Genomic DNA, 230,686 nt, shown 5'->3' on the forward strand with positions numbered 1-230,686 from the left:
TTTTCACCGACACCAAGCAGCGCGCGATGGCGCTCGCGCTATGGTCGGCGATCGCTGGTCTCGGTGCGGCCATCGGCCCCCTCGTCGGCGGTGTTCTGCTCGAGAACCTCTCGTGGCATTCGGCGTTCCTCGTCAACGTTCCGCTGATGGTCCTGGCCATCATCGCCGGCGTGCTTCTACTCCCGGAGTCGGTGTCCGACAAGCCGGGCGCCTGGGACTGGCCGACCATCGGTCTGTCGTTCAGCGGCATGATCGCGCTGATGTGGTCGATCAAGAAATTCGGCAAGGAATCGAGTCTCGCCGTTCCGTCTGCGTGGATCGTCTTCGTCTTCGCCGTGGTCGCATTGACGGTCTTCGTCCGACGCAGCCTGCGGCAGGACGATCCGATGCTCGACGTCGGACTGTTCCGCAGCCGTCCGTTCACCGGCGGCATCGCTGGTGCGCTCGGGTCGATGTTCGCGATGGCCGCGGCTCTGCTGCTGCTGGCTCAGTGGCTGCAGAGTGTGGAGGGCAGCTCGCCCATCTCCACCGGCGTCAAGCTGATCCCGCTCGCGCTCGCCGCAGCAGGCGCATCGCTCATCGCTCCGAAGCTGGCGAGCATGATCGGTCCGCGAGCTGTCCTCGCCGGAGCCATCGGCCTGTCCGGGCTCGGCATGATCATGATCTACCTCATCCCAGGCGAATTGACGTACGCGTCGATCGTGGTCGCGTTGTGCCTGGTGGGCGCGGGTATCGGTTCATTGGCCGTCGGTTCCGTCCTCATCATGTCGGGTAGTCCTGAGCACCGAGCGGGGAACGCCGCGGCGATGGAGGAGACCTCGTACGAGGTTGGAAGCGTCCTCGGCGTCGCGATCCTCGGCAGCGTCGCGTCCGTCATGTACCGCGCCGACCTCGACTCGTCGGGAGAACTCGCCAAGCTGCCCGGTGAGTTGGCGGGTCCGGCACGTGAATCGATCGGCGCAGCCGTCGACATCGCGAACACCGTGGGACTGCCTGACGTCGCGGAGGCGGCGGGGGAGGCGTTCACCGAATCGATGCAAGTCACCAGCCTGGTAGGCGGCCTGATCATGCTCGGCGTTGCGCTGACGGTCTGGTTCGTCGTTCCGCGCGGAACCACCTTGGATGCCGACGCCGGTCACTGACCGCTGTCTAACCGCGACCGCTCAGCGGATCGACCCCGCTCTGGGGGTCTGTTCCCGCTGAGCGGTCATGGTTAGGCGAGCTTCGCGCCCCAGACCGCGCGGGCATGGGCCGCGAGAGTGTGGAACACGGACACGTCGCGAGTGGCGCGGGCAGTGAGGATCGCGCCCTCCAACCCGGACACCAGGACGGCGCCCGCGGTGGCGGCCTCGTTGGCGTCGAGACCGTCCCGGACGAAGGCGTCGGCGATCAGCACCTCGAATCGGCGGAACGCGGTCGCCGCCTCCGAGGCGGCGGCCGGGTACTCCTGGGCGCTCAGGGAGGCGGCGGCCAGCGGGCACCCGAGTCGGTAGTCGCTCTCGACCAGGAGGTCAGCCCACTGCCGAGCCCAGAAGTCGAGGGCGTCGAGTGTGGACATCTCGGCGAGGACGGCTTTCAACATGTTTCCGACCCCCTTGCCCGCGTCGGCGGTCGCGACGCGGAGCAGGTCGGCCTTGCCTTCGGGAAAGTACTGGTACATCGACCGACGGGCGACCTTGCTGTGCTCGAGGAGCTCGGACATCCCGAATCCGTCGGCGCCGCGACTGCGCAGGAGCAGCGTCGCCGACGTCAGCAGGCGTTCGCGTACGGGCGTCGTGGTCATGACCACAGCATAGCGATGTAGAACGATCATTCTGTTAGATTCGAGACATGACCCACGTCTTCGATGAAGCGACCGCCGTCACTGCGCTCGACACGGACACCCACACCGTCCGAGCCACCACACATCCGGCCTACAACAACATGGTCGGTCCGTTCGGCGGCATCACAGCTGCGACGATCGTCAGCGCACTGCAGAAGCACCCCGACGCTCTCGGCGACCCTCTCGCGCTGACCGTCAACTACGTCGCGCCCATCGCCGAAGGTCACTGGGACCTCACGCTCGTTCCGGTGCGCACCAACCGCACCAACCAGCACTGGACGTTCACCATCGACCAGCAGGAGCACACGGTCGCCACCGGTACCGCGGTGTTCGGCATCCGGCGGGACACGTGGACCGATACCGAGCCGGCCGCACCGCAGGCACCCGATTCCGACTCCGTCGAGGCCGTCGACTTCCCCGACTTCATCGCATGGGCGCGGAACTACGAGAAGCGTTTCATCGTCGGCGGGATGAACGATGGGGCGTTGGACGATTCGACGACCACCATGTGGATCCGCGACCTGCCCGAGCGGCCGCTCGACTTCGCGTCGCTGACAAGCATCACCGACACCTTCTTCCCCCGCGTGTTCCTGCGTAAGGGCGCCTACGCGCCGGCCGGCACGATCTCGCTGACCACGTACTTCCACGCCAGTGCGGACGAACTGGCAGCCCAGGGTTCGCGGCCCGTTCTGGCCACCGCGAAGGCCGCACGTTTCGCCGGCGGCCACTTCGACCAGTACGGCCAGATCTGGGGCGACGACGACGTGTTGCTCGCGACCACCCACCAACTCGTCTACTTCAAGGACGCTCCGGCCTGAGCATGGCTCGCCCAGTAGATTGAAACGCATGTCGCAGAAGTCGTTCCGGGCCGTCGGCTCACTCTTGGCCGGTGTTGCAGTCGTCGCGGTGCTGTCGGCGTGCAGCGAATCGGAGACCGTGGATCCCGCAGTGCAGCGTGCCCTCGACTCCGTTCTCACCGCTGGCGACTTCCCCGCCGGTTACAGCGTCGTCACTCTCGGCAAGGACGAGAAGAAGACGACCGTCGACCAGCTCGACGACAGTCGCCGCGACGCCGAGGTGACCCCCGCGTCGTGCAAATCGAGTCACGAGGCGCCATCCGATTCGGAGACGGGCAGTGTGGTCGCGGTCAACGGCCAGTCGACCCTCAGCCAATCGGTCTCGCGGTCGACGGAATCGGCGACCGGCCTGGTCGCAGCCGTGTCGGGCGAGTGCTCGAAGGTCACTGTGAAGGTCACCGCCGGTCCGGCCAAGGGCACAACCGCGATCATCACCAGCGCCGACGTGCAGCCCGCGACGATCGACGGGTTCGACGGAGTCACCTTCCGCCAGGTGTCGACAGTCGACGACGAGGAACGACAGGGACTCATCGGGCGATTCCAGGTGGACGGTTACCTTGTGACAGTCCAGGCAGTGAAGGCCGACGGATCGATGCCCGATCGGGCGAGTTTCGACACGACAGTGACGGCTGCGGTCAAGAAGGCCGCCCGCGCCTGAACTCTCCGCGTGACGAGATTGGCACGAATCGTGGACGACTGAACAGGCGACACACCCTGGCCCGTAATGTCTTCTCGGGCACATAACGCCCCTCACGTGAGCAGGAGTCATGGTGCGGAACATCTTCGGTAAGACGGCGGGCGCTGTGCTCGCCTGCACGGCGTCGATCGGCCTGGTTGCCGGTTGCAGCACGGACGGCGACGCAGTCAAGGGCGATGTGGGGTCGGCGGCGTCGACCACGCAGTCGGACGCGGACCCGGCGAAGGTCCGAGCGCTGGTCCTGACTCCCAAAGACTTTCCCGCAGGCTATGTCGCGCAGGAGATCCCGCTCAGCCAGATGGACGACACGCTCGACAAGCTGCGCGCAGCGACGAAAGGCGCGACCTTCACTCCGGCGTCGTGCGGCGATGTGAACGCCATCCCGGACATCGATTTCGGCAAGATCGGTCTCGCCGTCGCCACGAAGGGCATGACCGCCAGTCTCACGGAGATGGTGACAGTCGGTGGCACGACGGTCTCGAACTACCGCAGGCAGGTCACCGGTGAGTGCTCGACGATGACGATGACGATGGAGATGGAAGGCCAGAAGGTGACCTCGCTCGTCAAGCAGAATGTGCTCGACACGCCGAAGGTCGACGCGGACGACTCCATCGTCGTCGAAGCTGTGACCACCACAAAGGTTGGTGGTCAGACTGTCCAGACTCGCACTCTCACGGGTGCGGCGGAAGTCGACGGCTACCTGATCAATGTGACGGCTACGAACATGGTGCCGAGCGGGGATCCGGACCGCGCCGGATTCGAGGACCTGTTCACCAAGGCGGTCGCGAAGGTTGCGGACCAGGCATGACGAAGCGAAGTCTCCGCCTGTCCGGCGGACTTGTCGGCATCACTGCAGTTCTGGCGCTCGCCGCGTGCGGCTCGGACGACGCGTCGGGGCCGGCGATGCCGCAAGACCTCGTCTTGTCGGCCGACGAGCTACCCGCGGGCTTCGACGTGCAGGACGTGCCGAAAGACCAGATCATCGAGCTGGCGAAGCAGACTGCGGCGTCCGGCGGGAGCTCCGTGACGCCCGCGTCGTGCAAACAGTCGGGAGTGCTGCCCGACGACCTGACAGCCGACCAGTTGGGCATCACCATCGCCCAGCAGGGCACAGCGGCCACGCTCACCGACGTGGTCTCGGTGTCGGAACGGGACATCGCCTCCTTCCGCGCCGCGGTCACCGGCAAATGCGCGACCGTGAAACGCAAGGTCACCCGGGGTCCGATGGCCGGCCTGCAGGCGACCGTCACCACCAAGGTGCTCGATGCTCCTGCGGCACTCGTGGGCAAGGACGTGCTCGTCTACCAGCAGACGTCCACTGCCCGCTCGTCCGGTCAGAAGGTCGTCACCCGGACCTTGAGCGGCGTGGCCAAGGTGGGGGACTACGTCGTCCGCATCGAGTACGCGCCGATGGCCGGGTCGAACGCCATCGACCGCACGGCGTTCGATGAATCGTTCGCGCGTGCGGTCGACAAGGTGGCCGAGAAGGCCTGACGTCTGAGGCGTCAGATGACGCCGAGCGAGTTCATCGCGTCGGCGACCTTCACGAAGCCGGCGATGTTGGCGCCGGTGACGTAGTTGCCGGGGTCGCCGTACTCGTCGGCGGTCTCCAGACAGTTGCGGTGGATGTCGCGCATGATCGCGTTGAGGCGACCCTCGGCGTACTCGAAGCTCCACGCATCGCGCGACGCGTTCTGCTGCATCTCCAGCGCGGAGGTGGCGACACCGCCGGCATTGGCGGCCTTGCCGGGCGCGTAGCCGACGCCGGCGGCCTGGAGGACCTTGATGGCCTCCGGGGTGGTGGGCATGTTGGCGCCTTCGCCGACGATGATGCAGCCGTTGGCGACGAGCGCCTTGGCGTCGTTCTCGTCGAGCTCGTTCTGGGTGGCACAGGGGAGCGCGATGTCGGCGGGGACCTGCCAGAGCGAGCCCTCGGTTCCGACCTTGGTGCCGTTGCCGCGCAGTGCCACGTACTCGCTCAGGCGTGCACGGCGGACCTCCTTGACCTCCTTGAGGATCTCGAGGTCGATGCCCTTGTCGTCGATGACGTAGCCGGACGAGTCGGAGCAGCCGATCACGGTGCCGCCGAGCTGGTGGATCTTCTCGATGGCGTAGGTCGCGACGTTGCCCGAACCCGACACGAGGACCTTCTTGCCCTCGAACGTGTCGCCCTTGGACTTCAGCATCTCGTCGACGAAGAACACTGCGCCGTAGCCGGTGGCCTCCGGGCGGACCAGCGAGCCGCCCCACGAGACGCCCTTGCCGGTGAGGACGCCGGACTCGTAGCGGTTGGTGATGCGCTTGTACTGGCCGAACAGGTAGCCGATCTCGCGCCCGCCGACACCGATGTCGCCTGCCGGAACGTCGGTGTACTCGCCGATGTGGCGGTACAGCTCAGTCATGAACGACTGGCAGAAGCGCATGATCTCGAGGTCGGTGAGACCCTTGGGATCGAAGTCGGAGCCGCCCTTGCCGCCGCCGATGGGCAGGCCGGTCAGGGAGTTCTTGAAGATCTGCTCGAAGCCGAGGAACTTGACGATCGACAGGTTCACCGACGGGTGGAAACGCAGTCCGCCCTTGTACGGGCCGAGGGCCGAGTTGAACTCGACGCGGAAACCGCGGTTGATCTGAACGTCGCCGTTCGCATCGGTCCACGGGACGCGGAAGATGATCTGGCGTTCCGGCTCGCACATGCGGGTCAGGACGTCGACGTACTCGGGGTGCTTGGCGACGACGGGGCTCAACGAATCGAAGACTTCGCGAACGGCCTGCTGGAACTCGGGTTCACCGGGGTTGCGGCGGTTGACGACGTCGTAGATGTCGTGGAGCTGGGGGGCCCAGTCACTCATGGGGGTGGTATCACTCTCTGCTCGAATGAGAGCGACCCGCGGCATGCTTCGAAGGTCGCTCGGCCACGGCGATCCTCTTCGTGCGTGTGCGCCATTGAACACGTACTCGACCTACCGGACTATTCCGGGCGTCACTGTATCCATGTGTAACGATCTCGTGAAACCTTGGGCCCGCTTTTGTGCGATGTGACACGTCGGCGACATAAGGCCGTCATACCGCAGAAATGTGGTGTGTGGTGCGAGGGAATCCGCCGCCTGCCGCCGAAGTCGCGTTACCGTGGGACACGAGCCAGCTCCCCGTGTGCTTCCGGAGGTGTGTTGTGACCGATCCGATCACCGAGAACATCAGCGGATTCGACGAGTCCGCGTTCGATGCCGAGCTCGACGGGCGGTGGCGCGACTTCCGCATCCGACTGGCCGACTACCTCTCCGACCTCACCCGCGGATACCCGTTCAGCGTGTACGACGCCGTCGCCAATTGGACCGGCATGACGGCACAACTCGAAGCCGCCTACATCGGTGAGGACGGTCTGGCGTTGATGATCGAGGTGGGTCAGCTGTCGGCCGACGAGCGGGAACAGTCGGGACGTGTGCAGATGCTCCGTGACCGCGGTTGGTCTCGGGCAGACGACACCCTGATCCTCGAGTTCGAGCGCAGGCAGGTGGACGAGGCCGCGATCGCGATCGAATACGCACTCCGCGAAGTGTGGGGTGTCCCCGATCCCGCGTACCTCCTCGGCGACGAGAACGACATGTGGCGCGAGTTCAGCTGAGAGGTTGATGTCGCGGACAACAGCCCCAATGGTGAGGTGGTTCGTCCCGGTTCTCGGTGCGCGCGCCGGGGCATCGGCATCGGCCGTGACGTAGGTGTTGCACCCTCACCATTGGAGTTGTTGTCGCGCATCTAATTGAGGGTCCGTTCGGGCGAACGGGTCAATCCGGAAGCCGCGTTCACGCTGCTGCAGCTGCGGCCCGCGCAAGTGCATCGTCTTGTTCCGGTGATCCACCGGAGGCCCCAAGGCCGCCGATGAGTACACCGTCACTGTCAAACAGTGGAACGCCGCCGCCGACGAGCAGCAGGCCCGGCGAGTGAATGTGGTCGAAATGCAGGGCGGGCTTGCCGATCTCCAGGGGTGCTGCGAGCGCGGTTGTCGGCGCTTGGAACATGACCGACGTCCGTGCTTTTGCGATCGCAAGTTCGTTTGATGCCAGCCACGCGCCGTCCATCCGGGCGAACGCTACTAGGTTTGCTCCCTTGTCCAGCACCGCGAAGACTGCCTTCATTCCTTCAGCTTCGGCCGCTGCAACTCCGGCTGCGATCAGTCGACTTGCGTGGGTGAGGGTGATCTCAGACATTCTGGGTCCACTCCGTCTCTTGCCACTGCTTCGCAGCGTCGATGGTGGCTACGGGGCGCATGGTGCGGTACAGGTGGTCGTCTGCGGGGATGATCTCGACCATCGCATCAATCATTTCTTGCGGGTCGGCCTGGCCGACAAGACTGTCGCCGAAATCGGGCATAGGCACCACTGCTGTGGCGGCGTCGTACCACTGAACGTAACTCTCGGCTCCGGTGTCGTTGAACCCAGTTCCGAAGACTCCGGGGTTCACTGTCGCGACTTGGACGCCGTGGGGTGCGAGTTCGGCCTTCATTGATCCCGCGATCGCTTCGATCGCGTGTTTGGTGGCGCAGTAGACACCCAGGAACGGGACTACCAGGATTCCGCCCATCGACGAGGTCCACACGACCTTGCCGGACTTGCGAGCCACCATCTTGGGCACGATCTCTTGGACGAGGGCCATATGCCCGAACACGTTGATCTCGAATGATTCTCGTGCCCGCTGGAGGGGGATGTCGACGATCGACCCACCCTCCATGACGCCTGCGTTGAGCACGAGGACGTCAGGTGCGTACGTGCCGGCGTGGGCGATGTCGATCTCGTCGAGGAGGTTGAGCTTTATCACCTCAAGCTCTACACCTGCAGCTTCAGCGTCAGCGCGCAGGCTGCGCACCTGAGGCCAGGTCTCGGCCGCCGCTACGACTTTGTGCCCGGCACGGGCGAGTTCGATCGCGGCTCCGCGACCGAAACCCGAGCTGGCGCCGGTGATCAGGATGTTCTTCGACATGAGCTTCCTTTCGAGGATGGGCTTGCTCTGCCAACAGTGCCGTCCACTCGACCGAATGTCAATAACTAGTTAGTTACATACCCTGCGGGGTATTCTTGCGCGGTGCCACCAGACGCGACCCTGACCAAGCAGAGAATCCTCGAGGGCGCGCGAACAGAGTTCGCCGCGTATGGCTTGGCGGGCGCGCGTATCGACAGAATCGCGGAGAAGGCCGAGGTCAACAAGCGCTCGATCTATGCCCACTTCGGCCCGAAGGAGGAGCTCTTCGATCTTGTCGTGAGCACATCACTAGCGACGATGGCAGATGCAGTGCAGTTCACCGAGGATGACCTGGCGGGGTACGCCGTCAGGCTCTTCGACTACCTCCGCGCTGAGCCAAGCACTCTGCGTCTGACCACGTGGGCGAACCTTGAGCGTCCCACCACCACGCCCAGCGAGCATCTGACGTACCAAACCAAGGTCGCTGCGCTTGCATCCCGGTTCGGGCGGCACGCCACCGATGTTCTCGCGATGACACTTGGGCTGGTCACGTCCTGGGCCTCTTCGTCACCTGCTTTGATCGCAACCGCCGGGCCCGGAGGCGTGTGGACCGATGCGCGGCGAGACATGTTGTCTTCCGGAGTGGCGGCATTGGAGCGGAAGTTCGAGGTTCGCAGGTGACGCGGTGCCACCACTTGCGACGTTTGAGAGAGCTGCGAGCCGGATACTTGAGGCAGCCTGCAGTTTGACTCCGCCCGACGAACAGGTCATGACTATTCGGTGGGCTCCACCGACGTCTCGGTGCTCTCCGACGTGGTCGGACTGAGCGTCTGCCATGAAGCATTGGTCACTGCGACGCTCTCGGTGGAACCGACAGGCTTGACCCCCAGACCTGATCGCTTGACGACGAGACCGCCGAATTCACCGTCGACTGCGACAGGTCGGACGCGTCGAACTCGCGGCTGATCGAGTCACTGCACGTGGCGATGACCGTCGACGAGTCGAAGCTCGACGGCAGGGTGCACGTGACGCTGGTGCCGCCGGAGGTGAACGTCAGTGTTCCGATCGTGTCGCCGGTCGACGAGCTGAAGTCGGTCGGCGTCGTTGCGCCCGTTGTCTCCGTGGTCAGGACGGACGTGTCGGTGGGAGTGTCCACACCCGGCGTGGCACCCGGAGTCTCGACACCTGAGTTGACACCGGGGGTTTCGACACCTGGGGTCACGACCGGCGTCTCGACCGTGGTCGTGCCGTCGGACGCGACCTCGGTGGTGCTCGGAGAGGCTTCGATGATGGGCGCTCCGTTATTGTCCTGCGCGCGTTCGACAACGGCCCTCGGCGGGTACGTCGCTGCCGTCGACGGTGCCGTTCTGATCAGCGTCGCCTGCGGTGAACGTCGGAGCCTTGTTGAGCGCGGCCGGATCGGGGAGCTTCACGTCTGCCGGAGGAGCGGGCAGATCCAGATTGCCGCCGATGTTCAGGATCTCCGAGACCTCAGAGAAGACTGTCCGCTTGGAGTCCGCGTGCCGCGTGCGGATCGCCGATAGGCTGCAGGACGTGTCTTCTCAGTCCCGCATCGTGGCCGCTTCTGCGGTGATTGCCGACGGTGTGGTCCACCGCCCAGGTTGGTTCGAGGTGCGGGCAGGCGTGATCGAAGCCGTCGGGCAGGGGCGTCCCCCTGGTGAACCCGATCTGGAGTTCGCTTCCGGGACGGTTGTTCCGGGATTCGTCGACATGCATGTGCACGGTGGCGGCGGAGCGTCGTACACCGACGGTGACGCCGACCAGGTGCGAGCGGCCTCGGATTTTCACCGAGCGCACGGGACCACTACGACTGTCGCCAGCACAGTCAGCGCGAGCCCCGACGAACTCGCCGAGATCGTCGGACGCCTCGCTCCGCTCGTCCGTTCGGGAGCGATCGCAGGCATCCATCTGGAAGGCCCGTGGATCGCGCATTCGCGGTGCGGCGCCCACGCCCCGGACCGGCTCCGCAGTCCCGACCTCGCTGAGATCGACAACTTGCTCGAGATCGCCGACGGCACGATCACCATGGTCACGATGGCGCCGGAACTGCCCGGAGCTCTGGACGCGATCACTCGACTCGTCACGGCAGGTGTGCGGGTCGCCGTCGGGCACACCGACGCGACTTTCGCCCAGACGCAGGCAGCGCTCGACGCAGGTGCGAGCGTCGCGACCCACCTGTTCAATGCGATGGCGCCGCTCGGGCACCGCGAGCCGGGGCCGATCCTCGCGCTGCTCTCCGACCCGCGTGCGGTCGTGGAACTGATCGGTGACGGCGTCCACCTGCATCCATCGCTCGTCGCGCAGGTGCAGCAGAGTGTCGGAGCCGACCGGGTGGCGCTGGTGACGGACGCCATGGTCGCCGCGGGCATGTCCGACGGGGACTATGTTCTCGGCTCCCTCGAGGTGTACGTGCGCGACGGCGTCGCACGGCTACGCAGCACCGATGCGATCGCCGGGAGCACCGCAACGATGGACGGACTGTTCGCCCGGACCGTGCGTGGCCTCCGCGCAGCTCCCGACCCGATGACCGAGGACGACGCGCTTCTCGCAGCGTCCACGATGTGCTCGGCGACGCCCGCGCGGGTCCTCCGCCGTGATGACATCGGCGTCCTCGCGGTGGGCAGGCGCGCCGACTTCGTGGTCCTCGACGCCGACCTGCGCGTGATCGGAGTTGAGAAGAGTTGACCCGAACCCCGCGTCACACCTCCCACCAGGGGCATGTGCGCCGTAGGGTGTGAAAGCAAGCCTGTTCGGAACGGCCGGCGGGCTCGACAACGTCTCCTCGGAGGGAACCCCGATGACCGGCAAGAAGACTCTGCTCGCCCGCCTGGAGGAAGAGGTCAAGCGCCTCTCCAATGAAGTCGTCGCCCTGCGCGACACGGTTCTGGCGTACTCGCCGTTGAACAAGAAGGACGCGGCTCCTGCGCCCGCGAAGCCTGCACCGGCCAAGCCTGCCAAGAAGGCCGAGCCCGTCGCTGCCGCCAAGCCGGCCGCCGCCCCGGCCAAGAAGGCAGCTCCGGCGAAGTCGGCCGCGAAGCCCGCGGCGACGAAGGCAGCTCCGGCGAAGAAGTCAACTCCGGCGAAGAAGGCTGCGACCAAGTCTGCGCCTAAGAAGGCTGCTCCCGCCAAGAAGGCTGCTCCGGCCAAGTCCGCCGCCGCTAAACCGGCCGCACCGAAGCCCGCCGCAGCGAAGCCCGCACCTGCCGCGAAGCCCGCCGAAACAAAGCCTGCCGAAACGAAGCCGGCGCCCGCGAAGCCGGCCACCGCGGCCGCGGCCAAGTCCGTCGCCTCAGCGAAGCCTGCAGCGTCGCCGAAGCCCGCTGCGGCCAAGGCCGCGCCCGCGAAGTCGGGTGCCAAGACCGTCGCCGATCTGAAGGCCGAAGCCAAGGCCAAGGGTGTGAAGGGCTACTCGACCATGACCAAGGCTCAGCTCACCGAAGCCCTCAAATAACTCCCGCACGACTGCTTGTAACCACCGAATTCGCCAGAGAACAAGGAGGACCGGGGTTGTCCCAGGTCGTCAAGGGAGTCATCTCCCGAACCAAGAACGCACCGACCGAACTCGTGGACATCGTGATCCCGGACCCGGGCGCAAACGACGTCGTCGTGAAGATTCAGACGTGCGGCGTCTGCCACACCGACCTCGCGTACGCCACCGGCGGCATCAACGACGAGTACCCGTTCCTGCTCGGCCATGAGGCCGCCGGTGTCGTCGAGTCGGTCGGCTCGGGCGTCACTCACGTCGAGGTCGGCGACTTCGTCGTCCTCAACTGGCGTGCCGTCTGCGGCGAGTGCCGGGCCTGCAAGCGCGGCCGCCCCTGGTACTGCTTCGACACGCACAACGCGAGCGTCCCGATGACCCTCACCGACGGCACCGAACTGTCGCCTGCGCTCGGCATCGGTGCGTTCGCGGAGAAGACCCTGGTGCACGAAGGTCAGTGCACGAAGGTCGATCCGGACGTCGACCCGGCTGTCGCCTGTCTGCTGGGCTGCGGCGTGATGGCCGGCCTCGGTGCGGCGATGAACACCGGCGGCGTGTCGCGTGGCGACTCGGTCGCCGTGATCGGCTGCGGCGGTGTCGGCGATGCCGCGATCGCGGGTGCCCGCTTGGCCGGCGCGACGACAATCGTCGCCGTCGACCGTGACCCCGGCAAGTTCGCATGGGCCACCGAACTCGGCGCGACCCATACCGTCGACGCGTCGTCGGTGGACGACGTCGCCGAGGCGATTCGGGAACTCACGGACGGCAACGGCGCTGACGTGGTGATCGACGCCGTCGGGCGTCCCGAGACATACGAGACCGCTTTCTACGCTCGCGACCTCGCGGGCACCGTGGTGCTCGTCGGGGTTCCGACACCGGAGATGCGCCTGGAGATGCCGCTCGTCGACTTCTTCAGTCGCGGTGGTGCGCTCAAGTCGTCGTGGTACGGAGACTGCCTGCCCGAACGGGACTTCCCGATGCTCGTCGACCTGCACCTGCAGGGCCGGCTCCCGTTGGACAAGTTCGTCACCGAGCGGATCTCGATCGACGGAGTGGACCAGGCGTTCAAGTCGATGGAAGCCGGCAAGGTGCTGCGCTCGGTGGTGGAGCTGTGAGGATCGACCGGGTCGTCACTTCGGGCACGTTCTCGCTCGACGGCGGGACGTGGGACGTCGACAACAACGTGTGGGTGGTCGGCGACGACACCGAGTCGGTGATCGTCGACGCCGCGCACAATGCGGCTCCGATACTGGCGGCAGTGGGGGAGCGTCGGGTGGTGGCGATCGTGCTGACACACGCGCACAACGACCACATCGGCGTCGCGCCCGAGCTTGCCGAGGCCACCGGTGCACCGATCCTGCTGCACCCGGCCGATGAGATGCTCTGGGAGCAGACACATCCGGGCGTCGCGCACGGCGAGCTCGCAGACGGTCAGGTGATCGAGGTGGGTGGCGAGCGGCTGGAGGTGATCAACACTCCCGGGCACTCTCCGGGTTCGTGCGTGATCTGGTCGCCGTCGTCGAAGGTCCTGTTCAGCGGCGACACCCTGTTCCAGGGAGGCCCGGGCGCAACGGGCCGCTCGTTCTCGAACTTCGACGACATCATCGCGTCGATCCGCGACCGGATCCTGGTCCTCGACGACGACACCCGAGTGTGCACCGGTCACGGCGACGACACGACCGTCGGCGCTGAGGCGGGCGACCTCGCCGAGTGGATCAGGCGTGGTCACTGACCTGGCAGTGACGATGCGGTGAACAGGACTCTCGCAGCGGCGATCACGCCGCTGTCGATGCGCGGCTACAAGCTCGGATGGCTGCGCGCCGACGTGATCGCGGGCGTTTCGCTCGCGGCCGTCGCGATACCGGAGGCGATGGGCTACAGCTCCATCGCGCAGGTCCCGCTCGGTGCGGGCCTCTACTCGCTCATCGTCCCGGCGATCGTGTTCGCGCTCGTCGGCGCGTCTCGGCTGATGGTCGTCGGAGCAGATTCGGCGACGGCAGCGCTCCTCGCATCCGGCATCGCCGGTCTGGGGGTAGCGGGCTTGAACCCGTCGACTCCGGAGTGGCTCGCGTGGGCGGGCCTGATCGCGCTGGTCACAGGCGCGATGCTGCTGCTCGCGTGGGTCCTGCGGCTTGGTTTCCTCGGCGACTTCCTGTCGACCGCGGTCCTCACCGGCTTCCTCGCGGGAGTCGGCGTCCTGGTGGTCACCGAGCAGGTTCCGGGACTGCTCGGCATCGAGCGTGCTCACGGCAGTCACGTGTGGGGCAAGTGGGCGTTTCTCGTGACCCATCTCAACGACGTGCGGTGGCAGGCCGTCGTGTTCGGCGTCGTCACCGTCGTCGCATTGTTTCTCGTGAAACGTTTCCGTCCACAGCTTCCGATGCCGATACTCGTTGTCGTCGGCGCGATCGTGCTCGTCATGGCCTTCAATCTCACCGCCGTCCCGACCATCGGCGACGTCCAGACAGGCCTGCCGACCATCAGCTTCCCGGCGTGGAGCGCGGTGTGGGCGAAGGCTCCCGAAGTGCTGACCGTCTCGTTCGGCTGCGTCTTGGTGGTCCTTGCGCAGAGCGCCGCCACTGCGCGCAGTTTCGCGCAGAGCCACGGCGACCACGTCGATGTGAACCGCGACATTCTGGGACTGTCCGCGGCGAACGTCTCCGCGGCTCTCACCGGGTCTTTTGTGGTCAACGGGAGCCCGACGAAGACCGCAGTGCTCGACCAGCAGAAGGGTCGGACGCAGCTCGCCAATGTGACGATGGCGCTGACGACGCTCGCGGTGGTCGCGTTCGCGTCGCCGCTTCTCGCGCATCTGCCGGAGGCGGTGCTCGCCGCAGTCGTCTTCGTCGTGGGCGTCGAACTGATCCACCTCGGGTCGTTCCGCAGCATCTGGCGGATCCGCCGGGTCGAGTTCGGCGTCGCGGTCGTCACGACGGGCATGGTCGTCGGGTTCGGGGTGCTCACCGGCATCGTCACGGCGATGGTTCTCTCCCTGCTGCAGATGATTCACCGCCAGTACCGTCCGGACAGGTTTGTGATCGGGGTGGGCGACGACGGTCGGCGACAGTACGAGCCCGCGAAGCCCGGTCACCAGAGCCTCCCGGGGTTGATCGTCTTCCGGTACGACGCCGATCTCTTCTACGCGAACGTCGGCCGCTTCTCCGATGACGTCACGGCGCTCGTGAAAGGCGCGCCCGACCCGGTGAAGTGGCTGGTCCTGGACTGTTCCGCCGTGTCCGACGTCGACTATTCCGCCGCCAAGGCGATCAGCAGTCTCATCGGGTTCGTGCACTCGGTCGGTGCGCGTTTTGTCCTCGCCGGTGTGACGCCCGAGCTGCGCGAGTCGCTCGACTCCGCTCGGATCATGAGCGAGATATCCGCCGACCTCGTTTATCCAGGTGTCGGGTCCGCCGTCCGCGCCTTTCGCGCTGAACATGGCAGTCCCGCGTCGACGCCCGACACCTCCGGCACGGCTCAATGAACGAAAGAGGTCCTCCACCGCGGCGCGGTGGAGGACCTCCCGGGAGCAAGTGTCAGACCGACGCCTCGACTCCTTCGGCCTCGTCGACATCGGCGTCAGTGCGACGGTCCGATTCGCCGACTTGAGCGGCGACGTTCGGGCGGTTGCGCTTGAGCCACGCCCAGCTGCCGACGATGCCGACGACCGCGACGAAGAAGATGATCGCGACCCAGAAGCGGTTGCCCTCGGGGAACGGGTTGAAGCTCTTCCAGTAGATGAGGCCGGATCCGAAGGCTGCGAGGAGCACTGAGATGCCGATCCCGAAGCCGACCGACCTCGTGCGCATCGCGTACCAGCCTGCGGCCATGACCGTCGCGCCGTACGAGGCGACGAGCATATAGCCGGCGAAGGTGCCGAGCAGGGAATAGGTGGTCGTCGCCCGCGCCAGCAGTGCGCCGAGCACACTGACTATCAGGTAGATCGCGCCGAGAGTGAGGACAGCGGTTCGCGGGGTGCGGTGCACCGGGTCGACCCCGGACAGCGCCTTCGGCAGCATTCCGTCGCGAGCCATGGTGTACACGGTGCGGCTGGTGCCGGCCATGATGCCGAGGGTGGAGCCGAAGAAGCTGATCGCGACACCGGGGTTGATGAGGTGAGCGAGCCAGCCGACGTCGTAGTGCGTGGCGAGGATGTCGAGCGGAGCGTCGATGCTGTCCATGGGGACGTCGCGGAAGCCGAGGACGATCACGTAGGTGCCCGCAAGGTAGAGCAGGCCGCACGCGGAGACAGATCCGACGACGGCGAGGCTGATCGCGCGCTTCGGGTTGCGGGCCTCGCGACCGAGAGTCACCGCGTGGTCGAACCCGGCCATGGAGAACACCGAGAAGCCTGCGGTGGCCAGAATCGCGGCCATGGAGAATCCGCTGAAGTCGAACTGGCGGCTGTCGACGGGACCGCCGGGAACACGGACCAGAATGACGACGAACAAGATCACGATCACGATGAGCGTCAGGAACTCGATGAGGAGCAGAAGCTTTGCCGACAGCTTCACTTCGCGCAGGGAGAGTGCGGTCACCGCGACGGCGACGACGGCCGAGCAGCCCGCGAGGATCCACGGGTTGTAGGGCACGCCGAGCTTGCGGAGCCACGCGTCGAGGTAGATCGCCGCACCGAGCACACAGGCGGGACCTGAGACGAGCGACGACGCGAGGTGCGCGAACATCACGAAGTAGCCGGGGCCGCGTCCGGCCGCGCGGGTGGTCAGGCCGTAGATGCCGCCGGTGGTGGTGAACCTGCGAGCGAGCCAGGCGATACCGCCCGCGAACCCGAGGACCAGGAGGGATGTCACGGCCCAGGTGACCCAGCTGAGGGCTCCGACCTGCTGCATGATGACGCCGATGGCGAGGGCGAGTGTCGACGCGGGAGCCAGGATGCCGAGCGAGACGCCGAAGACGGCCCACAGTGGCAGCACTCCCTGGGGCAGATCTTCGGCCGTCGAGGTGTCGGTCGTCGTGGGTGGGCTGGTGGTCACGAATCCTCCATTAACTGAGCCGTCAGTCAGATGTCTAGAGAATGGTGAGCCCGCTCACCTGGAATGTCAAGAGATGGCGTGAATCACTTCGCGCCATCGCAGGTCAATACGCTGCGCGCGCCCGAGCGTCGTCGATCGAACGGTCAGGTCAGGTCACGATGCCGACGGACGATCACCGTCGCCGCGCGGACCGACCGGTCGCCCACCTGCAGTCCAGGCCGAAGCAGCCGAGCAACCGTGCGATCTTCGGCCACGTCGCCGGTATCGAGGACGTCGACGGCCTCCATGGTGCGGGCGTCAAACGTCGCGCCGGGCGAGGGGACTACAAGTACTCCGTGTCGCCCGCTGATCACCCGATCGAGCCCGGCGGCGATCGCTGCGAACGCGCCACGATCGGCGTCGTCGGCGCTCTCGGCGCACAGGGTTGCATCGATGTAGAGGCCGAACAGGTCGACCAGCAGGGGAAGGTCGGCGCCCGCGGCGGCGAGCTTGCCACGACTGCGGTCAGACTCGACGAGTCGATCGAGGGTCTGTGCCTGCCGGGCGATCACCCGAGCCAGGTCCTCGACACTCTCCGCAACCTGTGCGATGGTCGCAGACTCGCGGCCTGCATCGGACTCGGCATCGGGGCTCACGCGGTCCATAGTCGCATTGTGTCGGCGGTGCGGATTGTTCGAGGTGGATCATTTGAGCGGCCGCACAGCGTCGCCGCCGCTGTTACGATCCCCGATCGTGGGTGTATACGGAATCGACCTGGGAACCACCAACTCCGCGATTGCGACGATCGATGCCGATGGACGCCCCGAGGTGGTGATCGGACTGGGCGGCGCCCCGACCACGCCGTCGGTGGTCCTCCTCCCGAGCGCCAACGATCACATGGTCGGTGAAGGCGCCCGACGTCAGGCGCGCCTGGACCCCGACAATGTCTGCGCGCTCGTCAAACGGCGGATGGGCGACGCCGACTGGAGGTTCGTCGCCCACGGGCAGACATGGTCGGCACCGGCGATCTCCGCCCTGATCCTCAAGTCGCTGGCCTCCGACGCCGCTTTCGGCGGCGAGAAGGTGGAGCGCGCGGTGATCACGGTCCCCGCCTACTTCGGGGACGAGGAGCGACGTGCAACCGTGCAGGCGGGCACATACGCGGGCCTCGACGTGGTCGGTGTGCTGTCCGAGCCGATCGCGGCCGCGCTGTCGTACGGCTTTCGGCGCCTGACCGACACAACCGCCGCGTCAGGAAGCACCGACGAGACCGTCCTCGTCTACGACCTCGGCGGCGGAACGTTCGACGCGACGGTGATCGAACTGGCCGACCGCCGGATCTCGGTGCTCGCGGTGGAGGGAGATCATCAACTCGGCGGTGCCGACTGGGACGAACGCCTCGCACTCCACCTGTCCCGTCGGTTCTGCGAAGAGCATCCCGACGCAGAGGACCCGCTCGACGACTCGGCTGGTTCGCAGGCGCTGATTCTCGCCGCCGAGCGTGCAAAGCACGAGCTGACCGACAACGAGTCGACGACAGTCATCATCGCGCATGACGGGGCGCGGTCAGTGATCGCCGTGTCCCGAGCCGATCTCGAAGAACTAACTGCCGGACTGCTGAACAGGACGCTCGACCTCACGCAGGCGTGCGTCGCCGCTGCCCGCGACCGGGGCGTCACCAGGCTGAGTCGGGTACTGCTGGTGGGTGGGTCGTCCCGGATGCCCGCGGTCGCCCGTGAGGTCGGCGCCTCGCTCGGCATCACGCCGGAGCTCACCGACCCTGATCTCGCGGTGGCCCGCGGTGCTGCCGTGTACGGCGAGAAACTCGAGATCGAACGTCTGGTCGCCGCCGATTTGCGTACACGTGGCCGTCTGTCCGACGGTGCACCGCTGTTCACCGCCGAACCGGGCGACGTCGACGGTGCGTGCGCGCGGGTGGCGGCTGCGTTCGGGCTACCCGTTGCCGGTGTCCGACGGATGCTGGAGATCACCGTCGACACCGTCGTCTCCCGCGGTTTCGGGGTGCTCGCGGTGGGACGCAGCGGTGAAACGGAGGCGACCTGGCTGGTGCATCGCAATCAGACGCTGCCGATCCGGGTCCGTCGATCGTTCGGCACCATGCGAATGAACCAGGATCGAATCGAGCTGGTCGTCGTCGAACAGCAGGGGCAGGCCCTGTCGCCGCATCCGGAGGACGCGAAGGTGCTCATCGAGGGCAGCATCACCGACATTCCGTTCGGCTACGACGAGGGCAGCGAAGTCCAGGTGACATTCGAGATGGGCTTCGACGGAGTGCTGCACGTGACCGCGTTCCACGTCGAAGCGCAGATCCCGCTGACCATGTCGGCCCGGACGGGTGCGACGCTGTCGCAGGCCGAGGTGGCCCGCGAACTCGATCAGGTTCATCGCACTCGTCGACGCGACGTCTGAGCGCCGACGATGAGCAGTCCCGCGCTACAGCCCTTCGTCCCCAACGACTACCGCAAGCGAGTGCTGGCGGCGGTCGAACGTCGCGGCGGTCCCGACGCGTCCGACGTGTTCGAGCTGTACGACATTCCCGTCGAAACTGCCGGCGCACTGCCGGACGACGTGGTCGCGGCCCGCATCGACGAGGTGTGGGCGTTCTGGCAGAAGCACCGCGACCACCCCAAGTATCGGGTGCTCGTCGGTCGGCTCGTCGCCGAACACGAGACCCGGTCGGCGGCGCTGCGGTTCGCGGCGGCCAGAGCGGCTCAGGCGGGTGTGGTGGCCGCGCGCCGGGAGGTTCGCGATGCCGAACGGTATCGCCTGCTCGACAGCGCGATCGAACGCCTGCAGGACCGATACGGCGGAATCCCGACGTCCAAGCGGGCCGGTCTCGACGACGTGGGGGCGATGGGGGGACTCACCCCGGACGAGGTCGCGACGAGGCTGCGCCGATACCGAACAGTCGACGACGGCGCATCGACCCCACAGCCGTCGTCGGATTCGTCGAACCTGACTGACCGTCGACTCGAACAGATCGACGAACTCCTCGGCGAGTTCAACCGCCTGCGCGACGAGGCGCCGACACCGACACTGTTCGGTCTGCTGTTGCTGACGCTGGACGACGCCGACAACCGCGCCGAGGTGCAGGCGCGGACGGAATCGTTGTCGCAACGCGCTCGGGAACTCGGTGCCGGACGGATTCGTGCCGTGATCGACGAACTGCTCCTGCACGTGCGAGACGTGCTTCTCGGCGACCCGGCGACAGCGGCCGCCTACACCGACGCCATGACCGGCCGGATCGCGGACTTTCTGCGTCCTCGGATCCGGGCGGCCGTCCTGATCGAGGACGAACTCCTCGCCGAGGATCGAGACTTCCTGCGCCAGGAGGCGATCGAACGCGGCGCGGGCCCGGTCGGGGCGGGAAGGCTGATCGGGTCGATAGCAGCCGAGTTCGGCGCGACGGTGACATCCGGCGTCGCTGCAGCCCAGACGGCCGTCGCGCCGCGTCGAGACTGGGCCGAGCCGTTGCGTGAGGCGCGCGGGATGCTGCGTGAGGGTCGACCGGTGCAGGCGCGTTCCCTGCTCAAGCGCGCCCGACGCCTGGCGGGCGACGACGTCGACGCCGGTCGGCAGATCGAGGCGTTCGCCGACGAAGTCGACCGTGCCATCCGCGCCGCGCAGCAGCGATGGCAGCAGGCGGAGACGGACGTGGCGGCCGGTCACCACGCCTCCGCGCTGGAGACGTTGGAATGGCTGGCGCGCCATGCCGCCGACATCGACATCCTCCGTACGTCGGGTCCGGGACTCGCCGAGGCCCTCGAGAACTCCCGACGGTCGTTCGACGCCGCCCCGTCGGATGTGAACGCGGTGAGTCCCGCGGGCCTAGTGTCTGCCGAGAGGACTGCCGACGGCTCGATCAGGGTGAGTTGGCTGCCCTCGCCCGAATCCGACGCGAGTTACCGGGTCGTCCGGCTCACGCCAGACGGTCGACAGCAGACCGTCGGGCGTACTGCCGCAACCGAATTGGAGGATGGCGGCTCGCTCGACGTTGATGTCCCGGTATATGAGGTCACGACGATTGTCGACGGTCGACATTCGGTACCGGCCCGGTCCGGGGAGACTGTCGAACCGGCCGCTCCCGTCGACCGCCGGCCGCGAGTGCCCGACCCGGATCTGCCGCCTGTGGGCGGGGTGGCGGTGATCTCAGATCGGGCGACGTTCGTGTGGCCGCCGGGCGTCACCGAGGTGATGGTCGTCATGCGCGGAGACGAACCCCCGAACGCTCCCGACGACCCCCGCTCGACACCACGCAAAGTGACGATCACTCGCTACGAGCTCGACGGCGGATTCGTGATTCCGGCCGAACTGCCACGTCCATGCCACGTGGCGGTGGCGAGTTGTCGACGTGACCGCGACGGAGGTCTTGTCGTCGCGTCGTCGTTCGGTCCGAACGCTCGTGCCGTGGCGGCTGATGAGGGGTGATGATCATCGGCGCAACGTAGGCTGGTGGCATTCTTCGACACGGGTGGCCTCTGTCACAAATAGGACATCACCACCCGGTCGGTCACGTCCGAGCGGAAGGAGCCGTCTGAAGATGGCCATCGACTACAACAAGCGTCCCAATCCCCAGCCGGCCGGACCTGCCCAGCAGCAGCCTGCCCAGCCGCCGGTGTCTCTGCAGAAGCTGACGTTGACCAAGTCGGCGCCGAGCGTGTCGCTGACCAAACAGGGTTCGACCACCGGACACCTCCGGGTGAACCTGAACTGGACGCAGGGCAGAGGCGGCGGCCTCTTCCGCAGATCCAGCGGGGTCGATCTGGATCTGGCCTGCCTGTGGGAGTTCACCGATGGGACCAAGGGCATCGTTCAGGCACTCGGTAATTCTTTCCAGGCGCCCCGGACGGGGAATCCGGTCATCTATCTCGATGGTGACGATCGTTCCGGTTCTGTCACCGGCGGCGAGAACATGTACATCGACCTCGCGCAGTCGCAGCGGATCCGCCGGATCCTGATCTTCGCGTACATCTATGAGGGCACGCCCAACTGGGCGAGTGCGAACGGTGTCGTCACCGTGTTCCCGCAGAGTGGGCCCCAGATCGAAGTCCTCCTCGACGACGCGACCAACGGTGCCGTCTCGTGCGCCATCGCGCTGTTGGAGAACCGCAACGGCGAACTGGTGATCAACCGCGAAGTGCGCTACATCCGAGGCGCACAGGATGCCGTCGACCAAGCCTACGGCTGGGGAATGAATTGGAAGGGTGGCCGTAAGTAGCCTCAGTACGCCGCGCCTGCCCGCACGGCGTCGACGGGCACGATGTCGACGCCGAGCGGCATGAGCGAGATCGGGATCATCTTGAAGCTCGCGATTCCCAGCGGGATGCCGATGATGGTGATGCACAGAGCGATGCCGGTGGTGATGTGTCCGATCGCCAGCCAGATTCCCGCGACGATCATCCAGATCACGTTTCCGATCAACGATGCGGTGCCCGCATCGGGCTTGGGCACGGTGGTGCGCCCGAACGGCCATAGCGCGTATCCAGCGATCCGAAACGAGGCGATCCCGAAGGGAATCGTGATGATCAGGATGCAGCAGATGACGCCCGCGACGGCGTAGGCGACGGCCATCCAGAATCCGCACAGGACCAGCCAGATGATGTTCAGGAGTGTTCGCATGGCTCCATCATCCACTGCCGCATAAGGTTGCGACATGGGAAATCACCCTGATCGGAATCTGGGTCGTCGTGCCGTCTGGTCGGTGCTCACAACAGTGGTGCTCGTGGTCCGGGTGGTGGCGACGATCCTCGCGACATTCTGCGTGTTCGCGTGGATCGTCGCCGCGTTCCGAGACAGCCTGATGAACCCCTGGCTGTGGTGGGCGGTCGGTTCGGTGATCGCGATCGTCGTGAGCACCTACCTGTACAGCTACCTGCGGGTTCGGTATCCCAGTGCGTCGGAGCGCTGGGAGGAGTGACTACTTCCGGCCGGCCGCGATGATCGTGACCAGGCCGCCCGCCATGGCGACGTTCTTGAGGAACTGAACCTTCTGCTGGGCGCGCGCGGCCGGGTCGTCGTAGGTCCAGAACCCGTGGCCTGCGATTGTGGTCGGGACCAGTGACGCGAGGACCAGGCCCGCGGCGGCCCGCGGAGCGATCCCCGCGGCGATCAACGCGCCGCCGAACGCCTGCGCGGCGCCGTTGGCGCGGACGACGGTCTCGTTGTCGACGGGCAGTGGAAGTCTGTCGAGCAGTGGAGCCGCGGCGTCCACACGCATGCCGGGCGTCGTGGCGGCGTCGAAGCCGAGTTTGATGTAGGGGACGCCGGTCAGACCGCGGCCGACCGCGTGGAGCAGATTCATCTGTGGATTCCTCTCGTTGATGCCTCCGCGCCACGCGGACGGACCGGTCCAGTGTGCCTCAGCCCGCGCGCACCCGTTCTTCGATCGTCGCGCCGAGATCCGGGTCGATGTTGCGCCAGTACTCGAACGCCCGAAGCAGGACGGGTTCGCTCACTCCGTCGAGGAGATGTCCGGCGACGTTGTCGGCGAGCCGGTCACGTGCGGCGTCGTCGAGCACGTCGCGGACGAGGGTGCCGGGTTGGCCGAAGTCGTCGTCCTCGGCGTGATCGACGTACGCCGACCGCACGATGTCGCCGTCTGCGGCCCACTGCGGTTCGACCTGGCCGGGGTAGGTCGCGGCAGGTCCACCCTTGGAGTTCGGGGCGTAGACCGGGTCGCTCACCGGATCGATCCGCATTGCGCCGTCCTTGGAGTAACTGCGGACTTCGTTGTGCGGACGATTGACCGGGATCTGTTTATAGTTGGCGCCGAGCCGAGCGCGGTGGGCGTCCGCGTACGCGAAGACGCGTCCGAGGAGCATCCGATCCGGGCTGAATCCGATGCCCGGGACGGTGTTGCTCGGTTCGAACGCGGCCTGCTCGATCTGGGCGTGATTGTCGGTCGGATTGGTGTGCAGCGTCATCTTCCCGACCTCGTGCAGCGGGTAGTCGCCGTGCGGCCACACCTTGGTGAGATCGAACGGATTGAACCGGTAGTCGGCCGCGTCGTCGAACGGCATCAACTGGACCTTCAGCGTCCAGCTCGGATGATCGCCGGACGAGATGGAGTCGAACAGGTCACGGACGTGATGGTCGCCGTCGGCGCCGGCGAGGCGGTCGGCCTCGTCCTGCGTCAGGAACTCGACGCCCTGATCGGAGATGAAGTGGTACTTCACCCAATGCTTCACACCCGCGGCGTTCACCCACAGGTAGGTGTGCGAGCTGTACCCGTTCATGTGCCGCCACGTCTTCGGGATGCCGCGATCGCCCATCAACCAGGTGACCTGGTGAGCCGACTCGGGTGAGAGCGTCCAGAAGTCCCACTGCATGTCGTGATCGCGGAGGTTGTTGTCGGCGCGACGCTTCTGCGACCGGATGAAGTGCTGGAACTTGAGCGGGTCCTTGATGAAGAACACCGGCGTGTTGTTCCCGACCATGTCGTACACGCCTTCGTCGGTGTAGAACTTCAGCGCGAAACCGCGCGGATCGCGCCACGTGTCAGGGCTTCCTCGTTCACCCGCGACGGTGGAGAAGCGTGCGACCATTTCGGTGGTCGCACCCGGTTGGAACAGGGAGGCGCAGGTGTACTGCGACACGTCGGACGTGGTCTCGAACGTGCCGAACGCCCCGCTGCCTTTCGCGTGAGGTTGGCGCTCCGGGATGCGTTCCCGGTTGAACTGCGCCATCTGTTCGATCAGATAGTGGTCGTGCAGGACGATCGGTCCCGACGGGCCGACGGTCAGCGAGTGCTCGTCGCTGCCGGCCGGAGCGCCGGAGTCGGTCGTCGTGTAGTTGGTGGTCTCCTCGGACATGTCACCCTCCCGAGCGGTTGAGTGTGGGCTGTGGGGCCGAGTGATCCCGACCCCACATCCGACACTATCGATCGTTCGGACGACGTGCAGCAGTCTGTGGAGGCGAAGCTACTTCCCGCCGAGGATGCTGCCGAGGATTCCGCCGAGCGGGTTGTCCCCTCCGCCCTTGTTACCGGCCCCCTTGTTTCCTCCGCCGAGCACGCTGCCCAGGACGCTGCCGAGGTCGATCCCGCCGCCCTTGTCTCCTCCGCCGGTGTTGCCGCCGCCGAGGATGCTGCCGAGAACATCGCCGAGGCCGCCGCCGGAGGCTTTGCCGCCGCCCATCCTGCCGAGCACGTAGCTCAGGACGATCGGTGCGAGGAGCGGCAGGAGCTTCTTGACCAGCGACTGATCGACGCCCGCCACCGGGACGGCTCCGCTCACGGCCTGCGCGACGTCGCCGCCATCGTTCCCGAACAGCGACTGCACGAGCTGCTCGCCCTGTGCGACGTCGACGTCACCGGCATTGATCGTGCCGTCTGCCAGTGTCGAGTCCTGAGTTTCGAGTGCGGTGTCGACGTCCTCTCCGCGGTCGCTCTTGGCGGCCACCCCGGCGACGAGAGTCGGCACCACCTGCTCGGCAGCTGCTCGGACATCGGCCGGGTCGGCGCCGAGCTGTGCGGCGAGGTCGTCGATCGGGAGGCGGCTGATGAGGTCGTTCAAGTCGGACATGATCCTGCTTTCGTGCTGGCGGGCGACCCGCTCGGCGGCCCTATGCGTCGATGTTCGCACGGTGCTCAACCGTGCCGTCGTCAAACAGGAGGACCACGCGGTCGGCGCCTCCGGCGACCCGGTACACCCAAGCTGTTCCGGTACGACCGCGCTCGTCGATCCGATGGCGGCCAAGCACTCCCCGAAAGAGGAGACGATTCTCGTCGCAGTACGTCATCGCGGCCTGTTCGTACGCCGGCGCGGAGTTGAACCTCTGGCTGCGGCGTTCGGCAAGGGGCGGGTGCATGCGCTGCGCTCGGCTCGAGATCACCGACTCCATCTCGGACGCCTCGACGATCACAAGATCTGGATGCGCCAACAGCGAATCGGTGTTGGCACGTTCGAGTTCGGAATAGACAGCGAAGAATGCGCTGTCGAGTTCATGCAGGTCACCCGAGGTGCGCGACGCTGGTCGACTGCGGTGGATCGTCATGAAGCGCTCCCAGATCTCCATCGCGCGGGCGTGGCCGATGCTCTCCAGGCCCGAGCCGACACGTTGGAAGATCGCGAGGTCGGCTTCGCTCGCGTGCTGCTCGAACTGAGCGTGGCCACCGTTGGCGACGTTCGTGACGTAGAAGTCGACAGCATGGTGCTGCAGGGCCGCCGGGTTGATCTCGGTCTCCCGAACCAGAGCGAGCCGCAAGCCGTCGAGGTAGTCCGTGAGCGACACCATGACGGCCAACGGCTCGCCTGAATCGACGGCCTGCCGGGAGATCACGATGGCATCATCGTCAGTCGCGCCGAACCTCATGTGCTGAACGATAGCTGAAAGTCGACTTATCCGGTTGTTCGGCCTGAATTCACCCCTTGTCAGACATTCGCCCGGAGTTCTCGCTTCAGCAGTTTGCCGCTCTGATTGCGCGGCAGTTCGTCAACGAACGCCACCGACTTCGGAACCTTGAACGGAGCGATCCGCTCTTTCACGAATGCGATGAGGTCAACGTCCGACACGGACTCACCGTCCTTGAGCACCACCACCGCGGTGACAGCTTCGATCCACTTCTCGTCGGGTGTGCCGATCACGGCCACTTCGGCGACCGCCGGATGCAGGTAGACGGCGTCTTCCACTTCGCGGGACGCCACGAGCACACCCCCGGTGTTGATCACGTCCTTGATCCTGTCGACGACCGTGATGTACCCCTGATCGTCACTGGTCACGAGGTCGCCGGAGTGGAACCAGCCGTCGACGAACGCCTCCGCCGTCGCCTCGGGCTTGTTCCAGTAGCCGCTGCACAACTGCGGTGAGCGGTAGCAGATCTCGCCCGACTCGCCGATCGGAACGTCGTCGCCGTTGCCGTCGACGATGCGGGTCTCGACGAAGAACGCCGGTCGGCCGCACGACGCGGGCCGGTCCGCGTGCTCCTCCGGCCGCAGGATGGTGGCCAGCGGTCCGATCTCGGATTGTCCGAAGCAGTTGTAGAACCCGATGTCCGGGTACCGCTCGCGGAGTCGGTTCAAGACCGTGACGGGCATGATCGACGCGCCGTACTGCGCCTTCTTCAACGAGCTGAGGTCCCGCGTGTCGAGGTCAGGGTGATTCGCGAGCGGCACCCAGACCGTCGGTGCGAGAAACAGGGAGCCGATCCGCCGCTCCTCGATGAGCCGGAGAGCCTCGGCGACGTCGGGCTTCTCGATCAGGGAGACGGTCGCGCCGATCGACAGGTACGGAAGCATGAACACATGCATGCCTGCCGAGTGGTAAAGCGGCATCGCGATGAGCGGGGCGTCGTCGGCGGTGAAGTCGAGGCCGATCACCGACGACACGTACTCGTGGACGAGTGCCTGATGGGTCATCATCGCGCCCTTGGGGGCCGACGTGGTTCCCGACGTGTAGAGCAGCTGAGCCAAGTCCGTCGGGGCGACGGTCACGTCCAGGGTGGGGACCTCGCCGCTGGAAGCCGATGTGAGCAGGCTGTCGTCGGCATCGCGCAGCGAGATCACCGGCACGTCGCCCGCCACCTCGTCGAGGGTCGGGCGCAGAGCGGGGTCGACAAGCACCAGGGACGCACCGGAGTCGTCGAGCAGGTACGTCAGCTCACCCGCTTTGAGTGCGAAGTTGATCGGCACGTGCACCAGGCCGGCGCGGACGGTGCCGAGGAAACCGATCAAGTACGCGTCGGAGTTGACGCCGAACGCGGCCACACGCGCCCCTGGTTCGAGGTCGAGGGCGGTCAGCCGGGCCGCGGCGCGCGTGACGGCGGCGTCGAGCTGTGCATATGTCCAGTCGCGGTCGGCGAAGCGCACCGCAACGGTGTTCGGTGTGCGCGCGGCGGACCGGCGCAGAAGGGAATCGATCGTATTTACTCGGACGTCCACGTAATTCATGAAACCAGCGAACACGAGCGGCGCGAGGCGGTTTGGCGCGATCTGTGTGACGCGGAGGAGATCGAACGCTCGAGGGGGTCAGGCGTCGGCGATGAAGGACGCGGCTTCGTGGACGGCGTGGCGGGATTCCGGGGTGAAGTACGGGAACATCTGAAAGACGTGGCCTTGGCCGGGCCACTCCTGGAGGGTCGATGTCCCGCCTGCCTCGGTGATCACGCGGTGGATGGCGCGGGCGTCGTCGGCCATCACTTCGCGGGCGCCGACTTGGATGAGAGTGCGCGGCAGATCCATGTCGGGGGAGAGCTGCACCCGCATGCGCGGGTCGTCGGGATCGGCGTCTCCGGTGTACATCCGCAGAAAGTGACGTGCGGCGTGGGCATTGATGATCGGGTCCTTGACGCCGGAGTCCTCCAGCGCGCACGCCATCTGGAACGACGGGTCGTAGAGCGGGGAGAACAACACCATCGCGGACGGCTGCGGCAGCCCGTCGCGATGGTTGGCCGCGAGGAGATCGAGGGCGAGGTGGCCGCCTGCCGAGTCGCCCGCGACGACGATCTGCGAGCCGTCGAACCCCTGGTTCAGCAGCCAGCGGTAGCCGCGGATCGCGTCGTCGCCGCCGAGCGGCCACTGGTACTCGGGTCCGAGGCGATAGTCGACGGAGAAGGATCCGACGCCTGCCCGACGTCCAAGACGTGCAACGAGGCCTCGGTGGGTCCGCGAGGAACAGATCACGTACCCGCTGCCGTGGAGGTAGTAGATCACCTTGCGCCCGGTAGCGGGGTCGGGGATCCGGCCGCCGAAGGCAGGGTGCTCATGGACCCATTCGCCGTACACGCGCCCGGTGCCCGACCATTCGCGAACTGGAGAGATCCTTGTTCCACGTGGAACAGGGGACACCGCGGACAGTCCGCGGTTGACGCCGGGCCGCGCGGCGGTCAGCAGGGACGGCGCAGCAACTGCGCCGCGACCGAGGACAGCCATCATCGGCCGCGACGCCAGCGTGACGTAGTCGTTGAACGCGCGGGCGCGGAGCGAACCCCGCGACGTCGGGGGATTCTCGAGCAGGCTCACAGATCGGACTGTAACCGGGTTTTGCGCTGTCCGACGCCACCGTGCAACAATTGGTCTACTTAACTTGCTCGAAACATGGCTGCGGCCTGTTCGGCAAGGGGCCAGCAACGACGCTGAATCCCCGGAGACGCGCACATATCGCGTCGAGCACCGGGTTTCTCACGAAGTACGAACCGTACGCAGCGTCGCGTGCAGGAATGGCAGTTCCCATGATGCACTTGCCGGGGCCCACTGGCCTCTACGACCCGAACAACGAACACGACGCCTGTGGTGTCGCGTTTGTCGTCGACATGCACGGCCGCCGCAGCCGCGACATCGTCGAGAAGGCCATCACCGCACTGGTGAACCTCGAACACCGCGGTGCCGCGGGCGCCGAGCCCAACACCGGTGACGGTGCGGGCATCATGATTCAGGTCCCGGACCGCTTCCTGCGCGAGGTCACCGACTTCGAGCTTCCGTCGGAGGGCTCGTACGCCACGGGCATCGCATTCCTGCCGCAGGCCGCCTCCGACGTGGCAGAGGCCGTTGCGGGTGTCGAGGCGATCGTCCGCGAGGAGGGCCTGAACCTGCTCGGATGGCGCGAGGTCCCCGTCGACGAGAGGTCGCTCGGCGCCCTCGCCCGCGACGCGATGCCCACGTTCCGCCAGATCTTCCTGGCGCTCGCCGGGAGCGAAGCGAGCGGGAGCAATCAGGCCAGTGCCGATTCCATGGAACTGGAGCGCCGGGCGTACGTCGTGCGCAAGCGTGTCCAGTACGAGCTCGGCCAGAAGGGCGCAGGCCAGGACGGTCCGGGCCGCGAGACCGTGTACTTCCCGAGCCTGTCCGGCCAGACCTTCGTCTACAAGGGCATGCTGACCACCCCGCAGCTGCGGGACTTCTACGTCGACCTGCAGGACGACCGAGTCGAGAGCGCATTGGGCATGGTCCACTCGCGCTTCTCCACCAACACGTTCCCGTCGTGGCCGCTTGCACACCCGTTCCGGCGTGTGGCCCACAACGGTGAGATCAACACCGTCACCGGCAACGAGAACTGGATGCGCGCTCGTGAAGCGCTCATCAAGAGCGATGCCTTCGGCGAAGGCGCCCTCGAGAAGATCTTCCCGGTCTGCACGCCGGGTGCGTCGGACACCGCCCGTTTCGACGAGGTCCTGGAACTGCTGCACCTCGGCGGTCGCAGCCTGCCGCACTCGGTCCTGATGATGGTTCCCGAGGCGTGGGAGCGCAGCGAGACCATGAAGCCCGAACACCGCGCGTTCTACGAGTACCACTCAGCGCTCACCGAGGCGTGGGACGGACCGGCGTCCGTGTGCTTCACCGACGGCACCGTGATCGGCGCTGTCCTGGACCGCAACGGACTCCGCCCGTCACGCATCTGGGTCACCAAGGACGGCCTGGTGGTGCTGGGTTCCGAAGTGGGCGTCCTCGACATCGACCCCGCCGACATCGTCACCCGCACGCGTCTGCGTCCGGGCAAGATGTTCCTGGTCGACACCGCGCAGGGCCGCATCGTCGCCGACGAGGAGGTCAAGGACTCTCTCGCCGCAGAGCACCCCTACCAGCAGTGGCTCGACGAGAACCAGGTCCGCCTCGAGGATCTGCCCGCACCGCCGCACAAGCACATGGCGCACGACCGCGTCGCGCTGCGGCAGCAGGTGTTCGGCTACTCGAACGAAGACCTCAATCTGCTCGTCGCGCCGATGGCGTCGACGGGCGCCGAGGGCATGGGTTCGATGGGAACCGACACGCCGATCGCCGTGCTGTCGGCCCGTCCGCGCATGCTGTTCGACTACTTCCAGCAGCTGTTCGCACAGGTCACGAACCCGCCGCTGGACGCGATCCGCGAAGAGGTCGTCACCAGCATCGGCCACCGCATCGGCGGTGAGCGCGATCTGCTGAATCCGACTGCCGATTCCGCGAAGCAGATCGTGCTGAGTCAGCCGATCCTCGACAACGACGACCTCGCTCGCCTCGTCGACATCGACGGCGAGAAGACGGGATTCCCGTCGGTCCACATCCACGGCCTGTACCCGGTCGCCGAAGGCGGCGCCGGTCTGCGCCGGGCACTCGACGACGTCCGGAGCCAGGTGTCGGCCGCCATCGCCGACGGCGCACGCGTCATCGTGCTGTCCGACCGGGAGAGCGACGAGACTCTCGCTCCGATCCCCTCGCTGCTGCTGACCTCTGCCGTGCACCACCACCTGGTGCGCGAGCGGACCCGTACGCGTGCCAGCCTCGTCATCGAGTCCGGCGACGCTCGCGAGGTGCACCACATGGCGCTCCTCATCGGCTTCGGCGCCGCGGGCATCAACCCGTACATGGCGTTTGAGTCGATCGAGGACATGCTGGAGTCCGGCGCGCTCGTGCTGCCCGGCACCGAGGATCTCGATCACGCCGCTCGGTTCGCCAAGGCCCGTGCGAACTACATCAAGGCCGCGGGCAAGGGCGTCCTCAAGGTGATGAGCAAGATGGGCATCTCGACGGTCCCGTCGTACAACGGCGCCCAGCTGTTCCAGGTGATCGGCATCGCGCAGGACGTGGTGGACGAGTTCTTCACCGGCCTGAACAGCCAGCTCGACGGCATCGGTCTCGACGAGATCGCCGACGACGTCGCTCGTCGTCACGCCGTCGCGTTCACCGATCGTCCCACCGAGCGTGCGTACCGTGAGCTCGAAGTCGGCGGCGAATACCAGTGGCGCCGTGAAGGCGAGTACCACCTGTTCAACCCGGACACCGTGTTCAAGCTGCAGCATGCGACCCGCACCGGGCAGTACAGCGTGTTCAAGGAGTACACGAAGCTCGTCGACGATCAGGCGACCAAGCTCGGCACCCTCCGCGGACTGTTCGACTTCAACTTCGGCGACCGTGACCCGATCCCGCTCGACAAGGTTGAGCCCGCCAGCGAGATCGTCAAGCGTTTCTCGACCGGCGCGATGAGCTACGGCTCCATCTCGGCGGAGGCTCACGAGACGCTCGCCATCGCGATGAACCGTCTCGGCGGTCGCTCCAACTCCGGTGAGGGCGGCGAGGATCCGCGTCGTTTCAGCCACGACGAGAACGGCGATTGGCGACGCAGTGCGATCAAGCAGGTCGCCTCGGGGCGCTTCGGTGTCACCAGCCACTACCTGAGCAACTGCACCGACATCCAGATCAAGATGGCGCAGGGCGCGAAGCCGGGCGAGGGCGGTCAGCTGCCTCCGCACAAGGTGTACCCGTGGGTCGCCGAGGTCCGCGGCTCCACGCCGGGCGTCGGTCTGATCTCGCCTCCGCCGCACCACGACATCTACTCGATCGAGGATCTCGCACAGCTGATCCACGACTTGAAGAACGCCAACCCGTCGGCTCGCATCCACGTCAAGCTCGTCTCCGAGCTGGGTGTGGGAACGGTCGCCGCGGGCGTGTCGAAGGCCCACGCCGACGTCGTCCTGATCTCCGGTCATGACGGCGGCACCGGCGCGAGCCCGCTGACCTCCCTCAAGCACGCCGGCGCACCGTGGGAGATCGGTCTCGCCGAAACCCAGCAGACGCTGCTGCTCAACGGCCTGCGCGACCGCATCGTCGTGCAGGTGGACGGCCAGCTGAAGACCGGTCGTGACGTGATGATCGCCGCCCTCCTCGGCGGCGAGGAGTTCGGTTTCGCGACCGCGCCGCTGGTCGTGTCGGGTTGCGTCATGATGCGCGTCTGCCACCTCGACACCTGCCCGGTGGGCGTCGCGACGCAGAATCCGCTGCTCCGTGAGCGTTTCAACGGCAAGCCGGAGTTCGTCGAGAACTTCATGCTGTACATCGCAGAAGAGGTTCGCGAGCTGCTCGCGCGCCTCGGCTTCCGCACACTGCAGGAGGCGATCGGCCGGTTCGAGGCCCTCGACACCCGCAAGGCGCTGGCGCGGTGGAACGGGGACAAGGCGGGCAAGCTCGACCTGACGCCGATCCTGACCATGCCGGAGTCTCCGTTCATGAACCAGGACCTGTACTGCACCGGCACGCAGGACCACGGCTTGGACAAGGCACTGGACAACGAGCTGATCGAGTCGGCTCGCGCCGCGATCGACTCGGGCACCCGCGTGCACATCACCTCGCCCATCACCAACGTGAACCGCACGGTCGGCACCATGCTCGGCCACGAGGTCACCAAGGCGTACGGCGCGCAGGGCCTGCCCGAGGGCACCGTGTCCATCGACCTGACCGGGTCGGCGGGCAACAGCTTCGGCGCATTCGTGCCGCGCGGCATCACGATGCGACTCGAGGGCGACGCGAACGACTTCGTCGGCAAGGGTCTGTCCGGCGGCAAGCTGGTGGTCCGGCCGCCGCGCAACGCGCCGTCCGAGTTCGTCGCGGAAGAGAACATCATCGCGGGCAACGTCATCGGCTTCGGTGGCACCGCGGGCAAGATCTTCCTCCGCGGTGTCGCCGGTGAACGCTTCTGTGTCCGCAACTCAGGCATCCAGGCGGTCGTCGAAGGGGTGGGCGACCACGGCTGCGAGTACATGACCGGCGGCACAGTTGTTGTGCTCGGTGAGACGGGCCGGAACTTCGCCGCAGGCATGTCGGGCGGCGTCGCGTACGTCTACAACCCGAACGGCACCTTCGAGGCGAACCTCAATGCCGAACTCGTCGACCTCGAGTCTCTCGACGACGACGACCTCAAGGTGTTGAAGGACGCGTTGACCGAACACCGGGACGAGACGGGCTCGACGGTCGCGTCGAGGATCGTCGCCGACTGGTCGACCCAGCAGGGCCACTTCGTGAAGGTGATGCCCCGCGACTACAAGAGAGTGCTCATCGCCATCGATGTCGCTGAGCGCACCGGACGAGATGTGAACGACGCGATCATGGAGGCGGCTCGTGGCTGACACCCGAGGTTTTCTGAAGCACACCGAGCGCGAGACGCCGACCCGTCGGCCCGTCGACCTGCGCCTGATGGACTGGAAAGAGGTCTACAACGACTTCGACAAGTCCACCCTCAAGACACAGGCCAGCCGCTGCATGGACTGCGGTGTCCCGTTCTGCCACAACGGATGCCCGCTGGGCAACCTGATTCCCGAGTGGAACGACCTGGTCTACAAGGACCGCTGGGACGCCGGAATCGATCGTCTCCACGCCACGAACAACTTCCCGGAGTTCACCGGCCGACTGTGCCCGGCGCCGTGTGAGGCGTCGTGCGTCCTCGGCATCAACCAGCCCGCGGTCACGATCAAGCAGGTCGAGGTCGAGCTGGTCGAGAAGGCGTTCGACGAGGGAACGGTCACGCCGATCCTGCCGTCGGAGAAGACGGGCAAGAAGGTCGCCGTCGTCGGCTCGGGACCTGCCGGTCTCGCTGCTGCGCAGCAGTTGACGCGTGCGGGCCACGATGTCACGGTGTTCGAGCGGGCCGACCGCATCGGTGGTCTGATGCGGTACGGCATCCCCGAGTTCAAGATGGAGAAGCGGTTCATCGACCGCCGTCTTGAGCAGATGGAGGCGGAGGGCACGGTGTTCCGCGCCGGTGTGAACGTTGGCGTCGACGTGACCGTCGACGAGCTCCGCTCCGATTTCGACGCGGTGATCCTTGCGAACGGTTCAACGATCGGCCGTGACCTGCCGATTCCCGGCCGCGAGCTCGACGGCATCCATCAGGCCATGGAGTTCCTGCCGCAGGCCAACAAGATCCAGCACGGCGACACGCTCGACGATCAGATCACGGCCACCGGCAAGAACGTCGTCATCATCGGTGGCGGTGACACCGGAGCCGACTGCCTCGGCACGTCGCTGCGCCAGGGCGCCAAGCAGGTTCACCAGTTCGAGATCATGCCGAAGCCGCCTGTCGCGCGCGCGGAGTCGACCCCATGGCCGACGTACCCGCTGATGTACCGCGTGTCGTCTGCCCACGAAGAGGGCGGCGAGCGCGTGTACAGCGTGAACACCGAGGAGTTCACCGGTGAGAACGGCAAGGTCACGAGCCTGAAGGCGCACGAGGTGACGATGGTGAATGGCCGTTTCCAGAAGGTGGAGGGAAGCGACTTCGAGCTCGAAGCGGACCTCGTCCTCCTGGCCATGGGCTTCGTCGGACCCGAGCGGAACGATCTGCTCGACAAGATGGGCGCGACGTACGACGCTCGTGGCAACGTCGCTCGCGGTGACGACTTCGGCGCCGTCGGCCTGCCCGGTGTGTTCGTCGCAGGCGACGCCGGTCGCGGACAGTCGCTGATCGTGTGGGCGATCGCAGAGGGCCGCTCGGCCGCTTCTGCTGCCGACCGCTACCTCACCGGCTCGACGCTGCTTCCTGCGCCGATCGTCCCGACCCTGGTCGCTCAGCGGTAGCGACGATCTCTCGCTCCTCGAGCGACGATCTCTTGTTCCTCGAGCGCAGTCGAGAGGTTCGCGTGTAGATCGTGACCCGTATGTGGTCACGATCTACACGCGAAATTCGTTTCGGGGGTCAGCGAACGAGTCGGGCGACCGTGTCGAGACGGGTCACTCCGTCGTCGGCGAGGAAGTGACCCGCGCCGGGAACGACGAGCGACGTCGTCCCGAGGAGATCGGCGAACTCGTCCGACGCGGCGGCGTCGACCACCGGATCGTTGTCTGATCGGAGCACGTGTCGGCCGATGATCTGGCGGCCGACCGATGCCACGTCGATTCCCGAGAGGAAGGCGGGCAGGCCGGACTCGATGAAGGCGTCGAGGTCGGGCTCGCCGACTGGCTGCAGCATCCGCGCGAACGGGGCCACCGCCACGAACCCTCCGAGACGATGACTCGGGGACAGCGTCGCGCCCAATGCCCGTACAGATGCGACGCAGCCAAGGCTGTGCGCGACGATCACGGTCGTCTCGTCGACGGTTCCGAAGGCGCTCACCAGAGCGGAGGTCCACTGGTCTTCGCGGGGGTTCTGGGATTCGGGGAGGGCGATCCTCTCGGCGCCGACGGCATCGGCGAGCCAGGGAAACCAATGGTCGTCGACTCCCGCTCCGAAGCCGTGGACGATGATCACGCGGTTGACGGTCATACCCTGACGGTAGAGATTGACGTCGGCGTGAAGGTCAAGCCGACAGCGGCGCGAATGCGGGGGAGTCCATGAGGATAGGGGAGTTCGCGGAGCATGTCGGGGTCACAGCCCGAGTGCTCCGGCACTACGAGGACGCGGGGCTGCTCGAACCGTCGCGGACGTCGAGCGGGTACCGGGACTACGGTCCCGAGGATATCGGCACCGTGGCACGCATCCGCCTGATGATCGAGGCCGGCCTCAACACCGCGACGATCCGGCAATACCTGGACTGTGTCGAGTCGGGGAGCGACGGGACGTCGGTCGAGATGTGCCCAGCACTCCGCGGCCAGTTGGACGCGGTGGCGGCGCGACTCGACGACGACGCCGCGCGCATCGACCGGACGCGAGCAGGCATCGACCGTCTGACCGGGACCGACCACTCAGTCGCCTGACAGTTCGCGTGTAGATCGTGACCACATACGGGTCACGATCTACACGCGAAAGTCTCGTCGGCGGGACGGCTGGTGCTACCTCCCCAACGCTCTCTTCCAGGAGACGCGGGAGCCGGTCATGAGGACCGAGCGGCGATAGATCTGACCGGAGATCCAGACCGCGAAACCGGTGACCAGCGCCATCAGAAGTGCTGATCCGGCCACTTCGACCCAGTCGCCGTAGCCGGTCGCGACGCGCATCGGGACGACGGTCGACGAGAACGGCGGAATCCAGGCGAGCACCCGCATCACCCCGGAGTCGGGAGCGCTGATGCCGAAGATTCCCGCGTACATGGCGCCCATGGCGACGATCATCAGCGGCCACGCGGCACTGTTGATCTCCTCCTGCCGTGACACCATCGCGCCGGTTGCGGCGTACAGCGCTGCGAAGAACAGGAAGCCGAGGAGCAGCCATATCATCGACACGCCGACCATCGAGTAGGCGACGTCGGGGATCGTGAGGAGTCCGGTGGCGCGTGCGGTCACCAGCCCGACGGCGGCGAGGACCAGGGTCGATGCGATCTGGACGATCCCGATTCCGAGGATCTTGCCCCACAGGAGCTGGGCGGGCTTCACCGTCGCGAGCAGGATCTCGACGATGCGGGACACCTTCTCCTCGACGACCCCGACTGCGACTGCCATGCCGCCGCCGAAGATCACGAGGAACATCAGGATCGTTCCGACGTAGGAGAGCGCGACTCGTTCACCCTGCGCAGGCGGGACGTCTTTCGTCCGTTCCACCGACACGGTGGTCTGCCGCTGAATATCCGCGGGGTCGACCCCGGCCTTGGCCAGCGCCGCTGCGACGGCCGAGGACGAGACGCCGCTCTTGATCGCGGCCTCGACTGTCGTGTCGAGCGTGTCCTCCGAGAACACACGCAGTGTGCCGTCGGGCTGGGCGACTATCGCTGCCGTCACGTCGCCGTCGGCGGCCTTGGCGCGAGCGTCGGCTTCGTCGACGATCCGGACGGTGATGCCGAGTTGTTCGCCCGTCGCGGTGATGGCGGCTTTCGTCTCAGGGTTCACTCCCTGCGTGGCGACGGTCTCGACCTTCGCGTCGTCGTCGCCGACGAACTGCGATGCCACCAGGCAGCCGACGACGGCCACTACCAGCATGATCACGTTGGTGATGATGAACGAACGGGTCTTGACTCGCGTGGTGATCTCGCGTGCCGCGATCAGGCGGATCGTCGTCCAGGACGACGCTGGTTCTGGAGCGCTCATACTGCGGTGACCACCTCTCGGAACAGTTCGGTCAGGTCGGGTGTCTCGGAGACGAAGCCGTGGACTGGTCCGGTCGCCAACGCCGCGGACAGGATCGCCTGATCGTCGTGGTTGCCGTCCACTCGGAGGACCGTGGTCTCGGCGTAGTCGGCGCTGATCACCCCGGGGACGCCGTCGGCCCACCCGACGGGCGCCGACGGCGCGTCGACGCGGAGTCGGAGTCCACCTGCCGAGCGCAGATCGTCAACGGCTCCGAGCGCGCGCATCCGCCCCTTGGCGATGATGCCGACCCGGTCGCACAGCCGCTGGACCAGCTCGAGCTGGTGGCTGGAGAACAGCACAGGTACGCCGTCGGCCGCCTTTTCGACGATCACTTCGCTCATCACGTCGACGGCCACCGGGTCGAGACCGGAGAACGGCTCGTCGAGGACGAGGAGGTCGGGGTCGAAGACGAGGGCCGCGGCGAGTTGCACGCGCTGCTGATTTCCCAGGGAGAGGGCGGCGACGTCGTCGTCGACTCGGGTCGCGATGCCCAACCGGTCGGTCCAGTAGGCGGTCCGCTCGGCGGCCTCGGATGCAGACAGCCCGTGCAGGCGAGCGAGGTACGTGAGCTGGGGGCCGACCTTCATCTTCGGGTACAGCCCGCGTTCCTCCGGCATGTACCCGATGCGTCGTCGGGTGTCGGAGTTGATCAACGTGCCGCCGAAGCGCACCTCGCCGCGGTCGGCGGCGAGGACGCCCAAGATGATTCGCATGGTGGTCGACTTGCCCGCGCCGTTCGATCCGACGAAGCCGAACACTTCGCCGGGTGCGACCTGGAACGTCATGTCGGTGAGCGCGGTCAGGTCGCCGAACGTCTTGTCGAGGCCGGCCACCTCCAGACCGGCAGAGGCGATGGGTGTCATGGGTTCCCTTCGTTGAGGTCGCGTACGTGAGTGTCGTCGAACAGGGCGTCGACGGAGTCTTCGAGGTCGGGATCCTCCTGCCACCAGGCGTACAGGACGGACGGCGCCGCGCGAGCGACGCACAGTACCCACCAGATGAGGATCGCCGCCGAGTACACGACCTGGTACGGGACCAGACCGTCCTCCGCGTTGATGACCGATCCGATGAGGATCCCGTACGGGAGGACCAGCAGGGGGATGCTGACGGTGAGGCCGAGCGACCGGGCGGCGTTGCGTCGGGCCAGCTGGCGTTCGTCGAGGACGAGCTGGGGGCCGTCCGCGCCGCCGCCGGTCATGTAGCGCAGGCAGAGTGTGCCGGCGATGGCCGCCAGTACGAGGATCAGCCATAGGATGAGGAACCCGAACCACCAGATGACGCCGACGGAAGCGCAGCCGGCGGCGACGATGAGCACCGTCACGGCCGCCGCGACCTGCCGGCACCGCCGTCGAGTCCGCCACGCTTCGAAGCGGGGACCGTGCCGCGCGAGGTCGGCGCTGTAGTAGTCCGCGCGCCACTGTTCCCATCGCCGCCAGAACGGCTCGCGAGTCACCCTCGGTACACCTGGGCCGACAGCGGGGCGAACTCTGTCCGGGAGAAGACCGCTTCGACGGGGAGGTCGAACACCTCGCAGATTCGCATGGCCAAGTCGAGGCTGGGGTAGTAGTCGCCGCGTTCGATGGACCCGACCGATTGGACGTTCACGTCGATTCGTCGGGCGAGTTCGGCTCGGGACATTCTCCGCTCGGTGCGCAGGACGGCGATTCGGTTGTGAATCGCTCTGCGTTGGCGGGCTGACATGACACGATCATTGTGAATTCACAACAACATGTCAAGAATCGTGCAGCGTCGAGAGAGGTGTCGTCGACGTGAGGTCGTGGATTCTTCCAGCTGCAACCATCGCTCTGACCTCGGTCGTTCCGACAAGCGGGAGATCTATTCCGAATCGCGGAATCCATGGGGAATGTCGGTTGTGTCAAATACGAATGAATTGTTGGCGTTCGGAGTCTGTACGGAAGGTCGACTCACTGTGAGTCGAAGCCGTGACCGAGTGCAAAAACGTGCCAGAGAAAACGACCTGGCCTGGCACTTCATTGCCGTCGGGCAGGTCGGGTGCGGGCCTCGGAGCACACCTCGGCAAGTGCCGAAAGGGCATTCTGCGAGCCATGGCCAGTCGTTTGTTCGGTGGATAGGCTCACGCCCTGGATCGGACGGATCCCCGCGACACTCGCATCACCGGTCGCGGAATCGCACACCAGGAAAGGCAATTCGTGAACGAGAAGCTCATCGCCGGCTACCGGCAGTTCGCCTCCGCCGACGAGTTCGGCGCGGCCTCGGCTGCAACCCCGGCCATCACCCCGACCATCACCATCACCGTCTCCGTCGCGTCCGCAGTGTCGGGATGGCAGACCAACGAGCACGGGTGCTGATCATGAACGAGAAGCTCATCGCCGGCTACCAGACCTTCGCCTCGACCGACGAGTTCGCCGGTGCGGCAGCATCGATCGACACTCCCGCCATCTCTCCGACCCCCGCGACCCCCATCTCGACCCTGTCGGTCGCATCGTTCACCAGCGGCGCCACCACCTACACGATCGGCTGCTGATCATGAACGAGAAGCTCATCGCCGGTTACCGGACCTTCGCCTCGGCGGACGAGTTCGCGGGGGCGGCAGCAGCGGTGCCCGCCATCACCCCGACGATCACCGTCAGCCTGCTCTCGGTGGGTTCGGCGTCGGCGGGAGTCTCCGTCGCGGCCACCATCGACCACGGTTGCTGACCTGATCGACACCTGATCGGAGTGTGCGGGGGCGGAGCCACGCCGCCCCCGCACACGACCGTGATCGTACTCAACCATCGAAAGGACGAGATCGACATGACGACAGAGACGGCCGTTCGGCCCGACGCAGTGAGCAAGCTGCTCGCGATGTCGGACATCATCACGCCCATCGCCATCCGGGCCGCGGCCACCCACCGTGTCGTCAGTGGTCTCGCCGCCGGTCAGACGGTCGCGGAGATCGCCGCCGACCGTGGACTCGACGGCGACGTCCTCGGCATCCTCGTCCGGTTTCTCGGCGAGATAGGCATCCTCGACGGCGACCCCAGCGCTCCCGCACCCACCGAGATCGGCGCGATCCTCGCCACCGCGGAGGACGGACTATCGCTGACGGGCATGCTCGGATTCGCCACCAAGTCTCTCGTCGCCCTCGACCACACCCTCGAGACCGGACGGGTCTCCGCCCTCGGTCTGTTCGGGGAGGACTTCTGGACTGCGCTCAGCCGCGACCGTGCGAACCTGCCGACAATCGAAGCGGAACTCGCCCGCGGCACCGCAGAGTACGACGAGGACGTCCTCATCGACGCCGTCGACTGGTCCAGCGCCGCGGCTGTCGTCGAGATCGGTGGCGGCGGAGGGCAACTGTTGAACCGGATTCTCGACGCGGCGCCCGAGGCGGTCGGCGTGCTTCTCGATCGGGGGCTCGTCGCCGAGGCCAGCGCCCAGCTCAATGCGCGCGGTCACAACGCCGACCGTGTCAGTGTCGTCGATCAGTCGTACTTCGACGAGATCGTGCCACGAGGCGACGTCTTCGTCATGTCCGCGGTGCTCGCCGATTGGGCCGATGAGCAGGCAGTTGCCCTGTTGCGGCGCTGCCGGGAAGCGGCGCAACGCGACGGTGCCCGGTTCATCCTCAGCGAGGTCACACTGCGTGCTGGGACGGCCCGCGAAGAGCTGTACTACCGCGCGATGGTCACCGTGCCCGTCCGCGAAACGGCAGAACTACTCGAACTCGGGCGCCGAGCGGGATTCGTCGACGGCACGGTCCTCGCCGAGACGCCCGCCAGGTCGGTCATCGAGTTCGTCGCGCCGTGAAGCTGCTGCTGGTCGTCACCGGTTCTGCGACCGCCGCCCACGTGCCCTACTGGATCAACTGGATCGCGATGCACCGCCCCGGCCACCGGGTCAGAGTGCTGGTGACCGAGGGCGCACGACGATTTGTCACCCCGGCGAGTCTCGCGTCGGCAGTCGTCGACGAGGTTCTTGTCGACGCGTGGGACGCGGTCGACGACAGGCCGGTGCACGTGGAGTACGCCGCCTGGGCCGACGGCGTGATCGTGTACCCGGCGTCGCAGAACTACCTCGCGGACCTGGCGTCCGACCGTGTCGACCGACCGTCACTGCTGACTATCGCTCTCAGCACCGCGCCGGTTGTCGTAGCACCGGGCCTACCGCCGGGCGGACTGGCCTCGCCGGGTCTGGTCCGGTCGTGGACGACGCTAGAGGAGCGCGGCTCCGCGACGGTCCTCTCGCCCGTGCCCGGCGTGAGCAAACACGATCCGACACTCACCTCGTGGGCGCCGGGGGACTTCACCGCGGCCGTCGCACTTGTCGAACCAGACCCGGAGCGGGTGGGCCGGACCGTGTTGCAGACGGACCTGCTGCGCACCGAGATCGACGACGCCGACAGCGGCGGCTGGACCTGGACGCGGACTCCGGGCACCGCGGCGCCAGCGCCGTTCACCGCACACTCGTCGCCGGAGTTCGCGGCGGTGCGCCGGTGGATGCCCGACGGTCTGCTCCTCGGGTCGGCCGTCGAAGACAGCCGCGTCTATACGGCACCCGCGCCCCGAAGCGTGGCGGGCGCACTGATCGACGACGGTCCGAGCGCCGTCGCCCCCGCCGTCCTCGAAGCCGTCGGCGCCTCGCTGCGCGAGCTGCACAGCACCCCTACCCCGGAGAACATCATTCGCGGGTCCACGAGGGGAGTCGACAGGCTCGTCAACTGGCTCGACGGGCGCGGGCTCGCGCCGACAGCCAGGGTGGCACGCGAACGCCTGAACGTGCTGCCCGGAGACGTCGCGGCGGGGCTGAGGACCGTCGTCTCGGCCCTGCTCGACGCGCCATCCGTACTCTGCCACGGCGCTCCGACACTCGGCTCGGTCGTGCTCGCCGGCGAACGCCCGTTGCTGCTGACCGGCGAAGACGTCGCGGTGGCGCCTGCCGACACCGATCTGCTGTGGGTGGTCGGCGAACTCGTCGAGTACGGACTCACCTTCGACGGCGCGGACAGCGGATGGACGGCTCACGTCGACGCGTTCCTCGCAGGATACGGCGGGTCCGGCCGAACGTCGGTGGCCGACCTCGCCGCAGTCCGCATCGCCCTGCACCTGCACGACTACATCGTGTACGTCGGTTGGTCGACGACGGAGTTCGACCGCTACCACCGGATGATCCGGTACCTACTGGAGAACGGAGACTCCCGATGAGGGACCTCGCCGCCGTCGACGAACGACTGTCCGCGTTGGGGCTCGGCGCCTTCGACGGTGCCGTCGAGACCAGCCTCGGGCGCAACAAGAACTTCCACGGACTCGCCACCACCGGGCAGCGACTGTTCGTGAAGTGGTTTCAACGTGACCCCGGCGGTGAACGATTCGATCGAAACCATGCGTTCGAGGCGACCGGGAGTGCAGTGCCGCGACGCCCGAACCTGATCCTCGACGACGCCGAACTCGGGATCGCGGTGTACGAGTACATCGAGGGCGTGGAGACGGCCACCCTGGCGGCGCGTGAGGATCGACTCGGGCCTCACCATGCGGCGGCGATGGGCGCACTGGTGGCGCAACTGCACGCCGTCGAACCTGTCGGCATCCGCCGCCACCGCTATGCGATGCCGCCGGACCTGCTCTTCGACGCGATGCCGCTGGAGATGTTCCTCGGTGCGACCGGGGCCGAACTCGAGATGTGGCGACTGATGCAAGGCGATCCGGAGATCGTCGAGGCGATCGCGACTCTGCGTCGCGTCGAGCACCGGGAGGACTACCGCACCGTCGTCGTGCACGGCGACCTGCGCCTCGATCAGTTCCTGGTCAAAGGCGACGATGTGCTGCTCACCGACTTCGAGGACGTCCGCATCGGCGATCCCGCCCGTGACCTCGGTGCGGTTGTCGGTGAACTGCTGTACACGGCGGTGATCGGGATTCCGGGCCGCCTCGCGGAACATCTGCCGTACGGGGCAGTGGTCGGACACGCCGACATCCTCGCCGAGGGGTCGTCGGCGGTGGAGGAGCGACGGCCGCTGATCGCGGCATTCATGGCGGCGTACCGAGAGCACGGCGGCGAGGTCGACGCGCGGACCGGTGAACGGATCATGCGGTTCGCAGGCTGGCACATGCTCGACCGGATGCTGGTGATGTCCGAGCGTGCCAACCTGATCGATGCGGTGACCCGTGGCGCCGCAGGCATCGGCCGCACGATCCTCGTCCAACCGTCGGGGTTCCTCGACCTGCTGTCGGAGTCGGCGCATGCACATTGATCCCGGATGCGAAGCAGTGCTCGACGCAGTGACCGTCGACCCGGATGGTCGTCGTGCAGACGTCGGCGGAACGGTGCTCGAAGCCGCCAGCGCACGCGAGTTGGAGGGACGGATGGCGGGGGCTCTCTACGAACGCTTCCACGCCCGGAAGATCACCGACGACGTGGACGACGACTTCTCCCATCTCCGTGACTTCGGCTTCGAGCGGCGTCTCGCCGAACCGGCGGCCGACGTCACGACATGCCATCGTGTCGACGTCGTGGAGCGGACGGACACCGGGGGAGTCGCCCTTATCGCGGGCGTGCGGGTGGCGCTGACCGTCGATCAACTGGCGTCGGTCGTCACCGACCGCGGTATCCAGACACTGCGGACCCCCGCGTCTCGACCCGCCTTGTCCCCGGGATTCTTCCTGGTCAGAGCGGCACCGGGGGAACGCCCGCTGTCCGGCCCGTTGCTCCGGCTGTACATCGGGCTGGCCGATGAGGAGGCGGGAGTCCGCGCGTGGTCACTGCTGCTCGATCACCTCGGTCCGGCGTCGTACGGCTGGCAGGCGAAGGTGCTGTCGAACCCGGCGCACTACCCGCGCACCGACGGACTCGTCGTGTACCTGGACTCCACCGGGTGGGGCGGCCTTCCACGCTTGATCCGCGAGCTCGACGCATCGGGTGTGGCGTCCGGCGAGACGTCGCACTACGTGCATCGACCGGCGTCGGGGATCGGCGTGGCGTTCGAGCCGCGGGACCCGAGGCCAGACCACGCCGGACTCAGTTTCGGGCAGCATCGGAGCCGAGTGATCGGCCACGCGCTCGTGGCAGCGGCCCTCGCGGGTGACTCTCGCGACGAACGCAGGTCGCGAGTTGTCGGAGAGCTGCTCGGCGCCAACATCGACCCGTCGTCCCTGGCGCGGAATCTCGGTTCACCCGCTGTTGCAGGCGTTGGGATACCGGTGTGACGGGCGATCGAGTGGTCCGATCGGGGCACGGTGGACTGCGGGTGGTCGCCGAGTCGAGGAACGTCGGCACCGTCGCGATCTCGGTGTGTGTCGGGGTCGGGTACCGATCCGATCCGGTCGGAGCGGACGGGCTCGCACATCTGACCGAGCACACGATGTATCACGGCGGACGGGGAAAGACGGAGCACGCACGGGCACTCGCCGCGGTCGGCGGGGTGTACGGCGCCAACACGCTGCCCGACACCACTGAGTTCTTCTGTGCCGCACCCGCGTCGTCGGTCGACGACGTGCTGCGGTTGGAAGCCGAGCGGATGCTCAACCCGCTGTTCGACGACGGGAGGATCGACCGTGAACGGGACATCGTCCTTCATGAAGTCGCCACTGTCGCCGCAGGTCACAGTTCTCCAGACCCGGCGTGGACCGATCAACTGCGGGCCCACGGACTGCCTCCAGAACTCACTCGCGACGGATTCGGCAGCGGCGACGGGTTCGGCGCCCTGGATGCGGCGTCCGTCGGTGCGTTTCATGCGCGGAACTACGGCTCGGATGGCACCGTGATCGGCGTGGTGGGCCCGGAGGACGCCCACATCCTCGCCGATCGTGTGCTCACGGCGTTCGCCGAACTCCCCATCGGGGGAGCGGCCCGGCCGACGGTGGCCGAAGCCCCGCGACCAGCGGCGCTGACCTCGCGCACGATCGCCGACGGTGAGGTCGTGGCCGCATCTGTCCTGGCACCGGGAGGTGCGGTGGAGACCGCGGCGCACATGATTCTTGGACTCATGCTCGCCGAGCATCGGCTGGCGGCGACGGTCGGTCGGCACGGTCCGTTCACCGCGGACGCCCCCGACATCGTCGCCGTCCGTGCTGCTTCGGCCGACCGCACCGGGGCGCTCGAGCGGTTGGTCTCCGCGTTGACTGCCGTCGTGGACAGGGTCGGCGGGCCGTCGCCACTCGACCGGGCGCGTACGCGCGCGCGACTCCTGCACGGCGGAGCACACCAGGTACCTGTTGCGCGGGCCCGTTCGTCTGCCCGAGGTCTGCTTCTGACCGGCCGGCCGGATCTGGAGGACCGCCTGTCGAGCGCGCTGGCTCGCGTGGACGAGAACAACGTCGCCGCAGCGGCGAACGACCTGCTCGGGGCGCTCCGATGACCCCACACGTCGACGTCGACCGACATGTCGTCGTCGCAATCGGGCCGGGCGACGACCTCGGTGTGGTGCACATCGTGGTCCATCTCCCGGAGGACGTGGACGTCGACGCGGCGCTGACCGCCGTCGCGTCCGGCTCCCGCTTCGCGGCGCTGTCGATGCGCGGGTTCCTGGTCGGTCTCGCTCGGCGCGATGGAACGGTCATCGCGACCTGCACCGCCCCCGCCGCCGACATCGTGTGGGCGGCCGAACAGCTCGACGCCGCTGTCGACGACCTCCCGACGATGAACGTTCCGGACACGACTGGCCCGGCTTCCGCGAACGAGTCCGTCGCGGATCTGATCCGGCGTCGGTTCGTTCACGACACGGCGCTGACAGGGGACGACCGCCCCGCATGGCGTGTCGTCGTGGAATCGCGACGCGAGGTGATCGTGGTCGCACCGCGGTTGACCTACTCGGGCCGGGCCCGGATCGCAGCTCTGGGGCGGGACGTCCCCGCCCCTGCGCGCCGGCTCGTCGTCGGTCTGACGCCGACACCGACACCGCTGACGTGTGCCGCCGAGAACGTGCCGTCACTCACCGTCACACACCTGCTGCCGACAGCGCCGACCACGTCGATGACGAATTCGGTGCTGGTCGCGGCGGTAGCCGGGTTCGCCGGCGCCGCGCTCGCAGACCGGCTCGGACGTCAACTCGGCGCCAGCTACAGCGTCGACGCCGCGCTGCGCTTCCACGGCGGCCGTCAACTCATCCAAGTCAGCGTCGGGATGCGCGAGGGAGAGGTTGATCTGATCCTCGACGAGGTCGCATCCTTCTTCGACGACGCACCGCGCCGTCTCCACGTGCCGGGACTTCTGGAGGCCGCCCGCGGGCATGTCGCCGGGGCGTTCGCGGTCGCGGCGTCGACAACCCCCGGCCTGGCGGACGCGCTGCTGTCGTTTGTCGTGAACGGGCTGCCCGCAGATCTGGTTGTCAGTGCACCGGCCGCGGCGGCGCGGGTGCATGTCGACGACGTCTGCCGACATTCGCGTTCGCTCTCGTCACGCACCTGGGCAGCCGTGCTGTCCGGACGAGGCGTCGCCTCCCCTTCCACGTTCGACGATTCGAGGACTCGATGACCGCACACTCCGTGTTCCTGCCGCTCCAGCCCGCCGACACCGGGGCCGCGATCCTGTTTGCGCGAGTGGCGCGTGACCACTCCGCCGCACGACTTTGGTGCGGTCAATCGCTCGCGATCGAGACCCAGGACATCTTCGCGTACCTGTCGGGCCTCGGCTACGGGTTGCCGTTCGGATCGGGCGTCGAGTTGATGCCGCTGCGCCATCCGTATCTGGCGGCCGCCGCCGCGCGATCGACGGCGCTCCTCTCAGGGCACGACTTCATCGCAGGGGTTGGCCCCGCGGCGACAGTGTTTCGCGACAGCATCGGTGTGGACTACCGATCACCGCTGCGAGCCACTCGTGAGTACCTCGCTGCGATGCGGGGACTGCTGGACGGCCACGGTTACGACTTCGGCGGACCCGGTGGGCCCGCAGTGCTCGCGCCGGTGGATGCACCGCCGGTGCGCATCGGGGTCGGGGTTCTGGGGAGCCGAATGGCGGCAGTCGCTGGAGAGTTCGCGGACGTCGCGGTCACGTGGCTCACGCCGCTGGAGTACTTGAAGGGCACGATCATGCCGATCATGGCGGACACCGCGCCGGCTGACCGCACGCCGTCTGTCTCGGCGGTTGTTCACTGCGCGGTGGCGCGTCCGGGACGAGACCTGGCGAAGACCGTTCAAGCGGTGGTGGGGGCGCACCTGTCGCTTCCGCATTATGTCGGGATGCTCAACGCCGCGGGTGTTCCCGTCGACGCTGCAGATCCGGCGCGTGGCTCGCAGGAACTGCTCGACCACGATGTGGTGCTCACCGGGACCGCGTCAGAGATCGCCGCCGGCCTTCAGGCGTATCGCGACGCCGGGGTCGACGAAGTCGCGGTGAATGTCGGCGGCGTCTACCTGACCGAGGGACCTGCCGCCGCCCTCGCCGACCTTGAAGCGATTCTCGACGAGGGCTAGGCGGAGGCTACTTCTGCTCGGAGCGGGTGGCGACGGGGATTGTGCCGAGTGCGGCGAGCACGAGGACGCCGAACACCGCGGCAAGAGCGAGCTGTGACTGCACGGCCAGGATGACCGCGACGATCGCGAAGATGACGGCCGCGAGCAGTCCTGCGACGACGGGAACCTTCATGGGGTGCCTCCAGAGAATCGATCGGTCATTACCTACTCAATTGTTGTGTTTTCCCAACATCGAACGCAACCGCAGAATCAGGTTCAGTCGGTGAACTTTCGGTGACTAGCGGACGGCGATCACGCTCATGCTCCGCCGGAAACTGTGAATTCGACCTCTTTCAGGGACCGCTCGCTAACACAAACGTGGCTCCGCGACGATGATCGAGATGTAGGTAAGTTCCATGTCTCGGGGAGGAGACACACATGCAGTCGAGCCGTCAGCGGCGTCGCCCGTCCTTCATCGACTTCGTTCGCAACCTGTCCGGACGTCGACGCGCCGCCAGTGCGCTCACCGAAGGCAGCGAACGTCTCGCTACCACCGCCGAGCTCATGGTGTTGCGAGTCGGACGCTGATCCCGCCGATCTCCACGACGTCGCCCGCCGTCAACTGACGGCCGCGGCGCGTCTCCACCTCGCCGTTCACCGACACGAGTCCGTCGCCGATCACGATCTTCGCGTCGGCGCCCGTCTCGATAAGGCTGGCAAGTTTGAGGAACTGACCCAATCGGATCGAGTCGTCCCGGATCTCGATTTCATCCACGTGACCATTCTGCCCCGTGGCGTGAGCAGTGGCCCGTCGGCACGACTACCGTCAGCGCTATGACCGACAGCCGCACCGTCAGAAACCCGGCCGACCTGTCTTCTCGTGAGGCCGCACGGCAGGCGTCTGCGGCACGGCGGGCGGTCGCCTCCGTCGGCCGCATCTCGCATCCCAGCGGTTTTGGACACACAGTTCCGCAGCGTGCAGGCGCGATCCTCGGTTTCTTCGCGATCGTGTCGCTGCTGTCGGCGATCATTCCGCCTCTCCACCGCTTGCTCCAGGTTCCGCGAACGTATCTCGACGGATACGTCTTTCCAATGCCGGGCGCAAGCCTGGCCTGGATCGTCGCGCTCGGTCTGATGGCGGTGTCTCTCGGACAGCGCAAGCGGATCGCCTGGTGGATCACCGTCGCGTTCCTGACGCTGTACGCGACGGCGAACTTCCTGGTGGTGCTGATCGGCCGCTCGGACCGTCGCTGGCACGACGAATGGGTGCCGTCCCTGATCGGGCTCTGCATCGATCTGCTGGCGCTCGGGGTCTTGATCGCGTCGTACCGCCAGTTCACGACACGTGTGCGACGAGGCGCGATCATGGCCTCGCTGGGTGTGCTCGTGACGGGATTCGCACTGGGGACGGTCGCGGGCTGGGGACTGGTGACGATCGCACCCGGAACCCTGCAGAGCCATGAGCGACTGCCCTACGTGTTCAATCATGTCGTCGCGTTCTCGACGCTTGAGATGCGCCGCCTCGGAGATCACCACAGCAACTGGACAGTCAACTGGTTGCTCGGTCTGTTCGGAGCGCTCGCCTTGATCGCCGCCGCGGTTGTGCTGTTCCGCTCGCAACGCTTGGCCTCACTGATGACGGCCACCGATGAACGCCTCATCCGGACCCTGCTCGAAACGTACGGCGAAGACGACTCGCTCGGTTACTTCTCCACGCGCCGCGACAAGGCCGTCGTCTTCTCGCCGGACGGTCGAGCCGCCATCACCTACCGCGTGGAACTGTCGACCGCGGTTGCAGGCGGCGATCCCATAGGCGATCCCGCCTCGTGGCCGGAAGCGATCGCCGAGTACATGGCTCTCGCCGAGAAGTACGGTTGGCATCCCGCCGTTCTCGGCGCGAGCACCGTCGGAGCCAGAGCGTACGAAGAAGCCGGCTTGACCGCCCTCAACATCGGCGACGAGGCGATCCTGTACGTCGCCGACTACTCACTGTCCGGCCCCGAGATGAAGAACGTCCGGAACTCGGTGTCGCGTGCCAAGCGTGCCGGTGTGACCGTCCGCATGCGTCGCATGAAAGACGTCGCCTGGCCGGAGGTCGGGGACGTAGTGCGGCGCGCCGACGAGTGGCGCGACACAGATGAGGAACGCGGCTTCGCGATGGCGTTGAGTCGCATGGGCGACCCCGACGACGGGGAGTGCCTGCTCGTGGAGGCCGTCGAGAAGGAGGGGACGCCGGAGGAGCGGGTGATCGGCATGCTGTCGTTCGTCCCGTGGGGCCGCACCGGTGTGTCCCTTGACCTGATGCGCCGCGACCGGAACGGCCCGAACGGTGTCGTCGAGACGATGGTGTCGGAGTTGGCGCGCAACGCCGAGAGCGTCGGCGTCACGCGGATCTCGTTGAACTTCGCGGCGTTCCGCGACTTCTTCGAGAAGGGCGACGAGATCGGCGCAGGGCCGGTGATGAAGGCGTCGCACGGTGTTCTCACGTTCTTCTCGCGGTTCTTCCAGATGGAGTCTCTGTACAAGTCGAATGCGAAGTACCGCCCCGCATGGGTGCCGCGGTACCTCTGCTACGAGGACGGTCTGTCGATTCCGCGGGCCGGGCTCGCCTCCGTGACGGCCGAGGGTTTCGTCCAACTGCCCGGCCGAAAATGGCGAGACCTTCAGTACACGAAGGGCGAGCCGTCGGTCCCCGCAGGCGTCGATGTGGACGAACTGATCGCGGACCTGCACCGCTGCGCTGCGGCCGCTGCGACGCCGACGGTCGTGCGACCCGAGCAGGTGCGCGTGCGCCTGGCCAAACTCGATCAACTCGCAGACCAGGGAGTGGACCCTTATCCGGTGGCGCAGCCGCCGTCGCACCCTGTCGCCGCCGCGGTCGCCGAGCCGATCGGCACCCGCGTCTCGGTCGCGGGACGCCTGACCAGACTGCGCGACTTCGGCAGCGTCGCATTCGCCCGTGTCCACGACTCGTCGGGGGAGATCCAACTCCTCGTCGAACCATCGAGCGTCGACGGCCCCGACTTCGCGTCGACGTTGGACCTCGGGGACCTGATCGGTGCATCAGGAGTGATCGGGACCAGTCGCACAGGCGAACTGTCCTTGATCGTCGACTCGTGGCGACTCAACGGCAAATGCCTGCATCCGCTTCCGGACAAGTGGAGCGGTCTGACCGATCCCGAGGCGAAGGTACGGCAGCGTTACCTCGATCTCGCCGTCGACCCGCGGGCCCGCGGCCTGCTCGTCACCCGTTCGGTGGTGGTGAAGGCTCTGCGCGATCATCTGTCCGACGCAGGGTTCCTCGAAGTGGAGACGCCGATACTCCAGCAGGTGCACGGCGGTGCCAACGCCACTCCGTTCCGCACTCACATCAATGCCTACGATCTGGACCTCTACCTGCGGATCGCGCCCGAGCTGTACCTCAAACGGCTGTGTGTCGGCGGGATCGAGAAAGTCTTCGAGCTGGGACGCAACTTCCGCAACGAGGGCGTCGACTTCTCCCACAACCCGGAGTTCACCAGCCTCGAGGCGTACGCCGCGCATCACGACTACCTGTCGATGATGACGTTGACTCGGGACATGATCGTGGCCGCCGCGACAGCCGCGCACGGCAGCCCGGTGATCTACCGGACCGGCGAGGACGGCGTCGTCGACGCGGTCGACGTCTCGGTGCAGTGGCCGGTCAAGACGGTTCATGGTGCCGTGTCGGAGGCGGTCGGGGTCGAGATCACCGCGCAGACCAGCGTCGCGGAGCTCACCGACCTGTGCCGCGGTCTCGACATCGCGTTGCGGCCGGACTGGGACGCCGGGCACATCGTCCTGGAGATGTACGAGCATCTCGTTGAGGATCGGACCGAGTTCCCGACGTTCTACATCGACTTCCCGACGTCCACGTCGCCGCTCACGAGGGCGCATCGCAGTGTCGACGGAGTGGCCGAACGTTGGGACCTCGTCGCGTGGGGCGTCGAACTCGGCACCGCCTACACCGAGCTCACCGATCCCGTGGAACAGCGACGGCGCCTCACCGCGCAGTCGGTGAAGGCGGCACGCGGCGACGCCGAGGCGATGGAGATCGACGACGACTTCCTCACCGCACTCGAATACGCCATGCCGCCGACGGGTGGCCTGGGCGTGGGAGTCGACCGAGTCGTCATGATGATCACCGGCACCTCGATCCGCGAATCCCTGGCCTTCCCTCTCGCCAAACCGCAGTGACCGATTCACCCGAGAGCTCACCTCGCTCAAAGGCGCAGGGGCAAAGCCAGCTCAAGGGACGGGGGAACTGGCGACGAGGTCGAACTCGGCGCGGCCGAGGCGCTCGCCGTTGACCTGAAGCTCGATCGCGTGCCGCCCAGGGTGATACTTCCGGGTCGTGATCACTTTGAACGAGTGGCGGCGGTTGATGTCCAGGACTTCGCCGGGCGCGAGGGTGCACGTTGTGAGTTTGAAGACCTTCTCGGTCTGCTTGCCGTTGGCCTTGCGGTGATGGACGACGTAGTCGATTGCGACACGCGCATCGTTCGCGCCGACGTTGCGGACCGCAGCGGTGAACCCGAGATCCTCGCCGATCCGCACGGTGCCGCCCGCCGTCCGGGGGCCGTCGACCTCCACGCTCACCGGCCCGAAGCCGAGAATGGCGAGGGCTGCGGGGTCGCCGCGCTTCACGAGGGTGCGCAGTGCGTGGCGGACGGTGGCTGCGGTGGTGTCGTCGGGGTCGGCCATCCATCGCTGCGCCGTCTCGACGACCAACTCGGGCGCGTGGCGGCTGACGTCGTTGAGATGGTTGGCGACTGAGCGTCGGACATAGTCACTCGGATCTCGGTAGAGAGCGTCCAGGATCGGGATTGCCGCTGCCGGGTCGGTGATCACGCCGGGTATCCGGGTACCCCATGGCAGATATGGGCGAGTGCCCTCCGATGCGAGACGTCGGACGTGTTCGTCGGTCGACGTCGTCCACCCCTGTGCGATCACCAGGCCGCGCGACAAATCGTGTCGTAGCAGAGCACGGATCGCGAACTCGGACGTCAGACGGCCGGTGAGTGTCGCGAGCATCGCCATCGCGTCGTCGAAGGCCTCCGCGCTGCCGTCGCCGACCGCCCGATCGGCGACGGCAGTGCTGACCGGCCACACCATCCACCCGGTGAGCCGAGGGCTCTCCACGGCCGCCGACACGACGGTGGCGAGGATGGGATAGTCGCCGGGGACGGCATCAAGCAGGGCGTCGCGCAGGAGGTCGGACCGCTCACGCAGAGGCAGTCCGTCGAACCGGCCGGCAGCGGCTCCGACTCCGGAGAACTCGGCATCCGGTGCCGCCCCTTCCAGCACCGCCTGCAATTCACGGGCGACATCAGGACCGAGGAGTTCGTCGGCGGTGGGCATGACCAATATTGTGCCGGGACGGTCTGACAAGTCGCGAGGCCGTCACCGTCGGTGAATGTTGAACGAGCGCAGGCGCGATTCACCCGACCGGCCGCGGTGGCCCTTCGCGAAATGTGCACCGCACACAAGGTGCGGGCGTCCATACGGCCTCGTAGGTCCGCTCAGGTGCACATTTCGCGGTGATCGGACGATGCGCGGCGAAGCATCACATATGACTCGCCGGTAACAACGCTTAGACTCGAGGTCATGACCTCGCTGAACTTCACCCCGACCGCAGACCTCGTCGATGAGATCGGCGCCGACGTGCGCAGCTGCGACACGCAGTTCACCCAGTACGGCGGCAACCGCGAGTTCGTCGGCACCGTGACGACCGTGCGCTGCTTCCAGGACAACGCGCTGCTCAAGTCGATCCTGTCGGAGCCCAACGAGGGCGGCGTGCTCGTCATCGACGGCGACGCATCGGTGCACACCGCGCTGGTGGGCGACATCATCGCCGAGCTCGGCCGGTCGAACGGCTGGGTCGGGATCATCGCGAACGGCGCGATCCGCGACGCGAAGACGATCGGCGGAATGGCGATCGGCGTCAAGGCGCTCGGCACCAATCCCCGCAAGTCGACCAAGACCGGTGCGGGCGAGCGTGACGTGCCCGTGGAACTCGGCGGCGTCACCTTCACGCCCGGCGACATCGCCTACTCCGACGACGACGGCATCGTCCTTGTCGCGCAGGCCGACTGACCGGCCCGGACAAGCCTCACCGAACACTGACACCCTCGAACAAGGAGCAGTAATGCCGAAGCCGTCACCCGACTACTTCGCTCGCCTCGCCGCGCTGATCGCGATCGACGGAGAGCGTCCCACCAAGCCGGTTCTCGAAGCGTTCAGCGGCGCCGAGATGGCGACCATCCCCGTCGGCACCGCCGACGACATCGAACTGGCCGTCGCGCGGGCACGTGCGGCTCAGGTCCAGTGGGGCGCGCAGTCGCCGCAGAGCCGTGCGAAGGTCCTCAACCGATTCTCCGAACTGGTGCACGACGCCGCGCAGGAACTGATGGACATCGCGCAGGCCGAGACCGGCAAGGCGCGCATCTACGCGCAGGAAGAGGTCATCGACGTCGCGCTGACCGCTCGCTATTACGCGCAGCAGGGCCCGGCGATGCTCGCCGATCAGCACGTTCAAGGCATGCTGCCGGGTGCCACGGACGTCCGCGTCCGGTACCAGCCCAAGGGAGTCGTCGGTGTCATCAGCCCGTGGAACTACCCGTTGACTCTCGCCGTGTCGGACGCGGTTGCTGCGCTGATCGCGGGCAACGCCGTCGTCATCAAGCCCGACAGCAACACCCCGTACTGTGCGCTCGCCCTCGCTGAACTCCTGTACAAGGCGGGACTGCCGCGAGAGCTGTTCGCCGTCGTCCCCGGACCCGGATCTGTCGTCGGTCAGGCGATCGTCGCCACCACCGACTACCTCATGTTCACGGGCTCGTCGGCCACCGGTGCGACCCTCGCGGCGCAGGCGGGCAAGCGTCTCATCGGCTTCTCGGCCGAACTCGGCGGCAAGAACCCGATGATCATCACCGAGGGCGTGAACATCGACGACGCCGTCGCAGGCGCCGCCCGCGCGTGCTACTCCAACTCGGGCCAGCTGTGCATCTCGATCGAGCGCATCTACGTCGAACGGTCGATCGCCGACGAATTCACCTCCAAGTTCGCCGAGCACGTCAAGAACATGACCCTCGCGGGCACGTACGACTTCAACGCCGACATGGGCTCACTCGCCTCCGCGCAGCAGATCGAGACCGTGCAGGCGCACGTCGACGACGCCGTCGCCAAGGGCGCCAGGGTACTGGCGGGTGGCCGCAAGCGTGCCGACCTCGGCCCGTTCTTCTACGAGCCGACAGTCCTGGAGAACGTGTCGGACGAGATGACCTGCTTCGCCGACGAGACCTTCGGTCCGCTCGTGTCGATCTACCCCGTCGACTCGGTCGACGAGGCTATCAAGCGTGCCAACGACACCGAGTACGGTCTCAACGCCAGCGTCTTCGCAGGCAGCACCGCGCAGGCGCAGAAGATCGCCGAGCAGCTCCGTGCGGGAACCGTGAACATCAACGAGGGCTACGCCGCCGCGTGGGGCTCCACTGCGGCGCCGATGGGCGGCATGGGTGTGTCGGGTGTCGGACGACGCCACGGCCAGGAGGGGCTCCTCAAGTACACCGAGCCGCAGACCATCGCGACCCAGCGCGTCATCGGACTGGACGGCATCAAGGGAATCCCGCAGGGTCTGTTCCTGAAGCTCACGCCGACACTTCTCCGTTCGTTGAAGTACCTGCCCGGCAGGTAGTCAGCGCGGCACGTCGACGGCGCTGACACCGGGGATCACACTGATCACGGTTGGCGGCGCCTGGTATTGCTCACGAAGCACAGACACGGTCGCGACGACCGGCCCGGCGCCGGTGGTCGCGACCGCTGTCGTCGGGAGGGGCGACGGGTAGCCGGTGCTGCCGGCGACGGTCTTCCAGTGTCGGAGGTTCAGGTGCCCCGTGGCCCCTGTGCGCAGGTTGTGCCACTGCACCCGCAGGTACCGGTAGCTGTACTGGTAGTGACGACTACTGTGACTATCGCCACGGTAGCGAAGTCCGTTAGTCCGTTCGGACTACAACGCTGACTTCGATCAGACGCGACGCGCGACGTACCTGGCGCCGGCGTCGGTCATGCCGTTGACCGGATACAGCAGATGCATGGCGTTCGGTCCACCCAGGCGGGCACCGTTGCAGATGGTGTCGCCGGCAGCGCAGTAACGCACCGTCTTGCCGCGGTACGCCCGGCCGACGTGCATGGTCGGGGCCTTCGCGTCGCGCAGGAAGCGATCCGACGGCGGACCGAACAGGACGACGGCCTTCACGTGCGGTGCGATGGAGGCGGGGAGTGGTTTCGGCGTGTAGCGCTGGTAAGCGGCGTAGCTCGGCGGCATCCGCACGTCGTCCGCGACCGCATAGGCGGCCAGGGCCGCACCCTGTGAGTACCCGCCGACAACGATGTCGGTCGAGGGGCATGCGGCGGCGATCTGCTTGATTCGACTCTGCGCCGACTTCACCCCGTTGATGAAGGTGTGCGCGAACGCCAGCTTGTCGCGGAAGTCGCTGCTGGCCCGGTAGGAGACTGCCTCGACGCGGACGCGCTTTCCCGGCAGTGCCGCGCGGACCGAGCGTTCGAACGCGATCCCGGTGACACCCAGGGGCGGGGCCGTCTCGGCGGTTCCGCGCGCGAACAGGACGTGGACGTCGGCGCACTTGGGGGCCGCGTCAGCGGGCGCCGGCAGGGCTGACGAGACACCCGTGAACGCGGAGGCGGCCAGGACACTGCAGACGATCAGTCGCTTCAGCACACGGCCATCGTAACCACGCGAACGTCAGGCCGGGTGGACGTTGAGGCGCGCGAGCAAGTCGTTGTCGATGGCTGTGAGCTCGTTGTCGATGGCACGCTGAGCCGATTTCCGCTGCGCAGGGGGCATCGTGTCGGCGGCGTCGGCTGCCACTAGAAGGTTGTCGAGCCTGCCCGTCATCGCGTCGACGAATGCGCGTCCTTCGGCGGTCGTCTCGGCCGCGGCGACCTTCTGAGCGGATTCGCGTGAGGTCGCGATTCGGGCGCGGAGGGCGGCGCTCGGGCCGCCGAACTGCGTCAACACCGACGCGGGGACACCTGCGCGCTGTGCTTGCAGCTCGGTGAGCTGAGCGCGTGCCGCGACCGCGGCGCGATAGGCGATCGGCACCACGATCGGCGCCGCCAGACGGCCGACGGCGAGATAGCGCTTCATCTTCGTCGTAGTGAAGAACGCCGCCTCAGCTGCGGCCTTGCTCTGTTCGGCGACCGTCTTGGCTTCAGCCGCAGCGACCTTCTGCTGTGCTTTGGCGTCGGCCTTGATCGTTTTGCGTTCCTGCTTCTGGGCGCGCTTATGGAACTTCTGCTCCGTGCGGAGGTCCTTCTTGCGCAGTTTGCGTTCGGCCGCGGTGGACGCTTTCGCCTCGGCCTTGGCGCGGTACTTGATCGCCTTCTCTTCGCCCTTGCGGATCTTCTTCTCCGCCTTGCGTTCCGTACGCTCTTCGCGCACCGATGAGAGCAGTCCCATGCCCGGCCTTCCGTGACGAAACTCGACACCTGCAAATGATTGTCTCCAGCTTTGCATAGTCTCGTGGGGTAGTGAATCACTCGGTCCGCCGTGGGCCGGGGTGTCGATGTGATGTGGGGGTGCAGCCGTGAGTTCTGCCGTTCTGGGGGCGCGGAACCTCACCGGCTGCGAGCATCGCCTGGCGCTCGACTTCACCGAGCACGGTGACGCCGCGGCGTCGGACACCTCGCCGGAGGCCCGCAGGCGGATCGAAGCGGCTCAAAGCCATCGCGATCACGTGATCAACACCCTGCACGGATTTCAGAGCGACCGATCGTCGTCCGACGTCGTGACGGTGGAGGCGGGGGCGCATCGCGAGCGGGTGGAGCAGACGCGCCGGGCGATGGAGGCCGGAGCCACGTGGATCTTCCGCGCCGCGCTGCCGACTGACGTCGAACGTGGGAGACGCGGGCACGCCGAGGCGCTCTTCCGGCTCGGCGACGGCTACCTGCCGATCATCGTCGTGAATCACCGGGTTACGACGCTGGTCAGCGGGGAGCGGCCCGCGGACGCGCCGCCGCCGACACTGCGCACCTCCCCGTTGTGGGGTTGGCATCCGGCCGTCGACGCCACGCGATCGGCCCGTTCGCAGCGGCGCGACGTGATGCGATTGGCTCACTTGACAGCGATGCTCGACGATCTCGATTGGGGTACGGCCGACGCTGGTGCCAGAGTCGGCGGTCTCATAGGTCTGGATGCGGACTGCATGGTCGCAGTGTCGTTGGATGCGGCGCTGGCCGAGTACGCAGCCGAGTTCGAGCGTCGCCACGCGATCGCGGAGGGCAGCGTGCCCACGGTAGCGCGACGAGTCGGCGAGTGCCGTAGCTGCCACTGGTGGGCACGGTGTGAAAGCGAACTGGCCGATCGTCGTGATGTGAGTCTGGTGGTCGGCGGGAGCCAGGCCACCGTTCTGCAAGAAGCCGGCATCGCGACGTTCGACGCGCTGGCGGACTACCGCGGAGATCCCCCAGACGACTGGCCGGCGGCAGTCCCGTTCGCCGACGCGATCGTCTCCGCCGCCAGCTGGGTGGACGACATCCCGCTCGTCCGGCGACTCGATCGGCCACGCCTGCGCCGAGCAGACATCGAGGTGGACGTCGACATGGAGAGCTACTCCGAACGCGGCGCCTACATGTGGGGAACGCTCCTGACCGACAACACCGATACCTCACGCGAAGTGCGCTACCTGCCGTTCGTCACCTGGGATCCGCTGCCGACTCTCGACGAGGGGCGTTCGTTCGCCGAGTTCTGGAACTGGATGGCGGCGGAACGACGCGCCGCGCGCAAGGCCGGAAAGACGTTCGCCGCGTACTGCTACTCGCAGCAGGCGGAGAATCGGTGGCTGCGCGGCAGCGCCGACCGATTCCACGGTGTGGTTCCCGGGGTCCCGTCGCGAGCCGAGGTCGACGCGTTCATCGGATCGAAGGAATGGGTCGACGTCTTCGAGGCTGTCGGCAAGAACTTCGTCTGCCCACGCGGAAAGGGTCTCAAGCGAATCGCACCCGTGGCGGGTTTCAACTGGCGCGACTCCGAGGCGAGCGGAGAGGCGTCGATGGAGTGGTATGCGGCAGCAGTGGCCTTGGACGGCGCGGCGTTCGACGAGTCTCAACGCGCGCGTCTGCTCACGTACAACGAAGACGACGTTCAGGCGACAAAGGTGCTGCGCGAATGGATCTCATCCCAGGAGGTCCTCGAACTCCCCACCGTGCGAGAGGTCCTCACACGCCGCGCCTCAGCGAGTGCGGGCCCTACTTCGCAATCTGTGTGACGCCTTCGGCGGTCTCGTCGATCTCGGCGCGTGCGGCGGCCTCCGCGGCACGACGGCGGTTGGTGGAGATGATCCACACGACGCCGAGGGCGGTGATGACCAGAGCGCCGACGATAGTGAGGGCCGCGACCAGCGCAGACGCGCCGGTGAGCCCTTCGACGATCAACCAGACCGCAAAACCGAAGAAGAGCACAGCGGCGCCGAGTGCGATGGTGCGCTCGGGCAGATGCCTACCGAGCGTGCGTCCCACGATGATCGCCAGGGCGTCGGCGGCCACCATGCCGACGGTGGAGCCGATCCACACGCCGAGCCAGTCGTGGTCGGCGGCGAGTGCGATCGTCGCGAGCATCGTCTTGTCGCCGAGTTCGGCCAGCAGGAACGACGACATGACGGCGAAGAACACCGACCGTCCCACACGTCCCGCGCGGGATGCCTCGTCGTCGTCCAACTCGTCGCCGCGGACCGTCCACAGTCCGAACACCAGCATGGACAGGCCGCCGACGATCGACATCAACTCGGTCGGGATCGACAGACCGAGGAAATGTCCGAGGAACACCGACGCGGCGTGCACCAGGGTCGTCGCCGTCAAGATCGCGGTCAACACCACCCACCAGCGGTAACGCAGGGCAAACGTCATCGCCATCAACTGGGACTTGTCGCCGAGCTCGGCGACGAAGATGACGGCGAAACTCAGCGCCAGGGCAGCGAACATACCGCCACGTTAGGGTGACCTGCGTCCCACAATCAACTCACCTGCGGACCCGCATAACCGCAGGTGGGCGGCCCTGATCGGCCTGTTCGGGCGGCCGAAACCTCGTGTGCGGATCGGGCGGATCGCCCACCAGGCACAATGGTGCGGTGACCTTCCCTGCAGTCGACGACCGCCGCGTCGTCACCGGGCCCCTACGACCGATCGAGATCGCGTCCATCGCGATCTTCAGCGGTCTCACCGTGGTGCCGGCCGTGATCGTCGCGGTCGTGCCGATGGCCGCCGCCCTCGGATTCCTCACTCCCGTCCCGATTGCGCTGCTCGCCGCGCGGACGCGCCTGCGGGCCGTGATCGCAGCCGTCGTCACGACGGTCGCCGTCACTTTCGCCGTCGCCGGACTCGGCACCGCTTTCGGAGTCGCGGTGACGGCTGTGATCGGCGGAATCGTCGGTGAGGTTCGCCGTCGAGGCGGTGGCCTGATCGTTCTCAGTGCACTGTCGGTGTTCATCGCCCCCGCCATCGCGGGCATCACGGTCTTGTTGATGTGGGTGCTCAAACCGCTGCGGACGCTCGGCCTCGAGGTGTTCGACAATGTCCTCGCAGGTATCGCGAAGACGCTTCGCGCGGTCAAACTGACCGGTGCAGGAGACGCCGTCGAGAGCTTCTCCGGCAATGTCGTCGACAACTGGTGGCTGTGGCTGTGGATCCCCGGCGCCATCGGTACGTTCCTGACGTTGATCCTGGCAGGCTGGTGCCTCGGCAAGGTGCTCGATCGCCTCGCCGATGTGAAGCTCGACGACACGCTCGAGGCCGCGCACATCGTCGATGACAGTGAGCCCGACCCGTTGCCGCTGCGGGCGGTCGGCGTCGGATACCGCTACCCGGGCACCTCGCGTGACGTTCTGACCGGCATCGACCTGGAACTGCATCCGGGTGAGTTCGTGGCGATTGTCGGAGCGAACGGGTCGGGGAAGTCGACGCTCGCGAAGCTCGTCGCCGGAGTCGAACCGACATCGGGTGCCGTCCGACGGCCGGGCGCGCCCGGCCTGGGTCGTCGCGGCGGCACCGCGCTCGTCCTACAGCGGCCGGAAGCTCAGATGCTCGGCTCGCGAGTGGCCGACGACCTCGTGTGGGGCCTCCCGGACGGCGACGTCGTCGACGTCGAAGGCCTCCTCGCCGAGGTGGGACTGGCGGGTCTCGGCGACCGGGACACGTCGGACCTGTCGGGCGGCCAGCAGCAGCGTCTCGCGGTCGCTGCGGCGTTGGCCCGCGGACCGCGACTGGTGATCGCCGACGAGGTGACGTCGATGGTCGATCCCCGGGGGCGCGAGGAGTTGATCGGCATCCTGGCCGAACTCCCGCGCCGCCACGGCATCACCGTTGTACTGATCACTCACCGTGATTCGGAGGCCAGGGCCGCTGACCGCATCGTGCACCTCGCCGACGGCCGAGTGGTTGCTCACCATCCCGAATGGATGCGACCGGAGCAGAGCGCGCCCGCACTGGCGTCCTCGCACGCCGGAGGGGAGCCGTTGCTCGTCGTCTCCGATGTCGCACACACGTATCTGCAGGGATCTCCCTGGGAGGTGACGGCCCTGCACGATGTGAACCTCCGCGTGGACCGCGGCGACGGGGTGTTGATCGTCGGCGGAAACGGGTCGGGCAAGTCGACGCTCGCCTGGATTCTCGCCGGACTGAGCAAGCCGACCTCCGGCGATGTGCTGATCGACGGCGAACCGATCGCGGACAACGTCGGCAGCGTCGGGCTCGGCTTCCAGCACGCGCGTCTGCAGCTGCAGAAGGTGACCGTCGGCGACGAGATCATGGCGGTCGGCGGAGAGAGTGTCGGCACCAGCGAAGTGGGACGGGTCCTCGACCTCGTCGCACTTCCGCGTGAGTTCGCTGCGAAACGGGTCGACTCCCTGTCCGGCGGCCAGATGCGCCGAGTGGTCCTGGCGTCGTTGATCGCGTCGGACCCCGACGTCCTGGTCCTCGACGAGCCTCTCGCCGGCCTCGATCCGCAGGCCCGCGAAGAGGTGCTGGGCGTCCTCGCTCGCTTGCGGGACGACGGCGCGACGATCGTGATCATCTCCCACGACCTCGAATCTCTCGATCGGGTGTGCAACCGCCGCGTCGAACTCGCCGCGGGTGTCCTGGAAGGCGGTGCATGACATGCAGATCCCGATGCTGCGTCAGATCCCCGGCGACTCCGTCGTCCATCGCCTCTGGGCGGGAACCAAACTGCTCATCGTCCTGACCCTCGGTCTGATGACGTGGATCCTCCCGTCGTGGCCTGCACTCGGTTATGTCGCCGTCTGCATGATCGTGTTCGCCCTGCTCGCCGGGATCCCGGTCGGTGCGCTGCCGCGACCGCCGTGGTGGTTCTGGGCGGTCATGGCTGTGGGAGTCGCATGGTCGTGGATCGCCCGAGGCAACGACGGCGGGCTCACGGCGCTGCGCGCTGTGCTCCTCGGACTGGTGGTTCTGGCGATGTCGGTGCTGGTCGTGTGGACCACACCGGTCGCCGAGCTCGCTCCGGCGATCGCCGTCCTCATGCGTCCGCTCAAACTCCTGCGCCTGCCCGTGGACGAGTGGGCCGTGACCATCGCCCTGTCGTTGCGGGGGCTGCCGCTGCTCATCGACGAGATGCGTCTGCTGTGGGCGGCTCATCGGCTCCGCCCGAAGTCGAGCGCGTCATCGGGGCATCCGTCCGCCGAACCGTCGATCCTGGACATGATCGTCGCGGCCATGTCGTCGGCGATGCGTCGAAGCGCCGAGATGTCGGAGGCGATCACCGCGCGCGGCGGCACCGGGCGGCTCACCGCGTACCCGTCCCGGCCTGGAAGGCTCGACGCGATCGTGCTCACCGTGTTCGTGCTGTTGTCCGTGGGAGCGGCCACCACGGCGATCATCCTCCTCTGACCGCCGCGCGGCGATTAGCTGGGTGTGTGCTGTAGCTTGTCGGGTGTTCAGATAGTGTCCCATTTGGACCGACTTCGCGGGGTTGCGACGTCAACGAGCTTTGGGGGACAGAATGAACGTGTGGAAATACCTGGGTCGATACGCACTCGCCTACGTCGGCATGATCGTCGTGCTGGGAGTGATCAGCGCCTTCGTGGATCTGACGGCGTCGATGGGCACGGTCGCCCCGGTCGTCGCGGTGATGTTTCCGGTGAGCAGATTCGTTGTCGAGTTCCGGCGCGTCCCGGACCCGACCGAGCGGCTCAGTTTGAGCGTCGCGTGCATCGGGTTCTTCGTCCTTCTGCAGATCGCCATCCTGATCGGTGCAGCCCTGGCGTACCCCGACGCGGCGTCGGAAGTTCTCGACCGACCGGGTATGGCGGTTCTGGTGCTTGGACTAGGTGTGGTGCTGCCGGCAGTGGCGATGTGGTTGATCATCCGCTACATGCCGCCTCGATTCCTGCGGAACCTCGAGAAGTCCGAGGCGAGGAAAGCGGCACGTCGAGCACGATGACATGAGTCTGCGACCGTACATACTCCGGTACACGCTGACTGCCACAGTGCTGTTCAGCGTGTTCCTGCTCGTGAGTTGGGCGGTCCTCTGGCCGTTGGCGGGCTTCGGTGGACTCCTGGCGTCCGCGCTGGCCGCGGGGTACACGATCAACACGTTCCTGACCACGGAGGGCAGAGCGCCGTCGGGCTCCGAACGCCGCAGCCTGATCGCCGCGTTCATTGTGGTGTCCGCCTTGCTCGACGTCGTGCCCCTCGTCGTCTACGCGACCGCGGTGAACGGCGGGGCGGACGACCTGCTGCACCGACCGGCGATCACCCTGGGCGTCGGCGGTTCGTTCCTGTGCCAGATGGTCTGGATCTGGCTTGTGGTCCGGTTCTACCCGGACTTCCGCCGTCAAACCGAGACGGAGTCGGCGCGCAGGTGAGCAAGAACGGTCAAGCGCGGCACCGGGGGTTCGGTCGATACTTGATCGCATGACCGACCACCTGCGGACACTCCTCGACGCTGTGCTCGACGAGAGCAACGACGGCCTCGACGACATGGCCGCGGACGTGTTCTCCTCACCGTTCCACTTCGCGCGGTCGGTCCGGGCGGGTGCAGGAGAGTCGCCGGTCGCCCTGCGGCGACGCGTGATCCTGGAACGTTCCGCCTGGGAGCTGCAACGTGGCGCCACCGTCACCGACGCCGCCTTCGCGGCGGGGTACTCGAGTGTTGAGGGCTTCAGTCGGGCGTTCTCCCGAGCCTACGGGCACCCGCCGACGGCCATGCCCCCGGCGGGCCAGGCCGGACATTGGCTCGCGGCCCCGAACGGCATCCACTTCCATTCCCCGACCGTCCTGTACGTCGACTCGAACGAGAGCGGACTCGCCGAGGAGTCGGCCGGCGACGTCGTCTCCCTGCAGTGCAGGCACGACGTCGCCGACATCCACGCCCTGCTGAACGCCGCCGACGCCTTGACGGCACCCGAGCGAAGTCGTTCGCGTCTTGTGGGCAGCACGTCGCGGACCTGGGACGGTCCCGACGAGTCGCTCGACCAGGTGCTGTGGCACCTCGTGGTCAGCAAGGAGCCGTGGCTCGCCACCATCGAGGGTGGGCCGATGCCCGACCTGACGCCCACCTCCGACCTCAAGACTCTTCGGGCCCGGCACGCCGCGAGCTCGGTCCGCTGGCTGGCGATGCTGCGGGACGTCACGCGACGAGGCGCGTGGGCCGACTGGATCGTCGACGCCCTGTGCACTCCGCCGGAGTCGTTCCGACTGTCGCAGATCGTCGCGCACGAGCTCACGTTCTCGGCGCACCGCAGGCTCCTCGCGCGCTGGATGCTGCACGACGCCGGAGTGGACACCGGCACACCAGACCTGGACCCCGACCCCATCATCTGGCAACGACGACTCACCGGAGGAACACCACGATGACCGACTACGTCTTCTACACCGCATCCACCCTCGACGGCTTCCTCGCCGACGAGAGCGACTCCCTCGATTGGCTGCTCTCTCAGTCGATCGACGAGGACGGTCCGCACAACATCAATGAACTGATGGCGGCGACCGGGGCCATCGTGATGGGACGCACGACATACCGCTGGGTGGTGGACCACATCGCAAAGAGCGGTGAGGAGTGGATGTACAAGGATCATCCGACGTTCGTCTTCACCCACCGCGACGTGGAGGCGGTCCATCCGTCGATCACCGTTGTGGCTGGTTCGCCCGCCGAGCACCGCGACGCCCTCGAGAAGGCCGCGGGCGACCGGGCTGTGTGGGTGGTCGGCGGCGGCGACCTCGCAGCCCAGTTCGCCGAGAACGGGATGCTCGACGAAATGCTCGTCTCGTTCGCGCCCGCCACCGTGGGCTCCGGGCGACCCCTGTTTCCCCGAGCCTTCGACTTCGAGTTGCTCGAGACCGCCCAGAACAAGGCATTCCTCATCGGCCGATACCGGGTGGTCGGCCCGCGAGGGTAGGCCCCTTTCGCCGGTCAGCTGACAGCACAACGGCGGCCGCCCCGAAGGGTGACCGCCGTTGTTTCAGACAGATCAGGCCGGAACGATGAGTCCCGAGCCCTGGGTCTTCGCGCGAGCGAGTCGCTCGGAGGCGTCGTCCCAGTTCACGACGTTCCACCAAGCCTTGACGTAGTCGGGCTTGACGTTCTGGTAGTCGAGGTAGAAGGCGTGCTCCCACATGTCGAGCATGACGACCGGGATGAGGCCCACCGAGGTGTTGCCGCTCTGGTCGGTGAGCTGCTCGATGACGAGGCGCTGACCGATGGTGTCGTAGCCGAGAATGGCCCAACCCGAGCCCTGCAGGGTGGTGGCCGCACCGGTGAAGTGGGCCTTGAACTGCTCGAAGCCGCCGAAGTCGACGCCGATCTGCTCGGCGAGGTCGCCGGTGGGCTCGCCGCCGCCGTTGGGCGAGAGGTTCTTCCAGAAGATCGAGTGGTTGGTGTGACCACCGAGGTGGAAGCTCAGGTTCGCCGACAGGCCGTAGACCTTGTCAGCGATGGTGCCGTCTTCGCGTGCCGCGGCGAGCTTCTCCAGGGCGGTGTTGGCGCCCTTCACGTAGGTGGCGTGGTGCTTGCTGTGGTGCAGCTCCATGATCTTGCCGGAGATGTGGGGCTCAAGGGCGCCGTAGTCGTAATCGAGTTCGGGCAGGGTGTAGTCAGCCACGATGTTCCTCTCAAAGATTCGCGAAAGATCCGTACTGGGTCCAGTCAACAACATTTCCGCAGACCGGTGGTTATTGCAACAGATCAGGTCACCGTGGGATTCCTTCCACCGCCTGTGCCGTCGATGGCCGTAGCCTGGTCGCATGAGCCTGTTCGATCGCCTGATGGCCGCTTCCAACGTCAAGACCGCGATGGTTCCCCGCGACCGTGCACTGCCCGGCCGCTCCACGCCATTGCCGCTCCGGGACGAGAACATCGTCCTGCACAATCCGATGCGAGGAACGGCGTCGTCCGACGGCGGATACGGCCCGGCCGGAGTCGGCGACTGGGGACCGGATCTGCGGGCGATCGTGCTTGCGGGCGGATGTTTCTGGGGTGTGGAGGAGATCTTCTGGCAGCAGCCGGGCGTCCACACCACGGCAGTCGGGTACGCGGGCGGGTACACCCCGAATCCGACGTACGAGGAGGTGTGCACCGCACAGACCGGGCACGCCGAAGCGGTCCTTGTCGTCTTCGATCCGGCTCGGACAAGCGCGAAGGCTCTCATCGAGTTGTTCTTCACCTCGCACGACCCGACGCAGGAGATGCGTCAGGGCAACGACATCGGCACTCAATACCGGTCGGCGGTCTTCACCTTCGACGACACCGATCTCGATCTGGCAGTCGGCGCCGTGGAGAAGTTCGGCCCCACGCTCACCGAGGCGGGATACGGTCCGATCACGACGGAGATCTCGTCCATGGCAGACGCGGGCGACGGCGTCTTCTACTATGCCGAAGACGTCCACCAGCAGTACCTGCACAAGAATCCGAACGGGTACCGCTGCCACGTGTCGACCGGGTTGACGTTCCCCGCCTGATGCCGGAGGCGATCACGCTCGAGCAGTGGAACCGGACCCTGCTCGATCGCCAGCATCTGCTCGAACGGGTCGACGACGACGTCGTCGAAGTGGTCGACCGGATCGTCGGCCTGCAGTCGCAGGATCCGCAGGCGGCGTTCTACGGCCTCGCATGTCGGGTTGAGGGTTTTGATCCCGCGAACGTCGACGACCTCCTCCTCGAGCGCGAACTCGTCCGCATGACGCTGCAGCGTGGGACGGTTTTTCTCGCCGACGGACTCGACGCGCGGTGGATCCGCGAGCTGATGCAGCCGATGCTGTCGTCGGCGGTCGAGACGAACCACGGCCGCAGGCTGGTCGACGCGACCTCGGACCAGGTGACCGAGCACGCTCGTGATCTGCTGGCGGACGGTCCGCTCAGTGCCGCCGCCCTTCGAGCCTCGCTTGCCGAGCGATGGCCTGACGAACCCGCGTCCGACATGGCCGCGGTCGCGCGCCTTCGGCTCCCCGTTGTGCAGACGCCGCCTCGTGGGCTGTGGAAGAGGTCCGGCAGCCCGACGTACGCGCTGCTCGACGACTGGATAGGGGAGGGCGAGCCGGCCGTCACCGGAGACGAGGCGCGACGCGACCTGATCCGTCTTTATCTGCGTGGGTTCGGTCCGGCGTCGGTCGCCGCCGTGCAGACGTGGTCTGGCCTCACCGGGCTCGGACCGGTCATGGCGGCGATGGAGGCGGACTGGGAACTCACGATCTACACCGGTCCGGGCGGTGAGACGCTGTATGACCTCGACGGACTGCCGATCATCGCGGGCGACGTCGCCGCGCCCATCCGGTGCATCGCTCCCTACGACAACCTGATCGTCGCCAACGCGGACCGTATTCGGGTGGCCGACCCGGACCTCTATCAGGCGCTGTGGACGCCGAACGGACAGTTCCCGGGGTTCGTGCTCGTCGACGGGCGCCTGGCCGCGACGTGGAAGCCCGCCAAGGACGGTGTGGCCCTGACAGAGCTCCGTGATCTCACCCGCGACGAACGCGCGGGCGTCGAACGTGAAGTCGACGCGGTCAGGGCGATGATCGAGTCCTGACCGGTTCCCACATCCGGGTCGCTACGCTCCGGTTCTCGGATTCCGCGCGGAGATGAAGTATCGGCGACCCGTGGGGTCGGCCATGACGACTTGATCGTGACGACGTTCCACGACTCTCGCACCCCAGTCCTCGTGCCTCTCCACTTCGACCGGAAGGTTGCTCGCAGCGACGTCGAGGTACGTGGCGCCGACGGCATCGTCGGACCGGACGAGCAGAACTTGCAGGGAGAGGTCCGGATCGCGGGTCAGGGTGTGTCGGTCCACGCCTCCCGGGGCGTCCTGGCCGGTCAGTGCGGTCCAGAAGGCGACCTCGGCGTCGAACTTCGCCGTGGGGACGTCGTAGCAGATCTGATCGATGATGCTGATGGTCCCGCCGGGCCATCTGATCGGGCGGGCACGCCGGTGCTCGCCCGCCCATTCGACGAGGCAGAAGCGTCCTCCTGCGGGTGACGCCATCACTCGATGTGTTCCGTAGTCGGCGATCTCTCGGGCTCCGAGGGCGCGGGCCTCCAGCGCGGCGGACGACGGATCGTCGACGTGCATGTCCAGGTGGGTGCCGCCGGGACCTGCGGTGATCCGCTGGACCCTGAGGTGAGCGTCGCCGTTGAATGGGTCGAGGGATGCGAACTCCTTCGACGGTCCGCGGGGCGGCGAGACGGTGCTTCCCGAGATCGCGCGCCAGAAGGTGACTTCCGATCCGAACTCGGCGGCGGGGAAGTCGAGAAACGCGGTCAGCCAGCGAACGTGCACGCCACGATTCTAGAGTGCGGCGACCTGAACGGGTGAGGGGCGTGGAGGCAGCTGTCAAGTCGTCCTGGAGAGTTTCGGTCGGCGTGTTATCCCCAGGTTGTCCCCAACTGTGGATGTGGACAAGTGGATGAAATCTACTTGGCGGTAATGCGTCGGCGTGGTGCCGTGGGTCCGAATCTGCCGTGAATTGGAGACGCCAGTCACAGAATTGACCCCGTTTTCCTAGGTCTATCCACAATTCCACAGGGTTGTCCACAGGGCGTCCGAGCCTGTTGGTGAATGCCGAACACCCTGTGAACGGAGCTTTTCATAGCGCCTGTGGAAATCACTATGCAGGTCTGCATAGTTGCGTACGAGCCGCCGGAGTGTTGTTGCGCGTGTGTAGCTGGCGCACCTGGAATCGACAGGTGTGGAAAACTGGAAAGCGTGAGCATGGGCGACATCGAGTCGGTGGGCGTCACCGAACTCCCGGACGACTTCACCGACGACCCGGAACGGATCCTGCTCGATGTCCGCGAGGACTACGAGTGGGACGAGGCGCACGTCCGCGGGGCGCTCCACATCCCGCTCGGTGAGGTCCCGGGACGCATCGACGAAATCGACCTCGATCGTGAACTGTTCGTCGTGTGCCGGACCAGTGGCAGGTCGTACCGGATCATGGAGTATCTCCTCAACCGCGGCATCGACGGCACAGTCGTGACCGGCGGTATGGTGGCCTGGATCGGTGCGGACAAGCCCGTCGACAGTGGGCCGGACGCTCCGTGACCATGCCGGCGAACCTCGACATCTGCCCGTCCTGCCGCATCCAGGCCCCGCACCGGGAAGGCCGGACGATCTGCCCCCGCTGCGGAGGGCCGCTCACCCAGTCCGCGCCCTCCCGCCGGCCGCCGCCTCCGCCCCGTCGGCCCGCACTGCGGTGGACCGCGCACCGCCCGCGTGAGGCGATGCCGGCACCGCGCGGCCCGAGGCGTCCCGAGAAGGGGCCGACGCCGTCGTACGCGTACAACCCGGGCTGGGGACTGCTCGACGTCCCCGAGAAGGTCGTCGAAGTCGACAGCCGGGTGCCGGCGGCGACCGCAGCTCTCACCCGTGCCATGGAACTGACGTGCCTGATTCTCGGGGCCGCCGCTGTCGTCCACGGCGCGCGCTACGTGATCGCCGTGGTGAATCGAACCCGCCCGATCCCGGCATGGATCGATTGGCTCAGCAGCATCGCAGTCCTCGTCTTCGGCGTGATGTCGCTGATCGCCGTCGTGGTGGCGATCGTGAGTTTCGGCCGATGGGTCCGCGAGATCCGAGTCCGCAGCTTCGCCGCGGCCACATTCCTGGATCCGCGTCCCGCGTGGGTGGTGTTCGGATTGACGGTCACGCCGTTGGTCAACGTCATCGGTGCGCCCTGGATGCTGCATGAGGCCGCCCGAGTGACCGATGCCGACGACGGCAGGCTCATGCGGATTCGGCTGAGGCTGGCGGTTGCCTGGGCGCTCGTCAACGGGGTGGCCGTACTCGCGCTTATTTACCGGGTGGGGGCGTGGAGCACGAACTCCCTGCAGGTGGACGCCGATGCTCTCGCCCTGGTGACGGCGTCGTTCGCAGTCTCGGCGGTCTTCGCACGGTGGGCCGTCACGCGGATCGAACGACTGGCGGGGTCACACTCCGACGTCGAGGAGCGTCCGCTTCGGCGGTTGGTGGCGGCATGAACGCACGCGACGTCTCCCGCTCGGGCAAACCCGCCGTCGTCGCGCACCGCGGCGCGTCGGGCGAGATGGCCGAGCACACGCTCGCCGCATACGAACTGGCACTGCAGCAGGGGTCTGACGGCCTCGAATGCGACGTCCGGCTCACCGCCGACCACGAACTCGTCTGCATCCACGACCGGACCATCGAACGGACATCGGACGGTGTGGGTGTCGTCAGTGAGATGACCCTCGCGCAGCTCCGCGAGCACGACTTCGGATCATGGCACAGCGGAACGGCGGCCCAGGTCTTGACGCTCCGGGAGCTGTTGACGCTCACCCTCGACTGGCATCGGCCCGTGCGACTGTTCATCGAGACGAAGCATCCGGTCCGCTACGGCAGCCTTGTCGAGACCGCGCTGTTGGAGATGCTCCACGAGTTCGGCGTGGCGTCCCCGCCGTCGGCCGATCACAGCAGGGCCGTCGTCATCTCGTTCTCGTCGGCGGGCGTCTGGCGGATCCGGCGCAGCGCGCCGATCCTCCCGACCATCCTCCTCGGCGACACCGCACGCATCATCGGGGGAACCGCCGCGACCGCGGTAGGCGCGACCGGTGTCGGCCCCTCGATCGAGACTCTGAGGCTGCACCCCGAGCTGGTCGACCGTGCCGCCGCATCCGGCCGCGTCACCTACTGCTGGACGGTCGACGAGAAACCCGACGTTCAGCTCTGCGCCGACCTGGGTGTCCGATGGGTGGCGACGAACCATCCGGCACGAGTTCGGGACTGGCTCGTCACCGTCGACTGACCGCGGTCGAGGCTCTGCGACACTGGTACCCATGGCAAAGAAGAGCAAGCGCGGCAGTGGTCCGCGCCCGGGTAGCAATCGCGCGGAGCGGGTAGCCGCACGCAAGGCCAGGCAGGCCGCGTCGTTAGAGGCCCCGGCCCGCCCGTTCGAGGGTCTCGCCGCCGAGTGCGACCTCGTCGCGATGCGGTCGTTCATCGCGTCGGCCACCGCACAGGTGACATTCGCCGACGGCTTCGGAGCAGCCCACGAGGCGGACTTCGCCACCGTGCTGCCCGGCGCGGTGTTCGCCGACGTGCGCGAACGGCCGACGGGCGCTCAGGGTCTGGTCGCTCTGCAGACCGACCCGGAACCCGCCGATCTGCGCGCGTCGCTGTCGGCCGCCCTTGCGTGGGCGGGCAACGCGGAGCCCGGCGCCGAGTACACCGGCGACGTGGTCGAGGCCGCGCTCACCGACATCATCGACCCGGCGGCGTCGCTTGAGGTGATCGTGTACGAGAACTTCGACTGGTGGTTCGCCGAGGGGGCCGAGCCCGACCCTCAGGTCAAGGCGATGCTGCAGCGCGCCAACGACACGATCCTCCCGACTGCGCGGCTACACCCGGCCAGCGGCGTCGGAGCACCGTGGTGGGTCGACGCAGGCGAACGCGCCCATCTGCGGTGGGTGCGCCCCGAAGACGAGGAGTCGCTGATGAACGCACTCGCCCGTGTCCACGCCGCCGGAGCGTTGACGATGGGTGAGAATTCGCGTTTCGCCGGCTCATTCCGTACCCATGGTCTGGTGGTTCCGGTGTTCGACCTCGACGTCGAAGCGCACCACGAGGAGTGGCACGACGGTCTTGAGGCACTGGACGCCGCACTGACTGAGGCGCTCGCCGACACGTCGGATCTCACGGCCGCCCAGCGGTCGTCGCGCGCCGGCATCATCGGCCGCCAGGTGACCCTGCGCTGATCTGATTCGTCCGACCATCACCGCTCAGCGGGAGTAGCGCTTCCACGAGGCCTACCGCCGCTGAGCGGTAACGGTTAGACACGTCGTGACGGTCGTCGATGGACTTCAGCGCGGATAGCATCAAGAATCTTCGCGGTCGTCTCCGCGGTCTGGAACATGACCTGCTTGTAGGTGAAACGCAGCGGCGTGTAGCCGAGGGCATGCGCGTCGACATCGCGAACCCGGTCGGATTCGAAGTGCTCCCGGTCGCCGTGGAATCGCCACCCGTCGAGTTCGATGATGAGCCAGTCTCCGACCAGGATGTCGACAATTCCAACGCCGGTTATCGTCACTTGAATGTCGAAGTCGACGTTGAGGCTTCGCAGGAATAGCCGGATGACAGTCTCCGGGCCCGACTCTGCGCGACCGTCACATCTGTCGAGTAGTTCGCCGATTCGCTTCGGCGCGTCCCGGAACTGGTACTCGAGCTGGTCGCGGGTCATCAGCTTCTTGTTCAGGATCGAGTCGCACGCCACGATGAAGCCGGTGTCGTCGAGACAGCGTGCGGCGTATTGCAACGCGGTCTCGACGTCGTCGACCGCGCCGTACTCGGGCTCTGGCCGACCGAAACGTCGGCAGAACGGTCCACGAAGATTCTGCACACCCCAATTGTTCGCGCGAACGTGAAGGTCGTGGTGTTCTGGGACCCACACGTCCCATCGTCTGAGCGCCGAAATGCAGCTGAGGACTCCTCCGCGTTTCACGGCGCGGACGGTCTCTCCGGGCGGGTCGCCGATCAAGTACCACCCGCGCCGGAGCCTGCGTGCACTGCCGTCTCTGATGAGCTTCGCGAATCCGGCTCGGCCGAAATGCCTGCGGAGTTCTTGTGCGGGGTACACCCCGGTCGGGATCGAGTCCATGCTCGACACTGTCGCCGACGAATACGCCCGAATCCGACGGCCGCGAGAAAGTGGACGCTCTGTGGAGGACTGGAGACTTGTCCACAGAGTCACCTGCGCGTTCAACCATCACCGCTCAGCGGGAGTAGCGCCCCCACGAGGCCTACCGCCGCTGAGCGGTCATGACTAGACCGGACTCAGAGGTTGCCGCCTGCGGCGATGGGCGCCGACACGTCGTTCTGGCCGGTTTTGCTGTTGAGTTCGCGCTCGACGAAGTTCTCCAGGTCGAACAGGTTTCCGTTCGCCCGCTCCGCAATGGTCTGCAGGGTGGTCATCGAGGCGACCTCTTCGACCTGCTCCTTGAGGAACCATTGCATGAACTGTTCGCCCAGGTAGTCGCCGCTCTCGCGCGCCGAGCTCGCGAGGTCGACGATCTGCTGGGTCACCTGCTTCTCTTGAGCGAGCGCCAGAGCGATGGGTTCCCGGTACTCGCTGAACTCAGTGGCGGGAGCCGAGGCGGCCGGCACCTTGACGTCGATGTCGCGGTCCAGGAAGTACTGCACGATCATCATCGCGTGATTGCGCTCTTCCACCGACTGCTCGTAGAAGTGCTGCGCCATCTGCGGCATGTCGTGCGCGGCGTACCAGACGGCGAGCGCGATGTACTGCTGTGAGGCGGAGAACTCATTGCTGATCTGTTCGTGGAGCAGCTCTTGGAACGGGGTACGCGCGGTGTCGGTCATGCGGACCAGATTAGCCGAGTGGTGACCCGTCTGAACTGCTCAGCAGCTCCTTCGGTACCTCGACGCCCTTACTGACGTATTCGAAGAACGTCGTGGTGGTCGATCCGGGGATCAGGGAGTCGCCGTCGTCGGTCACCTGGTCCCCGTCGGTCGGGACGGTTGTGGTGAGCGGATCCCGCAACTTGTAGGCGAGCCATGCGAGATGCCACAGGTGGTCGCCGTCGGCGACGGTCACCGCGTCGACGGCGCCGTTCGCGAACGGGATCAGCCGGAACGGATTGAGCAGGACTCCCGGGCTGGTGGCCTTCGACATCAACGCGGCGAAGAACTTCCGCTGATTGACCACACGCTCGAGGTCGGCGTTCGGGAAGGCGCGAGTGCGAACCAGGCCGAGCGCCTGAGCGCCGTTCAACTCCTGGCAGCCGGCCTTCAGTCGGAGGCCTGCCTTCGGGTCGCGAAGCGGCTTGTTCAAACACATCTCGACACCGCCGACGGCGTCGACCAGGCTGTCGAAGCCGCCGAATCCGATCTCGATGTAGTGATCGATGTGGACCTTGCTGAACTCCTCGATCGTCTGGACCAGCAGTTTGGGGCCGCCGGTGTTGAAGGCCGAGTTGACCTTGTGACTGCCCTGGCCGGGGATAGGGACATACAGGTCGCGGGGGACGCTGATGAGCATCGGCCGTCCCGACGTCGGGAAGTGCGCGAGCATGATCGTGTCTGTGCGCGCGCCGTCGCTGTCGCCGGTGGCGAGCTTGTCCTTGTCGGCCTGGCTGAGGCCGGACCGGGAGTCGGTGCCGACGATGAGCCAGTTGGTGCCCGGCGTGTCGCCGATGCGACCCGAGTAGTCGGCGAGCGCGTCCACTCGATTCAGCTTGGTGTCGTAGTAGAACAGCAGGGCCACCGGCGTGAGCAGCAGGACGAGCAGCACGACAAGCGCGATACGCAGCCACCGACGCGGCCTCCGCCTGCGGGGCTTCTTCGTCGGGGCCGCCGCGGGTTTCCCTCCGCGAGGCGGCTGCGCGGCCGGCCGCGGCTCGGGCCGACGGGGCGGTGGGCCCGGCGGGCGTCGCCGATCGTCACGCGGGACGGGTTGGGGTTCCTGCCGCGGCGCGTACCCGGGGCGGCCCTGAAGCCTGTCGTCTCCGCCCGCGGGGTTGTGTCTGCGGGGCTGGGACGGCTCCTGTGACCAGGCGAGCGGCGGTCGATACGGCTCCTGGCGAGGCGGACGCGGCCGCTCGCCTCGAGGCGGCGGCCTGCGCATCATCGGCGGCTCAGGCTGGTCGTTCATCCTGGCAACCGTACCGGTGACACCTGGCCGAAACCTGAGTCTGTCGGCTATTCGACTGCCGCCACCCCGTCGGAGAGCGCCACGACGACGGCGCCCCCGATCGCGGCGACGAACGCGATAACCATGACCGATCCCCACCCCGCGCGGGCCGAATCGCCCAGTAGAACGGCGCCGACGACGCCCGGGATCACGGTCTCGCCAACGGCGACGGCGGCCGCCGCGCCCGCGACCGCCCCGGTCTGCAGTGCTGCGGTGAACAGATAGAAACCGCCGGCCCCGCACAGCACCACCGCGTACGCGGCCGGGTCGGTCAGAATCTCGCCGGGCCGGAACGGATCGACTCCCTCGACCACGCGAACGGCGACGGTCATCAAGCCGAACAACACCCCTGAGGTCATCGCTGCAGGCAACGCCGTGCGTCGGCCTCCCGCGCGGACCGCGATCAGCCCGCCCGACAGCAGGACGACGCCGACGATGAGCAGGCCCCAGTGCAGCGCAGCGCCGGGATCGTCATGCCCCTCGGCACCTGCGGTGAGGCCGAGGATCACCAGTGCGAGCACGGCGACGGTGATGCCGAGCCGGTCCCGCCGCGACAGTGTCACACCGAGCACCACGGCAGCGAGCACGGCGGTGACCAGCAGGTTCGAGCTGATGATCGGCTGTGAGAGGAACAGTGGCAGCGTCCGTGAAGCGACCGCGGTGCACACGAAGCCGACGGCGTCGAGGGCCATACCGGCTAGGAACACCGGATGGATCATCGCTGCCAGGGGTGATGCATCGGCGCTCGCCCTGGCGGCAGCGTGCGCCTGCATCACCGACGCTGTTCCGAACGCGAGAGCGGCGGCGATCGCAGCGATCACACCGACAGTCACGCCGGTACCGCGTTACTTGGGGGTGATGACGTCGACTCCGACGAAGCGCGCGAGCTCCTCCGGCAGCTTCACCGATCCGTCGGCCTGCTGATGGTTCTCCAGGATCGCAACAAGCCAGCGCGTCGTGGCGAGTGTCCCGTTGAGTGTCGCGGCGGTCTGCGCTTTGCCGTTCTCGTCGCGGTACCGGACCTGTAGACGGCGCGCCTGGAAGGTGGTGCAGTTCGACGTCGAGGTCAGCTCACGGTAGGTGTTCTGGGTCGGGACCCACGCCTCGCAGTCGAACTTGCGGGCTGCAGAGCTGCCGAGATCTCCACCCGCGACGTCGATGACGCGGTACGGGACGTCGATCGCGGCGAGCATGTCCTTCTCCCACGCGAGGAGACGCTGGTGCTCGGCTTCGGCGTCTTCCGGCCTGCAATAGACGAAGCCCTCGACCTTGTCGAACTGGTGGACGCGGATGATGCCGCGGGTGTCCTTGCCGTACGAGCCGGCTTCACGGCGGAAGCACGTCGACCAGCCTGCGTAGCGCTTCGGGCCGTCGGACAGGTCGAGGATCTCGTCGGAGTGGTAGCCGGCGAGCGGCACCTCCGACGTGCCTACGAGGTACATGTCGTCGGCTTCGAGGTGGTACACCTCGTCGGCGTGCGAGCCGAGGAATCCGGTTCCCTGCATCACCTCGGGCCGAACCAGTACGGGCGGGATCATCAGCGTGAAGCCGTTGGCGGTGGCCTTGGCGGCCGCCATGTTGAGCAGGCCGAGCTGGAGTTGTGCGCCGAGGCCGGTGAGGAAGTAGAAACGCGATCCCGACACCTTGGCGCCGCGCGCCATGTCGATGAGGCCGAGGCGTTCGCCGATCTCGAGATGATCCTTCGGGTCGACGATCTCGCGGGGCTCACCCACGTGCTCGATGACGACGTAGTCGTCCTCGCCGCCGGGCGGGGTGGCCTCGGAGACGATGTTCGAGATGGCGCGCTGGCAACGAGTCGCGGTCTCGTCGGCCTCACTCTGACGGGCGACTGCGGCCTTGACCTGCTCGGCCAGTTCTTTGCCGCGCGCGAGCAGGGCAGCCTTCTCGTCTCCGGACGCCTTGCCCACCTGTTTGCCGAGGGCCTTCTGCTCCGAGCGGAGGGCGTCGGCCTCGGAGATGGCGGCACGACGGTCCACGTCGGCCTGCAACAGCTGGTCGACGAGCGCCGGGTCTTCGCCGCGAGTGCGCTGCGACGCGCGGACGAGGTCGGGATTATCACGCAGGATCTTCAGATCGATCACACCTCGACCCTACTAGGAAGACACAGGCTCAACCGACCAGGCATGATGGATGTGATGACTTCCGACAGCGACAACGGCGGGGACGGCAGCGAACTGCTGCCGTCGTTGGACGACGCCGACGAGTTCAAGACACAGCCGGTCGAGGGCGACGCCTCCGATCAGGCCGACGACGCTGCGCCCGACACGGACCCGGCGACGCTGCGAGGCCCACGCCATCGACTGCGGTTCGTTCTGGGTGCAATCCTGGTCGGCGCGGTTGTCGCGGGAGGTGTGCTGTTCGCGACGGACGCGTTCGCCGAAGGCGGCGGAGTCGGCTCGACCGAGATCGGCGAGAGCAGCACGATCGACGACGATTTGAGTCGTTCGGAACCGGGCGACTGCTTGCAGTGGACCGTCAACCCGCCCAGTAAGGCGAGCACCGTCGACTGCGCGGACCCGCACCGTTTTGAGGTCGCCGGGACGCTCGACACCTCGGCCTTCCCGTCGTCGGAGTTCGCCGCTGACGCGCCGTGGCCGGGGGAGGAGCGATTCGCCTCGATCCGTGACGAGAACTGTCCCGCGGTCGTCGACCGTTACCTCGGCGGCGGCCTCGACCCGGCAGGTCGGTTCTCCGTCGGACTCATGCGTCCGGGCCGCTCACAGTGGGAACGCGGAGCTCGCGTGCTGCGCTGCGGGATCGAGCAGGCGGGCGCCAAGGGAGTCCAGGAGGAGTTCACCGGGCGCGTCGCCGATGTCGACCAGTCGTTCGCGTGGCCTGTCGGCACGTGCATCGGAATCAACAAGGAGACGCGGGAGCCGACCGGCAAGGTGGTGAACTGCGCGGAGCCGCACGCCTTCCAGACGACGGGCGTCATCGACCTTTCTCAGCGGTTCGGGGGCCGAAACTCGGGCAAGCCGTGGCCCAACACGCAGACGCAGAACGACTATCTGAAGCGCATCTGCCCGTCCCAGACGAACAAGTTCTTCGGTGGAGCCGACAAGTTCGCCGACACCACGTTGAACGTCCAGTGGTCGGTCACTGCCGAAGTCGGCTGGCTGACGGGCAGCCGCCGCGTGGCCTGCTACGTCGCCCTCCCCGACCGTGGTGGCTTCGCGACGCTCGTCGGCGACGCACGGCAGGGCGAACTGCTGATCAACGGTCGTGTTCCGGTGCCTCCGAAGAAGGGGCCGCCCGGCCGATCGCTGGGAACTCCGGTGCCGCTGCCGCCTGGCTACAACGTCGACGACCGGGAGATCCCGGCCCCGGCCGGCTGAGCCATGCCCGTCGTGATGTCGAACCGTGAGTTCGAGAACCACGTCGGAGACGCGCTCGACCTGTTGCCGACCGAGTTCACCGACGCGATGTCGAACATCGCGATCCTGGTGCGGCCGTACAACTCGGAGGAGCCGACCCTCCTCGGGCTGTACCACGGTGTCGCACTCACCGAGCGAACCTTCGACTACCAGGGTTTTCTTCCCGACACCATCGAGATCTACCGTGAGCCGATCCTGGCCATGTGCCACTCCGCAGACGAAGTGCGACACGAAGTCGCGGTGACCGTTCTCCACGAAGTCGGCCATCACTTCGGCATCGACGACGAATGGCTCCACGCCAACGGTTGGGGATAGTGATGGCACCGTTGCGTGACGACGCCGCCGAGCTTCCGCGCCTTGCTTCATCGGTGCGCGGTGTTCTCAACAGCTCCACTGATGCAATGATCGTGCTGGTCGGTGCCTGGTGCTACCGCTCAAGCGTTCGCTTCGATTTCGAGATGACCAAGCGCGACGGCGTCGGCCTGGTCGAGTCGCACGGGTTTGGGCGGCCGCCACACGATGTCGAGGACGTCCTCCTTGCGTTCGAATGGTCAGACGGGAGCGTGTCGTCGAATCTTCCCGGACGGGGCCGCGACGGCGGTCTGAGCTCGGTAGGCGGAAGCAGCGGACCGCATCGGGGGCGAATGGGGTTGGTTCTCGATCATCTGCCGCCGCCCGGAGAGTTTCGGATTCACAGTCGTTGGCGCAGGCGGGGACTTGTCACACGAGCGAGTGACTTCTCGGCCGACGAACTCCGTCGAGCGGCTACCGGAATTGCCGTGGAAGATTCATCCGTCGATGGCGACGAACCCGATTGGTTCGAGGCTTATGCGTCACAGCTTCCGGAGTCGGCGGCGTCTCAGTCGCGCTGTCGACCGTGGATTCCGGACCCGGAATGACAGTCAGCCCATCGGATCGACGACTGCGCCTGGAGTCGGGAGATCAGCGGAGCCCCAACGCTCGACCACCCAGAGTCCGTCGCGGTATTCGAGATCAACCGACCCGGTGTTGGGCAGGTAGTTCTCCATCGCGAACTGCGGGTCGATCTGGGAGAGGTGCGCAGCGATCAATCGGATCGCCGCACCGTGCGAGACCAGGTAGACGTCGCGGTCCTCGCCGACGATGAACCGCTTGGTCAGGTCGTCGACGGTCGGCAGGTAACGCTCCCTGAGCATCTCCAACGATTCGCCGCCGGGCAGCCGCGCGTCGATGTCTCCGTGATGCCATCGGGTGACCACGTCGTGGAACACCTCGTGCGCCTCACGGTCCGAGCGGCCTTCGAAATCGCCGACCTGGATCTCGTGGACGCCGTCGACTGCCACCGTGTCGCCGTCCCACGCCGACGCGATCATGTCGGCGGTCTGCCGTGCTCGGTGAGCAACGGAATGGGCGAGCACCGCTCCTCTGCCGTCCTGATTGTCGAGTCCGAATCGGACTCCCTGGCGGGCGCCGAAATCGGTGAGGGACGCGCCGGGGAGGGCGGTGTCCAGAATCTTCATCACATTGGACGTGGTCTCACCGTGCCGGACGAGGTGTAGTCGTGCCATGTCAGTCGGTCCCTTCCAGCAGTCGTGCGAACCAGTCGTGCGATTCGCTGTGATCCGGCGGCACGTCGGGGATGCCGCGGTCGATGGGCCATGAACCGAGATAGATCACGCGCTCGGATCCGCGGTGCAGGGCGCGCAACGCCTCGCCGACGGCGGCGTCGTCGATGTGGCCGCAGGCGTCGAGGTAGAAGCGGTACTGACCGGGAGTGCCGGTACCCCGCGGGCGCGACTCGATGCGGGTGAGATCGATGCCGCGCGTGGCGAACTCGTTCATCGCGGTCACCAGGGAGCCGGGAACATTCGGCAAGTCGAGGATCACGCTCGTGCGGTCTGTGCCGGTCGCCGGTGTCGGCCGCCCGGGCGGCCCGATCAGCAGGAATCGGGTGACGGCGTCGTCGGAATCGGCCATGTGCTCGGCGATGGGCGTCAGACCGTGCAGCCTTGCGGCGGCGGCGGTGGTCACGGCGGCGTCCGCTCGACCGGCGGCTACGTCCGCGGCGGCGCCCGCATTCGAAGTCGCGATGACGAACTCGGCGTTGTCGAATCGCTCACCGACACTCCGCCGGACCTGAGCGGATGCCACCGGGTACGCGGCGATCGTCCGGACTGCGTCGTCGTCGATGGACTCACGCGCGGCGATGGTGAACGCGATGTCGAGCGACACTTCCGCGTACGCCTGCACGCGCCGTTGCCCGTCGCGCGGGACGAGGGCGTCCATCGTGGCGGGGACGGCGCCTTCAAGCGAGCTCTCGATCGGCACACAGCCGAAGTCGGCCGCGCCCGAGCGGACCGCGGCGATCACCGCGAGAGGACTCGCCAGCGGTGACTTCTCGACGGTCTCCTCGTGCGGCGCCCTTGCGAGGATCTCGTCGAGAGCCATCTCGGTGAAGGTGCCTGCGGGACCGAAGTAAGCGAAGACTGGCACGTGGTCCACAGTAACCGAGCGCGGCGGGGTTCGGCCCGGCGTGATCGTCACCGTTGACGCGCGCCCCGACGCGCACTAAGTTAGGGTCACATTACTTAGGGTTGCCTATCAACGATTCGAGGAGTGCAGATGCCGAACGGTCCCCTGCAGACCATCGCCGCGCCGTGTGACGCCGAGCAGATCCAGACGGCCTGCCGTCGCGCGACGGGTGGCACCCTCTCGGTCGACGGCTCCGACGCGGCCTGCGACTCCGCCACGATGATCCACCTGTTCGAAGGTGACGCGTTCCTTCTGCTGGCCGACGATGCGCCCGCGATCGGAGTGGCCCACGGCGACGGCGAGTCGTCGGCTGTGCTCGAGGTGATCGACACCGCTCCGCTGCAGCTCCGCGAACGAGTCCGGTCGCTGATCTGGCTCACGGGAAAGCTCTTCGAGGTGCCCGCCGACATGCAACGTGACCTCGCGGTTGAGATCGCCGGGGATCATCCGGACGAACGGCTCCTCGACATCGGGCACGGCTACACGATGATTCGAATGGCGATCGAATCGGCGGTCATCGCTTCCACCGCGGGCGCTGGTGCGGTCCCTGCAGAGGCTCTCGCCTGCGCTGAGCCGGATGTCTTCTGGGCTTTTGAGAGCGACTGGCTGGCGCACTTGGAGTCCGATCACGCCGATCTGGTCCATCAGCTCTCGAGGCGCTTTCCTCCTGCGCTCCGTACCGGTCGTGTGCGGCCGCTGCGGTTGGACCGTTTCGGCATCACCTTCCGCATCGAGACCGCCGACTCCGATGAGGACGTTCGCCTGCCGTTCAGTCGACCTGTCGCGCGCGTCGCCGACCTCTCGGCGGCGCTCCATGCTCTCGCACTTCACCCTTCTCTCGATCACCTGATGTGACGCGCAAACTTGGGCGGCTCTTCTTGGTCTGACAGCGGGAGAAGTCGCCAACGTTCGTGTTCCCCTGAGGGCACTAGAGTCGAACCGTGCGAGTGGAGGATCCGAGGCAGCGGCGGGCGATCGTCGTCGAACTCGTCATCGTCGGGATCCTGACCTTCGGCTTCTCGGCTCTTTCGGCGATCCTGTCGCTGATCGAGTCGCAATTGGGCGCGGGCATCTCGGAGACGACGGTCGCGCTGAATCCGGCCGAGTCGTCGTCGGTTGTGATCGACGTGATCCAGCAACTGATGCGTGCGGCCCGCCTGCTCGCGATCGGGGCGCTCGGCGCATATCTGCTGTGGCGCACAGGAATCCATCTCAAAGAGGTCGGTTTGGGGCGGCCGTCCAGGCGTGACCTTGCACCGGGTGCCGGGCTGGCGGCCGCCATCGGGATACCGGGCCTTGTGCTGGTCGCCGCGGCGTCGGCCCTCGGCCTGAACGGGCACCTGATCCCCGCGCCGGATGGGAGTCCGTGGTGGCGGATGCTGCTGCTCTGCCTGATCGCGGCGGGCAACGCGGTCGCCGAAGAGGTCGTCGTCGTCGGCTACTTCATGACCAGGCTGCGGCAGTTGGGAGTCGGAGAGGGAGTGACGCTCGTGTCGTCCGCCGTGCTGCGCGGCGGATATCACCTCTACCAGGGAGTCGGCGCAGGAGTCGGCAACGTCGTGATGGGCCTGGTGTTCGGGCGTTGGTATCAGAAGACGAACCGTCTGTGGCCGCTGATCATCGCTCACGCGTTCATCGATGTGATCGCGTTCGTCGGGTACGCGCTGCTGGCCGACCATCTCGGCTGGCTGGGATTGTGACCGGAGCGAAGAGGGGGGGAGCGCGGCGCGGATCAAGCTGGGGACAGGCCCCGCGATCCTCGCCGCGCTCCAACGATCCGAGCAGCTCCCTCCCAAGAGCCCCGATTCCACCCGGATCGAGCTTTGTCTGCCACCGCTCCTCTCGGAACCAGGCGGCTTGTTGTGAGACTTCACAGTCTCACAACCGACTGAACGAACCTATCATGCGAGAATCGGTCGCGCATAGGGCTGGTGTGACATCCGGCGTTGTAAACGTGCCTACCGGGCACACATACTGCTAAATCAGTCGGAATCGACCGCAATGCGAATTAGAAGATCGGCCAGCAAATCGACGACCATCTCTCGGTCGGGGCGCGGGTCGGCCGTCGCCCACCGATGAACGACGGCCGTCATCGACCCGATGAACGCCGTGGCGCTGTAGTCGATCGGCTTCGACGTAGTGCCCGGCAGAGAGGCGATCATCGTCCCCATGTACTGGGCCCACTGGTCTCGGCTGAGGATTCGGTGCGACTCCATCGCCTCGGAGATCCCGCCGATCTCGATGAACGCGCAGCGCACGATCCGCGAATCTTCGGCAACTGCGTCGAGATAGGCGCGCATCGCGTTCTGCGCGACCCCGTAGACATCGGTCTTGTCGCTGTCGGCGATGGCCCGCGACACCCGGTCCAACGCAGTCGTCTGAATGCCCTGATAGATCTCGGTCAGCAACTCCTCGCTGCCGGAGTACTCCTCGTAGAACTGGCGTCGCGAGAGGCCCGCCTCGGCGCACAGCGCGGAGATCGTCACCCTGGCGAAGCCGAGAGTTCCGAACAGTTCCAGGCCGGCGGCCTTGAACCGTGCCTGCCGGTCGGCACGACGATCCTCCAGCGACTGCCCGCGATACGAGCGGGCTGAGGGTGGGGTCGGATCGTCGGACGTCACGGGAGTAGTTCCTATCAGGACTGGACGCGCTCGGACCGCAATTCGTGGCCTTTTGACGTGAGGCAGCGCCCGCTGGTGAGGTCCCACTGCCATCCGTGCAGGTTGCAGGTCAGCTTCTCGCCCTCGACGACGCCGAACTTGCTCAGATCCGCCTTCAGGTGCGGGCACCGACGCTGGATGTTCCAGCCGTCGAGCTCGATGGACGCGGAGTCGTCGTGGGCCTCGTTGAACCAGCCGTCGGCGTACGCGATCCGTTCGTCGGTGAGGCACTTGAAGAACGTGTACAGGTACTCGTTGTAGCCGCCGATGCGCCACGTTGTGAAGCGGGTCGACAGGAAGATCGTGTTCACCCAATCCGGCTCGTTGTCACGCAGCACGGTGCGAACGAGCTCGGGGGCGATGCGGAAGCCGTACCGGTACTTGCCGTCGCCGTCCTCCTTCATGCGCACCACGCGCTTGGGGAAGTCGAGCACAAACGTTTCGTCGCCGACCACGATGCCGACCGGGTATCCGATGCCGTCCGAGATCAGGTCGGACGCCGCCATGATCGGCTCGAACAGTGCCTTGAGCTGCGGCAGCAGCGGCTCGCCGTCGGCGTCGGCCCATGTCGCCTTCTCCGCGGCGATGATCGGCGCGAACTTGGCCTTCATGGAGTCGAGGTACGCCTTCTTGCCCTCGCCGAACACCTGCTCCGGCGGGTACGGGTGCGAGATCTCGAGCAGTTCGTCGGCGCGGAAGTCGGCCTTCGAGCCCGACACCATCATCAGGCCGCGATGCTTGACGCCGTCGTCGGTCCCGTGGATCCGCATCTGCTCCAGGAAGTCGGCCTGGTCGGGGAAGATGCTGGCCTTGTCCGCATCGCTGCCGGTGTTGAAATCGTTCAGGACGTACAGGTCGTCGTCGAGGAACATCGGCGGACCGGCCGACGGGACCACCCACGTCGCCCCGACCTGTTCGATGTACGAGCGGGCGCGGTCCATGCCGCGCTGACGCTTCTGCATCGCGAAGTTCGCCTTCGACTTCCGCGGGATGTCGTAGACCATCGGGTACCAGATGGCGCCCGAGTACTGCAGCAGGTGGACGTCGACCCGGCCGAACTCTTCGCGGACCACGTCGAGATCGATCGGCCGAGCATCGTTCATGTTGAAACAGACGGTCTCGCCGTCGTCGACGATGAGTCCCGAGTCTCCGATCGGGCCGTCGGCCGGTGCGCGCAGCGCGATGATCATCACGTCGAGATCACCCTTGGGGCCGGAGACGCGATGCTTCTTCGAATCATCGGTCTCGACGAACTTGGTGAACCCGAGGCGTTCCAGCTCGCGCTTGAGGTCCGGCACGGGGTAGTCGGGGAGCAGGACGGTCGCGTCCTTGTTCACGTTCTCGAGCAGGTTCTTCTCGTCGAAGTGATCGCGGTGGAGATGCGAGACGTACAGGTAGTCGCAGTCGCCGATCGCCTTCCAGTCGAGCTCGGTGTTGTCCGGGAAGGGGATCCACGACGCGAAGTAGGCCGGGTTCACCCAGGGATCGCACACGATGGAGCCGGCCGCGGTCTGGATGTGGAATCCGGCGTGGCCGATGCTGGTGATCTGCACGGGGCTTGTGCCTTTCGGTCGAGACTTTCACCTGCTGGTTGGGCGGTGACGAGCGCAGCGAGGAGGCGAGCGCGCACTCTGGCAGACGCGCTCGGCCGGGTCGAGAACGACGTCTGCGACTCCTCCTGCACTAAGGATATCGCCGAGCGGGCCGGTTCCGTCCGCCGCCGGTGGGACCTAGGTCCCGTCAGGCGCTGATTCCGGCGGTCAGGATGGCGGCCAGCTCGCGGTACGCGTCGGCGTCGTCGAGGCCGGTAGCGTCGCGTACCGCGCCCTGTTGGATGCGGACCATCGTCGTCGCGGCCAGATCTGCGGCGAACGTCGCGTGCACGTCACGGAACTGTCCTGCGGCAACGCCCGCGTCGATCAGGTCTTTGACGCGACCCGCGGCGATGCGGGTGTTCTGTTGGTATGCCTCGCGCGCGGGCGGGAAGGCCGCCACATCGGCGAGCCACTGCGGGGAGGCGCCCGACAAAGCGCGGCCGACGGCGGAGAGATACACGGTGATCTGCTCGCGTGGGTCCTCGGAGCCTGCGACGGCGGCCTCCACGTCGTGCGTGGCACGGCGGAAGAAGCCGATCGTTGTTGCGCGGACGAGCTCGTCCTTGCTGGGTGCCAGGTTGTAGAGCGTGGATTTGGAGCACTTGAGGCGAGCCGCGATCGCGTCGAGGGTGAGGTGGGTGAAGCCCTCGGTGAGGAACAGGGCGAGGAGGTCGTCGAACAACTGGGCGTGGCGCGCGGTGGCGAACGTCGACGAGGTCATGGCATCACAGTAGTACTGGCGAAGCTCTTGTAGTACTGCCACGACGGCAGTACTCTGATCGCAACTTCAGTACTGTCCGATCTCGCGAGGAGCCCCACCGTGCCTGCTGACCGTCTGCTGCCGACCGAAGAGGCACGCGACCTCATCGACTTGACTCGTGACATCGCCGACAAGATCCTGGCACCGATCGTCGATGAGCACGAGAAAGCCGAGAAGTACCCCGACGGAGTGTTCGAGACCTTGGGCGAAGCCGGACTGCTGAGCCTGCCGTACCCGGAGGAGTGGGGAGGCGGAGGCCAACCGTACGAGGTGTACCTGCAGGTTCTCGAGGAGATCGCATCCCGCTGGGCGGCTGTCGGCGTCGCGGTGAGCGTGCACAGTCTCGCCTGCCATCCGCTGTTCGCCTTCGGAACCCAGGAGCAGAAGGAGCGCTGGCTGCCGGACATGCTCGGCGGTTCGACCATCGGCGCGTACAGCCTGTCGGAGCCGCAGGCCGGATCCGACGCGGCGGCTTTGACGTGCAAGGCGTCGAAGGTCGACGGCGGGTACTCGGTCACCGGTGAGAAGGCGTGGATCACCCACGGAGGCGTCGCAGACTTCTACAACCTCTTCGCGCGGACGGGCGAGGGGTCGAAGGGCATCTCCTGCTTCCTCGTCCCCGACGGCGTCGACGGACTCACCTTCGGTCGACCGGAGGAGAAGATGGGACTCACGGCTGTGCCGACCACGTCCGCACGCTACGACGGCGTCCACCTTCCGGACGAGCGTCGGATCGGCACGGAGGGGCAGGGCCTGCAGATCGCGTTCAGCGCCCTGGACTCGGGCCGGCTTGGCATCGCCGCGGTCGCGACCGGCATCGCACAAGCCGCGCTCGACGAGGCCGTCGCCTACGCCAAGGAACGGGAGACGTTCGGCCGCAAGATCATCGATCACCAGGGCCTGGGCTTCCTGCTCGCCGACATGGCTGCCGCGGTCGACTCGGCACGAGCCACCTACCTCGACGCCGCACGTCGCCGCGACGCCGGACTCCAGTACTCGCGAAACGCGTCGGTCGCCAAGCTCGTCGCGACGGATGCCGCGATGAAGGTCACCACTGACGCCGTCCAGGTGCTCGGCGGCAACGGGTACACGCGCGACTTCCGACCCGAACGGCTCATGCGCGAAGCCAAGATCACCCAGATCTTCGAGGGCACCAACCAGATCCAGCGACTCGTCATCAGCCGTTCGCTGGCGTGACCCGTTCGTCTGCGGGCGCCGTCGGAAGCAGCGTCTAGGCTTGTCCCATGGAACCCGTGTACGCGTCTGTGATCTCCACCGCCCGCATGTTGTGGCTCGCGCAGGGCCTCAAGTTCGACATCTCGGGTGTCGAGAACGTCCCCGCCGACGGACCCGGAGTGGTGGCCTTCAATCACACCGGATACCTCGACTTCACCTTCGCCGGCATTCCCGCCTACCTGCAGGGCCGCCGGTACGTGCGGTTCATGGCGAAGAAGGAAGTGTTCGACAACTCGGTCGGCGGCCCGATCATGAGGTCGCTCAAGCACATCCCGGTCGACCGGGCCAACGGAGCGCAGAGCTATCAGGACGCCGTCGACTACCTCAAGCGCGGCGAACTCGTCGGCGTGTACCCGGAGGCGACGATCAGCCGCAGCTTCGAGTTGAAGTCGTTCAAGAGCGGCGCGGCCCGGATGGCACTCGAGTCCGGTGCTCCGCTGGTGCCGACCATCGTGTGGGGCGCGCAGCGCATCTGGACCAAGGGCCACCCGCGAAGCATGGGTCGCAACGGTTACAAGATCATGGTCGGCGTCGCCGAGCCGATCGCGCCCGAAGGCACACCGGAGCAGCTGACGGCGCAGCTCCACGAGTCGATGCGCGCGAAACTCACCGAACTTCAGGACAACTACGGCCCGTATCCGCCCGGCGAGTTCTGGGTGCCCGCTGCTCGTGGTGGCGGCGCTCCGACGCTTGAGGAGGCGAACGCGATGGACGCCGCGGACGCGGAGGAGAAGGCCCGCAAGCGCGGAGAGTGAGATGGAGCCCGTCTACCGCACGCTCGAGCTGATCGCCACGTCGATTCACGGTGTGCAGGGCACGCGGCGCACCTACACCGGTCTGGAGAACATCCCCGCCGAGGGCGGGGCGGTGATCGCGGTCAATCACACGGGCTTCACTGACTTCATGCCGCTCGGCCTGGCGCTGCGGCAGCGTCGTCGGCGGGCACGGTTCATGGTGAAGTCCGAACTCATGGACATCGGCATCATGCGGTTCCTGGTGAAGCACTGCCGCGCGGTTCCAGTCGACAGGTCGGCCGGCGCGGACGCCTACCGCGTCGCCGTGGACGACTTGCGGTCGGGTGAACTCGTCGGCGTGTACCCGGAGGCGACGATCAGCCGCAGTTTTGAACTCAAAGAGTTCAAGACCGGTGCAGCCAGGATGGCACTGGAGGCCGGTGTCCCGGTGATCCCGGTGATCGTGTGGGGCGCGCACCGGCAATGGACCAAGGGCACCGCCCGCCGTATGGGACGACACCGCATCCCGATCCGCGTCGACGTGGGTGAGCCGATCCACTTCGACTCCGGCGGTGATGTGCACGACGCGACCGCCGCGATGCATGAGGCGATGGCCGAGCAACTGCACCGCGTGCAGTCCGACTACAACGATGCTCCCGCAGGTGCGGACTGGGTGCCCGCGCGTCTAGGCGGGTCGGCTCCCACCCCTGAGCAGGCACTGCTCCAGGAAGACGCCGAGGCTGCGGAGAAGGCGGCCCGCCGGGCCGCGAAGCGGGCGAAGAGCCTCGAGAAGAAGCAGGGGAAGAAGTGACCTTCGGTCCACCGACCATGATCGCGTCCGACGTCGACGGGACCCTCATCGTCGGCGATGACGCGATCTCTGCGCGCACCGTCGACTCCCTGGTGCGGGCCCGCGCTGCGGGCGTCGAACTGATCCCGTCGACGGGCAGGCCGCCTCGCTGGGTGCCGCCGATCACCGATCAACTCGCGGACACCCCCGCGGCCGTGCGGTTCGCGGTGTGCGCGAACGGCGCCATCGTCTACGACGTGCTCGCCGATCGGATCCTGCACGCCGCCGAGTTGGCCACCGACGTCCTCGAGACCCTTCGCGACATCTGCATGCAGGCCGTGCCCGGAGCGGGCCTGGCCGCCGAACGGGCTGGGACGTCGGCGCACGACGCCGCGACGTCGTCGTTCGTCGCGACCGCCGGCTACCAGCACGCGTGGCTCAACCCGGATCACGTCGAGGTCAGCGACTCCAGACTCGTCGAGGCGCCCGCGGTGAAGCTCCTCGCACGCAAGCCGGGCATGTCGTCGCGCGAGATGGCCGCGGCCGTCACGCCCCTTGTCGGCGACCTCGCCGAGGTGACGTTCTCGATCGACACCGGGCTCATCGAGCTGTCGGTTCCCGGGGTCCACAAGGCGGCGGGCCTGACGTGGCTGCTGGCCAACACCGATGTCGACGGGGATGCGTCGATCGCGTTCGGCGACATGGCGAACGACGTCGAGATGCTGCGCTGGGCGTCGCACGGTGTGGCGATGGGCAACGGCGATCCGCTCGCTCTGGCCGCCGCCGACGAGGTGACCGGCTCTGCCGCCGACGACGGGATCGCGCGCGTCCTCGACCGCTGGTTCTGACGCTGACGCCCTGGTGATCGGCAATCGCCGGGCAACATTCGAACACTCGTCCGACAACCGTGACGCGCTTGTGACCGCGTGAGCTTGTCGTGCGGCACAGATCTTCACTACTGTCACAGGAGTCCCACTAGTCACACGGGCCCCAGGAGCGCTCCCGGGGTTCCCGCCCGAAGGGGTTCCGCAGTGCCCAACGTCCGTCCCAGTCGTACCAAGAAGCGAACGCTCACTTTTGCAGCGCTGGGGTTGGCGCCTGCGCTCCTCGCCGGCGGTCTTGTCATCGGCGGATCCGACATGCTCGACAGCGATGTCGGCCTCGCCGCAGACAGCAGCTACGTGCTCGACGGCCACGGCCACGGGCACGGCCGCGGACTGGGTCAGTGGGGTGCGTACGGCTACGCCAAACAAGGCTGGTCGGCGGATCGAATCCTGCGCCACTACTACAGCAACACCACCGCGGGGAAGGTGGGCACTGCCAGTGAGGTGACGGTCTCGCTCAGCGAGAAGTCGTCTGTCAGTGTCCATGCGGCAGCGGGATCGCGAGTAGGCGGCCAGACGGTGGCTCCCGGACAGGCCGTCAGCCTGTCCGGGGGTACCGCCACCATCACCCAAGGGTGTGGAGGCGCCGTCGTGAAGACCGTCCCCGCCACGCAGGTCGACCCGGTCAACACGGCTCCGAACCGACCGGCCAACGAATTCCTCACCTTCTGCTCGAGCGGTGACAAGTACCGCGGTTCCATCGGCACCGCGGGCGGCAAGGTGATCAACAAACTCCATGTCGACGACTACGTGAAGGGTGTGATCCCGAAGGAGTCGGTCCCGTCGTGGGCCGACACCGGCGGGTTCGAAGCGCTCAAAGCGCAGGCCGTCGCGGCTCGTTCCTACGTCCTGTCCGGTCTGCAGTCGGGCCGCGCGATGGACAACACGCAGTCGTCGCAGATGTATCACGGTGCATCCGGCGAGGATCCGCGCACGTCCCGCGCCGCCGATGCCACCGCGGGACAGATCCGCCTGCTCGGCGGAAAGCCCGCCCTCACCGAGTTCTCGGCGTCCACCGGCGGATTCACCGCGGGCGGCCTGTTCCCGGCAGTCGAGGACAAGGGCGACTCGCTTTCGCCGACCCACAACTGGACGGCCGAGGTCAGCGCGGGCAGCATCGCGTCGGCCTTCGGTGTCGGCTCGCTCAAGAGCTTCGAAGTGATCGAGGCCAACGGGCTCGGCGCGGGAAGCGGACGTGTGGTCAAGGTCCGAGTCGTCGGCACCGCCCGCACCGTCGAAGCCAGTGGAAACGACGCTCGCGTGAAGTTGCAGCTCAAGTCCGACTGGTTCTCGATCAAGGGGCAGAAGTCGATGCCCAAGATCGTGAAGCCGGCGGTGGCTCCGCCTGCCGCGGGCGGCGGTCTCCTCGACCTCGGTCCGATCGGCGACGTGCTCAACCAGGTGATTCCCGGCCTGTCTGCGCTCGGTTCTCCCGACCTCGAAGCGATCACCGCGCAGTTGCGGCCGATCATCGAGCAGATCATCGCCCAGGGCACCGCGGCGCTCGGTCTGAAAGCCGATTCGCTCAAGGGCCTGGTGAGCGAGGAGAAGAGCGACAACTCGCAGGGTTCCACCGGCACGGTCAGTGCCCTGCAGCTCATCACCGACGGCCGTGGCATGCACGGCCTGGTGCAGGTGCTGCAGAACGGGGTCCTGTACTTCAGTCCGCTGACCGGTGCACACGCGCTCTTCGGTGACGCTCTGACCGAGTTCCTGAACGCGGGCGGCCTGGCGAAGCTCGGCTTCCCGACCGTCGACGGCTTGAAGTAGCCGGCATTCTTCGTCTGACCATCACCGCTCAGCGGGAGGACGCCCTCACACGGGCCTACTCCAGCTGAGCGGTAATGGTTGTGCGGACGAGGGGTGACGCCCCAGCGTGAGATGCGTTATTCCGCGGCCGTGCTCGGCGAATACTCAGCTTCGGTCGGATAGGCTGAACAGCCGTGACGGACAACAATTACGATCTGATCGTCGTCGGCTCCGGGTTCTACGGCCTGACCGTGGCAGAGCGAGCAGCGACCCAGCTCGGCAAGCGGGTGCTCGTCCTCGATCGACGTGACCACATCGGCGGCAACGCGTACTCCGAGGCCGAGCCGGAGACCGGCATCGAGATCCACAAGTACGGGGCGCACCTCTTCCACACCTCCAATCAGAAGGTGTGGGACTACGTCACGCAGTTCACCGAGTTCACGGGTTACCAGCACCGCGTGTTCGGCCTGTTCCAGGGCCAGGCGTACCCGCTGCCGATGGGTCTCGGGTTGGTCAACCAGTTCTTCGGCAAGTCGCACACACCCGACGAGGCGCGTGCCCTCATCGCTGAGCAGTCCGCCGAGTTCGACTCCAAGGACGCCGCGAACTTCGAGGAGAAGGCGATCAGTCTGATCGGGCGCCCGCTGTATGAGGCGTTCATCAAGGCGTACACCGCCAAACAGTGGCAGACCGACCCGAAGAACCTCCCGGCGGGCAACATCACTCGCCTCCCGGTTCGCTACAACTTCGACAACCGGTACTTCAGCGACACCTACGAGGGACTGCCCGTCGAGGGCTACACCGCGTGGCTGGAGAACATGGCCGCAGACGAGCGGATCGAGGTCCGGCTGTCCACCGACTGGTTCGACGTCCGCGACGAACTCCGCGCCGCCAGTCCCGACGCACCCGTCGTCTACACCGGCCCCCTGGACCGCTACTTCGACTACCGGGCGGGTGAACTCGGCTGGCGCACCCTCGACTTCGAGACAGAAGTGCTGCCGACGGGCGACTTCCAGGGAACGCCGGTGATGAACTACAACGACGCCGAGGTCCCGTTCACGCGCATCCACGAGTTCCGTCACTTCCACCCGGAGCGCACGAACTATCCGACCGACAAGACGGTCATCATGCGCGAGTTCAGCCGTTTCGCCGACCAGGGCGACGAGCCGTACTACCCGATCAACACCCCGGACGACCGCGAGCGTCTCGCCGCGTACCGCGATCTCGCGAAGGCTGAGACGGCGGAGGCCAAGGTGCTCTTCGGCGGACGCTTGGGCACCTACCAGTACCTCGACATGCACATGGCGATCGCCAGTGCACTGACAATGTTCGACAACACGCTGGCACCGCATCTGCGCGACGGTGCGCCGCTGGCGTCGGAAGCGGAGTAAATGAGCACCACCACCAAAGCCGTCAGCCTCCTGCAGCGCGTCATCTTCCCGCGCCAGGGAGAGCCTCTGGACGTGCGGTCCCTCTATTTGGAGGAGGCTGCCACCAACAGCGGACGAGCCCACGCGTCGAGCCGCACCAGTGTCAGCCTCGGCTCCGACTCGGAGGCCAGTTTCGCGACGTACTTCAACGCGTTCCCGGCGTCGTACTGGCGACGCTGGAGCACTCTGACGTCCGTCGTGCTGCGAGTGGAGCTGCGTGCCGCCGGGAGGGAGGCGAGCGGGGCAGATGTCACCGCGCCTGCTCGAATTGATCTGTACCGCTCGAAGATCGACGGTTCGCGCATCGGCATCGGCGGCGACCTCGTCGAGATCGACCCGAAGACCGGTACCGGCGTCATCGAGCTGGAGACCGACCTCGGTCCGTTCGAGGACGGCGGGTGGATCTGGTTCGACGTCACCACCGACTCGGCCACCGAGATCCTGTCCGCCGGTTGGTACGCCACCGTCGAACCCGAACACGGCTCCAACAATGTGACCGTCGGCATCCCCACATTCAACCGGCCCACCGACGCCGTCGCGGCGTTGGCCGCGCTGACGTCCGACCCGCTGGTCAACGATGTGATCGACGCCGTCCTGATGCCCGATCAGGGCACCCGCAAGGTGAAGGACGAGCCCGGCTACACCGACGCCGCTGACGCGCTCGGCGACCGCCTGCACATCTTCGACCAGGGGAATCTCGGCGGATCCGGCGGCTACTCGCGCATCCTGTATGAGGCGCTTCGTCTCACTGACAGTCCGTACATCCTGTACATGGACGACGACATCATGATCGAGCCGGACTCGATCCTGCGTGCCCTTGCGTTGTCGCGGTTCGCGAAGAGCCCGATGCTCGTCGGCGGTCAGATGCTCAACCTGCAGGAACGCAGCCACCTGCATTGCATGGGCGAGGTGATCGATCACCACAAGTTCATGTGGACGGCCGCACCGTTCGTCGAGTACGACCACAACTTCGCGAAGTACCCGCTCACCGATCGGGAGAACTCGAAGAACCTGCATCGACGCATCGACGTCGAGGGCAACGGCTGGTGGATGTGCATGTATCCCCGCGAGGTCGCCGAGACCATCGGGCTGCCGCTGCCGCTGTTCATCAAGTGGGACGATTGGGAGTTCGCGCTTCGCGCCGCCCGCGCCGGTTACCCGACCGCGACGGTCCCCGGCATCGCGATCTGGCACATGGCGTGGAGCGACAAGGACGACGCCATCGACTGGCAGGCGTACTTCCACCTCCGCAACCGACTCGTGGTCGCGTCGATGTACAAGGACGGCTCGATCGACGGCATCCTCACCTCGATGGCCAAGGCCACCGCCAAGCACCTGATGTGCCTGGAGTATTCGACGGTCGCGATCCAGAACGAGGCGATCCGCGACTTCCTCGCAGGTCCCGATCACATCCGATCCATCTTGCCGACGGCTCTCGGCAAGGTGGCCGGGATCCGCAAGCAGTATCCGGACGCCGTCGTCCTGCCGTCCGCTCAGGACCTGCCGCGTACCAGCGGCGAGGCCACCGCGCTCGGTGTCAACGCGCCCCAGGGCGCCGTCGCCAAGGTCAAGACGCTCGCCAAGGTGCTGCTGAACAACGCTCGCCCCGCCGATCCGCGCCATCACGAGACACCGCAGGCCAATTACCCGCCGATCGAGGCGCGCTGGTTCTCCCTCGGCCGGGTGGACGGTGTCACCGTGACCACCGCCGACGGGCGTGGAGTGGTCTACCGGAAGCGCGATCGCGACACGATGGTCGAACTCGGCCGCGAGTCGGCCGAGCTGGTTCGTGAACTGCGGGAACGCTTCGACGAGATGCGCGTGGAGTACCGCGCCGCACACGACGACCTGGTGAGCAAGGAGAGTTGGGCACGTGTCTTCGGAATCGATTGATGTGATCGGCCCGGCGTCGGGGGAGGCCGCGGCGCTCGTCGCGATTCAGGCCGCCATCGGGGACCGGCCGGGTGTGCTGCCCGCCGCTCGCGCCCTCTCCCATTTCGGGGAGCACTCCCTCGGCTGGTTTGCACTCGCCGGAGCGGGGGCGCTCGCCGCACACCGCCGTGGTGACCTGGTGGCCCGTCGCCGCTACGTCGAGGCGGGCGTCGGAGCGTTCACCGCACACGCCGCGTCGGTCGTCATCAAGCGTGTGGTGCGCCGCAAGCGCCCGAATCACCCCGACATCAACATCGGAGTCGGCACGCCGAGCAAGCTGAGTTTCCCGTCCAGCCATGCGACGTCCACCACGGCTGCGGCGATCCTGCTCGGACGAGCGGCAGGCCTGCCGCCCGCCGCGCTCCCCGCGCTCGTGGTCCCGCCGATGCTCGTTTCACGTTTGGTGCTCGGTGTCCACTACCCTTCCGATGTGACTGCCGGAGCACTCGTCGGAGCGCTGACCGCAGGCGCGGTCATTGCCGCAGACACGAGAATCGAGGAGCAGTAGATGAGCGAGGAGCCGATCGAGACCGGTGTGGCCGGTCCGCCGAAGAACTTGGCCTCCGGGCTGATCAAGGCGTTGCGTCCCCGCCAGTGGGTCAAGAACGTCCTGGTGCTGGCCGCGCCGATGGCCGCGGGCACCGACACCCTCACCGACGGTGGCAAGATGGCCTCCGTCGGCATCGCCTTCGTCGCGTTCTGCCTGGTCGCGTCGTCGATCTACCTGATCAACGACGCCCTGGACGTCGAAGCCGATCGCCAGCACCCGACGAAGCGATTCCGTCCGATCGCCGCAGGTGTGGTCCCGCGCAACCTGGCCTTCGTGCTGGCAGCGGTCCTCGCCGCCGGCTCGATCGGCATCTCATTCGTCGCCAACTGGCAGACGGCCGTCACCATCGCCGTCTACCTGGTGATTCAGCTCGGATACTGCTTCGGGCTCAAGCACCAGGCCGTCATCGACATCTGCATCGTGTCGTCCGGCTTCCTCCTGCGCGCGATCGCCGGTGGCGTCGCTGCCGAGATCGCCCTGTCCAAGTGGTTCCTGCTGGTCATGGCCTTCGGCTCGCTGTTCATGGCGGCGGGCAAGCGGTACGCCGAGCTTCAGCTCGCTGAACGCACAGGCGCCAAGATCCGCAAGTCGCTCGAGTATTACACCACTACGTACCTGCGTTTCGTCTGGACGCTGTCGGCCACCGCCGTTGTTCTCTGTTACGGACTGTGGGCGTTCGACGGCACGCAGGGCGACAACGTCTTCTACGCGATCTCGATGGTGCCGTTCACCATCGCGATCCTCCGATACGCCGTCGACGTCGACGGCGGTCAGGCGGGCGAGCCGGAGGAGGTCGCTCTCGGCGACCGCGTCCTGCAGGCGCTGGCCGTCGCGTGGGTCGTGCTCGTAGGTGTGGCCGTTTATGCCCCGTTCTGACACGGCCTCCGAGCAGGCCGCAGGTTCTTCACGTGCACGTCTGATCGCGCCGATCGCGAGTTTCTCGATCGGCGCGATCGTCGTGACCACACTCTTCGCGATCGGGGCGTGGCAGCGCCGGTGGATCGCCGATGACGGCCTGATCGTCCTGCGGACCATCCGGAATCTGCTGGCGGGCAACGGTCCCGTGTTCAACGCGGGGGAGCGGGTGGAGGCGAACACGTCCACCCTGTGGACGTACGTCATGTGGTTCTTCTCGTGGATCACCGGCGCCGAGCACACCGAATACGTGGCTCTGTGGGTGGCGCTGATCCTGTCGGTCACAGCGATTCCGCTGGCGATGTACGGCACCGCCCGCCTGTACGGCCGTCGAGTGACCGGCCCCGGCGTCGGACTCCTCTTGCCGCTCGGCGCAGTCGTGTACATCACGATCCCGCCTGCGCGAGACTTCGCGACCTCGGGTCTGGAGAACGGTCTGACGATCTTCTGGGTCGCAGCTCTGTGGTGCCAATTCCTGGCGTGGGCCCGTCGGCGCGACGCCGAACCGACGCGCCGCACTCGCGCGGCGTTCTTGGCGCTTGCTTTCACCGCGGGACTCGCCCCGCTGGTCCGCCCCGAGGGTGCGGTGGTCGGCGTGCTTGTTCTGCTCGTACTGTTCTGCTCGCCGATCGGCTGGAAGATGCGCGTCGCGATGACAGCGGTCGCGGGAGCTCTGCCTGTCGGCTATCAGATCTTCCGGATGGGCTACTACGCCGTCCTCGTGCCGAACCCGGCGATCGCGAAGGACGCCAGCGGCGCCAAGTGGTCGCAGGGCTTCACCTACCTCGGCAATCTCTTCTCGCCGTACACGCTGATCCTCCCGGTGATTCTCGCCGTGGTCGTCGGCGTCCTGCTGGCCGTTATGGCCCGTGCCGACCGACTCTCTCGCGATTCCCTCAGTTCATCGAGCGTGGACGAGACGCCTGCTCTCGACGCCGAGACGCCCGAGATCCTCGACACTCATGAGTCCGCCACCACGCGGGAGCGGGTCGCTTCGTTCTGGGCCTCGTTCTCGTCAGGCATGCAGTCGCAGCGCACGGTTGTCATCACGATGCTGCTCGCGGGAGCGATTCTCAGCGTGTACTGGCTGCGCCAGGGCGGCGACTTCATGCACGGCCGCGTCCTGCTGACGCCGATGTTCATCCTGCTTCTCCCGGTGATGGTGGTGCCCGCCGTGCTGCCTGCGACTGTCCGGACTCGCAGTGGGCAGCTGCGTCTGGCCGCGGCGATCGGCATCGTCGTGTCGTGGGGCGTCACCGTGTGGTGGGGCGTCTCGGCGCACGAGAAGGTCCTGTCGAACGCTCCGATGGACATCGGGCGGGACGGCATCGTCGACGAACGGCGCTTCTACGTCACCAACATGGGCAATGAGAACCCGGTGACGGCGGAGGACTACCTCGACTATCCGCGTATGCGGGCGATGGTCGAGCGGATCAACGAACTGCACGCCACCGGCGGCATCATCCTGCCCTCGGCCAACTACGACCAGTGGTATGTCGCGAAACTGCCGGACAAGATGCCGGAGGGCAAACCGCGTGAGGTGACGGTGTACTTCCTGAACCTCGGCATGACGAGCATGAACGCGCCTCTCGACGTCCGGGTGATCGACCAGATGGGGCTGGCCTATCCGTTGGCCGCCCACACGGCCCGCCTGCCCGACGGGCGGATCGGGCACGACAAGAACCTGCCGAGTTCATGGGTCGTCGCGGAGAGCGGCGGTGTCAGTTCGGGGACGGGTCTTCCCGCGTTCATCCCGAAGCGGGAAGTGATGCTGGCGAAGCTTGCACTCACATGTCCGGACACTGTCGACCGGTTCGCGTCGTACAAGGACACCTGGAGTTTCACTCGCTTCCGCCATAACCTCCGGCAGTCGGTGGGCTTCAACAGCTATCGGATCTCGCGGGTGCCGGAATACGAGATCGCACGCTGCGGGCTCACGATGCCCGACGTCGGGAATGAGAAGTAGCAAAGTGTTACATGAGCGCCAGATAAGTGACACATGGAACAGCGGCTTGCTGACGATGATCTCGGAACGGTAACGTCAGCTCTCGATCAGTCGATAGAACTCAGTAGGAACCACCGCTTCGGTGAGGGTTACGAACGAGTGGGCCTGCCCGCCCAGCTCCTGTGAGACGGCTCACATGGTGTTTGGGAAGGTGTGTCGCTCTCGATAGACTCCCGTCTATCCGTTGCGGATGTGGCGTGTGTGAATCGTGAGTCGGCATGGGTCGACAGCGGCGCGCAGATGGAGATTCCATCGAAGCGCCGGAACAACGTTAGGGAGATTTCAAGTCAATGCGTGAAGCGAAGAGCACGCGGCGCTACGGTCGCAAGGTGACCGCAGTCGTCCTCGCGGTCGTCACCGCAATGGGCCTGATGGGTACCTCGATCGGCTCGGGTAAGGCCGACGCGGCCCCGGGCTTCCAGGAGTTCTGGATCGATGCCTGTGGCATGCCCACCAACGGCGCCTTCGGCAACAAGTCGATGGCTCCCGGCAAGGTGAAGGTCCGCGCCTGGAAGAAGGCCGGCAATCAGCGCACCGTGATCCTGCTGGACGGCATGCGTGCGCAGTACGACCGCAGTGGCTGGGAGATCAACACCAACGTTCAGAACTTCGTGAACCGCGGCGTCAACGTCGTGGAGCCGGTCGGTGGCCCGAACAGCTTCTACACGAACTGGGACGCTCCCTCGAACTTCAACGGCCAGAAGAAGCGCTACATGTGGGGCTGTGTCATCGACAACCGCCTCGTCCCGGCGCTCCGCTCGCGTGGCTTCAAGGGCAAGGGTGGCAAGTACGCCATCATGGGCCTGTCGATGGGCGGCGGCGCCGCTCTGACTCACGCCGCACAGCGTCGTGACCTCTACTACGCAGCCGCATCGCTCTCGGGCTACAACTGGCTGACCGCTCCGGGCATGCGCACCGCTCTCCGCATGGCGATGCTCGACGTCGCACCGGCGCCGTGGAACGTCGACGCCATGTGGGGCGCTCCGTGGAGCCCGCGTTGGGCCCAGAACGACCCGACCATGCTCATCAACCGCATGCGTGGCCTGAAGATCTTCGTCGGCTCGGGCAACGGCCTCTTCGGTCGCTACAACTACCCGCAGAACGTCATCGACGACTTCATCAAGGGCACCCCGCTGGAGCTCCTCGCGTTCACCCAGGCCAAGGCCTTCGAGGTCAGCGCACTGGTCCAGGGCGTCCCGACCATGACCTACTACGCCAACGGCACCCACGCGTGGGGCTACTGGAAGGACATGGCGTGGAACGCGCTGAACCGCGGGTTCTTCCGCTAGTCGCCTAGACACGCTCGTCGAGAATGCCCCCGCACATCAAGTGCGGGGGCATTCTTCTATCCGCGCTCCCTTCGGCCGCAGCTGCTCCCTCCACGGCGGGAGCGGATGTCGTGGGAGGGAGCGGATGGCAGGGCTGTGGACAACGCAGGTGCGCTTCCCGCGAGTTCGGTGTCTACTTCGTCGCATGTGGCCGACGGATCAACACGGGATTGTTCAACGCGACGCCGCACTGGCGCGCGGAATCTCGACGCGACGCGTCGACAATGCAGTGCGGTCAGGTGCGTTGATCCTCTTGGCCCGCGGACGCTACCTCCCCCGTGAAGCGCTCGCCGACGTCGACGCCCCGCGCGACGAGCTGTACCGATACCGGAGCATCGCGTCGGCTCTCGGGTCCGGGCGCCCTGTTCTCAGTCACGACTCCGCTGCCGCGGTCCTCGGGCTGAAACTCCTCTACCCGGATCAGAACAACGTTCACGTGACGAACGGCAGGAAGAGCGGAGGCTCACGACGCCCGCAACGGAATGTCCATGCCGGGCTGCTCCCGGATGACGACCTCGTCGACGTCGACGGGGTACTCGTGACTGGGCCGGCGCGGACCGCCGTCGATGTCGCACTCGCGACCGCCACATTCCCTCAAGGGCTGACCGCCTTCGATGCCGCGCTCGCCGCCGGGGTCGATCGTGAGGATCTCCGCCGGATGCTCGCAACATCGCGTCGCGGCGTCGGCCTCGCCCGCCGGGCGCTCTCGTTCGCCGACGGCCGGGCCGAGTCGCCCGGGGAGTCCTGGAGTCGTGCGCAGATGATCGAAGCCGAGCTCCCCGTCCCCGATCTGCAGGTGGAGTACGTCCTCGCGTCCGGAAAGACCGCACGATGCGATTTCGGGCTCGACGACATCTTCGTCGGAGAGTTCGACGGCCTTGTCAAGTACCGCCGATCGATGCGCGCCGGCGAATCGCCGGAGGACGTCGTCATCCGCGAGAAGATCCGCGAGGACGAACTCCGAGACCTCGGCCTGGACGTGGGGCGCTGGGTGTGGCGAGATCTCCGCCAGACGACGATGGTCGCCAAGTTGAAGCGCCGCTACGACCGGCTCGGTATCCGGTACTGACATATCCGCTCCCTCCCACGACATCCGCTCCCTCCGCAGAGGGAGCGGATGCAGCCGGAGGGAGCGGATGGGCGGTCGAAGTCACACGGGCGGATGTCTAGCGCCGCCGACCAGCGAAATCGAGACACATTAGTCACACAATTCACACGCGTCACAGCGTGGCGCGCACAAAACCCTCGACCGGACGTGTAGAAATTTCTCAGGAACCTTCGTCATGAGTATTGGCGAGGGGAGAAGACCCGGTCCCTCGAGGAGCACGTAGTGAAGATCTGGAAGACGACGGCGCCGCGCAAGGCCGTGGCCGCAATCGCGGTCGCGGCGAGCGCATCGCTGGCGCTGACGGCCGCGCCCGTCCATGCGACGCCTAACCCTGCTCCCACCACGCAGGTGACGCCGAAGAAGAAGCCTGCGCCGAAGTCGAGCGCCAAACCTGCTGAGAAGGCGCCGCCCGCCAAGCCGGCACCGCCTGCGACGGTCAAGAAGGTCGCCTGGTACTCGTCGCATCGCGTGGCAGTGTGGGTGCACTCGCCCGCGATGAACACCGACATCCAGGTGCAGCTGCTCCTGGCGCGCGACTGGTTCTCCAAGCCCGACATGAAGTTCCCGCAGCTGACCATGCTCGACGGTCTGCGCGCGCAAGATGATCAGAACGGCTGGATCATCAACACCAATGTCGAGCAGTTCATGGCCGACAAGAACGTGAACGTGGTGCTCCCGGTCGGCGGCGAGTCGAGTTTCTACACCGACTGGAAAGAACCCGACCGCGGCAAGAACTACAAGTGGGAGACGTTCCTCATCCACGAACTGCCCACGATCCTGGAGAAGGACTGGCGGTCCACGCAGGTCCGCGCGATTCAGGGCCTGTCGATGGGCGGCACGGCCGCGATGATGCTCGCCGCTCGCAACCCGGGCTTCTACAAGTTCGCAGGCTCGTTCTCGGGCATCCTCCAGATGACGTCGTACGGCATGCCCGAGGCGATCCAGTTCGCCCTGCGCGACGGCGGTGGGTACGACGCGGCGAAGATGTTCGGTCCGCCCAGCGATCCCGCGTGGAAGGAGCACGACCCGTACCTGCTCGCCGACAAGCTCCGCGGCACCAGCCTGTATATCTCCTCCGGCAACGGAGTCGTCGGCCCGCACGACAAGCCGTCCGACATCCCGCTCCTCGCCACCAACTACTCGGGCGTCGGCCTCGAAGTGCTCTCGCGGATGACGAGCCAGCAGTTCGCGTCGAAGCTCAACAAGCTCGGCATCAACGGCCAGGCCGTCTACCGCCCGTCCGGAACGCACACGTGGCCGTACTGGCAGTTCGAGATGGTTCAGGCCTGGCCGCAGGTCGCGGGGGCCCTCGGGTTGTCCGGCGACAAGGTCGCGTGCGTCGTGGGCGACGCCTTCAAGAAGGCGCCTCAGGTCAGGGGCCTCGGCGGCTGCCTCACCCCGGAGTACGCGGTCCCGGGTGGACGCGCACAGGACTTCCGAAACGGCCGCATCTTCACCGGACCCAAGGGGCCGCGTGTGGTCGGCGGGGCGATAGGCGGGGCGTACGTGCCCGCGATGGAACGCCTCGGACTGCCGACCAGTGACGAACTGACCGGCCGCGACGGCGTCAAGTTCAACACCTTCGAACGTGGCAAGATCACGTGGACTCCGCAGGCCGGGGCCCGCGTCGAGTGACGCCGACCACCCCTCTGGCCGGATTGTCTGAACAACGCCTGAGAACTACCCGTGGCTTCGGCACGGGAACCCGACGAGAGGCCGGAACAGATGAACTCGGCCGGTAAAGTCTCGAGCATGAGTGTGAAGTTCTTACGCGTCCTCGCCACCGTCGGCGTCCTCTTGGTCGGGGCCACCGCGTTGGCGGCGTGCAACGACTCCACGACCGCCAGCGCCCCGATCGGCACCGAGGCCGTCACCACGACGTCGATGAACGCCTCCGATTCGGCGGAGGCGGCCTCCGAGGCGTCGAAGGAGGCCGAGTCGGGCGCGTCCAACGCGAGCGTCTCGGTCCCGGCGACAAGCCCGGACTCGTCGACCAAGGTGCCGAAGAACTTCCCCGGCGGCGTCCCGACACCCACCGGAGTGAAGCTCTCCGACAAGGAGAAGGCTTACCTCGCCGAACTCAAGCGCAAGAACGTCTCGTTCATGGGCGACTCGGACAACAACGTCGCGCTGACCATGGGTGCGTACGTCTGCTCGCAGCGCGCGCAGAAGACCGACCCGACGATGATCAAGGCGTACATGCGCGCCGCGATCGGCCCGATGTCCAAGAGTGAGGCCGACGCGGGCGTCAAGGCCGACAAAGTGATCGCCGCGGCCGACGAACACCTCTGCTGACCGCGTGAGCGCCAACCGCAAGCCGCGGCGCAGGATCGGTAAGCTCCTGCTCGTAGTCGCGCTCCTCGGGCTCGTCGCGATCATCCTCATCGCCGCACTGATCTTCCTGTGGCTCAAGCCGACGCCCGCACCGCCCGGTGGTCCCACAACACCGCCGACCAGCACCACGAAGCGGCCGACCACTCAGCCGGCCGACTGCTCGAAGGTCTTCGCGCTCGTGATTCCCGGCACCTGGGAGTCGAAGTCGGACGACGATCCGTACAACCCGACCGCCAACAAGCGCTCGTTGATGCTCAAAGTCAGCTCCAAGCTGCGTGACGATTTCGGCGAGTCGACGGCTGACGTGTACACGCTTCCGTACAAGGCCAAGTTCCGTAACCCGGCCAATCTCGGGGACCGACAGGCCACCTACGACGATTCCCGAGCACAGGGCAAACGTCGGGCCGTAGCCAAGATCAAGGCTGTCAACGAGCACTGCCCGCTGACGAAGTTCGTCCTCATGGGCTTCTCTCAGGGCGCCGTCATCGCGGGCGACCTCGCCTCCGACATCGGCAACGGTCGTGGACCGCTGTCCGCGCAGGATGAAGATCTTGTGCTCGGAGTGGGGCTGATCGCCGACGGTCGACGCCAGTCCGGAGAACAGAACGATGTCGGGCCGAGCCCGGACGGCGTGGGCGCAGAGGTGTCGATCGGTGGGCTCGGCAGGCTCGTTCCCGGGACGACGATGACCGGAGCGCGCGCAGGCGGTTTCGGGACGCTCCGCGATCGGACGTATTCGATCTGTGCCAAGGGCGATCTGATCTGCGATGCACCGACTGTGACCAATCCGGTCAAGGCGATCACGGACTTCGCGAACGCCGTGAACAATCCGGTCCACGCCATGTACGCGACCTCCAAGTACTGGAGTTATCAGGGTCAGACGGCCACCGAGTGGATGCTCGGCTGGTCGGGTGATCTGATCAGAGGAACACGGTAGCGGGGCGATCGCTCGGCGAGACGTGCCCGCAGGTTTGGGAATCGACGGTGTACCTGCGGTAATCTGCTCGGGTTGAGGCCACGGCGTACCTGCTGGGGCGAGGACCTGAGCGAGGAGAGGCGTACGTGACCACACCGGACTCGTCTACGCACAACGCCGACGGACTGCGTAAGTTCCGTTTCGGCGCGGGCGGCGAAGGAAACAAAGACGAGGGCGGCGCACGCAAGTTCGTGAAGCTCGCGCAGACCGCTGAAGAGTACGGGTACGACACGTTCGCCATCCCGGACCACCTGGGCAATCAGGTCGGGCCGCTCGCTGCACTCGGTGCACTGTCGCAGGCGACGGACACGATCCGCCTGGCGACCTCCGTGCTCGCCAACGGCTTCCGCCATCCCGCCATCCTGGCGAAGGAGGCGACCACCATCGACGTCCTGTCGAAGGGTCGCCTCGAGCTGGGCGTCGGCTCGGGTTGGATGAAAGAGGAGTTCGACAAAGCGGGCCTCGAGTTCGGCACACCCGCCGAGCGGATCCGCAAGCTCGACGAGTCGTTGACGATCCTCGACAGGCTCATGCGCGGTGAGACCGTCGACTTCGACGGCGAGTTCTACCAGATCAACGGCCTCCAGGGCACCCCGCGTCCGCGTCAGGGCCCGCGCCCGCCGATCGCCGTCGGCGGTGGCGGACCCAGGATGCTCGCGCTCGCCGCGAAGCACGCCGACATCATCTCGGTCGCCACCGGATCGACCAAGGACGGCCGGATGCGTCTGTCCGACATGACGATCGAGAAGACCGCGGAACGTGTCGACCGGATCCGCCAGGCCGCAGGCGACAGGTTCGACCAGATCGAACTGAACTGGACCATCGCGACGATCGTCATCACCGACGATCGTGAGGCGACTGCAGAGATGGCATTGCAGGCGATCGCGAGCGGTTACCCGCCGAATATCGCGGTCGACGCGGAACTGACCGTCGACGACATCTTGGCGTCCCCGTACCTCGCGTTCGGAACGTTCGAGGAGATCGCGGAACAGATCCGCGAGGTGCGTCGGCGCACCTCGATGAGTTATGTCGGGATCTTCCCGACTCAGATGGATGCTTTTGCACCCGTCATCCCTATTCTCCGAGGAGAGTAGAATCAACAAGGTTTTAGGTGCGCTGGGGGGCGGTTCACGCGGTTCGCGTGTGACCGAGCACGGAACGATGGCACACGGACCGCGGTTCGACACTGCGGACACAGGAGTTATTGGATGCTGAACACGGAACTCGAGGGTTTCTTCGACGAGAACGGCCAGATCCGTTTCCCGGACGATGCGACCCTCGTCGACTACGTCGAGCAGAACGTGCGGATGCACGCTGACACGCTGGCCTACCGCTTCATGGATTACAGCCGTGAACGCGACGGCGAGGCGATCGACCTCACCTGGGCCCAGTTCGGCAAGCGCCTGCGCGCCGTCGCGGCCCGCCTGCAGCAGGTCACGAAGCCGGGTGACCGTGTCGCGATCCTGGCACCGCAGTCGCTTGAGTACGTGATCGGCTTCTTCGCCGCGCTGTACGCCAGCAACGTCGCGGTCCCGCTGTTCAGCCCCGACGAGCCGGGACACACCGATCGCCTGCACGCCGTGCTCGGCGACTGCCAGCCGACGGCGATCCTGACGTCCACCAAGTCGGCCGAAGCTGTCCGCGACTTCTTCTCGGACCGTCCGGCGAAGGACCGTCCCCGTGTCATCGCAGTCGACGCCGTGCCCGACTCGGTTGGTTCGTCCTGGACTGCACCGGTCCTCGGCGTCAATCACGACGTCGACTCGGTCGCCTACCTGCAGTACACCTCCGGCTCCACCCGCGTCCCCGCCGGTGTTGAGATCACCTACCGCGCTGTCGCCGCGAACTGTGTGCAGATCGCCCAGTGCATCAACATCGACCGCAACTCACGCGGCGTCACCTGGCTGCCGATGTTCCACGACATGGGCCTGGTCACGGTCATCCTGCCTGCGCTCGGCGGCAAGTACGTGACGATCATGAGCCCGCAGGCGTTCGTCCGACGCCCCGGACGGTGGATCCGCGAGCTGGCGGCCGTCGACGACCATGCCGCGACGTACGCCGCGGCGCCGAACTTCGCCTACGAGCACGCTGCCGCACGCGGTCTGCCCGCGGAGGGTGAGGATCTCGACCTGTCGAACGTGATCGGCCTGATCAACGGCTCGGAGCCGGTCACTGTCAGCTCGATGCGCAAGTTCAACGAGGCGTTCGCGCCCTACGGACTGTCGCCGAAGGCGATCAAGCCCTGTTACGGCATGGCCGAGGCCACTCTGTTCGTGTCGGCGACTCAGCGCGACGATGCGGCGAAGGTCAGCTACGTCGACCGGAACGAACTCAACGCGGGCCGTTTCGTGGCCGTCGACCAGAACGATCCCGAGGCCGTCGCCCAGGTGTCCTGCGGTCAGGTCGCGGTGAGCCAGTGGGCCGCGATCGTCGACCCGGAGACCGGCACCGAGCAGGCCGACGGCAATGTCGGAGAGATCTGGCTGCACGGCGTCAACATCGGCCAGGGCTACTGGAACAAGGCCGACGAGACTGTCGAGACGTTCCACAACAAGGTCGACGTCCCTCTTGCGGAAGGCAGCCACACCGAGGGAACCCCGGCCGACGCGCAGTGGATGCGCACCGGCGACTACGGCGTCTGGTACGGCGGCGAGCTTTACATCACCGGTCGTGTGAAAGACCTGGTCATCGTGGACGGTCGCAACCATTACCCGCAGGACCTCGAGTTCAGCGCGCAGGAGGCCAGCCCCGCACTGCGTCCCGGTTTCGTCGCCGCCTTCGCAGTGCCCGCGAATCAACTGCCCGCAGAGGTGTTCGAGCAGGGCCACAGCGGCCTCACCTACGACGCCGACGACGCGTCGGAGCAGCTCGTTGTGGTCGCCGAGCGAGGCCCGGGCCGTCGCACCGACCCGCAGGAAGTGGCCGACACGGTCCGCGCGGCAATCGCCGGACGGCACGGTGTCATGGTCCGCGACCTGCTGTTGGTCCCCGCAGGTTCCATCCCGCGCACGTCGAGCGGAAAGATCGCGCGCCGCGCGACCAAGGCCGCCTATATCGACGGAACGCTGCGCGGCGGATATCAGCAGACCGCGTTCCCGGACGCAGGCGAATAGCGAGAGAACTCCCGAATGCGAGCCCGGTACGACCTCGTTCAGAGGCGTACCGGGCTTGCGTGCTACCAACGATCGAACCGATCAGTAGGCTGGTGAACGATGTCTGACAACACAACACCCGAGTCCCATGACGACACCGCAGGCGAGACCGCGGGCGACATGACCGTCGAAGAACTGCAGGACTGGCTGCGCGCATGGGTTGCGCAGGCGACCGCGCAGCCGATCGACAACATCGCCGTGGACCGGCCGATGGAGGAGTTCGGGTTGTCGTCCCGCGACGCGGTGGCACTGGCCGCCGACGTCGAGGACCGGACGGGTGTCATCCTCACCGCCACCGTCGTCTACACGCATCCGACGATCGCGTCGCTGTCCAAGCGCGTCATCGAAGGCGACCCCGACGAGGGACTCGACGTCGACACGGACCGCTTCTGGGAACGTGAGCGCGACCGCGACGACGACATCGCGATCGTCGGTCTCTCGACTCGATACCCGGGCGCGGGCGACACCCCGGAGTCGACGTGGCAGGCGCTGATCGACGGAAACGACGGGATCTCCGACCTCCCCGAGGATCGGTGGACCGAGTTCAAGGCCGAGCCGCGTCTCGCCGAGTTGATCGAGAAGGGCAACGTCCAGGGCGGCTATCTCGACGACGTCAAGGGCTTCGACGCCGACTTCTTCCAGATGAGCCCGCGCGAGGTCGAGATGGTCGACCCGCAGCAGCGCCTGGCACTGGAGCTGACGTGGGAGGCGCTCGAACACGCCCACATCCCGCCGAGCGACCTTCGCGGCGGCCAGGTCGGCGTGTTCATGGGCACCTCGACCAACGACTACCAGTTGCTCGCGACGATGGGACTCGGCGACGGTGCGAGCGAGACCGCAGCGTACGCGTTGACCGGCACCGCGACATCGATCATCGCGAACCGCGTCTCCTACTTCTTCGACTTTCACGGCCCGTCGATCGCGCTCGACACGGCGTGTTCGTCGTCGCTGGTCGCAGTGCACGAAGCTGTTCGCAGCCTCCGCAACGGCGACTCTGACGTCGCCATCGCCGGCGGCGTGAACATGCTGATCACGCCTGCCGCGACCCTCGGCTTCGACCAGATCGGCGCCATGGCGCCCAACGGCCGCATCAAGGCGTTCTCGTCCGACGCCGACGGCATGATCCGTTCAGAGGGCGGCGGCGTGTTCGTCCTCAAGCGGATGGCCGACGCCCGTCGTGACGGCGACACCGTGCTCGCGGTGATCGCGGGCAGCGCCGTGAACTCCGACGGACGGTCGAACGGCATCTTCGCGCCGAATCCGGAAGCTCAAGTGGAGGTGCTGCGTTCGGCGTACGCCGACGCCGCGATCGATCCGCGAACCGTCGACTACGTGGAGGCGCACGGCACCGGAACCGTGCTCGGCGATCCCATCGAAGCCGACGCCCTCGGGCGTGTGGTCGGTCGTGGACGCGAGCCCCAGTCCCCGATGCTGCTGGGTTCGGCGAAGACGAACTTCGGGCACATGGAGTCGGCCGCGGGCGCGGGAGCGCTCGCCAAGGTGGTCCTGTCGTTGCAGAACGACGTGCTCCCCGCGTCGAAGAACTACGTGGGCCCGAATCCGTACATCCAGTTCGAGGCCACCAATCTCCGCGTCATCACCGAGTCGACGGCATGGCCGCGGTACTCGGGGCACGCAGTCTCGGGTGTCTCGGGCTTCGGCTTCGGCGGAACCAACGCGCACGTCGTCGTGCGCGAGGTCTTGCCGTCCGATCTCGTCGAGGCTGCGGCCCAGGAATCCGTCGTGGCGGAGTCGACGCCCGTCGACGCCTACGACGATGACGACGACGAATACTTGACCGAGGCCGAGCGCGCCGTGCTCGCCGCACAGGCGCCGAAGAAGATCGATGCGGCGCCGGTCGCCGAAGTGGATCCGGCCGAGGGCTTCGCACCCGCCGCCGTTCCCGGGGCCGTCGTCCCGCTCGTGATCTCCGGTTTCCTCGCGTCCCGCCGCCGCAAAGCCGCCGCCGATCTCCTCGAATGGCTTGAGGCCGATGCAGGCGCCACGCCGCTCGCCGACATCGGGCGTGCGCTCGCGCACCGCAACCACGGTCGCACCCGTTCGGTCGTCATGGCCCGTACGCACGAGGACGCCGTCAAGGGGGTGCGCGCCGTCGCCGAGGGCAAGGCGCTGCCATTCGTCTACACGTGCGACTCCCCGGACGCCGCGTCGGCCGTGTGGCTGCTGTCGGGCTTCGGTTCGCAGCACCGCAAGATGGCCAAGCAGCTGTACACCGAGAACCCGGTGTTCGCGAAGTACGCCGACCGGGTGGACGCGATCATCCAGAACGAACTCGGCTACTCGATGGTCGAGATCTTCCTCGATGACGAGCAGACGTACGCGATCGAGACCGCGCAGATCGGCATCTACACGATTCAGGTGGCGCTCGCCGACACCATGCGGCACTACGGTGCCGAGCCGGGCGTGCTGGTGCCCCACTCGATGGGTGAGGCGTCCGCCGCATACATCAGCGGCGGCCTGACGCTCGAGGACGCGACCCGCGTGATCTGCCAGCGTTCGCGCCTCATGGGCGAGGGCGAGGCGATGCTGACCGGCGACGACGTCCGTTTCATGGCGCTCGTCGAATACAGCGCCGAGGACATCAACGACGTCCTCGTCGACTTCCCCGACCTGGAGATCTGCGTGTACGCGGCTCCGACGCACACCGTCATCGGCGGCCCCGGACCGCAGGTGGACGCGATCGTCGCCCGCGCCGAGGCGGAGGGCAAGCTCGGCCGCAAACTGCAGACCAAGGGCGCGAGCCACACGTCGCAGATGGATCCGATTCTGGGCGAACTGTCGTACGAGCTGACCGGCATCACGCCCGCTCGGCCGACGGTCGGCTTCTACAGCTCGGTGGACCGCGAGGTGTTCTACCGTCCCGGTCACGAGCCGGTCCACACCATCGAGTACTTCCTCAAAGGACTGCGCCACAGCGTGTGGTTCGCTCAGGCGATCGCGAAGTCGGTGGAGAACGGGCATCGCACGTTCGTCGAACTGTCGCCGAACCCGGCAGTCCTGATCTCCGTCGCTGCGACGACGTTCGGTGCCGGAGTGCACGACGCCGAGCTCATCGAGACCTTGCGTCGAAAGGAAGACGAGAGCTACGGCCTGGTCAACGCGTTGATGAAGCTGTATGTCCACGGTCATCCCGTCGACGTTGCTTCGCTGTTCGGCAGTGGGCAGGGTGCCAAGTTCGCGGACATCCCGCGCACCCGTTTCGAGCGGAAGCCGTACTGGCTGACCGCAGTCCTGGCGAGTGGCTCGGGCACCGGCACGATCCCCGGTTCACACGTCGGTCTGCCCGACGGCCGCCATGCGTGGGAGGTCAACGCGTCTGCGGTCACCGATCCGCGTGAACTCGTCCTCGCCGCCGCGAAACACGTCCTCGGCTCCGACGCGAGCGTGGCCGCGGCCGAGTCGGCCGCCCCGTTCCCCGCATCGGGCACTGTGACCACAACGTTCACCGCACATCCGGGCGGCGGCGCGATCACCGTTCACGCCGACGCGACCGGCGGCCACGCGCTGCTGTTCTCCGCGGCGGTGACCGGCTCGGCCCCTGTCGCAGCGCCTGCGGTCGAATCGGCTGAGCCCCGTGCCACCGTCGCCGCTGACGACAAGGTCGTCGAGGAGCCGGAGATCGTCGACGACATCGGGGCGGGTGCCAAGTGGAGTCCGGACTCGGGCGAGACCGTCGGCGACCGTCTCGCGGTGATCGTCGGTGAGTCGATGGGCTACGACCCGGAGGATCTGCCGCGCGAGATCCCCCTGATCGAGCTGGGACTGGACTCTCTGATGGCGGTCCGCATCAAGAACCGCGTCGAGTACGAGTTCGACATCCCGCAGCTTCAGCTGCAGGCCATGCGCCAGGCGAACCTCGGCGACGTCGAGAAGTTCGTAGCCTTCGCCGTGACGCACCGCGATCAGCTCGACGACCTGTCGTCCCGCACCACCGATGGCGGCGAACTCGACACCGCAGCCCTCAACGCGTACATCGATGAGCAACTCGCGAAGGATGCGGAGGCGCCCCAGGCACCGCAGCCTTCATCGCAGGTTGAGCCGGTTGCGAGCACTAGCGAGGAACCGAGCGCCGTCCTGAACGAGCGCAGCGAGTCGAAGGGTCGAGACCAGGCGACAGACGCACCCGAGCAGATCACGGCGACGGACACCCCGGCACCCGACCCCGTCGACATCCACAGCCAGTCCGCTGCGGCGGAAGCTGCGGGGACGGACGTTCCGCCGCGCGATGCCGCGGAGCGTCTCACGTTCGGTGCGTACGCCGTGGTGACCGGCAAGTCCGCGGGTGGCATCTTCAACAAGCTGCCGGTTCTCGACGAGGAGACCGCACAGAAGCTGACCGACCGTCTCAATGAGCGGACCGGTGGTGAGGTCGACATCGAGGACGTCCTCGATTCGGAGACCATCGAGGAGTTGTCCGACTACGTCCGGCAGCAGATGGACGACGCGGCCGACATCGATGGATTCGTGCGTTACCTGCAGGTTCCGTCGAAGGACGGGAAGCCGCAGCACGTCTTCGACACCACCGCGGGCGATCCGACTCCGATGCTGGTGTTCCACCCGGCTGGTGGAAACACGTCGGCGTACGAGGCGCTGGTGAAGCGTCTGCCCGACGACATGCCGGTCATCGGCTTCGACCGAGTCGAGGGAACCATCGAAGAGCGGGTGAAGCAGTATCTTCCGAAGCTCCGCGAGATCGCTCCGCACGGTCCCTACGTGCTCGTCGGGTGGTCGTTGGGCGGTGCGCTCGCCTACGGCGCCGCACAGTTGCTCATCGAGCAGGGCGAAGAAGTTGCGTTCGTCGGTCTCATCGACGTCGTCCGCCCGCGCGAGGATGTCGCCGACACCCCGGAGAACAAGCGAGCTCGGCTGGAGAGGTGGAAGGACTTCGCCGTCCGCACCTACGGTCTGGACGAGAACATCCCGATCCCGATGGATCGTCTGATGGCCGCTGACGACAACGAGCAGTTCGCGATCATCCTCGAGATGATGTCGATGTCCGACCAGAAGATTCCCGGCGGAATCATCGAGCATCAGCGGACGTCGTTCATCGACAACCGTGTCCTCACGAACATCAACCCGTCGCGCTACGACGGCAAGGTCGTCCTGTACCGCGCCGACAAGATGCACGACGGCGCGATCGAACTCGAACCGCAGTGGGCGGTCATCGATGAGGACGGCCGTTGGAGTGAGGTCGTGGACGATCTGGAGATCCTGCACATCGGCGGCGATCATCTCGGCATCGTCGACGAACCGCATGTGGCGAAGGTCGCGGCCGATCTGGCTCGTCGTGTCGCCGACTTGAGTGCTGATAAGTAGAACTGGAGACGCCGTGACCGATACGACTGCCGCAAAGCTCGCCGACCTGCGGGCGAAGCTGGAGCTTGCGAAGGAGCCGGGTGGCGACGCCGCGATCGCCAAGCGCGCCAAGAAGGACATCCTGTCGCCGCGAAAGCGTTTGGAGCTGCTGTTCGACGAGGGAACGTTCGTCGAGGTCGGTGCGCTCGCCAAGACACCCGGTTCATCGGAGACGGGCTACGGTGACGGTGTCGTCACCGGTCACGGCCTGGTGAACGGGCGTCCGGTCGCCGCATTCAGTCACGACCAGACGGTCATGGGCGGCACGGTCGGCGAGATCTTCGGCCGCAAGGTCGCCGGACTCATGGAATGGGCAGGCAAGCTCGGCTGCCCGATGGTCGGCATCAACGACTCGGCGGGCGCGCGCATCCAGGACGCGGTGACGTCGCTCGCGTGGTACGCGGAGATGGGACGTCGCAACGACTTGCTGTCGGGACTGTCGCCGCAGATCTCGGTGATCCTCGGCAAGTGCGCCGGAGGTGCGGTGTACACGCCGGCGAACACCGACATCCTGGTCGCTGTCGAAGACAAGAGCTACATGTTCGTCACCGGGCCGGACGTGATCAAGCAGACGACAGGTGAGGAGATCTCCGCCGAGGACCTCGGCAGCGCCCACAATCAGGCGCGGTGGGGGAACATCCACCACGTCGCCGAGGACGAGAAGGCCGCCTTCGAGTGGGTGCGCGAGTACCTGGAGTACATGCCGTCGAGCACGTTCGAGCAGCCTCCGGTGATCAACCCCGGTCTCGAGCCGGAGGTCACCGAGTCCGATCTCTCGTTGAACGAGTTCATGCCGGACAACGACAACGCCGGCTACGACATGCGGGACATCATCCTGCGCCTGTTCGACGACGGTGCATTCCACGAGGTCGGTGAGCTCTTCGCTCCGAACATTCTCACCGGCTTCGCGCGCGTCGACGGGCACAGTGTCGGCATCGTCGCCAATCAGCCGAGCGTCATGGCGGGCACGATCGACACGGACTCGTCGGAGAAGGCGACCCGCTTCGTCCGCATCTGCAACGCGTACAACATTCCGCTCGTGTTCCTGGTGGACACGCCCGGCATCCTCCCCGGCCTGGCCGAGGAGCAGAAGGGCACGATCCGTCGCTCGGGCAAATTCCTGTTCGCATACGTCGAAGCCGACGTTCCGAAGGTGACCGTGGTGCTTCGCAAGGCATACGGCGGCGCCTACGCGGTGATGGGTTCCAAGCAGCTCGGCGCGGACGTCAACTTCGCGTGGCCGACGGCCAAGATCGCGGTGATGGGTGCTGAGTCGGCGGCGGCGATCCTGACGCGTCGTCAGACGGAGGGATTGAGTGCACATGACGCCGACAAGGTCCGGCAGGACTTCATCACGTTCTACAACGCGATGATGGCCACGCCGTACCTGGCTGCTGAGCGCGGTTACGTCGACGCCGTCATCGAGCCTGCTCAGACGCGTCTGCAGCTCCGCAAGGCGCTCGCGCAGCTCCGCGACAAGCAGGTCATCCGGAATCCCCGCAAGCACTTCTTGATGCCGATCTGAGTTCCATGTCGGTGGGTCCGGGCACACTGGGCCAGTCAGCTGTTTTCTCGAGCGAGGGGTCGGGCCCGTGTATTTCATCGTTGTGAAGTTCAAAGTGAAGCCGGAGAGTGTGGAGGGATTCCCCTCGGCGGTGGCGGAGTTCACCTCAGCCACTCGCGCAGAACCGGGGAACCTGTGGTTCGAATGGTCGCGCAGTCTGGACGATCCCAACGAGTTCGTGCTGGTCGAGGCGTTCACCAACGACGGCGCCGGTCCGCATGTGACGAGTACTCACTTCGCGGCGGGTCTCGAGGCGATGCGGCCGCATCTCGTCGAGACGCCGCGCATCATCTCCCGTCAGGTCGACGGTGACGGCTGGGACGCGATGGGCGAGCTGCAGATCTAGGCGTGCCCTAGCCGACGACCTGTCCGAACGCGGCGCCGATGCCGTAGGTCACGGCCATGGCGACGGCGCCGCCGACCACCATCCGGACCGTGGGGCGGACCGGTGAGCTCTGTCCGAGATACGCGCCGAGGGCACCGGTGGCCGCAAGCGCTATGAGCACGGCGACGAACGTCACCGGAACACGCCAGCTCTCGGGCGGTAGCAGGATCGCTATCAGCGGGAGCAGCGCACCGACCGTGAACGACACCGCAGACGACACTGCGGCCTGCCACGGATTGGTCAGATCCTCGGGGTTGATGCCGAGCTCAACCTGGGCGTGGGCGGCGAACGCGTCGTGCTCGGTGAGTTCTTCGGCGGCTTCGCGCGCCGTCGTCTCGGACAGGCCTCGTGCGATGAGCATCTGAGTCAGCTCGTCGAGTTCGTCCTCTGGCTGGTTCGCGAGTTCCCATTTCTCCTTTGCGAGCAACGCGGCCTCGGTGTCCCGCTGTGTGCTGACTGAGACGTACTCGCCGAGTGCCATCGACACGGCGCCCGCCGCGAGTCCGGCGATGCCCGCGGTGAAGATTGGGCCTCGTTCGGCGGTCGCCGCGGCCACCCCGATGACGATGCCCGCAGTCGACACGATTCCGTCGTTCGCGCCCAGTACTCCGGCGCGCAGCCAGTTGAGCCGGTTCGCGAGGCCGCTGGCATGCGGTTCGTGCGGGTGCGTGGCGTCGTCGGTCGTCATGCGTTGATCTTGTCCTCCGCAGAGGGCGGCGACAAGCAATGCGAGGCTATGCGAACTGGTCGACGGAGAGTTTCACGGCCATCACCACGACGACTACCAACAGCGCGTATCGAACGATCGCGGTTCCCCGCCCGAGGACGAGTCGGGAACCGAGCACGGAACCCGCGACGTTGGCGATCGCAAGGATCGCCCCGAGCAACCACATCACATGGCCCTGGGATGCGAAGACGATGAGCGCGCCGACGTTTGTTGCGGTGTTGGCGACTTTGGCCATGGCCGCGCTCTGCAGGAAGGTCTGATGGAGCAGGGCGGTGAGGGTGATGATCAGGAACATCCCGGTGCCTGGACCGAACACGCCGTCGTAGAAGCCGATCACGCCGAGCATCCCGAGTGCGACCGCGAAACGGCTGCGCGACACGGGCTCCGACGATTCGTGCGTCGCGCCGAACTGGGGACGGAACGCGACGAAGGCGCCGACGGTCACCATCAAGACGATGACGAACGGCCGCATCACGTCGGAGCTGACGGCGGACGCGGCGAGTGCGCCGATCACCGCGAACCCACCCGCGATGGGGACGCTGACGGCGACCATCCGGCGGTCGACGTCCACTTTGCGCAGATACATGAACGCGGCGGTGGCCGTACCCCAGATGGCAGCGAGCTTGTTGGTGCCGAACGCCGTCGCTGGGGCGATGTTCGGGAAGACGATCAGCATCAGCGGAATCAGGACGAGGCCGCCGCCTCCGACGACCGCGTCGATCCAACCTGCGACGAGGGAACCGCCGATCAGGAGGGCCAGCAGCCCACCGTCGGGTAGTCCCACAGTGCTCCTCCGGTCAGGTTCGATGCTGGTGACGTCTCACGTTACCCGGCGAACTCGGCGTCACGTCTCTACGATTCTGAGGCTATGGACACCTTCAACGGTCTGCCGCTGCATCCGCTCGTTGTGCACTTCGTCGTCGTCGCGGTTCCGGTCGCGGCATTCGTCGCGATCGCGGCAGCCGTGTGGCCTGCGGCGCGCGGCAAGATGGGCCCGCTCCCGTCGATCATCGCGTTCCTCGGCCTCATTGCCACGTGGGTCGCGATGTCGGCGGGTGAGTCGTTGGAGGAGAAACTGTTCCCCGACGGTGTGTCCGGGCCGGTCGCGACGCACACCGAGGCGGGCGACGTGGTGATCATCGGCGTCGGCTGTCTCTTCGGTGCCGCGCTGCTGATGTACCTCGTGACGATTCCGGCGATCGTCGATCGTCTTCCGTTGTCGGAGCCGGTCGTGAAGGCGATCGACGTCGCCGCCCGTGTGCTCTCTGTTGCCGCCGCCGTCGCCGCCCTGTACCTCGTGTACAAAGCAGGCGACTCCGGCGCCCGCGCAGTCTGGGGCGGTTGAGTTTCGTGCCGTTGATCGTGACCACTATGTGGTCACGATCAACGGCGTAAGAGCCTGTGGACACCGCACTGTCGCGTTTGCCGCTTCGGTGGCATCCTGCGTGGCATGAGGGAGTCGGAAACACCTGCGGTCCGACGTTTGACGGCCTTGATCCGCAGACAGGACGGGGTCGTGAGCCGGAAGCAAGCTCTTGAGTGTGGCGTTCCGCCTTCCTACGTCAGGAGCAGACGGCGTGGGGGTCAGTGGGTCGCGGTGTTCCCCGGTACGTACGTGACGCACAACGGCTCGCCGACATGGATTCAGCGGGTGTGGTGCGCGGTACTCGATGCGGCACCCGCAGTGGTGAGCCACGAGTCGGCGCTGCAAATGCTCGATGGGTCGGGAATAGGTCCCGTGCACATCAGCGTCGATCGCCGACGTAATGTGCCGCGTCGTCCTGGAGTCGTGCTGCACTACCGGACGGGGTTGGCTGAGGTAGCGGTGCTCGACGCGCATCCACCGCGGATGCGCACCGATTACGCAGTCCTCGATGTTGCGCAGGATGCGCGGTCCGAAAATGCGGCGGTCGCCCGCATGGCAGACGCCGTCCAGAGCGGTCTGACCACGGCAGACCGCCTTCTGCACTTCCTCGGGACCCTTTCGAGGGCACGGCGCGGCGCGTTCCTGAGGTCCGCCCTCCTCGATATCAGAGACGGCACCTGCTCAGTACTGGAACATCGATACCTGGTCAGTGTCGAGAGGGCGCACGGGCTGCCGGTCGCTCGACGGCAGGCTCCGACCGGGGCCGGTCGTAGGGGATTGCGCGACGCCGTCTATGCGGATTGGGGGCTGATCGTCGAACTGGACGGTCGGCTGTTTCACGACACAGCGGACGCGCGTGATCGCGACCTCGAGCGTGACCTCGACGCGGCGGTCGAAGAGGACTTGCGAACCATCAGAGTCGGATACGGGCAGGTGTTCGACCGCGCGTGTGAGACCGCGATCAAGATCGCAAAGATACTGAGAAGACTGGGATGGACCGGGGAACTCACGCCCTGCCGAGCAGCAGAGTGTCCGATACGACAATGCCGTTGATCGTGACCATTATGTGGTCACGATCAACGGCATAGACGTCTCAGTAGCCCTTCGACCGCATGGGAGCGGGGTTGCTCAGACCGCTCACCTTCTGCGTGCCCGTGACGATCTCGGCGGGTTCCGCGTCGACGAGCGGGGTGAAGCGCTCGAGGCCGCCCCAGTCGCGAGCCCAGTTGTTGCGTTGGTAGGTCGGGACCAGGGTGTACGAGAGCAGACCCTCGGTGATGCCGAGTGGACCGCCGTTCACGCCGTCCTGCCACGTCTGGGTGTTCTTCCGCGTCGCCTCCGCGTCGGGCATGATTCGCCACTTGGGAAGCTCGAGGAGCCCGTTGCGGACGGCCATCGGCCGCTGGCAGGGGAACACCAGACCGGGCATCCAGTCGATGAACACAGGATCGGTGCGTCCGACGACGTCGTTCAAGGTCTGCAGCGTCGGTACGCGCGGCGGCGTGAGGGCCACCCACTCGTTGACGGCGGCGCCGTCGTCGAGCACGTGGATCCGGACGAGGGACGCGCGAGGCGGAGCGTCGGCCAACGCGAACCGCAGAGTGCGCCAGTTCAACGACTTCGCGAACGCATCCACCGGCACCTGAGGTGCGCCGACAGGCGTCACGCGGCCGTCGGCCTCGCGTCGCGCGTACTCGGCGACGACGCGTCGACCCTCGGTGAGCACGCCGTGATCGTCGAATGCGGCGATCGAGCCTGCCGCTGCGACACTCAGCAACGGCCGGTCCTGCGGAGTCTCGCCCGCGGCGGAACCGATCTCGTACCACCCGGTCGTGAGCTCACTGACCTGCTTGGAGCCGTAACTGCCCAACATCGGGGTGGTGAGGCCGTACGGGAGCTTCACCTTCGTCGTCGGCTTCTCGGCGACTTCCTGCGAAGCCGTCTCCGACTCATCGGAGGAGGTCTCGGACTCGTCGACGGAGTCTCCGCCCGCGGTCGGGGGCGCAGTCGCGTCCTCTTCCTCGGTGTCGTCCTTCTTCTGATCGAGAGGATCGATGATGGCCGTCGACGGAACACCGTCGGCGGTGAACCCCGAGTTCGCAGCGCCGAGAGCCGTAGCGGCCGACGGGGCGGGCCGGCCGTTGACAGCGGCGGGCTTCAACACGGCCGCGTTCGGGTCGGACTCCACGAGGATGTCGTTCGCGAGAGCGCACTCGTCTCCGGTCAACGCACGAGCATTCGACTTCGCCCACGACCAACTGTCGCGCTGCACCCAGGCGCCCTTCACGAACGACCCGAGCATGAACACGACGACGAGTGCGGCGATCACGGGAATGGGCGAGAACGTGAACCGCATCAGGCCCGACCGTTTCGTGCCGGTCCGGACATCGTCGTCGGCGTAGTCGTCGCGGAAGTGGAACCACAGACCGATACCTGCGACGACGAAGGTGGCGGCCAACGCGAGCCAGCTCAGCTTCACGCCGGCGATCGCGATCGGCTGATCCCACCACGGGATGCCGTACGAGCCGACGTACCACCACATGTTGCTGCCCGCGGTGGCGACCGCGGTCACCAGCAGGACCGCAGCGGCGAAGAACGTGCGGTTACGACGTGATCGGAGCAGCCCGGGCGCCATCATCGCGGTGGTACCGGCGACCAACAGGGCGCCGATCGTGGCGTAGATGCCGAAATGGTGCGTCCACTTGGTCGGCGTGAACGACATGAAGAACATCGTGCCGATCATGATGCCGATCAGACGCCAGAACGGAGCTCTCGCGACCCCGGCGGGGTGACGGCTCGACACCAGTCGGAAGATCGCCACCACCAGCGCGAGGATCATCAGAAGGATGCCGAAGCGGCGGGGGAACGTCCCGTCGCCGGTGTTCAACACCAGCCAGTAGTAGCGCTGCGGCTCCTGCCACCACTGCTCGGTCGGTCCGACGTCGGTCGCGACCTTGTTGCCCTCCAGCAGCGGGCCGAGAGCCTGCGAGTAGAAGATCATGAACAGCACGGCCGAACCGGCGGCGAGTATCGGAGCGATCAGAGGCAGCAGTCCGTCGCGCTTGCGTCGCGCCACCACACCCTTGACGACCGGCCGCAGGCCGGCGATCAGTGCGGCGGCGGCCATCAGGCCTCCCGGTGCGAGTGCAAGCGTCACCGCTGCCGCTATCGTCGCGAACGCGTACGGAAGCAGTCGGCGAGTGGCGATCGCCCGCTCGACGCAGGCCCAGGTCAGCAGTGCGCCGACGGCTTCGGCGGGCTCGGGGCGGATGCCGTTGTTGTACGGCATCCAGATCGCGAGGAACACCATCGCCCCGGCCCACACGGCCGCGGAGGAGTTGCGGACTGCGCGACCCAGCCGCGGGATGCCCTCGCGGCTGATGATCCACCAGCCGAGGAGCCCCAAGAGCAGCGACGGAAGTCTCAGCCACGGTGTCGCGACACTCACGTGCGTCATCCACGACAGGACCTGGAAGTGCCAGCCGAACGGATCCTGCGGGACACCGAAGTATCGGAAGTAGTTGTCGGCGTATCCGGCCTCGCTGGTGATGCGCGCGACGGTGATGTTGTAGCCGTCATCGGAGGTGTTCGAACCGATCAACCACCACAGCACCAATACGGCGAACACGGCGACATCCTGCCCGCGGATGGTGAACCATCCAGCGGGCAGGAACCGCTTGTGGCCGCGGCCGTCACGAGAATCGAGGACGCCGAGGGCGATCAACGACAGCAGGGTCATCAGGATGCCGAAGACGATGCACGCAAGCTTCAGCGGTGTCGGCGAGTTGATGAAACGGGTGTCGACGGTCGCGTGGAGGTTCAAACCCTCGCGCGACGCCGTCGACGGCAGGTCGGAGAAGACACCGGTGATCTGCGGTCGCATGTCGGGATCGTCGGTGGTGTACGACGTCGTGTCGCCCGCGGGGACGCCGGAGATGCCCGCGGTGACGCCGTCACCGCTGCCGGTGAGGGTGAACGCGCAGTCGGCGCTCGTCTCGGCCAGTCTCCGGTCGACGCTGACCAGCACCACGTCGCGGACCACCATGTCGACGGTGTCCGCGGTGGCGCGCACGAACAGCCCGCGGGCGGTCGCCTTGCGGCCCTTCGTCGGGAGTGTCGACAGGAGGACGCCGCCCTCGCGCGGCAACGACTTCGTCAGTGAGCACGGAACCGTCGCCGTCATGTCGATCGGCACGAACGACACCATCGGCGCCGTCACGTTCGTGATCGCATCGTTCTGCGGCCACTGCAGCTCGGCGGTCTTCTGGTTGATCGGGAGGATCGGTGTCAGCACCGCCATGAGGAAGCCGAGGAGTCCGGCTACGACGGCTGTGATCTTCGCCAGGCGGTACCGGGAAGCCTCGGGGCGCCGGGTATCAGAGTCGGTCATTGTTGCGGCTGCTCCAGACGGATGGTTCCAGTGCGACTCCAGCCCCACGCGGTGGCCGGTGCGGTGTGGACGCGGGCGATCGTGGCGTCAGGGGTGAGCGGGGTGAGCTTCTCGAGCGAACCCCAGTCCTGATGCCAGTCGTCCTTCAAATAGGTCGGGACGGTCGCCTGCTTGGTGGTCGATTCGACGATCGACAGCGGCCCGCCCGCCTTGGCCGTCATCCACGTCCGCGACTGCGAGTTCGCCGTCACGAAGTCGGGCCTGATCCGCCACTGAGGCACCTGGCTGACTCCGTGCGTGAACGTCATCGGCTGCTGACAGGGGAACTGCGCGGCCGCCGAGAAGTCGATCAATGTCGGAGCATCCGAGCCGACCATCTCCTGCAACGTCACGAGCTTCGGGGCGCGCGGCGGCGTGATGCCGATGAACTGCCAGACGCCGAGATTGGTGTCGGCGAGATGAAGGCGCATCGCCGTCGCGGCAGGCGGGACGGCCGTCATCGGAACGCGGAGGTTGCGCCACGGCCTGTTCGGCATCACGGGACCCGGATCGATCGGCGTCACGTCGGCGCCGACCTGAATGAATTGGCCGTCTGGTCCGGTCTTGCCGAACTGGGCCACCACCACCTGGCCGGGACCGCGGTTGCCGTCGACGTCGAACGTCGACACCGCGCCTGCCGTCGAGAAGACGATGATCGGCGACGCGTCGCGCTTGGGGAGCTGGTACCAGCCGGTGGTCAGGTACGCGTTGGCCTGGTAGCCGAAACTGCCGAGGACCGGCGTCGACTCCGGCTTGAGGCCGAACGGCAGGGCAGCGTTCGAGCCGTTGACCGTGGTGGGTCCGACGCCGCCGTCGGAACCGGCTCCGAGCCCTCCGACGATCGCGAACGGCTTCGACGTTGAGCCGCCGACGTGCATCTGCCCTGCGCGCGCGCTCGACGGGTCGGGCGTCAGGTCGCCGGGGATGCCGGTCGGAGTGAAGCCGACGGGCTTGTCACCGGTCAGCGCCTTCGTCGCCGAGACACCGCCGACGGGGACGAGCATTCCGGCGTTCGCGTCAGGTTCGGCGAGGACCTTGTCGGCCATCGCGCACGTACCGCCGGTCAGAGAAGCGACGTTGTTGCTGAACACAGTCATCGCCGGACTGCGGGTGACGACGGCTTTGCCGAACGCCGCGAGGGTCGCGACGACCATCAGCGATGCGATCAGGAGCAGCGGAGTCGATGCGAGCGCGAGTCGCCGCTTGTCGGCGGGGGAGTCGGGCTCTCCGGCGTCGTGGTGGGCGAGGCCGCGGTTGGCGACGTAGTCCGAACGCAGGTGCAGCCACAGTGCGGCGGCGACGGCGACGACTGCCAGGAACAGCAGCACCGACGACGCCTGGATGTCACGGAACGCGGGCGGCATGTCGAACCACACGATGCCGTAGCGGTAGGCGTACGGCCAGGCGTTCTTGCCCGCCGCGGCGGCGGCCAACGCGAACAGCAGGCCCACGGTGAGCACCGCCAGATTGCGCGACGAACGGGCGCCCGCCTGGGCGATCGCCAGACAGGCGATCGCCGACAGGGCCGCGGCGAGTCCAGCGAAGATTCCGAACTGGATCGTCCACTTGACCGGCGTGAGGAACAGCAGCAGGAGGGTGACGCCGAACGCGCCGACGAGGCGCCAGGCCGGGCTGTACTTCACACCGTCGATGGTGCGCCGGCGCAGCAGCACGATCGCGGTGATGATCGCTGCGACGAACATCAGCAGGACGGCGATGCGGCGAGCCAGAGCGCCGTCCGGTGTGGTGACGGTGAGGAAGAAGTACCGGAGGAACTCCTGGTGCCACGGCACGATCGGGCCGGTCTGGTACTTGACCTTCACCGCTTCGAGGATGGTCATGAGCGTCTGGTCACGGAACACGACGACGGCCACCACGGTCCCGGCGGCGGCGATCGGCGCGAGCAGGGGTGCAAGCCCCACCTCACGGCGTCGGTCCACGAGCAGGTGCAGCAGCGGCCGGGCCGCGACCAGCAGGATCGCGATGCCGATCACGCCCTGAGGCGCGAGTGCAAGGGTGAACGCCGCGGTGGTCGCGGCGAGTGCGGCGGGTAGCAGGCGCCGTCGAGTGATCGCCGCCTCCGTCGCCCACCAGGTGAGCAGGGAGCCGAGGACGATCACGCCTTCGGTGCGCAGCCCGGAACACAGCGGCAGCCAGAACGCGAGGAGGACGGCCGCGGCGGTGCCGGTGGCCCATGCGTTGGACGAGCGCGCCACACCGAGGTGAGGCAGCACCACGCGGGACAGGACGAACCAGGTCAGCAGGCCCGCGACCAGCTGCGGGAGATGCATCCACACGATGCCCGTCGACACCTGCGACCACAGGGACAGGAAGCTGTAGTACCAGTCGAACGGTGCTTCGGCGGCGCCGTAGAAGCGGTAGTAGTTCGACATGTAACCCGACGCGTCGGCCGCGCGGCCCATCGTCAGGATGTACCCGTCGTCCGGGGCGGCCGCGCCGAGGAACGTCCACAGCACCATGACGCCGGTCACGACGGCGTCCGAGACACGAGGACGCAGCAGCGACAGCCAGGAGCCGGTGCGGCGGACGAGACCGCCGATGTAGCCGTGGACCCGGTCCAAGCACCACAGTGCGAACAGAGCGACAACGGTGGCGAGGACGGCGATGACCATCGCGATCACTTTGAGTGCCGAGGGGCTGCTCTCATACCGATTGTCGATGTTGATGCGCGCGTGCAGGCCCTTCGCGGCAAGCTGCTCGACCTGTGCGGTGGTCAGAGTCGTGTAGAAGCCTTCGACCTGGGGCCGCTTGCTCGCGTCGAGGATCTTCGCCGGGCCGAGGCCGACGAACTGTGCTCCAGTCTCGGCGGGGGAGGCGAAAATCCGCAGTGCCGTGCACTTGCCCGCGGCGATGTCGGCGCGAGAGGCGGTGGCAGCGATGTTCGCGCGCATGAGCACGGTGACAGCGGTGTCGGACGTGGTGACCGTCAGCATCTTCTGCGATGCGCCTGGCGCCTTGGCCGGCATCGTCGCGAGAACGGTTGAACCGCCCTGCGGCAGTCCGGCGAGCGCGGCACACGGAATCGTGACGTCGAGCGACTGCGCGGTCTGCGCGATCAGCGGGGCCACCACCGAGGGGTCGGTGCCACTCAGCGCCTGGCCCTGCGGCCAACTCACCGACGCGGTTGTCGTGGACACCGGCAACAGCGGGGTCAAGACTGCTGCGATGACGGCCACGAGTCCGGCGATGACGGCGACGAGTCTCGCGGTCCCCGCGGAGAGCGGGCTCGACGCGGGCTGTTCGGACGGTTCGTCCGGACGTTCGGCTGGGGCGGGTGTCGACACTGGCACGCCTGTTGACGTTAGTCGACGGTGCCGTCACCTGCCCAAACGACACTTGCGTCGTTCGAGCAGAATGTGCCAGCGAGAGCTGTCTCGTCCGCCTCGCCGCGGGACGCGTTCAGGCAGGCACCACGGAGGTGAAGCGGCGGCCCGACTTCGGGCGAGCCGAGCCCATCTGGCGGGAGTCGGCGAGGAAGGCGTCGAGGTCGGAGAGGGTGTCGGCGGAGGAGCGCGGCTGGTAGCCGAGCACAGTCCGAGCCTTGGTGATGTCGACTGTCGGCTGGGCGACGAGCGCCGCGATCGACGCCTTCGACACGAGATCGGAGCCGAGCCGGTTGCCGATGGGCTCGATCAGCGGCACGAACACCTTGAGGACGCCGAGCGGGAGGGCCGCGAGCGGGCGGGGACGGCCGCAGTCCTTGGCGACGGCGCGCATCGCGTCGAACAGTCGGACCTTTTCGCCGCCGAGGAGGTAGTTCTCGCCGGTCACCCCGTGCTCGGCGGCCAAGGTGAGGCCGATCGCGACGTCGCGGACGTCGACCAGGTCGAACGTGCCCTCCGGGAACAGCGGGACCTTGCCCTGGGCAGCGTCTCGCAGCATGCCGTTGATGCGTGACAACCCGTGGTCGACGGGGCCGTACACGCCGGTGGGGTTGCAGATGACGGCGTCGAGGCCGTCGGCGATCACCTTGCGGAGTTCCTGCTCGCCAGCCCACTTCGAACGGTCGTATACGGGGAGTTCCGGGTCCTCGGAGCGGCGCGACGTCTCGACGACGACGCCGTTGTCGGTGTACTGGTCGAACGAGTGGATCGAGCTGCAGTGGACGAAGCGGCGGACGCCTGCGGCGAGTGCGGCGCGCGCTGTGGACGCGACCCCCTCGGTGTTCACGCGCCACGCCAGCTCGTCCTTCTGCTTGAGCGTGATCATCGCGACGAGGTGATAGACGGTGTCGACGCCGTCGAACGCCGACTCGAGAGCGGCCTGGTTGAAGATGTCGGCCGAGAGCCACGTGACCTGTGAGTGGTCGATCGCGTGTGCCGGCGACACCCGGTCGATGGCGACGACATCGTGGCCGTCGGCGACGAGCTGGTTGACCAGGTTGGTTCCGACAAAACCTGCGGCTCCGGTGACGGCGACCTTCATGTGAATCCTCTACGTGTCCGACGTGGCGCGACCCGTCTCGGGAGTCGCGATAAACTAGAACATGTTCTAATTCATGGGTTCGGGTCAGCATAGGTCACAGTGGAGGCCGTGCCAACCCCGTCCACGCGGTCGGCATGGATTCGGCGAATGGCAGAAGGGCTCAGCTATGGCAGTTCGACGTCTCAATCACGCGGTGTTGTTCGTGAGTGACGTGCAGCGAAGCGTCGATTTCTACACCTCGGTGCTCGGCTTCACCGAGCTCCCGGTCGAGTTCCCCGGAGGCGCGTTCCTCCGCTGCGGCAACTCGGCCAACGACCACGACCTCGGCCTCTTCCAGGCGCGCGCCGATCGGAAACCGACCGGCGCAGTCGGTCTGTACCACCTGGCGTGGGAAGTCGAGACCCTCGCCGATCTCGCCGCGGTCCGCGACAAGATGGTCGCCGCCGACGCGATGACAGGCGCGTCGAACCACGCGGCGACGAAGGCCGTCTACGGTGTCGACCCCGATGGGATCGACTTCGAAGTCACCTGGTTGGTGCCCGACGCGCACGTCCGGGAGGAGCTGTACCCCGGCGTCCCGCCGACCCGGCCGCTCGACCTCGACGCCGAGATCGAGCGCTACGGAGCGGACACTCCGGGTGGTCCGCGAACGGATCTGTCGATCTACGGCTGAATCAGGGTGGTTGCGGCACCTTTCGACTCGCAAGCTCGCTCAAGGGGCAGGATTGGCAAGCTCGCTCAAGGGGCAGGGACTTGCGAGCTCGGCGGAAAGCCTCCGGTCAGTGGCGGATGGGAGCGGGACTCCAGAGTCCGCTGCGGGTGGAGGTGGAGTAGGTGATCTCCGCAGGGACGGCGCCGTCATAGGGCGTGTACTTCTCCAGGGCTCCCCAGTCGCGGCCGATGTCGCCTCGGAGGTACGTCGCGATGGTGTCGGCCTCCTGAGACACCTCGATCCAGCCGAGGGGGCCGCCGCCGAGAGCTCCCTGCCAGGTGCTGACCGCTGCCGACAGATCGGCGCCCGGCTTCACTCGCCACTTGGGGATCTCGACCACGCCTGCGTGGAAGTTGTAAGGCCGCTGGCAGGGGAACACCAGGCCGGACGTCCAGTCGACGTGAACCGGATCGGTGTCGCCGACAGTCTCCTGGAGAGTTGTCATCTCGGGTAGTCGCGGTGGAGTCACGATCAGGAACCGGTCGTCGGTCAAGTTGGAGTCGTTGGCGACGATCCGCACGGCGGTCACGCCCGACGGCAACGACGGAGTGTCGATCCGCACGTTGCGCCACGACGGCCGAGGACCGGGATCGATCATCGTCATATCGCTGGACGGTGCCAGATCGGCGTCACGGGTGGACGCGGTGATCGGATCCGTCGTGAACTCGATCCTCAGATCATCGGAGTCGAACAGGCCGGCGACGGAGAACGTCAGCAGCGGACGGTCCTTGTAGTCGGCGGGCATCCGGTACCAACCGGACGTCAAGTTGGCAGGTGTCTGCTCGTCCTTCATGTAGCTGCCTGCCACGGGCGTCCTGGACGGGTCGAGTTGGAAGGGCAGCTTGGCGAACGAACCGTTCGCGCCGGGAGTTGTTGTGGTGCCGCCGCCCGTTCCTCCGCTGTTCGAGATGAGCACGTCGGGGTCGGCGCCTGCGTTCCACGCCAAGACTCCGAGGGTGCCCGCGGGCGCCTTCGTCGTCAGATCGTCGGGTACGCCTGCGGGAGAGAAACCGGATGTCGAGCCGCGGTCACTCGCCGCCGGTTGAGATGTCGGGCCGAGGAGTGGATCACGCAGGGTGGCGTCGACCGGGTTCAGTTGGAACCGGCTCGGATCGGACTCGACCCATATCTTGTCGGCCATGCCGCACGGCTGCCCGGCGAGGGCTTCCAGGTTCGACCGGGGAACTGAGAACGACTGACTCTGCTTGACGCCGGTCATCGCGGCGGTGGCCAGCAAGAATGCGGCGACGGCACCTGCGGCGATCCCCAGCGGCGACGCGGCGAGGAAGCCGCCGACTCGATGTCGGAGGGTTCGCGGGTGCTTCACGACGGGGTCGACCCCCGTGAACGGCTCCCGGAAGTGGAACCAGAGCGCGAGCAGCAGCAGGGCCAATGAGGAGTAGAGAAGCACCTGGGGGAGGAGGACGCCACCGACCGAGACCTGCGCGGTCGACCAGGGCATCCCCCATGCGGACGCGTAGTAGAAGGAGTTCGGCGCCGTGAACGCCAAGCCGGTCACGAACACCACAAGTGCCGCGAACACCGTTCGGTTGCGCCGCGAATGTGTGGACGACGCGCTCATCGCGATCGCCGCGAGTCCCGCGAGAGCGGCCGCGAGTCCCGCGAAGACTCCGAAATGGTGGGTCCACTTGGTCGGCGTGAACATGAGGAACAACAGCGATCCGAAAGTGATGCCGACGATGCGGCGCGACGGACCGATCGCGGTTCCGGGGATCCGCGACTTGCGGATGAGGACCGCGCCCGCCACAGCCATCGCCAAGAACATGGCGACCACCGCGAACCGGCGCGCCACTGAGCCGTCGGCGGAGAACGCGAACAGTGACGAGTAGCGGTCGATCTCGTTGTACCAGTGAGACGACGGGCCGAGTTCGGTCTTCATCGTCGAGCCCTCGGTGAACGCGGTCAACGTCAGACCGGAGAACACCACGAAGATCACGAACGTTCCCGCGGCGACGATGGGTGCGAGGAGGCTGGCGTACGCGAGTGCAAGACCGCGGCCTGCCTGTTGTTGAACTTCTCGCGCACGTTTGACCAATGCGAGGAACATCGGCCGAGCCCCCGCGACGAGAGCGGCGACAGCGAGGACACCCGTCGGGCCTGCGGCGATGCTGAATGCGCCTGCTGCGCACGCGACGGCTGCGGGGAGCAGGCGACCCGTGGCGATTGCGCGTTCCACCGAGCACCAGGTCAGGAGTGCGCCGAGGCAGATGATGGGTTCGGGACGAAGTCCGTTGTTGAACGGGAACCATGCGACGAGGAACACGGCGGCCGCGGTCCACCCGACCGCGGGGCGAGTGATCGCCGCCCGACCGAGCCTTGGCAGGATCTCGTGCGAGATGATCAGCCAGGAGATGACGCCGCACGCCAAGGCGGGCAGCCGCACCCACGGGCTGGCCACGCTCACGTGGCTGAGCAGGCCGAACACCTGGTAGTACCAGCCGAACGGCGCCTCAGGTGCACCGAACCAGCGGAAGTAGTTCGCCGTGTAGTCGCTGTCCTGCGCCACCCGGGACATCGTCAGCAGATAGCCGTCGTCCGAGGTGTTCGGGCCGATGAAATGCCACACCAGCAGCAGTCCGACGACTACGTAGTCGCGCGGGTTCAGACGCCACCAGCGGGCCGGGAAGAACCGGCGGTGCCGACGTCCGTCGGTGCCGTCCAACCGAGCGAGCGCGGCCAGCGAGATCAGCATCGCGAGCACGCCGACGATGATCGCCGTCCACTTCAGCACGGTCGGTGTGGTCGTGTAGCGAGAGTCGATGACGACATGAGCGGACAGCCCCGGCAGTGCGGCCGCCGAGCCGTTGAGCTGGGTGTACAGGCCGGTCATCTGTGGACGCTGATCGCCGCCGGGTGTCTCGACGGTACTGCCTTCCCGCGGATCGCCCGAACCGGTCGTCAGCCCGACGAACTCGGCGGTCACCGCATCCGATGTCGCGTGGACGTCGATGCTCATGCACGACGACGACAGGACATCGTTCAGCGGTGCCGACACCAGAGGGATGTTGCGGTTGATCACTTCGACGCTGCGCTTGGCGGTCGGGGTGGCCTGCTCGCCGGTCACCCGGATCACCAGGCCGCGCTGCGTGGACTTCGCCGCAGACGGAGCTGTGGTCTCCAACAACACCGACTTGCCCGCGGGCAGGGCTCTTGCGGCCGAACAGGGGACGTTCACCGACAGGTCGATCGGCGTGTACGACATGAGCGGCGCGGACACGGAGTTCACCGTTCCGTTCTGCGGCCAGCTGATCTCCGACACTGTCTGCTTCACCGGCAGCAGGGGTGTCGCCAGGGCCAACACCAGACCCAGCAGGCCGGTGACGACGGCGACTATCTGGGCTTTACGGACGGTGAAGGCTGGCACAGCACGTCATCCTATCTGCCCCGATGTCCGGGTCCGGTCGTCCCCGCAGACCGGACCCGGAACTGTCGTGTCGAGCGAACCTCAGGAAAACACTGTGCGCGGCAACGGCGTCAGCGGCGTCGTGTCGAGGTCGGCGATGTACGACGGCCGGTGACGCGTCGCTGCGAACGGCGCGGTAGGAGCGTTGTGCACGCTGTTGAACACCAGGAACACGTTCGCCCGCGAGTACGGGGTGATGTTGTTGCTCGATCCGTGCATGGAGTTGGAATCGAAGAACAGCGCCGAACCGGCGGCACCGGTGAACTGTTCGATTCCGTGTTCGTAGCCGAGCTCGAACACCGTGTCGTCGTCGGGAACCCCGACCCGCTGCCGCTGCAGGGACTCGCGGAAGTTGTCGTCGGGCGTCTGTCCGACACACGGCACAAACGTGCGGTGTGCGCCGGGCATCAACATGAGTCCGCCGTTGAACGCGAAGTTGTCGGTGAGCGCGATCGAGACGCTCACGGCCCTCGGCGTCGGCAGACCGTCCTCGGCGTGCCATGTCTCGAAGTCGGAGTGCCACCCGAAACCGGTGCCGACCATGCCGGGCATCGCGTTGATGCGGGACTGGTGGATGTAGACCTCCGAACCGAGGATCTGTCTCGCTCGGTCGAGAATCCGCGGGGTGCGGGCCAACGCGTCGATCACCGGGCTGTGCCGGTGGACGGCGAAGATCGAGCGGACCGCGTCGCCGTTCGGCTCGCGGATGACGGCGCCCGAAGCCGCGACATCGGGGTCGCCGGTGAGCCGGTCGAACTCGGTCCAACACTCCTGGACCTGAGCGGGTGTCAGGAGCCCGTCCTCGATGTGGAAGCCTTTGGTGCTGTAGTCGTGGATCTCGTCGGCGGTGAACGGGCCGTCGACCGTGCCCCAGACGACGGGGTCGGGTCGCCGCACCATCGGGGCGGCTTCGTGAAGCCGCGTCGGATAGCGATCATGCACGTTCGTCGAACGCATGGCGCGCGTCGATGGGTCCGTGGTTGTGTCATTCGCAGTGGTCAAGGAATCCTCCCTTCCTACAGATGTGGTGATCTCGACGGTTGTCGAGTCCACCCTCCACCGCTACCAGAGCCGGCCGATCGGGGCATCCCGCCGATGAAAGGAAGTCATGCACGTCTACCGCCATCAGATCCGATATCACGAGACAGATGCGCAGGGATTCCTGTTCAACGCCCGCTATCTCGAGATCGCCGATGTGGCCATGACGGAGTTCCTGCGTGCTCTCGGCCACCGCTTTCAAGACCTCGGCGCCATCGGGTTCGATCCGTCGCTGGTGAAAGCGGAGATCAACTTCCGCAAGCCGACTCATTTCGACGACGTCGTGGACGTGGACGTGACCTGCAGCCACGTCGGACGGTCGAGCTTCGCCCTGCGGTACACGATGTCGTGCGCCGCGGCGCCCGTCTGCGACGTGGACATCACATATGTGAACATCGCCCGCGACACGGAGACCTCCGAACCGCTCCCCGGCGTGATCGCGGACGCGTTGCGCGCTCACGCGGGCCAGGTGTGACGCTCTGGTGTCGCGTGTCGAGAGTTCCTTGATAGTTGGCGGCGCCCACCACCGACCGTCTAGGAATTCTCAACACGCGACACTAGGGTTGGCGGCATGACCGATCTGCCGATCCTGCTGCTCAACGGGCCGAACCTGAACACGCTCGGAACACGCCAGCCGGACGTGTACGGTTCGGACACACTGGCCGACGTCGTCGCCCTCGCCGAGCGCACGGCCGCCGACGAAGGGTTCGGTCTCCGGGCGTTTCAGACCAACCACGAGGGCGAGATGATCGACGCGATCCACGCCGCTCGCGGTGAGGTGTCGGCGATCGTGATCAACCCCGGCGGGTGGACGCACACCTCGGTGGCGCTGGCCGACGCCCTGGTGATCCCCGAGGTGCCGATCATCGAGGTGCACATCAGCAACGTGCACGCTCGTGAGGCGTTTCGGCATCACTCATACATCTCGCCGATCGCGTCCGGGGTGATCGCCGGGTTCGGCGTCGCCGGTTACGAATTCGCCGTCCGCCGCGCGGCGACCCTGATCCGCTGACTCTTCGCTCATCGAGCCCTGTCAGGTTCGTTCATCGAGCGCAGTCGAGATGTGTCCCCCGTCGCATTCATCCCATGAATGACGGTCCCCGTCCGGTTGTGGCGTAGACTGATTCCATTCGGCGCGCCGCGCCGTGCGTCGTAGAACGCTTCCACGCAGACCCCGATCACCTCGCTGTGGTCGCTGGGTGCGTGAAAATTCATACGGCGAACCGACACGCCAACTCGCGCGTTTCGCCAACCGATCACACATCGGCAGTTTCTGCCGTGCTGTGATCCTTGCCCGCAAAGGCTGTTTCATGACTTCATTCGCTGATCTCGGCGTGCCCGCACCCATCGTCGACGCCCTCGCCGCCGACGGCAAGGCCTCGGCATTCCCCATCCAGGAGCACACGCTCCCCGATACCCTTGCGGGCCGTGATGTGCTCGGCCGCGGCAAGACCGGCTCCGGTAAGACCGTCGCCTTCGCGGTTCCGCTCGTTGTTCGCCTCGCCGAAGCAGGCGTGAAGCGTCGCCCCGGCCGCCCGACCGGACTGGTCCTGGCGCCCACCCGTGAACTCGCGACGCAGATCGCCACCCAGATCGAACCGCTCGCCGACGTCGTCGGGCTCCGCGTGACCACCGTGTTCGGCGGTGTCAAGCAGGCTCGGCAGGAACGTGCGCTTGGTGCCGGCGCCGACATCGTCGTGGCCTGCCCGGGTCGCCTCGAAGACCTGATGAAGCAGCGCATCGTCTCTCTCGACGATGTGAAGATCACGGTGCTCGACGAGGCTGACCACATGGCCGACCTCGGCTTCCTTCCCGTCGTCACCCGCATCCTCGCGGCGACCCCGGCCGGCGGCATGCGCATGCTGTTCTCGGCGACGCTCGACAACGGCGTCGACAAGCTCGTCAAGCGTTTCCTCAACAACCCCGTCACTCACTCGCTGGAGGACGCGACATCGCCGGTCGCGCAGATGACGCACCACGTGTTCCGCGTCGGGACCACCGCCGAGAAGACCGAGCTGGTCCGTGTCCTCGCGTCCGGCACCGGTCGTCGCATCCTCTTCACGCGCACCAAGCATCAGGCCAAGAAGCTCGCCAAGAAGTTGACAGCCGACGGCATCCCGGCCGTCGATCTGCACGGCAACCTCTCACAGGCGCAGCGCGACCGGAATCTCGCGTCGTTCGCGGCGCCGGAGGGCGCGAAGGTCCTCGTCGCCACCGACGTGGCGGCCCGTGGAGTGCACGTCGACGGCGTGGAACTGGTCGTACACGTGGACCCGCCCGCCGAGCACAAGGCGTACCTGCACCGTTCGGGTCGTACCGCTCGCGCCGGCTCGTCGGGCGACGTCGTCACGATCTGCCTGCCCGAGCAGTGGGGCGATCTCCGGAAGCTTCTGCAGAAGGCCGCCATCAAGGTGCCCGGCCAGCAGGTGACCGCGACGTCGGACGCCGTGACCGAACTCGTGGGCGAGCATGCTCCTCTGCGTCACCTTCCCGTGCAGGCTCCCGCGCAGCAGCAGCGTTCGGGCCAGGGTCAGGCGCGTTCCGGTCAGGGGCGCGGCTCGCGTGGCACCGGCCGTGGTCGTCGTGGTCAGGGCCAGGCGCAGGGCTCGAGCCAGAGCCAGCGGCAGAGCAGTGGCCGCGGCGAGCAGTCGTCGACTCGCGAGCACGGTGCCGCCGCGGTCAACCCGCGCCGCCGTCGCAGCGCGCGTCGCCCCGCAGGCGCTCCCGCAGCACGCTGAGAACGTCGCTCGTGGACCCAGCACCGATCGAGGGGTGTGGTGCTGGGTACACGAGCGGGCTGTTCGTCGTATCGACGCGTATGCGCCGAGAACTCGGCGACAACAGCGGGAATCGGCGAAGTACGTGGTGGTAGACGACGCGGTCAGTCGGAGGAGCGGGTCAACGCCTGTTCGACGAAGACCGCGATGTCACCGCGGAGCAGTGGGCCGTGCCCAGGCATCACAACCGTCGCGTCCAATGCGGCCAGCGATGCCACTGCAGCCTCATTCGCCGGGACGTCGTGCGTGAACACGTGACCGATGCACTGAGGTCCGGCGACAGCAGAGATCATGTGACCGCTGATCAGAGCGTCTCCGGTCACCGCGATCTCTCCGCCGCCGACGACGAACGCGCTGTGGCCGCGTGTGTGGCCATGGGTAGGCACGGCCACCGGTGAACCGGGAAGCGCCGACAGGTCAGTGAACGGCAGGGCGTCTGCGACGCCCGTCTTGTCGAGCGCGCCAAGCGGCATTACCTCACTCAACCACCGTAGGACACGCGGCCGGTATGCGATCCGGGCGATGTCCGTGGGTGAGGCCTGCTCGAGTAGGTCCCGGCGCGCGTGACCGACCTCGTCGGGGTCGGCGAACACGTCGAACGAATGTCCGCGTCGGAGTGCGGCGATACCGCCGAGATGGTCCACGTGTGCGTGGGTCAGGAGCGCGCCTCGGATCTCCTCAGGGGCGCTCCCGATCCGATTCAACGATTCGACGACGGCCGACGCGTGCCCAGGGTAGCCGCCGTCGATCAGGGTGACGCCGGAATCGTCCTGCAAGATCACCCAGTTGACCGTCGCCGTCGACACGAAGTGAGTGCGGACGTCGCCGTCGGAGATCGACGAGACCGTCAACGAGGCCATTCGTGTCAGCCCTTCTTCACGACGAGCACAAACGGCCCGACTTCGGTGACCGTGAACGCCGGGTCGTCGAACACGACGGGGGAGAACGTCACGTTGTATCGGCTCACGTTCGGGTCGTTCGGGAACACGTCCTTCGCGAGGCGCAGCGTGTAGCCGTCGGCGCTGTAGCGGAAGAGGAAAACGTCGGGCTTGCGCCACGGTGTGGCCGACATCTTGGTCATCAGCTCAGCGGTCGACGTGGCCTTCGACCATTCTTCGATGGCTGCGGCGCGCCTGTCGAATTCTGCGAGCGGATTCGCATAGTGCGAGGTCAGGCCCTGGAAGCCCCAATACGGGTAGATCGAGAGGAAACCGAAGTCGGCGGTCAGAACCACATTCTGATTCGCCGGCCGACCTGTCTGCTCGCGGATCAGCCGGTGGATCTCGGGGTAGTACGATTCAGCGCCGGCCGGGTGCTGGTCGGCTCGCTTTCCGTAGCCGTCGGTGTCGGTGTAGGCGGTGGTGATCTCGGACGACAGGTGCGCGGGAATCGCCTGCGTGAGGGCGATCGCGAACACGGCGGCGAGTACGCCGATCACGGTGCGAACGTCGCCGAAACGACGGACGGCGAGACGCGACAGCTCGACGATCCCGAACACGCCTCCCGCGACCAGCACAACAGCGGTGATCGGCTCGAGCCGGAACGACAGCAGCGTGGTGCCGATAGCCGTCAGTGCGAGTGACATGGCGGTCAGGCCGACGACACCCAACAAGGTCCAGCCGAGCGCCGCCGCGATGGTCCGCTGACGGACGCGCAGAAGCACCCAGACGAGACCGATGAGGGTGAGCACCCCGATCAGGTTGGTCTGGAACATCGGCAGGCCGAGGATCGCGCCGTTCTCGGGCAGATAATGCTCCGCGCTTCCCGACACCGGCACGGTGGCCGAGACTCGGTCCAGCAGGTACGGACCCCACACGATGAGCGCAAACAGGCCGGAGAGGATCCCGGCGGCGGCCAGCCGCACGATCACCGCGAGGTACCGCGCACGGGCGTCCGCGGAGGAGTCGACGGCGGAGTTCCGGGTCGACAGGAACACCTGGACGAGGCCGCCGAGCGCCATGAGGACTACGGTGCCCGCGAACAGTGCCGTGTACAGCGTGTACACGGTGGCGGAGACGCCGAGGAACACCCCGACTGCTGCCACCGCGAGCCAGTTCGTCTCACCGATGGTCGACGGGCCGTCGGCGAGTCGACCGCGCCCGCGGATCGCTGATGCGGCGACCACCATCATGGGCACGCCGACGAGGATCAACGTCGCCGAATACGGTTCAGGGGAGGCGTAAGCGATCGCAACGGCCGTCGACGCGAGGCCGACGGCGGTTCCGACTCCGACGCCGACCATCCGGTTCCACAACGCGGTGCCCAGGGCCGCGGCGACCGCGATCGACAGGATGGCCCACGGCTTGTACGCCTCCCAGCCGGGCAGCCCGACGACGTTGGCGAAACGTCCGCCGAACCAGAACCACGATGCCGGGTAATACGGCGACAGACCGTCGTACGTCATGTCCGCGAGATGCGGACTGTCGGTGAGACGGGTGAGGTACTCCGTGCGGAACTGCTGGTCCACAGACAGTCCGAACAGATACAGCTTGGTGGCGCCGAGTGGCATGCCGAGGGTGACGATCACCAGCAGTGCCGACGCGAGTGAGGACACCAGCGATGTGACCAGCGGTGACCGGCCGTACCGGTACGCGATCACGGCTACGGCGGCCAGGACGATGGTGACACCCTGGCCGAGGGTGGTGAGGGCTCGCGTCACGTTCGACGTGTTGAACGCGGGCCACCCGACCGCCCCGATCACCTTCAGGCCGACGTAGGCGGCGATCGCGGCCAATACGACGGCGCCGCCGAGTTCAACAACGTCGCGCAGGCGGCGGTTCTTCAGGATCTGTGTCGGGGCGGTGGACTGCACGGGAGATCAGATGGGCAGCTTGCGGAACACCGGACGCGGGATGTGGCGCAGCGCCATCATGATGAACCGGAACGGACCGGGGACCCAGACGATCTCCTTGCCCTTGTCGACGGCGGCGACCGCGAGACGTCCCACGTCCTCCTTGTTGACGGTCAACGGCGCTTCGGCGACGTGTGCCGACAATCGGGTGCGGACCTGACCGGGGCGGATCACGAGGACGCGGACACCCTCGGGGCGCAGTGCGTCGCCGAGTCCGAGGTAGAAGCCGTCGAGGCCGGCCTTGGTGGAGCCGTACACGAAGTTGGAGCGGCGGACGCGCTCGCCGGCGACCGAGCTCATCGCGATGATCTGGCCGTGGCCCTGCTCGCGCATCTTCTCGCCGAGGAGCACACCGACCGAGACGGCCGCGGTGTAGTTGATGTTCGCCTCGAGCACGGCGAGCTTCTGGTCCTGCCAGGCCTGCTCGTCGTCGCCCTGGATGCCGAAGGCGACGATCGCGACGTCGATGTCGCCGTTCGCCCATGCCTTCTCGATCACGTCGCGGTGCGTGTCGGTGGCGAGGGCGTCGAAGTCGATCTGCTCGACGGACGACGCGCCCGCATCGGTCATCTGCGCGACAGCGGCCTGCGCCGCGGGATCGTTCGGAACCGTTGCCAGGACCACCCGCATCGGTCCCTTGGTGAGGAACTCCGATGCGATGGCCAGGCCGATCTCAGACGACCCGCCGAGGATCAGGATGGACTGCGGAACGCCGACGGCGTTGAACATGTGGATCTGCTTTCTTGTGTTGTGCAGCGGTCAGACGAGTTCGAGACGACGGCCCATGTCGGACATGAACACCTGATTCGGGTCCACTCGACGACGGGTCGCGATCCACTCGTCCACCTGCGGGTACATGGCGTGGAAAGTCTCGGCGGTGGTGCGCGAGTCCTTCGCTGTGTAGAGCCGGCCGCCGATCTCCATGACACGACGGTCGAGTTCGGAGACGAACTCGTGCAGGCCGCGCTTGATCGGGAAGTCGACGCAGATGTTCCAGCCGGGCATCGGGAAGCTCAGCGGCGCCTGGTTGCCCTCACCGAACAGCTTGAAAACGTTCAGGAAGCTGACGTGTCCGGACGCCTGGATGTCGTAGATGATGCCCTTGAACTCTTCAACGGCCTCCGGCGGCACGATGAACTGGTACTGCAGGAAGCCCTTCGAACCGTAGGCGCGGTTCCAGTTCCCGAACAGGTCGAGCGGGTGATAGAACTGCGTCAGATTCTGGACCTTGCCCTGGTAGTTCCCGCCCATGCGGTAGTACGCCTCGCCGACCATCGAGAAGTTCATCTTGTTGGCCAGGCCATTGGGGAAGATGTCCGGGAAGTTGACGAGTGTGGGCGCGTCGAACTTCAGCGGATCCTTCGCGAGCTTGTCCGGCAACTGGTCGAGGCGGGCGAGGCTGCCGCGCGAGAACGTTCCACGTCCCAGGCGCGGAGGCTTGCTGATCGCGTCGAACCAACCGGAGCTGTACGTGTAGTTCTCCTCGGAACCGTCCATGTGCAGCGCGATGGTCTCGTCGAGGCTCTTGGTCACGGTGCCGTCGGCGATGAAGTACGCGGTCTCGGTGCGCGTCATCTTGATCTTGGCGCGCAGGATGATGCCGGTGAGTCCGATGCCGCCGATGGTCGCCCAGAAGATCGACGCGTCGGGGTCGTCGCTGCTGCCCTCGGGGGTGAGGGTGAGGATCTCGCCGGACGCGACGAGCAGCGTGATCTCAACGACGTGATTGCCGAAGGAGCCAGAGCTGTGATGGTTCTTGCCGTGGATGTCGCAGCCGATGGCGCCACCGATCGTCACCTGGCGAGTGCCGGGCAGAACGGGAACCCACAGGCCGTGAGGCAGAGCGACGCGCATCAGAGTGTCGAGGTCGACGCCGGCGTCGAGATCAACGATGGCGGTCTCGTCGTCGATGCTGTAGATCCGCGTCAGCTGGGTCATGTCGATGGTGAGCCCGCCCGAGTTCTGAGCGTTCTCGCCGTACGAGCGGCCGAGACCACGCGCGATGACACCGCGCTTGAGGTACGACGGCTTGTCGGCGTTGTGGTCGGCGACGCGTGCGACGGCGTCGGCGATGACCTCGGGGTACGGCGTCGACAGCACGTGCGCCTGCGTCGGCATGGTCCGCCCCCAGCCCATCAGCGTGCGGGTCTGGATCGGGAGAAGGTCTGTGTTCGTCATCGAAGTAGAGGTTACCCGCCCGTCACGTCAGAAGGTCCCTGTCGTGACGGTCGTCTACATTCTTTGAGCAGAGGGGTTCGAAAGGAAACGCATGATCGTCGTCGGATATGCAGGCGGTTCAGCGGGCCGAGCCTGCCTGGAACAGGGCATTGTCGAAGCGACCGTCCGAGACACCTCGATGCTGCTGATCAGCGCGGTGTCGACTGGACGTGGGCAGCGGATGGTGGATGCCGACGAGATCGCCGAGGTACAGGCGCGCCTGAGCCGCTCAGGGATCAAATTCGAGATCAGGCAGCCGATCGGAGCCGATCCGTCGGAGGAACTGCTGCGTGCGATGGACGCCGACGACGCCGACGTCCTGGTGATCGGGATGCGCCGACGCACCCAGGTCGGGAAGCTCTTCATGGGCTCGACATCGCAGTATCTGCTCATCGAGTGCAGCAAGCCGATCCTGGTGGTGAAGCCGAACAGAACGGCCGCGACGCCCGTCGACCCCGCCCCCGGGGGCCCCACTGCTCCTTGAGCCAGGCCCCTCTCCGTGAGCGCAGACCCCCTCTCCGTGAGCGCAGACTCCCTGTCTCCGTGAGCGCAGGTGCCCCTCTGCTCCTTGAGCGAGCTTGCGAGTCGAAAGGTCGTAACGACGGACCTTTCGACTCACTTCGTTCACTCAAGGAGCAGACAGCAGGCTCAGCGCATGATGCGCGCGAGGAACGGTGTGGAGTCCTTCATGGACGCGAGGACCGTTCCGGAGTGATCCTGCGTCGGGTAGATGTGCAGGTCGACGGGCTGTCCGGCGGCACGCATCTGTGCGTACAGCGACAGTGCCGATGGTGCGGGGACGTCCATGTCCTTGAGCCCCTGACCGAGGAAGATCGGGCGGTCGTATCCCGAGTACGGCGTGCTCATGTACTTGACGAGAGCCGCCTGGACGCCCGGAATCGACGAGATCGGGCGGGTGAACCAGGAGTTGACCTTCGCACCGGTCATCTTGGCGTGCAGCTCCGGGTAGCAGAGGGTCTTCGCCTCGGCGACCACGCTGCGTCCCTTGGCGCTCAGGATGCGGTCGAGGTGAAGGTCGGGACGTGCGTCGCCGAAGCCGGCGAGGATGTACGCCGAGTACGTCGACAGTCCGGCAGGCATGCCGATCGGCGGGAACGACGGACCGGCCTGCCACACGATGTGCTCGATGTTGGCGGGGGTGCCGGTCGCGACCACGCCGCGGTAGTCCAGGCCGGAGCCTCGGGAGATCGACGTCGCGCGTCGAGCTGCGTTGAGGGCGGCGCTTGCGCCCTGCGACTGTCCGACGATGGCCCAGGTCCGGCTCAGCGGCAGACCCGCCTTCTGCGCGGCGATCACCGAGTCGACAGTCGACGACGCCTGCACTGCGCCGCTCAAGTAGCTCATCAGGCCGGGGGTGCCGAGGCCGACGTAGTCGGTGGCGACGACGGCGTATCCCTGATTCAGCCAGTGACCGAGGTACGCCACGTCGCGTTCACTGCGGGGCTGCGCCGACGGAGCGCAGTTGTCCCCGAGTCCAACGGTGCCGTGTGCCCAGGCGACGACTTTGTAGCCGCCCTTCGGAGCGGGACGCTTCGGCAGGAAGATCGCGCCGGTGCTCACTGCGGGCTTTCCGTGTACGTCGGTCGACGCGTACAGGACTCGGTAGGCCTGGCCCGCGGCGGGCAGCGTGACCGACTGGTCGAGCGGAGTCTTCGAGATCAGGGTGCCGTGCGCGCCGATCGGGCCGTTGTAGGCCCTTGCATCCAGGCCGGACCATACCGGTGCGCCGGTGGCGGCGTCGTCGGCGTGCGCCTGCGGAGCGATGAGAGCCGTGCCTGCCGTCGCGACCACGGCGAGTGCAGCGGCGACAAGTGCGCGCGAGAACCGAGAACGAATGGAGAAGCTCATAGGGGATGACATTAGACCTGCGTCACAACGCATTCATAACGGATCTGCTCAGTTTCGGCGGCTACCCTGAATCGGTGCCCGAACCAACACCTGGTGAACATCCGTCGCATGACGACTTCGCGACTCGCCATGCCCCGATGCCGATCGAGCTGCCGTTCGACGACGAGGAGGCGTCGACAAGTGTCGACCTGAAGACCCAGTTGATTCGCTTCGTCGCGACCGGCGCCCTGTCCGCAGTGTTCGACTTCGGTCTCACCCTGCTGCTCCAGGAGGCCTTCGGCGCCCCGTTCTGGCTGGCTAAAGCCGCAGGCTTCATCCTCGGGACGACGATCGCCTACCTCATCAACCGTCGGTGGACGTTCCGTGCGGAACCGAGCAGGGCCCGGTTCGTCGCCGTCGTCCTGCTGTACGCCGTGACGTTCTTCGTCAATGTCGGTCTCTACAACTGGCTGATGCACGAGTGGGGAACCGCGTTCCTGATGGTCGCGCTGGCGTTCTGCATCGCCCAGGGCGTCGCGACGGCCATCAACTTCGTCGTCCAGCGGGCAGTGATCTTCAGAATCAAGTGATCTGACCCGTTCAGTCAGCTGCAGTCGCAACAATCGCAGCAGTCGCAGTCGCAGTCGTCGCACGACGGGTCGACCCACTTGTCGCTGCAGTGGTTCCAGTGGTCGCGGAACCAGCCCGCCCCGCAGAATGAGTTCCCGACGAAGGGCAGGATCCGCTGGTGGAACCTCCGATTCGGCGGAAAGGGCGGCGGGTACGGCCAGCCTTCCGGCCATGTCGGAGGCCGGAGCGGCGGCCACGTCGTTTGACCGGCGCCCAGGATGTCGATGTGACGATGAGCCCGGAGGTGATGCCGTCTCCGCACTGCCTGAGCGACGCCCTTCACAAGAAGAACGCGGAGCAGACGGTCGTCGTGCAGCGTGAGCTGCTCGTAGCGCTCGGCGATCCGATCCGCGAGCATCCCGGCGTGGTCAAGGGCCTGCTGGTCGGACGTCCCGGTTGAGATCAGCGGGTTGAACGCTCCGCCCTGAGCGTCGGCGTCGCGGTCCTCGACCGCGTCCAGCAGATGTGCGAGTCGGCCGTAGTCGGCGCCGATCGCTGCCAACACGTCCCGATTCTCGGGAGCTCCGGCCTGGTCTGCACTCGCCGCGAAGACCTCGGCGCACGCGGTCGCGGTCGGTTCGGTGAGAGCGGTGAGGTCGGCATGCCCGGCTTCGAGGCCGGCTTGCCGGTCCAGGGCAGTCAACACGGAATCGACGTCGAGAGTCGTGGTCGTCGTGCGATCGGCTCGGGTCCGGAGTGCATTCGCCGCCACGCGCGCGGCCTGCGACCTGATCGGTGACCGAGTTGCCAGACCCAACCGCTGTTCGGCGACCACATCGCGGGCCTTCGCCGTCGCCAACGTCAACGACGCGGTGGTCGCCAAGCTGACGCCTGGGTCGCCGGCCACCACTACATCGGCGCTCCGCATCCCGCGCAGCGCACAGGGCCCCGCCGTCCGGGTGTGCGCGGCAGGGACCCGCTGCGCGGCGGTGAGCACCGAGACCATGACTGTGTCGGTGTTGGTGGCCAGCCTCGCCCCCTGCCCGTGCCCGTCACGCAGTGACAGACACAACCCGCATAGATGGGCGCGCCATTCTCCACGTAACTCGTCGTCCAGAAGATGCCCGCAGGGCGCAAGGAGACCGAACATGCAATGACTCTAGGGGAGGCGAGTGGCGGCAGCTCGCATTTCCGCTGCTGCGATTGTGCTTGCCGAAAATGTGCCCGGTGTCGTCCGAACGTATGAAATACACAACGAGTTGTGCAATAACGTACCGAATTGACCGAGTTTGTGGTGACTTTTACCTAGCGAGTTGTCTAACGTGCTGTCGAGGATGAAATTCGCTACTGATTAGCTCGATTGAATGGGCTGATCGCTGAGAGCGCTAGAGAACAGGGAGTCGAGATGATTCACAACACCGAGCTCGGGACACGGACTCGCCGTGTGAAGTGGCAGAGGGGCGCAGCAATCGCTGCGGGCAGCGTACTGGCCGCGGGGGCGTCCCTGCTGCTGTTCGAGGGGCCACCGGCCCACGCCGACATGATTCCCCAGGGGCCGAACACGATCACGACCTGCTCGGGTCCCGGCCTGCAGATCAGCAACGACGTCGGGCAGGGCGGAGTCGGGGTGGGGCCGTACGAGAACGACACGCACCAATTGACGTATCTGGACTGCGGCGTCGAGGGCTCGACGACTCGTATCGTGCGGATGCCTGTCTACTTGACGACACCAGACGACGGCACCTCGATCACGACTGAGATCTGCCCGGGTTCGCCAGGAACCCTCACTCCGGTTGGGGGACCGGACCTGAACGGTGTTCAGGACTACGCCCTCACGGGTGTTCCGCTCGGGACTGTCGACAACCCCACCATCGTGAATGTGTGCACCACTGCCAGCTTCGACGATGCCCTCGTCGACGGCGAACCGTTTCTGAAGGGAGGCTGCGGCTACCCGGAGTTCGTTGCAAAGAAGGGAACCGCGATCCTTGAGCGATCCGTGATGTTCTCGAACACCGGGGGCAATATGTGCTGGTGGGTTCGAGACTCGACGACAACCGAGCCGTCGACCACGGAGCCGTCTTCCTCGACGACCGAGCCGTCGACGTCGACCACGGAGCCGTCCACGTCAGAACCGTCGAGTTCTACGAGCGCGCCGTCCTCGTCAACAACGCCGAGTGGGACGACCACTCCGAGTGGCACGAGTGCCCCGACGACGACCCCGAAGAACCCGACGCAGCCTACGTATCCGAAGGGTACGTACCCGCGTGGAACCATCACGTATCCGATTCAGGCGGCGACCGGTGGAACCGGAGCATAGTCGGGGCGGTCGTCACCGGCCCGAGGATCAGCCGCTTGATCTCGTGGAACGGGACGACTCTGCAGACAGGCCGGGTGCCGGCCGGGGTTGGAAGATCGCGATCGGCGCAGTCATTGCAGCGATTGTTCTGGCTGTCGGCGCGCTCGCGCTCGGGGGTGTCTTCGGGGGTGGCGCCGAGCAGAACGCTTCGGTGCCGACGACCCCTGTCATCGAACAGCCGACTGTGGTTCCGCCGAAGGCCAGTGGCGGAATCGTCCCGGCGAGACTCACAATCCCGTCGCTGAAGATGAATGCGGTCGTCGAGCCTAAGGGCACCGTCATGGAGTACGCGAAGTTCCTCGGTCACGAGGTGCCGAGCTTCGGGATTCCAGAAGGAATGAAGACGACGACCTGGTGGTCCGACGGTCCGAAACCGGGATCTGACGGGATGGCGGTAGTGCTGGGCCATACCCAGGTCGGAGGTGGTTACGGCGTGTTCAACGACATCGGGAAACTGCGACCAGGTAAGTCGATCGTTGTCGCGTCGAAGAAGGGCACCAAGATTCGGTTTCTTGTGACCAAGGTGGTGTCCGGAGTCAGCAAGTCCGATCCGGCGGCCCTGAACAAGGTGTTGTCCCGCGCTCCGAAGGGCTCCGGTATCGCGCTGGTGACGTGCGGCGGCCAGTTCGACTCTGCGCAGGGGGCGAGCGAGGACAACATCATTGTCTTCGGCGAGCTCGCCGGCTAGCCGAGACGCCCACAGTCCGTCTCTCGTGGGGTGAGACGGACTGTGGGCGCATCCTTTCAATTTCGATGCCTGAGAAGCGCTGACGTGTCCCCAACCATGAAACCGGTCAGTGAGTTCAGCCAGTTAGGTGAGAGTTCCAATGCTTTGGGGGGAACGACGACTCGCGATAGTGAGTCGAGGAATAGCAGTCAGTACTGCGATTGCAGTCGCGTGGACGGTCGCTGTCCCGCCGCATTCACAGGCTGACACGGGGTGCGCGCCGCTAATGGCCTACCTTGTGCCAGGTACGTGGGAGACCTCGGTGTCGGCGAATCCGCAGGCCCCCCGAGGCCTGCTGGCTGCAGTCGGGAAGCGATTGGCTGCTGAGTTCGGCAGTGACCTGGAGATTGTCTACCCTGCGTACGAGGCGAGCGCGTTCGACAACGGAAAGACGTACGCCGAGTCGGAGGTCGACGGCGTTGCGAAGGTGTCGGCCCTGTTGGAACGGTGCCCTGACTCGCGGACCGTACTGGCGGGGTATTCGCAAGGTGCCGATGTCGCAGGCGATGTCGCGTGGCGGATCGGGCACGGACAAGGTCCGATACCGGAGCGATCTCTGATCTCGGTCGGGCTGCTCGCTGATCCGAAACGGGGCGATTCGCCAGTCATCGGTCCTGACGTCACCGGGCGCGGAATCGCCGGTGACCGCCCCGGCGGGTACGGCGCAACGTCTGACACGATCTTCTGGCTTTGCAGCAGGACGGACCTGTACTGCAACGTGACGAACCGAAACCCCATCCTCGCGAAACTCGGGCGACTTCTCGGGTCTCCTGTGAAAGGTGACCCCGCCGACTTGGCGTTCTTGGTGTCGGACGCGTCGAGCGTCGACCTCGCGAGAGCGCGGGCCTCGGTGCGCCGACTCGTCCGGATCCAACATTCCGGAGAGTTCGACGCAGCGTCGGTGGCAGAGTTGTCACACCTGGCGCGGACAGTCGTCTCGACATTCCGACCGATTGTGGATTCAGACGGCTGGCTCGGTCACTCTGTGAACGAGTCGGCGGCGTTCGACTCTGGGCGAGGACCGGACGCGGCGGCGGTGCTGCGGGCGCTGTCGGGGATGGACACAACGGGGATACTCGAGGCTGCGAGCACGACAGTGTCGTTGAGTGCTCAGCTCTCCAAGACCGGAGACACCCTGGTGGCTCGACGCGTGGCCGACGCCGTGGCGCGGCTCGCCGGGCTGATCGCGCCGTTGTCCGAGTACGACGAGCAGGCTCTGGTGGCCGCGTCGACCAGCATGGGCCCCCTGAAATCGAGTTACGCGGTATCGCAGGTTCTGACCGTGGTGCAGGCGTTGACCGCGACCGACTTCGCGAGAATCGGGCGTGATCTGCGCACGCTGTCGAATCAGCTCGGTCGGCACGACGTGCATGCGGCGCACGCGACCGCTCAGTCGCTGAACCGCCAGCTCGAACCGTGGGTGTCTATGGCGGCGAACCTCGACTACGAGACCGTGTCGCGCCTTCTCATGATGATCCCCGACCCAACCGGCGAAATGCAGGCGCTTGCAGCACTTCTCAAGTTGATGGGGCGAATCGACATCGCAGGTGTCGCCAACCTCGCAGGCCGTCTCCAAGAGGTCGGCTGGCGTGCCGCATCCGGCGATGCTCGCGCCGCCGTCCAACTGCCGCCGATCGCACATGACTTCGCTGAGCTCATGAGCGCAGCGCTCGGCAGCAGGTGGCGCACCGACAGTGGTCAGCTCTATGAGGCCGTCGGCGGCCGACCGGCGTTCACTGTTGCGTCGGACCTGCGATCTTTCATCGATGTCGGTGACCTCGGGACGGTGGGAGCGTTCGCCAAAGACGGGTTTGATGCCGCGATCTTCCTGCGGTCGGGTGCACACACGTTGTCGTACTCTCGGCCTGTCTTCAACGGTCGGTCGGCCGTTGACGAGATCTACGAACGGTTCAGTTCGGCGTTGGCGGCTTCGCCAAGCTGATGTGACGTCGCTGACTCGGCTGTCGTCGGGTCAGGAGAACTGAACCAGCGCCGTGCACTTGCCGAATACGCGCTTGCCGTTGACCGAAGCGCCGAATGTGATCAGGCCGCGCTTGGTCTCGGGGTAGAGCGTTTTGATCTTGGCCGTGTACTCGACGAACGCAGGCTCGTTCGGCGGTACATACACTGCACTCGAGAAGCGTGCGCTGAGCTCGATGAAGGCAGCCGGATCGCCGACGAAAGCCGACAGGTAACCCGCGGCGGTGCCGAGCGTCAGCATGCCCTGGGCGACGACGGAGTCGAGCTTGGCCGCGGCGGCGAGCTCGTCGCTGTGGTGAATCGGGTTCGGATCGCCCGCGACTCCGACGTAATTGACGAGATCACCGCGTGTGAAGCGCTGGGTGCGCGGAGGGATCTCCTGCCCCTCGCTGACCGAGTCGAACGGGATCGCGCCGTAGGCGAAGGCGTGCGAACCGGGCTCGGGGATGTCGGCTGCTTCGGTAGGAACGAGCGGCAGTTCGTGCGACGCGGTCGGCGTGAACATCACGTCGTCGACCATCGAGATGAACTCGGCGGTGAGGCCGTCTCCGGTCTCGCCGGGGCCTGCGAGCGTGGTCCACGACTCTTGCATGACGCCCTTGTCGAGGTCGCGGATCACTGTCTTGCCTGTGAACAACTCCGCACCCGCGACAGACTTGTAGGAGTCCATCGACACATCCGACTTCAAGCGGTCGCCCGCAGTGATCGGCTTGTGGAAGATGAACCTCTGCTCCACCTGGAGGACACCGGACTTGAGCAGATCGCCGGGCACCACCGTGTCGAACAGCTGCGCCTGCGCCTTGGTGCCGTCGAGGACGACGATCGTCAACGGTGCCAGCAGCTTGTCGTGCCCGGCGTCGGCAGATTTGGCCTCGTCCCAGTGAACCGGGTTGTCGTCGTGCAGTGCCCGTGCGAACTCGCGGATCTTCTCGCGGCCCACCTCGTAATAGTCCTGGGTGGTGTACGTCTGGCCGATCGATGCCTCGATGGCTTGGACGCGCTCAGATCCGGTGACTGTCATGAGGGACCATTCTACCGAAGAGTAAGAAGCAGGACGGCGTCAGCCGTTGACCTTCGCGATGACATTCTCCGCATACCACGTCATGTTCTGGATCTTCGCCTCGAGCGGCTCGGTGTCGTTGCCGCGGACGTAGGGCACTCGGAAGCCGACGATGACATCGGTGATGCCCTTGTCCTCGAGGCGCTTGCAGCCGTCGACGGTGTAAGCGTCCATCGAGATCACGTGGATCTCGAACGGATCGTTCTCCTTGCCCTCGGCCTTGCGGATCTTGTTGATCTTGTCGAGCAGCGCATCGAGTTCCTCACCCGGTCCGCCGCCGTGCATCCAGCCGTCTCCGCGAATCACGGCTCGCTTGAGTGCGAGGTCGGCGTGGCCGCCGACGAGGAGCGGGATCGGTTCGGTCGGCGTGGGCGACATCTTGATCTTCGGGATGTCGTAGAACTCGCCGTGGAACTCGAAGTACCCGGGGGAGGTGAGACCCCGGATGATGTCCATGCATTCGTCCATGCGCTTGCCGCGGCGCTTGAAGTCGACGCCCATGATGTCGTAGTCCTCGGGCCACGGGCTGGTGCCGACGCCGAGCGAGAGGCGGTTGTTCGTCAGTGCGGCGATCGAGCTCGCCTGTTTCGCGACCAGGGCCGGCGGTCGGATGGGGAGCTTCAGTACAAACGGCAGGAAACGCAGGGTGGTCGTCACCGCGCCGAGAGCCGCGCACTGGATGAACGTCTCGACGAAGTCCTTGTCCTCGAGGAAGCCGCGGTCGCCGTCCGGCGTGTACGGGTACGTAGCGTCGGACTCCTCGGGGTAGGCGACGGAGTCGGGGACCGTGATGCCGTTGAAGCCGACGGACTCGGCCGCCTGCGCGAGCGGTGCGTAGTAGCTGATGTCGGTCATCGCCTCGGCGTACGTGAATCGCATGACGCCCACACTAGAACATGTTCTATTTTGTGTCGACGGAATCGATGATTCGACTCGCTGCGTCGGTCTTTAGTGAGCGCAGCGAGACGTAAGGCGCTCAATGAGCGAGCGGGAGGTGACGGTTGAGCGTCAGGGGCGGGAGAAGCGCTCCGACCGGCCGAGCTTCCGCAGCCGCATCCATTCGCGGAAGCCTGCGACGTCGCGCTGCTGGACCAGGAAGAACCAACCGAACCGCGCGTACTCCTGGGGGAGGAGCTTGCGCATGCCCGGCTGACTCATCAGGTAGCCGCGGTTGCGATACGTGAAGTAGCGCTTCACGTCGTTGTCCGGGTACTGGGTGTGCATGCGCCCGCCGAGGATGGGACGGAACTCATCGCTGCCGTCCGGATGGAGGTACGCGGTGGTCAGGCAGGTTCCGAAGGCGATTCCGGACCGTGCGAGACGACGATGCATCTCCACCTCGTCGCCCCGGAAGAACAAGCGGAGATCGGGGACGCCGATCTTCTCGAGCGTGTCGACGGAGAAGAGAGCGCCGTTCATCAGCGACGCGATGTCGGGCAGCAGATCGTCCGACGTCGACTCGCCGTCGCCCGAGAACAGTTCCGACCGCTTCCGCCGCCACACCAGGCCGCGTCGCAGGGGGAACGCGAGATCGTCGGGTGAGTCGATGTTCACCACAACCGGCGACACCTGGCCCAGCCGGTGGCGATCGGCGCAGGCGAGCAGCGTCGACAGGACGGTGGGGCCTTCCGGTCGGCCGTCGTCGTCGGCGCACCACACCCAGTCGGCGCCGAGCGCCAACGCATGCAGCATGCCCAGGGCGAAACCGCCCGCACCGCCGAGATTGTGCTGCGACGGGATGTACGTCGTGGGGATCGGCTGACTCGTGACGAGCTCTCCGACTTCGGGTTCCGCGGCGTTGTCGACGACGATCAGGTGGTCGAGCGCACGGTCCTGGCTCGAGAGGACGGCGAGCGACTCGGCGAGCAGTTCGCGTCGTTTATGGGTGACGACGACGCCTACGACCATGGTCACTTGGCGACGTCCTTGCCGGTCTCGGCGAGGACCTTGCGGACCTGAGCGGCGGCGTCCGGGCCCTGGTAGGCGCCGACGACCTCTTCGATGCCGCCGTCCATGCGGATCTGGCCGTGATCGATCCAGAGGGCGCGATCGCACAGCTGGGCGAGGAACTCGTTCGAGTGGCTCGCGAACACGAGGATGCCCGAACGTTCCACGAGGGCCTGCAAACGGACACGGGCCTTCTTCATGAACTCGGCGTCCACTGCGCCGATGCCTTCGTCGAGGATGAGGATCTCGGGGTCGATGCTGGTCACGACTCCCAACGCGAGGCGGACGCGCATACCGGTCGAGTAGGTTCGCAGCGGCATCTCGAGGTAGTCGCCGAGCTCGGAGAACTCCGCGATCTCATCGGTCTTCTTGAGCATCTCCCGACGGCTCATGCCGAGGAACATGCCACGGATCAGGATGTTCTCGTACCCGGAGATCTCCGGGTCCATGCCGACGCCGAGATCGAAGACCGGCGCCACCCGACCGGTGACCTTGGTAGCGCCTCGAGTCGGCTCGTAGATGCCCGACAACAGTCGCAGCAGTGTCGACTTGCCCGCGCCGTTGTGGCCGACGAGCCCGACGCGGTCGCCGTGTTCAAGGTGCAGGTTGATGTCGCGGAGTGCTTCGACGACGACGGTCTTCGAGCCGTTCGACCCGATGATGCCGCCGGCCGCGCCGACGACCGCTTTCTTGAGCGAGCGGGTCTTGGCGTCGAAGATGGGGAAGTCGACGCACGCATCCCACGTGTCGACTCTGATGTCGGTGTTGTCTGCCACGGCTGCTCCTAAACCCAGTACGCCACGCGGGCGCGGAAATTGCGCATCACCAGCAGTGCGGCTATCCAGCCGACCGCGGTGCAGCCGAGCACGATGCCCCAGTGATAGAACTCGACGTGGTCGCCGAGCAGCGGACCGCGTGCGATCTCCAGGTAGTGGAACATCGGATTGAGTTCGACGTACTTCAGTTTGCTCGAACCGGAGTCTCCGACGTCGCTCAAAGTCTTGGCCGACCAGATGATCGGCGTCATGAAGAACACGAGGCGGACGGCAGTGGTCAGCAATTGGCCGATGTCGCGGAATCGGGTCGACAGGATCCCGAACACCACCGTCACCCAGATGGCGTTCAGCACGAAGAGTCCGACGGCCGGGATGACCAGAAGGGCAGACCAGTCGACCGGCGGCCGGAAGATCGCGAACACGATCGCGTAGATGACGATGTTGTGCGCGAAGATGATGAGACTGCGCCACACCACCCGGTACACATGGACGCTGATCGGCGCGGGCAGCTGCTTGATCAGGCCTTCGTTGGTGGAGAAGACCACCGAACCGTCGAGGACGGTGGTCTCGATGAATCCCCAGAAGATGAAGCCCAGCAGCACGTACGGCAGGAACGTCTTGATGTCCTGGTGGAAAAGTTCGCCGTACAGGATGCCCATCGCGACGGCCGTGACGCCGGTCGCGATGGTGATCCACAGGGGACCGAGGACGGAACGCTTGTATCGCTGCTTGATGTCGGTCCAGCCGAGATGCAGCCAGAGTTCGGAGGTGCGGAAGCCCTCGATGAGGTCTTGGACGCCTCGTGCGAAGGTTCGCGAATCCGAGGTGGGCGGAGCCGGCGGAATGGTCCGGCCGGGTGCTCCGCCGTCATTGGCTACGGCTGACACAACGTCACAGCATACCGGCGGGTCACAAGTACTGGCCGGTGCTGTGGTTGTCGGACATGTCACCCACGCCAGGCGGCAGTACTCCCTGCCTCATCTGCTCGAGCTGCCCGCGGGCCGCCATCTGCTGCGCAAACAGGGCGGTCTGGATGCCGTGGAAGACACCCTCGAGCCACCCGACGAGCTGAGCCTGAGCGATGCGGAGCTCCGCATCCGTAGGCGTCGCGTCGTCGGAGAAGGGAAGTGCCAGACGGTCGAGCTCTTCCCGCAGTTCCGGGGCGAGACCGTCCTGGAGTTCGCCGATCGACGTGCGGTGGATGTCGGCGAGTCGCTGGCGGCTCGCCTCGTCGAGCGGAGCCGCGCGAACCTCTTCGAGGAGTTGTTTGATCATCGTCCCGATCCGCATCACCTTCGCGGGTTGCTCGACCATCGCCGTGACCGGGTCGCCTGCGGTCTCCGACGAGGCCGCAGGCGTTCCGAACTCGACGATGGGCTCGTCGTCGGGGTTCGACGGTCCGGGTGCCATCGGATTGCCGGGGAATGAGGTGCCGAACATCTCGGGAAGCATGCCTCCATTGTGCCTGTGCCGGGCGGACGTCCTGCGACGTTCGGCGTCGTCCGCATTGACTATCGTGGTGCCATGCCGTTCGACGTCGCCTCCGTCCGGGGACTGTTCCCCTCACTGGGCGACGGCTGGATTCATCTCGATTCGCAGAACGGAACGCAGATACCGGATGCTGTCGGATCGGCGGTGGCCAGAGGAATACGTTCGTTCCCCGTCCCCGGCGGCGGACTGTCGCGCCAGTCGGTGGAGGCCGCCGCGATGACCGCCCAGGCGCGGTCCGCGATCGCCGACCTTCTCGACGCCGACCCCGATTGCGTCGTTTTCGGGCCGTCGCGTGCCGCGGTGGTGTGCGCGCTCGTCGACGCACTTCCGGTCACCCGATGGATCGGCGACGGCATCGTTCTGTCCCGGCTCGACGACGAAGAGAACATCGTGCCCTGGCTGCGGGGCGCCGCGCGCCACGGGTCCGCCGTCCGGTGGGCCGAAGTGGACGTCGAGCAGGGCACGCTCCCGCCCTGGCAGTACTCGCATCTGGTGACCGATCGGACGACGGTCGTCGCGGTGACCTTGGCGTCGTCGACGACCGGCGCGATCACCGACATCGGCCAGATCGCGGGCCACGCGCACGCGGCCGGCGCGCTGCTCGTGGTCGACGCCACCAACGCGGCGCCGTTCGTGCCGTTGACGATGAGTGAACTCGGGGCGGACGTGGTGGTCGTCAGCGCAGAGCGGTGGGGCGGACCGCGAATGGCCGCGATGGTGTTCTCCAATCGGTCGATGATGGATTCGCTGACCAACGTGTCGCTGAATCCCCACGCCGTCGGTCCGGCACGACTCGAGGTGGCCGCAGCTCCGGCCGCGCTGCTGAGCGGTGTCGTCGCCTCGGTCGACCTGTTGGCGGGTTTGGAGTCGAACGCGTCGGGGACCAGGCGTCGTCGTCTGACGATGTCGATGGACAGCACTTACGAGTACCTGCAGCGATTGGCCTTCTACCTGGTGTCCTCGCTGGACAGCCTCGGCCACGTGAACGTGATCGGCGTCGACACCCACCGTGTTCCGCTCGTCAGCTTCGTGGTGAAGGGGGTCGCGGCCTCGAAAGTGTGCGGAAGGCTGAACGACAACGGGATAAGTGCTTCGTTCGACCTGCCGAGCCGGGCGCTCGACGCGATCGGCGTCAGCGAGGCTGGAGGCGCCGTGTCCGTCGGCCTCGGGATGTACTCGACTCCCTACGAGGTGGACCAGCTCGTGCGGGTGCTCGGGTCGTTCGGCTGACCAGCCGACGGCGATTGTCGTGCCGCCGACCTCCGACCGTAAGGTGAGGACGACGAAAGTTGGCTGTGCAACATTCTCCCGAGGAGGTGTGAGGTTGTCCGATGCAGAACAGGTCGAGACGATTCTCGACGGCCGCGAGCGGGAGTTGTGGCAGCAGTTCGTGACCGGTGGGTGGGTGCTGTACCGGTCGCTGTTCCGGCAGATCGACTCGTCCTCCGCGCTGCCCAGTGCCGACTGGCGTGTGCTCGAAGTCCTCGGAGGCTACGGCAAGATGCGGATCAGTGATCTCGCTGAAGCAACTCAGATACCGGTCAGCACGGTCTCCCGTCAGGTGGGGCGTTTCATCGACAAGGGCTACGTAGACCGGGTCGACAACGGTGACATCGACGGTCGCCAGAAATGGGTCTGCATCACCGACGAGGGCAAGGCAGTCGTCCAACCGATCCTCGATGAGCGAGACCGCGCCGTCCGCAGGCTCGTCATCGAATCGCTCACGGCCGACGAGTTCGAGGCCTTCTGCCGCACCTTCGGCAAGATCGGCGAACGCATCGTCGCCGAAGACCTCTGATCCCGATCACAGATCCCCCGGCAGTTTGTCTCGCCGGATGCCACGCCAACTGGGATGGCGCAGATGCCCGGTGGACGTCCAATCCATGAACCGGACGTCGGTCACCAACTTCGGGAGTACCCAGGTGGCGCTCGACGCGACAGGTTTGTCGAGGCTCCCGATGAACGGGCTGCGCCCGATGATCAACGGTTTCAGTTCCTCGTGGAGCGCGTCGAGATCGGCGTCGGTGAATCCTGTGCCGACGCGTCCGATGTAGCGGAGACCGGTTTCGGTCGGCAGACCGATCAGGAGTGACCCGATCGACCCGGACCGGCTCCCGCGGCCGGGGCGGAACCCGCCGACCACCACTTCGATGTCGTTCCAGTTCTTGTGTTTGCGCCAGTCCGCGCTGCGTCGACCATATTGGTACGTCGAGGTCCGGCGCTTCGCGACCACACCCTCCCATCCCTGTTCGCGTGCGTGCTCGGCGGCGCCGGCGCCGGGACCGGGCAGCAGGGGAGGGACGTCCGCGATCGATGCCGCGGTGATCATCGGCGTCAACTCGTCGAGAACCGCGCGGCGCTGCTCCCAGGGAGCCGACGTCAGGTCGGTTCCGTTCAGTTCCAGCACGTCGAACACCATGTACCGGAGGGTGAACTCGTCGTCGCGATGGTGGCGCGACGCCAGCAGTGTGAAGTCAGTGCGGCCGGTCGCATCGATGGCGACCATCTCGCCGTCGAGCAAGACGTCGAACCCGCGGAGTACTGAGCCGAGCTCACGCAGTTCGGGGAAGTCGGCTGTCATGTCGATGCCTGACCGCGACGAGAGCCTTACGTCGCCGTCGGTGTGCCGCGCCAGGATGCGGTAGCCGTCCCACTTGCCTTCGAATGCCCACGCGTCGTCGGTCAGCCCGTCGATCAGCTCGTCGGCGGCGAGCATCGGGCGGGGGCCGCGAGAGCCGCCGGTGACGACCGTCGGACCCGACGGCTTCGACGGTGCCGAGCGCAGTCTCGACGACTTCGATTTGCGGTACTCACCGAGATCAACCGGTGCGCTCGCGAGCGGGACAACGGGCGGGTCCAGGTCGGCGAGAAGATCGCCGGACTCCCGATGGCGTTCCAACACGTCTCGGTAGTCGAGTTGGGCGATCGTCGGATCGGCGAGTTCGTCCCACGTTCGTGGCGCCGCGACCCACGGGCGCTCCCGGCCGCGCAGTGAGTACGGCGCAAGAGTCGTCTTCGCGGCCGTGTTCTGACTCCAGTCGAGGAACACCTTCGACTGCCGTGCGGCTTTCGCCATCGTCGCGGTGACCTCGGCAGGGTGCGCGGCCGCGAGCGACGTGGCTATCTGTTTGGCGACGGCACGCGCCGATTCGCATTTCACCGGCTTGGGGAACCGTGCGTACACGTGGATCCCCTTGCCTCCGCTGGTGACGGGGTACGAGGGCAGGCCCGCATCGGCGAGCACATCGCGAATCGCGATCGCGACCTCGGCGCATCGATGGAGACTCACATCGGGCCCGGGATCGAGGTCGATGACGAGGCGGTCCGTACGACGGGATTCGTCCCCGGCAGATCCGACGCCGGAGAGGTCGATTCGCCATTGGGGGACATGAAGTTCGAGCGCGGCCATCTGCGCCAGCCACACCAGGTCGGCGGCCGATCGTGCGACCGGATAAACGGTCTTGCTCTCGGAGTGTTCGATGGTGAAGCGCGCCAACCAGTCCGGCGTCCCTGGCGGAAGGGCCTTCTCGAAGAACGGGCCCGACCCGGTTCCGTGCGGCCATCGTTTGCGGGTGATCGGGCGTGACGCGACGTGCGGGAGCATCGAGTCGGCGATCTCGATGACGTATTGGATCACGTCGAACTTGCGGGTCCCGGATTCCGGGTACATCACCTTCTCGAGGTTGGTGACGGTGATGTGGCGGCCGTCGACCTCCAGCTTGGAACCGGGCATGCGTCGATTCTGCCCCTCCCCGGCGCCCTCGGGCGTGGCAGAATCAGTTTCATGCGTTCGATCTGGAAGGGTGACCTCAGCTTTGGTCTGGTGAACGTGCCGGTCAAGGTGTATTCCGCGACGGAGAGTCACGACCGGAGTTCCCATCAGGTCGACGCGTCCGACGGCACGCGCATCCGGTATCGCCGAGTCCGGGAGGGCACCGACACCGAGGTCGAGTTCGCGAGCATCGCGAACTCGTACGAATCGGAGTCGGGCGAGCCGGTGATCCTCACGAAGGACGATCTCGCGCAGCTGCCGGTCACCCGCAGTCCCGAGATCGCGATTCTCGAGTTCGTGCCGATCGATCAGGTTGACCCGATCTACTTCGACAAGCCGTATTACCTCGAACCGTCGTCGAAGTCCCCGAAGGCGTACGTCCTGCTGGCGAAGGCGCTCGAGCGGACCGAACGTCTCGCGATCGCCAACTTCACACTGCGGAACAAGACTCGACTGGCGGCGTTGCGCGTCATCGACGGCGTGATGACCCTGCAGACTCTGCTCTGGCCCGACGAGGTCCGCGTGCCCGACTTCGCGTTCCAGTCCGCCGACGTGCAGATCCGCGACGCCGAACTGGACATGGCCGCGTCGCTGATCGAGACCATGGCCTCGGACTTCGACCCGTCGCAGTTCGAGGACACTTATCAGATCGAACTCGCCAAGTTGATCGAGGCGAAAGCCGGCGGCGGCGACGCGTTCGTCGAACCGGAGGCGAAGCCCGAAGACGATGGTGACGACGAGGTGGCCGACCTCCTCGCCGCACTCCGCGCCTCGGTCAAGGACCGCGCCGCCGGCTGACGCCGCTAGATCATGAAGTGATGAGGCCCCACAGGCCGGACGAGCCTGCCGCGACCGCGGCGGCGGCGACTGCGCGGTCCCACGACGTGACAGAACCGAACTCGTTGCGCCAGGCCAATGCAGGTCTGCTGTACCGGTGGAGACGATGCTCCGCTGTGGTGCCCATCGCCCCGTGAACCTGGTGCCCGCCGCGCACGACGACGGATGCCGCGTGGCCGACACACGACCGAGCGACTGCGATTCGGAAAGCGGTGGAACCCGCCCAGTCGTTCCGTACCGCTTCGGTGAGCGCCGCCTCCGTCGCCGACCGGGCTAGCGCCGTCTCGGCGGCCATGTCGGCGACGGTGTGCTGCACTGCTTGGAAGCGGGCGAGGGGCCGCCCGAACTGGGTGCGTGTGGACACATGGTCGAGAGACAGCTGAAGGATCGTCTCCATTGCGCCGACCGTCTGCACGGCTCGTGCGAGGGCGCCGCGCAGGCGAAACAGCTCGCCGGTGTCGTCCGGAACACGATTCCACGCCGATGAGCCCGCACGAACGTGCACTCGATCCCGCGGCTCACCGGCCCTGTTCCAACCCGATGTCACATCGACTTCGGATCGTGGGAGGTCCGCCACCGCCCATCCGTGGTCGACGGCTCGCAGCACCACGATTCGTTCGGCGCCGGCCGCCCATCCGACTCCGGTCGCCTGCCCGTCGTCGTTGACGATGCAGGCGGTCCGGAAAGCGTCACTCGACGGGAGGTGCGCGCGGCGCAGCAGCCAGCCTGCGAGCAGATCGTGTTCGACGTACGGGGTGGGGACGCCTGCGGTTGCTGCGACGGTGATCAGTGCGGCGGCCTCAGGCCATCCTGCGCCGCTGCCGCCGACAGCTTCGGGTGCGGTGAGACGTGCGAGCCCGAGTTCGACGAGCCGCGGCCAGGGGTCGCCCTCTGTCCGGAACACGTCGTTCATCAGGGCGATCAGGTCTGCATCGACGGTCATCAACGCATCCCCAGCCCGCGCGCGATGACACCGCGCAGCACTTCGTTGGTTCCACCGCGGAGCGTGAAACCGGGCCGCTGATCTGTCGCGGTCGATACGAGTCGAGCCAACTCCGGCCGATGGACGTCGTCGCCGAGAAGGACGTCGACGTCATCGGCGATGTCACCTTCGAGCGTTGTCCCGAGAACCTTCACGACGGCGGCGGCGATGTCGGCATCGCCGCCTGCGGCGAGTGTATGAGCCACCGACTCCGACATCGTGTGCAATCCGGTCAGGAGAGCGATGTTCGCGCCGAAGTCCGGCGAGGAGCACGCCAGCTCCGGGTCATCGGCGAGCTCCGCCAGCAGCGGGAACGTGGACAGGAAGCGCTCGGGTCCGCTGCGCTCGAACGCCAACTCGCTCGTCACCTGCAGCCAACCGTTCCCGATGTCGCCGAACACCATCTCGTCGGGGACGAAGACGTCGTCGAGGTGTACCTCGTTGAAGTGGTGAGAACCGTTCATCGAGACGATCGGCGACACGGTGACACCGGGACCGCGCAGGTCGACGATGAACTGAGACAACCCCGCGTGACGGTCGGAGGTGTCGAGCGGTGAGGTGCGGGCGAGGCAGATGAAGTAGTGCGCTGCGTGAGCGCCGGATGTCCAGACCTTGACGCCGTTGACCCGCCATCCGCCGTCCACTCGTGTCCCCCGCGTGCGGACGGCGGCGAGATCGCTGCCTGCGTCGGGCTCGCTCATGCCGATCCCGAAGAACACCTCGCCCGCGACGATTCCGGGCAGCAGTCGCCGACGCTGCGCCTCGGTGCCGAACTTGAGGAGCGAGGGCGCGATCTGACGGTCGGCGATCCAGTGTGCGCCGACAGGAGCTCCTGCGGCGAGGAGCTCCTCGGTCACGGCGAATCGCTCGACGTGGCTGCGCCCGTGGCCTCCGTACTCGGGCGGAACAGTCATGCCGATCCACCCGCGGTCCGCGAGACGTCGCGTGAACGCCTCGTCCCAGCCGGTCAACCAGCAGTCCACGGACGGCGTGAACCGCCCGTCGGCGAGCTCGTCGTCGACGAACTCTCGTACGTCGGCGCGCAGTTCGGCGAGTGTTCGGTCAGTCATCGGCCCCACCTCGCAAGAGAGTCTGTGAGGAGTGACACTACCCCGGCCCGAGCGTATGCTCGGTCAGCATGAGTGAACTTACGGCGATCCAGGCCGTCGCGGACTTCCATCGCAGGGCTGAGTCTCAGCAGGTGAGTGATCCCGCCGATCTCGATGCCATCTGGGCCGCGCTGCCGACCGTGACGATCGACGAGGTGATCGGCGATTGGCGCGGAGGAGAACTGCCGTCGGGGCACCGGCTGGACGGCAGCCTCGCGCAGGTGGGGTGGCACGGCAAGTGGCTGCGGAGCCGGTACGACGTCGCACCGATGGTCTGCCGCGGCGCAGACGGAGAGCTCTACTCGAACCTGGAGATAGGAAAGGGCGCCGCCAGCCTGTGGAACGTCGAGTTCCGCGGTGAGCTGACGGCGACCATGGTCTACGACGGGCAACCCGTCTTCGATCACTTCAAGCGTGTCGACGAGAACACGCTGATGGGAATCATGAACGGCAGCACGTCACTCGTGCGTGACGAGCACTTCTACTTCTTCCTCGTCCGCGACTGACGCATCGCGCCGCTCGAGGCTGCGGATCGTTGCCGTGCAGCCCGCGACGGCCAGGGCGATGAGAGCGAAGCCGAGACCGAACGTCCCCCAGTCGAACGGGCCCGCGTCGGCCTGGCCGTCCATCGTGCGGGCAGAACCGGACAGGAACGGCACGATCACCAGAATCGCGAATGCGGCGAGGGCTTCGGCGATCACCACGCGGGGGAATTCGCCGAGCGCGATCTGAACGTAGGTCCGTTCGTCGCCTCCCACCCGCGCGCGCCGGATCCTCGGGATCAGAACCAGGGCGTTGTACGTTCCCGCCCCGATCATGAATGCGACGAGGATCAGCTTGATCAGCAGGAATCGTCCGTACGGCGTGGTCACGAACTGGCTGAACGAACCGAGGTGCACCCAGGTGAGCCAGACTCCGGAGACGGTGATCGCGATGACCGCGCCCATCGCCCAAGTGCTGAACCGGGACCACATCTGCTCCCACGCTCCTGCTTCCTCTGCGGTCCCGTCGCCGTCTGCACGACGTCGGGCGGCGACGACTCCCGCGGCGGCGAGGACCGCGAGCCCGCCGACCCAGATGTCGGCGGCGAGGATGTGTGCGAGCTTGAGTTCGCGGTTCGCGATCTTGTCGAGGCTCGTGGACGCAAGGGTGATGCTCGGCATCGCGGCAGCGAGGATCGATGTGACGAATCCGGCCGACGCAAGGCGGGGAGTCGGCGTGGCCGCGAGATTCCAGATGACGGTCGCGAGGGTGATGAACAGCAGGAACTGGATGGTCCCCATGACACCGCCGGACATCCAGGTGCCGTCGTCTTTGGGCAGCGTCAGGTAGTCGGCCGCGTGGGTGAACGATGCGGCTTGTGCCCACGTCACGTCGAGGTCGGACTTCGTCACACGCGCCACGTACTGGAAGAAGCCGCCGAGTAGTACCAGAACCGCGACCGGGCGCGCGAGTGACGCTAGAGCGGCTTCGGTGCGGCCGTCGCGGGCGCGGGTCGGGAGCAGGTACGCCAATGCGAGGCACAGTCCCGTCGCGAACGACAGTGCGGTGAAGTATCCGATGGTGGTCATGATCTGCCATGCCGGCTTTGATGCGGGCGCCGCGGCGGCGAGCGAGGTTAGGCTATCCATAAGAGCTAGAACTCTAAGTGTTTCCTGAGAACAAACGCAAGGGGTGGTGCGCGAGCAGGCTGTGAATGACGTGGGCCACAATGGTTCCCATGGGTTCGAACATCGGGCGTGTGCGGCAGAACGAGATCTATCGAGCGGGCATCCACGGGCGTGGCCCGGCGGTCCCCACCGACTTCGCGACGCTCGAAGAGCGCGCGCAGGCGGTGATGTCCAAGCGTGGGTGGGCCTACATCGGCGGCGGTGCCGGTGAGGGGCGCACGATGGACGCGAACCGGTCTGCACTCGACCGATGGGCGATCGTGCCGCGAGTGCTTCGCGACACGAGCAACCGATCGCTCGAGACTGAGCTCTTCGGGCAGACGCTGCCCGCGCCGGTGCTGTTCTCCCCGGTCGGCGCGGGAGCGCTCGCTCATGACAAGGCGGACATCCACATCGGACATGCCGCGGCCGAGCTGGGGCTTCCCTACATCTTCTCCAATCAGGGATGCGCCCCGATGGAAGACGTCGCGGCGGAGATGGAGTCGGTTCGTCCGGGGGCGCCGCGGTGGTTCCAGCTCTACTGGTCCACCGACGACCGGCTGGTCCGGAGTCTCGTGGCCCGTGCGGAGGCGATGGGCGCCGCGGCGATCGCGGTCACACTCGACACCACGATGCTCGGCTGGCGTCCGCAGGACCTGAATCTCGGTTCGCTGCCGTTCGCGCGAGCCGAAGGCATCAACCAATACACGTCCGATCCGACATTCTGGGAGATCGTCGCCGAGCGACTCAAGGGCGCAGTGTCGGAGAAGCCCGAGGTGAGCCTCGGAGCGGTGAAGACGCTGTTCTCCATCGCACGGAACGTGCCCGGCGAACTCCGCCGGAACCTCACCGCACCCGAGCCGCGAGCTGCAGTCGAGACCTTCCTGGACATCTACTCGCGACCGTCGTTGAACTGGGACGACATCATGACGCTGAGAGGGATGACAAGCCTGCCCATCGTCCTCAAGGGTGTGTTGCATCCCGATGACGCCCGCAAGGCGGTCGAGCTGGGCATCGACGGGCTGATCGTCTCGAACCACGGCGGACGCCAGGTGGACGGGTCCATCTCGTCGACCGATGCGCTGGTCGACGTCGTCGACGCGGTGAAGGGACAGATCAAGATCCTCGTCGACTCCGGCTTCTACACCGGATCGGACGTGTTCAAGGCGCTCGCGCTCGGCGCAGACGCCGTCTGCATAGGTCGCCCCCACATGTACGGGCTAGCACTCGCCGGGGCAGATGGCGCGCGCGAAGCGGTTGCGAACATCGTCGCCGAACTCGACCTCACTCTCGGCCTGTCGGGGCACACGGATGTGACGACCCTCGATCGCTCTGCTCTGAAGCGGCTGTAACGCGCCTACGGCACGCCGATCACGCGCAGTAGGGCGGTGGTGGCGGCCGCTGCGACGATGACGACGACAAGCGGTGCCTTGAACCAGGCTGCGGCGATGCCGACCGCAACGCCGATCGGTCGGGCGGGGCCCGCGAGTTCGTCTCCGGTGAACAGTGCACCGGTGAGAGCAACGGCGACCAGCAGGACGATCGTCGCCCGTTCCAGGATCGCCTCGACGGCCGGTGACACCTGTGCCCGGGTGCGCAAGAGGAGTCCCGCGAGGCGGATCGTGTAGGTTCCGCCCGCCAGCAGCGCGACCGCTCCCACGAACTGCCAGCCGGTCATGAGCGGGTCCTTTCCAGTGACACGGAGTCCGGCGGGGACGTTCGGCGTCCGGTCACGAGCCGACCGAGTGGAATGCCGAGCAGCGCCAGGACTACAGGCAGTCCGGCGGCGACGAAGCCGGCAGTCGCGAGCGCGATGGCCCCGCCGAAGATGGACGCCCATCGGGTGCTCGGATCACGCATCGCCGGGATCGCCAGCGCCGCCATCAAAGCAGGGAACGCCGCGTCCAGGCCGAGCGTCTCGGGCGAGGCGATCACCTGCCCGACCAACGCTCCGGACAACGCGCCGAGCGGCCATGAGACGACCACGGCCAGGCCGCAGATCACGAACGCTGTGCGGGCGGCGACGGGATCACGATGCGGCGCGGAGTAGACGGCGGTCTCGTCGTTGACGATGTGCGCGGCGGCGAAGATCGATCGGTCGGCGCGGAGGAAGCGTCCGATCGAGAGTGCGTAGGAGAAGTTCCGAACGTTCACCAGGAGGCCCGCGAGGGCCCCGACGATCGGGAGGCCGCCTGCGGCGACGACGGAGACCAAGACGAACTCCGACGATCCGGCGAGCACCGTGCACGCCATGATCAGCACCTGCCACCACGCGAGGCCGATGCCGTGCGCCGCCGCGCCGTACGAAGCTCCGACAACCCACATGGACGCGCCGATGACAAGGATCTCCCTCGGGACGAGTGTTCTCCATGACGAACGCATGTCCACTATGATGGAACTATGGATGACGTTCGTCAAGATGAACGTTCGGCCACTATGGCGAACGCATCGGTCGACCCGCAGAAACTCGTGGCCGCTGCGCTCAAGCGTGAACGCACGCGAGCCGGCCTCTCGATCGCCGAACTCGCGCGTCGTGCGGGCATCGGGAAGTCGACGTTGTCGCAATTGGAGTCCGGCGACGGCAACCCGAGCGTGGAGACGCTGTGGGCGCTGAGCGTCGCTCTCGGAATTCAGTTCTCGGCCCTCGTCGATGTTCCGCGTCCCGCGGTCGAGGTGATCCGACTGGGGGAGGGGCCCACCATCACGGCCGGGGAGGCCGACTTCTACACCGCGACCCTGTTGTCGGCGGCCCGTCATGGAACACGCCGCGACGTCTACCTGATCCGCGCCGACCGCGGCAGGCCGCGCATCTCGCAGCCGCATGCGCGCGGTGTCGTCGAGCATGTGATCCTCTGCGCAGGAAGAGCGCTCGTAGGACCGACCGAAGCCACCGTCGAGCTCGCCCCCGGCGACTACGTCAACTACCCGGGCGACGCCGAGCACATCTTCGACGCCCTCGACGACGGCACGATCGGTGTGCTGCTCAGCGAGGCGTGACTCGGTCATCTCGCCGTGGTTGAGCCCAGGGCGCGCGGAACGCTGGCCGGGCGGAGCCGCGGATCGCAGGATCAGACCATGACCCGACAGATCCGCCTGAACGCCTTCGACATGAACTGCGTCGCCCACCAGTCGCCCGGTCTCTGGCGGCATCCCGACGACGAGTCGTGGAACTACAACACTCTGGACTATTGGGTGGAACTGGCGAAGCTGCTGGAACGTGGTCGATTCGACGGTTTGTTCATCGCCGACGTCCTCGGGACGTACGACGTCTACTCCCAGACCGATGAGGCGGCCATCCGTCAGGGCGCGCAGATCCCGGTCAACGACCCGTTGCTGCTGGTCTCGGCGATGGCGCACGCGACGGAGAACCTCGGGTTCGGCATCACGACCGGAACCGGGTTCGAGCATCCCTATCCCTTCGCCCGTCGAGTGTCGACGCTCGATCACCTCACCCGCGGGCGCATCGGCTGGAACGTCGTCACCGGGTATCTGCCGGCCGCCGCGCGCAACATGGGGGACGACCGGCTGCTCGACCACGACGCACGCTACGACCACGCCGACGAGTACCTCACGGTGCTGTACAAGCTCTGGGAGGGATCGTGGGAAGACGACGCGGTACGACGCGATCGCGAGTCCGGCGTGTTCGCCGACCCGGCGAAGGTCCACCACATCGGACATCGTGGTGAGCACTTCACGGTGCCCGGCATTCATCTCGCGGAGCCCTCGACGCAGCGGACACCGGTGATCTATCAAGCAGGCGCGTCCACTCGGGGAAGCCGGTTCGCGGCGGAGAACGCCGAGGCGATCTTCGTCGCCGCGCCGACCAAGACGATCCTGCGAGATGTCGTCGCCAAGACACGGGACGCGCTCGTCGCCGCAGGTCGTGGCCCCTATGACGCCCGGATCTACACCCTCGCCACCGTGATCACCGACGGCACGCCGGAGGCGGCGCGGGAGAAGGCCGCGCAGTATCGGCGCTTCGCATCAGACGAGGGTTCGCTTGTTTTCATGTCGGGGTGGATGGGCATCGACCTGTCGCGATACAGCCTCGACGACCCGATCGGCGCCGTGGAGTCGAATGCGATCCAATCGGCTGTGGCGGCGTTCTCTCAGGCAGACGAGGACGGTCGAGCGTGGCGGGTTCGCGACGTGGCCGCCTGGGGCGGCATCGGGGGAATGGGGCCGGTGCTCATCGGGTCCGGTGACGAAGTCGCGGAAACGCTGATCGATTGGGTGGACGACACCGACGTCGACGGGTTCAATCTCGCGTATGCGGTCACGCCGGGATCGTTCCGCGACGTAGTCGAACACGTGGTGCCCGCCCTCGACGCACGTGGCGCCTACCAGTCGGGGTATCAGCCGGGCTCGCTGCGCAACAAACTGTTCGGCCGAGGCGACCGCCTGCCAGACAATCATCGCGGTGCCACGTTCCGTGTCGGAGGGAGTGCGTCGACGATCGACGACTCGGCGCGCCGAGTGGAGGCCGGCGTCTGAGGTCAGACCAGCGGACGTCCGGTCCGCATCCGCCATCGCACGTCGGCCAACAGCAGATTGAACGGGAACTTCCGCATCGGGGCAGGCATGAGCCTCACTCCGACGCGCAGGACGGCATTGTGTGCGTCGAAGATCCGCTTCTGCGCGGGCGTCTGTGTGACGCCGAGTTTGTCGCGGAACTCTGGCGGCAGGTATCCGACAGTCAGCAGTTCCGACCACGGGCCCATGATCATCGACACCGGTTTGGCGGCGAATTTGAGGCGGACCAGGGACTTCAGGTAGCTGCGGATCACATCGTCGAGCTCCATGCTCGCAACCGTCTCATTCCAGTACACCTCGAAGTCGGCCCTGGTGGCCGGCCACATCTCGGGAGGCATCTGCAGGGTGGTGCCCATGATCGCGCCTTGACGGTATGCCTCCTCGGTGATGACCGACGGATCGCCGTAGAGGCGGATCATGTCCTCCCAGCCTCGGTAGAGGCATGCTGCGACCCAGAGCTGGAGCTTGGCGTCGAACGCGTTGTATTTGACCGGGCTCGAACTGGACGATCGAACGTGAGCGTGCGACTTGTTGACCGCGTGGCGGTACTTCCGGCGCAGTTCGGCGTCGCCCATGGCGGCGACGGCGAGATACGTGAGGGTCGTTCGTGTCCGCTTGACCGGGTGCTTGAAGAGGTTGCCCGATTCGACCTTGCTCTCGTAGACGCCATAGCCGACCGCCGGCAGGGTCAGTTGCATGATCACGTTGGCTGGACCCGCAAGCAGGGCTGGGCCGAGCAGGGTCAGATCGTTGATCTGCTGCTCGTCCAGCTCCGCGCGCCTGGTGCGAGGCATCGGATCCGCCTGAAACGACTCGATCGGCTGTGCTGTCATGACACTCCCCAAAGTGATAACGCGTGTTTCCTGTTATTGATTCAACGCCCGGCGATCCCCGGTGTCAAGGGGTGGAGTGTTATATGGACGGTGTGACCAAGCCTGGTGAGACCGCGAGCGAACTGCGCTCCTACGGCGGGGAGGCGGGCGATGCTCGTGTGGCTCGTCGGCGCGCGGCGCTCATCGATGCGAGTCTCGACATGCTCACGGAGTCGGACGTCGGCACTGTCACGGTCCGCGGCATCTGCGCTCGTGCGGGCCTCACCCCGCGGTACTTCTATGAGAGTTTCGACAACGTCGACGCCCTCGCTCGTGCGACATACGACGGTGTGATCGCGGAGATCGCCGAGCGGGCCGCTGACGCGTTCGCGCATGGCGGCGACGCGCGAGGGAAGGTTCGGGCGGCGGTCGAAGCGATCGTCGACGTGATCGAATCCGACCCGCGGACCGGCAAGCTGATCTTCTCCGACACGCTCCGCAGTCCGGTTCTCGCCGGCCGACGAGCCGATTCTCTGCAGTTGTTCGCGAACCTCACGTCGGAGTCGGCGGCCCAGGTGGCTCGTGTCGGGCAGGCCGATGAGACGATGGCCGCAGCGCATTTCCAGGTGGGCGGCCTCGGTCGCGTCCTCGCCTCGTGGACGGAGGGTCGCCTCGACCTCGATCGTGACCGACTCGTCGCGGTGTGTGTGCGCATGATGCTGCCGATCGCGGCGGAGCGGAGCTGACTCGATGACTCGACCGACCACCGGTTCGTGGCGCGACTACGGCGTAGTCCATCTCCCGGCGCCACTCCGGGCTGCGCTCGAGGCTTTCATGGAGCACGGCTACCACGGCACATCGGTCCGTGACATCGCATCGCGTGCCGGCTTGTCGGTACCCGGTCTGTATCACCACTACCCGTCCAAGCAGTCTCTTCTTCAAGGGCTGCTCGAGTTGACGATGACCGATCTCCTTCGCCGGTCCGCGCAGGCGATCGAGGAGGCGGGTGACGATCCGGTGACGCAGTTCGACGCGGTCGTCGAATCGTTGCTGCGGTTTCACATGTTCCGTCGAGAGCAGGCGTTCGTCGGATCGACCGAGCTCCGGAGTCTGGACGACGACTATCGGCCGACGTACATCGGGCACCGCACGCGCCAGCAGCGGATGGTCGACGAGATCGTTCTCTCCGGAGTCCGGTCGGGTGTGTTCGTCACAGTCGACCCCAAAGGTGCGGCTCGGGCCGTCGCGTCCATGTGTGTCGGCGTCTCGACCTGGTACCGAGTGGACGGTGAACTCGGTGCAGACGACCTGATCGCGCGGAACCTCGAGTACGCCCGCGCGATCGTCGGTTACCGTCCGACCGATTGAGTGTTCGGCGTTCCGCGGATTGTCCTTGACGTGACGTTGGTCTCGTGGAACAGTGATCGCGTGACCGAGCGAGCGCTCGGTCAGAAACGAGGATTGTGCTCATGACGATCGATCTGTCCTATCGTCCCGAGGTAGTCGAGTTGGTGGCTCGGACCGAACTCTTCATCAACGAACACGTCCTTCCGGTGGAGAACGAGTTCCGTGGCGACGTGACGGCAGCGGGAGGTGACGACCTCCGTCGTGACCTGAACGCCAAGGCCAAGGCCGCCGGTGTGTTCGCTCCGCACGCGCCTGTCGAGTTCGGCGGGCTGGGCCTGTCGATGTCCGATCGTGCACCGGTGTTCGAGGCGGCCGGACGGTCGACGTTCGGGCCGGTGGCTCTGCACATCGGTGCTCCCGACGAGGGCAACGTCCACATGCTCGCGCACATCGCAGACGACCGCCAGCGTCACGAATACCTGGCGCCGCTCGCGGCCGGCGACGTCCGCAGTGCGTTCGCGATGACCGAGCCGTCACCGGGCGCGGGCGCCGACCCGGACGCCCTGTCGACCACCGCTGCACGAGTCGACGGCGGGTGGAAGATCAACGGGCGTAAGCGATTCATCACCGGCGCCGACGGCGCGGGCTTCTTCATCATCATGGCGCGCACATCGGGTGAACCGGGCGACCGCGGCGGTGCGACGATGTTCCTCGCACCCGGCGACGCCGAGGGCATCAGCGTCGACCGCCACATCCACACCACTGACAAGTCGATGATCGGCGGTCACTGCGAGATGACGTTCACCGACGTCTTCGTCCCGGACGCCGACGTGTTGGGCGAGGTCAACGAGGGGTATCGCTACGCACAGGTCCGTCTCGGTCCTGCCCGCATGACTCACGTCATGCGATGGATGGGCTCGGCGGTTCGCGCACAGAAGGTCGCGCTCGACTACGTCGAGCAGCGGCAGGGTTTCGGCGGACGGCTCGCCGACCTCGGCATGATCCAACAGCTCGTGGCCGACAACGAGATCGACCTCGCCGCCGCTCGAGCGCTCCTAGTTCGAGCGTGTTGGGAACTGGATCAGGGCGCCCACGCATCGGACTCGACGTCGATCGCGAAGACGTTCGGGGCCGAGGCGTTCTCGCGTGTGGTGGACCGCAGCATTCAGATGTGCGGCGGTCTGGGCGTCTCGGAGGACCTGCCGCTGGCTCGTCTCGCCGACGAGTTGCGTCCGTTCCGGATCTACGACGGTCCTTCCGAAGTGCACCGGTGGGCGATCGCCAAGCGTGCTGTCGGACGTGTCCGCAAGGAGCGACAGGCATGAGCGATCATTCCGGGCTCGCGGCAGCGGATCTGCGCCGACTGCTTGAAAGCAACGGCGTCGACGTGATCGGCGACCTGCGGATCGACCTGATCAGCGGCGGCCGATCCAATCTGACGTTCGACGTCCGCGACGATGTGCACCATTGGGTGGCGCGCCGCCCACCGATGGGCGGTCTCACCCCCTCTGCGCACGACATGGAACGCGAATGGGCGGTCACCTCGGCGCTCGCTCGGACCGGCGTGCCTGTCGCGCCGACCGTCGCGATCGACCGGTCGGGAGACGTGATCGGTGCGCCGTGCACCGTCGTCGAGTTCGTCGACGGTGACGTGATCCGTTCGTCGGACGACCTCGCGCGCTTCTCCGACGCGCAGGTGGACGCATCGATCGATGCGCTGGTCCGGACGCTCGCCGACCTGCACGCCGTCGACTACGCGGCCGTCGGGCTCGCCGAGTTCGGGCGCCCGGAGGGCTTCGCGGCGCGTCAGATCAAGTTGTGGGCCAGGCAGTGGGGGATCGTCAAGACCCGCGAGCTCGACGACGTCGACCGGCTCGTCGGAATCCTGTCCGACCGAGTGCCTGCCGCCGCACGGAACACGATCGTGCACGGCGACTTCCGCATCGACAACACGATCCTCGCGCCGGGCGACCCCGGTCGGGTCGCCGCAGTCGTCGACTGGGAGCTGTCGGCGCTCGGCGATCCGATCACCGACGTCGCGCTGATGTGCGTCTACCGCCAGCCGGTGTTCTCGTCGGTTCTCGGCTTCGACGCCGCGTGGACCAGTGATCGTCTGCCCGACGCGGACTCGCTCGCCGAGCGTTACGCGCAGGCGACCGGAGCAGACCTCGGCGACTGGGCGTTCTACCTCGGCCTCGCCAATCTGAAGCTCGGCGTCATCGCCGAAGGCATCACCCACCGTGCACTTCAGGGCGGATCGTCCGGCGCGGCGGGCGCGGAGAAGGCCGCCGAGGCAACCGCATCATTCATCGCACAGGGACTGGAGGCCGTGAAATGACCGCACGCAAGGTGGCGCTGGTGACCGGAGGGTCGCGCGGAATCGGCGCGGCAGTCGCAAACCGGTTCGCCAGCGAGGGGTGGGACCTGACGATCAGCGCTCGCGGCCAGGAGGCGCTCGACGCGCGTGCCGATCAACTCCGCGAGCACGGCGGCCGAGTGGTGTCGGTGGCTGCAGATTCCACCGACGAAGACGCCGTCGGCGCACTGATCGCTCGTCACGTCGAAGAGTACGGCCGGACCGACGCACTCGTCGTCAACGCAGGCATGGGTCTCAAGGGTGGTTTCGGTGACTTTCCTGTACGGCGCTTCGACCGGTTGTACCAGGTCAACGTGCGTGCGCCGTTCCAGTTGATGCAGGGCCTTCTGCCGAGCCTTCGGTCGGCGGTCGACGCGGCCGGGGCGGCGAAAGTCATCGCGATCGCGTCCATCACCGGTGTGTACCCGGAGCCGGAGATGGCGGCGTACGGCGCCACGAAGGCGGCCCTGATCTCGATGTGCGAGACGTTCAACCTCGAGGAGTCCGTGAACGGCATCTCGGCGACGTCGATCGCGCCCGGCTACGTCGACACCGACATGTCGGAGTGGACGAAGGGGGAGGGCGCGATCCCCGGTGACGAGATGATCTCCGCCGAGGACGTCGCCACCGTCGCGTACGCGGTCTCGCAGCTCTCGCGCTGGGCCGTCCTCCCGCAAGCGGTCCTCACCCGCCCCGGCCCGAACCTGCATCGCGCCTGAGCGCCCGCGGCGCTGCTCCTCGAGCGTGAGCGCTCGCCGTTCCTTGAGCGCGCTCTCTGTTCCTTGAGCGTCATTCCTGCTCCTTGAGCGGAGTCGAAAGGTCAGCGGAACGAAAGGATCCCGTCGGAGGCCAGGTGACCGTGCTCGTTGACGGACACGACGGTGAGGCCGCTTCGCCCTGACACGATCTTGGTGACGGACGCATTCACGAACGTCCTCGACACCGCGGGCCATCCCGCGGGCGGAACGCCCCACAGTTGTGACACGAGCAGTCCGATGGTTCCTGCGGACGACGTGATGAGCACGTTCTGGCCCGATCCGGCGAGTTCGGCGGCACGCTGCGATGCGGCGTGTGTGCGGGCGAGGAACTCGGCGAAGGTCTCGTCGGCGGGCTGGGTTCCGGCGATCCACGCGTCGAGCCCGGCGTCGAGCACCTTCTGGTACGCGGCGCGGTCGGCGAACAGGTCGGCCGCCGCCGTCATGAGTTCGGCGGGGAGCTCGTACTCGTTCCAGTCTGCGTCCACCTGGTGATCCGGTCGGGTGCCGAATCCTTCGAGGACGCAGGTCAGCGTGTCCCGTTGGCGCGGGAGGTCGCCGGAGATCGCGGCGTCGAAGGTCGGGACGATGCGGGCGAGGAGCTCTCCGGTGCGCCGGGCCTGCGCGAATCCGAGGTCGGTGAGTCCGGGGCCGGTCCCGTCGGTGCTGCCGACGCCGTAGGCGTGCGCGGGTGCTTGACCGTGACGGACGAGGTAGATGGCGCCCATGTCAGCAGGCCGTTCTGTGCATGTGGGGGTGCGTGGCGGTGGTCACGTTTCCACCGTAGACGGCCCGCTTCACTTGCCATGCGCCGCGGGTGCTTGCTAGCTTCGCTCCATGACTCGTCAGCTGCACGCGATCCCGGAGGTCACCTACGTGACCACCGCTCTGGGTTGCCGTCTGCCGCTGGCCCGGGTCCTCTGTTGTCGCCGAATGCGCTGAACCAGCCCATTTCTCGCCTGCTCTCCTGCGGGCACTCTCTTTCGTCGCGATCGACTGCCGTCGTGTTGCGCGTCCGGCACAAGGACCCCTGAAAATGACTTCCACTCTTGCTCGTCCCCTCCCCTCGACCACTGTCGAGATCGCGCCCGTTCGTCTCCGCGCAGTTCCGTCGCCGACGCCGCCGCATGTCGCGACAGCGGGTCTCCAGCTGTCGACGAAGGCCGCCGCGCTTGTTCTGCGTACTGCCCGCGTGTCGGGGCCGGTGTTCCGCGACGACACTGCCGCGGCCACCGGATTGTCGATCTCGACGGTGAACCGCCAGGTCAGCGCCCTGCTCAAGGCGGGGTTGATCCGGGAGCGCGCCGATCTGACACCCCCCGGCGCTGTGGGACGCCCCCGCGTCCCGTTCGAGATCAACACCAGCGGCTTCCTGACCGTCGGCATCCACATCGGCTACAAGACCACGTCGATCACGACCCACGACCTCATGCACCGTGTTGTCGGTGCCATCGCCATTCCGACACCGCAGGCCGGAACTCCCGAAGAAGTCGTCGCTGCAGTGGGCGCAAGCGCTCGCCGTTTCGCCGACCGCTGGGTTGGCAAGCGTCTGCTCTGGGCGGGTGTCGCCATCGGTGGACGGGTCGCGGATGGCGGTGTGGTTGATCATCCGCGTCTGGGCTGGTCGAACGTGCCCGTCGGGCGAGTCATCGCCGAGACGATCGGACTGCCGGTCTCTGTCGCGTCGCATGTCGAGGCGATGGCCGCCGCGGAACTGGTCGTCAACACGCCGTCCGACCAGAGCCAGAACTTCTTGTACTTCTACGCCCGCGAAATGGTCGGCATCGCGTTCAGCGTGGACGGCACCGTTCACACTCCTGCTGCGGGTCCGCCCACGATCGGGCACTTCCCGACCGGCGAGACGACACTGCTCGATCCTGACCGCACCGGGCGTCTTGAAGACACCGTCGGCGATTCGGGTGTCCTGTACGCGGCGGAGAAGGCGGGCCTGTCGGTGTCGTCGATCGACGAACTGCGTGCGGCCGCGCGGACCGGCAACACCGTCGCGCACGACATCCTGACCGAACGTGCCGAGATCCTCGGCCGGACCGTCGCGTTGATCTCGGACATCTTCAACCCGGATCACGTGATTCTGGGTGGGCAGGCCTTCACCGACTACCCCGAAGCTCTGCCCGCGGTCAGCAAGGCACTGCGCGCAACGTCGGTTGTCACCCAGCGTGATGTCCGCGTCGCGCGATCGGCGATCACCGTCCAGCAGAAGGCCGCGGGTGCCGTCGCTCTCGATGCGATCTACGCCGACCCGCTCGAAGCTCTCTCGCACACCGCCTGATCGGCCGACCTCCTCTTGTCGTTTCCCTTGCGTTGACCATTACCGCTCAGCACCACTAGGTGCTCTGAGCGTGATGCTTCTGCTGAGCGGTAGTGGTTAAACGCGGGCGGTTAGGTCTGGGCGTGTTCACGTGTTCGGGCACCAGGTCGCGTTACGCTTCGCCCATGTCTGAGCCGGAGAAGCCTGACGAGGGTCAGCGGACGTACGACGCGATGTGGCTGTTCAGCAAGTCGCAGGAGCAGGCGGTGAGGGTCGCGTCCGAGACGTTGCACAAGATTCGCGGAATGGCGGTGGCCGGTGCCTCGGCGGGCGCCGCCGCCCCGGATGAACTGATGCGGCAGGTCGCTGAACTGAGCGGAGCGGTGACGAGCCTGGCGGGAAGCGCCACCGGCGTCGCCGGGGCAGTCGCTCAGCCGATGCAGGATTTCATCGTCCAACAGCGGAAGCTCGCCGAGACGATCGCCAAGTTCGCCGAGGTCCAGGCAGAGCTGTCTGGTGTCGTCGCCGAGTTCGCTCAGCGACAGGCGGCGACGGTCGCGGCGCTGGAGAAGGTGACGACGCCGGTTCTGGGCCTGATGGGTGCGCAACAGAACGACGACGACGCTCACGCGTGACGCGTCGACTCCCGCTAATGGTCTGACAATTAGCGGGAGCCGAGAGGTGTAGCGGGAAAGCGGCCGGGGCCTAGTCGGCGGTACGCCGACGGAAAGCGCGCAGGGCGAACGGCGCGAAGATCGCGGTGAGAGCCACCGACCAGATGATCGTCGCGAGGATCGGGTGCTGCAGTGGCAGTGCACTCGCGTCGGTGGCTTTCGGGCCGTTGCCCCATAGCTGGCGCATAGCCTGGACCAGCGACGACACCGGGTTCCACTCAGCGATCGTCCTCAACCATGTCGCCATCGGCGCGGTCGGAACAAACGCGTTCGACAGGAACGTCAGCGGGAAGAGCAGCGTGAACATGAAGCCGTTCACGGCCTCAACCGACTTGAGCCACGATCCGATGAGAATGCCGAACCAGATGATCCCGAAACCGAACACCAGGACCAGGGCGAAGCCGAGGACCGCTTCCGGGAACGACGTGTGGATCCGCCATCCGATCACGAGACCCGTCAGCGCCATCACGACGATCCCGATGGACGAGTGCATCAACGATGCGATCGCCCGACCCAAAAGGTACGACGTCCGGTTGATCGGGAGCGAACGGAAGCGATCGACGATGCCCTTGTCGACGTCGGCCGTGATGCCGTTCGCGACGATGAACGCGGTGAACACTATCGTCTGGCCCATGATGCCGGGAAGCAGGTACTCGCGGTAGCTGCCGCCGCCGGGGACCGGCATCGCCGGACCGAACACGAATGCGAAGAGCACCACGAACATGATCGGTTGAACAGTGACGTCGGACAGCATCTCGGGCATGCGTTTGGTGTGGATCATGCTGCGTTGCACCATGATCGACGTTTGACGCCAGAGACTCGGCGGGTCGATGGCCAGTCGGGGGTCGATTGCGGGTGCGCTCATGCGCTCGCTCCTTCAGAATCGGAAGCGGATTCGGAGCCCGGCTCGGCACGATGACCGGTGAGGCTGAGGAAGACGTCGTCAAGGCTCGGGCGCGACAAACCGATGTCGTCGAGCGCGATCCCCGACTCGTCGAGCAGGCCTGCGACGCGGGTGAGGTCGGCGAGCCCGCCCGCAGGAACGGTGAGGGTGCGCGCGTGCTCGTCCACGAACACGTCGCCCGCCACCTGGTCGAGGATCGCCCGGGCCGCGTTCAGGTCGGCGGCGTGGGTGACCGTGGTGATCAGGCTGGCCGCCCCCGCCTGCGTCTTCAATTCCAGCGGAGTGCCCTCGGCGATGATCTTTCCCGCATCGACGACGACGATGCGGTCGGCCAGTTGATCGGCCTCCTCCAGATACTGGGTGGTCAGCACCAGCGTGGTTCCCGCGGCGACGAGTCCTCGCAGTACGTCCCACAGTTCGTTGCGGCTGTGCGGGTCGAGGCCGGTCGTCGGCTCGTCGAGGAACAAGACCGGCGGTGCGGCGATCAAGCTGACCGCGAGGTCGATCCGACGTCGCATGCCGCCCGAGTATTCGCGGACCGTCTTGTCTCCTGCATCGGTGAGGGAGAACTGGTGGAGCAGTTGCTCAGTGCGTTCTTTCAGCGCCTTGCGGCCGATGCCGTAGAGGCCGCCGATCATGCGCATGTTCTCGCGCCCGGTCAGCAATTCGTCGACTGTTGCGGCCTGGCCGGTGAGACCCATGCTGCGCCGGACGGCGTCCGGGTTCTCGCGGACGTCGAAGCCATTGATTCGTGCGGTGCCCGACGTAGGGTTGCTGAGGGTGGTCATCATGCGGACGGTTGTCGTCTTGCCTGCGCCGTTCGGGCCGAGCATGCCGAGGACGGTGCCGGTCGGGACGGCGAAGCTCACGCCGTCGACCGCAGTGAAATCGCCGAAGCGCTTGACCAGGTCGACGGCTTCGACTGCTAAGGATGCGTCGTGTCGATTGTTCACACGATCACCGTACGGCGAGGGTGTGACATCCTCCACCGATTTTCGAGTCGATCAGCCGAGGATCGCCCTGCGGTCGGAGTGCAGGAACGTGACCAACGTGGTTGCGCCACACAGCAGCCCGGTCGCCAGGATTACCTGAGGCCCGGTGAACACCGAGGCGACGACACCGCCGACGCCGGCTCCGGCGAGGAAGCCGACGTAGACCATCGCGTAACCGAGCCAGTCGTAGACGGTTCCGCCGCCCGTCAGGTGACGCTCGATGCCCTGGCCGAGCTTCACAAGCGTGCCCGTGACATACGACAGTGGCACGGAGACCTCGCCGTTCTTGACGAACGACGTGTTCAGCGCACCGATGGCGAAGGTGATGACGACGATCGGCAGAAACCGGACCTCGGGCTCGTCGAACCCGTCGTAGGCGAAGTCGAGGCCTGCGGCGGCGAGCAGCCCCGCGGTGGTCAAGACCGTCGGTCCGTGCGGATGGTTCTGCCAGAACCGGCGGCGGCAGAACGACGCCGCCCAGACGCCGGCGACGAAGGCGACGATGAGCACGATCGCTGCGACAGCTCCCGCACCCGCGACCTTCTGGGTGTTCGAGACGTCGAACCAGGAGACCACCGCGCGCTCGGTGTTGCCGGTCATGAACGTGACGAAGTATCCGGCGCTGTGGAGGAAGGCAACGGCTCCGACCATTCCGGCCACGCCGGCGAGCAACCAGGAGAGTCTCGCGTCGGAGCCGACAGCGGTCTCCCGGCTGACGACGGGCCCGTGTGTGTTCGGGCTCATGATGTCCAGGCGGCGAACGTTGGGGTCATGCACTCGATTGTGCAGACACCACGAGGCTGGCGCCGTTGTCGGTGCGACGACTCACATCGCATGTGGCACAGTGAATCTCACCTGTTCACGGGGTTGTCACTTAGGAGAAACCCGCGTCGCGTAGTGCTCAGGTCGCGTGGCGGTTCTTGGTGGTGACAGCCCAGGCGTGCAGTCGTCGGTAACCGCGAACGGACAGTGTCGGGATGGGTCGGACGCGGAACTGCTCGTCACCCTTCAGATCGACGGAGATGTTCTCGTCGACCAGTGTGGTGCCCGAGTGTGCGGAACTCGCGAGGCGGGCGGCGATGTTGACGGGTTCGCCGAACACGTCGCCGAGACGAGTGAGGGCATGGCCGCGTGCGATGCCGATCCGGAGCGTGGGCAGTTCGCCTCCCGAGCTCAGCGCGTGCAGCGCGACGGCGGTCTCCGCGGCCGCGTGGGCGTCGGGGGAGGTGAACATGACGGCGTCGCCGATCGCTTTGACCACTCGCCCGCCGTTGGCGACGACGATGCTGTGCGCGGACGACTCGAACGTCTCCAGCAGATCCTCGAGCTCGGCCATGGCGAGTTTCCGCGACATCGACGTATAGCCGACGATGTCGGCGAATCCGATCACCGTGTCGGCCTCGTCCTCGTCCTGATCCCTCGCCGTCAGGTACGACTCCAGATGGCGGCGCCACACAAGTGTCTGCAAATGGGCGAGCGCGTCGATCATCTGGTCGGTGGTGGCCTCGATGTCGTCGTTTGCGGCGAGAAGGCGGATCTGTTCGGCCTGCCATTCGGCCAGACGTGCCGTCGCCTGTCCGATCGAGCGCGCGGCGGCGAGCTGGGCCGACGTGTCCATCGCATGGTCGCCCTGTACGTAGATCGCAAGCGCCGCAAGGTCTTCGGTTGTGAATCGGTGCCCGGTGGCGCCGGTGTCCTGTGCGAAGCCGAAGGCGTTCCAGAAGCGCTGTGCGTAGTCGTGATCGAGCTGCAGGGCGTCGACGAGCTCTTCGCGCGTGTAACTGACCTGTTCGTCAGACACCGAGAAGTCCCTTCATCAGGTACGCCATCCGGGCTGCGAATTCGGGCCGCGCTGTGCTGCGCGGCAGTCGTTCCGCGTCGTTCACGATCGCCAAGGCGGCGTGGACGACAAGGCCTGTCGTTTCGACACTGCGCTCCGGCGCGTACTCGGTCAGCAGCTGGATCCACCGTGCCACATAGCGGCGCTGGCTGGCCACGAGTTCGCCTGCATGAGGATCACCCGCGAGCGAATATCCACTCGTCAACGCCACTATGAGGTCGGGTGACGAGGTGATGACGTGCACGTATGTGTCGACGAGCGACCGGAGGCGGACGGCGGGATCCGGGCTCGCCGCGTACGACACCATCGCCCACGCGTCGAGCTGGTTGCCGCTTCGCTGACCGATCGCGAGAAGGATTGCGTTCTTCGACGGGAAGTGCTTGTAGACGCTTGGGCCGGTGATCCCGACGGCGGCACCGATGTCGTCCACACCTGTGCCCGCGAAGCCGTTGCGGGAGAACAGGACGGCGGCCGCGTCCAGGATCTCGTCGCGGCGGGTGCGCGGTGCCTCGATGCCGGCGGGTTCGGTCAGCGGAGTCGCATCGCTCGGGGTGAGCCGCAGGATCTGACGGAGCAGGGCGAGCAACTCCGCCTCGACGTTGAGGGGGACGGTCCGCACCGCACGTCCGACCACGCTGCCCACCACGCTGAGCACGGCGCCCGCGAGATACATCGTCTCGCGTTCGGTCAGATCGGGGCGGGTGGAGCCGATGGCCGATGCCCACTGGCGCAGGACGCTCCGAGTTCGCCGCACCACCTCGCGGTTCTGTTCGACGGACAGGTGTTGTCCCGACCACCGCCACAGGGATGTCGACTGGGGATTCGACATGCTCAGCCGGACGGCGGCCACCGCCAGCGCCTCGGCGGGGTCGTCGGCTTCGTCGAGATTCGCAGCGGCGGTGTTCGCCTCCAGATCGTCGACGGAGGCCTGCACCGCGTCGAAGAGGAGTGCCTGCTTGTCCTCGAAATGCCGATAGACGGTCGGTGCGCTGACACCTGCGTGCCGAGCGATGTCCGCCACGCTGACGTGCGGGTATCCGCGATCGGCGAACAGCAGCGTCGCGGCATCGATCAGCTGACGCCTACGGTCGTTGGACCGGGCGCGGCGCACACCTGAAGTTGACGTCATGGTGAACCGACCATAGCCGAACTGTGGACGAATTTGTATAGACCTGACCTCCCGGTATAGCCAAAACCGTTATTGGGGGTTAGCCTCATGGTCGTAACCATCTGAGGTTCGTGTGAAAGGAACACTTGTGTCCGACGAAGCATTCATCTACGAGGCGGTCCGTACGCCCCGTGGCAAGCAGCGCGGAGGCTCGCTGCACAGCGTCAAGCCGATCGACCTCGTCTCGGGTCTGATCGACGGACTCCTCGCCCGTCACGGCGATCTCGACCCGAAGGACATCAACGATGTCGTTCTCGGCGTCGTCTCCCCGGTCGGCGAGCAGGGTGCGGTCATCGCACGTACCGCAGCTCTCACGTCGGGTCTCGGCGAGACCGTGCCCGGCACCCAGATCAACCGCTTCTGCGCATCGGGCCTCGAGGCCGTGAACCTGGCTGCCGCCAAGGTCCGCTCGGGCTTCGACGACCTGGTCCTCGCCGGCGGTGTCGAGTCGATGTCGCGCGTGCCGATGGGCAGCGACGGCGGCGCACTCTTCATGGACCCCGCCACCGCGTACGACAACTACATCGCACCGCAGGGCATCGGCGCCGACCTCATCGCCACCATCGAGGGCTTCTCGCGTGACGACGTAGACGCATACGCCGCCGAGTCGCAGCGTCGCGCCGCACAGGCGTGGGACGAGGGTCGCTTCTCGAAGTCGATCATCCCCGTCAAGGACATCAACGGCGTCACGCTCCTCGACAACGATGAGCACCGTCGTCCCGGCACCACCGCCGAGAGCCTCGGCAAGCTGAAGCCCGCATTCGCAGGCCTCGCCGCCATGGCGGGCTTCGACGACGTCGTGATGCAGAAGTACCCGAATGTCGAGCAGGTCAACCACGTCCACACCGGCGGCAACAGCTCCGGCATCGTCGACGGTTCCGGCCTGGTCCTCATCGGATCCGAGGAGGCGGGCAAGCGCAACGGCCTGACTCCGCGCGGTCGCATCGTCTCGTACGGCGAGATCGGTTCCGAGCCGTCGATCATGCTCACCGGCCCGACCCCGTCGACCGAGCTCGCTCTCAAGCGCGCAGGCCTGACCGTCGAGGACATCGACGTGTTCGAGCTCAACGAGGCCTTCGCCTCGGTCGTCATGAAGTGGATGAAGGACCTCAAGGTTCCCCACGAGAAGGTCAACATCAACGGTGGCGCCATCGCCCTCGGTCACCCGCTCGGCGCGACCGGTGCGATGATCCTCGGCAGCACCCTGGACGAGCTGGACCGCATCGGCGGCCGCTACGGCCTGGTCACCCTCTGCATCGGTGGCGGCATGGGTGTCGCAACCGTCATCGAGCGCCTCTGACGGCCACGGAACAAAAGGAAAAGACTTTCATGACTGAGAACATGATTTCGTGGGAGAAGGACGCCGACGGCGTCGTCGTCCTGACGATGGACGACCCCAACCAGGGCGCCAACACGATGAACCAGACCTACATCGATTCGATGTCGGCGACCATCGACCGCCTCGAGGCAGAGAAGGACGACATCGCAGGTGTCGTGCTGACCTCGGCGAAGAAGACCTTCTTCGCCGGCGGCGACCTCAAGGACATGACCGCGGGACGCGGCGACAAGTCCAAGGAGGAGATCGCCACCGAGATCACCAACCGCACGAACGGCCTCAAGAAGGTCCTTCGTCGTCTGGAGACCCTCGGCAAGCCGGTCGTCGCCGCCATCAACGGCGCGGCACTCGGCGGCGGCCTGGAGATCGCTCTCCACTGCCACTACCGCATCGCAGCCGACGTCAAGGGCAACCAGCTCGGCCTGCCCGAGGTGACCCTCGGCCTGCTCCCCGGCGGCGGCGGCGTCGTCCGTACCGTGCGCCTCCTCGGCTTCCAGCAGGCACTCATGGGCGTCCTGCTGCAGGGCCCGCGTCTCAAGCCTGCCAAGGCCAAGGAGATCGGCCTGATCAACGAGGTCGTCGGTTCGATCGAGGAGCTCGTCCCCGCTGCGAAGAAGTGGATCGCGGCCAACCCCGAGGCTCAGCAGCCGTTCGACGTCAAGGGCTACAAGATGCCCGGCGGCGCACCGACCAACCCGGCTGTCGCAGCGAACCTGCCCGCGTTCCCGGCGCTCCTGCGCAAGCAGATCAAGGGCACCAACATGCCCGCGCCGCGTGCCATCCTGGCCGCAGCCATCGAAGGCGCGTACGTCGACGTCGACACTGCTGACGAAGTCGAGACCCGCTACTTCGTGTCGCTGGTGACCGGCCAGGTCGCGCAGAACATGATCAAGGCGTTCTTCTTCGACCTGCAGCACATCAACGGCGGCGGCTCGCGCCCTGAGGGCTTCGAGAAGTTCCAGGCCAAGAAGGTCGGCGTCATCGGCGCAGGCATGATGGGCGCTGCGATCGCTTACGTGTCGGCGAAGGCCGGCATCGAGGTCGTCCTCAAGGACATCGACCTCGACGCTGCCAAGCGTGGCAAGGGCTACTCGGAGAAGCTCGAGGAGAAGGCTCTCTCGCGCGGCAAGACCACGCAGGAGAAGAGCGATGCGCTCCTCGCCCGCATCACTCCGACCATCGACCCCGCCGACTTCAAGGGTGTCGATCTGGTGATCGAGGCAGCTTTCGAGTCGGTCGAGGTCAAGAACAAGGTGTTCCAGGAGATCCAGGACATCGTCGAGCCCGACGCCGTCCTCGGCTCGAACACCTCGACCCTGCCGATCACGATCCTGGCCGAGGGCGTCAACCGTCCCGAGGACTTCATCGGAATCCACTTCTTCTCGCCGGTCGACAAGATGCCGCTCGTCGAGATCATCCGTGGTGAGAAGACCAAGGACGAAGTCCTCGCCAAGGTCATCGACTACACGCTCGCGATCCGCAAGACGCCGATCGTCGTCAACGACAGCCGCGGCTTCTTCACCAGCCGCGTGATCGGAACGTTCATCAACGAGGCAGTCGCCGCCGTCGGTGAAGGCGTCGAGCCCGCGTTCATCGAGCAGGCAGGCAGCCAGGCCGGATACCCGGCCCCGCCGCTGCAGCTCATGGACGAGCTGACCCTGACGCTGCCGCAGAAGATCCGTCAGGAGACCGAGGCAGCGATCCGCGCGGCAGGGCAGGAGCCCACGCCGCACGGTTCGTACGCGGTCATCGACAAGATGGTCGAGCTCGGACGCACCGCCAAGAAGGACGGCAAGGGCTTCTACGACTACGTCGACGGCAAGCGCGGCCTCATCTGGCCGGGTGTCCGGGAGAACTTCAACTCGGGTTCGACGGAGATCCCCTTCGAGGACATGAAGGAGCGCATGCTCTTCGCCGAGGCTCTCGAGACGGTGAAGTGCTTCGACGAAGGTGTTCTCACCTCGGTGGAAGACGCCAACATCGGTTCGATCTTCGGTATCGGCTTCCCGGCCTGGACCGGCGGCGTCGTGCAGTACATCAACGGCTACGAGGGCGGCATCGCAGGCTTCGTCGCCCGCGCTCGCGACCTCGCGTCGAAGTACGGCTCGCACTTCGAGCCCCCGGCCTCGCTCGTCGAGAAGGCTGAAGCAGGCGTCACGTCGCTCACGAACGAGAACCTCGTCAAGAAGTGATCTGACCTCCGCTCATCGAGCGGAGTCGAGATGTGCGGCCCCGGTGGTTCTCCACCGGGGCCGCGTCGTCGTTTCTACAGGTCACCACTTGCACCAGTGGGCATCCGAGTTGGCAGAAGGCCGGATTCCAGACGTGACCGAGCCGCCCTGGTCCGCCACGCCGACTCAGGCTCCGGCCGGGGCATCGGCTGGTCTGCGACGATGGTCCGCATGCGGATCCTGCGCTCGGCTGCAGTCGCGATGGTGACGGTGTCACTTGCTGCGTGCAGCCCGGAATCGGGGTCGACAGATGAGCCGATCGTGGCGGACCCGTGCGGACGGATCGGCTCGGCGTGCGCCCCTGTCGGCGCGGGGAACGTCTCCGACGGGACGGCTCTGCAGGGGATCGGGGTGGTCGAGGGCGTCGACGGAAGCGCCGAACTGCGTGTTGCGTTCGACGATGCCAGACGCGTCCAATCGGCTGTTGTTCCCCGCGCCGCGTACGTCTACTCGGAATCGGTGACGCGAGACGTCGCGCTCTACGACCTCGACGCGAAACCGGGGCACGAGATCGTCGTCGGACGTGGAACAGACGGCACTCACGCCTGGTTCGGCGTGTACACATTCGACGGGACGCGTCTCGCTCAGCTGCGAGGACCGCGTGACGTGGTGGACGCTCGGACCGGGATGTGGCGGCTGCTCGTCGGCGAGAAGCAGGGACAGATCGTGTGCGGAGAGGACGGTCGGTTCTCGGTTGGATCGGCGCCGCTCGGAGACGACTACTTCGCCTGCCGAGATGAGCTGACCACACAGGTCACCTTCCGGAAATCTGCCGCGCAGTAGCGCGCGCTATGGTCGGACTGCCACGTCCGCAAGCGAAGAACAGGACCACTATTCATGCCTGAGACGACCGTCACCAGCACCAACCAGGCGGAACGTCCGCTGCGACTCGGAGTCGCCGGCCCTGTCGGCACCGGCAAGAGCACTCTCATCGCAACGCTGTGTCGGCGACTTGCGGAGAGTCTCGAGATGGCAGTCGTGACCAACGACATCTACACCGACGAAGACGCCCGGCTGCTGCGCGCGGCAGGAGTACTGCCGGTGGAGCGCATCATCGCGGTCGAGACGGGCGCGTGCCCGCACACCGCGATCCGTGACGACGTGACGCCGAACCTGCTGGCGGTGGAGGACCTCGAAGCCGAGTTCGCCCCGCTCGACCTGGTGATCGTCGAGAGTGGCGGGGACAACCTGACGGCGACGTTCAGCCCCGCCCTGGTCGACACGCAGATCTTCGTCATCGACGTCGCGGGCGGCGGAGACGTGGCGCGCAAGGGCGGGCCAGGCATCGAACGTGCGGATCTACTGGTCGTCAACAAAACGGATCTCGGACCGCACGTCGGCGTCGACCCGGCCCAGATGGTGACCGACGCGTCATCGGTGCGGGGCGGACTGCCCGTCGTGGCACTGAGCCAGCGGGACGAGGAGAGCATCGACGATCTCGTCGCGTGGGTCCACAGCGTGCTGGCCGAGCATCGTGGCGGCGCGCTTGTTCCCGCCGATCCGGGCCCGATGGCCCCGCACTCGCACGCAGGCGACCACGACCACGATCACGAACACGGCGAGCACACGCACACCCACTGAGCGATTACGTCGACGGGACCACGTCGGGTTCTTGGAGCCGATCGGACTCTCGGCGTTCCACGAACATCAAGGCGATCGGGCTGACCACCGCGGCGACCATTCCGGCGGCGAAGCCGTTGCCGTACAGGTTCAGTCCGATCGTCAGCGAACCGGCGACTTGGGCGACCGAGACGTGGAGGAAGCCGGCGAGCACACCCCAGTGCGGGCCGAAGCGCGCAGAGATCGGGGCGAGGCACGTGCCGAACATGATCGCCCACACGACGCCGTCGTCGTCGAGACCGAGTGGTTTGGTGAGTGCGCCGAGGACCACGCCGATCATGACCGGAACGATGTTCACGGCGTGCTTTCCGCACGCGCTGAAGCCGATGACGCTGACGATGCCGCCGACGACGGGGCCGTTGAAGTCTGCGTCGATCGCCACCATGAGCACGGTGGTCAGAGTGCCGGTGATCGCCATGTTGAGCAGAGTGGGACCAGGGCCGTCGGAGCCGATGAAGTCCGAGGGCGCCTGTCCGGTGCGACGGAGAAGGGCGCGGTAGCCACGCCACGGTTTACGGTCGAGGGTGAATGCGGCGACGAGGACCATCACGATGAAGACAGCGCACAGGATGAGCAGGGGACCGTCGTTTCCGCTGGTCCATGTCATGGACGGTTGATCCTCCAGTCCGAACGATCGGAAGACGGCGATGATCACCGCGCCGAGAATGCCTGCGACGAACCCCATGTTGTAGAGGGTGAACCCGTTGTGCGCACGGAACAGACCACGCGCGACCGGTGACACGATGAAGCCGATCAGGAGCCCGGTCGCGAGGCCGATGGGAACCGATGCCCACCTCACCAGACCGGTGTTGAAGGCGATCTCGGAGAAGACCGGCGACAGCGCTGTCGCGAACCAAGCGGTCGTCACCGAATCGCGGAGTGGTTCGTGTCGCCAGAGTGCGTACAGTGCTACGCCGATGAGGATGGGCCAGACGTTCAGGATGGTCTTGCCGAACAGTCCGAACCCCAACACCATGTACAGGCAGCCGACGGCGCCGCCGTCGAGCTTCGCTCCGGTCAGTCGATAGGTGAGGCATGCGAGGAGCGTGACGAGCCCGGCCTGGGCGAATGCGCCACCCAGCCCGCCGAGCACTACGAAGTCGGTGACGAGGACATCGGGCGCGATCACGATGTCGCCGATACCGCGGAACACGTCGCTCGGTGGGTCGACGATGAACCCGAAAGCGATGCAGGCGACCGCGGTCGCCACGATCAATCGCATCAGGATCCGTTCGGTGCGGTCACTCGACTCGACGGCCACTCACGTTCCTCCGCTCTGACATGGACATTCGGAGTCTAGTGTCGCGTGTCGGGCGGACCTTCGCCTGACCGGGGCGGCGCGCTGAGGAGGTCAGACGCCTCGGAGCGTCACCGGTGCGAGCTCGGGTCGTTTCGCCACCCGCCCGTCGCCGAGCGACCGGCCGCGGAGCTTCCGGATGATCCACGGGGTGAAGAACTCGACCATCCATCGAGCGTCGCCGAGAGTTCGGAGGACTCGGTTGGGGTCGTCGAGCGGTGGGAGCGGGCTGCCCCAATCGGAGGAACTGCCCTCGAGTCCGAGTGCGTATGCGGCTCCTGCGGCGAAGCGGTCGTGGCCGGCGGGGGAGGCGTGCAATCGGTCGCGCGCCCATGAGCGCAGGTCGGTGAGGACGGGCGCGCTGTACAAGTCGACCAACACGAAGCCGTACGTCGTCGCGAACTCGCGCATCATGTCGTTGATCAGGAGTAGGCGGTCTTCCACGCTCCGCCCGAATGGAATTGTGCGAGCGACGTCGGGGAACGTCGAGATGACCACCGTTGCACCGGATTCTGCGAGACGCCGATAGATGAAGTCGAGGTCGGCGCGGACGACGGCGGGGTCGGCGCGCCCGATCACGTCGTTCATGCCCAACGGCGCCGCCACGAGGTCGGGCGACAACGCCAGGCACGGCTCGAGTTGTTCGTCGCGAGTGTTTCGCGTGTTCTTCCCGCGGATGGCGAGGTTGGCGTATCGGAGGTCCGGATTGTCGACTGCGAGGCGTTCGGCGAGTCGGTCCGCCCAGCCTCGGTAGCCGGCGGAATCGTCCCCGTCGCACATCCCTTCGGTCTGGGAGTCGCCGATGGCGACGAATCGCGAGTAACCCATGAGCCGATAGTAGCCAGGAGTTCACCGTGGATGAGCGAACCCGGTACTTTACAAATAGACTCAGATGTCTAGACAACTGACGCGGAAGAGTCTAGTGTCAAGTTCACCAACTCGCCTCACCAGGAGGAAGACATGGCGAATCCGACAATCGACGACAGCCCCGTCGACGACGTTCAATGGCGCGACAAGAAGCGTCACCTCTGGCTCCTCGGCCTGATTCCACCGACCGCAGTGTTCATCGCGACCGGACTCATCGCGCTGATGAACTGGGGCGGCGACAAGCTCGATTGGGCGTGGCTCGGTACCGTGTCCCCGGTCTGGTGGTGGATCGGTCCGATCCTGCTCTACGTCCTGCTCCCGATCCTCGACGTCTTCTTCGGTCCCGACGGTCAGAATCCGCCTGACGAGCTCATGGAGCAGTTGGAGAACGACAAGTACTACCGGTACTGCACCTACGCGTACATCCCGTTCCAGTTCGCCAGCCTGATCTTCGCGGCCTACCTCTGGACCGCGGGTCCGAACGGCCGCTTCGGCGACCTGAGCTGGCTCGGCGTCGAAGGCGGATCCCTCGGCATCGTCTCCAAGATCGGTCTCGCACTGTCGATCGGCGTCATGGGCGGCATCGGCATCAATACGGCTCACGAGCTCGGTCACAAGAAGGTGTCGCTTGAGCGCTGGCTGTCGAAGGTCACGCTTGCGCAGACGTTCTACGGTCACTTCTTCATCGAGCACAATCGCGGTCATCACGTCCGCGTCGCCACCCCCGAGGATCCAGCGAGCTCGCGCTTCGGTGAGACGTTCTGGACGTTCCTGCCACGCAGTGTCTACGGCAGCCTGAAGTCGGCATGGGAACTCGAAGCCAACCGTCTCAAGAAGATCGACAAGCCGGTGTTCCATCGGAGCAATGACGTTCTCAACGCGTGGGTGATGTCGATCGTTCTGTGGGGCGTGCTCGCGGCCGTCTTCGGCTGGCAGATTCTGCCCTTCATGGTCCTGCAGGCCGTCTATGGATTCTCGCTGCTGGAGACCGTCAACTACCTCGAGCATTACGGCCTCGTTCGGCAGAAGAACGCCCGCGGTCGCTACGAGCGCTGCACCCCGTCGCACAGCTGGAACAGTGACCACATCTGCACCAACATCTTCCTGTACCACCTGCAGCGTCACAGTGATCACCACGCGAACCCGACGCGTCGCTACCAGACACTCCGCAGTTTCGAGGAGGCTCCGAACCTGCCCAGCGGCTACGCCAGCATGATCGGCATCGCCTACTTCCCGCCGATCTGGCGCAAGATCATGGACAAGCGCGTCATCGAGCACTATGACGGCGACCTCACCCGCGCCAATCTGCAGCCGGGTAAGGAGGCCAAGCTTCTCGCCAAGTACGGACAGGCCGCTCGCGCCCAGGCCCCGGCCGCCGCGCAGGACACCGCGGTCGCCGTGCTCGATCGCCCGGCCGCCACCGCGTACCGCTGCCCCAACTGCGAGTACGTCTACCGCGAGGCCGAGGGGGCCCCGCGTGAGGGCTACGCGCCCGGCACCCCGTGGGCCGGCGTGCCCGACGACTGGAACTGCCCGGACTGTGGCGTCCGAGACAAGGTCGACTTCCTTCCGATTGGAGCCTGACATGAACTTCAAACTCTTCCGTTGCATGCAGTGCGGGTTCGAGTACGACGAGGCCGAAGGCTGGCCCGAAGACGGCATTGAACCCGGCACCCGATGGGACGACATCCCGGACGACTGGAGCTGCCCGGACTGCGGCGCCGCCAAGGCCGATTTCGAAATGGTCGAGGTTGCACGGCCATGACCACCAGTTCCGATCGTTCCGCTTCCAACGCCGGCGTTGTCGTCGTCGGGGGCGGGACGGCAGGTGCCACAGCCGCGGTCGCGCTTCGAGCGGGCGGGTACGACGGTCCGGTGACGCTGATCGGAGCAGAGCCCGAAGCGCCGTACCGCCGTACCGCGTTGACAAAGGACCTGCTCGCCGCCGATCTGTCCGTCGAGAAGATCGCGCTGCAGAAGCCGCAGTCGTGGGCCGAACGGAACATCGACCTCCGCACCGGAGTGACCGTCACCGCGATCAATCCGTCGGAGCACACGGTGATCTCCTCGAACGGCGACGAGATCGGCTATCGCGCACTGGTCCTTGCCACCGGCGGCGCGGCAGCCCGGCCACCATGGCTCGGTGCGGACGTTCTGACGATCAGGGCCCTCGACGAGGCGCTCGCCGCCCGGCAGGCGATCGAAGAGGCCGCCAGGGTGACCATCGTCGGAGGCGGCTTGATCGGACTCGAACTGGCTGCGTCGGCAGCTGCCCGCGGATTCGACGTCGACGTGATCGAAGCGGCCGATCGGATCCTCGGCCGCGCGGTCCCCGCGGTGGTGTCGGAATGGTTCGCCGAACTACACCGACGCAACGGCGTTCGGCTGCACCTCGACTCGGCGGTCGTCTCGGCATCGGCTGACGGCGTGGTCCTCGCCGACGGCGCTGCGATCGACGGTCCCGTCGTCGCGGCGGTCGGAATGAGCCCGGACATCGGGTTGGCCGAGGCGGCGGGCCTTGAGTGCTCCCGCGCCGGGGTCGTCGTCGACTCGGGGTTCGCCACGAGCGCACCTGACATCTACGCGGCAGGCGACGCCGCGGCTCCTCCTGATCTGCTGACCGGAGATCCGTCGGTCGGCGGTCACTGGTTCGGCGCGACAGATCAGGGCAAGGCCGTCGCCGGATCGGTACTCGCGGCACTCGGCGGAGCGGTCCCTCCGGCGTTCCGAGACGTGCCGCGCGCCTGGACGATTCAGTACGGGATCAACGTCCAGACGGTGGGCTGGCCGGCCGACGGCGATGTCGAAATCGAAGGATCGCTGGCCGACGACGACGCCACCGTCCGGGTCACGCGAGGCGGGCGGTTGATAGGTGCGGTCACCGTCGGACGTGCCGCTGCGGCGCGGGCGTGCCGCTCGGAGATCGATGCATCGCTAGGCTCGACAGTGTGAGCGCACCCACGAGTGATCGGCCGACGTACGCGGCAGCGAGCAAGATGCTGCTGCGGACGTCGCTGCTCGACGGACTGCGCGAGTTGCTGACCATCAAGGACTGGTCGCAGGTCACCATGAGCGACGTCGCCAAGCACGCGGGTGTCAGCAGGCAGACTGTGTACAACGAATTCTCATCACGTAACGGTCTGGCGCAGGCCTACGCGCTTCGCCTGGTGGAGGAGTTCACCAGCGAGATCGGGGCGGCCGTGGAGGCCATGCCCAATGATGTCGAAGGCGCCCTGGCGGCAGGTTTTGCCGGGTTCTTCGCGAGCGCGGGCCAGGACCCGATGATTCAGTCACTGCTCAGCGGCGAAGCCAAGCCCGACCTGCTCAAGCTCATCACGACCGACTCCGCGCCGCTCATCGAGTCGGCGTCGCGGCGCCTCGACACCACTCTCCGCGAATCGTGGATCGCCCTGCCCGAGCACATGTCGGGACCCATCGCGCGAATGATCACACGTCTCGCGATCAGCTACGTGGCGATGCCTCCGGAAGCCGACTTCGACGTCGCGGGCGACCTGTCTGCCGTCATGTCGCCCGCGATCGTCGCGGCTCGGGATACCGCTTAGCGAGCGAGGAACGCGGCGACAGAGCTCTCGAACGCGTCCTTCGCCTCGATCATCACCCAGTGCCCGCACTTCGGGAACACGTGGAGCTCGGCGTCGGGAATCAGCCGCATCGGGACCATCGACATGTCCGGGGGGCTCACTCGGTCGTCGCGTCCCCATGCGAGGAGGGTCGGACACTTCACGAGGTGCATCGATGCCCAATACGGAGGGGTCGTCGAGTTGGCCATGTACTGCTGCATCATCTCGAACGACTTCGAGCCGTACATCATCGCGGCCGTCTTAGCGGCGTCCGGATTGATGGCCGCCTCCCATCGCTCCTCGATGAGCTCCTCGGTGACCAGTGACCGATCGAAGACCATCGAGTTGAGCCAGCGGACCAGCTTGTCGCGGTCGGGAGTGTCGGTGAACTCCTGGAGCAGGCGAAGCCCCTCGGACGGGCTGGGGCTGAACACGTTGGGTCCGACGCCTCCGATCGTCACGAGCTTCGCGATCCGGTCGGGATGTTTGATCGCGAGGTTGATCCCGACCACACCGCCCATGGAGTTTCCGATCACAGCGGCCTTGTCGATGCCGAGGGCGTCCATGAAGCGGATCACCGACGCACCCGCGGTCAGGACCGGGTGTCCCTCGACGGCGTCGGATACCCCGAAGCCGGGGAACTCTACGATGTAGCAGTGGTGCGTCTGGGCGAAGAACTCCAGGTTGCCGCGGTAATTGCGCCACCCTGTGACGCCAGGTCCGCTGCCGTGGAGGAGCAGCAGCACCTCGCTGTTGTCGGTGCCCGCCTCGTGGTAGCGGATGACGCCCTGATCGGTGGTGAGCTCGCGTTTGGTCGACTCGTATGTCACGTCCATGACACCAGAATAGAACGTGTTCTAGTTGATTGCGCCAGTACCATGAATAGATGACGATCGATTCATCGGTCCCGCTCGTCGCTGCGGGACTCATCGGAGGCTATGCCACAGCCCGATACACGGGGCGACGTGAGCTCGGCGGGATTGTCCTCGCGACAGCCGGAGTCGCCGCAGGCATGTCGTGGCGCACTCGCGGCGCAGCCGTCACCGGCGGCCTCACCGCCGCCTACCTCGGCGCGTTCGGAGTTTCGCACCCGCTCGCCAAGAAGCTCGGCGCGTGGCCGTCAGTACTTGCCGTCACGGCAGCGGGGGCCGCCACCACCGCAGGCGTGCTCGCCGCAGTAGACGGGAAGCAGTGATGCGTCGCCCGGCCCGTGTGCTCGCCGTTGCCGGACTGGCGTCGGTGGCGGTGTTCGCCGCCGCGTGCAGCAGCGGAGGCTCGTCGCCTGATCCGGCGCCGGCCGCGAAGATCACCCTCGCCGACGCGACGACGAAGCCGATCAACCCGACCACGCCGATCAGCGTCCGCGCCAGCCGAGGCGATCTCACGACGGTCACCGTCACCAACCGCAAAGGCAAGCCGGTCAAGGGCACATCCTCCGAGGGTGGCGAGGAGTGGCACACCACCGAGGATCTCGGCTACGGAACTACGTACACGGTCAAGGCCGATGCCGTGAATCCCGACGGCAAACACACGCGGCAGACGTTCACCGTCGAGACGATCGATCCCGACGACACGGCGTACGCGAACGTGGTCCCGGCGCCGGAAGTGGTGTCCGACGACGGTATCGGCGTCGGGCAGCCGATGGTCTTCCAGTTCACCAAGCCGATCAAGAACCGCGCCGAAGTGGAGAAGCATCTTGTCGTCACCACCACACCGAGCCAGCCCGGCGCTTGGTACTGGACCGATGATCAGAGCGTCCACTACCGCGCGAAGGACTACTGGAAGCCCGGAACCAAGATCCACATCGAGGCGAACGTGTACGGAGTGGATCTCGGCGACGGCGTCTACGGGGCCGAAGACAACGCGGTGGACTACAAGGTCCACGACTCGTGGGTGGCCAAAGCCGACGGCAGCACCGAGCAGCTCACCGTGTTCCACAACGGCGAACTCGTCCGCACCATGCCGATGAGCCTCGGCGATCCGACCACTCCGTCGCACCGCGGCGTTCACGTGGTGTCGGAGCGTTCAGCGAGCACGGTCATGGATTCGTGCAGCTTCGGCGTCTGCCAGGGCGACCCCGGCTACTACCGTGAGACAGTCTTCGACAATCTCCGGATCTCCAACGACGGCGAGTTCGTGCACGCCGCACCGTGGTCCGTCGGCCAGCAGGGCTCGGCGAACGTGTCGCACGGGTGCGTCAACCTCAGTCCGGCCGACGCCAAGTGGATGTACGACACGTTCCGTCTCGGCGACGTCGTCGAGATCTCCAACTCGGGCGGCGACGAACTCCCGGTGTGGGACACGTACGGCGACTGGGCCGTCCCGTGGAAGGTGTGGAAGGCAGGCAACGCCTCCGCCTGAGGATCAGCCGCCGAGTGACGCGCGGTCCTCGTCGCCGAAGGTGTCTTCGAGGGTGGCGGGGGAGTAGTCGAGGTCGATCTCCTCGACGGGGCGGCCGCGGGCCGACTCGATCGCTCCAAGCCGGCGCTGAGCTCGATCGGCGGCATAGGTGAGGAACTCGTTGTTGTCGATTCCGAACGGTGGTGTCTCGAACTGCTCGTTGACCCACGTGATCATTCCGAGGGCCATCGGTAGTAGCTCGCCCATCCGCTCGGTCACCGCATCCCACAGGGTGTCGTCAGCGGCGACGTGACGGCGGCAGGTGAACGTGCCCCACGCCATGTGGCGGCGCTCGTCGTCGGAGATGTGCGAGATGAGTGACTGCATGCCGGGAAGGATGCCGCGCTCCACGCAGATCTTCTGCCAGGCGTAGTACCCGGTCAAGGCCAACGATCCCTCGACGACGTGGTTGTACGTGACACTCGCGCGGATCTGGTTGAGCGGCGACGGATCGGACTCCAGGATCCGCAACGATGCGGGCAGCTCGTCGTAGAACAGCTGGCGGTAGTAGGGATTCTCGGCGACGTACGGGTGCAGGTCTTCGGTCAGGCCGACGGCGTCCATCCACAACCGGAAACCCTGTGCGTGCTTGGCCTCTTCGAGACAGAACTGTGCGAGATACATCTCGTCGCCGAAGCGTCCCTCGGCCGACATCGCCGACATGAACGGCTGGATGTCCTGGGTCACGGCTTCCTCACCCGCCACGAACTGCGAGACGAGGAACGTCGCGCTGCGGCGTTGGGTGTCGTCGAGAGCGGCCCAATCGGCCGCATCCCGACTGAAGTCGAGCGCGCCGGGGTCCCACGCCTTTCCGTTGCCCTTCGTGAACAGCCGGAGGGGGAACGCGTCCCAGTGCAGTCCTCCGGCTCGCAGCGTCGAGAACCCTTGTCGGGCTTCGGAATCTGAATGGATGACGGTCATGAACGCGACCCTAGACCCGCCGCGAGCGCGACGGGGCCGAATCTCAGCACTCGATGATGTTGACGGCGAGGCCCCCGCGAGAGGTCTCCTTGTACTTGTCGCTCATGTCCGCGCCGGTCTCGCGCATCGTCGCGATGACTCTGTCCAGACTGACCACATGACGGCCGTCGTGGTTGAGCGCGATCCGGGCCGCCGTGATCGCTTTGACCGCGGCCATCGCATTGCGTTCGATGCACGGAATCTGCACGAGTCCGCCGATCGGATCGCAGGTGAGGCCCAGGTTGTGCTCCATCCCGATCTCGGCCGCGTTCTCGACCTGGGCCGGGGTGCCCCCGAGCAACTCGCACAGCGCGCCCGCCGCCATCGAGCACGCAGAACCGACCTCTCCCTGGCAGCCGACCTCGGCGCCGCTGATGGATGCGTTCTCCTTGAAGAGCACGGCGATGGCGCCTGCCGTCAGCAGGAACCGTTCGCAGTCGCCGGTCTGAGCTCCGGGGACGAAGCGCATGTAGTACGCGAGCACGGCGGGGACGATGCCTGCCGCTCCGTTCGTCGGCGCGGTGACGATGCGGCCGCCGGCGGCGTTCTCTTCGTTGACGGCGAGCGCAAACGCGGTCACCCAGTCGACGTGCCGGAGCGGATCATCTGACGGTGACCGGGTCAGTCTGGTGTTGAGGGCGCCGGCCCGCCGGGGGACTCGTAGAGGTCCCGGGAGGGTGCCCTCGGCGTGCAGTCCGGCGTTGACGCAGTCGTCCATCGTCGACCAGATGCGCCGGAGACCCGCCGACACCTCCTCCGGGGAGCGGACCGCTTCCTCGTCGGCGCGCATCACTCCGCTGATATCGAGTCCCGTTTCGGTGCAGCGCGTGAGGAGTTCGGCAGCCGTCCGAAAGGGGTGCGGGACATCGGCCTCGACCGCGCGGACAGGTTCGTCGCCGACGACGAAGCCGCCGCCGATCGAGTACAACGTCGTCTCGTCGACGACCGCGCCGCTCGCATCGAACGCCGTGAACCGCATACCGTTCGGGTGACGCGGCAGGCTGCGGCCTCCGATCAGCTCGACATCGAAGGCGACACGGTGGGAGCCGCCGAGCAGCAGGGTTCCGGATGAGAAGGCCGCATCGGATCGCGGCACGACGACACCGGGATCGACCGTCTCGGGTCGTTCGCCTTCGAGCCCGAGCACAACTGCCCGATCGGACGAATGCCCGCGGCCCGTCGCGCCGAGGGATCCGTACAGCCCCACATGGACGCGCGACACGCGAGGATCGTCGCCGACCGAGGCCGCGAAATCGGCCGCCGCCCGCATCGGCCCGACGGTGTGTGAACTCGACGGTCCGACGCCGATCGAGAACAGATCGAAGACGCTGATCACGTGGCCTCCTTCAGTGGCTGGTCAGACGGGCATCGGGAAGCTTCGGTTGTGCAGCATCTCGACTCGGTCGGATCCGAGGTGTTCGCCGATTACGGCGGTGACGATCTCACGCACATCGGCGCGAGTCCGCTCGGTGTAGGCGACACCGAGCTGTATCGCCGGCGGTGTCGGCGCGTCGTCGAGGGCGACGAGTCCGTCGGGCAGGCGGTCGACCACCGGGACGAGCATCGCTCCGACTCCGGCGCGGGCCGCCTCCAGGCCGGTGGCGAGGTCGTTCACTTCCGCGGCGACGTGCCACCCACGGGCTGTTCCGCTGAACGCGTCGAAACTCGGCTGTCGGAGCGTGCAGGGCGGCGAGAACGCGACAATGGGAACGGCCTCCGACGGCGCGGGCTGTGGGTGACGCGCCGACCACAACCAGCCGAGCCGGAACCCGCGGTCCCGAGACGCCAACTCCGGCGCGATTCGGGTGGTCACGGCGACGTCGACCATCCCGGAGTCGAGCATCGAGCGGACCGTGGCGTTGCGGTCGAGGTGGAATCGGACTTCGGTGCCGGGGAAGCTCTCGCGCAGACTCCGCATCATCATCGGCAGGATGACCGCGGAACTGTTCTGTGCGGCTCCGATGACGATCGTCGGGGAGCTTCGCGTGTCGAAACGCGCGACGGCTGCATCGTGTGCAGAGAGGATCGCTCGAGCGTGCGACAGCATCTCCTCGCCTTCCGGCGTGAACACGATCCCGCGCCCGTCTCGCTTGACGAGGGCGGCGCCCGCCTCCCTCTCGAGGCGCCGAAGGTGCTGGCTCACCGCAGACTGCGTCAACGCGAGGGATTCGGCGGCGCGGCTCACCCCGCCGGTCGCGGCCACTGCGATCAGTGACCGGAGCGGGATGATGTCGAACGTCCGGCCCATGACCAGACCTTACCGCGCGTCCACGACAACCGTTCAGAGTTGATGAACGGATGACACGAGCCGATCTGGTGCAATGTACGAAGGTAGGGTGCGGGTACAGGGCAACTGATTAGCATCTGTGATGATTGAGAGCACACATCGTCGTTGGACGCATCACTCGCCCAGCGGCACCGTGGAGATGTGAGACTCTCCATTCCACTCGGTGCCTCCACGGCCTTCTTCTACGCTCTCGGTTACCCGATCGGCGCCGTCGCCGTCCGCGCGGCGACGCCCGGCACCGTCCTGGTGTCGCGGTTCCTCGCATCGGTCGTGATCCTCGCGGCGATCGTGACGGCGCGCCGTCTTGAATGGCCACGAGGTGTGCAGGCATGGCACGCCGTCGTCGTCGGCTTCCTCTCACAGGGGCTGCAGTTCGTCGGCTGCTATCAGGCGATGTACGCGGGTGTCTCACCGGTACTCGTTGCGCTCGTGATCGCGATGAACCCCGTGATCACCGCGGGCGCGGCTGCGATCATGCTTCGGGAGCCGCTGTCCCGACGGCGAGTGCTGGCAACCGTGCTCGCGCTGGTCGCGGTGTGTGTTGCGTTCGCGGGTCGAGTGGTCGACGTCGGACACGTGGACGCCGCTGTCGGTTGGGTGGTGATCGCGGTGATCGGCCTAGCGGTCGGTGGCGTGTACCAGCAGCGCTATCTGACGCAGGGCCATCCGATCGCGGTCAACACCATCGGTGTCGGTGTTGCCCTCGTGCCTGCGAGCGTCTTCGCAGCGGTCACTCCACAGCACGTGTCCGACGTCCACGAGGCCGTCTGGTCGATCGCAGTCCTGGTCATCGCGAACTCGGTCATCGCGGCGAGCCTCTATCTCGCCGCGATCAAGCAGGCGGGCGCGGCTGCGGTCTCTCTCCTCTTCGGGGTGATCCCGTCCATCGCCGCACTGCTCACCTGGGCGATCCTCGGCGAGCGCCCCGACATCGGGGTGGTGATCGGGCTCGTCGTCGGCGCGATCGCCTGCTTCGTGGGCAATGAGAGGTCGCGACGACCGGTTTCCGCCGGTTGTGACGAACATTTCGTCACAACCGGCGGAAACCTATCGGTAGAGAGAGATCACCAGATCCGGACGCGTTCGTCCGGCTCGAGGTACAGCTTGTCGCCGGGAGCGACGTCGAAGGCCGAGTAGAACGCGTCGACGTTCCGGACCACTCCGTTGCAGCGGAACTCCGGCGGCGAATGGGGGTCGATCGACAGGCGACGGATCGCCTCGGCGTCACGGGTCTTGGTCCGCCAGATCTGTGCCCAGCTGAAGAACACCCGCTGCTGCCCGGTGAGTCCGTCGATGACCACCGGTGCGTCACCGGCCTCGGTCGCGATGTCGTACGCGACAAGCGCGATGGAGAGTCCTCCGAGGTCGCCGATGTTCTCACCTAGGGTGAATTCGCCGTTGACCTTGTACTTCGGATCGAGGCCGTCCGGAGTGAACTCGCCGTACTGGCTTGCCAGCGCCGCGGTCCGCTTGGCGAACTCGGCGCGGTCGTCGTCGGTCCACCAGTCGACGAGGTTGCCGTCGCCGTCGTACTTCGCGCCCTGGTCGTCGAAACCGTGGCCGATCTCGTGGCCGATCACCGCGCCGATGCCGCCGTAGTTGGCCGCGTCGTCAGCGTCGGGATCGAAGAAGGGCGGTTGCAGGATGGCGGCCGGGAAGACGATCTCGTTCATGCCGGGGTTGTAGTACGCGTTCACCGTCTGCGGCGTCATGAACCATTCGTCGCGGTCAACGGGCTTGCCGATCTTCGCGAGTTCGCGAGTGGTCTCGAACGACGCGGCGCGGCGCGAGTTTCCTATCAGGTCGGTCCGGTCGGCGGTGAGTGTCGAGTAGTCGATCCACGCGGCCGGGTAGCCGATCTTGGGAGTGAAGCGATCGAGTTTGGCGAGAGCCTTCTCGCGTGTCGCGGGTGTCATCCACTCGAGGTCGGTGATGTTGCGGCGGTAGGCCTCGACCAGATTCGCGATCAGTTCGTCCATCCGAGCCTTCGCCGCGGGCGGGAAGTGCTTCTCCACATAGAGCTCGCCGACGGCGAAGCCCGCCGCGGACTCGACGAAGCCGACGCCGCGCTTCCAGCGATCCCGGATCTCTTCGGCCCCGGTCAAGGTGGTGCCGTAGAAGCGGAAGTTCTCGTTGACGAACGCGCTCGACAGCGACGGGGCGGCGGTGTGCAGCAGGTGCCACGTGAGCCACGCTTTCCAGTCGTCGAGCGGGCGGTCCGCGACGAGTGCGGCGGCGCCTTCGATGAACGACGGTTGCGCGACGATCACCTCCGCGAACGTCTCCTCATTCGGCGCGGCAAGCCCGTCGAGCCACGCCGCGACATCGAACCCGGTCGCTCCGTCGGTGAACTCTGCGAGTGTTCGGAGGTTGTACGTGGCCTCCGCGTCACGGCGTCGAACCACGTCCCAGTGGTGGGAAGCGATCTGGGTCTCGAGATCGACGACGGTGGTAGCCGCCGAGTCGGCGTCTTCCATGCCTGCGAGGGCGAACATCGCGGCGACGTGGTCGCCGTATGCGGCGAGCGTCTCCGCGTGGTTCTCCTCCCGGTAGTACGACTCGTCAGGGAGCCCGAGGCCTCGTTGCACCACATGGACGAGGTAGCGGTCGGACTGTCGGGCGTCGGTGTCGACGTACACCCCGAAGAGGCCACCGACGCCGACTCTCTCGAGTGAACCGAGCGTCCGGGCGAGTTCTGTGGTCGAGGAGATCGCGCGAACTGCGTTCAGATCCTCGGCGATTGCGTCGAGACCGAGTTCCTCGATGCGGTCGACGTCCATGAACGAGGCGTACAGGTCGCCGATCAGGGTCGAGGTCTGGCCGGTCGGTGACTGTGTGGTCGGAGTCTGGGCGCATTCCTCCACGATGGCGCGGACGTCGGCCTCGGCGTTGTCGCGCAACACGTGGAACGCGCCGTCGATGCTGCGGTCGCCGGGGATCTCATGGGTGTCGAGCCATCGGCCGTTGACGTGCGCGAAGAGGTCGTCGGCGATCCGTACCGAATCGTCCACCCATTCCAGATCGAGTCCCGAGGTCAGGTCGCTGTCGCTGCGTTCGATAGTCACGTACTCCATAGTGCATGACCGGCCGCGACTATTCCCCGAGCCGTTTGGACATCGCCCAGATGAGGACTTCCGAATCCGTGTGCGCCGTGGCGACGGTCCCGGCGAAATCGGTGGCGCGCAGTGCGTCGGACGAGGTCAGGGTCTCGCCTTCGATGCTGATCGAGCCTGCTGCGACGAACAGATGCGTGAACCGACCCGCCGGGACGGTGATGCTCTGGCCCGCGTTCAGCCGGGCCGCGTAGAGGGTTGCACCCGAGTTGTTGATGCGGATCGCCGAGTCGTGTGACGGAACACCCGAGGCGACGGGGACCAGTGTCCCCGGAGTCAGCTCGGCTCCGATGTCGAGCTGGTCGTAGCCGGGATCGAGTCCGTACTCGTCGGGAGCGATCCACATCTGGACAAGATGTACAGGTTCGTCGCCGGTCTCGGCGTGGTCATTGCGCTCGGAGTGCAGGATGCCGGTGCCTGCGCTCATCCGCTGTGCGAGGCCGGGGTGGATGACGCCGGTGTGTCCCTCGGAGTCCTGATGGACGACAGAGCCGGACAGTACCCATGTGACGATCTCGGTCTCGGCGTGCGGATGAGTGTCGAAGCCCTCGCCGGGTGCGACGACGTCTTCGTTGTGGACCATCAGCACCCCGTGATGGGTGTTCGCGGGGTCGTAGTGGTCGCCGAACGAGAAGCTGTGCGACGACGTCAACCAGTCGGTCGTCGTCGCGGCACGATCGGTCGCACGCAGGATCGTCGGAGCCATGTCTCCATTATGGCGGCTTGGCGGACAGTCGATGACGGTCAAAGGGACTGAACGGAGTCAGAGAATGCCCCCATGGCGAAGTCCCGCTGTTTCGCTGCCCGGAATCTGCGTGTCGAACAGTGCTGATGCGGAATTGTGACCTCATCGATCCTCGAATGTAAGGCGGAGACTGGTGAAACGCATGTGAAAGGAGTGAAAATTGATACATGGCGTGGAGGGGAACAAGAACAGTGAGCGCGGCGACTGCTGTCGTCGTGGCAGTGGGGCTCGTGTCGGCTTGTGGTTCGGAGGAGACTACCGACGCGGGGCGAGCCACAGGTGAGTTCGCCGATGCCGTTGAACGGCTCGACGTCCAGGCGGCGTCGATGTTCACCAGTGCTCCGGCCCTCGCGTCCGAAGCGCTCGCCGCCACCATCTCGGGGATGAATCCGCAGGCGGTGACGACCTCGGTCGACAGCCCCGTCGAGTACAGCGACGGCACGGCGTCGTTCACCATGAAGACCACCTGGCAGTGGCAGGACGAGAGTTCCTACGCCACCACGACGTCGGGGACGGTCCGCAAGCTGTCGAGCGGATGGAAGGTCCAGTGGGATCCGAACCTGCTGTTCCAGGGCCTGCCCACCGGAGCGCGCCTCCAGCGGATCCGCACTGACGCAAAACCGGCGCCGACCGTCGACAGTCGGACCGGCAAACCCTTCATGCAGATGGAACCCGTCAACGAGATCACCTTCGACCAGTCGGCGGCAGGCAAGAAGGCCGACGCCGCGATCGCGGCGCTGTCGTCGTCGATCAGGCCGATCGCTCCGCTGATCACCGCCCGGACCATTCGCGGCAAGGTGGATGAGGCTCAGGGGCAGCCGATCATCGCCGTGACCCTCCGTGACGAGGACATGAAGGTGCTCGCGTCGGATCCGGAACGCATCGCAGGCGTGACCGTTCGACGTACCGGTCGTCTCGTCATGAACGATCGTCGGCTCGAGAGTCCTCTCGAAGCCGGCCTCACCAACTACTGGAATGCGATTCGTGACGCCACCGCGGGCTGGCAGGTCCAACTCGCGGCGCCCGGCGCGAAGCCGCGTCGCCTCGCCGGGGAGCAGGGGCCGCCCGGCAAAGACGTAGCCACCTCCATCGACCAGAATCAGCAGCTCGTCCTCGGCGATTCCGTCGTCGACGTCGCACAGCCGGCGACGATGATGGTCTTCGACTCGATGTCGGGAGGCATCCTGGCCATGGCGCAGAACGACGCTGCTGCGGCGTCACGAGTCGAGGCCGGACTCGGATACGCCACCGGCAGCACGCTGAAGCCGGTCTTCGACGCGATCACCCGCGCTGTTCCAGGAGCTGACGACAGGACACCCGAGGCGAACGACGTCCTGCACCACTTCGGCCTCGGAGTCACGTTCGTCGCGCCGGGGGTGAGCTTGCCGCGACAGGTGTCGCCGACAGTGTCGACTGCGCGGTTCTCGCCGAACGACTTCACCGCGTCGATGCTGAACATGGGCGCGCTCGGAGTGGCTCTCGCCCGTGCAGACGCGGGCAAAGACAAGGCCGCCCCGCCATTCGTCATCAAGGGCGCGACCACCAAGGTCAGCACCGGCGACCTCGGCAACCTCGACCGGGGCGTCGCGAAAGACGTGCTGGCCCAGATGTCGACGATCGCACGCAAGGGTGATGCCAGTGACATCACCGGTGCGCCGGGACTGCGCGCTCTGGTCGGAACCAATGGACCGAAGGGGCCGGGCTGGTTCGTCGGACTGCAAGGCGGCAAGGTGATCGTCGTGTACTGCGAGGGCGACAAGTCCGGAACCGCAGCCCTGCAGGTCGCGCAGAAGTACTTCCGCGTGGCGAAGAGCTGACCCGGACAGTCAGCGGCTGCGACGGGCCTCGGAGAACGCGGCCAACGCACGCCACCCGACGAGGAGGACACCCGTCGCTATTGTCGCGACGACGATGAACGACACCGCGGTGCCCTGACCGGACACCACGCGGAGGATCATGCCGACGATCACCGTCGACACCCAGATCACCACACCGCTCGGCACGATCCGCGACGGAAGGAACACGTCGGATCTGGTGAACGCGTACGCGACTGCCCAGCCGATCGCTGCACCGATCAGGAACGGCCACAGCGTGGTGAGGAAACCTGTCACCGACCCCGCCTCGTCGTGACTACGGCGTCCGATGGCGACGAAGACGACCAGTGCGATCAGGTCGCACAACCCGGCGACGACGAGCGGGCCGACAAGACCGCGAGACGATGATGCAGACGAGGACATACCCCTACGGTAGCGAGCCGCCCCGATGTTCTTCGTCCTGGCCGCCGTCCGGCTGGTCGGAGCTTCGGGCCGCACGTTCGCGGTCGTGCTCGATCTCAAGGTCGAGCGAGTCTCCCGACTTGAACCTCCCGCGGTACCGGATGCCGATGACGATCCAGCCGATGATCGACACCAGGACGTAACTGATCATGCGGTAGATCAGGACCGCGGTCAGTGCGTCCGCTGCAGTCATACCCGCAGACGTCAGTGCCGGAATCAACATGACGTCGACGACACCCAGTCCGCCAGGAAGAAGTGGGACCGCGGTGCCAACAGCCTTGCCGGCCGCGTAAGCGACCATCAGGCCCGCGATGGACGGATGCGATCCGACGGCCCAGCATGCAAAGGCAAGGCATGCGACGTCAGCGACCCAGTTGAAGAAACTCCAGCCGAATGCGACGGCGCCGTCGCGGCGATTGAGGTGGACCGCCTGCAACTGCTCGAGGGTGAGTCTCAGCCGCGCGACCCCATGATCTGCAGGCTTCTCGCGAATGTTGTTGATCCACCCGAGTACTCGGAGCCCGATCGTCTCAAGAGATTGTGGATGGCTCGCCAGGTATTGAGCGCCGACCATGAACGCCAGGAAACCCGCAACACTGAAGATCACCGAGAATGGACTGGTCTTGGCTCCGGCGAGAAGTGCGCCGCCGAGTCCGAGAATCGCAAGACCCGCGCCTGCCAGCAGACCGGACATCACCAGTTGCCAGGACGCGACCACCGGGCTGGCGCCCCACTTGCGGCTCTCCCGGTAGATGAAGGCCGGGGAGAGGACCTGTCCACCCGGCATCGTCTGCGAGACCGAGTTGGACGCGAGGATCACCGCGAGTGACTCACGCTGCTTCACGCGAACGCCTGCCGACCGCATCAGGACCCTTTGCACGTGAGCGTAACTGTCCATCGACAGGATCGCGGCGATGATGCACGCGAGCACCCACTCCCATTGGAGTTCACCGATTCGCGCCCACGTGTCCTTCAACTTCGGCCAGATCAGGTACCCCTCGGTGCCGAGGATCACGATCACCACGACGATCAGTCCCCACCGAAGCCAGCGACGCCACGGCCGACGTTTTCCCGACGTAGCGTCGGGGGCGTCGGCTGTGGCGTCGTCAGACATGGAGTCCAGCCTAGGGCATGGGGCCTGTCAGTCCTGGTCCGACTGACGAGCGCGGCTTCGCCTCAGCAGTTCCTGGACACTGATCTGGTTTCCTTCGTCGCCGCGGTCGGGCCGCAGTTCCCGTGCCGAACGTGTCGTCGTCTGGTCCTCGGCCGGCGGTATGGGCGTCGGTGCAGGCGCCGGGCGCGGTGCAGGAGGCACCTGCTGCGACAGCGGGCGTTGTGCCGGGGCGGGTCGCTGTGCCGGCGTCGGCCCCGACGGGGGGCGCGACGGTGCTTGCGGCCGTTGCTGCGTCGGCTGAACGGGCTGCTGGGGCTGGACGGTCTGCGGGGGCGGCGGACCGGCAGGACGACGGACCTGCGTCTGCGCCTGCGGCTGCGGGCGGGGCGCTTGGGTCTTGGTCACGGTCACACGTGGCTGAGGGGCCGACTCGGGTCCGTTCGCGGGACGCGGAGCCGGAGGCTTGGGTCGCAGGTCACGGGACGCCTGTCGGACGCCTCCCGCACCCAGACGCCACGAACCGGTGTCCGGCCCGCTGCTCTTGCGTGCGGGTTCGACAGGGGCCTTCGGGGCGTCGTCGATCAGCTCGTCGAGCGTGCTCTCGACGCCCGCCGGTTCCTCCGCCGTCCGGCGCCGCGGACCGCTCGCCTCGCTCGTGTCGTCCGCCGCGGCGCGGTCGACGCTGATGCTCTTCATCGTTGTGGTCGGAGCCTCCGCCGCGGCCACAACGCCGCCCGAGCTGACAGCCGCCACGGCGTATCGCGTGTGCTCCTTCTCGTCGGGCTCGTCGGTCAGAATCGTCTCGCCCAGACCGATCTTCTGCTGCAGGCGCTGCATCCAGCGCGGCGACCACCAGCAGTCGTCGCCGAGCAACTTCATGACTGACGGGACCAGGAGCATGCGGATGACGGTCGCATCGAGGACCAGCGCCGCGATCATGCCGTACGCGATGTACTTCATCATCACGATGTCCGACAGGCCGAACGCGCCGGTCACCACCACGAGGATCGCAGCGGCGGCGGTGATGATGCCGCCCGTGTGGGCCGTACCGGTACGGATCGCTTCGGTGGTGGATGCGCCGTTGTGTCTGGCCTCCACCATTCGAGACAACAGGAATATCTCGTAGTCGGTCGAGAGGCCGTAAATGATCGCGATGATCAGCACCAGGATCGCCGCGAACAGCGGTCCCGGAGTGAAGTTCGCGATCGACGAACCGTTGCCGTCGATGAAGATCCAGGTCAGGATGCCGAGTGTCGATCCGAGGCCGAGGGCGGTCATCAGCGCAGCCTTGATCGGCAGGATGATCGAACCGAACGCCAGGAACATCAACAGACCGGTCACCGACACCAGCAGGATCGCCATGTACGGCAGCAACGCCATCAGCGAGTCGATCGAGTCCTGGGTAAGTGCAGGTGTGCCCGCGACGTAGACGGTGAGGCCCTCATGGTTGATGGCCCGCAGTTCCTTGATCGCCTCCGCTGCGGTTTCACGATTGATCAGACCAGCCGACATCTGGGTTACGCCCAGACCGGTCTCCTCGTCGCCGTAGACGCCGTCCTGGGCGCCGAGCGCAGCATCTGGGGAGAACTTCTTGGTGAAGCCAGGGATCTTGTTGGCCTCGTCGGCGATCGTCTGCAGCTTGCCTGCGACATCGTCGCCGTTCTGGTCGTACATCACGATGAGCTTGAGCTCTTCGGTGCGCTCCGTTGGGAACAACTTGTCGAAGTGCTCCTGCGCCACGCGGTTCGAGTTGTCCGGGGGCAGCAGTTTCTCGCTGAGGCCGCCGAACGCGATGTTGCCGAACGGGATGATCAGGGCGAGCAGCAGCAGGACGGTCGGGATCGCCGTCTTCAGCGGGTGCTTCATCACCCAGGTCGCGAGCTTGCCCCAGAATCCCGCTTCGACTTCTTCACGAGTCTTGGTTCGCTTGAGGAACGGGACGCTCAACGCGTCGACACGGCGCCCGAGGATCGCCAAGATCGCAGGTAGAACAGTCACAGACAGGATGGCCGCCAACCCGACCGACGCGATCGCGCCGTACGCGACCGACTTCAGGAAGGCCTGCGGGAACATCAGCAGACAGGCGAGCGCCGCGACGATGATCGTCGCCGAGAACACGATCGTCTGACCTGCGGTCATCACCGACCGTCTGACCGCAGCCTTGACCGTGTAGCCCTCGGCGATCTCTTCACGGAACCGACTGACCATGAACAGGCCGTAGTCGATGGCGATACCCAAACCGATCAGCGTGATGACCGATTGGGCGAAGATGTTGAGCTCGGTGGCCTGCGCGATGAGCTTCGTGATGCCGAGTGAACCGGCGATCGTCAGTCCACCGATGAACACCGGCAGGATCGCGGCGACCACACCACCGAACACGAACAGCAGCATGATCGCGACCACCGGCAATGCGATGATCTCGGCGCGTGCGATGTCGGCGTCCATGCCTTCACTCATCGCACCGGCGATCGGCTGCAGACCTGCGAGTTCGAACTGAGTTCCGGGAAGGTCGTAGCGCTCGGCGAGACCGTCGAAGAACGGCTCGATCTCCTTGTAGTTGCGCAGAATCGTCGTGTCGTCGCTGCCCGCGACTCCGATCGAGACGAATCCGTGCTTACGGTCGGCGGTCCACATCCGCTCGCGTTTGATGTCCGCTGCGGCCTGATCGGCCGAGTTGTTGATCTTGTCGAAGGGACTGATGAGGCCGGCGTGGGCCTCGTCGACCTCGCGACTCACGACGTTCGGATGCTCCGCGAGCAGATCGTCCACGATCTTCTGCATCGACGTGTTGAACGACTCGTCGTCGACGAGCGTCCCGTCGGGCGGGCTGACGAGCAGGATCACATCGGATTTGTGATCTCGCCCCAACGCGGTGTCCGCGACGACGGAGCCTCTGACCGACTCCGAGTTGGGGTCGAACCAGCCGCTCTGCGACAGGTGCTTCGGCAAGTCCATGCCGTAGAGTCCGAGGCCGCCCATCAACGCGATGAGCACAGCGATGACGGTGTAGCGCATTCGGTACACGAATGAGCCGATCGATCCGAACACGCCGACTTCCTTCCTTGTCGCGGACACTCGAAATTCCGATTGTCGCAGGGTCGCCTGAGAAAATGCGGTAACTGCTACTTGAGCAACGAGCTGAGCGGGCGGAACGGCGTGAGCCATGCGCCGTCGTCGGGAAGCGAGTCGAGGCTGATGCGAGGCAGCGGCTCCCGGAACACTCCGGGAATCTCCTCCAGATCGACGAACTCCAGTTCATCGGCGGTGAGCGCCCAACTCGCGTGTTCGCGGAAACCGATCACCGTGACCGGCACGCCCTCGGCCGCGAGTTCGAGCAGCGGCTCCCGGAACGCCTGTCCGTCGGCAGAAGCGATGATCACCCCGGCAAGGCCCGGTGTGTGCCTTCTCACCTGCAGGTGATTGAGCATGTCGTCGTCGACGTCACTGTCTTCAGTGAGCTTGGGTTTCGCGAAGACGGCGTAACCGACGTTCCGGAGAGCTTCCACCCACGGGCGCACCACATCGGCGCTTCCGGGGGCGATGTTCGTGAAGACGGTCGCTTCAGGCTCAACGTCGGAGCGGCTCGCAGCGCCGATCGCCGACGTCCGCTGCAGCATCCACCGGCCGAGCGCGTCGAACCGGGGACGGTGAGCTGCCGTCGGACGTCCGCCCAGCAGACTGCCGAGACCCATGTCCATATTGGGCGCGTCCCAGATGAGCAGGACACGTTTCACATTGCTCGTCCCGTTGATCACATCGGCCTCGGGGTCGGTCATGCCTGATCCTCCTGATTTCGATTGCTCGGCCGCGGGAACGGCTTGACGTAGACGAACTCGTTGACGTCACGGCCCTCCACCTGGGCTCGCCCTTCGAACTTAGTCGTCGGACGCTCCAGAAGGATCGGAGAATCGAAGGTCAACGGCACGACATGCGCGCGATCGGGCCGCTGGGTGGCCAGCAGCTCCGCGATCCACAGCGCGTAGTCGGCGTGATCGGTGGCGATGTGCAGCACGCCGCCCGGCTTGAGCCGGTCCGCGATCAACTCGATGGTCCCCGACTGCAGGAAACGGCGCTTGTGGTGCCGGGTCTTGGGCCAGGGGTCCGGGAAGAACACCCGGACACCCGTCAGGCTGTTCGGTGCGACGAGTTCACTGAAGACGACGGTCGCGTCGCCGCGGATCATCCGGACGTTCGTGAGGCCGCCGCGGTCGACGAGGCCGACCAACTGCGCAAGACCGGGCTGGTACACCTCAACGGCGACGACGTCGGCGTCGGGCTCCTCCGCGGCCATCGCGGCCGTCGAGATGCCGGTACCGCTGCCGACCTCGATGATCAGCGGCGCGTCGCGTCCGAACCACTCCTCGCGGTTCAGTGGGGGCTCATCTGCGGCATTGTCGCCGGTCAGGAGGTCGCGACCCAGCGTGGGCCACAGTGTCTCCCAGTTGTGCTTCTGACCGGTGGTCAGTGCGCCACGGCGGAAACGGAAGCTCGTCACGCGCGGGTAGAGGCGAGAGTTGTCCTGGTTCTCGTCGTTGTTCACCTCTATATGGTGTCGCATTCGAAAGCGCTGCAGGTAACCGCCACCGCAGGTAGCGTCGAATTCGACCTTGGGGGAGGTGGTCTGCGGTGACCGTGGACGATGCAGTCGCGCGAGCGTTGACACGCCGGAACGCGCCGCTGTCGGTGGCGATCGGCGGACACGGGCGCACGGGGAGGAGCACTCTGGCCGCGGCGATCCGCGCCCGCTTCCGGCTGCCGACCGTCGTCGTCGACGACAACAGTCCGCCACCGGATGGGATCGACCTGACGATTCGCGTGATCGGAGCGCAGCCACGGCGCTGCGACGTCGACGCGCTGGCCTCCAGCGGTCGGATGATCGTCGTCGCTGGCAAAGCCGATCTGCGCGACGATCCGCAGTCTCTTGCCGAGATGGCAGCGGAGAGGCTGGGCATGACGGTGCATCCGGTGTCGGGTCTGCTCGCGTCGGTGACCGTCGGGCCGGGTGACGTTGCACTGCTCCGGTCCGATCCCGTCGCCCCGGACGTACTGCGAAGGTTCGGCGTCGAGGGAGTCGCCCGTGCACGCGAACTCGGTGCCGTCACCGCGGAGGACCTGGCGGCTCGGTTGCGTGAGCTCAGCGGGATCGACGCGGTCGGTGCCGCGATCAGATCGATGTCGCCTGCCATCGCCGCGGGGCGTGATCTTCGGATGCGCGCCGACCTGCGGCTGGCTGCGGCTAGGGCGATCGATCGGGACCTGGTCGAGACGGCGCTCGCGGGGGTCATGCCGTGAGCGGGGTTCTGATCCTCGGACTGGCGGGCGCCGAACCAGATCGTCTCGCTGAACTGCTGCGGGAGTCCGGTGCCGAGGTCACGACGGAGGACTACCGTGCTGCGATCGTCGCCGTCGACTTGGCGTCCGACGTCGGGTCCGAGGAACACGCGATACTCGACCGCCTCGCGTGTGAAGCCGTGCCGACGGCTCTCGTCGCGGGCGGTGTCCAGCGACATCCCGACTGGCCGGAAGCGATGGCGCGCGCCCGCGAGGAACTCGATCCCGAGCGGCACCTCGCAGTGTTCGCAGTGGCCACCGGCGACGGCGGTGGAGTCGAGGCGCTCGTCGCCTGGTGCACACAGCCGGACACGGGGCCGCCGTTCCTGGGCCATGACGCCCCGACTCCCGTCGTCCGACTCGATGAACCTGTGGAGCGATCGTCCGGGCCGCCGCGGTCGGACCGCCTCGCAGGTCTGCGAGCGGGCGCGGCCGCGGCACGGACCGAAGCGGTCACCGCGGCTCGCGAGTCGGTTCAGACGCTCGCTGTGGCCGCCGATCGTGCGTGCGGAGTTCTCGGGCGGCGGGACGCTGCGTCCTACACGGCCTGGCTCACCGATTCGATCAGCACTGTGGAGGTTTCCGCCGAAGCTGAACTCGACGATCGTCTCCATCATGTGCGGAGGGTCGCGACAATAGGGTTGACCGGTGTCGATGCGGGTCAGATGGTGTCCGAACCGGCAGTGCGGCCGCCTCCGCCACCGGTTCACCGGGCAGCGGGCGGCGAGGATGCGGTTGTCCTCCTGCTCGGGGTGAGCGCGGGCTTCGGCATCGGGCGGATGCTCGTCACTCCGATCGTCGACGGCTGGTTCCTCGGTGGGCTCGTCACCGCGGCGGTCGGACTCGCGATCGCCGCCTGGATCGTCGGAGTACGCCGCACCGCGTCGGCGCGTGCGGCTCTGCGACGGTGGACGGCGGACACGATCGGCCTGTCGAGGACCGCCCTGGAGCATCGGCTCGTGGCCCGTGTCGGGACTGTCGAGGCGCACGTCAGCCGGGAGATATGGAACCGAATGCCGTCCCGGCGCGTCTAACCTTAAGAGGGAGATGTGAAGCGGGTCGAGGGGAACAGCTAGGGAGGGTGCGGATGGACGACTGGTTCGTCTCCGACTCCGGCGATGCCCCCGCGGGGCCCGCCGACTCGCTCTGGACCTACGAAGACGGATCGCTGTGGGATCTCGGCCCGGCCGACTTCGACGCCGACGCCGACGGGACACCGGAGTCGCGGACAAGCGAGCTCGACGGCGACCAGGTCGTGTTGTCCGACACCGACGGCGACGGGCGGGTCGATCGCGTCACGACGCTGCACACGGACGGCACGGTCGAGGTGGCTGACGTCGCCGCGCAGCGGCTCCCATGGAGTCCTACGTCACTCGGTCGGTTGGAGTGACGAATTCCTCGCTGTACCGACTGCCGGATGTCCGTTAGGGGCGCGTACCCTGTGTACAACTGCGCCCGGTGAGCAACGGTGCGCAGGCATCGCCGTTACCAAGGAGCTCCGCATGACCGCTGCGACCATTCCCGGCCTCGAACCCGGGAACGCCCCGACCAATCACCCCGGGCTGCTCGCCTGGGTCGCCGAAGTCGCCGAACTGACGCAGCCGGATCGGGTCGTCTGGTCGGACGGCAGCGACGAGGAGTGGGACCGACTCACCGCTCAGCTGGTCGAGGCCGGCACCATGGTGAAGCTCAACGACGAGAAGAAGCCGAACTCGTTCCTGGCTCTCTCCGACCCCGCCGACGTCGCCCGCGTCGAATCGCGCACCTTCATCTGCTCGAAGACGGAAGAAGCCGCCGGTCCCACCAACAACTGGGTGGACCCGGACGAGATGCGCGCCACCATGACCGACCTGTACCGAGGCTCGATGCGCGGTCGCACCATGTTCGTGGTGCCCTTCTGCATGGGCCCGCTCGGTTCCGACGACCCGAAGCTGGGTGTCGAGCTGACCGACTCCGAGTACGTCGTCCTGTCGATGCGCATCATGACTCGCGTCGGTCCCGAGGTCCTCAAGACCCTCGGCGACGACGGCTTCTTCGTGAAGGCACTCCACACGGTCGGCGCACCCCTCGAGCCGGGTCAGGCCGATGTGCCGTGGCCCTGCAATCCCGAGAAGTACATCGTCCAGTTCCCCGAGGACCGCGTCATCTGGTCGTACGGATCGGGCTACGGCGGCAACGCCCTTCTCGGCAAGAAGTGCTACGCACTGCGCATCGCATCGGCGATGGCCCATGACGAGGGCTGGCTGGCCGAGCACATGCTCATCCTCAAGCTCATCTCGCCCGAGGACAAGGTGTACTACGTCGCCGCCGCGTTCCCGTCGGCCTGCGGCAAGACGAACCTCGCGATGATCCTGCCGACCCTCCCGGGCTGGCGCGCCGAGACTGTCGGCGACGACATCGCGTGGATGCGCTTCGGCGAGGACGGCCGCCTGTACGCCGTGAACCCCGAATTCGGCTTCTTCGGTGTCGCCCCCGGCACCGGCATGGACTCGAACCCGACGGCCATGGAGACCATCGAGGCCGGCAACACGCTCTACACGAACGTGGCCCGCACCGACGACAACGACGTCTGGTGGGAGGGCATCGGCGAAGCCCCCGATCACCTCATCGACTGGCGCGGCAACGACTGGACCCCGGACTCCGGCGACAAGGCCGCACATCCGAACTCGCGTTACTGCACCCCGATGTCGCAGTGCCCGACGCTCGCGCCCGAGTGGGACGACCCGCAGGGTGTGCCGATCTCGGCGATCCTGTTCGGCGGCCGCCGCAAGACCACCGTTCCGCTGGTCACCGAGGCCCGCGACTGGGAGCACGCCGTGTTCATGGGCGCAACCGTCGGGTCCGAGCAGACCGCCGCCGCTGAGGGCAAGGTCGGCTCCACCCGCCGCGACCCGATGGCGATGCTGCCGTTCCTCGGCTACCACGTCGGCGACTACTTCGAGCACTGGCTGAACATCGGCCGCACCGAGGGCGCTCAGATGCCGCACGTGTTCTACGTCAACTGGTTCCGCCGTGGCGAAGACGGCCGCTTCCTGTGGCCCGGATTCGGCGAGAACAGCCGTGTCCTCAAGTGGATGGTCGACCGCATCGAGGGCAACGTCGAGGGTGTCGACACCCCGATCGGCATCGTCGCCAAGCCCGAGGAGCTGGACCTGACCGGTCTGGACGTCTCGGAAGCCGATGTCGCCGAGGCGCTCGCCGTGAACGTCGACGAGTGGCGGAACGAGATCCCGAGCATCGAGGAGTGGTTCGACTTCGTCGGCGACAAGCTCCCCGCTGAGCTCACGGCTCAACTCGACGTCCTCCGCGGACGCCTCGGCTGAGACGAGTTACGCATCAACTAGAGGACCTTTCGACTCGCAAGCTCGCTCAAGAAGCAGGCAAGCCGCTCCCCACCTGCTCCTTGAGCGGCGCGAGCTCCCCGCCTGCTCCTTGAGCGAGCGGAGCGAGTCGAAAGGTCCTCTGGCATTTTCAGGGACCACGTCAGGGTCAATCCTGATAGCGCGGGCGCGAGATGTTTGGAAACCTGTTCGGTATGACACACGCAGCCTCAGACAAGGCCCAGCAGGTCGCCGCACGCGCCGATGGGCTGACGAAGACATACGGGTCGGGTGACACCGTCGTGCACGCCCTGCGCGGAGTGTCCATCGGCTTCCAGACAGGGGAGTTCACGGCCATCATGGGGCCGTCCGGTTCGGGAAAGTCGACCCTGATGCACTGCCTGGCAGGGTTGGACACCGCATCGGACGGTAGCGTCCGGATCGGCGACGTGGAACTCGCAGGCCTGAACGACAAGGAGATGACCAAGCTCCGGCGCGACCGCATCGGGTTCGTGTTCCAGGCGTTCAATCTGGTTCCCACCCTGACGGCGGAGGAGAACATCACGCTCCCGCAGGGCATCGCAGGCCGCAAGGTTGACGAGGACTGGTTCTCGACAGTCGTCGATCGCCTCGGCATTCGGGACCGCCTCGCGCATCGGCCGAGTGAGCTGTCGGGCGGCCAGCAGCAGCGTGTGGCGTGTGCTCGTGCACTCGTCGGACGACCCGACATCATCTTCGGCGACGAGCCGACCGGCAACCTCGACTCGCGGTCGTCCGGTGAGGTCCTCGACATCTTGCGTGCAGCCACCGACGAGTTCGGTCAGACGGTCGTCATCGTCACTCACGACCCGCGTGCTGCGGCCTACGCAGACCGGGTCGTGTTCCTGGCCGACGGTCAGTTCGTGCAAGAACTGTTCTCGCCGTCCGCCGACGACGTCTTCGAAGTGATGAAGAACCTCGACGTCGCGGGCGGCTCCACCAGCGCGGGAGCGCAGTGATCATGGGATCGGTGATGCGCAAGGTCTCCACCCGGAGTCTCGCCTCCCACAAGCTGCGCCTGGTTCTCACCGTGTTCTCGGTGGTCCTGGGGACGAGTTTCGTCGCCGCAGCCGTCATCTTCACCTCGACCGTCTCCAACGCGTTCAACGCGATCTTCGACAACGTGGCACAGGGGGTGTCCGTCGAGGTCACGGCGGCCGAACCCGACGCTCCCGGTGTGCCTGTGGAACTGGTGCAGAAACTTCGGGACTCCAAGAACGAACTCGGCATCGATCGGCTCGTCGAGAATTTCGGCGGTCCCGTGACTGTCGCCGACTCCAGTGGCAAGGCCATTCAGACCGGCGGAGCTCCGAGCGTCGCGTCCGCCTTCATCCCGCAAGGGGAGGGCATCGGCGATCCGATGACTCTCGTCGACGGTCGCGCGCCCGCGTCGGAGAACGAGATCACCATCAACCGGGACGCGGCCGACAAGGCCGGCCTGCACGTCGGATCGACGACGAAGGTGGTTCTCGGAACAGGTGTGTCGGACCCGATCGATGTGACGATCGTCGGACTCACTGATCTGCCGACGTCTACCGGCGGATACGTCGGCATTCAGTTCGACCAGCAGACGGCCGAAGACTACTTCTCCGACGGCGACTACATCGGCGTCGTCGACATGACGGCGGTTCCGGGGGTCTCCGACATCCAGCTCCGCGACCGCGTCCACACTGCACTCGGCGATGCGAAGAGCGTCGACGAGCTGTACAAGGTGCGCACCGGTGACCAGGTCCGAGCCGATCAGAAGGAGGAGATCAGCCAGTTCCTGACGATCTTCCGCTACATCCTCCTCGCTTTCGCAGGCATCGGACTGCTCGTCGGCACGTTCATCATCTACAACACCTTCTCGATGATCGTCGCGCAGCGGAACCGTGAGCTCGCACTGCTCCGCGCGATCGGTGCCAGCCGCAAGGACGTGTCGCGGTCGGTCCTCACCGAAGCGCTTCTCGTCGGCGTGCTGGGCGGCGCGATCGGTCTCGGTCTCGGTGCGGCCATCGCGGCGGGCATGCTGGCCTTCACGAAGTCGCAGGGGTTGCCGTCCAACGGCATCGAAGTCGGGCTATCGGCGATCGCCTCCGCAGTGTTCGTCGGCATCATCGTCACAATGCTGAGCGCGTGGATCCCGGCCCGTCGTGCGTCTCGGATTCCTCCGGTCGAGGCGATGCGTGAGAGCACTGTCGAACCAGGCGCGGGTTCACTCCGCAGGCGCACCCTCACCGGCGCCGTCCTCGGCGTCCTCGCAGTCGCAGCACTGGTCGTCGGCGGCCTCGGTGAAGGCTCCGGACCCGCCCTGATCGTCGCGGTGGGAGCAGTCCTCGCGATCGTCGCCGTTGTGCTCGCTGCGCCGGCACTGTCGCAGCCGTTCGTGGGCGCGCTCGGCGGGGTGTTCCAGAAGTCGTTCGGCACTGTCGGACGACTCGCCCGCACCAATGCCGTCCGCAACCCGCGGCGCAGTGCGGCGACGGCGTTCGCTCTCACCCTGGGGCTCATGCTCGTTGTTGTCATCGGCACTCTCGGCTCATCGTTCAAGGGAACGATCAACTCCGCAGTCGACAAGGGAGTGAAGGCGGACTTCATCATCACCGGAACGAACGGTGGGCAGATGCCGCTCGGCTTGGCCGACGCCGTCCGCAAGGCTCCCGATGCGCAGACTGTCGTCAGCCAGGCGATCGCGATCGCCAAGCTCGACGGCAAGAATCTGTGGATGACTGCTCCTCTCGGCGGCAAGCTGTCCGACGTCGCCGTCGTCACGCCTGTCGAGGGTGTGGTGGACGTGCCGGCCGACGGCATGGCCGTCGACCAGCCCACCGCGCGTGAGCAGGGTTGGAAGATCGGTGAGGAAGTGAAGCTCACGTCCCTGACCGGCACAGAGGTGACAGTGCCGATCGTGGGGATCTACGAACCGACGGATATCGCCGGACCGCGACTCATCGGGCAGAACGTCTACGACAAGCTGGTTCCCAGCGAGGCCATGCGCGTCGCGCAGCCCGTCTGGGTCAAAGGCAGGGCCGGGGTTGATGCCGATGTTCTCCGCAGCCAGCTCGAGGATGTGACGGCACCGTACCTGATCGCGCAGATCCAGGACCGCGAGCAGTTCAAGAGCTCGATCTCGTCGCAGATCGATCAGATGATGATCACGCTGTACGCGCTCCTCGGCTTGTCGCTGGTGATCGCGGTCCTCGGCATCATCAACACGCTTGCCCTGTCGGTCGTCGAACGCAAACGTGAGATCGGCATGCTCCGCGCGATCGGCATGGCCCGACCGCAGGTCCGGCGCTCGATCTATCTCGAGTCCACATACATAGCGGTGTTCGGTGCGCTCCTCGGAGCCGTCCTCGGACTCGCCATCGGCGTGCCGCTGGTCCGGACCCTCGCGTACTGGGGCCTTGAAGGGGTGGTCATACCGTGGTCGCTCATCGGGGGGACCCTGGTCGGAGCGGCTGTCGTCGGTGTCATCGCGGCATTGTGGCCGGCCGTGACCGCGGCCCGGACCAGACCGCTGGAGGCTATCGTCGAAGGATGAGCAACGGGAAGAACACCGGCCGGACAGTTGTCCTGTCCCTGGTGGTGGCGCTCTCCCTCGTGGTTCTGATCGTCGTGGCGGTACTGGTGTTCGGTGGCGAATCGTCGCCGGACAACGGTGCCGCCACGACGACGGTCGCGCCCTCCTCCACGACGTCGTCGACCACTGCGTCGACACCCACCACCACGCCGACGCCGACGAGCACGCACACGCGGCCCACCGGAGAACCGGGCACGGTGACCTACCAGCTGACGGGGAGCGGCGACGTTGTCGGCGTGTCGTACCGCAGCGGTTCCACGATGCGGGTCGTCGCCATCACCGGGACTCCGTGGCAGCAGAAGACGACCGTCACCGACCGGCGTGCGCGGCTGACAGGCATCGTGATCCGCGGCCCGATCACTTGCACGATCATGCAGGGCGAGGAACTCCTGTCGTCGTCCACGTCGTCGGGCGGGCCCATCTCCTGCGGTGCGACGCTCCCGAGGTGACGTGTTTCCTGCTCGCTGAGAGAGCGTAGCGAGTCGAAGCGTCAGTGCCGGTGAAGCACGAGGACGAGATTCGTGGCCGCGAATTCGCGTAGACCGGGGACTTTCACCACGGGCCACGCCCAGCGCGGGAGGTAGCGCGGGAACGCCGCCTGGAGGGTGGCGGCGGGGGTCTTTCGAGCCCACCGCAGACCCGCCGCAGCAGTGATCGGGAAGAGGGACTCCCCGAACAGGTTCTTCGGCGGGTGCCCGTGCCGATCTGTGTACCATTGCGCGGCTCGGTGACCGCCCGCATAGTGCGTCAAGCCCATCTCGTGGCCGCCGAACGGCCCCCACCAGAGGGTGTAGCTCAGCACCACGGTGCCGCCGGGCCGAGTCACTCGGACCATCTCGTCGGCCATCTCCCATGGTGTTGCAGTGTGCTCGGCGACGTTCGACGAGTAGCAGACGTCTACGCTGCCGCTCCGGAACGGGAGATGCTGGCCCTGCGCACGGACCGCGGTCCGGTGGTCCATCCCGGCGGCGTGCATCTCACCCGCATCCGGTTCCACCGACAGATAGTCGGCGCCGCGGGCGGTGAACGCGTCGGCGAAGAACCCCGGACCGCCTCCGACGTCGAGGACCGCGGCGCCCTCCAACGGTGTGCTGTGCAGGTCGGCGATCATCGTTGCGGTGTCGTCGGCGAGGGCGCTGTAGAAGCGATCCGGGTCGGGTTGCTCGTAGCCGAACTCCCGGAACAGTCGTCGCGAGCGGGCCAGGGTGGCTCGGCGGGCGAAGCTGGACGCGGTCATCGGCCCAGCGTAGGGGATATGCCGGGACGTCGCATATCCTGGATCGAGTGAATCCCCCGGTCGACGTCCTGCTCCTCTGTTGGCGCGACACCGGTCACCCGCAAGGCGGCGGCAGCGAGCGCTATCTGGAGCGGGTCGGCGCCGAACTGGCCCGCCGGGGATCCCGCGTAACCCTCATCACCGCCCGCTATCGGGGCGCTCCTCGTCGGCAGATGTCAGACGGGATACGTGTGCTGCGCGGCGGCGGTCGTCTGACGGTGTACCTCCGGGCGGCGTTGACGCTCGGCGCGGCACGCGTCGGACGTGGGCGGCTCGCGGGCTATCGGCCGGATGTCGTCGTCGACACACAGAACGGTGTCCCGTTCTTCGCATCGGCCGTGACCGGGTCGCCGACAGTCGTCCTCGTCCATCACTGCCACCGAGAGCAGTGGCCCGTCGCCGGTCCGGTGCTCTCGCGGATCGGCTGGTTCGTGGAGTCTCGGTTGTCGCCTCGGGTGCACCGTCGGAACAGATATGTGACGGTGTCCGAGCCGTCGGCCGCGGAACTCGTCGACCTCGGCGTCGATCGGGACCGGATCACCGTGGTCCGCAACGGCGTGGACCCGGTGCCGCGGGGAGTGCCCGCGCGTGTGGAACATGCCCGACGCAGGCTGATCGTCGTCTCCAGGCTGGTCCCGCACAAGCAGGTGGAGGACGCCCTGACCGCGGTCGCACGCCTCCGCGATCATGGGGTCGACGTGCACCTCGACGTGGTCGGCGGGGGATGGTGGGCCGATGAGCTGCGGGATGCGGCAGCCGGACTGGGCATCAACGACCGTGTCGTCTTCCACGGTCACGTCGACGACGTCCGAAAGCACGAACTGCTCGCGTCCGCCGACCTCCATCTGATGCCATCACGAAAGGAAGGCTGGGGTCTCGCAGTGATCGAAGCCGCCCAACACGGGGTCCCGACCGTCGGATATAGAAGTTCGGCGGGTCTGACCGACTCCGTCGTCGACGAGGTGACCGGTGTGCTCGTCGACGACGTCGACGATCTCGTCGACACGGTGGCTGCGCTGGTGGACGATCCGCAGAGACTGGCGACGCTGGGCGACGCCGCGCGAGTGAGGTCGCAGGACTACTCGTGGTCGCTCGCGGCCGACGGTTTCGCCGACGTCTTCCGCAGCCTGCGCTGAACGGCCCCGACCAGACCCACGACGGTTCCGACGATCAGAGCCGCGAACCACGCCGCCGTCGCCGTGATCGCCGCTGTCCACGCTGCCGCGCTCGGGGCAGGCGCGGGGACGGCGTCGGGAATCCGGAACAACCGGAGATGTTCGCCGTGAAACATCTCGTCAGAGGGTGAGAGCCCCGGCGGCGGATCGGACTCCTCGACAATCACCCAGCCGACTCCGAGCGCGGCGAGGCGCGCAGTGTCGCCTGCGGTGAGTGAGGCGATGACATCGGCGTCTCGTCCGGTCGGTGCGTCGAGAGTGTTCCCGTCGACGACGAGTCCGGCACCGGAGACGATCGGTGCGTCGACCATCCGGGGAAGTGGGCTCAGTGATGGTCCATTCGTCCAGGTCAGAGTCCTGACGCTGGACGTCGGCCACAGGGCCACTGTGCGGCCGTCGGAGCCGATCGTCGCGGTCACCGCCGCGTAGTCGGATGGAATCGTGACGGGGCGGATCGCGCCGCCCACTCCCCACGCGAGGTCCGGCAGGGGAGCGATCACGAGGAGCGCAACCGCGGACACGGCGAACCCGGCGGGGACCAGCCGTCGAAGGCGGGCGACCGCCGCGGCGGCCGCGATCGCGACGAACGGAACCGCGAGCACGAGATACTTCTGGGTGTCGCGTAGCAGTCCGGCACCGGGAATGTGCGTGAGGGCGGCATCCATGAGGTCGACGCCCGGACCGGTCGCCGCGAGTGAAACAAGCACAACCGTCACCGCCGCGAGCATCGCGAGGGCACGGACGACAGGGTCTGTGCTTCGCCGCAGCAGTTCCACGCAACCCACGACGACAACACCCACGAAGGCCGCGGTGGCGACGGCGGCCCACCAGGACGTTCGACTGGCGGGCACGGCGTCGGCATTCCAGATGCCGCCCAGTCCCAGCGTCGTGCCGAACGAACCGAGCCAGGGTTCCGCCCGCACAGCGAACGCCCCTGCGCCGCCCGACCTGGCCGACGCTGACGAGACGACGGCCCCGACAAGCCACGGCGATGCGGTCAAAAGCCAACCCGCGAGCAGCAGGGCCGCGGGTCGGCGGGGGAGCCGGACCGCGACCATGACGACAACGGTGACGATCAGGGCGAGGACAGAGCCGGTCGGGGTGAACCCCGCGGCGGCGAAGAGGGCGATGCAGTTCGCCAACCCTCGGCGACCGGGGCTGGATGCGTAGGACAGCACGGCCAGAACTATCGGGGCAAGTGCGGCGTAACCGATCAGCAGGCTCCACTGTCCTTGGAGGAGACGTTCGGCGACGAACGGGTTCCAGATCGCCACGACCGCGGCAGCCGCCGAGCCCGCGGCGCCCGCGGCCGGCACGAGTCGTCGCGCGAGCCTGCCGTATCCGACGCCGGCGCCGAACAACGCCGCGGCGGTGAGCAGGGCGACCAGCCAGCCGCCGTCGACCACACGCGACGCAACACCGAGGACAGCGTCCTGCGGAACCGCCCGCGGCGCGGAGCCGTCGATGCCGAACGCGGACGGGGTCAGCGCGAATCGTGGAACCGCGACCGCGTCACGGTAGATCAGGTGCCCGCCGAGGAGCGGCGCGCAGATCAGTGCCGTGAGCAGGCCGCTGACCGCGAAGAGCACAGGTCAGAAGTGGTAGGTGTCTGTCGGTGCGGGGGAATGATCCGAGATTCCGTAGTCGTTCGGCACGATCTGGTAAGCGCGTGCCAGGTCGAGGATCTTCGTCGCGCGTGCGATGCGCGGCAGGTCCGAACCATTGCGGATCTCACCGCCGTCGGCCTGGAACTCGGTGAAGAACTCTCGTGCCCAATTGATGTCGTCCAACGACGGCGACAGGCCCTCGTTGACTGCCGCACACTGGTCGGGGGTGAGGCAGATCTTGCCGGTCATGCCGAATTCGGAGCTCACCGCGGTGGCGTCACTCAGCTTGTGCGGGTTGGAACCCACGGTCGGGCCGTCGATGGCCGACGGCAGGTTCGCGGCCTTCGCTGCGATCGTGAATCGTGAACGCGCGTAGGCGAGGGTCATCGGGCTCTCGCCGAAGCCGGTGTCGCGGCGGAAGTCGCCGATGCCGAACGCCAGGCGGAACGTGCCCTTGGCCGACGCGATCTCGGTGATCCGCTCCAGGCCACGTGCGGTCTCGACCAGTGCGACGACGGGGACGTTCGGCAGCCGCTTCGCCGTCTCCGTCACGTGATCGACGGACTCGACCATCGCCAGCATCACACCGCCGATCGACGTCGGCGCCAGTGCCTCGATGTCGGCGGCCCACCACGGGGTGCCGAATCCGTTGATGCGGACCCAGTCCGAATGGCCGTCCTCCATCCAGCGCACGACGTTCGCGCGGGCGCTGTCCTTGTCCTTCGGTGCCACCGCGTCCTCGATGTCCAGGACGACGATGTCGGCCCGCGAGCGAGCCGCGGCCTCGAATCGATCGTGCTGGGCGCCGTTCACGAGCAGCCAGCTGCGCGCCAGTACCGGATCGATCCGGGATCCGACGTCGGCGGGATCGGGCTCGTGGAAAGGTTCGGTGTCGTACATCGAGGTGAAACGCCTACTCGCTAGCAGTGAAGATCGGGGTCGATACAGTCGATGAAGTCTACCCTCAGCCCGCCCGGCACACTGGTGGGCATGGTGCGGGCGGTCGGGGCGGTGACAGCGGGGACGCTGCTCGCGAATCTCCTGGCCTACCTCGTGCAGGTGCCCGCGAGTCGCGCGCTCGGCACCGACGGTTTCGGCGAGTACTCGGTCCTGAGCGCGGCGATGCTGATTCTCTCGGTACCGGCGCTCGCTCTGCAGGCGATCGTCGCTCGCGAGGTTGTCGCCGGGACGTCTCGGCGACGGTTGCGGCGACTGATCAGAAGCGTCGCCGCGGCGGTCGCTACGGGGTCGGTCCTCGGCGTCGCCGTCATGATGCAACTCGCACACACGTCGCTCGCGTCGACCACCGCGGCCTTGCTGGCTGCGGCACCGCTCGCGGTCATCGCGGGAGGCCAGGGACTTCTGCAGGGGACCGGGCGGTTCGGGGCCCTCGGCGGCGTGCTTGCCGGAGTGGGCGTGCTGAGGACCGTGCCCGTGGTGGCGGCCGTGTACGGAGGCCTCGGCCCGACCGGAGCACTCGCCGCCGGAACCGCGGGAACCGCGGTGGCCGCCGCGATGGTCGCCGGCGTCGCCGCACGAGACGGGTACCGCTCCGACACGTCGGACCGGGCCCGAGTGTCGCTCACCGACGTGTTGGCCGCGTCCGGAGTCCAATTCGTCATGATCGTCGCCGTGTCCGTCGACCTGTTGCTGTCACGCGCGGTGCTCTCCCCGTCGGACGCGGGCGTCTACGCGCTCGGCGCGGTCGCGACAAAGGCGGCGTTCTGGCTGCCCCAGGCGATCGGGGTGGTGGTGTATCCGCGGCTCGCCGATCCGATTCGCTCGTCCGACGCCCTGCGCCGGGCGCTCGTCGTCCTCGCCTGCATCGGAGTATGTGTCATCGGCGGCGCGGCGCTCGCCGGTCCTCTCGTCCCCACGATCGTCTCCGACGACTTCCGGTCGGTGTCGACACTCATGTGGCTGTTCGCCCTCACCGGAGCTCTGCTCGCGGTCCTCCAACTGATGTTGCTTGCGGCGATCGCCCGCAACCGTGCGCGCGGCGCGTTGCCCGCATTCTGCGTCCTCGTCGTCGAAGTGATCCTCATCGTGACCGTCGCCGACTCGGTCACCACGCTTGCAGTGATCGCCGCATTCTCCGCGGCGGCCGCGGTCGCAGTCACCGGCGTGTGGCTCCGCTTCGCGGTGTAGCGCCTTCACGGCTTCCCGCGTCATCCAGCCATTGCTAGCTTTCGATTGGTCGTGCGTCTGGCACTCGCGGGCGAGCACTTTAGTTGCCGCACAACGTGGTGGGCGTCCCCGTGGGAAGGAGTGGGCTGCTTCCAGTGCCGAGTTCGCTTGATGATTGCCAAGGCGGATTGTGCCTGCTACGGTCGATCGAATTATTCGGATAGGCAACCATCTAGAATCGGATACATTCGGCAGTATGTAGCCGGTAGTGGTTCTCGCGGTTTGCCGTGACGTTCGGGAGAAGTGCTGTGCGGTTGGTGGTTGCGGCGTTGGCCGCGATGGCCGCTTTGGTAGTAGCGCGACGAATGACGACCTTCGTATTGATTCAAGGTCATGACAAGCGTGCGACACGCGCGGGATGGACGACGCGCACCTGGCCGCGCTTGAAAACCATTTCGTTCCACCATCGAGCCCGGAGGCGATCGCATCCTACTGGGGCGATCGCCTTCCGCCTGGTCATGTTCGATCTCTATGGTTAGATGTCGACGGGATCGATCTATGCTACCGCGTAGGGATGTATGGGCTTAGAATATTCGGGACAAGAGACGGTCGTTCTGCAACCTTGGGGGCGTCAGACGATGGCAATGAGCTACTCGAATCGGACATTGTCGGTTCGTCTCAAGGGTGCGGCGAATTGCTTCCCTACAACCCTTCGGACGGTTGGATCGCTTCAACAGGAGTCGAGACTCGCGACGAATGGCTACGTCTCGGTTTCGGTCTGAACGAGTTTCTTGCCGCTTTTCGCGACGAAGGAACCGAGGGGCCCTGACGCAACTCGTTTGTTGACGCCGAAGGGCGATAGAGAAAAATGCGACCTTTTCGCAGATTGGATCCGGCACTTTGGCGTCAAGTAGTAGCACTTCAGTGTCGCGCATTATTGCGTCTTATCCCCGCGGGGTTGAACACGAATTGGTCGAAGGCCATCCCTACTTTGCAGTGACTCGCACTGATCCTCCAATGGGGAGTAGTGAAATTCAGCGAATCTGGGGTGATCGTCACGTTCCGCCGCAGCTAATTGGGCTATGGACGACAGTTGCCAGCCGTATCTACTTGCTCTATTCGGAAGGTTCCAACGGGTTAGTTATCTACGACCCGACAACCAGCCTGGAGGAGACGCGGGCGCTTGAAAGCGACTACTGGATTGAGGATGATCGTTACCACGAAGCGGATGTGATAGTCGGAGACTTTCAGGGCTACGATTCGCGCTTGATCTTCTCGCCAGATGATGGATGGCTAATCTATAGTGCCATAGAAACCAGGGAATCGTGGTTGCGATTGGGGGGTGAACTAGACGAGTTCCTGATCTCTTTCCGTGATGCTGGCGGGACTGATGGTGACTGGGGTCGCCCGTTCTTCCGGGACTAATGTCTGCCCCCGGAGCCACTTCCGGAGGGCGCGCTTGATCGGCCGGCTGGAGGTCAACGACTGACCTTGAGTGAGTCGATGCAGACGCTGCTTGGCAATGGGCGTCTGGAGGGTCGTGTCCACGAGCGGATCGGCCAGGGCGGGACACGGAGCTACTACCTGCTCGACCGAGACGACAGTCGACAGTTGGTCGAACGTGCCGTGGCCGGTATCGGACACGCCGACATCACCAGCGAGACCGTGTTCGAACTCGACGACGGGACCGGCGTGACCGCCTCTGGCGACACCGCTGTGCAGGATGTGCGCGGTACGTGGTCGGTGTCGGGAACCAACGAGGCCGGGAACCCCCAGAGATCGGCGATAATCGACGGCAAGAAGGGCATCGTCACTCTTTAGCCGTATCCCAATGAACGCATTCGGAATACATCACCGGTGACGTTCCAGCCACAGTTCGTGATTTTGACGCCGACGACAAGCTCATCCGCGAACGGGTTCTCGACTCAGGCACGGTCTACGCCGACGACGGACTCATCTGGGACGTCGCCCTGACCTTCATCCCCGTCGGCGGATGGATAGGCAAGGGTGCCAAAGCACTCTGGTCGATCGCCGACCGCAACGACATGATCAGCGGCGACGGAGCAGACGCGGGCCCCAGCGGCGGGAAGCCTGATCCGTGCGAGCCACCGGCGATCCTACATTCAAACCGGGGCGGTCCAGCAGCGGTAGACAACCCAGCAGATGCGCTTAATCCGGGTGAACAACAGACGCTAAGCGACGCACTTCGGCCTGACGAATGGAGCACGTGTTTGTCCCAAAGCATAAGCTGGACTCTCTAGTCGAGCGAAGCGGCGGCGAGGAAGCCGCGATGCGCGAGATTGTCCGAAGCATCCAAGGTCCAGACCTACCGACCAGGAGACCATTTGAGGTGGAGCGGGCCATCGGCGGTGAGATGGTAGTAATTAGAGGTGCCGTGGTGAATGGCATCCCGAGAATCGGAACGGTGTTCATACGATGACGACAAAGATTTCTGAAGGCCAGCACGAAGCGCTCATGCTCTTGGCGCGCGTGCAATCTGATCCTGTGATATTGGCTCAAATGGAGCTAGTAACAACTTACGAAGGGCCGCCCACGATGGCTCGGCTTGATGTCTCGTCGTCAGGAATGGTTGGACAGAAGGGCGGACCTTGCCCTTCTGCGATTGCAGTTATTGACGATTCGGGTGAACTAGTCGGAGAACTTATACTGTGGATTGCGAATGGTAGAATTGAAACGGTTGAGCAAACCTGGTACTCGGCCGAAGTTCCGACGGAGCTACCTTCGCGGGAGTCGGTATCGACATATGCTGACCTGGGTTTCGGTCGTCGATAGGGATCGCAGTGTCCTTCCGCACTGTGAGCTCTGCATCCTGCGCGGGCTTGAACCCGGAGGGTGGGCAGCTTGATTCAACGAATCCCGTTCTGGCGGGAGATGCGTTCCACGCCGACCTAAGGAAGTTGCGGAGCAGTACCTTGAGTACCTCAGGGTACTGTGGACAGAAGCGTGGGGGATCCAGTGATAATCATATTTGAGCGCGGGCTGCAGAAGTACGCAATCGAATGGACGAGTGAGCCTCCAGCTTGGCCGAGGATTGGAGTAGAGCAGTGCTGGGGGGTTGATGCTGATCTTGAGCCCTCTCCCTTGGAGTCGGACTATGGAAGATCTGTCTGGTTAGAGATGTTTGTCCCTCAGGGTGGGACATACATGCACAGCTGCATGGGGCTGTCTATCCTTACGCAAGGGCAACCTGGGTTGGAAATGGCGACCACGTCAGCCGACGCCTACCTCTCAGATGGTGATTTCGCGGTTGAAAGTGTCATGGGGAAGAAGCCGATGTGGATGGGTCTTCCCGAGGATGTCGTGGATCTTGCAAAAGACCGCATCTTGTCGTGGATCAGCAAACGGGGGCAAGGGGAGCGGCTGAGGTCGTTCGGATGCGGCTTTGAAGTTCATGCGGCATCTCTTCGCGGTGTCGATTTCTCGGCACGAATTCTGTTGGCCGCAATGGACGTGCATTCTGACGATGAGCTGAGATCGGCAGACTGCATGTTGGAGGTTCTTGGTGACCGAACTACGGTCGTCGCGAGCGGAATGCGTAGTGACCCAGTGATACATGACCCCGGCCGCGGTCGTGCGCCGTTCGGCTTGAAGCGTCACGGGTTTGATAGAGGGTAGTTAACACGAGTGTGCGTCCCCGGTCCGCGAACGTGGTTCCACTCGTGCTGATCCACGCCGAGATGCCGCACAGCCGGGACGCGGTCGGGTCCGAGGCGACACGGCCGAACCGTCAGGGTGATCGCCGACGGTCGGTACTTCGGCAAGGCAGTCGTCGCCCGGTGACCAACCCACCGCGAGGCCGGTGAAGATCGTGCCAGTTAGCCCCGCGCCGAACGGCGACTGATCACCACGCCTGCGGCGATCGCGCCGACGCCGAGCACTCCGAGGACGGTGGGCAGGACGACGGTGACAATAGTGACCGGGCGCTGGCGGGCCGCAGCGGCGTCGGCCGCGTCGCGTCGGGACTGACGGTCGCCGATCAGCGTCGTCTCGATGTTGACCAACCGGAAGTCGCGCAGCTCGCGCGACCGGGCGGCGAGGGCGGGGATGAAACGGAACTCCTCGGAGATGTGGACACGCTCGTCGACGATCACGCCGGTCGCGACGTCGACATACAGGTCGCGCACCGAAGAATGATGCAGCGTGGCAGTCAGGGGTTCGTGGGGTGCGACCCCGCGGAACGTTCCGAACCACGACGCTGGACGGGTCACGACGGCGCGGGTGTCGAATCGCGACAGGTCGGTGTCGGAGACGGTCGCGGTGAAGTGCACGGTGTTGCGGCCGTCGACGGTCTCGGTGCCGGTCTCGGCAAGGAGGACCGATTGGCGAGTCGTCACGTCGAAGTATCGCGGGGAGGTGAGCTCGAAGTCGTACGGCAGCAGGTAGGTGAAACCCGTACGGTTGGGGATCGACACCGCGCCCTTCTTGTCGTCGAACTGGACTTCGGACGCGTCACCGGTCGGCAGGGCCGTCACCCGATCGATCGTGACCCTGTCGATCGTCGCCGCCAAGGTCTGTTCCGCGCAGACGTCCTTCGCCTTCACCGACTTCCCGTCGACGAGGTAGTGGTCGACGCCGAGCGATGTTCCCGCTTGCAGTGTCACCACGTCGGCGTCCGACGGGCGGACGGCGACGACCCGACGACGCTGCTGGACTTGTGCTTCGAGGACCCGCGCAGTGGGTCGGTCGAGAGAACATCGATCGAGGACTCGAGACCTGTCCGACCCGTCCCCCACCCAGGTGGTGTCGACGTCGAGGCCGACGGCGCGGAACCGGTCGCCGACGACCGGTCCCACCGCGATCGCCGCCGCCACCAGCAGCGCGCCGAGGAAGAACGCCGTCGGAGCCAGCAGGTCACGTGTCGTCCAGCGAGGCGTGGGGGTCTCGGCCATGCTCCAGACCGTACCCGGGCACTAGATTGGGTCGGGACATGAACGCCACCGCGGATTCACCTCGGCCCTTCTACCCGCAGCTCGAAGGCATGCGGGCGGTGGCCGCGCTCGGCGTCCTCACCACACACGTCGCATTCCAGACCGCGACGCTGGACGTCCCGGTCATCGGACCGATCCTCGGGCGACTCGATCTCGCCGTCGCGTTGTTCTTCGCGCTCAGCGGTTTCCTGCTGTGGCGGCCGTACGCGGTCGCCGCTCGTACTGATGCAGCACCGCCTGCAGTCGGTCGCTATCTACGGCATCGATTCGTTCGCATCTGGCCCGCGTACGCGGTCGTGGTGATCGTGGTGTTGCTTCTGCTGCCGCAGGCCCGCGGGTCGTCGGTCACCGTGTGGATCGCGAACCTCACGCTCACTCAGGTGTTCGTGCCCCTGACGTTGGCCCCCGGACTCACCCAGATGTGGAGCCTGTCCGTGGAGGCGGCGTTCTACCTGCTGTTACCGGTGTTCGGTTATGCATTGATCCGGATGCGCGGACCTCGGGCGCGACGCCGCGTTCCGGTGATGCTCAGTGTGGCCGCGCTGAGCCTCGCGTGGGGGCCGGTGGCCGGACTGCTGCCGCTGCCGACCGGGGTCGAACCGCACAACTGGGTGTTCGGTCACCTGCCGTGGTTCGCCGCCGGATTGATCCTCGCCGAACTCTCGGCGTCCGGCGTGGCCGCCCGCTGGTCGGCCAACCGGCCGGTCATGTTCGTGGTGTTCGTCGTGGCGTATGGACTGGCCTCGACTCCGATCGCCGGTCCCGTCGGCCTCGCTCCCATGTCCGACGCCCAGTACGCGGCGAAGATTCTCCTTGGCGGCATAGGGGCGTACGCGGTCCTCGCGCCGCTCGTGCTGAGCGACAGCCGGTTCCGATTCCTCGACTCGCCGGTCATGGCTGCTCTCGGACGATGGTCGTACGGCATCTTCATCTGGCACGTCGCGATTCTGACGTCGGTGTTCGGCCTGTTCGGGATCGCCGCATTCGACGGTCGTTTCGTCACCGTCTGGCTCCTCACGACCGTCATCACGGTGCCGGTGTCGGCGGCGGGCTACGCCTTCGTGGAGGAGCCTCTTCGGCGCGCGTTGAAACGTCGTGAGGGCAGAGCCGCCGAGGTGACCGCGGTCGAGACGGCGACAAGCGCGGCCACCTGAGGCAGTGCGTCGTACCCGGCGTACACCGCCCCCGAGTTCCACGGACCTGTCGCGAGGGCGACGGTCGCGATCACCATCGCGGAGAACGTCACGACCACGCGCACGGTGGGTGTCACAGCCGCTGCGATCAAACCTGCGACCACGGCCGCTGCCGCGCCCCACGGACCGGTGAGCAGGTACGCGGCGATCAGAGCGACGGCGAGGGTGGCTGGGGTTCGGGCCGGATGCGGACGCTTCGACTCGGACTCCGCTGGCGCTCCGTCCGGCTCAACGAGCAGGGGGGAGGAGTCCTCTTCCTGCTGGTTGAGCCGACTCCGAGGCGATAGCCGAGGCGTCGAGTCGAAGCCCCGGGAGCGGCGTGTGCGCACCGACGCCACGACGAAAAGCGCGGCGACGAGCAGGAGACCGACGAGAAGCGTCCACCGATACGGAGTGTCGAGGTCGAATGTCAGAGACACCGTGCCCGCGGCGCCCGCGGGCAGCAGCCATCCCTGCTGCCAGCCGTTCACGACGATCGGCGTCAGTTCCGCTCCGCCCAGTCGTGCGTGCCATCCCGGATTGGTGCTCTCCGGCACCGACAGGACACGGGCGGTGCCGGCGGCGTCGACCTTCACCTCGCGGTCGGTGGCATCCCATCGCCCGGTATGCGCTGGAGTGCTGACGCCGACGGTGTCGGGGCCCGCATGCAGGTTCACCGAGTCGACGGTGAACGCGTCGCCCGGGTTCACCGACACCTCCTGCTCGCCGGCGGCGAGATTTACTCCGGTGCCTGGGCACAGGGTGGCGACGACAGGTTCTCCGTCGCGCAGCGCGCGTGCGGTCGTCGACACCTGCAGGCGGTGCACCTCGCCGCCCGCAGACAGTCCCATGCCGAGCGGCCCCGCCGGGTCGGTGCCGCAGCCGATGACGATCGGGCGGTCCACGTCGGGAACGGCGGCGCCGGTGCCGGGCAGGACCGCGATCTCGGCGATGCCGGGCGGCGACTGTCGAGCGAAGCCGAGGTCGTTGACGTCGATCAGGTCGGTCGTCTTGTTCACGGTGATCGTGATCCGGTCGGTTCGTGCCGGGTCGAGAGGCACTGCGCCGTCCCGCCCGACCGTCACTCGCTGCGGCCCGGTCCCGAGGTCGACAGTCACGGAGGTCGGAGTCGCCGGGTAGTCGCCGGGGCCGGTGATCCGGAGTGATGAGACCGTCCGCGGCTCGGGCAACCGCACCACTAGGTGCGGCTTGGTCGCCTTCTTCTTGTTCTTCGCCTTGTCTGCGGGCTCTGGAGCCTCAGGGGCGGTCCACACTGTCGCCGGGTCGCCGTCGACGGCCGCTGCGGCCGTCCCTCGCGGATCGGTCACGCTCGACGCACCCTCGGCCCGGATCTGTCCCGGCACTGCGAAAAGATCGGTGAGTGTGCCTCCCGGCCGAGGTCGCAGGATCACCGTCGGTGTCACGTCGGTGGCCGACGGCACGGACAGCGCGCGGCTGAACACCCCTGGCGCCTCTGGATCCAATCCGAGGGCGGCGGCGCACCGGATGCGGTCCGCGTCAGATGTGCACTCGGCGCGTGAGCCCAACTCCGACGACAGCACCCACTCGTCGACTCGGTCCGCCGCGTCCAGCGAAGGCAGCACAATGCGGTGTCTGATCGAGTAGCCCAGCCCGGTGCCCGCGTCGGCCACCCGGACGTCGGCGACGGCGAACTGGTTGCCGCCTCCACCGTTCGCAGTGCGGATCGCGCGGATCTCCACCCGTTTCGTCGGACCGGAAGGCGCCACGATCCGAGTCGGTTCACCGGGCGTCACATTGGACACGACGGTGCTGCCGGCATCGGTGGTGACCAGAAGTGATGTGACGTCCGGTCCCAACGCCTTGGCCGTGGTCACGGTCAGGGCCAGGTCACGGTGTGCCTCCGTGAAGTCGATCGCGAGCCATCGTCCGACAGCGGATTCCAGGCCGCGGCTCACCCATGCCGTGTTCGGGTCGCCGTCGAACGCGGCCGCCGCCGACGACGCGGGTGACGTCCGGCCGGGCTGAGTCGCGTCCGCCGCGGACCCCGAGGACGACACCCGCACTCGATCCGGCGTGTTGTTCAACAGCCACTGGCCGTGGACGAGTGCGGCTCCGTCGACCGGGTAATCGGCGGCCGCGTTCTTCGTCAACCGCGGATCGTCGACGGTGCGGATGGCCGACGAGTGGTCGTCGACTCGCCCGAAGTCGGTCTCTCGGTCGGCCGGAGTGTCGGTGACGATGAGACCGGGACCGTCTCCGACTTCGGCTCTGCGTGCGTCCGATGTGAGCAACGCGGTCCCCAGCGCAGGCCTTCCGTCGCGAGTGCGCGCCTCGTTGATCGCGGCGAGCGACTCCGGGCCGCCGGTGACCCGCGGAATGTCGTCGAGCGGGGTCAGCAGTGGGCCCGTGCCGCGCGCGTCGCCGACGCGGTAGACGGTGATCGCAGGCATCGGTGGGCGCAGTCCGTCGTCGACGACGATTCCGTCGATCGTCGGAGGCGCGACGTCCGGCCCGAAGCGCGCCGCGACGGTGATGCCGGGAGATCTCCGTAGTGCGTCGGCGACCACCAACGGGCGGGCCGACCGGGATGTCGCCGGATCGAGGTCGGCGCGCAGGACGATGTATCCGACGCCCTGGGCGGTGAGAGTGTCGGCCAGGGCTGTCGATCCGCGCCCCGACGTGAGAGTGCGCTGCACCGAGTCCATCGCACGGATCGCGCCAGGTGGTGTCAGCGGAATGGCGTCGCGGACCGCCCACGGGGTGGACCCGAGTGCCTGCAGAGGTTCGTCGCGCGTCAGTCCCCACACCTGGTCGGCGAACGGGGCGCCCGGCACCACCAGGGTGCGGACGCCGGTGGCGTGCGAGTCGAGCCAGTCGGCGGTCTGCTGCCAATAGTCGGGGATCGCGCGGTAACTCGACGCCGGAGCGAGCCCACCCGTCCAGGCCAGCGAACCGGACCCGAACACGGCGACCACAACCATCATCAGAGCTGCCGCGGGTCTGCCCCACCCATTCGACGCCGACGGCTTCGCCAGCAGCGAACGAACCGGGACTCGGGCCAGCAGATGGGCGACGCCGAGTGCAAGCGGCAGTCGGATGAGGGGGTCGAACTTGTGCACGTTGCGCAGCGCGGCGCCGCTGCCGTCGAGGAATGCTCGGACGGTCTCGGCGATCGGCGAACCGAGTGCCCCGGGATAGCCGAGGCAGATCGCGAGAAGACCGACGCACAGGATCGCCAACCACCGTCCGCGGTGCGGCATCTCGCGCATCGCCAATCCGGCGAGGCCTGCTGCTGCGAGGACTCCGGTCGCGATGACGGCGGCAGTCTGAGACACCAGGACGGCGCCCGCGGCGCGCTCGGCCGACACGAAGGGTGTCCACGACGATGTCCCGCGCAGAACCTCGGTGAGCGACGTCCACTCGGTGGTGACCTGCGCCGATTCGATGAAGTCGAGGAATGGGGGTGACACCCGGGAGAGCATCAGCAGTGGAACGACCCACCACAGGCATGCCGCGGCCAGACCGAGCAACCACCAGCCGCCGAACACCAGTCCGGTGCGACGCCGACCGCGCGGAAGGGTCGCAGCGATCCACCACAACACGGCCACGCTCACCGCGGCGGCGGTCGCGACGGCATTGACCGCGCCCATCAGCGCCACCGCACACGCCGATCGCGCTGCGTCCTGCCATAGCCTGCGTGTGCCGCCACGGGTTAGGGCGCGGACAACGGGCACCAGCACCCACGGTGTGAGCATCATCGGCAGCGTCTCGGACGAGATGGTTCCGAGAGTCGTCACAACGCGCGGCGCTGCGACGAACATGGCTGCGGCGATCAGCCGCGAGCAGGGCGAACCGATCCGCAGTGCCTCGGCGAGCCGCACCACGCCGATGAATCCGACGGTCAGCAGCACCGCCCACCACAGCCGTTGGATCATCCACGGCGGAAGATGCACCAGGTCGCCGAGGGCGAAGAACGCTCCGTGCGGGAACAGGTATCCGTACGCCTGGTTCTGGATCTGGCCCATGGGCATCGTGGGCGACCACAGGTGAGTGGCGCGGGCCAGAAAGCCGATCGGGTCGGCCGTGAGGTCGAGTTTGGTGTCGGGGGCGATGCGGCCGGGGGCTTGCCAGAACGACAGGACGAGAAAGACGACGCCGACGACGCACGTGCCCGGGCGCGTCAGCACACGCGTGCCGTGACGCGTCAGCACACGATCAGGAGTTGTCGTTGGCGGATCCGCCGCGCGTGCCGTACTCGACCGAGCCCTGGACGAAACCGTCCTGGCCGTTGACGCTGTTGATGTCGGTCGACGGCTTGGTCTCAGACGCGAGCACACCGCCGAGGAAGACGCCGCCGATGCCGACGATCACACCGGCGACCGCGGCGAGGGCACCATAGATCAATCGGTCGCGAACCATGCCGCCCAAAATACCATCTCCGCCGCCGGTCGCCGGGAGGCCGCGGTTCGCGACGTGACTCATCCGTCCGGACTACGACTGTCTGAGAGGCGGTGCATGTCGACGGTGTCCGTGAGGTCTCGCGTGCGAGACTGTCGTCATGCGTGGATCCCGTTCACTGGTCGCCGTTCTGACCGCCGCGTCGCTGCTTGCGGTGGCAGCGTGTTCCGACTCACCCGACGACGTCGCATCGTCGTCCAGTTCGACGACGACGACGAAGCAGGCTTCGTCGACGTCGGCGGGCCCGAAGTCGTGTGGAAGCGATCAGCTCGCGTCCTTGACGTTGCGCGAGAGGCTCGCCCAGTTGTTGGTCGTCGGGGTGGCCGACGCAGCCGACGCGAGACAGGTTGTCGAACGTGAGCACCTCGGCGGCATCTTCATCGGCAGCTGGACCGACATGTCGATGCTCAGTGACGGTTCGGCGAAGAAACTGTCGGACGCGCAGGAGGTTCCGCTGATGGTGACGGTTGATCAGGAGGGCGGGCGCGTGAGCCGGCTCGCGAAGCTGGGCATCGACATGCCGTCACCCCGTGAGCTCGCCAAGACGAAGACCCCGGAGGAAGTCCGCGCGCTGACCAAGGCCGCGGGCAAGAAGATGAAGGCGCTCGGCATCACCGTCGACTTCGCGCCGTCGGTAGACGTCAGCGATGAACCGGACGACGAGGTGATCGGCGATCGGTCGTTCTCGAACGACCCCGCCGTCG

The 230,686-nt window shown here is 66.5% G+C and carries 208 protein-coding genes and 2 pseudogenes (2 of these 210 running past the window's edge); 121 read left to right on the forward strand and 89 right to left on the reverse strand.

The annotated features are described in order from the left end of the window. Positions 1-1,142, forward strand: partial view of an MFS transporter gene (locus JVX90_RS18775; RefSeq protein WP_205330164.1) — the 3' portion only. 406 nt of this gene lie to the left of the window's left edge; 1,142 of the gene's 1,548 nt are visible here — the last part of the coding sequence; its start codon lies beyond the left edge, outside the window; it ends in the stop codon at positions 1,140-1,142. A gap of 71 nt (positions 1,143-1,213) precedes the next feature. On the opposite strand, the gene JVX90_RS18780 is transcribed toward JVX90_RS18775, so the two are convergent. Then, entirely contained in the window at positions 1,214-1,783 is a 570-nt protein-coding gene (locus tag JVX90_RS18780) for a TetR/AcrR family transcriptional regulator (RefSeq protein WP_205330165.1), read from the reverse strand. A gap of 47 nt (positions 1,784-1,830) precedes the next feature. Here JVX90_RS18780 and JVX90_RS18785 point away from each other — a divergent pair, with 47 nt between their 5' ends. The 4 genes from JVX90_RS18785 (at position 1,831) to JVX90_RS18800 (ending at position 4,870) form a co-directional block, all read left to right on the forward strand. After that, positions 1,831-2,640 (forward strand): thioesterase family protein, encoded by an 810-nt coding sequence (locus JVX90_RS18785; protein ID WP_205330166.1) that lies wholly within the window; start codon positions 1,831-1,833, stop codon positions 2,638-2,640. 28 nt (positions 2,641-2,668) lie between these two features. Beyond that, positions 2,669-3,337: a hypothetical protein gene (locus JVX90_RS18790; RefSeq protein WP_205330167.1), complete on the forward strand. Its 669-nt coding sequence runs from the start codon at positions 2,669-2,671 to the stop codon at positions 3,335-3,337. Between the two features lie 109 nt (positions 3,338-3,446). After that, entirely contained in the window at positions 3,447-4,184 is a 738-nt protein-coding gene (locus JVX90_RS18795) for a DUF5642 family protein (protein WP_205330168.1), read from the forward strand. Next, positions 4,181-4,870, forward strand: a complete 690-nt coding sequence (locus JVX90_RS18800; protein ID WP_205330169.1) for a hypothetical protein — start codon at positions 4,181-4,183, stop codon at positions 4,868-4,870. Before JVX90_RS18795 ends, JVX90_RS18800 begins: the two co-directional genes overlap by 4 nt. An 11-nt stretch (positions 4,871-4,881) precedes the next feature. On the opposite strand, the gene gdhA is transcribed toward JVX90_RS18800, so the two are convergent. Further along, a complete protein-coding gene (gene gdhA, locus JVX90_RS18805) occupies positions 4,882-6,225 on the reverse strand; it encodes an NADP-specific glutamate dehydrogenase (RefSeq protein WP_205330170.1) in 1,344 nt (447 codons plus the stop codon). 320 nt (positions 6,226-6,545) lie between these two features. On the opposite strand from gdhA, the gene JVX90_RS18810 reads away from it, so the two are divergent. Continuing rightward, positions 6,546-6,998 (forward strand): hypothetical protein, encoded by a 453-nt coding sequence (locus JVX90_RS18810; RefSeq protein WP_205330171.1) that lies wholly within the window; start codon positions 6,546-6,548, stop codon positions 6,996-6,998. 178 nt (positions 6,999-7,176) lie between these two features. Here JVX90_RS18810 and JVX90_RS18815 read toward each other — a convergent pair whose 3' ends face one another. Both JVX90_RS18815 and JVX90_RS18820 read right to left on the reverse strand, forming a co-directional pair. Continuing rightward, positions 7,177-7,581: a heme-binding protein gene (locus JVX90_RS18815; RefSeq protein WP_205330172.1), complete on the reverse strand. Its 405-nt coding sequence runs from the start codon at positions 7,579-7,581 to the stop codon at positions 7,177-7,179. After that, positions 7,574-8,350, reverse strand: a complete 777-nt coding sequence (locus tag JVX90_RS18820; protein WP_205330173.1) for an SDR family oxidoreductase — start codon at positions 8,348-8,350, stop codon at positions 7,574-7,576. The genes JVX90_RS18815 and JVX90_RS18820 overlap by 8 nt, the downstream gene beginning before the upstream one ends. A 102-nt stretch (positions 8,351-8,452) precedes the next feature. Here JVX90_RS18820 and JVX90_RS18825 point away from each other — a divergent pair, with 102 nt between their 5' ends. The 7 genes from JVX90_RS18825 (at position 8,453) to JVX90_RS18855 (ending at position 15,312) form a co-directional block, all read left to right on the forward strand. Next, complete coding sequence (locus tag JVX90_RS18825) at positions 8,453-9,010, forward strand: TetR family transcriptional regulator (protein ID WP_205330174.1); 558 nt, start codon at positions 8,453-8,455, stop codon at positions 9,008-9,010. A 299-nt stretch (positions 9,011-9,309) separates the two neighbouring features. Then, a complete protein-coding gene (locus JVX90_RS18830) occupies positions 9,310-9,873 on the forward strand; it encodes a hypothetical protein (protein WP_205330175.1) in 564 nt (187 codons plus the stop codon). A 10-nt stretch (positions 9,874-9,883) separates the two neighbouring features. Beyond that, positions 9,884-11,035: an N-acetylglucosamine-6-phosphate deacetylase gene (locus JVX90_RS18835; RefSeq protein WP_205330176.1), complete on the forward strand. Its 1,152-nt coding sequence runs from the start codon at positions 9,884-9,886 to the stop codon at positions 11,033-11,035. 112 nt (positions 11,036-11,147) lie between these two features. Continuing rightward, positions 11,148-11,801, forward strand: coding sequence for a hypothetical protein (locus JVX90_RS18840; protein WP_205330177.1), 654 nt, complete (start codon positions 11,148-11,150; stop codon positions 11,799-11,801). Between the two features lie 56 nt (positions 11,802-11,857). Continuing rightward, complete coding sequence (locus JVX90_RS18845; protein ID WP_205330178.1) at positions 11,858-12,946, forward strand: S-(hydroxymethyl)mycothiol dehydrogenase; 1,089 nt, start codon at positions 11,858-11,860, stop codon at positions 12,944-12,946. Continuing rightward, the gene (locus tag JVX90_RS18850; protein ID WP_205330179.1) at positions 12,943-13,563 is read left to right on the forward strand and encodes an MBL fold metallo-hydrolase; all 621 of its coding nucleotides are present in this window, start codon (positions 12,943-12,945) and stop codon (positions 13,561-13,563) included. The genes JVX90_RS18845 and JVX90_RS18850 overlap by 4 nt, the downstream gene beginning before the upstream one ends. 18 nt (positions 13,564-13,581) lie before the next feature. Continuing rightward, positions 13,582-15,312: a SulP family inorganic anion transporter gene (locus tag JVX90_RS18855; protein ID WP_336819705.1), complete on the forward strand. Its 1,731-nt coding sequence runs from the start codon at positions 13,582-13,584 to the stop codon at positions 15,310-15,312. 52 nt (positions 15,313-15,364) lie between these two features. On the opposite strand, the gene JVX90_RS18860 is transcribed toward JVX90_RS18855, so the two are convergent. Both JVX90_RS18860 and grpE read right to left on the reverse strand, forming a co-directional pair. Continuing rightward, complete coding sequence (locus JVX90_RS18860; RefSeq protein WP_205330180.1) at positions 15,365-16,822, reverse strand: APC family permease; 1,458 nt, start codon at positions 16,820-16,822, stop codon at positions 15,365-15,367. A gap of 143 nt (positions 16,823-16,965) precedes the next feature. Further along, on the reverse strand, positions 16,966-17,466 hold the full coding sequence (grpE, locus tag JVX90_RS18865; RefSeq protein WP_205330181.1) for a nucleotide exchange factor GrpE: 501 nt from the start codon (positions 17,464-17,466) through the stop codon (positions 16,966-16,968). Positions 17,467-17,554: 88 nt separating this feature from the next. Here grpE and JVX90_RS18870 point away from each other — a divergent pair, with 88 nt between their 5' ends. The 3 genes from JVX90_RS18870 to JVX90_RS18880 all read left to right on the forward strand — a co-directional run bounded on the left by JVX90_RS18870 (position 17,555) and on the right by JVX90_RS18880 (position 22,040). Continuing rightward, a complete protein-coding gene (locus JVX90_RS18870; RefSeq protein WP_205330182.1) occupies positions 17,555-19,231 on the forward strand; it encodes an Hsp70 family protein in 1,677 nt (558 codons plus the stop codon). 9 nt (positions 19,232-19,240) lie between these two features. Continuing rightward, positions 19,241-21,250: a hypothetical protein gene (locus tag JVX90_RS18875; RefSeq protein WP_205330183.1), complete on the forward strand. Its 2,010-nt coding sequence runs from the start codon at positions 19,241-19,243 to the stop codon at positions 21,248-21,250. Between the two features lie 112 nt (positions 21,251-21,362). Then, positions 21,363-22,040 (forward strand): tellurium resistance protein, encoded by a 678-nt coding sequence (locus tag JVX90_RS18880; protein WP_205330184.1) that lies wholly within the window; start codon positions 21,363-21,365, stop codon positions 22,038-22,040. 2 nt (positions 22,041-22,042) lie between these two features. Here JVX90_RS18880 and JVX90_RS18885 read toward each other — a convergent pair whose 3' ends face one another. Continuing rightward, a complete protein-coding gene (locus tag JVX90_RS18885) occupies positions 22,043-22,441 on the reverse strand; it encodes a YccF domain-containing protein (RefSeq protein WP_205330185.1) in 399 nt (132 codons plus the stop codon). Positions 22,442-22,475: 34 nt separating this feature from the next. Here JVX90_RS18885 and JVX90_RS18890 point away from each other — a divergent pair, with 34 nt between their 5' ends. Further along, entirely contained in the window at positions 22,476-22,739 is a 264-nt protein-coding gene (locus tag JVX90_RS18890) for a hypothetical protein (protein WP_205330186.1), read from the forward strand. Here the strand turns inward: JVX90_RS18890 and JVX90_RS18895 are convergent, their stop codons facing one another. The 6 genes from JVX90_RS18895 to JVX90_RS18920 all read right to left on the reverse strand — a co-directional run bounded on the left by JVX90_RS18895 (position 22,740) and on the right by JVX90_RS18920 (position 28,779). Next, on the reverse strand, positions 22,740-23,123 hold the full coding sequence (locus tag JVX90_RS18895; protein ID WP_205330187.1) for a DoxX family membrane protein: 384 nt from the start codon (positions 23,121-23,123) through the stop codon (positions 22,740-22,742). 58 nt (positions 23,124-23,181) lie between these two features. Beyond that, positions 23,182-24,633 (reverse strand): catalase, encoded by a 1,452-nt coding sequence (locus tag JVX90_RS18900; protein WP_205330188.1) that lies wholly within the window; start codon positions 24,631-24,633, stop codon positions 23,182-23,184. A 108-nt stretch (positions 24,634-24,741) separates the two neighbouring features. Next, entirely contained in the window at positions 24,742-25,344 is a 603-nt protein-coding gene (locus JVX90_RS18905; protein ID WP_205330189.1) for a DUF937 domain-containing protein, read from the reverse strand. A 40-nt stretch (positions 25,345-25,384) separates the two neighbouring features. Then, positions 25,385-26,134, reverse strand: a complete 750-nt coding sequence (locus JVX90_RS18910) for a hypothetical protein (RefSeq protein ID WP_205330190.1) — start codon at positions 26,132-26,134, stop codon at positions 25,385-25,387. A 59-nt stretch (positions 26,135-26,193) separates the two neighbouring features. Then, positions 26,194-27,708, reverse strand: a complete 1,515-nt coding sequence (locus tag JVX90_RS18915) for an acyl-CoA synthetase (protein WP_205330191.1) — start codon at positions 27,706-27,708, stop codon at positions 26,194-26,196. A gap of 78 nt (positions 27,709-27,786) precedes the next feature. After that, a complete protein-coding gene (locus tag JVX90_RS18920) occupies positions 27,787-28,779 on the reverse strand; it encodes an alpha/beta hydrolase (RefSeq protein WP_205330192.1) in 993 nt (330 codons plus the stop codon). Between the two features lie 209 nt (positions 28,780-28,988). On the opposite strand from JVX90_RS18920, the gene gltB reads away from it, so the two are divergent. Both gltB and JVX90_RS18930 read left to right on the forward strand, forming a co-directional pair. After that, on the forward strand, positions 28,989-33,629 hold the full coding sequence (gene gltB, locus JVX90_RS18925) for a glutamate synthase large subunit (protein WP_205332502.1): 4,641 nt from the start codon (positions 28,989-28,991) through the stop codon (positions 33,627-33,629). Next, positions 33,622-35,076, forward strand: coding sequence for a glutamate synthase subunit beta (locus JVX90_RS18930; protein ID WP_205330193.1), 1,455 nt, complete (start codon positions 33,622-33,624; stop codon positions 35,074-35,076). Before gltB ends, JVX90_RS18930 begins: the two co-directional genes overlap by 8 nt. A 118-nt stretch (positions 35,077-35,194) precedes the next feature. On the opposite strand, the gene JVX90_RS18935 is transcribed toward JVX90_RS18930, so the two are convergent. Further along, entirely contained in the window at positions 35,195-35,761 is a 567-nt protein-coding gene (locus tag JVX90_RS18935) for an alpha/beta hydrolase (protein WP_205330194.1), read from the reverse strand. Between the two features lie 68 nt (positions 35,762-35,829). Here JVX90_RS18935 and JVX90_RS18940 point away from each other — a divergent pair, with 68 nt between their 5' ends. After that, a complete protein-coding gene (locus tag JVX90_RS18940) occupies positions 35,830-36,192 on the forward strand; it encodes a MerR family transcriptional regulator (RefSeq protein WP_205330195.1) in 363 nt (120 codons plus the stop codon). Positions 36,193-36,267: 75 nt separating this feature from the next. Here the strand turns inward: JVX90_RS18940 and JVX90_RS18945 are convergent, their stop codons facing one another. The 4 genes from JVX90_RS18945 to JVX90_RS18960 are packed head-to-tail and all read right to left on the reverse strand — an operon-like array spanning position 36,268 to position 39,198. Next, the gene (locus JVX90_RS18945; protein ID WP_205330196.1) at positions 36,268-37,455 is read right to left on the reverse strand and encodes an ABC transporter permease; all 1,188 of its coding nucleotides are present in this window, start codon (positions 37,453-37,455) and stop codon (positions 36,268-36,270) included. Beyond that, positions 37,452-38,360, reverse strand: coding sequence for an ATP-binding cassette domain-containing protein (locus JVX90_RS18950; protein ID WP_205330197.1), 909 nt, complete (start codon positions 38,358-38,360; stop codon positions 37,452-37,454). The genes JVX90_RS18945 and JVX90_RS18950 overlap by 4 nt, the downstream gene beginning before the upstream one ends. Then, on the reverse strand, positions 38,357-38,950 hold the full coding sequence (locus tag JVX90_RS18955) for a hypothetical protein (protein ID WP_205330198.1): 594 nt from the start codon (positions 38,948-38,950) through the stop codon (positions 38,357-38,359). The genes JVX90_RS18950 and JVX90_RS18955 overlap by 4 nt, the downstream gene beginning before the upstream one ends. Further along, entirely contained in the window at positions 38,947-39,198 is a 252-nt protein-coding gene (locus tag JVX90_RS18960) for a helix-turn-helix transcriptional regulator (RefSeq protein WP_008380420.1), read from the reverse strand. The genes JVX90_RS18955 and JVX90_RS18960 overlap by 4 nt, the downstream gene beginning before the upstream one ends. Positions 39,199-39,668: 470 nt before the next feature. On the opposite strand from JVX90_RS18960, the gene JVX90_RS18965 reads away from it, so the two are divergent. From JVX90_RS18965 to JVX90_RS19010, 10 genes are all read left to right on the forward strand, one after another. Continuing rightward, positions 39,669-39,827, forward strand: a complete 159-nt coding sequence (locus JVX90_RS18965; protein WP_008380418.1) for an LxmA leader domain family RiPP — start codon at positions 39,669-39,671, stop codon at positions 39,825-39,827. Continuing rightward, the gene (locus JVX90_RS20640) at positions 39,800-40,003 is read left to right on the forward strand and encodes an LxmA leader domain family RiPP (RefSeq protein ID WP_240193965.1); all 204 of its coding nucleotides are present in this window, start codon (positions 39,800-39,802) and stop codon (positions 40,001-40,003) included. Before JVX90_RS18965 ends, JVX90_RS20640 begins: the two co-directional genes overlap by 28 nt. A gap of 2 nt (positions 40,004-40,005) precedes the next feature. Next, the gene (locus JVX90_RS18975; RefSeq protein ID WP_205330199.1) at positions 40,006-40,176 is read left to right on the forward strand and encodes an LxmA leader domain family RiPP; all 171 of its coding nucleotides are present in this window, start codon (positions 40,006-40,008) and stop codon (positions 40,174-40,176) included. A gap of 96 nt (positions 40,177-40,272) precedes the next feature. Then, positions 40,273-41,268 carry a methyltransferase gene (locus JVX90_RS18980; protein ID WP_205330200.1) on the forward strand — a complete coding sequence of 332 codons (996 nt, stop codon included), beginning with the start codon at positions 40,273-40,275 and terminating at the stop codon, positions 41,266-41,268. Continuing rightward, the gene (locus tag JVX90_RS18985) at positions 41,265-42,662 is read left to right on the forward strand and encodes a flavoprotein (RefSeq protein ID WP_205330201.1); all 1,398 of its coding nucleotides are present in this window, start codon (positions 41,265-41,267) and stop codon (positions 42,660-42,662) included. Before JVX90_RS18980 ends, JVX90_RS18985 begins: the two co-directional genes overlap by 4 nt. Further along, complete coding sequence (lxmK, locus tag JVX90_RS18990; RefSeq protein ID WP_205330202.1) at positions 42,659-43,708, forward strand: class V lanthionine synthetase subunit LxmK; 1,050 nt, start codon at positions 42,659-42,661, stop codon at positions 43,706-43,708. Before JVX90_RS18985 ends, lxmK begins: the two co-directional genes overlap by 4 nt. Continuing rightward, positions 43,698-44,660, forward strand: a complete 963-nt coding sequence (locus JVX90_RS18995; protein WP_205330203.1) for a T3SS effector HopA1 family protein — start codon at positions 43,698-43,700, stop codon at positions 44,658-44,660. The genes lxmK and JVX90_RS18995 overlap by 11 nt, the downstream gene beginning before the upstream one ends. Then, positions 44,657-45,811 carry an insulinase family protein gene (locus JVX90_RS19000; RefSeq protein ID WP_205330204.1) on the forward strand — a complete coding sequence of 385 codons (1,155 nt, stop codon included), beginning with the start codon at positions 44,657-44,659 and terminating at the stop codon, positions 45,809-45,811. Before JVX90_RS18995 ends, JVX90_RS19000 begins: the two co-directional genes overlap by 4 nt. Continuing rightward, entirely contained in the window at positions 45,808-46,926 is a 1,119-nt protein-coding gene (locus JVX90_RS19005; protein WP_205330205.1) for a hypothetical protein, read from the forward strand. The genes JVX90_RS19000 and JVX90_RS19005 overlap by 4 nt, the downstream gene beginning before the upstream one ends. Next, on the forward strand, positions 46,923-47,864 hold the full coding sequence (locus JVX90_RS19010) for an LLM class flavin-dependent oxidoreductase (RefSeq protein ID WP_205330206.1): 942 nt from the start codon (positions 46,923-46,925) through the stop codon (positions 47,862-47,864). The genes JVX90_RS19005 and JVX90_RS19010 overlap by 4 nt, the downstream gene beginning before the upstream one ends. A 7-nt stretch (positions 47,865-47,871) precedes the next feature. Here JVX90_RS19010 and JVX90_RS19015 read toward each other — a convergent pair whose 3' ends face one another. After that, positions 47,872-48,036, reverse strand: a complete 165-nt coding sequence (locus JVX90_RS19015) for a hypothetical protein (RefSeq protein ID WP_205330207.1) — start codon at positions 48,034-48,036, stop codon at positions 47,872-47,874. A gap of 245 nt (positions 48,037-48,281) precedes the next feature. Here JVX90_RS19015 and JVX90_RS19020 point away from each other — a divergent pair, with 245 nt between their 5' ends. Further along, entirely contained in the window at positions 48,282-48,431 is a 150-nt protein-coding gene (locus JVX90_RS19020) for a hypothetical protein (protein ID WP_205330208.1), read from the forward strand. On the opposite strand, the gene JVX90_RS19025 is transcribed toward JVX90_RS19020, so the two are convergent. Next, positions 48,406-48,618 (reverse strand): RNA-binding S4 domain-containing protein, encoded by a 213-nt coding sequence (locus tag JVX90_RS19025; protein ID WP_008380395.1) that lies wholly within the window; start codon positions 48,616-48,618, stop codon positions 48,406-48,408. The genes JVX90_RS19020 and JVX90_RS19025 overlap by 26 nt on opposite strands. Before the next feature lie 59 nt (positions 48,619-48,677). Here JVX90_RS19025 and lysX point away from each other — a divergent pair, with 59 nt between their 5' ends. Next, positions 48,678-52,058: a bifunctional lysylphosphatidylglycerol synthetase/lysine--tRNA ligase LysX gene (gene lysX, locus JVX90_RS19030; protein WP_205330209.1), complete on the forward strand. Its 3,381-nt coding sequence runs from the start codon at positions 48,678-48,680 to the stop codon at positions 52,056-52,058. Between the two features lie 51 nt (positions 52,059-52,109). Here the strand turns inward: lysX and JVX90_RS19035 are convergent, their stop codons facing one another. Further along, a complete protein-coding gene (locus tag JVX90_RS19035) occupies positions 52,110-53,222 on the reverse strand; it encodes a DNA alkylation repair protein (protein WP_205330210.1) in 1,113 nt (370 codons plus the stop codon). A 246-nt stretch (positions 53,223-53,468) separates the two neighbouring features. On the opposite strand from JVX90_RS19035, the gene rraA reads away from it, so the two are divergent. Together rraA and JVX90_RS19045 are read left to right on the forward strand one after the other, a co-directional pair. Then, on the forward strand, positions 53,469-53,957 hold the full coding sequence (gene rraA / locus JVX90_RS19040; protein ID WP_205330211.1) for a ribonuclease E activity regulator RraA: 489 nt from the start codon (positions 53,469-53,471) through the stop codon (positions 53,955-53,957). A 52-nt stretch (positions 53,958-54,009) separates the two neighbouring features. Further along, positions 54,010-55,557, forward strand: a complete 1,548-nt coding sequence (locus JVX90_RS19045) for a succinic semialdehyde dehydrogenase (RefSeq protein ID WP_205330212.1) — start codon at positions 54,010-54,012, stop codon at positions 55,555-55,557. On the opposite strand, the gene JVX90_RS19050 is transcribed toward JVX90_RS19045, so the two are convergent. The 3 genes from JVX90_RS19050 to JVX90_RS19060 form a co-directional block, all read right to left on the reverse strand. Beyond that, entirely contained in the window at positions 55,558-55,788 is a 231-nt protein-coding gene (locus JVX90_RS19050) for a hypothetical protein (protein WP_205330213.1), read from the reverse strand. Positions 55,789-55,887: 99 nt separating this feature from the next. Then, positions 55,888-56,601, reverse strand: coding sequence for a cutinase family protein (locus JVX90_RS19055; protein WP_240193966.1), 714 nt, complete (start codon positions 56,599-56,601; stop codon positions 55,888-55,890). A gap of 24 nt (positions 56,602-56,625) precedes the next feature. Beyond that, the gene (locus JVX90_RS19060) at positions 56,626-57,342 is read right to left on the reverse strand and encodes a DUF6474 family protein (protein WP_205330214.1); all 717 of its coding nucleotides are present in this window, start codon (positions 57,340-57,342) and stop codon (positions 56,626-56,628) included. Between the two features lie 127 nt (positions 57,343-57,469). On the opposite strand from JVX90_RS19060, the gene JVX90_RS19065 reads away from it, so the two are divergent. Continuing rightward, positions 57,470-59,149 (forward strand): TM0106 family RecB-like putative nuclease, encoded by a 1,680-nt coding sequence (locus JVX90_RS19065; protein ID WP_205330215.1) that lies wholly within the window; start codon positions 57,470-57,472, stop codon positions 59,147-59,149. On the opposite strand, the gene JVX90_RS19070 is transcribed toward JVX90_RS19065, so the two are convergent. Continuing rightward, complete coding sequence (locus tag JVX90_RS19070; RefSeq protein WP_205330216.1) at positions 59,130-59,861, reverse strand: TMEM165/GDT1 family protein; 732 nt, start codon at positions 59,859-59,861, stop codon at positions 59,130-59,132. The genes JVX90_RS19065 and JVX90_RS19070 overlap by 20 nt on opposite strands. 146 nt (positions 59,862-60,007) lie before the next feature. Between JVX90_RS19070 and JVX90_RS19075 the strand changes: the two genes are divergently transcribed. The 6 genes from JVX90_RS19075 to JVX90_RS19100 all read left to right on the forward strand — a co-directional run bounded on the left by JVX90_RS19075 (position 60,008) and on the right by JVX90_RS19100 (position 65,290). Next, entirely contained in the window at positions 60,008-62,029 is a 2,022-nt protein-coding gene (locus JVX90_RS19075) for an ATP-binding cassette domain-containing protein (RefSeq protein ID WP_205330217.1), read from the forward strand. A gap of 1 nt (position 62,030) precedes the next feature. Beyond that, on the forward strand, positions 62,031-62,780 hold the full coding sequence (locus JVX90_RS19080) for an energy-coupling factor transporter transmembrane protein EcfT (protein ID WP_205330218.1): 750 nt from the start codon (positions 62,031-62,033) through the stop codon (positions 62,778-62,780). Between the two features lie 112 nt (positions 62,781-62,892). Then, complete coding sequence (locus JVX90_RS19085; RefSeq protein WP_205330219.1) at positions 62,893-63,333, forward strand: ABZJ_00895 family protein; 441 nt, start codon at positions 62,893-62,895, stop codon at positions 63,331-63,333. Position 63,334: 1 nt separating this feature from the next. Beyond that, positions 63,335-63,757 carry an ABZJ_00895 family protein gene (locus tag JVX90_RS19090; RefSeq protein ID WP_205330220.1) on the forward strand — a complete coding sequence of 141 codons (423 nt, stop codon included), beginning with the start codon at positions 63,335-63,337 and terminating at the stop codon, positions 63,755-63,757. A gap of 49 nt (positions 63,758-63,806) precedes the next feature. Further along, a complete protein-coding gene (locus JVX90_RS19095; RefSeq protein ID WP_205330221.1) occupies positions 63,807-64,748 on the forward strand; it encodes a helix-turn-helix domain-containing protein in 942 nt (313 codons plus the stop codon). Next, the gene (locus JVX90_RS19100) at positions 64,745-65,290 is read left to right on the forward strand and encodes a dihydrofolate reductase family protein (protein WP_205330222.1); all 546 of its coding nucleotides are present in this window, start codon (positions 64,745-64,747) and stop codon (positions 65,288-65,290) included. The genes JVX90_RS19095 and JVX90_RS19100 overlap by 4 nt, the downstream gene beginning before the upstream one ends. Before the next feature lie 72 nt (positions 65,291-65,362). Here the strand turns inward: JVX90_RS19100 and JVX90_RS19105 are convergent, their stop codons facing one another. Then, a complete protein-coding gene (locus tag JVX90_RS19105; protein ID WP_205330223.1) occupies positions 65,363-65,992 on the reverse strand; it encodes a superoxide dismutase in 630 nt (209 codons plus the stop codon). 142 nt (positions 65,993-66,134) lie between these two features. Here JVX90_RS19105 and msrA point away from each other — a divergent pair, with 142 nt between their 5' ends. Beyond that, positions 66,135-66,848: a peptide-methionine (S)-S-oxide reductase MsrA gene (gene msrA / locus JVX90_RS19110; RefSeq protein ID WP_205330224.1), complete on the forward strand. Its 714-nt coding sequence runs from the start codon at positions 66,135-66,137 to the stop codon at positions 66,846-66,848. Then, entirely contained in the window at positions 66,848-67,915 is a 1,068-nt protein-coding gene (locus JVX90_RS19115) for a winged helix DNA-binding domain-containing protein (protein WP_205330225.1), read from the forward strand. Before msrA ends, JVX90_RS19115 begins: the two co-directional genes overlap by 1 nt. Positions 67,916-67,936: 21 nt before the next feature. Here JVX90_RS19115 and JVX90_RS19120 read toward each other — a convergent pair whose 3' ends face one another. Beyond that, positions 67,937-68,665 carry a VOC family protein gene (locus tag JVX90_RS19120; protein ID WP_205330226.1) on the reverse strand — a complete coding sequence of 243 codons (729 nt, stop codon included), beginning with the start codon at positions 68,663-68,665 and terminating at the stop codon, positions 67,937-67,939. A 432-nt stretch (positions 68,666-69,097) separates the two neighbouring features. Between JVX90_RS19120 and JVX90_RS19125 the strand changes: the two genes are divergently transcribed. Genes JVX90_RS19125 through JVX90_RS19140 form a run of 4 tightly spaced genes read left to right on the forward strand, consistent with a single transcriptional unit; the run spans position 69,098 to position 72,096 of the window. Then, positions 69,098-69,430 carry a rhodanese-like domain-containing protein gene (locus JVX90_RS19125; RefSeq protein WP_205332504.1) on the forward strand — a complete coding sequence of 111 codons (333 nt, stop codon included), beginning with the start codon at positions 69,098-69,100 and terminating at the stop codon, positions 69,428-69,430. Between the two features lie 2 nt (positions 69,431-69,432). Then, positions 69,433-70,365, forward strand: a complete 933-nt coding sequence (locus tag JVX90_RS19130; RefSeq protein ID WP_205330227.1) for a DUF4328 domain-containing protein — start codon at positions 69,433-69,435, stop codon at positions 70,363-70,365. Next, positions 70,362-71,147, forward strand: coding sequence for a glycerophosphodiester phosphodiesterase family protein (locus JVX90_RS19135; protein ID WP_205330228.1), 786 nt, complete (start codon positions 70,362-70,364; stop codon positions 71,145-71,147). Before JVX90_RS19130 ends, JVX90_RS19135 begins: the two co-directional genes overlap by 4 nt. Before the next feature lie 31 nt (positions 71,148-71,178). Beyond that, complete coding sequence (locus tag JVX90_RS19140; protein ID WP_205330229.1) at positions 71,179-72,096, forward strand: DUF5926 family protein; 918 nt, start codon at positions 71,179-71,181, stop codon at positions 72,094-72,096. Between the two features lie 74 nt (positions 72,097-72,170). Here JVX90_RS19140 and JVX90_RS19145 read toward each other — a convergent pair whose 3' ends face one another. The 5 genes from JVX90_RS19145 to serS all read right to left on the reverse strand — a co-directional run bounded on the left by JVX90_RS19145 (position 72,171) and on the right by serS (position 77,149). Beyond that, positions 72,171-72,995, reverse strand: coding sequence for a DUF559 domain-containing protein (locus JVX90_RS19145; RefSeq protein ID WP_205330230.1), 825 nt, complete (start codon positions 72,993-72,995; stop codon positions 72,171-72,173). Positions 72,996-73,171: 176 nt separating this feature from the next. Beyond that, entirely contained in the window at positions 73,172-73,717 is a 546-nt protein-coding gene (locus JVX90_RS19150) for a ferritin (protein WP_205330231.1), read from the reverse strand. Positions 73,718-73,727: 10 nt separating this feature from the next. Then, positions 73,728-75,008 (reverse strand): LCP family protein, encoded by a 1,281-nt coding sequence (locus tag JVX90_RS19155; protein WP_240193967.1) that lies wholly within the window; start codon positions 75,006-75,008, stop codon positions 73,728-73,730. Positions 75,009-75,055: 47 nt separating this feature from the next. Next, on the reverse strand, positions 75,056-75,880 hold the full coding sequence (locus JVX90_RS19160) for a hypothetical protein (RefSeq protein ID WP_205330232.1): 825 nt from the start codon (positions 75,878-75,880) through the stop codon (positions 75,056-75,058). A gap of 12 nt (positions 75,881-75,892) precedes the next feature. Continuing rightward, positions 75,893-77,149 (reverse strand): serine--tRNA ligase, encoded by a 1,257-nt coding sequence (gene serS / locus JVX90_RS19165; protein ID WP_205330233.1) that lies wholly within the window; start codon positions 77,147-77,149, stop codon positions 75,893-75,895. Between the two features lie 54 nt (positions 77,150-77,203). Here serS and JVX90_RS19170 point away from each other — a divergent pair, with 54 nt between their 5' ends. Together JVX90_RS19170 and JVX90_RS19175 are read left to right on the forward strand one after the other, a co-directional pair. Continuing rightward, a complete protein-coding gene (locus tag JVX90_RS19170) occupies positions 77,204-78,403 on the forward strand; it encodes a septum formation family protein (RefSeq protein ID WP_205330234.1) in 1,200 nt (399 codons plus the stop codon). A gap of 3 nt (positions 78,404-78,406) precedes the next feature. Next, a complete protein-coding gene (locus JVX90_RS19175) occupies positions 78,407-78,757 on the forward strand; it encodes a metallopeptidase family protein (protein ID WP_205330235.1) in 351 nt (116 codons plus the stop codon). Positions 78,758-79,344: 587 nt separating this feature from the next. On the opposite strand, the gene JVX90_RS19180 is transcribed toward JVX90_RS19175, so the two are convergent. Together JVX90_RS19180 and pheA are read right to left on the reverse strand one after the other, a co-directional pair. Then, positions 79,345-79,989: a histidine phosphatase family protein gene (locus JVX90_RS19180; RefSeq protein WP_205330236.1), complete on the reverse strand. Its 645-nt coding sequence runs from the start codon at positions 79,987-79,989 to the stop codon at positions 79,345-79,347. A gap of 1 nt (position 79,990) precedes the next feature. Further along, a complete protein-coding gene (pheA, locus tag JVX90_RS19185; protein ID WP_205330237.1) occupies positions 79,991-80,914 on the reverse strand; it encodes a prephenate dehydratase in 924 nt (307 codons plus the stop codon). 129 nt (positions 80,915-81,043) lie between these two features. Between pheA and JVX90_RS19190 the strand changes: the two genes are divergently transcribed. After that, positions 81,044-81,808: a DUF2470 domain-containing protein gene (locus JVX90_RS19190; protein WP_205330239.1), complete on the forward strand. Its 765-nt coding sequence runs from the start codon at positions 81,044-81,046 to the stop codon at positions 81,806-81,808. An 86-nt stretch (positions 81,809-81,894) separates the two neighbouring features. Then, complete coding sequence (locus tag JVX90_RS19195) at positions 81,895-82,653, forward strand: CPBP family intramembrane glutamic endopeptidase (protein ID WP_205330240.1); 759 nt, start codon at positions 81,895-81,897, stop codon at positions 82,651-82,653. Between the two features lie 282 nt (positions 82,654-82,935). Here the strand turns inward: JVX90_RS19195 and JVX90_RS19200 are convergent, their stop codons facing one another. From JVX90_RS19200 to JVX90_RS19210, 3 genes are all read right to left on the reverse strand, one after another. Next, a complete protein-coding gene (locus JVX90_RS19200) occupies positions 82,936-83,574 on the reverse strand; it encodes a TetR/AcrR family transcriptional regulator (protein ID WP_205330241.1) in 639 nt (212 codons plus the stop codon). 14 nt (positions 83,575-83,588) lie between these two features. Beyond that, the gene (locus tag JVX90_RS19205) at positions 83,589-85,166 is read right to left on the reverse strand and encodes an MBL fold metallo-hydrolase (RefSeq protein WP_205330242.1); all 1,578 of its coding nucleotides are present in this window, start codon (positions 85,164-85,166) and stop codon (positions 83,589-83,591) included. 187 nt (positions 85,167-85,353) lie between these two features. Next, on the reverse strand, positions 85,354-85,929 hold the full coding sequence (locus JVX90_RS19210) for a TetR/AcrR family transcriptional regulator (RefSeq protein ID WP_205330243.1): 576 nt from the start codon (positions 85,927-85,929) through the stop codon (positions 85,354-85,356). A 99-nt stretch (positions 85,930-86,028) separates the two neighbouring features. Between JVX90_RS19210 and JVX90_RS19215 the strand changes: the two genes are divergently transcribed. The 20 genes from JVX90_RS19215 to JVX90_RS19310 all read left to right on the forward strand — a co-directional run bounded on the left by JVX90_RS19215 (position 86,029) and on the right by JVX90_RS19310 (position 114,377). Then, complete coding sequence (locus tag JVX90_RS19215) at positions 86,029-87,165, forward strand: acyl-CoA dehydrogenase family protein (RefSeq protein WP_205330246.1); 1,137 nt, start codon at positions 86,029-86,031, stop codon at positions 87,163-87,165. A 47-nt stretch (positions 87,166-87,212) separates the two neighbouring features. Beyond that, complete coding sequence (locus JVX90_RS19220) at positions 87,213-87,959, forward strand: lysophospholipid acyltransferase family protein (RefSeq protein ID WP_205330247.1); 747 nt, start codon at positions 87,213-87,215, stop codon at positions 87,957-87,959. A gap of 1 nt (position 87,960) precedes the next feature. Then, positions 87,961-88,749, forward strand: coding sequence for a lysophospholipid acyltransferase family protein (locus JVX90_RS19225; protein WP_205330248.1), 789 nt, complete (start codon positions 87,961-87,963; stop codon positions 88,747-88,749). Then, positions 88,746-89,576 carry an HAD family hydrolase gene (locus JVX90_RS19230; RefSeq protein WP_205330250.1) on the forward strand — a complete coding sequence of 277 codons (831 nt, stop codon included), beginning with the start codon at positions 88,746-88,748 and terminating at the stop codon, positions 89,574-89,576. Before JVX90_RS19225 ends, JVX90_RS19230 begins: the two co-directional genes overlap by 4 nt. 183 nt (positions 89,577-89,759) lie before the next feature. Continuing rightward, entirely contained in the window at positions 89,760-91,382 is a 1,623-nt protein-coding gene (locus JVX90_RS19235) for a SpoIID/LytB domain-containing protein (RefSeq protein ID WP_205330251.1), read from the forward strand. A 173-nt stretch (positions 91,383-91,555) separates the two neighbouring features. Beyond that, positions 91,556-92,752 carry a UDP-galactopyranose mutase gene (gene glf / locus JVX90_RS19240; protein WP_205330253.1) on the forward strand — a complete coding sequence of 399 codons (1,197 nt, stop codon included), beginning with the start codon at positions 91,556-91,558 and terminating at the stop codon, positions 92,750-92,752. Then, on the forward strand, positions 92,753-94,684 hold the full coding sequence (locus JVX90_RS19245) for a glycosyltransferase (RefSeq protein ID WP_205330254.1): 1,932 nt from the start codon (positions 92,753-92,755) through the stop codon (positions 94,682-94,684). Continuing rightward, complete coding sequence (locus JVX90_RS19250; protein ID WP_205330255.1) at positions 94,665-95,231, forward strand: phosphatase PAP2 family protein; 567 nt, start codon at positions 94,665-94,667, stop codon at positions 95,229-95,231. The genes JVX90_RS19245 and JVX90_RS19250 overlap by 20 nt, the downstream gene beginning before the upstream one ends. Beyond that, positions 95,232-96,149 carry a decaprenyl-phosphate phosphoribosyltransferase gene (locus JVX90_RS19255; RefSeq protein WP_205330256.1) on the forward strand — a complete coding sequence of 306 codons (918 nt, stop codon included), beginning with the start codon at positions 95,232-95,234 and terminating at the stop codon, positions 96,147-96,149. It abuts the gene before it with no gap. Continuing rightward, on the forward strand, positions 96,136-98,154 hold the full coding sequence (locus JVX90_RS19260; protein ID WP_205330257.1) for a hypothetical protein: 2,019 nt from the start codon (positions 96,136-96,138) through the stop codon (positions 98,152-98,154). Before JVX90_RS19255 ends, JVX90_RS19260 begins: the two co-directional genes overlap by 14 nt. Before the next feature lie 329 nt (positions 98,155-98,483). Further along, the gene (locus JVX90_RS19265; protein ID WP_205330258.1) at positions 98,484-99,482 is read left to right on the forward strand and encodes an alpha/beta hydrolase family protein; all 999 of its coding nucleotides are present in this window, start codon (positions 98,484-98,486) and stop codon (positions 99,480-99,482) included. 184 nt (positions 99,483-99,666) lie between these two features. Next, positions 99,667-100,590, forward strand: a complete 924-nt coding sequence (locus tag JVX90_RS19270; RefSeq protein ID WP_205330259.1) for a type IV toxin-antitoxin system AbiEi family antitoxin domain-containing protein — start codon at positions 99,667-99,669, stop codon at positions 100,588-100,590. 261 nt (positions 100,591-100,851) lie between these two features. Beyond that, positions 100,852-102,264, forward strand: a complete 1,413-nt coding sequence (locus tag JVX90_RS19275) for an alpha/beta hydrolase-fold protein (protein WP_205330260.1) — start codon at positions 100,852-100,854, stop codon at positions 102,262-102,264. 117 nt (positions 102,265-102,381) lie between these two features. Continuing rightward, positions 102,382-102,924: a hypothetical protein gene (locus JVX90_RS19280; protein WP_205330261.1), complete on the forward strand. Its 543-nt coding sequence runs from the start codon at positions 102,382-102,384 to the stop codon at positions 102,922-102,924. A 4-nt stretch (positions 102,925-102,928) separates the two neighbouring features. Continuing rightward, positions 102,929-103,900, forward strand: a complete 972-nt coding sequence (locus tag JVX90_RS19285) for a cutinase family protein (protein WP_205330262.1) — start codon at positions 102,929-102,931, stop codon at positions 103,898-103,900. 125 nt (positions 103,901-104,025) lie between these two features. Next, positions 104,026-105,033 carry an LLM class F420-dependent oxidoreductase gene (locus JVX90_RS19290; protein ID WP_205330263.1) on the forward strand — a complete coding sequence of 336 codons (1,008 nt, stop codon included), beginning with the start codon at positions 104,026-104,028 and terminating at the stop codon, positions 105,031-105,033. A 114-nt stretch (positions 105,034-105,147) separates the two neighbouring features. Further along, the gene (gene fadD32 / locus JVX90_RS19295; protein ID WP_205330264.1) at positions 105,148-107,052 is read left to right on the forward strand and encodes a long-chain-fatty-acid--AMP ligase FadD32; all 1,905 of its coding nucleotides are present in this window, start codon (positions 105,148-105,150) and stop codon (positions 107,050-107,052) included. Positions 107,053-107,151: 99 nt separating this feature from the next. Next, a complete protein-coding gene (gene pks13, locus JVX90_RS19300; protein WP_205330265.1) occupies positions 107,152-112,428 on the forward strand; it encodes a polyketide synthase Pks13 in 5,277 nt (1,758 codons plus the stop codon). Between the two features lie 13 nt (positions 112,429-112,441). Beyond that, positions 112,442-113,992 carry an acyl-CoA carboxylase subunit beta gene (locus tag JVX90_RS19305; RefSeq protein ID WP_205330266.1) on the forward strand — a complete coding sequence of 517 codons (1,551 nt, stop codon included), beginning with the start codon at positions 112,442-112,444 and terminating at the stop codon, positions 113,990-113,992. A gap of 67 nt (positions 113,993-114,059) precedes the next feature. Next, a complete protein-coding gene (locus tag JVX90_RS19310) occupies positions 114,060-114,377 on the forward strand; it encodes a putative quinol monooxygenase (RefSeq protein WP_205330267.1) in 318 nt (105 codons plus the stop codon). Between the two features lie 7 nt (positions 114,378-114,384). On the opposite strand, the gene JVX90_RS19315 is transcribed toward JVX90_RS19310, so the two are convergent. After that, the gene (locus tag JVX90_RS19315) at positions 114,385-115,104 is read right to left on the reverse strand and encodes a VIT family protein (RefSeq protein WP_205330268.1); all 720 of its coding nucleotides are present in this window, start codon (positions 115,102-115,104) and stop codon (positions 114,385-114,387) included. A gap of 46 nt (positions 115,105-115,150) precedes the next feature. After that, complete coding sequence (locus tag JVX90_RS19320) at positions 115,151-115,927, reverse strand: TSUP family transporter (protein ID WP_205330269.1); 777 nt, start codon at positions 115,925-115,927, stop codon at positions 115,151-115,153. An 84-nt stretch (positions 115,928-116,011) separates the two neighbouring features. On the opposite strand from JVX90_RS19320, the gene JVX90_RS19325 reads away from it, so the two are divergent. The 3 genes and pseudogenes from JVX90_RS19325 to JVX90_RS20650 all read left to right on the forward strand — a co-directional run bounded on the left by JVX90_RS19325 (position 116,012) and on the right by JVX90_RS20650 (position 117,562). After that, positions 116,012-116,488 (forward strand): DUF2231 domain-containing protein, encoded by a 477-nt coding sequence (locus JVX90_RS19325; RefSeq protein ID WP_240193968.1) that lies wholly within the window; start codon positions 116,012-116,014, stop codon positions 116,486-116,488. A 105-nt stretch (positions 116,489-116,593) separates the two neighbouring features. Continuing rightward, positions 116,594-116,749 (forward strand): annotated as a pseudogene (locus tag JVX90_RS20645) (type IV toxin-antitoxin system AbiEi family antitoxin domain-containing protein); the annotation flags it as partial. Between the two features lie 312 nt (positions 116,750-117,061). Continuing rightward, on the forward strand, positions 117,062-117,562 hold the full coding sequence (locus tag JVX90_RS20650) for a hypothetical protein (RefSeq protein ID WP_240194198.1): 501 nt from the start codon (positions 117,062-117,064) through the stop codon (positions 117,560-117,562). A gap of 40 nt (positions 117,563-117,602) precedes the next feature. Here JVX90_RS20650 and JVX90_RS19335 read toward each other — a convergent pair whose 3' ends face one another. The 3 genes from JVX90_RS19335 to JVX90_RS19345 all read right to left on the reverse strand — a co-directional run bounded on the left by JVX90_RS19335 (position 117,603) and on the right by JVX90_RS19345 (position 125,384). Further along, the gene (locus JVX90_RS19335; protein WP_205330271.1) at positions 117,603-120,899 is read right to left on the reverse strand and encodes an arabinosyltransferase domain-containing protein; all 3,297 of its coding nucleotides are present in this window, start codon (positions 120,897-120,899) and stop codon (positions 117,603-117,605) included. Next, positions 120,896-124,243 carry an arabinosyltransferase domain-containing protein gene (locus tag JVX90_RS19340; protein WP_205332507.1) on the reverse strand — a complete coding sequence of 1,116 codons (3,348 nt, stop codon included), beginning with the start codon at positions 124,241-124,243 and terminating at the stop codon, positions 120,896-120,898. Before JVX90_RS19340 ends, JVX90_RS19335 begins: the two co-directional genes overlap by 4 nt. Before the next feature lie 115 nt (positions 124,244-124,358). Further along, positions 124,359-125,384 carry an NAD-dependent epimerase/dehydratase family protein gene (locus JVX90_RS19345; RefSeq protein ID WP_205330272.1) on the reverse strand — a complete coding sequence of 342 codons (1,026 nt, stop codon included), beginning with the start codon at positions 125,382-125,384 and terminating at the stop codon, positions 124,359-124,361. Between the two features lie 166 nt (positions 125,385-125,550). On the opposite strand from JVX90_RS19345, the gene JVX90_RS19350 reads away from it, so the two are divergent. Then, on the forward strand, positions 125,551-126,057 hold the full coding sequence (locus JVX90_RS19350) for a VOC family protein (RefSeq protein ID WP_205330273.1): 507 nt from the start codon (positions 125,551-125,553) through the stop codon (positions 126,055-126,057). Positions 126,058-126,163: 106 nt separating this feature from the next. Here the strand turns inward: JVX90_RS19350 and JVX90_RS19355 are convergent, their stop codons facing one another. Together JVX90_RS19355 and thpD are read right to left on the reverse strand one after the other, a co-directional pair. After that, complete coding sequence (locus tag JVX90_RS19355; RefSeq protein WP_205330274.1) at positions 126,164-129,481, reverse strand: arabinosyltransferase domain-containing protein; 3,318 nt, start codon at positions 129,479-129,481, stop codon at positions 126,164-126,166. A gap of 81 nt (positions 129,482-129,562) precedes the next feature. Then, positions 129,563-130,477 carry an ectoine hydroxylase gene (thpD, locus tag JVX90_RS19360; RefSeq protein ID WP_205330275.1) on the reverse strand — a complete coding sequence of 305 codons (915 nt, stop codon included), beginning with the start codon at positions 130,475-130,477 and terminating at the stop codon, positions 129,563-129,565. A 151-nt stretch (positions 130,478-130,628) separates the two neighbouring features. On the opposite strand from thpD, the gene JVX90_RS19365 reads away from it, so the two are divergent. The 3 genes from JVX90_RS19365 (at position 130,629) to JVX90_RS19375 (ending at position 133,296) form a co-directional block, all read left to right on the forward strand. Continuing rightward, positions 130,629-131,033 carry a thioesterase family protein gene (locus JVX90_RS19365; protein ID WP_205330276.1) on the forward strand — a complete coding sequence of 135 codons (405 nt, stop codon included), beginning with the start codon at positions 130,629-130,631 and terminating at the stop codon, positions 131,031-131,033. Positions 131,034-131,129: 96 nt separating this feature from the next. Next, the gene (gene aroQ, locus JVX90_RS19370) at positions 131,130-131,570 is read left to right on the forward strand and encodes a type II 3-dehydroquinate dehydratase (RefSeq protein ID WP_205330277.1); all 441 of its coding nucleotides are present in this window, start codon (positions 131,130-131,132) and stop codon (positions 131,568-131,570) included. Between the two features lie 298 nt (positions 131,571-131,868). Continuing rightward, entirely contained in the window at positions 131,869-133,296 is a 1,428-nt protein-coding gene (locus tag JVX90_RS19375) for a DEAD/DEAH box helicase (protein ID WP_205330278.1), read from the forward strand. A 143-nt stretch (positions 133,297-133,439) separates the two neighbouring features. Here the strand turns inward: JVX90_RS19375 and JVX90_RS19380 are convergent, their stop codons facing one another. The 4 genes from JVX90_RS19380 to JVX90_RS19395 are packed head-to-tail and all read right to left on the reverse strand — an operon-like array spanning position 133,440 to position 138,364. Then, positions 133,440-134,195 carry an MBL fold metallo-hydrolase gene (locus tag JVX90_RS19380; RefSeq protein ID WP_205330279.1) on the reverse strand — a complete coding sequence of 252 codons (756 nt, stop codon included), beginning with the start codon at positions 134,193-134,195 and terminating at the stop codon, positions 133,440-133,442. Positions 134,196-134,200: 5 nt separating this feature from the next. Further along, the gene (locus tag JVX90_RS19385; RefSeq protein ID WP_205330280.1) at positions 134,201-136,147 is read right to left on the reverse strand and encodes a galactan 5-O-arabinofuranosyltransferase; all 1,947 of its coding nucleotides are present in this window, start codon (positions 136,145-136,147) and stop codon (positions 134,201-134,203) included. Positions 136,148-136,153: 6 nt separating this feature from the next. Next, positions 136,154-136,915 carry a decaprenylphospho-beta-D-erythro-pentofuranosid-2-ulose 2-reductase gene (locus tag JVX90_RS19390; protein ID WP_205330281.1) on the reverse strand — a complete coding sequence of 254 codons (762 nt, stop codon included), beginning with the start codon at positions 136,913-136,915 and terminating at the stop codon, positions 136,154-136,156. 30 nt (positions 136,916-136,945) lie between these two features. Continuing rightward, positions 136,946-138,364 carry an FAD-binding oxidoreductase gene (locus JVX90_RS19395; RefSeq protein ID WP_205330282.1) on the reverse strand — a complete coding sequence of 473 codons (1,419 nt, stop codon included), beginning with the start codon at positions 138,362-138,364 and terminating at the stop codon, positions 136,946-136,948. 91 nt (positions 138,365-138,455) lie between these two features. Between JVX90_RS19395 and JVX90_RS19400 the strand changes: the two genes are divergently transcribed. Then, the gene (locus JVX90_RS19400) at positions 138,456-138,887 is read left to right on the forward strand and encodes a universal stress protein (RefSeq protein WP_205330283.1); all 432 of its coding nucleotides are present in this window, start codon (positions 138,456-138,458) and stop codon (positions 138,885-138,887) included. A gap of 164 nt (positions 138,888-139,051) precedes the next feature. Here JVX90_RS19400 and JVX90_RS19405 read toward each other — a convergent pair whose 3' ends face one another. Then, positions 139,052-140,272 carry a lipase family protein gene (locus JVX90_RS19405; protein ID WP_205330284.1) on the reverse strand — a complete coding sequence of 407 codons (1,221 nt, stop codon included), beginning with the start codon at positions 140,270-140,272 and terminating at the stop codon, positions 139,052-139,054. 74 nt (positions 140,273-140,346) lie between these two features. Here JVX90_RS19405 and JVX90_RS19410 point away from each other — a divergent pair, with 74 nt between their 5' ends. Then, positions 140,347-140,841, forward strand: a complete 495-nt coding sequence (locus JVX90_RS19410; protein WP_240193969.1) for a GtrA family protein — start codon at positions 140,347-140,349, stop codon at positions 140,839-140,841. A 14-nt stretch (positions 140,842-140,855) separates the two neighbouring features. Here JVX90_RS19410 and JVX90_RS19415 read toward each other — a convergent pair whose 3' ends face one another. Together JVX90_RS19415 and JVX90_RS19420 are read right to left on the reverse strand one after the other, a co-directional pair. Further along, positions 140,856-141,971: a DUF5685 family protein gene (locus JVX90_RS19415; RefSeq protein WP_205330285.1), complete on the reverse strand. Its 1,116-nt coding sequence runs from the start codon at positions 141,969-141,971 to the stop codon at positions 140,856-140,858. 797 nt (positions 141,972-142,768) lie between these two features. Beyond that, complete coding sequence (locus JVX90_RS19420; protein WP_205330286.1) at positions 142,769-143,098, reverse strand: hypothetical protein; 330 nt, start codon at positions 143,096-143,098, stop codon at positions 142,769-142,771. Positions 143,099-143,181: 83 nt separating this feature from the next. On the opposite strand from JVX90_RS19420, the gene JVX90_RS19425 reads away from it, so the two are divergent. Both JVX90_RS19425 and JVX90_RS19430 read left to right on the forward strand, forming a co-directional pair. Next, the gene (locus JVX90_RS19425) at positions 143,182-143,865 is read left to right on the forward strand and encodes a class F sortase (protein ID WP_205330287.1); all 684 of its coding nucleotides are present in this window, start codon (positions 143,182-143,184) and stop codon (positions 143,863-143,865) included. 277 nt (positions 143,866-144,142) lie between these two features. Further along, positions 144,143-145,846 carry a cutinase family protein gene (locus JVX90_RS19430; RefSeq protein ID WP_205330288.1) on the forward strand — a complete coding sequence of 568 codons (1,704 nt, stop codon included), beginning with the start codon at positions 144,143-144,145 and terminating at the stop codon, positions 145,844-145,846. Between the two features lie 30 nt (positions 145,847-145,876). On the opposite strand, the gene JVX90_RS19435 is transcribed toward JVX90_RS19430, so the two are convergent. The 6 genes from JVX90_RS19435 to JVX90_RS19460 all read right to left on the reverse strand — a co-directional run bounded on the left by JVX90_RS19435 (position 145,877) and on the right by JVX90_RS19460 (position 151,119). After that, positions 145,877-146,905 carry a fused (3R)-hydroxyacyl-ACP dehydratase subunits HadA/HadB gene (locus JVX90_RS19435; protein ID WP_205330289.1) on the reverse strand — a complete coding sequence of 343 codons (1,029 nt, stop codon included), beginning with the start codon at positions 146,903-146,905 and terminating at the stop codon, positions 145,877-145,879. A gap of 39 nt (positions 146,906-146,944) precedes the next feature. Further along, the gene (locus JVX90_RS19440; RefSeq protein ID WP_205330290.1) at positions 146,945-147,823 is read right to left on the reverse strand and encodes a TIGR03619 family F420-dependent LLM class oxidoreductase; all 879 of its coding nucleotides are present in this window, start codon (positions 147,821-147,823) and stop codon (positions 146,945-146,947) included. Between the two features lie 129 nt (positions 147,824-147,952). Further along, positions 147,953-148,852, reverse strand: coding sequence for a glycosyltransferase family 2 protein (locus JVX90_RS19445; protein WP_205332509.1), 900 nt, complete (start codon positions 148,850-148,852; stop codon positions 147,953-147,955). A gap of 2 nt (positions 148,853-148,854) precedes the next feature. Further along, on the reverse strand, positions 148,855-149,667 hold the full coding sequence (locus JVX90_RS19450) for an ABC transporter ATP-binding protein (protein ID WP_205330291.1): 813 nt from the start codon (positions 149,665-149,667) through the stop codon (positions 148,855-148,857). A gap of 8 nt (positions 149,668-149,675) precedes the next feature. Next, positions 149,676-150,512, reverse strand: coding sequence for an ABC transporter permease (locus JVX90_RS19455; RefSeq protein ID WP_205332510.1), 837 nt, complete (start codon positions 150,510-150,512; stop codon positions 149,676-149,678). Positions 150,513-150,576: 64 nt separating this feature from the next. Then, complete coding sequence (locus JVX90_RS19460; RefSeq protein ID WP_205330292.1) at positions 150,577-151,119, reverse strand: bacterial proteasome activator family protein; 543 nt, start codon at positions 151,117-151,119, stop codon at positions 150,577-150,579. A 72-nt stretch (positions 151,120-151,191) separates the two neighbouring features. Between JVX90_RS19460 and JVX90_RS19465 the strand changes: the two genes are divergently transcribed. After that, entirely contained in the window at positions 151,192-152,388 is a 1,197-nt protein-coding gene (locus JVX90_RS19465; protein ID WP_205330293.1) for an aminotransferase class V-fold PLP-dependent enzyme, read from the forward strand. Positions 152,389-152,482: 94 nt separating this feature from the next. Further along, positions 152,483-152,956: a MarR family transcriptional regulator gene (locus JVX90_RS19470; protein ID WP_240193970.1), complete on the forward strand. Its 474-nt coding sequence runs from the start codon at positions 152,483-152,485 to the stop codon at positions 152,954-152,956. 6 nt (positions 152,957-152,962) lie between these two features. Here JVX90_RS19470 and ligD read toward each other — a convergent pair whose 3' ends face one another. Beyond that, the gene (gene ligD / locus JVX90_RS19475) at positions 152,963-154,891 is read right to left on the reverse strand and encodes a non-homologous end-joining DNA ligase (protein ID WP_205330294.1); all 1,929 of its coding nucleotides are present in this window, start codon (positions 154,889-154,891) and stop codon (positions 152,963-152,965) included. A gap of 51 nt (positions 154,892-154,942) precedes the next feature. Between ligD and JVX90_RS19480 the strand changes: the two are divergent. Next, positions 154,943-155,716 (forward strand): annotated as a pseudogene (locus tag JVX90_RS19480) (Ku protein); the annotation flags it as partial. 22 nt (positions 155,717-155,738) lie between these two features. On the opposite strand, the gene JVX90_RS19485 reads toward JVX90_RS19480, so the two are convergent. Together JVX90_RS19485 and JVX90_RS19490 are read right to left on the reverse strand one after the other, a co-directional pair. Beyond that, positions 155,739-156,710: an acyl-CoA dehydrogenase gene (locus JVX90_RS19485; RefSeq protein WP_205330295.1), complete on the reverse strand. Its 972-nt coding sequence runs from the start codon at positions 156,708-156,710 to the stop codon at positions 155,739-155,741. Continuing rightward, positions 156,710-157,819 (reverse strand): acyl-CoA dehydrogenase family protein, encoded by a 1,110-nt coding sequence (locus tag JVX90_RS19490; RefSeq protein ID WP_205330296.1) that lies wholly within the window; start codon positions 157,817-157,819, stop codon positions 156,710-156,712. The genes JVX90_RS19485 and JVX90_RS19490 overlap by 1 nt, the downstream gene beginning before the upstream one ends. Before the next feature lie 68 nt (positions 157,820-157,887). Here JVX90_RS19490 and JVX90_RS19495 point away from each other — a divergent pair, with 68 nt between their 5' ends. Beyond that, positions 157,888-158,364 carry a DUF4334 domain-containing protein gene (locus tag JVX90_RS19495; RefSeq protein WP_205330297.1) on the forward strand — a complete coding sequence of 159 codons (477 nt, stop codon included), beginning with the start codon at positions 157,888-157,890 and terminating at the stop codon, positions 158,362-158,364. Here the strand turns inward: JVX90_RS19495 and JVX90_RS19500 are convergent. Beyond that, positions 158,317-159,489, reverse strand: coding sequence for a CopD family protein (locus JVX90_RS19500; RefSeq protein ID WP_205330298.1), 1,173 nt, complete (start codon positions 159,487-159,489; stop codon positions 158,317-158,319). The genes JVX90_RS19495 and JVX90_RS19500 overlap by 48 nt on opposite strands. 80 nt (positions 159,490-159,569) lie before the next feature. On the opposite strand from JVX90_RS19500, the gene JVX90_RS19505 reads away from it, so the two are divergent. After that, positions 159,570-160,859 (forward strand): alpha-hydroxy-acid oxidizing protein, encoded by a 1,290-nt coding sequence (locus tag JVX90_RS19505; RefSeq protein WP_205332511.1) that lies wholly within the window; start codon positions 159,570-159,572, stop codon positions 160,857-160,859. 5 nt (positions 160,860-160,864) lie between these two features. On the opposite strand, the gene JVX90_RS19510 is transcribed toward JVX90_RS19505, so the two are convergent. After that, positions 160,865-161,185, reverse strand: a complete 321-nt coding sequence (locus tag JVX90_RS19510; RefSeq protein WP_205330299.1) for an AzlD domain-containing protein — start codon at positions 161,183-161,185, stop codon at positions 160,865-160,867. Beyond that, complete coding sequence (locus JVX90_RS19515) at positions 161,182-161,889, reverse strand: AzlC family ABC transporter permease (RefSeq protein ID WP_205330300.1); 708 nt, start codon at positions 161,887-161,889, stop codon at positions 161,182-161,184. Before JVX90_RS19515 ends, JVX90_RS19510 begins: the two co-directional genes overlap by 4 nt. Positions 161,890-161,943: 54 nt before the next feature. On the opposite strand from JVX90_RS19515, the gene JVX90_RS19520 reads away from it, so the two are divergent. Together JVX90_RS19520 and JVX90_RS19525 are read left to right on the forward strand one after the other, a co-directional pair. After that, positions 161,944-162,504, forward strand: a complete 561-nt coding sequence (locus JVX90_RS19520; RefSeq protein ID WP_205330301.1) for an XRE family transcriptional regulator — start codon at positions 161,944-161,946, stop codon at positions 162,502-162,504. Positions 162,505-162,582: 78 nt separating this feature from the next. Continuing rightward, positions 162,583-164,001 carry an LLM class flavin-dependent oxidoreductase gene (locus JVX90_RS19525; RefSeq protein ID WP_205330302.1) on the forward strand — a complete coding sequence of 473 codons (1,419 nt, stop codon included), beginning with the start codon at positions 162,583-162,585 and terminating at the stop codon, positions 163,999-164,001. 2 nt (positions 164,002-164,003) lie between these two features. Here the strand turns inward: JVX90_RS19525 and JVX90_RS19530 are convergent, their stop codons facing one another. Beyond that, a complete protein-coding gene (locus JVX90_RS19530; RefSeq protein WP_205330303.1) occupies positions 164,004-164,873 on the reverse strand; it encodes an oxygenase MpaB family protein in 870 nt (289 codons plus the stop codon). An 83-nt stretch (positions 164,874-164,956) separates the two neighbouring features. On the opposite strand from JVX90_RS19530, the gene JVX90_RS19535 reads away from it, so the two are divergent. From JVX90_RS19535 to JVX90_RS19555, 5 genes are all read left to right on the forward strand, one after another. Further along, complete coding sequence (locus tag JVX90_RS19535; protein WP_205330304.1) at positions 164,957-165,598, forward strand: TetR family transcriptional regulator; 642 nt, start codon at positions 164,957-164,959, stop codon at positions 165,596-165,598. A 4-nt stretch (positions 165,599-165,602) separates the two neighbouring features. Further along, positions 165,603-166,220 (forward strand): TetR/AcrR family transcriptional regulator, encoded by a 618-nt coding sequence (locus tag JVX90_RS19540; RefSeq protein ID WP_205330305.1) that lies wholly within the window; start codon positions 165,603-165,605, stop codon positions 166,218-166,220. 101 nt (positions 166,221-166,321) lie between these two features. Continuing rightward, a complete protein-coding gene (locus JVX90_RS19545; protein ID WP_205330306.1) occupies positions 166,322-167,524 on the forward strand; it encodes an acyl-CoA dehydrogenase family protein in 1,203 nt (400 codons plus the stop codon). Next, positions 167,521-168,537 (forward strand): phosphotransferase family protein, encoded by a 1,017-nt coding sequence (locus tag JVX90_RS19550; protein ID WP_205330307.1) that lies wholly within the window; start codon positions 167,521-167,523, stop codon positions 168,535-168,537. The genes JVX90_RS19545 and JVX90_RS19550 overlap by 4 nt, the downstream gene beginning before the upstream one ends. After that, the gene (locus tag JVX90_RS19555; RefSeq protein WP_205330308.1) at positions 168,534-169,274 is read left to right on the forward strand and encodes an SDR family oxidoreductase; all 741 of its coding nucleotides are present in this window, start codon (positions 168,534-168,536) and stop codon (positions 169,272-169,274) included. The genes JVX90_RS19550 and JVX90_RS19555 overlap by 4 nt, the downstream gene beginning before the upstream one ends. Positions 169,275-169,375: 101 nt before the next feature. On the opposite strand, the gene JVX90_RS19560 is transcribed toward JVX90_RS19555, so the two are convergent. Next, a complete protein-coding gene (locus JVX90_RS19560) occupies positions 169,376-170,038 on the reverse strand; it encodes a histidine phosphatase family protein (RefSeq protein ID WP_205330309.1) in 663 nt (220 codons plus the stop codon). A gap of 308 nt (positions 170,039-170,346) precedes the next feature. Between JVX90_RS19560 and JVX90_RS19565 the strand changes: the two genes are divergently transcribed. Both JVX90_RS19565 and JVX90_RS19570 read left to right on the forward strand, forming a co-directional pair. Then, positions 170,347-171,600, forward strand: coding sequence for an ROK family transcriptional regulator (locus JVX90_RS19565; protein ID WP_205330310.1), 1,254 nt, complete (start codon positions 170,347-170,349; stop codon positions 171,598-171,600). Positions 171,601-171,764: 164 nt separating this feature from the next. Then, positions 171,765-172,214: a hypothetical protein gene (locus JVX90_RS19570; RefSeq protein WP_205330311.1), complete on the forward strand. Its 450-nt coding sequence runs from the start codon at positions 171,765-171,767 to the stop codon at positions 172,212-172,214. A 70-nt stretch (positions 172,215-172,284) separates the two neighbouring features. Here JVX90_RS19570 and JVX90_RS19575 read toward each other — a convergent pair whose 3' ends face one another. The 5 genes from JVX90_RS19575 to JVX90_RS19595 all read right to left on the reverse strand — a co-directional run bounded on the left by JVX90_RS19575 (position 172,285) and on the right by JVX90_RS19595 (position 177,118). Further along, the gene (locus JVX90_RS19575; protein WP_205330312.1) at positions 172,285-173,118 is read right to left on the reverse strand and encodes an ABC transporter permease; all 834 of its coding nucleotides are present in this window, start codon (positions 173,116-173,118) and stop codon (positions 172,285-172,287) included. After that, a complete protein-coding gene (locus JVX90_RS19580) occupies positions 173,115-174,110 on the reverse strand; it encodes an ATP-binding cassette domain-containing protein (RefSeq protein WP_205330313.1) in 996 nt (331 codons plus the stop codon). The genes JVX90_RS19575 and JVX90_RS19580 overlap by 4 nt, the downstream gene beginning before the upstream one ends. 51 nt (positions 174,111-174,161) lie before the next feature. Beyond that, positions 174,162-174,893, reverse strand: coding sequence for a YoaK family protein (locus JVX90_RS19585; RefSeq protein WP_205330314.1), 732 nt, complete (start codon positions 174,891-174,893; stop codon positions 174,162-174,164). Between the two features lie 157 nt (positions 174,894-175,050). Beyond that, complete coding sequence (locus JVX90_RS19590; protein ID WP_205330315.1) at positions 175,051-175,950, reverse strand: adenylate/guanylate cyclase domain-containing protein; 900 nt, start codon at positions 175,948-175,950, stop codon at positions 175,051-175,053. Next, a complete protein-coding gene (locus JVX90_RS19595) occupies positions 175,943-177,118 on the reverse strand; it encodes a TetR/AcrR family transcriptional regulator (RefSeq protein ID WP_205330316.1) in 1,176 nt (391 codons plus the stop codon). The genes JVX90_RS19590 and JVX90_RS19595 overlap by 8 nt, the downstream gene beginning before the upstream one ends. A 127-nt stretch (positions 177,119-177,245) precedes the next feature. On the opposite strand from JVX90_RS19595, the gene JVX90_RS19600 reads away from it, so the two are divergent. The 4 genes from JVX90_RS19600 to ureG all read left to right on the forward strand — a co-directional run bounded on the left by JVX90_RS19600 (position 177,246) and on the right by ureG (position 182,305). Beyond that, the gene (locus JVX90_RS19600) at positions 177,246-178,457 is read left to right on the forward strand and encodes an acetyl-CoA C-acetyltransferase (RefSeq protein ID WP_205330317.1); all 1,212 of its coding nucleotides are present in this window, start codon (positions 177,246-177,248) and stop codon (positions 178,455-178,457) included. Positions 178,458-178,486: 29 nt separating this feature from the next. Further along, positions 178,487-180,685 (forward strand): 3-hydroxyacyl-CoA dehydrogenase NAD-binding domain-containing protein, encoded by a 2,199-nt coding sequence (locus JVX90_RS19605; protein ID WP_205330318.1) that lies wholly within the window; start codon positions 178,487-178,489, stop codon positions 180,683-180,685. 210 nt (positions 180,686-180,895) lie between these two features. Further along, on the forward strand, positions 180,896-181,507 hold the full coding sequence (locus JVX90_RS19610) for a hypothetical protein (RefSeq protein WP_205330319.1): 612 nt from the start codon (positions 180,896-180,898) through the stop codon (positions 181,505-181,507). A gap of 54 nt (positions 181,508-181,561) precedes the next feature. Further along, complete coding sequence (ureG, locus tag JVX90_RS19615) at positions 181,562-182,305, forward strand: urease accessory protein UreG (RefSeq protein ID WP_205330320.1); 744 nt, start codon at positions 181,562-181,564, stop codon at positions 182,303-182,305. 4 nt (positions 182,306-182,309) lie between these two features. On the opposite strand, the gene JVX90_RS19620 is transcribed toward ureG, so the two are convergent. Beyond that, positions 182,310-183,605 carry a DUF1576 domain-containing protein gene (locus tag JVX90_RS19620; protein ID WP_205330321.1) on the reverse strand — a complete coding sequence of 432 codons (1,296 nt, stop codon included), beginning with the start codon at positions 183,603-183,605 and terminating at the stop codon, positions 182,310-182,312. A gap of 90 nt (positions 183,606-183,695) precedes the next feature. Further along, on the reverse strand, positions 183,696-184,469 hold the full coding sequence (locus JVX90_RS19625; protein ID WP_205330322.1) for an SGNH/GDSL hydrolase family protein: 774 nt from the start codon (positions 184,467-184,469) through the stop codon (positions 183,696-183,698). Positions 184,470-184,601: 132 nt separating this feature from the next. Here JVX90_RS19625 and JVX90_RS19630 point away from each other — a divergent pair, with 132 nt between their 5' ends. From JVX90_RS19630 to JVX90_RS19645, 4 genes are read left to right on the forward strand one after another with little or no spacing between them, the layout of a single operon-like run. Next, positions 184,602-186,092 carry a fatty acid desaturase gene (locus tag JVX90_RS19630; RefSeq protein WP_205330323.1) on the forward strand — a complete coding sequence of 497 codons (1,491 nt, stop codon included), beginning with the start codon at positions 184,602-184,604 and terminating at the stop codon, positions 186,090-186,092. Position 186,093: 1 nt separating this feature from the next. Then, entirely contained in the window at positions 186,094-186,273 is a 180-nt protein-coding gene (locus tag JVX90_RS19635; protein ID WP_008377101.1) for a rubredoxin, read from the forward strand. Continuing rightward, positions 186,270-187,460, forward strand: a complete 1,191-nt coding sequence (locus tag JVX90_RS19640; RefSeq protein WP_205330324.1) for an FAD-dependent oxidoreductase — start codon at positions 186,270-186,272, stop codon at positions 187,458-187,460. Before JVX90_RS19635 ends, JVX90_RS19640 begins: the two co-directional genes overlap by 4 nt. Next, positions 187,457-188,071, forward strand: coding sequence for a TetR family transcriptional regulator (locus tag JVX90_RS19645; protein ID WP_205330325.1), 615 nt, complete (start codon positions 187,457-187,459; stop codon positions 188,069-188,071). The genes JVX90_RS19640 and JVX90_RS19645 overlap by 4 nt, the downstream gene beginning before the upstream one ends. On the opposite strand, the gene JVX90_RS19650 is transcribed toward JVX90_RS19645, so the two are convergent. Continuing rightward, positions 188,068-188,925: an alpha/beta fold hydrolase gene (locus JVX90_RS19650; protein ID WP_205330326.1), complete on the reverse strand. Its 858-nt coding sequence runs from the start codon at positions 188,923-188,925 to the stop codon at positions 188,068-188,070. The two genes, JVX90_RS19645 and JVX90_RS19650, sit on opposite strands and share 4 nt — an antisense overlap. A gap of 50 nt (positions 188,926-188,975) precedes the next feature. On the opposite strand from JVX90_RS19650, the gene JVX90_RS19655 reads away from it, so the two are divergent. Together JVX90_RS19655 and JVX90_RS19660 are read left to right on the forward strand one after the other, a co-directional pair. Next, complete coding sequence (locus JVX90_RS19655) at positions 188,976-189,284, forward strand: hypothetical protein (protein ID WP_205330327.1); 309 nt, start codon at positions 188,976-188,978, stop codon at positions 189,282-189,284. Beyond that, positions 189,284-190,450 (forward strand): Ig-like domain-containing protein, encoded by a 1,167-nt coding sequence (locus JVX90_RS19660; protein ID WP_205330328.1) that lies wholly within the window; start codon positions 189,284-189,286, stop codon positions 190,448-190,450. The genes JVX90_RS19655 and JVX90_RS19660 overlap by 1 nt, the downstream gene beginning before the upstream one ends. Positions 190,451-190,453: 3 nt before the next feature. On the opposite strand, the gene JVX90_RS19665 is transcribed toward JVX90_RS19660, so the two are convergent. From JVX90_RS19665 to JVX90_RS19675, 3 genes are read right to left on the reverse strand one after another with little or no spacing between them, the layout of a single operon-like run. Next, on the reverse strand, positions 190,454-191,410 hold the full coding sequence (locus JVX90_RS19665; RefSeq protein WP_205330329.1) for a R2-like ligand-binding oxidase: 957 nt from the start codon (positions 191,408-191,410) through the stop codon (positions 190,454-190,456). Positions 191,411-191,453: 43 nt separating this feature from the next. Beyond that, positions 191,454-192,785, reverse strand: a complete 1,332-nt coding sequence (locus JVX90_RS19670; RefSeq protein ID WP_205330330.1) for an L-serine ammonia-lyase — start codon at positions 192,783-192,785, stop codon at positions 191,454-191,456. Between the two features lie 21 nt (positions 192,786-192,806). After that, a complete protein-coding gene (locus JVX90_RS19675; RefSeq protein ID WP_205330331.1) occupies positions 192,807-193,697 on the reverse strand; it encodes a LysR family transcriptional regulator in 891 nt (296 codons plus the stop codon). Between the two features lie 180 nt (positions 193,698-193,877). Between JVX90_RS19675 and JVX90_RS19680 the strand changes: the two genes are divergently transcribed. Continuing rightward, the gene (locus JVX90_RS19680) at positions 193,878-194,873 is read left to right on the forward strand and encodes a DMT family transporter (protein ID WP_205330332.1); all 996 of its coding nucleotides are present in this window, start codon (positions 193,878-193,880) and stop codon (positions 194,871-194,873) included. Here the strand turns inward: JVX90_RS19680 and JVX90_RS19685 are convergent. Together JVX90_RS19685 and JVX90_RS19690 are read right to left on the reverse strand one after the other, a co-directional pair. Continuing rightward, a complete protein-coding gene (locus tag JVX90_RS19685) occupies positions 194,801-196,810 on the reverse strand; it encodes a M13-type metalloendopeptidase (RefSeq protein ID WP_205330333.1) in 2,010 nt (669 codons plus the stop codon). The two genes, JVX90_RS19680 and JVX90_RS19685, sit on opposite strands and share 73 nt — an antisense overlap. 19 nt (positions 196,811-196,829) lie before the next feature. Further along, the gene (locus tag JVX90_RS19690) at positions 196,830-197,555 is read right to left on the reverse strand and encodes a pirin-like bicupin family protein (protein WP_205330334.1); all 726 of its coding nucleotides are present in this window, start codon (positions 197,553-197,555) and stop codon (positions 196,830-196,832) included. 230 nt (positions 197,556-197,785) lie between these two features. Between JVX90_RS19690 and JVX90_RS19695 the strand changes: the two genes are divergently transcribed. After that, entirely contained in the window at positions 197,786-199,411 is a 1,626-nt protein-coding gene (locus JVX90_RS19695) for an NTF2-like N-terminal transpeptidase domain-containing protein (protein WP_336819570.1), read from the forward strand. 9 nt (positions 199,412-199,420) lie between these two features. Here JVX90_RS19695 and JVX90_RS19700 read toward each other — a convergent pair whose 3' ends face one another. From JVX90_RS19700 to trmB, 5 genes are all read right to left on the reverse strand, one after another. Beyond that, positions 199,421-199,831 carry a DUF3054 domain-containing protein gene (locus JVX90_RS19700; RefSeq protein WP_205330336.1) on the reverse strand — a complete coding sequence of 137 codons (411 nt, stop codon included), beginning with the start codon at positions 199,829-199,831 and terminating at the stop codon, positions 199,421-199,423. A gap of 4 nt (positions 199,832-199,835) precedes the next feature. Continuing rightward, positions 199,836-200,984, reverse strand: coding sequence for a lysylphosphatidylglycerol synthase transmembrane domain-containing protein (locus JVX90_RS19705; protein ID WP_205330337.1), 1,149 nt, complete (start codon positions 200,982-200,984; stop codon positions 199,836-199,838). A 27-nt stretch (positions 200,985-201,011) separates the two neighbouring features. Next, a complete protein-coding gene (locus JVX90_RS19710; RefSeq protein WP_205330338.1) occupies positions 201,012-204,032 on the reverse strand; it encodes an MMPL family transporter in 3,021 nt (1,006 codons plus the stop codon). 74 nt (positions 204,033-204,106) lie between these two features. Further along, positions 204,107-204,760, reverse strand: a complete 654-nt coding sequence (locus JVX90_RS19715) for an NYN domain-containing protein (RefSeq protein WP_205330339.1) — start codon at positions 204,758-204,760, stop codon at positions 204,107-204,109. After that, the gene (gene trmB, locus JVX90_RS19720) at positions 204,757-205,542 is read right to left on the reverse strand and encodes a tRNA (guanosine(46)-N7)-methyltransferase TrmB (protein WP_205330340.1); all 786 of its coding nucleotides are present in this window, start codon (positions 205,540-205,542) and stop codon (positions 204,757-204,759) included. Before trmB ends, JVX90_RS19715 begins: the two co-directional genes overlap by 4 nt. Positions 205,543-205,610: 68 nt before the next feature. Here trmB and JVX90_RS19725 point away from each other — a divergent pair, with 68 nt between their 5' ends. The 7 genes from JVX90_RS19725 to JVX90_RS19755 all read left to right on the forward strand — a co-directional run bounded on the left by JVX90_RS19725 (position 205,611) and on the right by JVX90_RS19755 (position 213,685). After that, positions 205,611-206,276: a hypothetical protein gene (locus tag JVX90_RS19725; RefSeq protein ID WP_205330341.1), complete on the forward strand. Its 666-nt coding sequence runs from the start codon at positions 205,611-205,613 to the stop codon at positions 206,274-206,276. Then, positions 206,273-207,349: a hypothetical protein gene (locus tag JVX90_RS19730; RefSeq protein WP_205330342.1), complete on the forward strand. Its 1,077-nt coding sequence runs from the start codon at positions 206,273-206,275 to the stop codon at positions 207,347-207,349. Before JVX90_RS19725 ends, JVX90_RS19730 begins: the two co-directional genes overlap by 4 nt. A 53-nt stretch (positions 207,350-207,402) precedes the next feature. Beyond that, positions 207,403-207,705: a DUF6802 family protein gene (locus JVX90_RS19735; RefSeq protein WP_205330343.1), complete on the forward strand. Its 303-nt coding sequence runs from the start codon at positions 207,403-207,405 to the stop codon at positions 207,703-207,705. Between the two features lie 112 nt (positions 207,706-207,817). Beyond that, entirely contained in the window at positions 207,818-209,638 is a 1,821-nt protein-coding gene (locus tag JVX90_RS19740; RefSeq protein WP_205330344.1) for a phosphoenolpyruvate carboxykinase (GTP), read from the forward strand. Between the two features lie 212 nt (positions 209,639-209,850). Further along, positions 209,851-210,633, forward strand: coding sequence for an ABC transporter ATP-binding protein (locus JVX90_RS19745; protein WP_240193971.1), 783 nt, complete (start codon positions 209,851-209,853; stop codon positions 210,631-210,633). Between the two features lie 14 nt (positions 210,634-210,647). Beyond that, positions 210,648-213,197 (forward strand): ABC transporter permease, encoded by a 2,550-nt coding sequence (locus tag JVX90_RS19750; RefSeq protein WP_205332512.1) that lies wholly within the window; start codon positions 210,648-210,650, stop codon positions 213,195-213,197. Beyond that, entirely contained in the window at positions 213,194-213,685 is a 492-nt protein-coding gene (locus tag JVX90_RS19755) for a hypothetical protein (protein ID WP_205330346.1), read from the forward strand. Before JVX90_RS19750 ends, JVX90_RS19755 begins: the two co-directional genes overlap by 4 nt. A 41-nt stretch (positions 213,686-213,726) precedes the next feature. Here JVX90_RS19755 and JVX90_RS19760 read toward each other — a convergent pair whose 3' ends face one another. Beyond that, entirely contained in the window at positions 213,727-214,473 is a 747-nt protein-coding gene (locus JVX90_RS19760; RefSeq protein WP_205330347.1) for a class I SAM-dependent methyltransferase, read from the reverse strand. 47 nt (positions 214,474-214,520) lie between these two features. Between JVX90_RS19760 and JVX90_RS19765 the strand changes: the two genes are divergently transcribed. Further along, positions 214,521-215,648: a glycosyltransferase family 4 protein gene (locus JVX90_RS19765; RefSeq protein ID WP_205330348.1), complete on the forward strand. Its 1,128-nt coding sequence runs from the start codon at positions 214,521-214,523 to the stop codon at positions 215,646-215,648. Here JVX90_RS19765 and JVX90_RS19770 read toward each other — a convergent pair. Further along, positions 215,591-217,276: a hypothetical protein gene (locus JVX90_RS19770; RefSeq protein ID WP_205330349.1), complete on the reverse strand. Its 1,686-nt coding sequence runs from the start codon at positions 217,274-217,276 to the stop codon at positions 215,591-215,593. The two genes, JVX90_RS19765 and JVX90_RS19770, sit on opposite strands and share 58 nt — an antisense overlap. A gap of 3 nt (positions 217,277-217,279) precedes the next feature. Further along, on the reverse strand, positions 217,280-218,194 hold the full coding sequence (locus tag JVX90_RS19775; RefSeq protein ID WP_205330350.1) for a CoA ester lyase: 915 nt from the start codon (positions 218,192-218,194) through the stop codon (positions 217,280-217,282). Between the two features lie 51 nt (positions 218,195-218,245). Between JVX90_RS19775 and JVX90_RS19780 the strand changes: the two genes are divergently transcribed. The 3 genes from JVX90_RS19780 to JVX90_RS19790 all read left to right on the forward strand — a co-directional run bounded on the left by JVX90_RS19780 (position 218,246) and on the right by JVX90_RS19790 (position 223,057). Continuing rightward, positions 218,246-219,442: a polysaccharide biosynthesis protein gene (locus JVX90_RS19780; RefSeq protein WP_240193972.1), complete on the forward strand. Its 1,197-nt coding sequence runs from the start codon at positions 218,246-218,248 to the stop codon at positions 219,440-219,442. Positions 219,443-220,924: 1,482 nt separating this feature from the next. Beyond that, positions 220,925-221,242, forward strand: a complete 318-nt coding sequence (locus tag JVX90_RS19785) for a hypothetical protein (RefSeq protein ID WP_205330351.1) — start codon at positions 220,925-220,927, stop codon at positions 221,240-221,242. A 1,143-nt stretch (positions 221,243-222,385) separates the two neighbouring features. Next, positions 222,386-223,057, forward strand: coding sequence for a hypothetical protein (locus JVX90_RS19790; protein ID WP_205330352.1), 672 nt, complete (start codon positions 222,386-222,388; stop codon positions 223,055-223,057). Positions 223,058-223,257: 200 nt separating this feature from the next. Here JVX90_RS19790 and JVX90_RS19795 read toward each other — a convergent pair whose 3' ends face one another. Further along, positions 223,258-224,331: a porin PorA family protein gene (locus JVX90_RS19795; RefSeq protein ID WP_205330353.1), complete on the reverse strand. Its 1,074-nt coding sequence runs from the start codon at positions 224,329-224,331 to the stop codon at positions 223,258-223,260. Positions 224,332-224,369: 38 nt separating this feature from the next. On the opposite strand from JVX90_RS19795, the gene JVX90_RS19800 reads away from it, so the two are divergent. Then, positions 224,370-225,524, forward strand: a complete 1,155-nt coding sequence (locus JVX90_RS19800) for an acyltransferase (protein WP_205330354.1) — start codon at positions 224,370-224,372, stop codon at positions 225,522-225,524. On the opposite strand, the gene JVX90_RS19805 is transcribed toward JVX90_RS19800, so the two are convergent. Then, entirely contained in the window at positions 225,422-229,711 is a 4,290-nt protein-coding gene (locus JVX90_RS19805; RefSeq protein ID WP_205332514.1) for an alpha-(1->3)-arabinofuranosyltransferase, read from the reverse strand. The two genes, JVX90_RS19800 and JVX90_RS19805, sit on opposite strands and share 103 nt — an antisense overlap. Positions 229,712-229,739: 28 nt before the next feature. After that, positions 229,740-229,943: a DUF2613 domain-containing protein gene (locus JVX90_RS19810; protein WP_205330355.1), complete on the reverse strand. Its 204-nt coding sequence runs from the start codon at positions 229,941-229,943 to the stop codon at positions 229,740-229,742. 139 nt (positions 229,944-230,082) lie between these two features. On the opposite strand from JVX90_RS19810, the gene JVX90_RS19815 reads away from it, so the two are divergent. Further along, on the forward strand, positions 230,083-230,686 hold the 5' portion of the coding sequence (locus JVX90_RS19815; RefSeq protein ID WP_205330356.1) for a glycoside hydrolase family 3 N-terminal domain-containing protein. The gene runs 563 nt beyond the window's last position; only the first 604 of its 1,167 coding nucleotides appear in the window; the start codon lies at positions 230,083-230,085; its stop codon lies off the right edge, out of view.

It is taken from the genome of Gordonia sp. PDNC005 (assembly GCF_016919385.1).
Taxonomy (GTDB): domain Bacteria; phylum Actinomycetota; class Actinomycetes; order Mycobacteriales; family Mycobacteriaceae; genus Gordonia.

Bases quoted from the DNA above. Each gene is read 5' to 3' on its own strand.
- JVX90_RS18780 (WP_205330165.1), bottom strand. From the start codon at position 1,783: ATGACCACGACGCCCGTACGCGAACGCCTGCTGACGTCGGCGACGCTG.
- JVX90_RS18785 (WP_205330166.1), top strand. From the start codon at position 1,831: ATGACCCACGTCTTCGATGAAGCGACCGCCGTCACTGCGCTCGACACG.
- JVX90_RS18790 (WP_205330167.1), top strand. From the start codon at position 2,669: ATGTCGCAGAAGTCGTTCCGGGCCGTCGGCTCACTCTTGGCCGGTGTT.
- JVX90_RS18795 (WP_205330168.1), top strand. From the start codon at position 3,447: ATGGTGCGGAACATCTTCGGTAAGACGGCGGGCGCTGTGCTCGCCTGC.
- JVX90_RS18800 (WP_205330169.1), top strand. From the start codon at position 4,181: ATGACGAAGCGAAGTCTCCGCCTGTCCGGCGGACTTGTCGGCATCACT.
- gdhA (WP_205330170.1), bottom strand. From the start codon at position 6,225: ATGAGTGACTGGGCCCCCCAGCTCCACGACATCTACGACGTCGTCAAC.
- JVX90_RS18815 (WP_205330172.1), bottom strand. From the start codon at position 7,581: ATGTCTGAGATCACCCTCACCCACGCAAGTCGACTGATCGCAGCCGGA.
- JVX90_RS18820 (WP_205330173.1), bottom strand. From the start codon at position 8,350: ATGTCGAAGAACATCCTGATCACCGGCGCCAGCTCGGGTTTCGGTCGC.
- JVX90_RS18840 (WP_205330177.1), top strand. From the start codon at position 11,148: ATGACCGGCAAGAAGACTCTGCTCGCCCGCCTGGAGGAAGAGGTCAAG.
- grpE (WP_205330181.1), bottom strand. From the start codon at position 17,466: ATGGACCGCGTGAGCCCCGATGCCGAGTCCGATGCAGGCCGCGAGTCT.
- JVX90_RS18875 (WP_205330183.1), top strand. From the start codon at position 19,241: ATGAGCAGTCCCGCGCTACAGCCCTTCGTCCCCAACGACTACCGCAAG.
- JVX90_RS18880 (WP_205330184.1), top strand. From the start codon at position 21,363: ATGGCCATCGACTACAACAAGCGTCCCAATCCCCAGCCGGCCGGACCT.
- JVX90_RS18885 (WP_205330185.1), bottom strand. From the start codon at position 22,441: ATGCGAACACTCCTGAACATCATCTGGCTGGTCCTGTGCGGATTCTGG.
- JVX90_RS18890 (WP_205330186.1), top strand. From the start codon at position 22,476: ATGGGAAATCACCCTGATCGGAATCTGGGTCGTCGTGCCGTCTGGTCG.
- JVX90_RS18895 (WP_205330187.1), bottom strand. From the start codon at position 23,123: ATGAATCTGCTCCACGCGGTCGGCCGCGGTCTGACCGGCGTCCCCTAC.
- JVX90_RS18900 (WP_205330188.1), bottom strand. From the start codon at position 24,633: ATGTCCGAGGAGACCACCAACTACACGACGACCGACTCCGGCGCTCCG.
- JVX90_RS18905 (WP_205330189.1), bottom strand. From the start codon at position 25,344: ATGTCCGACTTGAACGACCTCATCAGCCGCCTCCCGATCGACGACCTC.
- JVX90_RS18910 (WP_205330190.1), bottom strand. From the start codon at position 26,134: ATGAGGTTCGGCGCGACTGACGATGATGCCATCGTGATCTCCCGGCAG.
- JVX90_RS18915 (WP_205330191.1), bottom strand. From the start codon at position 27,708: ATGAATTACGTGGACGTCCGAGTAAATACGATCGATTCCCTTCTGCGC.
- gltB (WP_205332502.1), top strand. From the start codon at position 28,989: ATGATGCACTTGCCGGGGCCCACTGGCCTCTACGACCCGAACAACGAA.
- JVX90_RS18935 (WP_205330194.1), bottom strand. From the start codon at position 35,761: ATGACCGTCAACCGCGTGATCATCGTCCACGGCTTCGGAGCGGGAGTC.
- JVX90_RS18940 (WP_205330195.1), top strand. From the start codon at position 35,830: ATGAGGATAGGGGAGTTCGCGGAGCATGTCGGGGTCACAGCCCGAGTG.
- JVX90_RS18945 (WP_205330196.1), bottom strand. From the start codon at position 37,455: ATGAGCGCTCCAGAACCAGCGTCGTCCTGGACGACGATCCGCCTGATC.
- JVX90_RS18950 (WP_205330197.1), bottom strand. From the start codon at position 38,360: ATGACACCCATCGCCTCTGCCGGTCTGGAGGTGGCCGGCCTCGACAAG.
- JVX90_RS18960 (WP_008380420.1), bottom strand. From the start codon at position 39,198: ATGTCAGCCCGCCAACGCAGAGCGATTCACAACCGAATCGCCGTCCTG.
- JVX90_RS20640 (WP_240193965.1), top strand. From the start codon at position 39,800: ATGGCAGACCAACGAGCACGGGTGCTGATCATGAACGAGAAGCTCATC.
- JVX90_RS18975 (WP_205330199.1), top strand. From the start codon at position 40,006: ATGAACGAGAAGCTCATCGCCGGTTACCGGACCTTCGCCTCGGCGGAC.
- JVX90_RS18980 (WP_205330200.1), top strand. From the start codon at position 40,273: ATGACGACAGAGACGGCCGTTCGGCCCGACGCAGTGAGCAAGCTGCTC.
- lxmK (WP_205330202.1), top strand. From the start codon at position 42,659: ATGAGGGACCTCGCCGCCGTCGACGAACGACTGTCCGCGTTGGGGCTC.
- JVX90_RS18995 (WP_205330203.1), top strand. From the start codon at position 43,698: ATGCACATTGATCCCGGATGCGAAGCAGTGCTCGACGCAGTGACCGTC.
- JVX90_RS19005 (WP_205330205.1), top strand. From the start codon at position 45,808: ATGACCCCACACGTCGACGTCGACCGACATGTCGTCGTCGCAATCGGG.
- JVX90_RS19010 (WP_205330206.1), top strand. From the start codon at position 46,923: ATGACCGCACACTCCGTGTTCCTGCCGCTCCAGCCCGCCGACACCGGG.
- JVX90_RS19015 (WP_205330207.1), bottom strand. From the start codon at position 48,036: ATGAAGGTTCCCGTCGTCGCAGGACTGCTCGCGGCCGTCATCTTCGCG.
- JVX90_RS19020 (WP_205330208.1), top strand. From the start codon at position 48,282: ATGCAGTCGAGCCGTCAGCGGCGTCGCCCGTCCTTCATCGACTTCGTT.
- lysX (WP_205330209.1), top strand. From the start codon at position 48,678: ATGACCGACAGCCGCACCGTCAGAAACCCGGCCGACCTGTCTTCTCGT.
- JVX90_RS19035 (WP_205330210.1), bottom strand. From the start codon at position 53,222: ATGCCCACCGCCGACGAACTCCTCGGTCCTGATGTCGCCCGTGAATTG.
- rraA (WP_205330211.1), top strand. From the start codon at position 53,469: ATGACCTCGCTGAACTTCACCCCGACCGCAGACCTCGTCGATGAGATC.
- JVX90_RS19045 (WP_205330212.1), top strand. From the start codon at position 54,010: ATGCCGAAGCCGTCACCCGACTACTTCGCTCGCCTCGCCGCGCTGATC.
- JVX90_RS19060 (WP_205330214.1), bottom strand. From the start codon at position 57,342: ATGGGACTGCTCTCATCGGTGCGCGAAGAGCGTACGGAACGCAAGGCG.
- JVX90_RS19070 (WP_205330216.1), bottom strand. From the start codon at position 59,861: ATGTTCGCTGCCCTGGCGCTGAGTTTCGCCGTCATCTTCGTCGCCGAG.
- JVX90_RS19080 (WP_205330218.1), top strand. From the start codon at position 62,031: ATGCAGATCCCGATGCTGCGTCAGATCCCCGGCGACTCCGTCGTCCAT.
- JVX90_RS19085 (WP_205330219.1), top strand. From the start codon at position 62,893: ATGAACGTGTGGAAATACCTGGGTCGATACGCACTCGCCTACGTCGGC.
- JVX90_RS19090 (WP_205330220.1), top strand. From the start codon at position 63,335: ATGAGTCTGCGACCGTACATACTCCGGTACACGCTGACTGCCACAGTG.
- JVX90_RS19095 (WP_205330221.1), top strand. From the start codon at position 63,807: ATGACCGACCACCTGCGGACACTCCTCGACGCTGTGCTCGACGAGAGC.
- JVX90_RS19100 (WP_205330222.1), top strand. From the start codon at position 64,745: ATGACCGACTACGTCTTCTACACCGCATCCACCCTCGACGGCTTCCTC.
- msrA (WP_205330224.1), top strand. From the start codon at position 66,135: ATGAGCCTGTTCGATCGCCTGATGGCCGCTTCCAACGTCAAGACCGCG.
- JVX90_RS19115 (WP_205330225.1), top strand. From the start codon at position 66,848: ATGCCGGAGGCGATCACGCTCGAGCAGTGGAACCGGACCCTGCTCGAT.
- JVX90_RS19125 (WP_205332504.1), top strand. From the start codon at position 69,098: ATGGGCGACATCGAGTCGGTGGGCGTCACCGAACTCCCGGACGACTTC.
- JVX90_RS19130 (WP_205330227.1), top strand. From the start codon at position 69,433: ATGCCGGCGAACCTCGACATCTGCCCGTCCTGCCGCATCCAGGCCCCG.
- JVX90_RS19135 (WP_205330228.1), top strand. From the start codon at position 70,362: ATGAACGCACGCGACGTCTCCCGCTCGGGCAAACCCGCCGTCGTCGCG.
- JVX90_RS19140 (WP_205330229.1), top strand. From the start codon at position 71,179: ATGGCAAAGAAGAGCAAGCGCGGCAGTGGTCCGCGCCCGGGTAGCAAT.
- JVX90_RS19145 (WP_205330230.1), bottom strand. From the start codon at position 72,995: ATGGACTCGATCCCGACCGGGGTGTACCCCGCACAAGAACTCCGCAGG.
- JVX90_RS19150 (WP_205330231.1), bottom strand. From the start codon at position 73,717: ATGACCGACACCGCGCGTACCCCGTTCCAAGAGCTGCTCCACGAACAG.
- JVX90_RS19155 (WP_240193967.1), bottom strand. From the start codon at position 75,008: ATGAACGACCAGCCTGAGCCGCCGATGATGCGCAGGCCGCCGCCTCGA.
- JVX90_RS19170 (WP_205330234.1), top strand. From the start codon at position 77,204: ATGACTTCCGACAGCGACAACGGCGGGGACGGCAGCGAACTGCTGCCG.
- JVX90_RS19175 (WP_205330235.1), top strand. From the start codon at position 78,407: ATGCCCGTCGTGATGTCGAACCGTGAGTTCGAGAACCACGTCGGAGAC.
- JVX90_RS19180 (WP_205330236.1), bottom strand. From the start codon at position 79,989: ATGGCACGACTACACCTCGTCCGGCACGGTGAGACCACGTCCAATGTG.
- JVX90_RS19190 (WP_205330239.1), top strand. From the start codon at position 81,044: ATGCCGAACGGTCCCCTGCAGACCATCGCCGCGCCGTGTGACGCCGAG.
- JVX90_RS19210 (WP_205330243.1), bottom strand. From the start codon at position 85,929: ATGACCTCGTCGACGTTCGCCACCGCGCGCCACGCCCAGTTGTTCGAC.
- JVX90_RS19220 (WP_205330247.1), top strand. From the start codon at position 87,213: ATGGAACCCGTGTACGCGTCTGTGATCTCCACCGCCCGCATGTTGTGG.
- JVX90_RS19225 (WP_205330248.1), top strand. From the start codon at position 87,961: ATGGAGCCCGTCTACCGCACGCTCGAGCTGATCGCCACGTCGATTCAC.
- JVX90_RS19245 (WP_205330254.1), top strand. From the start codon at position 92,753: ATGAGCACCACCACCAAAGCCGTCAGCCTCCTGCAGCGCGTCATCTTC.
- JVX90_RS19255 (WP_205330256.1), top strand. From the start codon at position 95,232: ATGAGCGAGGAGCCGATCGAGACCGGTGTGGCCGGTCCGCCGAAGAAC.
- JVX90_RS19260 (WP_205330257.1), top strand. From the start codon at position 96,136: ATGCCCCGTTCTGACACGGCCTCCGAGCAGGCCGCAGGTTCTTCACGT.
- JVX90_RS19265 (WP_205330258.1), top strand. From the start codon at position 98,484: ATGCGTGAAGCGAAGAGCACGCGGCGCTACGGTCGCAAGGTGACCGCA.
- JVX90_RS19270 (WP_205330259.1), top strand. From the start codon at position 99,667: ATGTGGCCGACGGATCAACACGGGATTGTTCAACGCGACGCCGCACTG.
- JVX90_RS19280 (WP_205330261.1), top strand. From the start codon at position 102,382: ATGAGTGTGAAGTTCTTACGCGTCCTCGCCACCGTCGGCGTCCTCTTG.
- fadD32 (WP_205330264.1), top strand. From the start codon at position 105,148: ATGCTGAACACGGAACTCGAGGGTTTCTTCGACGAGAACGGCCAGATC.
- pks13 (WP_205330265.1), top strand. From the start codon at position 107,152: ATGTCTGACAACACAACACCCGAGTCCCATGACGACACCGCAGGCGAG.
- JVX90_RS19315 (WP_205330268.1), bottom strand. From the start codon at position 115,104: ATGACGACCGACGACGCCACGCACCCGCACGAACCGCATGCCAGCGGC.
- JVX90_RS19325 (WP_240193968.1), top strand. From the start codon at position 116,012: ATGGACACCTTCAACGGTCTGCCGCTGCATCCGCTCGTTGTGCACTTC.
- JVX90_RS20650 (WP_240194198.1), top strand. From the start codon at position 117,062: ATGGCAGACGCCGTCCAGAGCGGTCTGACCACGGCAGACCGCCTTCTG.
- JVX90_RS19335 (WP_205330271.1), bottom strand. From the start codon at position 120,899: ATGACCGACTCTGATACCCGGCGCCCCGAGGCTTCCCGGTACCGCCTG.
- JVX90_RS19345 (WP_205330272.1), bottom strand. From the start codon at position 125,384: ATGAAGGTCGCCGTCACCGGAGCCGCAGGTTTTGTCGGAACCAACCTG.
- JVX90_RS19350 (WP_205330273.1), top strand. From the start codon at position 125,551: ATGGCAGTTCGACGTCTCAATCACGCGGTGTTGTTCGTGAGTGACGTG.
- thpD (WP_205330275.1), bottom strand. From the start codon at position 130,477: ATGCGTTCGACGAACGTGCATGATCGCTATCCGACGCGGCTTCACGAA.
- JVX90_RS19365 (WP_205330276.1), top strand. From the start codon at position 130,629: ATGCACGTCTACCGCCATCAGATCCGATATCACGAGACAGATGCGCAG.
- aroQ (WP_205330277.1), top strand. From the start codon at position 131,130: ATGACCGATCTGCCGATCCTGCTGCTCAACGGGCCGAACCTGAACACG.
- JVX90_RS19375 (WP_205330278.1), top strand. From the start codon at position 131,869: ATGACTTCATTCGCTGATCTCGGCGTGCCCGCACCCATCGTCGACGCC.
- JVX90_RS19380 (WP_205330279.1), bottom strand. From the start codon at position 134,195: ATGGCCTCGTTGACGGTCTCGTCGATCTCCGACGGCGACGTCCGCACT.
- JVX90_RS19390 (WP_205330281.1), bottom strand. From the start codon at position 136,915: ATGTTCAACGCCGTCGGCGTTCCGCAGTCCATCCTGATCCTCGGCGGG.
- JVX90_RS19395 (WP_205330282.1), bottom strand. From the start codon at position 138,364: ATGACGAACACAGACCTTCTCCCGATCCAGACCCGCACGCTGATGGGC.
- JVX90_RS19400 (WP_205330283.1), top strand. From the start codon at position 138,456: ATGATCGTCGTCGGATATGCAGGCGGTTCAGCGGGCCGAGCCTGCCTG.
- JVX90_RS19405 (WP_205330284.1), bottom strand. From the start codon at position 140,272: ATGAGCTTCTCCATTCGTTCTCGGTTCTCGCGCGCACTTGTCGCCGCT.
- JVX90_RS19415 (WP_205330285.1), bottom strand. From the start codon at position 141,971: ATGTTCGGTCTCCTTGCGCCCTGCGGGCATCTTCTGGACGACGAGTTA.
- JVX90_RS19435 (WP_205330289.1), bottom strand. From the start codon at position 146,905: ATGACAGTCACCGGATCTGAGCGCGTCCAAGCCATCGAGGCATCGATC.
- JVX90_RS19440 (WP_205330290.1), bottom strand. From the start codon at position 147,823: ATGCGATTCACGTACGCCGAGGCGATGACCGACATCAGCTACTACGCA.
- JVX90_RS19445 (WP_205332509.1), bottom strand. From the start codon at position 148,852: ATGGTCGTAGGCGTCGTCGTCACCCATAAACGACGCGAACTGCTCGCC.
- JVX90_RS19460 (WP_205330292.1), bottom strand. From the start codon at position 151,119: ATGCTTCCCGAGATGTTCGGCACCTCATTCCCCGGCAATCCGATGGCA.
- JVX90_RS19465 (WP_205330293.1), top strand. From the start codon at position 151,192: ATGCCGTTCGACGTCGCCTCCGTCCGGGGACTGTTCCCCTCACTGGGC.
- ligD (WP_205330294.1), bottom strand. From the start codon at position 154,891: ATGCCCGGTTCCAAGCTGGAGGTCGACGGCCGCCACATCACCGTCACC.
- JVX90_RS19485 (WP_205330295.1), bottom strand. From the start codon at position 156,710: ATGACCGTCGATGCAGACCTGATCGCCCTGATGAACGACGTGTTCCGG.
- JVX90_RS19490 (WP_205330296.1), bottom strand. From the start codon at position 157,819: ATGACTGACCGAACACTCGCCGAACTGCGCGCCGACGTACGAGAGTTC.
- JVX90_RS19495 (WP_205330297.1), top strand. From the start codon at position 157,888: ATGAGTGAACTTACGGCGATCCAGGCCGTCGCGGACTTCCATCGCAGG.
- JVX90_RS19500 (WP_205330298.1), bottom strand. From the start codon at position 159,489: ATGGATAGCCTAACCTCGCTCGCCGCCGCGGCGCCCGCATCAAAGCCG.
- JVX90_RS19505 (WP_205332511.1), top strand. From the start codon at position 159,570: ATGGTTCCCATGGGTTCGAACATCGGGCGTGTGCGGCAGAACGAGATC.
- JVX90_RS19510 (WP_205330299.1), bottom strand. From the start codon at position 161,185: ATGACCGGCTGGCAGTTCGTGGGAGCGGTCGCGCTGCTGGCGGGCGGA.
- JVX90_RS19515 (WP_205330300.1), bottom strand. From the start codon at position 161,889: ATGCGTTCGTCATGGAGAACACTCGTCCCGAGGGAGATCCTTGTCATC.
- JVX90_RS19520 (WP_205330301.1), top strand. From the start codon at position 161,944: ATGGCGAACGCATCGGTCGACCCGCAGAAACTCGTGGCCGCTGCGCTC.
- JVX90_RS19525 (WP_205330302.1), top strand. From the start codon at position 162,583: ATGACCCGACAGATCCGCCTGAACGCCTTCGACATGAACTGCGTCGCC.
- JVX90_RS19530 (WP_205330303.1), bottom strand. From the start codon at position 164,873: ATGACAGCACAGCCGATCGAGTCGTTTCAGGCGGATCCGATGCCTCGC.
- JVX90_RS19535 (WP_205330304.1), top strand. From the start codon at position 164,957: ATGGACGGTGTGACCAAGCCTGGTGAGACCGCGAGCGAACTGCGCTCC.
- JVX90_RS19540 (WP_205330305.1), top strand. From the start codon at position 165,603: ATGACTCGACCGACCACCGGTTCGTGGCGCGACTACGGCGTAGTCCAT.
- JVX90_RS19545 (WP_205330306.1), top strand. From the start codon at position 166,322: ATGACGATCGATCTGTCCTATCGTCCCGAGGTAGTCGAGTTGGTGGCT.
- JVX90_RS19550 (WP_205330307.1), top strand. From the start codon at position 167,521: ATGAGCGATCATTCCGGGCTCGCGGCAGCGGATCTGCGCCGACTGCTT.
- JVX90_RS19555 (WP_205330308.1), top strand. From the start codon at position 168,534: ATGACCGCACGCAAGGTGGCGCTGGTGACCGGAGGGTCGCGCGGAATC.
- JVX90_RS19560 (WP_205330309.1), bottom strand. From the start codon at position 170,038: ATGGGCGCCATCTACCTCGTCCGTCACGGTCAAGCACCCGCGCACGCC.
- JVX90_RS19565 (WP_205330310.1), top strand. From the start codon at position 170,347: ATGACTTCCACTCTTGCTCGTCCCCTCCCCTCGACCACTGTCGAGATC.
- JVX90_RS19570 (WP_205330311.1), top strand. From the start codon at position 171,765: ATGTCTGAGCCGGAGAAGCCTGACGAGGGTCAGCGGACGTACGACGCG.
- JVX90_RS19575 (WP_205330312.1), bottom strand. From the start codon at position 173,118: ATGAGCGCACCCGCAATCGACCCCCGACTGGCCATCGACCCGCCGAGT.
- JVX90_RS19585 (WP_205330314.1), bottom strand. From the start codon at position 174,893: ATGAGCCCGAACACACACGGGCCCGTCGTCAGCCGGGAGACCGCTGTC.
- JVX90_RS19595 (WP_205330316.1), bottom strand. From the start codon at position 177,118: ATGACGTCAACTTCAGGTGTGCGCCGCGCCCGGTCCAACGACCGTAGG.
- JVX90_RS19605 (WP_205330318.1), top strand. From the start codon at position 178,487: ATGACTGAGAACATGATTTCGTGGGAGAAGGACGCCGACGGCGTCGTC.
- JVX90_RS19610 (WP_205330319.1), top strand. From the start codon at position 180,896: ATGCGGATCCTGCGCTCGGCTGCAGTCGCGATGGTGACGGTGTCACTT.
- ureG (WP_205330320.1), top strand. From the start codon at position 181,562: ATGCCTGAGACGACCGTCACCAGCACCAACCAGGCGGAACGTCCGCTG.
- JVX90_RS19625 (WP_205330322.1), bottom strand. From the start codon at position 184,469: ATGGGTTACTCGCGATTCGTCGCCATCGGCGACTCCCAGACCGAAGGG.
- JVX90_RS19630 (WP_205330323.1), top strand. From the start codon at position 184,602: ATGGCGAATCCGACAATCGACGACAGCCCCGTCGACGACGTTCAATGG.
- JVX90_RS19635 (WP_008377101.1), top strand. From the start codon at position 186,094: ATGAACTTCAAACTCTTCCGTTGCATGCAGTGCGGGTTCGAGTACGAC.
- JVX90_RS19640 (WP_205330324.1), top strand. From the start codon at position 186,270: ATGACCACCAGTTCCGATCGTTCCGCTTCCAACGCCGGCGTTGTCGTC.
- JVX90_RS19650 (WP_205330326.1), bottom strand. From the start codon at position 188,925: ATGGACGTGACATACGAGTCGACCAAACGCGAGCTCACCACCGATCAG.
- JVX90_RS19655 (WP_205330327.1), top strand. From the start codon at position 188,976: ATGACGATCGATTCATCGGTCCCGCTCGTCGCTGCGGGACTCATCGGA.
- JVX90_RS19660 (WP_205330328.1), top strand. From the start codon at position 189,284: ATGCGTCGCCCGGCCCGTGTGCTCGCCGTTGCCGGACTGGCGTCGGTG.
- JVX90_RS19665 (WP_205330329.1), bottom strand. From the start codon at position 191,410: ATGACCGTCATCCATTCAGATTCCGAAGCCCGACAAGGGTTCTCGACG.
- JVX90_RS19675 (WP_205330331.1), bottom strand. From the start codon at position 193,697: ATGGGCCGGACGTTCGACATCATCCCGCTCCGGTCACTGATCGCAGTG.
- JVX90_RS19685 (WP_205330333.1), bottom strand. From the start codon at position 196,810: ATGGAGTACGTGACTATCGAACGCAGCGACAGCGACCTGACCTCGGGA.
- JVX90_RS19690 (WP_205330334.1), bottom strand. From the start codon at position 197,555: ATGGCTCCGACGATCCTGCGTGCGACCGATCGTGCCGCGACGACGACC.
- JVX90_RS19700 (WP_205330336.1), bottom strand. From the start codon at position 199,831: ATGTCCTCGTCTGCATCATCGTCTCGCGGTCTTGTCGGCCCGCTCGTC.
- JVX90_RS19705 (WP_205330337.1), bottom strand. From the start codon at position 200,984: ATGTCTGACGACGCCACAGCCGACGCCCCCGACGCTACGTCGGGAAAA.
- JVX90_RS19715 (WP_205330339.1), bottom strand. From the start codon at position 204,760: ATGACCGACCCCGAGGCCGATGTGATCAACGGGACGAGCAATGTGAAA.
- trmB (WP_205330340.1), bottom strand. From the start codon at position 205,542: ATGCGACACCATATAGAGGTGAACAACGACGAGAACCAGGACAACTCT.
- JVX90_RS19735 (WP_205330343.1), top strand. From the start codon at position 207,403: ATGGACGACTGGTTCGTCTCCGACTCCGGCGATGCCCCCGCGGGGCCC.
- JVX90_RS19740 (WP_205330344.1), top strand. From the start codon at position 207,818: ATGACCGCTGCGACCATTCCCGGCCTCGAACCCGGGAACGCCCCGACC.
- JVX90_RS19745 (WP_240193971.1), top strand. From the start codon at position 209,851: ATGACACACGCAGCCTCAGACAAGGCCCAGCAGGTCGCCGCACGCGCC.
- JVX90_RS19750 (WP_205332512.1), top strand. From the start codon at position 210,648: ATGCGCAAGGTCTCCACCCGGAGTCTCGCCTCCCACAAGCTGCGCCTG.
- JVX90_RS19755 (WP_205330346.1), top strand. From the start codon at position 213,194: ATGAGCAACGGGAAGAACACCGGCCGGACAGTTGTCCTGTCCCTGGTG.
- JVX90_RS19760 (WP_205330347.1), bottom strand. From the start codon at position 214,473: ATGACCGCGTCCAGCTTCGCCCGCCGAGCCACCCTGGCCCGCTCGCGA.
- JVX90_RS19775 (WP_205330350.1), bottom strand. From the start codon at position 218,194: ATGTACGACACCGAACCTTTCCACGAGCCCGATCCCGCCGACGTCGGA.
- JVX90_RS19780 (WP_240193972.1), top strand. From the start codon at position 218,246: ATGAAGTCTACCCTCAGCCCGCCCGGCACACTGGTGGGCATGGTGCGG.
- JVX90_RS19785 (WP_205330351.1), top strand. From the start codon at position 220,925: ATGCAGACGCTGCTTGGCAATGGGCGTCTGGAGGGTCGTGTCCACGAG.
- JVX90_RS19795 (WP_205330353.1), bottom strand. From the start codon at position 224,331: ATGGCCGAGACCCCCACGCCTCGCTGGACGACACGTGACCTGCTGGCT.
- JVX90_RS19800 (WP_205330354.1), top strand. From the start codon at position 224,370: ATGAACGCCACCGCGGATTCACCTCGGCCCTTCTACCCGCAGCTCGAA.
- JVX90_RS19810 (WP_205330355.1), bottom strand. From the start codon at position 229,943: ATGGTTCGCGACCGATTGATCTATGGTGCCCTCGCCGCGGTCGCCGGT.